The following is a 182,783-nucleotide window of genomic DNA, read 5'->3' on the forward strand; positions in this document are numbered from 1 at the left end:
CGGCCTCACGGCCCGAGCCCCTCCCCACCACCGGGACACTCCCGGCCTCACGGCCCGAGCCCCTCCCCACCACCGGGACACTCCCGGCCTCACGGCCCGAGCCCCTCCCCACCACCGGGACACTCCCGGCCTCACGGTCCGGGCTCTTCTCCGCCGCCGGAGCGACCCTGGCCGATCTGGAGCCCGCCGAGACCGCCCAGCTGGTCGAGGTGCGGCCGACCGGGCTCACCCCTCGCCATCTGCTGGTCCTGGTCGCCGCCTACCAGTCCGCGCCGATCTCGGCCCGCGTCGCCGCGCACCTGGCCCTGGCCGAGACGTCGCCCGAGCGGCGGGTCTGGCATCTCGCCGCCGCCGCGCTGCAGCCCGACGAGGAGATCGCGCGCGAGCTGGAGACCATCGGGACATCGTCGGCGCTGGAGCGCGCGGCCGAGCTGACCACCGACCCCGAGCCACGCGGCCGGCGCCATGCCGCCGCCGCGCACGCCGCGTGCGACGCCGGCCAGCTGCGCCGGGCGGCGGACCTGGCGACCCGCGCGACCGAGCTGAGCGCCGAACCCTCGACGCTGGCCGCGGCCGCCCGCGTGCTGGCCACCGTGGAGTCCGAGACCGGCTCGCCGGCCAGGGCCGCGCGGATGCTGCTGGATTCGGCGGCCAGGATCGGCGACGACGCCACGGCCGTCGTCATGATCGCCGACGCGATCCGCCTGTCCGGCTACAGCGGCGACGAGGGGCTCGCCGTCCAGATCGCCGCCGCCGTCTGGGCGACCCCGGAGGCCACGCCGACCCCGGAGGCCACGCCGACCCCGGAGGCCGGGCCGACCCCGGAGGCTGCGCCGGCGCCTTCGCAGGCCGTGCGATCAGCAGCCCGGCCCACCTGGTCCGCTCCGCTGGCCCGGTCGCTGCCCCCGCTGGCGAAGGTCATGGCCGGTGGCCCGCTCAGCGGCTTCTCGGCCATCGGCGAGCTGGTCGAGCACACGCCCGCCCTGGCCACTCAGCAGGCCATCACCGCCACCTCGTTGGGGCTGATGGCCGCCGACGCCGGCTCGGCGCTACGCCTGACCTCCACGCTGGTGACCGACTGCCGCCACCAGGACCTGATGGGACTCCTGCCGTACGCCCTGCAGCTCCAGGCCCAGGCCCTCCTGCTGAGCGGCCGCAACGCCGAAGCGCTCAGCCAGGCCACCGAGGGGCTGAAACTCGCCGGCGACCTCGGCCAGACCCACCGGATCGGGCACCTGAGCGGCCTGGTCGCGCTGATCGCCGCGTTGAGCGGCGACGAGAAGCGCTGCCGGGCCTACGCCGAGTCGAGCCTGGCCTACTGCGCCGACCACGACGCGCCGGCCAGCGCGGCACTGGCCACCTGGGCGCTCGGCCTGCTGGAGCTGGGACTGGGCCGGGCGGTCGCCGCTGTGGGCCACCTCGAGCGCGTGGTCGCCGGACCCGCGCACCACCCGGTGGTCGCGGTCCGCTGCGCGGCGGACCTGGTCGACGCGGCCGTCCAGGCCGACCTGCCCGGTGCCGCCGCCGAGCCGCTCGCCCTGCTGGAGCGGTGGGCGGGTGACACGCGCCAGCGCTGGGTGGGCGCGGTGGCGCTGCGCTGCCGGGCGCTGGTCGCGCCGGACGGCGAGGCGGAGCCGCTCTTCACCCGCGCGCTCGACCTGCACGGCCCGTCCTTGGCGTCGTTCCAGCGGGCCAGGACCGAGCTCGCCTACGGGCAGTGGCTGCGCCGGGTCAGGCGCAGGTCCGAAGCCCGCTCTCACCTGCGCGCCGCGCGGGCTGCGTTCGAGCAGCTGGGCGTGCTCCCCTGGGCGGAGCGCGCCGCGGCCGAGCTGAGCGCGGCCGGGGAGGCGAGCCCGGCCGAGCGGCTGCCGGAAGCACTGCGCGGGCTGACGCCGCAGGAGCGGCACGTGGTGTTCCTCGCCGCGCAGGGGTCGTCCAACCGGGAGATCGCCGCCCAGCTCTTCCTCAGCCCGCGGACCGTCGGCTACCACCTCTACCGCGCTTTTCCCAAGCTGGGCATCACCTCACGGACCGAGCTGGCGGAGCTGCTGCGGCGATCCGGGACGATCACGCCGCGGCCCGGCGTGGCGCTCAGGGCTTGAGACCCCGGTCAGGGGGTGGGGCCGTGCTCTGGCGGACGGTGAGCGTCGTCGCGAGTTCGAGCCCGCCGCCCGGATACTCGACCACATCGATATCGGCCGTCTTCCCGCGCCCCTTCATGATTTGATCTAGCGCGATTTACGGTGAAAGCCTTATTCTCGCCCGACGTGAAACCTCTCAAAATTGCGGCACTCGCCTGCGCCCTCATCACCCCGTTAGCCGGAACCCCTGCCGCGCACGCCTCGGCATATCCGGTGAAAAACCCGGTGCTCACCAAAAACCCGCTGTACCAGTCGGGCGAGCTGCCCACGACGACGTGCGACGAGTTGCCGGCCAAGCCCGAGAACCGCACCCAGGCCCGTGCCTACATCGACGAGGTCATCCGCTGCCTGGAGAACACGTGGGGGCCGCACCTGAAAAAAGCCGGCCTGCCTTATGAGCCGGTCAAGGTCCGGCACGTGACGCGCCTGCCCGAGAAGTACTGCGGTTCCGAGAACGGCATCGAGGATTCCCAGGCGTGGTATTGCGACTGGGACCGCACACTGACCTTCCAGGTCGGCAAGTCATGGCTCGACACCCCTACCGACCTCTGGCTCTTCGACACGGCCGCGTCGATGTACAGCTACCACGTACTGAAATTGGTCGGCATGTACGACGCCGGCGAGGACCTCAGAGCTCGCAGCAAGGCCGAGCACCACGAGCAGGGACGCCGCCTGTCCCTGCAGGCCGAGTGCCTGGGCGGCGCCTTCATGAAGAGCGTCTGGCCGATCAAGGGCAAGACCACGGAGGACTGGAACAAATTCCTCTGGTTCGTCCAGGGGGACGAGCCCGGCGACGTCCCCGAGTACGGCAGGACCAGCACCATCAAGAACTGGATCCGGGCCGGTTTCCGTACCGGCGACCCGGGCTCCTGCAACACCTGGACAGCACCCTCGTCCAAGGTCGCGTAACCCGCCGACCTCATGTGGCCGCAGGCGCTCACGGAAGGGCCTCGCCTGAAAACCCCGGGATAGCCGCGAGGAAGAACTGCCGGATCGCGGATTCGACCTTCACGGAGTCACGGTCGAAGAACCACCGCGCCTGCAGGCCGTTGATGAGGCAGATGGTCATCGTGGCCGACGTCTCGGGGTCGATCGACGGGCGTGGCCCGTCGCGTTCGGCGAGAGCACGACGAGGCCGCGTTCGCCCTCCTGTCAGGCATGCGCCACGCCAAGCTCGCCGCGCCCGGAGATCCGGCGGTCATGGGCGCCGACGACATCCCCTCGCCCAGGTGGCCGATCCCCCGCTCAGCACGATCGCCTTCGACCTGGAGAAGGTGGGCCGGTCCCTGGCCGAGGCGGTCGTGGCGCGCCTGTCAGGCCGCGAGCCGCGCCTGACCCCCGCCTCGCTGGCACCGCACGTCATCCACCGCGCTTCGACCTGAGCGGGGGGCGACGCACGACGGGAGCCTTGCAGCTCCTCGGGGAGACGGGAGCCCTCAGCTCCCCCCGCCCGCGTGGAGGCGGTAGTGCGCGTCCAGGAGCGGCCAGGTCACCGTGGCCATCTCGGCCGGCGTCCGGCGGCAACCGCTCTGGAGCCAGTCGACGACCACGCCGATGAGCGCCCCCGCGATGAACGCGGCGGTGACGTCATGGGGGACGCGCTCCCGCGAGTCGCCGGCGTCGGCCCGGACCAGGTGTTCATGGATGACCGCGGCCATGCGGCGGCGGATGTGGTCGACGACGCGCGCGCTCCCCTGCGGCCCGAACAGCGCGCGATACAGCCCCGCGTGCTCGGCGAGGCTGGCGAAGAACGCCGTCAGCGACAGGGTCGCCTCCTGCGCCAGGTCCGCCGGGTCGAGAGCCGGGGCCGGCAAGGACTCGATCAGGCCGTCGATCATCGCGGTGCAGGCGTCCTCGGCCAGCTCGTGGACGTCCCGGTAGTGGTCGTAGAACGCCGAGCGGCTCACTCCAGCGCCTTCGGCTACGTCGGAGACGCTGATCCGCGACAGGTCCTGCTGCTCGACCAGCTGGATCAGCGCCCGCGCCAGCGCTGATCGGGTGCGACGGACACGCCGGTCGCCCAAGGGGGTGCTGCTCTCTTTGCGGGTGGCCACGCCTGCCAGCATACCGAACGACTACATCTGTAGGTTTTCTTGCAGCTGTAGGCTAACGTGTGGACCGCAGGACGAAGGGATCTGGACATATGTGGATACGTGTAGGCCGGGCCACCCCTCTTCACCCGAGCGACGCCTCGTGACCTCGCCAGGAAGTGTGCTGATCGCCGGCGCCTCGGCAGCCGGGTTGAGCACGGCGGAGGCGCTGCGGCGGCACGGCTATCAGGGGCGGCTGACGCTGCTGGACGCCGAGCTCCATCTCCCCTACGACCGGCCGCCGCTGTCGAAGCAGGTCCTGGCCGGCGACTGGGAGCCGGGGCGGGCCCAGCTCCGTACCGCGGCTCAGCTCGAAGCCCTGAACGCCGAGTTCGTCCGGGGCGAGCCCGCCGTCGCGCTGGACGCGGCCGAGCGCACGGTCACCACCGCCTCCGGCCGGGCGCTGCGGGCCGACGCCGTGGTCGTCGCCACCGGCCTGACCCCACGCCGGCTCGCCGGCCAGGACGGCCTGGCCGGCGTGCACGCGCTGCGCGGCCTCGACGACGCGCTCACCCTGCGCGCCCACCTGACCGCCGGCACCCGGCTCGTGGTCGTGGGCGAGGGCGTCCTGGGCGCGGAGCTCGCCGCCACCGCCCGCGTCATGAATCTGGAGGTCACCCTCGTCGGCATGGGGCCGGCGCTGCTGGGCGAGCAGCTCGGCGAGGAGATCGGCGGCCTGCTCACGCGCACGCACGCGGAGCGCGGGGTACGGCTGCGGCTCGGCGTCGCGGTCGATGCGCTGATCGGCGCCGAAGGCCGGGTCACGGGGGTACGGCTGGCGACGGGCGAAGTGCTGCCCGCCGACGCCGTCGTGGTGGCCATCGGCTCCCGCCCGGCGACCGGCTGGCTGGCCGGCAGCGGCCTCACGCTGGGCGACGGGGTGGAGTGCGACGCCTGCTGCCGCGCCGCTCCCGGCGTCTACGCGGTCGGCGACGTGGCCTCCTTCGAGCACTCGGGTCTGGGCAGGCGGCTGCGCCTGGAGAACCGCACCAACGCCACCGAGCAGGCCCAGGTGGTGGCGGCCAACCTCCTCGGCGCCGATCGCCCGTACACGCCGATCCCCTACTTCTGGACCGACCAGTACGACATCAAGATCCAGGCCCATGGCCTGCCGTCACCGGCGGCCGAGGTCACCATCGTGGAGGGCGGCCCCGAGCAGCGCCGCTTCGCCGCCGTCTACCGCCAGGACGGCCGGATCACCGGCGTCCTCGGCTGGAACATGCCCAAGCAGGCCCGCCTCCTGCGGCAGCAGTTCCTGAACACCTGAAAGAGCATCCGCTCCTTGCCGCCACAGGCGGTCCGGGAGCGGCCCGTCGACACTCGATGACGAGACCTCCATGAGGAGACGCCGAATGAGCGCAGATGAGCAGGTCCTGACCTACCCGATCACGAGCGACGCGGCGCTGGACCCGCCCGCGAAGTGGGCCGAGTTGCGCGGCAAGTGCCCGGTGGCCCACGTGACGCTGCCCAGCGGCGACCGGGCGACGCTGCTGACCCGCTACGCGGACGTCAAGCAGGTGCTGGCCGACCCGCGATTCACCCGTCTGCTGAACGCCCCCGACGCTGCCCGGCTGTCGGCCACGGAGGACGGCGGACTGTTCAGCAGCGAGATGGCGGCGATCCTCCCCGACAGCGGGGAGGAGCACCAGCGCTGGCGGCGCCTGGTCGGCAAGTGGTTCACCGCCAAGCGCATGAACGCCATCCGGCCCACAATGGCGCGGATCGCCGACGACCTCATCGACGACATGGTCAAGCGCGGCGCCCCCGGCGACCTCAAGGCAGATCTGGGCTTCCCGCTTCCGGTCTACGTCATCTGCGACATGCTCGGCGTCCCGGCCGAGGACCGGGAGCGGTTCTCGTACTGGTCCGACACGCTGCTCAACCTGACCCGCTACAGCAAGGAGGAGATCGACGCCGCGCAGGCGGAGTTCTTCCAGTACATGTCCGACCACCTCGCCGCCAAGCGCGCCGCGCCCGGCGACGACCTGTTGAGCGAGCTGATCGCGGCCGGCGGCCCCGAGGACGGCGGACTGAACGACCTGCAGATCCTGGTCACCGGCATGGCCCTGCTGGTCGCCGGGCACGAGACCACCGCCAACATGATCGGCAAGATGGTCTCCATGCTGCTGGCCGACCGTACCCGCTGGGAGCGGCTGCTGGCCGACCCGTCGCTGATCCGCACCACAGTCGAGGAGACGCTGCGCCTCGACGCCAACTCCGGCTTCGGCCTGCCCCGCTACCTGCCGGAGGAGACCGAGGTCAACGGCACCGTCCTGCCCAAGGGCACCACCGTGATCTGCAGCATGGCGGCGGCCAACCGTGACGAGAGCGCCTTCGAGCACGCGGCCGAGATGGACCTGAGCCGCAGCCCCAACCCGCACCTGGCCTTCGGCTCCGGCGCCCACTCCTGCCTGGGCCAGGCGCTGGCCCGCACCGAACTGCAGGTCGTGCTGGAGGTGCTGCTGCGCAGGCTCCCGACCCTGGAGCTGGCCGTGCCCGTGGCGGAGCTGGAACGCGTGGAAGGGCTGGCCGTCGGCGGCCTGCGCACCGTGCCGGTCCGCTGGTGAACCCTGCCGGGGGTGAATGATCGACTGCTTCTGGCAGCATTCGCCGATCGCGGTTACCGTGATCTCAGTTCACCCCAAGGGCCTCGGCGCTCGCTCTGGCCTGAAAGCCGGCTGATCTGGAGGAACCTTCATGAGAATCAAGCGCGGGATCTTAGCGGGGGCGCTGGTTGCCGGCGCGCTCGCTCTCGGCTCGACCCCGGCTCACGCCATTCCTCCGCCCCCGCCGGGAGGCGACAACCTCGTCGTCATCAGCTACTACGCCAGGGATCAGCTCGTCGGGCAGCGCTGGTTCGGGTGCAATCGGCCCACCGATCAGTGGGGGACGCTCGAGGGCCAGATGAAGCTCTCCTTCACACCCTGCTGAGGTCGGTGAGACCCGCGGGCGAATCCCCGGAGCGGCCTCTGGCGGCTCCGGGGTATCACGAAAGCGCAGAATGCGGGAAAGGGGAAGATCCGCTCCTTTCCACTCTTAACGTATAGCGCACCGGGGGGCTTGCGGCAAGACCCGGGTCATACCGCAGAATCGTCGGCCGAGGCCAGAACCTGCGGAAATGGGGATGAAGTTGCGCGTACCCGGAGCTGATGATGTGAACCCGCTGACCACCAGCGCGTTCGATCTTCCCGACCATCTCTCCCCCAAGGCCGACCCGGCGCTGATCGCCGGCGACGAGCGGCACTTCGCGGCCATCGCCGAGAGCCTCGAGCAGTCGATCGCCGAGCTGTCCGACCGTCTCGACGCCGAGCGCAAGGCGCCCGGCGGCAAGGGCCGGCAGGCGCTGGACCGGGACCTGGAGATCCACCGGCTGACCGCTCGCCTGCGCGCGCTGCGCCGCTTCGGTCTGGACCTGTGCCTCGGGCACATGGTCAGCGCGGACGACCCCGAGCCGGTGTACATCGGCCGGCTCGGCCTCACGGACAGCACGGGTCGCCGGCTGCTGCTCGACTGGCGCTCCCCCGCGGCCGAGCCGTTCTTCGGAGCCACCCACGGCAACCCGATGGGGCTGGCCAGCCGCCGCAGGTACCGCTGGACCCGCGGCCGGATCAGCGACTACTGGGACGAGGTGTTCACCTCGGAGGGGCTTGCCGGGCACGCCGCGCTCGACGACCAGTCCGCCTTCATCGCCAGCCTGGGCAGCAGCCGGTCGCCTCGGATGCGGGACGTGCTCGGCACCATCCAGGCCGACCAGGACGCCATCATCCGCGCGGGATCCCGTGGCGCTCTCGTCGTCGACGGCGGTCCGGGTACGGGGAAGACCGTCGTCGCGCTGCACCGCTCCGCCTACCTCCTCTACTCCGACCCCCGCCTCGGCCACCGGCGCGGCGGCGTGCTGTTCGTCGGTCCGCACCAGCCGTACCTGGCCTACGTCGCCGACGTCCTGCCCAGCCTCGGCGAGGAGGGCGTACAGACCTGCACCCTGCGGGACCTCGTCGCCGAGGGAGCGGCGGCGGCGATCGAGAGCGACCCGGACGTGGCCCGCCTGAAGTCGTCCGCGGACATGGTGAAGGCGATCGAGCCTGCCGTCAGGTTCTACGAGAACCCGCCCACCAAGGGGATGACGGTCACAACCCACTGGTCCGACATCTGGCTGAGCCCCGACGACTGGGCCGAGGCGTTCGACGCGCCCGAACCCGGCACGCCGCACAACGAGGCCCGCGACCAGATCTGGGAGGAACTGCTCACGGTCCTGATGGACAAGCACGACGACGATGACGTCTCGGCTGACCTGCTCCGCAAGTCGCTGCTGCAGAACAGGGAGCTGCTCACGACCTTCAACCGCGCGTGGCCGCTGATCGAGGCGGCCGACCTCGTCGGAGACCTGTGGTCCGTACCCGCCTACCTGCGGATGTGCGCTCCCTGGCTGAGCCCCGACGAGGTTCGGCGGCTGCGGCGCGCGGACGCCCAGGCCTGGACGGTGTCCGACCTGCCGCTCCTGGACGCGGCACGGCAGCGGCTCGGCGACCCGGAGGCGTCACGACGTAAGCGCCGGCAGGCCGCCTCCGTCGCCGCCGAACGCGAGCGCATGGCGCAGGTCGTCGACAACCTGCTCGAGGCCGATGACGACGGCGAAGGTGTGGTGACGATGCTGCACGGACAGGACATCAGGGAGGCCCTGGTCGACGAGGGCGCACTGCCCGACGCGGACCCGGACCGGCTCGCCGGCCCGTTCGCGCACATCGTCGTGGACGAGGCTCAGGAGCTGACCGACGCGGAGTGGCAGATGCTGCTGCTGCGCTGCCCGTCCCGGAGCTTCACCATCGTCGGGGACCGGGCCCAGGCCAGGCACGGGTTCACGGAGTCGTGGCAGGAACGGCTGGAGCGGGTCGGGCTCGACCGGATCACCCTGGCCTCCCTGAGCATCAACTACCGGACACCGGAAGAGATCATGACGGAGGCCGAGCCGGTCATCCGGGCCGCGCTCCCGGACGCCAACGTGCCGACCTCCATCCGCCGGAGCGGTGTCCCCGTCGTACACGGATCCGTTGCGGACCTGGGCTCGATCCTCGACACCTGGCTGGCCGAGCACGCCGACGGGACCGCCTGCGTCATCGCCGATCCCACGTTCCAGGCGACCTCCCGCGTCCGGTCGCTGAGCCCGGAGCTGTCGAAGGGGCTCGAGTTCGACCTGGTCGTCCTCATCGACCCGGAGGAGTTCGGCGAGGGCATCGAAGGAGCGGTCGACCGCTATGTCGCGATGACGAGAGCGACCCAGCAGCTCGTCATCCTCACGAGCTCCTGACGCCGGCCGACCATGTCCGAGAACGTCAGGCAACTCGACGGAAGCAGACGGTCGCACGGTAGCGATCGCGGTGCTCCTCAGCCGACTCCGCTTCAGCACTGATGACGTCCAGCTCGGCGTCGGGGCCGAAGAAGTCGTGGGCCTGAGCCCTGGCGTTCTCTCTGATCTCGTCCGGAGTCGCTCCGCTGACGGTGACGCGCAGGGTAAGCGGGAACTGTGTCACGGTCATTGCGACCTTCTTTCGGAAGAAGTAGCGATTCTTCTTGCCACTCTAAACACCCTGACGCGCGAGACCTGCGGTGCTGTAGCCCACCCCGCACCCGGAAAGACGTTTCCCCGGAAAGCCGAGCTCGTCGTGCTCGATTCCCGAGAGAGAATGTCCGGGTCGTCGGCATCCGCTCGTGCCAGCACCGGCAGGCTGCGGTCCAGTCCGGTGATGCGCAGCAGTCGGGACATGAACGGGCGCGGTGCGGTCAGCACGACGGTGACGCCTTGTACTCGGGCGCGACGCTGGACACCCACCATGACGGCCAGCCCGGACGCATCGCAGAACATCACCTCTGAGAGGTCGAGGATGAGCAGGCTGGTGCTGTAGTGCAACGTGTTCAGCAGTTGCTGGCGCAACGCCGCGCTGCTGAAGATGTCAATCTCGCCTGACAGATGAACGGTGGTGGGAGCCGATGGCCCCGCCAGGTCCAGCGGCGATGCGTCGATGACAGTCATGAAAGTCTCCGATCGGAGAAGAGTCGGGAGCGAGGCGCCTGCCGACCGGTGGCCGGTCAACCGCCGACGGCGGTGCCGGCACCGGTCGAACCGGCCGTTGGCAGCACGTGGTCACGCAGGCACGTCACCGGCTAGTTGCCGATGACGCGCCGGCCCTCGTCGTCCCAGCCGGGAAAGCCGCCCTGCTCTCGCGCGCCGGTACCCGGTGCGGCGGGAAGGTGCGCGATGGTGAGGAAGTGGGCGGCGGCGAAGCCGCTCCTGCCCTGGTTGGCGAGTATGAGCGCGGCCTGGGCAGAGCCGCTCCCCGCGCCCGGCGGGATCACCAGCAAGACGATCGGCTCGGCGCGATCGAAGCTCAAGGTCACCACGGGGGGATCGGCCTGGCCGAACCAGCCGACCCTGACCTGGCGTCCGCGTGCCGCGATTCGGCGCGGTAGGTGGTCCCACGCCTGCCGGTACACCGTGACCCGCAGCGTGGTCCTGCCGAGACGCCGATCGACCGCGGCGATCAGGCCGGGCAGTTCGGCAGCGGCATCGACGGAGTACGGCCACCAGGCCCCGTCAACGATGGCGGACCGGTCCAGCGCGGGCCCCATGGAGAGCCGGAGCGTCGAGCCGACGGCAGGAGCCCTGGACGCGCGAGCGCTCAGCGGCTTGAGGTAGGAGAGAAATGTCGGCGTCACGGCTGCACAGCCCGTCCGGCCCGAAAGGCCCTCGATCGTCTATCGCCGCGGGCGACGCCGACCTGAGTGCCAACGCACGAAGTGTCCTCGGTGATCCGAGCCTACCTGCCGGTCCCGGATTCACCAATCCCCAAAGCGGGACCGCCGCAGTACGCAGGACCTCTATACGCCACATGGCGGCCGCCCGCGCATACCGATCTGAAGGTGGTGCAGGCGACGCCCGGACCCGCCAGAAGATCGACGGGCTAGCCGGAGGAGCAGGTGATGCCGGCCGGGCCGGGCGTGGACGGGCCGTTGGCCTGGAAGCCGAAGGTCGCCGTCGCGCCCGGCGCGAGGCTCGTTGCCCAGTTCGGTCCCTTGATCGTCCACGTGCTGCCGGACGGCGTGATGGTGGAACTCCAGCTGTTGACCAGGCTCACGCCGGACGGCGCGGTCCACGTGACCGTCCAGTTGTTCCAGGTGGTCGTACCCGTGTTCCGCACGGTGACATTGGCCGTGAAGCCGCCCTGCCAGGCGTTGGCGACCTGGTAGTTCACGCCGCAGGAGACACCGGTGCCGCCCGTGGGAGTCGGCGTGGGCGTGGGAGTCGGGGTTGGGGTGGGGGTGGGCGTCGAGGTCGAGCCCTGTGAGGTGGTGTAGCCGACCTTCGTGTACGCCGTGCCGCACTGCGGGCTGCAGGCCGACGGAAGCGTGAAGCTGTACACGCGCCCGCCGTTGATCAGCGTGTCCGTGACGTCCCGTACCCGGATCTGGAACTGACTGGCGCCCGACGTGATCCCGCCGATGACGTAGGACTGGCCCATGTCACTGTTCATCTGGGCCGTCTGCCACGCGCCGTTGGCGAAGTACTCGACGCCGTGGATGCCGTTGGCCAGGTGGGAGACGGAGATGGCCGGCCACCAGACCTGGGCGCCCTGCAGGAACCCGATGTTGATGTCGCCGCTGTAGTTGGGCGCGGGGACGAACGACCAGGTGACGTGCCGGTTGTTCCAATGATTGGGATACATGTCCCCGACCGCGGCGCCGTTCTTGACGAACCGGTTGAGCGAGTCCTTGGACAGGTCCAGATGGTACGGATCGTCGCGGCACCAGCCGTTGGAGTCGCCGCAGCTGTCGGCGACGAGCATGGTGAGTTTGGCGCCCTTGTAGGCGTCGGAGACCCAGGAGCCGTTGCGGCAGAACGGCTGGTTCTGCGCGCCGTCGTTGGTGCCCGTGCAGTAGTCGCCGATCTCGACCTGCACGTAGCGGCCACAGTTCAGGCCGTTGTTCCACAGACCGGCCTTGCTGAGGTTGGCCCCGGTCAGCGGCCGGGGGTAGAAGCTGTAGTCGCCGGGCGTGTTGTAGACGTTGAGCGCGACGAAGTCCTGTGAGTCCAGGCTCGCCTGGGGCACTCCGCAACCGCCGTACGGCATGCCGAGTCCGTCGAAATAGGTGGCGTTGCCCGTCACAGGGCCGGCCGGGTCGCTGACCGCGCTGGCGGACTGCTGCATGAAGGGCACCAGGGCGCACAGGGCGACCAGAAAACCGGGAAGCAGGATGGCGATCAACCGGCGACGAGCGTGACTCATCGGACTCCCCACACTCGGAAAGGTTCGACCCGACTCTTTCCGCGGAGCGTTGATCCGGTCAAGCACAGATGCACGCGAGCTGGGCAAACACCTCAAATCCCGTGTAACTTTCATCGGCTCCCCTAGAAGGCCGACATGTCGATGTGACGGCGGTCGGAGGAGCCCTCCCGGCTACCTCGCGTCTTCCAGCAACGGCGCGAGCTTCTCCGCACACGGTGCATGTGCGATCGGCCGGCACAGCCGCAGAACCCGCTCGGCCTGGTACGCCGCCGCCTGGCAGCCGCCCGCAAGACGGGCCCGAACGACAAGATCTCGCCCAGTCACCAGTGTCGTGCGGCGTGTGCGCCGTGTGCGCGCTCGGACTGCGGAACGTGTGCAGGCAGCGGCGGATCGTCGCTGTGCACCAGGCGGGCTCACCTACATGGCCGGTACGGCTTGTCGTACAGCGAGTAGTCGGACGGCTTCTTGAGGGAGCTGAACTTCAGCGTCTTCGACTTGGCGCAGAAACTCGACGGCGATGTCGCGTACTCGACGTGGAAGACGGGCTTGCCCGCCTTGATGAAGACGTTCAGGTCGGAGCACTCGTCGTGCTGGAAGCATTCCTCGTTGACCGCGTAGTCGAACGAGGACACCAGCTCTTCGGCCTGGCTCAGATCGTTCTTCAGCGCGACTGAGAGGCCCCTGCCGTGTGCCAGCGCGGCCAGGGCCCGGTTGTAAACGAGCTGGGTGGCGGGGGTGATGGTCCAGCCCGTGACCTTCTTGCCCTCCTCATGGGCGTTGACGACGTCGAACTCGACCCCGTCGAACCCGGCCTGCGCGCACCTGTCGACACGGGCGGCCATCATCTTCAGCAGGAAGTCCCGCTGGCCCTTGTCGTTGTTGATGTTCGCCCAGCGCTCGTTGGGGAACTCATCGCTGTACTGCTTGCCGAGCAGCGACTTACCGTGGCTCGCGTCCCAGTCGGTGAACTCCTTGTAGTCGGGCCGGAAGTCCTCGATCGAGCCTGCGTCGATGTAGCAGATCGCCTTGGCGCCCTTGGCGTGGATGGCCTTGACCGCCGCCGTGTTGAGTGTCTTGTTGTTGCCGGCGACCTCCTCGGCGGCGTACAGGTCGATGTCGAAGACGGCCGGTCGCACGCAGGAGCCACCGCTCTGCGGGACCTCGCAGATGTCGACATTGACGCCGCCGGTCGAGGCGTAGGCCTTTGTGCCTTGGAGCTGGTACTGCCAGCGGCTCCCCACCGCCGGACGCCAAATCGCCGCCGTGACCGATGTCGTGGGCGACGCCTGGGACGGGGTCGCGAGGCCGAGTGCGGCGACCGGCATCAGGGCCGTGGCCACGGTAAGCCGGGTTAAGAGCCCTCGGGTACGCACCAACACACTCACACCTTCTGTTCCATGTCGTGGAATCTTTTCCAGAATCGACGAAAGCGGAGACAGGTGACTGACCACCCACCTCTTGATCTTGCAAATTCTCGCAAGCCGGATGTATACCACTGCTCGGCTCGCAATACATCCGTTTCCGCAACGGGCACGGAACCAGGGGAGAGGCAGGTCTCGGCGGCCGCGCCGGACGTGGCCGCGCGGCTCGCCGTGCTGAGCGAGGAGCACGACGAGCCGCTGCTGCTCAGCGCCCTGCGCGAGCACACGCCCCCGCCGTACGGAACTGGACACCCGAAAGCCGCGGCTGACGGCGTTATGCGGCCGATATTGATCATCTTTGTGGTCGGTCGCTAGGGTTGGGCGCCTTCGTACACCCTTTCGGCTTCCGCTGAGGATGTTCCGTGCGCCGCTACCGTTTCGGCAGGATCGCCGCGCTGCTCGCAACCGGCTACGTACTCGTGGCTGTCGCGTTCGGCGTCATCGCGCTGGTCACCGGCGACCCCAGACTGCTGCGGCAGCTCGTCGTGGGTGACTGGGACCCGTTCCTGATGCCCTTCACCTGGTGGCTGGAGATCGTCCTGGTCGCGGGCGGGATCCTGCAGGGCTGGGCGTACTGGCAGGTGCTGCGCGGACGGTCGACGGGCGAGCCGCCCGCCGGGGGAAGGCGCGCCGGGCTGCTGCGGGCGGCCCTGTATCTCGGCGTGGCGTCCACACTGCTGTTCCAGCTGCCGATCCCGTACCAGTGGTGGCTGGGTCTGCCCGGCGGCCTGCTGCACATCGCTGTCGTCTGGCTGTTCTTCCTGGTGCTCGCCGGGGTCCTGCCCCGGTGGCTGCGGATCGTCGCGCTGGTGGCGGGGCTGGTCGACGCCGCCGTCTCCGTGGCCGACACCGTGGCCGTCGCTTTGGGACAGTACGACTTCCTGGCGCCCTTGCAGCGGCCGCCGCTGCTCGACGCGATCTATCTGGTGTGGCTGGTGCCGGTCCTGGCCGGGCAGTCCCGGGATCCGCGCTGGAGCCGGGGCACGGTGGTGGCGGGCGCGGTCTCGGCGGCGGTGTCGTTGTCGCTGCCCAGGTCGTCGATGTACGCCTCGATCGGGGGCCGCCTGGACCCCACGACGGTGGTGCACACCGTCGTGGGCCTGCTGGGCGTTTTCGGGATGGTGTGGGCGGCGCGCTCGGCACACGAACTGGGCGGCCCGCCCCAGGCCGTACCGCCATCCCGGGCGCCGGCGACGCGGGCGGCACGGCGGCCGTGGCCGCTCGCCGCGGTGGCGGTGGTGCTCCCGCTGATCCCCGCGGCGTTCAACGTCGCTGACGGGATGCCGGTGTGGACCGGTCCCAGGGGTGTGGTCGAGCACCTCTTCGGCGAATACCTGTCGCAGCCGGCGAGGCTGCTCTGGGTCGGCGTGGACCTGCTCGTGGGGGTTGGCGCGCCCGCCGTGCTCGTCCTTGTCGCCGTCGTCCGCAGGACCAGGCGGCTGCTGCGGGTCACGATGTCGGTCCTGGTCATCGCCGCGGCGGCAGGCGTCGCCTCCGCGCTCACCACGAGGCCCGAGACGGACCTGGACCTGTTCCCCGACATGGTCGAGTCGCGGCTGTCGCACTACCCGCCGGGGCTGTTCGACACGGACGGGAGCGGCCGCATCCTGTTCGGCCTCTCCCCGCTGTGGTACAGCGCCGCGCTCGCCGCCTCCGCCCTCGTCCTGTTCCTCCTGTACGCCGCCCCGCCCGCCGCCCGCATGCGCCGCCACGTCCTGGTGACGGCGCTGGCCACGTCCGTGGCGCTCTGCTTCCTGCCCGCCGCCGACCATTCGCGCGGCCCGGTCACCACGGCCGCGGACTGCTCACCGCAGAAGGGCTGGCGGCTGCCCCAGCAGGCCGAACCCCAGCCGCGTAAGGGCACGCGGGCCTACATCTGCTCGGTACGCGGGAGCCGCGCGCTCCCGTTCGCCGACACCACACCCGACCAGGTGCTGCTCGCCCACGGACGCCGCCTGTGCGGCGCCTACACCCGCAACGACCCGGCCGAACTCGCCCGCATCCGGGCCGTGGAGAAGGTGGACGTACGCGACCTGGAGGGCGTGCTCGCCCCGATCTGCCCGCCCGCCGACGTCGTGGTCCAGGCGGAGGTGGACGAGGAGGACCGCGAGTACGAGGAGTGGGAGGCGGAGGAGCAGCGCAAATGCGACGCCACCCCGCGCCACCGTCCCCGGATCCGGCCCGCGAAGGCGATCCGGCTCAAGGAGCCGGAGTGGCCGGAGGCGGGACTGGAGCTGTACGAGCCGACGGAGGGCAGTGACCCCGCCAACGACGGCGTGTACGGCGCGGCCCCGGCCAACGGCCTGGTCTCCGTGGGCCCCAGTCACGTGATGGTGGACACGCATTCCGATTTCCACGTCTGCGTCACGCTGGAGACGTACACGCGCCGCCCGCCGGTGGAGACCAAGGGCTGGGAGCACGTGGTCGAGGTGGGCTACGAGAGCCCGGAAGGCCAGATGGTCTTCATGGACGGGCTCAGCGGCACCGAGCTGCCCGACCTGTCGCTGAACGGCCGCAAGGGGCACTACCGCATCCGCGTGCACTTCGCCTGGTTCCCCTGGAAGGGGGACGAGTACGGCACCCAGCGGCTGCTGATCATGGCGTACCCGGGAGAAGGCGACAAGATCATCACTTATCGCAAGCCCGCCAAGCCGCGGTCATGACCAAGCGCTGCCCGGGCCGCCGGTGCCACCAGTGCCACCGGTCCCGCCCGTGCCGCCTTCTTGCTCGCGCCTTCACCACTCGTGTAGCTGTCACCGAGCCCGGCCCAGACGAGCGGCGTGGGCGTCGTCGGCGGCGCCGGCCCTCGCAAGCCTCTTTGCGGCCCACCTGGTGCGGTGCCCGTGTTCACCTCCGACGGGCCGGCCGACCACCACGTGGGCTTTCTTGTCCAGCTCCGTGCTCTCCCGGACATATGATCCTTTGATCTGGTGTTTGCCCGATTGTCGGAGAGTCCTCCATGCCCCACCCCCTCACCCGGCGGTCCGCCCTGCTCGGAGCCGCGGCCGTGGCCGGCCTCGCCCTGTGGGACAGACCGGCCGAGGCGGTCGGCGCCCGCGCGTTCGACGCCGCGCGTGAGCGGTGGGTGAGCCTGCTGGCCGGCGGGTCGTACGACACCGCCTACACCGACAAGACGCAGGCGATCGAGGGCTCGGCCAACGCGGTGCTGCGCAAGCTGGCGCCCGCCCCCGACCGCCCGAGCCTCTGGCCCGATCTGCCGCTCGACGACCCCCGGACGGGCAACTTCAACCGCTCCTACAACCGCATGCGCACGCTGGCGCTGGGCTGGGCCACGCCGGGCACCGCCATGCACGGGGACAGGCAGGTCGCCGAGATCGCGGTCAGCGCGCTCGACTTCCTGTACGAGCACGCCTACCACGAGGGGCTCGACCAGCGGGGCAGCAACTGGTTCTGGTGGGAGATCGGCGTCCCCCGCTCGCTGACCGACACCTGCGCCCTGCTCTACGACGGCCTGCCCCAGGACCGCCTCAAGCGCTGGCTGCGCCCGCTGCGCCGCTGGTGCCCCGACCCGGAGCGCCGCGTCAGCCACCCCGGCGTCATCGAGACCGGCGCCAACCGGGCGGGCAAGGCCATGGCGGTGGCGATGCGCGGACTGCTCACCCACGACGCGCGCCTCATCGAGCGGGCCAGGGACGCGGTCTCCGACCTGCTGCGGCCGACCGCGGGCCCGGGCGACGGCTTCTACCGTGACGGGTCGTTCATCCAGCACGGCGTGTATTCCTACAACGGCAGCTACGGCGTGGACTACCTGGAGAGCGTGGCCAAGCTGATCGCCATGCTCTCCGGCTCGCCGTGGGAGATCCGCGGCATCGGGAACGTCTACGACATCGTGGACCGCTCCTTTGTGCCGTTCGTCTTCGACGGGCTGATGATGGACTGCGTACGCGGCCGGCAGATCTCGGTACAGGGCCACCGCGACCACCACTCGGGGCAGAAGGTGGTCGAGGCCATCCTCACCCTGCTGGACTCGGCGCCCGAGCGCCATGCCCGGCGCTGGAGACCGCTGGTGAAGGGCTGGCTCACCCGCAACCAGGTCATCCCCTACGACACGCTCGCGTCGCCGGCGAGCATCGCGAGGGCCAAGGCGCTGCTGGAGGACCCGTCGGTGCCGGTCGGCCCGCGTACGACGGGCACGTACGTCTTCGCCGACATGGACCGGGTCGTGCACCGCCGTCCCACCTGGGCGTACGCGATCGCGATGAGCTCGGAGCGCATCGGCGCGGCCGAGGCCATGAACCAGGAGAACCTGCACGGCTGGTACACCGGCGACGGCATGACCTACCTCTACACCGGCGACCTCACCCACTGGAACGACGACCTGTGGCCCACGATCGACCCGTACCGGCTGCCGGGCACGACGGTCGACACCCGTAGCCGCGCCGACCTCCCGTACGGCAAGCGCCGCCTGCCGCCCACCCCGTGGGCGGGCGGCGTGGCACTCGACGGCGAGTACGGCGTGGCCGCCATGAAGCTCATCGCCGACGGCTCCTCGCTGCGGGCCAAGAAGGCGTGGTTCCTCCTCGATGACGCGGTGATCGCCCTCGGCACCGGCATCAACGCCTCCGATGGCCGCCGCATCGAGACGGTCGTGGAGAACCGCAACACCCACGACACGCATCCGCGGCTGACCCGGGGCGACGGCTGGGTCCACCTGTCCGGTGTGGCCGGGTACGCGCTGCTCGACGGCGTCGAGGCGAAGGTGATCCGCGAGGAGCGCACCGGCCGGTGGCGGGACATCGACAAGGGCGCCACCACGGGCGGCGACGAGACCCCGGTCACCAGGCACTACACGACGATCCTCATCGACCACGGCGTCGATCCGCGCAAGGCGCGCTACGCCTACGCCGTGCTGCCCGACGCCTCCATCGCGGAGACCGCGGCTTACGGCCGGCGGATCGAGATCCTCGCCAACTCCGGAGCGGTGCAGGCCATCTCCCGCGACAACGTGCTCGCCGCCGTCTTCTGGCGGGCGGGGACCGTCGAGACCGCGCATGGGCCGCTCACCGCCGACGGCCCGTGCACGCTGCTGGTCCGCCGCGACCACAAGCGGGTACGGCTCGCGGTCTCCGACCCGTCCAGGACCGCCGACGAGGTGAGGATCACACTCCCCTGGGCGGTGAAATCGGTCAAGGAGAGCGACCGCGGCGTGCGCAGGGCCAGGAGCGCGGTCAAGGTGGAGGTCGGCGGCAGCCGCGGGCACGCCCGCACCGCGGTCGTGCGCGTCTGAACCGCAGGGCTTCGATCAGGAGACCTTGAGCACGAGCTTGCCCGTGGTCGCGCCGGACTCGATGCGCCGGTGCGCCTCGGCCGCCTGATCCAGCGTCAGTTCCTCGACACGCAGGCGCAGGTCGCCCGCCGCCACGGCGGCGACGGCACGGCGCAGCGCACGTCCCGCCTCCTCCGGGAAGGCGGCGGAGAAGGCGGCCAGGTTGAAGCCCGACACGGTCTTGTTGGTGAACCAGAGCTCGTTGGCCGGGATGCCGACATCGTCGGCGCCGCTCGCGTTGCCCATGACGATCAGGCGGCCCATCGGGTTGAGGGCGTCGAGCCCGGTACGGCGCGCCGGACCGCCCACCATGTCGACCACGATGTCGAAGCCGGCGGGGTGCTCGTCGCGGAGCACCACCTCCTGGTAGCCGAAGCCCTTGGCGGTCTCCGCCTTGGCGGGGCTGCCGACCGTGCCGACCACGCGACCCGCGCCGAGCACCCTGGCGGCCTGGCCGAGCTGGCTGCCCACACCGCCGGCCGCCGCATGCACCAGAACGCTTTCGCCGGGCGCGATGCGGGCCACTCTGTCGAGCACGAGGAAGGCGGTGGTGCTGTTGGACGGGATCGCCGCGGCGACGTCCAGGCCGAGGTCGAGGCCGTCCAGCGGGGCGACCAGGTCGGCGGAGGTGGTGACCGTCTCGGCGTAGCCGCCGCTGTCGACGATGGTCAGCGCCGCCACTGGCTGGCCGACGTACAGGCCGGTCACGCCGGGGCCGAGGGCGCGGATGTGGCCGGAGACCTCGATGCCGGGCACGAACGGCAGCGGCACCGGCGCGACGCCCCGCCGGTAGAGGACCTCGGCGAAGTTGGCGCCCGCGTAGGCGACGTCGATGGCGACCTGGCCCGGACCGGGCTCGGGAACCTCCACCTCGGCCGTCCGAAGAACGTCCGCACCGCCGAACTCAGGGATCGTGATTGCTCTCATGCCTACGATCGTGCCGCCGACCAGGGACGATACCCAGACTCCAGTTATCGTGGGTGTGCCACCACCAGCTTGGCGAGCCTGGCCTCGGTCTCCGTGCCGGGCCGGGGGTTGTGCAGCACGAGATGCAGGCCGGGGTGGTCGTTCAGCGGCATCTTCAGGGCTTCGAAGCAGAGGTCGCCGGCCTCGGGGTGGCGGACCGACTTCACCGCGAAGTCGCCGGCCGTGACGTCATGCCGGGCCCAGATCTCGGCGAACTCGGGACTGGACGCGCCGAGTTCACCGGCGATGCGCTCGAACTCCGGGTCGTCGGAGTACTGCGCGGCGTCCGCGCGGAACCTGCCCACCACCTCGGCGGCGTGCTCCGCCCAGTCCAGGCTCATGGCGCGGAAGCGTTCGTTGGTGAAATAGGCGACCAGGCAGTTCTGATCGGTCGAGCCGTACCCGAACACCGCTCGGGCGGCGTCATTGACGGCCACGAAGTTCCAGTGCCTGTTCATGATGTAGGCCGGCCGCGGCGACCAGGCGTCGATCACACGGCGCAGCTCCGCCGCGACCGAGCCGGCCGCCGCCGCGGCGCGGGGCGGCGAGCTGAGGCCGGACAGCAGATACAGGTGCCGTCGTTCGGCCTCGTCCAGCCGCAGCGCCCTGCTGATCGCGTCGAGCACCTCGCTGGAGACCGTGATGTCGCGGCCCTGTTCGAGCCAGGTGTACCAGGACACCCCGACCCCTGCCAGCACCGCGACCTCCTCACGGCGCAGGCCGGGAGTGCGCCGCCGGCCGGCCTCCGGCAGCCCGACGTCGCCGGGGGTGAGCCGGGCGCGCCGCGATCGCAGGAAGTCGCGCAGCTCCGCATGACGGTAGTCATTTGCCACGAATGTCAGGATATGGGGCGCAAGGCAAGGGTGATTTCGGCCAGCTCACGCCAATCCTGCTGCCGGCCGTCACGGGTCGCCTCGGTGAACGCGGCCTCGCCGAGGCGATCCCGCGCGTCCGCGGCGATCCTGGAAGCGTCCGGCTGCGAACGGTCCGGCGTACCGCGTAGGCCGTCGCTTGCCGCGAGCAGTCGCACGGCCTGCTCGCACTCGCCCTGGCGCAGCGCGAGCTCCGCGATCCCGATCAAGACCTCGGCGATCAGCGGCGGATACGTCGTCTCCACCGCCGCGCGGAGCGCCTCGCTCCGATGCGCGGCGGCCTTCTCGAGATCCTCGGTGAGGTAGCCGTACAGGTCCATGGCCCTGGCGCGGGTCAGGTCGCTCAGTTCGCCGTTGTCCAGCATCGTCCGCACCGTGGCCAGGTGCCGGTGTGCCTCGTCCGGCTCGCCGCGCCGGCGCGCCACCTGCGCCTTCGCCAGCTCCAGATCGGCAAGGGTGTCCGGCCAGGCGATCCCGTCCGCGTACCGCTGCGCTTCGGCCATGGCGGAGGTGCTGGATCGCTCATCGCCGAGCAGCCAGTACAGCTGAGCCTGCCGTACCCGCAGGCCGACCACGTCCTCGGTCGAGCCCAGCTCGGTCAGCGCCGCGACCGCCTCTTCGTAGTGCTCGCACGCGCGGGCGAACTCGCCGCGCATGGCGAGCCGGTCGGCCAGGAAGGCCAGCGCCAGCGAGATCCCCATCCGCTCACCCAGCTTGCGGAACTCGGCAAGGGAGGTCTCGGCGTCGATGTCCACGTCCGTCTCGTCGCCGCCGAGCATGAGCCGGAACCGGCCACGAGCGAACCTGGCCTGCGCGCGCACCCAGGGATCGTCGTCGGCGACGAGCGGCTCGAACACGGGCAGGAAATCCGTCGGCTCTCGCAGCATCCGCTCCCACAGCCCGACGAACCTGAGCATGGGGTGGCGGTACCCGCTGCGCTGGGTGAACCGGTGCGCCTCGTGGATCCACTCCTGCGCCTGATACTGATCGCGGCCGGGCCCGGAGGTCAGGAACACTGTCACGATGGCGCACGCCATCGCCCGCACCTCATCGCTCACCTCACCGGGCAGCGAGGCCGCCGCGATGCTCAACTCGGTGCCCTCGGTCCGGTGCCCGGTGAGGTACCAGTACCAGCCCGCGGCCCCGACCAGCCGCATCGCCTCCTGGGCCCATCCCTCGTCGATCGCCCCGCGCAGGGCCGCGCTGATGTTGTCGTGCTCGGCCTTGAGCGTGGCCAGCCATTCCAGCTGCCCGGCCCGGCGCAGGTGCGGCTCGGCCGCCTCGGCCAGCTCGGTGAAGTAGGCGAGGTGCGCCCGGCGCGCCGGCTCGCTCTCCCCGGCTTCGGCGAGCCGCTGCGCCGCGTACTCCCTGATGGTGTTGAGCATCCGGTAGCGCGGCGCGCCGTCGCCGTCGGCGAGCAGCAGCGACTTCTCGATCAACGAGGTCAGCACGTCGAGCACCTGCTCCCCGTCGGATGCCTCGTCGCCGCACACCCGCTCGGCCGCGTCCAGGCTCGCCCCGCCGGCGAACACCGAGAGCCGCCGCAGCACGCCGCGTTCGGCCTCGGACAGGAGATCCCAGCTCCAGTCCACGACCGCGCGCAGCGTCTTGTGCCGTGACAGCGCCGTACGGCTACCGCTGGTCAGCAGCCGGAACCGGTCGTCGAGCCGGCGTGCCAGCTGATCGACGGACATGGTGCGCAGCCGTGCCGCGGCCAGTTCGATCGCCAGCGGCATCCCGTCCAGCGCCCAGCAGATCCGCGCCATGGCCGACAAGGTGTGCGCGTCGGAGCCGATGTCCTTGCGCACCAGACTCGCGCGGTCCCCCAGCAGCCGCACCGCGGGCGAGGCCCCGACCTCCGCGGGCTCCGCTCCCTGCGCGGGCAGGGCGAGCGGCTCGACCTGCCACAGCACCTCGCCGGTGATGCCGAGCGGTTCCCGGCTCGTGGCCAGGATCCGCAGCCTCCGGCACTCCCCCAGCAGCCGATCCGCGAAAGCCGCGGCCTCCTCGATCATGTGCTCGCAGTTGTCCAGGATCAGCAGCATCGCGCGCTCCCGGAGCGCGGTGATGAGCCGATCCATCGGTTCCCCGGCCCGCGCGTCACCGAGCACTGCCTGGTCACGCAGGCCGATCGCGGCAAGGGCGGCCTGGGCGAGCTCGCCGCCGGCCCGCACCGAGGCCAGTTCGACCAGCCACGCCCCGTCCGGCAGCTCGGCGAGCATCGTCCGCGCGGTCTCCGTGGCCAGTCTCGTCTTGCCGGCGCCACCCGCCCCCGTCAAGGTGACCAGCCGGTGCCCGATGGACAGAACGGCGACCGCGGCGATGTCATCGTCCTTGCCGACGAAACTCGTCAGCTCGGCGCGCAGGTTCGTCCTGCGGCTCTCCGCGCGCTCGCCCAGCTCGCCACGGAGCAGCGCGGTGTGCAGCGCGGAGAGCTCGGCCGACGGGTCGGCGCCCAGCTCCTCAGCGAGCCGCTCGCGCGTCCGCTGGTACACGGTCAACGCCTCGTTCCCGCGCCCCGCCTCGGCGAGCGCCCGCATCAACGCCGCCACGAACCCTTCTCGCAGCGGGTACGCGGCGACCAGCTCGGTCAGCTCGGAGACCAGCTCAGAGCCACGGCCGAGGCGGATGTCCGCATCCACCCGATCCCCGAGCGCGGCGACGTGGAGTTCGTCCAGACGCGCGACCGCGGCGTCGAACGCCTCACTGTCTCGCAGGGCGATGCCGGCCATGGCCGTACCGCGCCACAAGGCCAGGGCCGAGCGGAGCAGATCCGCCCGCGCCGCAGGCTCGGCGGCACGGGCCTGACCGACCAGCTGCTCGAACCGGCACGCGTCCACGGCATCACGGGCCACGGCCAGCCGGTACCCACCGGAATCCGCCTCGATCACACCGTCCGGCAGCACCCTGCGGAGCCTCGACACCAGCGCCTGCAAGGCGTTCACTTCGTCCGCGGGCGGCTGTTCCCCCCAGATCCAGTCCACCAGCCTCGTACGCGTGACGATCCGGCCGGGTTCGAGGGCGAGTGCGGCGAGCAATGCGCGCAGCCGAATCCCGGGAACCTCGACCACGGCCCCATCACGGTCATGGACCTCGAACGGTCCGAGCAATCCCACGCGCACAGGGGTAATTGTGCCGAACCGTGACGACTGCCCGCGACCGCGCGCAATCCGCGCGGAGGTCCCGGCGCGATCAGGTCTGATGCGGTGTCGTGTCAGCGGCCGTGTCAGCCCGGCAACGGCCCGATGTCAGGCCGGTCGGCGATGGTGGACCACACCGAAACCCGCTGTCGGAGACCAGAGGAACGACCATGGAACACACCGTCACCGCACTGCCGACCACGCGCCGGCCCGGCTGCCCCTTCGACCCGCCCAAGGAGCTGATCGAGGCCCGCGAGCACGGCCCCATCAGCCGTTTCCCCTTCCCCGACGGACACCAGGGCTGGCTGGTCACCGGGTACGACCTGGTCCGGTCGGTCCTGGCAGACCCGCGGTTCAGCTCCCGCAAGGAGCTCATGCGCCACCACCCGCTGGTCGACCTCGGCGAGATCGAGGTCCCTCCGGCGCCGCCCGGCGAGTTCCTGCTCATGGACGAGCCGCAGCACAGCCGCTATCGCAAGCCGCTGGTGGGCAGGTTCACCGTACGGCGGATGCGGCTGCTCACCGAGCGCGTCGAGCAGGTCACCGCCGAGCACCTGGACGCGATGGAGAAGGCCGGGCCGTCGGTGGACCTGGTGACCGCGTTCGCCAAGCCCATCCCCTCCGTCATCATCTGCGAGCTGCTGGGCGTGCCGTACGAGGACCGGGGCTCCTTCCAGGAGAACATCGACAAGTTCCTCGGCGGGGAGGTCGGCGACGAGGAGCTGATCGCGGCCTACACCGCGACCCAGCAGTACCTCGCGGAGCTGGTGGCCGCCAAGCGCGCCAACCCCACCGACGACGTGCTCAGCGACCTGCTCGACAGCGATCTGACCGACGAGGAGCTGCGGGGGATGGCCCTGATCCTGCTGTCGGCCGGGTTCGACACCACCGCGAACATGCTGGCGCTGGGCACCTTCGCCCTGCTGCAGAACCCGGAGCAGCTGGCGGCGCTGCGCGCCGAGCCCGCGCTCACCGACGGGGCCGTGGAGGAGCTGCTGCGGTATCTGACCGTCGCCAAGACCTTCATGAGGACGGCGCTGGAGGACGTCGAGCTCGGCGGCCGGACCATCAAGGCCGGTACGGCGGTCATCCTGTCGTACAACACCGCCAACCGCGACCCCGAGCGCTTCACCGACCCCCACGTACTCGACCTGCGCAGGCAGGAGGGCGGGCACCTGGCCTTCAGCCACGGCATCCACCAGTGCCTGGGCCAGCAGCTGGCCCGCGTCGAGCTGCGGGTCGCGCTCCCCGCGCTGATCAACCGCTTCCCCACGCTGCGCCTGGCCGTACCGGCGGAAGAGGTTGCCCTGCGCCCGGAGACCGCCGACGTCTACGGGGTCAAGAGCCTCCCGGTCACCTGGGATGTGTGACCACGACCTGCGTCATCCGCCGGCAGCTCGAACGGCGCCTCCCCCGCCCTCGTGGGGAGGCGCCGCTCGCCGTCAGCGGGTCCTGGCCACCTCGGCCGCCACGGCGCGGAAGGCGACGAGGGCCTCTTCCTGATCAGGGCGGCCTCCGGCGGTGGCCGACTTGACGACGACCACGCCGTGCCGGGGTGAGACGTAGATGTACTGGCCGCCGAGCCCCGCCGCCATGAAATCTCCCCCCTCCCCGAGCCACCAGTGCAGGCCGTAGTGCGGGTTGGCCGGGGACGGGGCGGTGGACGCCCTCACCCAGGAGGCCGGGACGACCTGGCGGCCGTCGGCCCGGCCGCCGTGCAGGTAGAGCAGCCCGAAGCGGGCGTAGTCGCGATCGGTGGCGTAGTAGCAGCAGTAGCCGAGGCTGTCACCGTGCGAGTCGTTGCCCACGGTGGCCGTGGACTCCATGCCGGCGGGCTGCCAGATCTTGCGCTGCACATACGTGTGGTACGGCACTCCGGTGGCCTTGGTGACGAGCCGGGCCAGGACGAAGGAGTTCATGCTGGTGTACTCGAACCGGGTGCCCCAGTCCCAGCCGCGCTTCTGCCGGGCGGCCATCCTCCTGATCGGGTAGCCCTTGTTGGCGGCGGCCTGCAGGCGTGGCGCGTCGGTGGCCTCGTCCCAGTCGATGCCGGACGACATGCGCAGCAGCTCGCGGATGGGCACCCCCGCGTAGCCCGAGCCGGCCAGCTCGGGCAGGTACCTGTCCACGGGGTCGTCGATCGAGCGGATGCGCCCCTCGCCGAGCGCGATGCCGACGGCGGCCGAGGTGAACGACTTGGCCATCGACCAGGACTGGAAGCGGGTGGCACGACTGGCGCCCGAATAACGCTCGTCGACGATGTCCTGGCCGTCCAGGACGACGAAGCCATTGGTCTTCGTCCGGGTGAGGAAGTCCTCCAGGGTGTGTTCCTGGCCCTGGTAGGTGTAGGTCACCGAGAGCTTTCTGGGTGCGGTGCGCAGCTCGACGGGATGCGCCGACGGCCTCAGCACGTCGGTGCTCTCCGCCGAGGCCGAGGCTGAGGCCGAGGCTGAGGCTGAGGTCGCGGTCATGCCTGGTACGGACAGCGCGAGCGTCAGTGCGATCGCATAGTGGGTGATGCGCATGTCATCTCCTCCGAAGGGGTTGCTCAGGGCGAGATGGTGACGCGCCTTTCTGGCAGTTGTCTGGCAAGGGGCTATTCCAGCCAGGACCGTGTGGATCGCGGGGGCTGCCGGTCGGTCACGGGCAGGCGTACCTCGGCTCGCGTCCCCGGGCCGTCGAGGCAGGCGTCCAGCGTGGCGGTGCCGCCGTGCAGGGCCGCCTGCTGCCGGACCAGCGTGAGGCCGAGCCCCGAACCCGGGCTGCCGGGGCGGCGGCGGAAGCGGGCGAACATCGCGTCGCGGTGCTCGGACTCGATCCCCGGACCCGCGTCCTGAACGGCCAGGACGACCTCCTCCCCCTGCTCCAGGGTCACGGTGATCGCGGCGTGACCGGACGCGTCGGCGCCGTGGACGGCGGCGTTGTCGAGGAGGTTGTCGGCGACCAGGCGCAGCCCTTCCACCCAGCCGCGCACCCGGACGGCGTCCGGTACGCGGGCGGTGATCGTGGCATGCGGATGACGGTGCCGGGCCGCCTGGACCGCGTCGTTGACGATCTCGGCCAGGTCGGTCTCGGCGAAGGCGGTGGCGTCCAGCAGCTCGCCGTGCGCGAGCCGGCGCAGCATGGTGATGAGCCGCTGGATCCGTCCGTGCTCGGCGACCAGATCGGCGACGATCTCCGTGCGGTCCGCGGGGTCGAGCCCTGGGTGGCCCAGGACGGAGAGGTTCGCGCCCATGCTGGTGAGCGGGGTGCGCAGCTCGTGCGCCGCGGTGGCCGCGAAGGCACGCGCGCTCTCCAGCGCCTCGCCGGTGCGGGCCACGGCCGCGTCGCGCCGGTCGAGGAGGTCGTTCAGGAGGCGGGCCAGCTCGTCGATCTCTGTGACGCCGGCCGTGGTCGCCAGCCGCGTCTCCGCCCGTGACGGCATGCCGATCGTACGGGCCTGGCTCCCGAGCTTCGACAGCGGCCGCACCGCGAACCTGCCGAGCAGGAGCCCCGCGACCACGCCCGCACCGACGGCGATCAGCGTGACCGACAGCAGCCGGTCGCGCAGCAGCGCGATCTGCCCGGCGACGCGCTCGTCCGGTTCGAACAGGACCAGCCGCGCGTCCCCCTGCCGTCCCAGCCGGGCGGCCACGAACCGCCAGCGCCGGTCCCCCTCGGCATGGTCGCCGGGACCCGCGCCCGCCGGGATCACCCCTGGCACATCCCCGATGACCAGCAGTTTCTCGCCGCCTGCCGTGACGCATACGCCGCCCGCGCCGGCGGCCACGGCCAGCCGCTGCCGCAGCCACTCCGGAGGCACGCCGGGCAGCACGCGAGTGCGCCACGCGATCGTCGCCGCCAGCGGAGTCAGCGCCCGCAGCCGCGTCTCGAGCTGGTCGTCGCGCTGGGCCTGCAGGTCCCGGGAGACCCACCCCAGAACGACGAGCCCCGCCACAGCCACGAGCAGCGGGACGGCGACGGCCAGGCAGAGGGCGAAGCGCGTGGACAGCTTCACGGCTCTCGCAGGACGAACCCGACGCCGCGCACGGTGTGCACCATGCGCGGCTCACCGCCCGCCTCCAGCTTCCGTCGCAGATATCCGACGAACGTGTCCACCGCGTTGTCGGTCACCTCGAAGTCGTAGCCCCAGACGCGCTCCAGCAGCACCGGCCGGGGCAGCACGATCCCGGCGTTCCGCGCCAGCACCTCCAGCAGGTCGAACTCGCGCCGCGTCACCTCGATCGCCCGGCCTCGCAACGTGACCCGGCGCGCGTATGGGTCCACGACCAGCGGCCCGACGCGTACCGCCGTACCCGGGGCGGATCCGGCACGGCGTAACAAGGCACGCAGGCGCAGCACCAGCTCACCCAGGTCGAACGGCTTGACGACGTAGTCGTCGGCGCCCGCCGCCAGCCCGGCCCTGCGGTCGGCCACCTCGTCCATGGCCGACAACATCAGCACCGGCACCTGTGACCCGGACTCCCGTAATCGGCCGCACACCTCAATGCCCGACATTTCTGGCATGGAGACATCGAGGATGATCGCATCGGGCCGTCCCTCCACCTGCTCCAGCGCCTGCCGCCCCGATGCGGCGGTGTCCACGGCGAACCCTTCCAGCCGCAAGCAACGCCGGAGCGAGCGCAGGATGGCCGGATCGTCGTCCACGGCCAGGATCCGGTACGCGGTCATCGCGGCAGTCTATTTCGCCCCTGTAGCGACGATCGAGATGTCTTGGATCAGGCCGAGCTCACGGAGCGTCCCGCCTGCCGCTGGTACTCGGCGACCCGAGCGGTCAGCAGGCGCAGCCGGAGGTTGTTGACCAGCGTGACAGCGACCACGCAGCCGGCGACGAGGGCGACCTTGCCGTAGCCGGGGCGGTCATCGGCCAGCGAGCCCACGGTGGCCAGCGCGCCGATGACGATGACGATCCAGCCAAGCCGCAGGCCGGGCGCGATACCGCCGGTGTCGCCGTGCAGCAGCATCTGTCCGCACCGGATGAACTGGATGCCGAGCAGGGCGGGTATCCCGGCGATGAAGCACCCGACGACCATCACGCCGGCGATCGATCCGGCGCTGCTGCCGCTGTCGTGCGGGATCCGATAGGCGGAGACGAGGATCGCGAGGGCTGCGAGGAACCACAGCGAGCTGTAGGCGATGACGGGCACGCCGACGCTGCGGAATTCACGCCGTAGCGCGGGATCGGCCATCGCCGGTGAGGGGGCGAAGCCTGTCGTCCAGTTCGCGATCACATGACGGACCAGCAGGACCGCCGGCACGCCGGCGAGAGCGAGCCCGATGACGAACAGCGGCAGACCCGCCCGGACGTCGCCGTCCAGGAGCTTGCCCAGCCCGAGCGCGAGCGTCAGCACGCCGGTGGCGACGACGAAACGGAGAAGTCGGTGACTCACAAGGCTCCCTGTCACTTGGACCGCACAATGGTGTTCGCGACGCTTGACGGCGTGCCGGGGCATCGTGACAGTCCTTTATGGCATTTCTCTGGCAAGGAGCGGAGGATCGCGACGGCACCTACGCGCCGTACCGTCAGATCGCCGCGCGCCGGCACCGGCCGGGGGCCGGCGGTGCCGGCGGTCCGGGCGGTTCAGCTGGTGGGCGTTCTCCGGCCGGCGGCCCGGGCGGCCAGGAGCTGGAGCGCGGCGTGCGAAGGAGATCCCTCATCGGCGGTGTGCACCACCAGGGCTAGTCCGGGGCTGTCGGGCAGGCGCAGCGTCTCGTAGGCCAGCTCGAGGTCGCCCACCACGGGATGCCGGTACAGGTACCGTCCGTGGCTTTTCTCCTTCACCTGGTGCTCGGCCCACAGCTCGCGGAACTCTGCGCTGGCGGCGGAGAGCTCCTTGATCAGGGCCGCCGTGGAGGGGTCGGCGGGCAGGCGGCTGGCGTCCAGCCGGAGGAAGGCGACCACGTCGCGGGCCCGGGTCGGCCAGTCGGCGTAGAGGTGACGCATGCCCTCGTCCAGGAAGCTCAGCCGGGCCATGTTGCGCTGCGCGGGCGTCAGCGCCCCGAAGTCGGTGATCAGCGCGGCGGCCAGCCGGTTCCAGGCGACCACGGTGGTGTTCTGGTCGACCAGGTAGGCCGGGACGTCGTGGATCGAGGACAGCAGGCGGTGGATGCCCGAGCGCAGCGGCGGGCGGGCGGCGGGTTCGGGTGCGGTGGCCGGGGCCGGTCGGGCCAGGCGGTGCAGGTGTGCGCGTTCGGCCGCGTCAAGTCGCAGCGCTCGGGCCACCGCGTCCAGGACTTCGGCGGAGAAGTGCAGGCTGCGCCCCTGCTCCAGCCGGATGTAGTAGTCGACGCTGACCCCGGCCAGCTGCGCCAGCTCCTCGCGCCGCAGGCCGGGGACGCGACGCCGCTGCCCGTACGTCGGCAGGCCGAGCTCCTCCGGACGCAGCCGGGCGCGCCGAGAGCGCAGGAATTCACCCAGCTCGGCGCGTCGATCCAACACCATGCATCGCAGTATGTCCGAAAAGTCCCGGGTAAGAGCAAACGGCGTCGTACGCCTCCTTCTTCGTACGGGAGAGTGCCAAGCTCGCGGTCTGTCACGAGATGGACCGGAGGCGGCCGTGGGACTGGCGGCCGAGTTGGTCGATGGCCTCGGCCGTCTGGTCGTCGGCCGGGAGGAAGACGACGAGTTGCTGGGCCTCCGCAGGCAGTTCGAGCGTCTCGCGAAGCAGTCGAAGCTGGTGCCCGGCCGGGTGGTTGAGCCGGAGAATGCCGCGTCGCGGCAGCACATGACGCCTCAGGCGGCGGGTGAAGTCGGGCCCGGCGATGGGTGCGAGCTCCGCGGTGAGCCACTCGAGGTTCTCGAGGGACGGCGCCTGCCACAGGTCGAAGGCCTGCTCGTCCGCGATGTCGGCCCAGTCGGCGAAGAACCTCCGGGCGCGGGGGTCGGTGAACAGGTAGCGGTTGAGGTTCGGATGGGCGCCGTCGAGCAGTCCGGTTCCGCCGGTGACCAACCGGTAGCCGCTGGTGTGGGCAAGGACGTCGCCCAGCCGGTTGGTCACGATGGCGACGCCGGGTTCGAGGAGGCGGAGCGTCTGCAGGACAGACGGTCGCACGCGTCGGGACGGTGGCACGGGCCGGATGTGGACGGAGCATTCGTCCGCGGTGATCTTCGCTAGGTAGCGCAGGTGGTTGCGCTCCGGAGGGCTGAGGCGGAGCGCGTCGGCGAGGGCGTTGACGACCGCCGGCGATGGATTGCGGTCGCGGCCCTGCTCGATGCGGGTCAGGTATTCGACGCTGATGTCGGCCCAGGTGGCGAGGTCCAGCCGGCGCAGACCCGGTGAGCGGCGGCGGCCGCGCTCCGGCAGTCCACGGGATTCCGGCTGGATGCTGTCGCGCTTGGCCCGGATGAAATCCCCCAGTGGCGTCCCCACGTCGATACGGTACCGGGCCACTCATTGATCGCACAGTGCCGCGTCCGGCAGTGCAGAGAACGGTACCGGGCCGCCCATCGATCGCACAGTGCCGCGTCGGGCAGTGCGGAGAGTGGCCCTGCGGGGGCCAGCCTGAGCACGGCCTGGCTGTCGGCCGCCGGGCGGGCTGATCGTGGTGCGCATGGAGAATGCGTCGACGCGGCGTTCCGGTCAGGCGTTGCTGATCTGGGGGCTGCTGGTGGTGGCAGCCAACCTGCGGGCGAGTTTGACCGGCGTCGGCCCGCTGCTGGATCAGGTGCAGGCCGATCTGGGCCTGGCCCCGGCCGTGGCGGGCCTGCTGAACACCCTGCCCTTGCTGACGTTCGTGGCGCTGTCCCCGCTGGTGCCCCAACTGGCCGCGCGGTGGGGAGCCGAGCAGCTCCTTGGGGGCGCGCTCGTGGTGCTGACGCTGGGGATCGCGCTGCGGTGGGTGCCGGCGGCAGCCGGCCTGTTCGCGGGAACGGTGCTGATCGGGGCGGGCATCGCCGTGGGCAACGTGCTGCTGCCGAGCCTCATCAAACGCGATTTCCCCACCAAGGTGGGCGTGCTGACCAGCGCGTACGCCACGGTGATGGGCGGTGTCGCGGCAGTGGCGTCCGGGGTGGCGGTGCCGATCAGTGAGGTCGCCCCCGGCGGTTGGTACACCGCGTTGGGCTGCTGGGTCTTGTTCGCGCTGGTGGCTGTCCTGCTGTGGCTTCCTCAGCTGCGGGCCCCGCGGCGTGCCGCGCAGGCGATACGCGGACACCGGTTGCCGTGGGGATCCGGGCTGGCGTGGGCGGTCACGGCGTTCATGGGACTGCAGTCACTGGGCTTCTACGTCGTCGTGACGTGGCTGCCTCAGGTCTTCCAGGACAACGGCATGAGCGCGACCACCGCAGGATGGCTGCTCTTCCTGTTCCAGGCCGTCGCGGTGCTGACCAGCCTGGCGGTGCCCGGCGCGCTGCGGTGGGCACGTGACCAGCGCGCTCTGGCGACGATCTGCTCGGCGGTCATGCTCCTCGGCTACCTTGGGCTGTTCGTGGCGCCGGGAGCGGCGTTGCTGTGGAGCGTCGTCCTCGGGTTGGGCGGCGGAGCCTGCCTCGTGCTCGCGCTGGCCTTCATCAGCCTGCGCGCCCAGGACGCGAGCGTGGCGGGCGCGTTGTCGGCGATGGCGCAGTCGATCGGTTATCTGCTGGCCGCCGTGGGGCCGGTGGTTTTCGGGCTGCTGCACACGGTGAGCTCCGGCTGGCAAGCACCGATCATGTTGATGTGCGTGGCCGCGGCCGGCCAGACGGTCGTCGCACTGGTGGCCGGTGGCGGCACGGTGCGCTCGACCGCCGATCGCGTCCCATCAGCCGGGCGCTGGTCCGGAGGGAAGAAATGACGATTCATACCTCTCCACAGACAATGCGATGCTGTTATGAATTTATGATCCGGAATTAATTTCAACCCGCTATGATAAGTGGCAAAGGTGGCGATTCGCGTTTAGCATCGGCGTTCCTGGAATGACGAAAGGAACGCCTTCCATGCCGGAAACCCCACACGACGCCGGCGTACTGCGCCGCTTCTTCGACGTGTTCGCCCGGGCCGGCGACACCCTCGACACGGACGCCCTGACCGGCTGCTTCGCCGAGGCGTTCCTGGCGGGGGACGCCGCGGGCGCCCGGCCCGTCCCCCGCCCGGCGTTCCTCCAGGCCCTGCCCGGACGGGCGAAGATGTTCGCCGACGCCGGCATCGGCCCGGCCGTGCTGGACTCCCTGACCCATGAGGAACTGGACGACCATTACGTGCTCGCCCGCACCACGTGGACGGCGCACCGCACCGACGGCGGCGACCCCGCCCGCCTGGCCTCGTCCTACGTGCTGCATCGGGACGCGGACGGCGCGTACCGCATCGTGGTCTATCTCAACCACCAGGGGGTGCCCCTGTCGCGTGCCTGACCGGCAACCGATCCCTATGGCGTCGCTACGACGATCATGACAGAGAGGCACCCGGCAGGATCCGGTACTTGAGGTGGGTGACGCCGGGCGCCTCCACGGCCCGGACCTGCTCGAGTCGCACATCCGCGTCCCCGAGGTCGTCGAGGAGGCGAGAACCGCCCCCGAGCAGCACCGGAACGACGTGCAGCTCGAGCTCGTCCAGCAGTCCTGCTGCCAGGTACTGCCGAGCGACGTGGCCGCCGCCCCACAGCATGACGTCCTTGCCGCCTGCGGCCTTCTTCGCCTGCTCGAGCGCCGACTCGATCCCGTCGGTGACGAAGTGGTACGTGGTCCCTCCCTCCATCTCCACCGGATCGCGCGAGTGATGGGTGAGGACGAACACGGGGTAGTGGTAGGGCGGGTTCTCACCCCACCAGCCCTTCCACTGCTCGTCGCCCCAGGCGCCACCGCCGATGGGACCGAACATGTTCCTGCCCATCACCCCGGCGCCGATGTTCTCCAGCGCCTCCTCGAACACCGGTGTGCTCGCGTTCACCTCGCCGCCCTGCTCACCGTGGGCGCGGCGAAAGGCGGCCAGCGCGGCCACCCAGTCGTGGAGCCGCTCGCCACCCTCTCCGAGCGGGTTCTCCTCGCTCTGGTTCGGGCCGGCAACGAAACCGTCCAGCGAGATCGAGATGTGACACCGGAGCTTGCTCATCATGCCTCCTCAATCGGCTCGGCGCCGACGTCCGGCGCCCACACCAGAGAGCATGACCGAAGGTATATATGACGTCTAATGCCAATTCTTCGAAGATCACATAGATATTCTTGATAAATGCTGAACCTGGTCCATCTCAGAGTGCTGGCCGCAGTGGCGCGACACGGGTCCGTGACCGAGGCGGCGAGAGAGTTGCACTACTCGCAGCCGTCGGTGAGTCATCACCTGTCCCGCCTGGAAGCGGCCACCGGTGTCAAGCTCGTCCAGCGGGTAGGCCGTGGGATCCGGCTGACCCCTGAGGGCGAGCTGCTGGCCAACCGGGCCACCGAGATCGTGGGACGGGTCGACGCGGCGACCAACGAGCTGGCCGCGCAGGTCGGGTTGCGGACGGGACGGGTACGCCTCGCCGCCAACGCGTCCGTGCTGAGCACGATCGTGCCGAAGGCAGCCGCCACCTTGGACCAGGCCCACCCGGGACTCGAGCTGATCCTGATCGACCGTCACCCGGTGGAAGCGCTGCACATGCTGCGCGGCGGCGAGGTCGACGTCGCACTCATCTTCCGGTACGCCGGCGCCCCGGTCGAGGAAGAGGAGGAGGGATTCCGCCTCGTCCACATCGGCGACGACCCGATCTACCTCGTAAGCCGGCGACCCGGCGACAGCATCGCGAACCATCGCCACTCCGCATGGATCGGCGGCTGCGAACGCTGCCAGAACGAGCTGGTCGCGCTGTGCCGGCAAGAAGGCTTCACGCCACGCATCGCATCACTCAGCGACGACATGGTCGTCGTGCAGGCCCTCGTCGCCGCCGGCAAAGGCGTCACCACCCTGCCCGGCCTCGCGCTACAAGCCCACCGCCGACCCGACATCCACACCACCGAGCTCACCGGCGCCACCCGCCGGCTCTACGCCGTCACCTACGGCGATCCACCCGACCCGCCCGCCACCGTCGCGCTGATCGACGCCATCCAGGACTCCGCCCCACACCTGCCGAAGCCGTAGCTCTATGGTCGTCACGCGGCCGTCGTCCAGTCGGGCGCCTGCACGGGCCCTTCGTTGTCGCCTTGGAGCACGCGCGCCGATGTGAGCCGGCCGCGCGGCCTATCACCGCCGGAGCGGGGTCATCGGCCCGGCTCCGACGCGGGGGCGGTCCTGACCTCCTCCGCGACGCGGTACCGGGTGGGGCGCACCTACGACGAGAAGTGGAACCGCGGGGTCTTCGGACCGTGCCCTCGGCACCGACCAGGACGAACCCGTCTTCACCCGCACGGGAGACGTGATCGACGTCGCGCAGTCGTCCTTCCACGGCGACGGGGCCGGGCACAGCGGACACTCCTCGGCCACGAAGGCACACGTCGCCCTCTACCGGGCCTGGCGGTCCTGGCCGACCTGCCTGCCCTGTCCGGAGACATCGAGGTGCCGCCCGCGGACTCGGCCTACCGGCTGGCTGCCGAGACCGAACGCGGCGACGCCTTCCCGCTGTCCACCCGTACCTCGGTCACGTGGACCTTCCGCTCCGCCGCGGGCGAGGCCGGCGGGACGGCGGCACTGCCACTGCCGGTGGTCCGGTTCGGTCCGCGAGCTTTCGGTCGAGGTGTCCTACGACGACGGCGCCACCTGTCAGGTGATCCGCGCCTATCGGATCGCCCCCTGAGCCCGCTCTCTAACGACCGGACGGACTTCCCACGGGGGAGAAGTCCATCCGGGAAGCGGATTATGCATGACAAATCCGGAAAATGCCACCACTAGCAATCCTTGATCCACCCGATTTAGCATCGGCACTACCTGATCACCCGCATCTGCCGACACACGACAAGCATGACCGCGCCCGGGACGGTATCCGGCTCGAACGGGGAAGCGCAATGACGACATCCGAGCAGGACACAACCCCGACGCCCACCTTCCCCATGGAGCGGAGCTGCCCGCTCGCACCGCCCGACGAGTATCAGCGGATGCGTGCCACCGCGCCGATCGTCCGAGCCACCCTGCCCAACGGCGCACCGGTCTGGGCGGTCACCCGCCACGCCGAGGCGCGGCAGATCCTCAGTGACCCGAGGATCAGCTCGAACACCGGACGCCCCGAACGGCCTCGCGGACCCGACGACGATCGTCCCGACGACGGCTTCTTCGTCGACATGGATCCACCGGAGCACAGCCGGTTCCGGCGGTTGCTGATCTCGGAGCTCGGCGCCCGTCCGATGGACGCCATGCGGCCGGCTCTCCAGCGCATCGCCGATACCGCCATCGACGAGTTGCTGGCGGCCGGGGCCCCCGCCGACCTCGTCGGTATGTACGCGCGCCGGGTCCCGTCGCGGGTCCTCTGCGAGTTGTTCGGCGTCCCGGCCGGCGATCACGACTTCTTCGAGTCACGGCTGCGGATGCTGTCAGTGACGAGCATGGACCCGAGTGTGGCGGCCCGGGCGTCCAGCGACGTTCGCGGCTATCTGCGGGAACTCATCCGCGGCGCGGAGCGTGAACCGCACAAGGGAATGATCCGGCGGCTGGCCGCCAGGCACCTGCCCACCGGCGAGCTGACCACGGACGAGCTGATCAACATGGGTTTTCTCATGCTGCTCGCGGGTTACGACTCGCCGGCGAACACGATCTCGCTGGGCGTACTCACGCTGCTGCGGCACCCGGCGCAGCTTGCCGCGCTGCGCGCCGACTCGAGCCTGCTGCCGGGTGCGATCGAGGAGATGCTGCGCTTCCACTCGGTGCAGGACTGGGTCAGCTTCGACCGGATCGCGGCCGACGACCTGGAGATCGGCTCCGCGCGGATCCGCGCCGGTGATCGCCTGACGGTGCTGGCCGCCTCCGCCAACCGCGATGAGCTGGCGTTCGAGAACCCCGACGAGTTCGACATCCGCCGCTCCGACCACCACCACGTCGCCTTCGGCTACGGGGTGCACCAGTGCATCGGCCGCAACCTCGCCCGCGCCGAGCTCCAGATCGCCGTCGGCACCCTGCTGACCCGGATACCGACGCTGCGCCTGGCGGTCGGGTTTGAGCAGTTGCCCTTCGCCGACGATGCCCCGTTCTTCGGGCTGCACGCGATGCCTGTCGCCTGGTAGCGGCGCCTACGCGCCGGCGACATAGGCGTCCTCGGCCGCATAGGGGAACCAGACGGCGGGGCCGTGGCGAGCGATCAGATCAGGGAAGACATCCTGCCACCCTCCGCCGCCCGCCTCCGCTTCGGCGACGGCGGCGACCGCCCATTCGATGTCCTGGCGCAGCGCGTCGTCGTAGGAGACGGCATGGCGGTACCCGAGCTCGGCACGGGCTCTGTCCATGCTGAACACGATCGGCTCCGGCACATTCCACGGATTGAAGCCCAGGCCGTCGGGGCGCGACGGGCCCGGGAAGGTGACGATCTCCGCCTCATGGCCCATGACCGCGAAGATCCTGGCGCCGATCTCGGCGACGGTCAGCGGGTCATCGGCGACGTTGAGGACCCGGGCCGCCGGGTGCTGCGCGCACAGATGGATGAGCTCGGCGACGTTCGCGACCGCCGAGGTGGGGAAGCGGCTCCGCCCGTCCTGGGCGAGCACGACGTGCGGCCGCTTGTCCAGCGCGCGCTTGATGAAGGACCAGTGATCCAGCGAGGTGCCGTACGGGCCGTGCAGCACGCCCGTCCGCAGGATGCTGACCGGCAGGCCGGGCGTCGCCAGCAGGAGGCGCTCCAGCGCCGCCTTCCCCGCCGCATAGTCGTGGGTGTCGCGCTCGACCGTCGGCCACGTCTCCGGGATCGGCACCGGCAGGCCGGGAGCCTGGTAGACCGCTCCCGTCGAGATGACCACCAGCGAGCCGACGCGGCCGGCCAGCTGGGCGAGCTGCGCACCGTGGTGCGGGGCGAACGCGACGGTGTCCACGACCAGATCGTGGCCGTCGAGGGCATGGAGCAGCGCCTCGGTGTCGTTCCGGTCGACCTGGACCGACACCGCCCCGTCCGGCACCGCGGCGTCCGGACGGAGCCGGCGGTGCCCGAGGGTCACCGCGTACCCGGCCGCGGTGAGCCGGGCGGCGGTGGCCCGGCCGATCTGCCCCGTGCCTCCGATGATGAAGGCGCTTCGGTCGTGAACCGTCACAAATGGATCTTAACCCGCCACAGTCGAAACCCCCAGGTTCGTCACAAGGAGCGCACAACGCAGCCCCGGCGGTTTGTCGGTGGGGCGATCTATTGTCCCGGCCATGACTTCAGCGACGCAGGCGTACACGTACGCCGCGCCCTCCTCCCTCGTCGACGGTCGTCTCGGATTGGCGACCTCCGGCGGACGTGCCCTGTCCGGCCCCGCCGTGGCCCCCCGGTTCTTCAGCGGCGTGGTGACCCAGGCGGCCCCCGCCGCGGCGTGCCTGCTCGGCGTCGCCGATGTGGCGCTGGCCCGCTACCACCAACCGCAGGCGCGCCCCGGCTGGGTGCGGGACCCGGTGGTGACGTGCAACGGAGATCGGTTGCGGTTCGAGTCGTTCTCGGCCTGTGGCGGGGTGTACGCCCGGCTCGACCTGCTGCAGGGCGCGCTCGACGGTGAGGTGTTCGACCGGGGCACCACCAACGTCGACGTGAACGCGCCGCTCCGGGAGGCGCTGGCGCGCATCGGCGCGCGTGACCCGTTGCACCTCGGGGTGGGCCTCGACGAACTGGTCGTGACCACGATGGACGGGGCGGTGGTGGAGAAGAAGGTGCCGCTGCCCGAGCGCTGGTTACGCGGATTCGCCGAGGTGCAGGTCATCGCCTCGGGCATGGACCAGCGCGGCGAGCTGACCGGCATGGCGGCGGTGCGGTTCCTGCGCGGGCTGCCCAAGAGGGGCACGGTGTGGGTGGCGCAGGCGGGGCGTGACCTGAAGCTCTCCGACCGTCAGGTTCCGGGCTCGGTCCAGCTCGCCGGCCCCAACCGGCTCGGCACCCTCCTGCCGCTGCTTCGCTTCGCGAAGTCCCTCCGGGTGTACGGCCCGGCCGACGCCGCCTCCAGCGCCTGGGAGCTGGAGCTTCCTGGCATGCGCTACACGCTGACCCTCTCGCCCGAGCGCTGGCGCGGCTTCTCCGGCGAGGGCGCGGTGCTCGACGACCTGGCCACCGACGAGGCCGAGAACGACGCCGACGTAGTCGGCATGCTGCTCAACTTCGAGCCCGAGATCGAGATCGGCCTGCTGGCCGACCGAGCGGGCATCCCCGCCGACCGGGTGCGGGCCGCGCTGACGCAGCTCGGCGTCGCCGGGCGGGTCGGCTACGACCTGTCGGAGGCCGCCCACTTCCACCGTGAGCTGCCCTATGACAAGGACAACGTGATCCTGCTCAACCCCCGGCTGGCCAAGGCGCGCAAGCTCGTCGACGCGGGCGCCGTGCGCCTCGAAGGCGAGTCGGCCACCGTCCACACCTCGGGCGGCGCGCGCCGGGTCTCGCTGGCCGACGGCTCCTGCACCTGCGAGTGGTGGTGGGACCATCGCGGCTCCCGCGGGCCGTGCAAACACGTGCTGGCCGCCCGGATCGTCGCCCGCGCCGCCGTGGAGGTCTCCCGATGACCCTCTGGACGGAGATCTGCGACCTGATCACTCGCAAGCGGGTCACCCGCCTGGCCGACCGGCTGGTCACGCTCACCGAGGAGGAGCGCGCCGAGCTCGGCGGGCGGTTGCCCGGCCTCGTCAAGGAGCTGCGCCGCACGCGCACCGAGCAGGTGCGCGCCGAGCATCCCGACGACTTCGAGGAGCTGGTCTCCTGGGAGGTCGGCGACCTGCTCGACGAACTGGCCGGCGCGCTGCTGCTGACCGGTGTCGGCGTCATCACCGGCCCCGCGGCCGCCGTGACGTGGATGACGAGCCGCGACGTCAACCGCCGCTGGGCCGAGGACCCCGACGTCGCCCAGGTGTGCCGGGTGGCGGCCGCCCGCCCGCTGGAGTGGCGTCGCGATGTCGCGGTACGGCTGGCCCAGCGGGTACGCCGTCCCGCCGACCGCATCGCGCCGCTGGCCGTGGCGCTGCTGCGCGAGTCCGGCGCCGTGCCGCCCGACCACGACCCGCTGGTGGCCGCCTGGCTGGCCGCGCCGAGCGTGGCCGGTGACCCGCTGACCCCCGTGCTGCTGCCTCGTGTCTTCACCGCCGACGGCGCGGGCCGCGCCCTCCGTGACGAGCGGCTGGAGCCCCGGCCGACCCGCTGGCTGGCCGCCGCCGCCCGCAAGCTGCCCAGGGAGCAGGTGCTCGACGGTTGCGTGAGCCGTTTCCTGCGCGGCGGCGAGGCGCAGGACCTGCGTTTCTTCGTCCGGCTGCACACGCTCGTGGCGCCCACGCCAGAGGAGTCGGCCGAGAGGCTCCGCGACTACCTGCGGTTGTTGCCGTCGGCTCCGGGCACGGTCGCCGAGCTGGCCGCCGGGCAGGTGCGCGCGGCGATGCCGCTCGACCACGCAGACCTGGTCGAGGCGGTCGACGCGCTCACCTTCCGGGCCGAGGCCAAGCTCGCCGCCACCGGCCTGCGCTGGCTCGACCAGGCGATCCGGGCCACGCCCGAGGCCGCCGCCGACTTCGTGACCGCGCTGACCACGGCGTACGCGCACAAGTCCTTCGACGTGCGCAACCGCGCGGTCGAGCTGACCCTCAAACACGCCGATCTGTTCGCCGGCCACGCCGAGGCGATCCTCGACGGCGTCCGCCACCTCCCCGCCGACCTGGGCGCGAAGGTGGCCGGACAGTTCGGCGGGGAGAGCCCGGTCGAGGACCTGCTGGAGCGGAGGGAGTTCCCGCCGCTGCCCGAACTGCCGGAGGCGCGGCGCTTCCCCGAGCCGTCCATCTCCCCCGCCTACCACGAGCGCTGGATCGGTTGGGAGCGCTGGCTGGCGGCCTTCGTCGCCGGGATCGCCGACGACCGGGCGCGACTGCGCCGCCAGCTCAAGCCCCACGGCGAGCAGGACCAGGGCTACTGGCGGTCCAGGGAGGTGCTCCTCGACCCCGACGACTGGCAGTCGGCGCTCTCCGCCGAGCTCGTCACCCCCGGCAGCGTGCCGGAGCTCCCGCCGGTCAAACCGGAGAAGTTCTGGGACGCCGGGAACCACTCCGTGAGTGTGCGCGCCCTCACCCGTGGCGAGGAGCCCGACACGGATCCGTCGCCCCGGGGGTTCTTCGTGGGCGGCTTCTTCCGGCCGGGCCGCTACCTCGACGACGACGCCCCGATGCGCGTCTTCTTCATCACCTGGACCAGCGACGACGGCCCGGACGGGGCGGTGGCCCACGAGGGCGACCGGCAGATCCCCTTCGCCGGGGGCCGGATCCACCTGAACGGCTCCCCCACCGACCCCGAGGATGACGAGGAGATCCGCGACGACAAGCTGCCGGATCGCCACCATCCGCCGCGGACGAGGCCCGGCGTCCTGTACGACGACTCCGTGGAGGCCATGCCCTCGTTCATCCTCGACCGCGCCTACGAGGAAATGGCCGAGCTCGGCGTGGACCCCGCGCGGATCGCGGCGATGCAGGCGGGGAAGCAGGTGCCCCCGCCGAACCCGGGCGAGCCGCTCGTAGAGGTGACCGTCGTCTTCGTCCCGCCCCGGCTGCGTTCCTTCATGCCCAACGAGCTGCCCGAGCATGGCGAGTGGCGGCGGCGCAACCGGCTGCCCCACCCCGATCACGTCTCCCCGCCCCACGACTTCCTGCTGCACCGCTACGCGGAACTCGCCGAGGCCCTCCGCAACGGCGTCCTGCCACCGGTGCTGCTGGCCACGCCGACCTGGATGAGCGGCCACCTCGACCCCGACGTGCTGATCGACCGGCTGGAGACCTGCGCCGCCGCCGGCGTGGAGCCACTCCCTGCCGACCTGGCGCAGGCGCTGCTGCGGCTGCCCCGGGGCGGCCAACCGGCCGCGGCCGACCGGGCCGCCAAGATCGACTCGGCGGCGGCGCGCTCGGCCGCCCGCTGGCTCGCCGGTGACGGCCTGGTCGACCCCGAGTGCGGCCACGTGTGGCGCCACATGGTCGACGCGTCCATGGTGGAGTTCGGCGACGGCGAACCGGAGCACTTCACCGAGGTCAGGCTGCAGCCCGTGCTGCGGGTGACGGCCCCGACCGGCCATCGGCTGATCGACGAGGTGCTGCTGCGCCAGCCGTTCGATTGGAGGGCCGACGAGTCCGGCGGCACGCTCAGGGCATGGCCCGCCATACTGCCCTCGCACCGCGAGGTCGTGGCCGTCAACTTCCTGCCCTTCCTGCTGTACGGCCACTGGGGTTCGTGGGTGACTCCGACGGAGATCACCGGTCTGGAGATCGCCCAGGGTCCGATGGGCGAGTCCACGGCGGTGATCCTCGCCTTCCTCCTGGCCGGCGGCGTGCACGGCATGATCCCGCTGATCCTGAGCATGGCCGCCAGGGGCGAGCTGCCCGCCGAGGCGATCGGCCGCCAGCTCGCGCTGGTGCTCCGCCGCACCTGGCGGGAGACGCGCCCCGCCATCGCGGCCCTGACCGGGCTGGCCGATGCCGGCGGCCACCACGAGGTGTGGCGCATCCTGCGCGCCCTGCTGCCCGGGATGCTGCCGGGCGAGGGGCAGCGCATCACCGTGACCCACGCCGAACTCGTCGCCCTCGCCGCCGACGTGGCCCGCTGGACCGGCGCGCGCGGGGAGATCCCGGTCGTCGCGGAGTTCGCGCGCAGCCGCCGGACGATCCGCTTCGTCCACGAGTGCAAGCGCCTCCACGCCCAGCTCACCGGAGCCACGTCATGACCTCTGACGGCATCCGTACCGAGATCAGGCATCTCGTGCTCAACCACGACGCCGAGGGGCTGGCGTTGCGGTTGCCGAAGCTCACCGACGCTGAGCGGGCCACCGTCGCCGCCGAGCTGCCGGGCCTGCTCGCCGAGCTCCGCGAGAGCCCGCTGCCGGCCGCCGGCTTCGGCTGGACCGCCGACGACCAGGTCGCCGGCCTGTCCGAGGTGCTGATGATGGTGGGCGCGGCGACCATTCCCGGCCCGGCCGGGGCGGCCACCTGGCTGCTGAAACGCGACCTCAATCCCCGCTGGTCCGCCGCGCCGAGCCCGCACCGGCTGGTGAAGGCGCTCTCCGGTCGCCCGGCGGCCTGGCGTGCCGATCTGGCGGTACGGCTCACGCGCCGCATCCGCCGTCCCGACGACCGGATCGTCCCGCTGGCCTTGGCTCTGCTGCGCGACGTCGAGGCCACCCCACCCGACCACGAGCCGCTGGTGGCGGCCTGGTTGTCGGCGGTAGCCGTGGCCAAGGACCCGCTGACGCCCCACCTGCTTCCGAAGATCTTCGAGGCGGCCGGCGCGGGCCGGGCGCTGGTCAACGAGACGCTCACCCCGAAGCCGTCCCGCTTGCTGGCCCTGGCCGCCGGCACGCTGCCGCGCGAGCAGATCATCACCGGCTGCGTGCGCCGTTTCCTGCTCGGCGGCGACGCGCAGGACCTGCGCTTCTTCGTCCGGCTGCACACGCTCGTGGCGCCCACGCCGGAAGAGTCGGCCGGGCGGCTGCGCGACTACCTGCGCCTGCTGCCCACCGCGCCGGCCCCGGTGGCCGAGCTGGCCTGGCAGCAGCTGCGCCAGGCGCGGCTCGACCCGGCGGACGCCGCCGAGGCCATCGAGGCGATGACCTTCCGCCAAGAGGCCAAGCTCGCCGTGAAGGGTCTCACCTGGCTCGACCGCGACCTCGCCCACCATCCGGAACGGGTGGCCGACCACGTCACCGCGCTGACCAACGCGTACGCGCACGCCTCTCACGAGGTGCGCGACCGCGCGGTCACCCTCACCCTCGAGCACGCCGACCACCTCAGCGACCCCGCGCCGATCCTGGAGGCGGCCGAACTGCTGCCCCCGGCCTCGGCCCGGCAGCTCTTCGAGCGCTTCATCGAGGGCTGGACCGGCGACTTCACCCCCGGCCGCCTGCCCGAGGTCACCGTCCCAGGCCCGTTCCCCGCCTCCGGCCTGGAGAGCGGCCCGCCGGAGGCGATCGGCTGGATCGAGGTCGAGGCGTGGCTGGCGGCGGTCACGCGGCAAGCGCATACGAACCCGGATGCCCTGAAGGAAACGCTGGCCCGGCGGTTCGGCGAACATCTGCGGCCGGTGCTCTACGACGCGGAGACGTGGCACTCCCCGCGTGACTGGTGCACCGCTCTGGCCAGGGAGCTGGTCAACCCCGGCGAAGATCCGGGGCCGCCCATGTCCCGTCCGCCGAGGCAGCGTCCGTCGTACAGGCAGACGAGCTCCGAGGAGCCGCCTTTCCCCGGCCTGTCCGGCGATCTCGGGCAGGCCCTGTACGACGGCGTGGTGAAACTCGCGGCCACGGCCTTCCAGCTGTTCCCGGGCCTCCGCACGGTCGTCCCGCTCCACGAGCTGCCCGACTACGTGCAGGAGGAGTTCCTGCGGACGGTCGACCTCCAGGCCGATCTCCACGACCAGGAGGCGGGACCTGCGCCCGCCTCCTGGGACCGTCTCCCCAGCCTGCGGCAGTGCGCCCGCCCCCACGCCTTCCTCCTGTCCCGCCTCGACGAACTCCTGCGCGCGGCGAAGGCCGGCGCCCTGCCCCCGGTCCTGCTGGCCACCCCCACCCGCGCCGACGGACACCTCGATCCCGGGACCTTGCTCGACCGCCTGGCCGTGTGCGCGGACTCCGGCTGCGAACCGCTCCCGCTGGACGTGGCACAGGCCCTGTTGCGCCTCCCGCCCCATCCCGCTCCCGACCTGGCCGCACGCGCCAAGGGCATCGGCTCGGCGGCCGCCGCGGCGGTGGCCCGCTGGTTCGCGCGCGGCGCGCCCCCACCTCCGGAGGTGGAGCTGACCTGGACCCTCGACCTGGGCTCCCGTGTCGTGCCCTACGACGACCATCTCCTCGACCAGCGCGGCATCGCCAACGTGAGCTGGCAACCCGTGGAGCCCACCGGTCTCGCCGACCTCGACGCCCTGCTGACCGTGCCGGAGACGCGCCCTTTCCATCGCGTGTCACGTCACTTCTGGCCCGGCATGATGCCCCACCACCGGGAGCTCGCGGCGGCCCATCTGGCGACCGGCCTGATCGACCGTTTCCACCGGCCTGACATCGCGATCGACGACCTCCGCAACCTGACCCTGGCCGAAGGCGCGCCCGGCCCGGCGACGGCCCTGGTGCTGGCCTACTTCCTCACCGTGGAGGGCGACGACGCGGTGCCCTCACTGCTGCAGCTGGCGGCCAAGGGCGCGCTCCCCGCCGCCGAGACGGGCCGCCTGCTGGGCCTGCTCGGCCGTCGCACCCGCTACGAGGCCGGCCCCGCGCTGCCCTCGCTGGAGCTGGCCGCCAGGCAGGGCGCGCACGCCGAGGTGTGGACGATCCTGCGCCACTTCCTGGCCGTCTTCCTCCCGAGAGAGGGCGAGCGGGCCCGGCGTCCGCACATCGACGCCGTCGTGCTGGCCACCGACATCGCCACGTGGGCCGGCGCGCGGGGAGAGATCCCCGAGGTGGCCGCCCACGCGAACAAGCGCGGTTCGACCTCGCTGACCCGGGCCTGCCGGAGCCTCCACCAGTTCCTGACCCGGGAGGCCTGACCAGCTCGGCGGCGGTCTGGGGAGCTGGCCGGCCGCCGTCGGCAAACGGTGACATGCGGCGGACGGCGCACGCACATTGGGCGCCAATCGTAGTCGTCATGAGCGAACCACGCACCATCCCACCTCGGCCCCGGGACCGGCTGTTCGCCGCGGCCACGCTGGTGCTCGCCGTGCTCCTGCTGCCCGCGGCGTTCGTCCGTCATCCCCGCCGCGCCCGCGAACTGGCCTGCCGCTGGGCGTTATGGATGCGATTCCCCGCCGAGGACCTCACCGGGCTCACCGACGGCGCCCTGGCGGCGTTCACCGCGGCACGCACGGAGGCCCTCTGGCGGCACGGCCAGCTCATCGGCCTCACCTCGGGTTACCGCGATCCCCTTGTCCAGCAACGGATGTTCGACGATGAGGTGCGCCGCACCGGCTCCCCGGCCTCGGCACGAATGCTCGTGCTGCCACCGGCGGAATCTCCCCACGTCAAGGGGATCGCGCTGGACGTACGCCCCCATGAAGGCGCGCGCTGGCTGGAGGAGCACGGCGCCCGCTACGACCTCTACCGGATGTACGACAACGAGTGGTGGCACTTCGAGCACCGCCCGGAGAGCGGCGGCACGCCACCCCGACGACTGCCCCACCCCGGCGTGCGCTACGTGAGCGAGAACGGGCAGCAGATGTAGCCGGAGGTCCCGCGACCGCAAGCGCGTCAGTCGGCCAGCGCGAAGCCGGCCGCCGCCTCCGCGTGCAGCCGGGCGCTCGGCAGCACCGGGATGGCGCTGTCCTTCTCGCCGATCAGCAGCTCGATCTCCGTGCAGCCGAGGATGACGCCTTCGGCGCCGTCGGCCGCGAGATCCTCGATGATCCGGGCGTACGCGTCCCTGGACGATTCCCGGATCACCCCGCGCACCAGCTCCTCGAAGATCACGCGATGGACCAGCTCCCGCTGGTCACGCCGCGGGACGACCACGTCGAAGCCGTGCGCGGCCAGCCGATCCCGGTAGAAGGACTCCTCCATGGTGAAGCGGGTGCCCAGGAGACCGACCTTGCGCATCCCCCTGGCGCGGACCTCCGCGCCCACGGCGTCGGCGATGTGCAGCACGGGCACGCTCGCGGCCCGCGCCACGTCGTCGCTGACCCGGCTGAAGGTGTTGCTGCAGACGAGCAGGACCTCGGCGCCGAGATCCTCCAGTTTCCCGCCCGCATCAGTCAGCAAGGTGCTCACCTCGTCCCAGCGGTCGGCGAAGATGAGGTCCTCGACGGTCGTGTAGTCGACCGACCAGATGAGGCTGTTGGCGGAATGGCTGCCGCCGAGTCGCTCGCGTACCCGCTGGTTGATGATCTGGTAGTAGATCACCGTCGATTCCCAGCTCAGCCCGCCGATGAGACCGATAGTGCGCATGAAACTCCGTTTCTCTGGCTTGTGCCGGCAGGCTGGTCAGGCGCCGGACAGCGCACGGGCGCAGGCAGCGAGCCCGATCTCGCTGGATGCCTTGACGAACACCACGTCCCCCGGCTCGAGAAGGGCGGTGGCCAGCCTGATGGCCTCGGCCACGTCCTCGACGGTATGGACGGCCACGCCCTGGTTCGAGGACGCCGCCGCCCACGCCATCGCGAGCGGATCCCCCGCTCCGACCGCGATCAGCACGTCGAATCGGAGGTCGGCGACGAGCCGGCCCATCTCCGCGTGCCGGGCGCGGGAGGCCTCCCCCTGCTGCCCCATCGCGCCGAGCACGGCGACGGTACGACGAGGGCCGGCCAGGGCCTTCACCGCCCGCAGCCCGGCCCGCATGGATTCGGGGCTGGCGTTGTAGGCGTCGTTGACGACGGTGATGCCGTCAGGTCGTTCGACGATCTCCAGCCGGCCCGCCGAGCGCCGCCGTGCGGTGTTCAGTCCCTCGGCGATCTCGGCGGCGCCCAGGCCGAGTGCGGTCGCGACGGCGGCGGCGGCCAGGGCGTTGCTCACCTGGTGCTCGCCGATGAGGTCGAGCCGGACCGAGGCGCGGCCGGCGGGCGTCACCAACGCGAACGCGGGTCGCGCCCGGTCGTCCATCCGCACGTCTTCGGCTCGCACCTGCGCCTCCGCCGACCCGCCGTACAACAGGATCCGGGCCCTGGTGCGGCCGGCCATGCCCATGACGTACGGATCGTCGGCGTTGAGCAGCGCGAACCCGTCCGCCGGAAGCGCCTCGACCAGCTCCCCTTTGGCCTCGGCCACGTCGGCCGGCCCCGATCCCATCCGCTCCACATGTGCGGTGCCGACATTGAGCACCAGCCCGACCTGGGGCGGTGCGAGCCCGGTCAGGTACGTCAGGTCGCCCTTGCGGCCCGCACCCATCTCCAGCACCAGGTATCGGGTGGTGGCATCGGCACGCAGCACGGTGAGCGGCAGCCCGAGCTCGTTGTTGAACGACCTGTCGGTGGCGACCGTCGGCCCGTGCCGTTCGAGCACCTGGGCCAGCAGGTCCTTGGTCGTGGTCTTGCCCACGGAGCCGGTCAGGCCGACCACGGTCGGGCTGATGCGGTCGAGCAGGTGCCTGGCCAGCCGGCCGATCGCCGCCTGGACGTCCTCGACCACGAGGGCGGGCACGCCGACGGGCCTTGCGGCCAGCACGGCGACGGCGCCGCGCGCGACGGCACCGGCCGCGTAGTCGTGACCGTCGACGCGGGCGCCGACCGTCGCGGCGAACAGGCCGCCGGGCACCACCTCGCGTGAGTCGACCGCCGAGGGCGCCGTCACCGGCGCCTCCGGATCGCGCACGTCATGCAGGTCTGCGCCGACGACCCGGGCGATCTCGTTCAACGTCATGTGGATCATGAACCGCTCCTGGCGAACGCGAGGTCGATGAGGCGGCGCAGCAGTTCCGGGTACGGGACCCCGCTTGCGCCCCAGGCCCTGGCGTAGACGGAACGCGAGGTGAAGCCGGGCATGGTGTTGATCTCCAGCACGTACAGACGTCCCGTGTCCTCCTCATAGAGGAAGTCGACACGGGACAGGCCGTAGCCGCCGATCGCCCGGAAGGCGCGCAGGGAGAGCTCGCGCACGTCCTCGGCCACCCGTTCCGGCAGCACGGCGGGGATGGTGGCGATCTCGGCCTGGCTGAGGTACTTGGCCTCATAGTCGAGCCAGTCGCCGGGCACGAGGAGTTCGCCGGGCACCGAGGCCTCCGGCGTGTCATGGTCGCCGAGCACGCCGCAGATGAGCTCGCGCGCGGTCACGCCCTGCTCGAGGACGACCACCCGGTCGTAGGCCAGCGCCAGATCCACGCCCGCGCGCAGCTCCTCCATGGAGGTGACACGTGAGATGCCGATGGAGGAGCCCATGTTGGCCGGTTTGACGTACATCGGCCAGTCGAGCGACTTCACCAGCCCCCAGTGGTCGGTGGTGGTGCGCCATTCGTGCTCGGTGAACCACACATGCGGGGTGACCGGAATGTCCTCCGCCAAGAACATGCGCCGCATCGCGACCTTGTTCATGGCCACCGCAGAGGCCATGACGCCGCAGCCCACGTACGGGATGCCCAGCGTCTCCAGGTGGCCCTGGACGACGCCGTCCTCGCCGAACGGCCCGTGCAGCACGGGGAAGACCACGTCCACCAGACCGCGTCGCAGCTCCACCGGCCACCGGCCCTGCCGGTCGATGATGACGGCGACGGGCTCGTACAGGTCTCTCGGCAGAGCGTCGAGCACAGCCTGCGCCGACTGCAGCGACACCTCGTGCTCGGCGGACGGCCCACCCGCCAGCACAGCCACGCGTACGCGTTCAGCCACGATCAACCAGCCTTCCCTCAGTGGCACGGAGACAGCCGGACCTCCCGCCAGGGAACAGGCGCCGGTCAGCCCCACCACTGTCGGCCGACCATGTCCCCGCTCCGTCAGCGCCATGTCATGGTTGTGTCACGGCCGCGCCGACCACATCCGGGGCGTCCGGCCGGCCGGGCCGTAGTTATAGTTACTGTTCGGCTGTGCGACGACTCGATGTCCCGAGCCAGATTCCCCCGCCCGTGGAAGGCCACCTGCGGCTGGGCGATCTCCCCCACCAGCCCGACGCGATCACCGTGAGCTCCCAGCACTTGAGCCGGCGAGGCAGGCCGGGGTTCCCGATCATGGGAGAGTTCCACTACGGCCGCTACCCGGCGGCCGAGTGGCGGGAACGCGCGGCCGTCCTGGTACTGGACGCCGCCCGCGCCATGACCGCAGCCCGGGGGCGGCTCTGGGGTGCTCACCGGCTGGTGCTGAGCGAGCGGCCCGTGGTGATCGAGGAAGGCCGCGTGGTGGTCTACGGCCAGGGCTCCTCCGACGTGCGGATCTTCCCCGCTCCGGCCTCCGCGACGCGGACCGATGGCGTGTTCGGCCTGCTGCCGGCGCCCGCCCCTGCCGGTCAGGGGCCGGAGGCGAAGGTGGAGGAGGTCAAGCAGGCGGGCCCGGGCTACGTCGGCGGCCGCCTGGTGGCCGACCAGTTCTGGTACGGCCCGGCCTGGGAGATCGGGCTGCGCCGCTTCCGCGAGGAGATCCTGGAGCACGGCATCGAGGTGAGGCTGCTGCCGCTCAGCGAGGGCGCGCCCGTGTTCATCTCTCCCAGGGTGCGGCCCACCGCCTGTCCCGGCGGCTCCGTCCTGGAGCTGCGCTCGGTAACCCTCACTCCGGCGCCCCGCACTATGATCATCGAGGACGAGCGATGACCACACTGGACGAGGCGCTGGCCGCTCTGCCCGTCATCGCCATCATCAGAGCCGCCGAATCCCGCCACCTCAGCTCCGCGCTGGAGACCCTCGCCGGCACCGGCGTCCGCGCGATGGAGATCACCATGACGACTCCCGGCGCGGCCGAGGCCATCCGATGGGCGGCCGGGGGCGGGCTCCAGGGAGTGGCGGTCGGGGCCGGCACCGTGCTCGACGCGGCCTCGGCGCGCCAGGCCGTGGACGCCGGCGCCGGATACCTGATCACACCGGCTGTGCTGCCCGAGGTGATCGCGGAAGGGCGGCGGCTTGGCGTCCCCGTCCTGCCGGGGGCGTTCACGCCGACGGAGATCGTGCAGGCGTGGTCGCAAGGGGCCGCCATGGTCAAGGTCTTTCCCGCAGGTGCGGCGGGCGGCCCCGGCTACGTCAAGGACGTGCGGGCCCCGTTGCCGCAGATCCCGCTGGTGCCGACGGGGGGCATCCGCATCGAGGACGTGCCCGGCTACCTGCGGGCGGGGGCGCGGGCCGTGGGGATGGGCTCGCCGCTGTTGGGCGACGCCTGCGCGGACGGTGACATGGCAGCGCTGGCCGCCCGCGCCAGGCGGCTGATCGAGATCGTCGGGCGAAGGGGCACGGATGGGTGAGCTGGTCACCTTGGGCGAGGCCATGGCGGTGACGCGGGTGCCCGCCCCGCGTCTCAGGCGCCAGGCAAGATCGTCGCGGTGGCGTCCCTGACTCCCTGGGGATTCGGGACGCAGCAGATCGATCTCTACACGCCGCCGGAGACGCAGACCAGCCCCAAGTACGCCACCGTCCACGGCGCCAGGATCCAGCCGTATGCGCTGAACGACCCCGGCAAGATCTCCATCGCCTACACGGTCGGAACCAGCGCCGTGAAGGCGAGTTGCTGGACGCGTGGCTACTACTTCCCTGGCAATCAGTACCCGCGATTCATCGATGTGCCGGTCACGGCCTTCTTCACCCCCAAGACACCGTGAACGCCGCCTGACAGGAGCGCGCCGTGCTCCTGTCAGGCCGTCCCCTAGGAGGCCATCCGAATGAGCGTGCCGGCGCGTGTGCGGGCAGCGGCGGGACTCCTGGTTCTGCTCACCCTGTCCGCCTGCCAGATCGGTCCTGGCGAGCTGTTCAGGGTCGTCAACGAAACCGACGAGACGGTGGTGGTGAAGTGGAACGACGCCGTCTACGCCACGTTGCCGCCCGGTCGTATGACAGCCACAGCGCTTCCCGAGGGCTACTGCGAACAGTCGCAGGGCGACCGGTTCACCGCCACGTCGGACAGCGGCCGGCAGTATCGCTATCAGGGCCGGGTATGCAACGGGAACACCTGGAAGCTGCCCTCGCCCGGTGGCTGACGACGCGGAAAGGATCCGGACGGCCGGTCCACGCAGTCGGCCGTCTCGCCGAGTCGGAACGCTCAGCCGTCCTTCATGACGTAGCGGATGGGGAGCCGTTTGAGTCCGCCGACGAATGTGGTGGCGGTCCACACGGGCTCGCCGTCGAGCTCGACGCTCGCCAGCCTGGGGACGAGCTCGGCGAAGAGCGCGCGGATCTCCATGCGGGCGAGCGCTGCGCCCAGGCAGTAGTGGACGCCGGAGCCGAAGGCCAGGTGCCTGTTGGGGTCGCGGCCGACGTCGAAGCGGAACGGGTCGGCGAAGACCTGCTCGTCCCTGTTGGCCGACGGGTACGACAGCAGCACAGACTCGCCCTTCCTGATGGGCGTGCCGTTGACCTGGGTGTCAGCGGAGGCGGTGCGCATGAACTGCTTCACCGGGCTCACCCACCGGATCATCTCCTCGACGGCCGTCGGCAGCAGGCCCGGGTCGTCCCGCAGTCGCCGCAGCTCGTCCGGGTGCCGGATGAGCGCCTCCAGGCCGCCCGCGATGGTGGAGCTGGTGGTGTCGTGCCCGGCCGTGGCGATGAGGATGTAGTAGGAGGCGGCGGTGTTGTCGTCCAGCGGCCGGCCGTCGATGCGGGCGCCCGCGATCTCCGAGGCGAGGTCGCCGGTCGGCCTGGCCCTGCGCTCGGCCGTCAGCTCGTGGAAGTAGGCGAAGAGGTCGTCCAGCACGGAGGTGTGGCCCTGCGGGCTGCCGCCGCGCCCGGTCTCCTCGTCGTGCTGGCCGAACAGCTCCTGCGTGAGCAGCAACATGCGGGGGAAGTCCGACTCGGGCAGGCCCAGCAGGGTGAGGATGACGTAGAGCGGATAGTGCACGGCGACCTGGCGGGCGAAGTCGCACGCGCCTCCGTACTCTGCCATCCGGTCCACGTGCAGGCGGGCGAGCTCTCGGACCCGCACCTCCAGGGCGCGCATGGCCTTGGGGCGGAACCAGTCGGCCCCGACGGCGCGCAGGACGCGGTGCTCCGGATCGTCCATGTGGACGATGCTCCTGAGCGCGGTCCCCCGCGCCCGGCGCGTTTCGAGTGCGGCGTCGAGGTCCGCGGTCCTCAGCACGGGGCGCGGGGCGCTGAGCCACAGGGTGTGGTCCCGCTCGATCTCCAGCACGTCGGCGTGGCGGGTGACCGCCCAGAACGGGTTGTATCCCGGGACCTCCACGCGGTGGACGGGGGATTCACGGCGCAGCAGCGCGAGTGCCTCGTGCAGGCGGGTCTCGTCGGTGTACGCGGCGGGCCTGGCGAACGTTAGCCCGGCTTCGCTCACGGACATGGTGGGGTTCACGGGGAAGCCTCCTGTCACATCGGGTGGCACGCCGGGGGCAGTACATCCGGCCGGCCAGGAGGAGTGCCTTCCCTTCGGCGCCCCATAGGCCAGAAGGTGCCATTCCCGCGGCGCCGTGTCCCTAAGCGGGGAGTCGATGCGATCAGGACGAGGGACATACGTTGCCGTACCGACACAGGGGGTGACAAAAGGATCATAAATCCCGTAAGTTCACCGAATCCCACTAATTGGAGGATCTACGGTGAGCACCCCCCAACGTCGTTTGACTGCGGCCTGCCTGGCGGTCGGCACCATCACGGCGCTCCTCGCGCCGGGCACCGCCCAGGCCACGACCGATCCGACCGCCACCGTCTTCTACCCCAACGCGGTCCAGGGCACGGGCGACGAGTCCCTCGCCGACGACCACGACCGCGACGGCGCGGCCTTCGCCCCGGCGTACCGCACCGTCACCCTCACCGGCCTGGACAGCTCCGGCACTCTCACCGGGCGCTACGTCAGGGTCAAGAGCGAGACCGGCAAGGCCGCCGAGGCAGTGAACGGAGCCTTCCCGGCCTGGCATCGCGACAGTGACCAGTTCGAGCAGGTCATGGGCTACTACTGGGTCACCACCGCCCAGCAGTACATCCAGTCACTGGGCTTCGGCTCCCGGCTGCGCCCGGTGAACCAGCGCCAGATCGAGCTGCGGATCAACCAGTACGGCGGCGACAACTCCTTCTTCAGGGACGACAAGGCCAACATCACCCTCGGCAAGGGAGGCGTGGACGACGCCGAGGACGGCGAGGTGATCGTCCATGAGTACGGCCACTCGGTGCAGGACGGCCAGGTGACCGGCTTCGGCACGACCCTGGAGTCGGGCGCGATCGGTGAGGCCTTCGGCGACTACCTCGCCGTGGCCGTCAGCAGCTGGAAGACCGGCGTACCCACGCGGACGCCCGAGGCATGCGTGGCCGACTGGGACTCGGTCTCCTACACGTCAAGGGCCCCGCACTGCCTGCGCCGACTGGACGGCACCAAGCACTACCCCGAGGACCTGGTCGGCGAGGTGCACGCGGACGGCGAGATCTGGTCATCAGCCCTGTACGACATCCGCGGCAGGCTTGGTGACACGCTGGGCAGCACGGTCATCATCGACGCGCAGTTCGACTTCGCCAAGGACACCACGTTCAAGGCGGCGGCCGAGGCCACGGTGAACGCGGCACGGCGGCACGGCGGCGAGCCTGCCGCGACAGCCGTACGTGCCGCGTTCACCTCCAGAGGGCTTCTCTAGCTCCGCCGGAGCGCGGGGAACCCGGATCGGGACGGAGCAGGCGGTGGCACGTCCGCCTACTCCGCCCTCACACACGGTCCACTGCCGTGCCGGCGTTATCTCGTGGTGCACTGATAGACGATCCAGCGACCGCCGCCCGCGTTGGCTATGGCGTTCCTCTTAGCCCTGGCGGGCGTGCTCCCCCGGCCGCCCCAATAGACGTTTCTCCTGGCGTTGTAGGCGACAGCGCCACACCCGTTGACGAAGGTGACAAGGACTTTGCAGCTGGAGCGGCCGCATTCTTTCAGTGCCCGCCGTTTGGCGCCGGCCAGCGTCCCATAGTCCCAGGATCTGCCGTTACGGCCGTTCGGCGCCACAGCGATGGCACCGTAATAGTAACGTGCGTGACTTGCCTCCGCAGTAGCCGATGTAGCCGCAACAGCTGCTACGGGAGACGCCGTAGCCAGCACCCCGCTCGCCACAAAGACGCAAGCGGCCATGGCAGTGACCTTCTTGCCTAGCTGCATGATGTCTTCCCTTCATGCCGTCCACGCCGACGGCAGCGTGGTTGGTGAGGAGAGTCTGCAGTGTGTCACTTGCAAACCACTGAAATCAGCAGATATCTGGAGCAACGTGGAGGCCGCCGGCGCCTAAGCTGCCCCGGGACGGACCGCCACATCATCGATCTGGAACGCGGGTCCGGCGCTGCTCGCGTTCCAGACAAAGGTCCAGTCGACGCGGGTCGTGCCCGCGGGCGCGGTGAACGTGCCGGCCGCTTCGGTCCAGGCGGTCTTCCGAGCCAGGGAGATGGCGTCAGTACGCAGCACTGTGCCGGACTCGTCGCGCCACCGCACGTTCCACGTGACGGCAGGCATGGTCGCCACGGCCTCCCGGTACCACAGCGACACGTGGTAGCTCGTACCGGCGACCACGCCGCTGTATCCGGGGAAGTTGTCAAGCGCCACCGCGCTGCCGGACGCCTGGGCGCTGGTCATCTGCAGCGAGCCCGTGCCACCATGCGCGCCGCCGGTCTGGTGCGCCACGCCGGCCCCGTACCACGGGGTGTAGGGCGAGGTCGTCGAGCCGGACTCGAAGTCCTGCTCGGTGACCGCCGGCGGGGCGGGCGTGCCGCCGTCGAACGTGCTGCCGGCGTCCTGGCCGTACTGGGGGCCGACCCACAGCCCGGGCACGATGCGATTGCCCATGTCGGAGACCCTGAACTGCCACGGTCCCGTGTAGGTGTTGTCGTGCCAGGAGTTGTGCGACCCGTGGACGATCGACTGCTGGATCACGGCGCCCTTGTACGGGGACCAGTCCGGGTACGTACCCCAGTTGGACAGCAGGGCCATGTGCCCGCAGTACTGCGTCGGGCAGCCGCCCTTGACGGCACTGGGGTCGAAGGCGAACGTGTTGTGGTGGATGTCGACGTTCTTCGTCCACCAGCGGCAGTCGGTGTAGAGCGGCTCGCCGGCGATGGCAGGAGCCGAGCACTGTGACGTGTTGGTCGGTCCGACGATCAGCGTGCAGTCTCTGGTCGTCGAGGCCGGGCTGTTGCAGAACCGGTCGGCGTTCGCCCACGCGGTGATCCCGCCCCAGTTGTTCTCGAGCAGGTTGCCGGTGATCTCGATCTTGCTGGTCCGCGCCTTCAGGCGGGGCTCACCGTCCGCCTCGGACAGGTAGATCGCCGCTTCGGGGAACGGGTCGCCCTTCGCCGCCCGCTCGGCACCGGAGGCCCAGGCGTTGCGGCGGATGGTGTTGTTCCGGATCACGACGTTGTAGCTGATCTCGTAGAAGATCGCGAGCGACTCGTTGTCCTCGATGAGGTTGCCCTCGATGAGGAAGTCGTTGTTGTTGGTGTCCGCCCAGATGCCCGGCCCGTGGTTGCCGTGGACCCAGTTGCCGGTCACGTCGGCACCGTTCACCGCCCAGAACTTCATGCCACCGGTACATCCGCACCCAGGTTCCTGGTGCTCCCAGTCATCGGTGTTGTTGCCGGTGAACTCGTTGTCCGCCACGACCAGGCCGGTGATGGTGTTGCCGCCCTTGTACGCGTTCAGGCCGTACTGCCCGTTGTCCTTGAAGCAGTTACCACGGATCTTGTTCGTGGCCCCGGCCATCAGCCCCGCGCCGGCGTTGTTGCGGATCGTGTTGTGCTCCACGACCCAGCCGTCGCCGGAGTCGTGGTTGACCACACCCTGATCCTTCGGCGCGACGAACCCGGTGATGGTCAGGTACCGGATCGTGACGCCGGTCGCCTGCTGAGTGAACGCGAACAGGTTCAGCCGCTGCCCGTCCAGTACCGCGCCGGGCGCGCCGACGAACGTCGCGCCGTTGCCGGGCATGATCTGGGAGTACTTGTCGGTGCCCAGCGTGTGCGTGCCGGTCTCGAAGTAGTACGTGGTGTTCGCCTTGCGAAAGTCCACACCGCTGTTGTCGCCCGCAGGGACCACGACCGCGCCGGAGGGCGGTGTGGTCGGGCCGTTCAGCGACGAGCTGCCGCAGACCGCTGCCGTCGCCGTCGCGGTTGCCGAATCGACCGCGTCGCCACTCGCCGGCGTCGCGCCGCCCATGACGACCGTGGCGAGGGCCACCAGCGCCACCGGCCAGGTTCTTCGCATTCCTGTTCTCCTCCAGGTTCGGCCAGCCTTGGCGCACTCGACCGCCGGCCATCGCCGCTGTGGCCAGAGCTCGCGCCTACCCTCAAGATCAAACGCTGAGAGAGTACTGCAGGGCCGATGCCGGCGTCCTGATGATCAGGAACAGCGATGGACATCCGCGGCCGTGGCGTGTGTGCACAGCTGTGCCGACTGCCGCGGCGGGAAGAGCGACATCCATGAGATCATTTTTCCTACGATCAGGCCCGCGGCGTCGACGGGGGCGCGATCCGTCTCGGCGTGAGATCGAAAGAAGGTCGTGGACATGCTCCGTACGCAACTGGCCCTCCTGACCGCCGGAATCGTCGGAGCCTCCCTTCTCTCCGCAGCCGATCCGCGCCCGGCTCTGGCCGCCTCCGCCCTGACCTGCTCGGCGGTCGTACCGGTGTACGGCATCGATGCTGAGGGAAAACTGCGCTGGTACGGCCACCGCGCCGGCGCCTCCGGCGAGGATTCCTGGGCCGCCGACAGCGGCAAGGAGATCGGCTACGGCTGGAACACGCTGGCCAAGGTGTTCTCCGGCGGCAACGGCGTGATCTACGCGGTCGACGGCGACGGAGACCTGAAATGGTACCGACACCTGGATCCGGCGACCGGAGAGCGCGGCTGGGCTCCCGGCGAGCGCACGGTCATCGGCCACGGCTGGGGCGACTTCGTGGACATCGTGTCGGCCGGCGCCGGGGTCATCTACGCCCTCGACAAGGCCGGAGACCTGCACTGGTACCGCCACCTTTCGCCGACAACCGGCGCGGCCCAGTGGGCGCCGGGAAGCGGCAAGGTCATCCGCTCGGGCTGGACGTCGATCACCACCCTGATGACCGGCCGCGACGGCACGCTGTACGGCGTGAACACCAAGGGACACGTCCGCTGGTACGACCACACCGACCCGGTCGCAGGCGGCACCGCCTTCGGCCCGGGCACGGGACTGGTCACCGGCGAGGGCTGGGAGGCTCGCCGCAGCCCGTCCGGCGCCGGGGCAGGAGTCATCTACGCGCTCGACGCGTCCGGCCGGATGTGGTGGCACCACCATGCCGATCCCCTGGCCGGGGCACCGGTCTGGCAGGACCGCCGCCCGCTGAAAGAAGGATTCGCCTCCTTCACCACCCTGTTCGCCGACGCCACCGCCTGCTCGCCGGGCCAGTCCTTCACTGGTTACACCTCCGGCAAATCCGGCCAGAGCCTCTACTACAGCCAAGGCCGGGTCGGCGCTGTCCTCACAGAAGGCGCCCGAACCGCCGTCACCTACGGCCCGCAACGCAAGTTCGCCGAGCCGACCACCGAGGCGACCGTCTCGACCCGGGCCTGGGTCCGCCTGCTACCCGGCCCGTGGTCACCCTCGGCGCCATGGGCGGCCTCATGGCCGGCGGAGAACATCGCCAGGACCGACGAGGATCTGCTGGACATCGCCACGCAGTACCTCGCGGACGCCCCTGCCAAGGTCCGCGACGGCCTGCGCTACGCAGGCGACGCCCACTACGGTCCCTTGCTCCCGGACGGCACCCGGGAAGAGGGCTCAGACTTCAACGACTACCTCGGCCTCGCATGGACCTACGACGACAGGATCGATCCCCCGGAAGCCCGGCAGAAGGAATCGCTGGACTGTTCCGGTTTCGTCAGAATGGTCCTTGGCTACCGCGGGGGCTACCCCCTGGGCATCGGCGGCACGCTGAGCAAGTCCGCCCTTCCCCGCCGAGCCGTACAAATGGCCGACGAGAACGCCCCAGGGGTCACTGTGATCGACGGTGGCACGGCCAAACCCACCTCCTACGCGGATCTGCAGACGGGCGACCTGCTGTTCTGGGATGCCAGCACGGACGACGGCACAGCCCTCGACCACGTCGGCATTTATCTGGGAATCGACTCCACCGGCAAACACCGCTTCATGTCCAGCCGCAAAACGGTCGACGGTCCTACGCTGGGCGACGAGGGCGGCCCCTCAACCCTCGACAGCGCCACGCTCTACGACCGCTCCTGGCGCAAGGCCAAACGCGCCTGATTCCGCGCGGTGTCGGCTGCTACAGGTGCCTGTCGAGCAGGATGCGCCCGTCCTTGGTCAGCCGGACGTCGATGCTCCTGATCTGCTTCTTGGTCAGCCCGGTCGTGCCGACGGGCATGGTCGTCGTGTCGGGCGACGCCATCCAGGTGGCCAGCCTGGTGCTGCTGCCCAGGAGGTCGGTGACGTACATGGCGTACTCGAACGTCTTGGGCGGGGCCGGGTGGGCGGGCGCGGCGTAACGGCAGGTCACCTCCACTCGGGTGCCCCAGGGTTCCTGGATGACGCGCACCTCGGCGGTGACAGGGCTGGGGATCGTCTGCAGCATCGGCAGGGCGGCCTCCTGCCGCTCGGGCAGGAGCGGGGAGGCCATCACCCCGGCAAGAGCCGCCGCGATGGCGAGCGCGCCGGCACGTATCCGGCCCCACCGCCGGGCCCGCCGGCTGGCGGCCATCAGCTCGGGCAGCAGACTCGCCGACACCTCGGCAGGCGAGGGGTCGGCGTGCGGCGGCTGCAGGGCGCGATCCGCGGGGACGGCCGAGAGGATGCCGGGTATGCCGGCGAGCGAGGCGACCGCCTTCGAGCAGGCGGCGCATCCGCTCAGGTGCTCTTCGTACTCGAGTCGTTCGCGGGGTGACAGGGCCCCGAAGATGTACGCCGCGTCCCATTCGGCGTACGGATCCGTTGAGGACATCAATGGGTGGTAACCCCCCTTTCCTGCAGCGCGAGTCGCAGGGCCCTGAGAGCGTAGTGCAGTCTCGACTTCACCGTGCCAGGCGGCAGGTCGAGCTTGTCGGCGAGTTCGGCGACGGATTCGCCGCCATAATAGGTGCGCACGATGACAGTTCTGTGGTTCTCCGACAGCTGCGCGAGGGCGTCGGTGACCAGCCAGGCGTCAAGTGTGGCGTCTACCTGGTCGGCGCTGGACGTTTCGGGGAGCCGGTCGGTGCCGACCTCTCGGCGTACCTGAGCGCTGCGGCTATGGTCGATCACCATGTTCCTGGCCACGGTGTACAGCCAGGCGCGCGACGCCGTCTCACCCTTGTGGAAGACCTCCGGACTCTTCCAGGCTCGTAGCAGCGTCTCCTGGACGACGTCATGGGCGAGCTGGTTGTCGCCGGTCAGGCGGACGACGAAGCGCCACAGCGCGGGCGCGTGCTCGTCGTGCAGCGCCCGCAGGAGTGCCGCATGCGCGTCGGTCATGTCCACACCTATGTGAGTAGGGGGTTACTTTCCCGGGAAAACGGGCCTCCGCTTGGCCAGGAAGGCTTGCGTGCCCTCGCGCATGTCCTCACTGGTGAACGTGCGGCGGAAGGCGTGCGCCTCGATGTCGAGTGCGGCGCCGATCTCCCGGCCGCGCGCGTCGTTGACGGCCTCCTTGCACAACGCCACGGCGATCGGCGAGTTCTCTGAGACCAGCGCTAACGACTCGTACGCCGCCTTCAGCATCTCCTCCCTGGTCACGAACACTCGGTTGACCAGGCCGATCCGCAGGGCCTCCCCGGCGTCGACGTTGCGGCCCGTGTAGATCATCTCCCTGGCCCGGCCGGGGCCGACGTGACGTTGCAGTCGTACGCATCCGCCGAAGGCGGGGATCAGCCCGAGCCGTACCTCCGGCTGGCCGAATACGGCGTCCGCCGTCGCGTAGATGTAGTCGCAGGCCATGGCCAGCTCACACCCGCCCCCGAGCGCGTACCCATTCACGCAGGCGATCACCGGGAACGGCGCCGCCTCGATCAGCCGGGTGACCTCCTGGCCCAGCCTGCCGAATTCCTCGCCCTCCTCCGGCGTCATCGCCGCCATCTCCCGGATGTCGGCACCGGCGACGAAGGCGCGCTCTCCCGAACCGGTGAGGATCATCCCGCGGAAGCCGGTCAGGCCGGTGAGGAAGCGCCGCAGCTCGGTGAGGGTCTGCCGGGACAGGGCATTGAGCACGCTGGGCCTGTCAATGGCGAGCGTCACGATCTCATCGTTGTCGTCGACCGTCAGTGTTCGGAAAGTCATGGATCGTCCTCCGGAGATCAGGCGCTGTCAGGTCAGGAATCCCAGATCGCTCCGTACGCGGGGACACCCCGCATCTCAAGTTGTTCGACGAGGTGCCACGTGGTCTTCTTGTTGGAGATGCAGATGATCGCCTCGGCGTCGAACTCCACATACGCCCGGTAGGCCAGGGCCAGAAGGTCGGGCTTGCCGCCGGCATCGGTGTCCCAGACGACCGCGTCCGGCTGCACGGCGAGGATCTCCTCCACCAGTTCGTCGCCGTATGTCGTGCGGGGGTGCCGTGTCGACCAGACCAGCCGTGACGGCGTCTCGCGGGACAGCAGGTGCGGCAGGCACGGGCCGATACCGCTGCCCGTGGCCACCCAGACGACGCGCGCGAACAGCTTGTCGATGTTGCCGACGCCGGCCGTCGGTATGCCCTTGACCCACAGGTGAGAGGGACCGTCGTCGATCAGTGACCCCGTCCAGTCGCCGGCCCGCGAGACGGTGAGCCGGAAGCCGCTCCTGCCAGGAGCGGGCACATTGGCGAAGGAGTGCCACTCAAGCAGCGGGTTACGGCTCACGGTGGTGGACGAGCCCGCGAACGGCGTGACGCCGTAGTCGAACCCGAGCAGGGCCACGTGCGACGACGGCCTGGAGATCCGGACAGGCACGCGCCGCAGGCGCAGCCACGGCAGCGCGACGCTGAAGGTGATGGCCGTGAGCGCCCAGAACGTCACCTGGTGGGCCGCAGTCAGCAGCGCATACGCCCAGAACAGGGCGAGCACCGTCCAGCCACCGAACCGGTGCACGACCTCGAACACGTTGTGCAGCCGCGCCCGCAACGAGGGCAGCGCGAAGATCACCATCGCGACCAGCAGCGCGAGAATCGCGTACGCGAGCGTGAGCAGTCCCGCGGAGACCTCGGCAGGGCGCACGGTCATCACCCCGGTGAGGAAGGCGAACCACAGGGTGGCCGCGACCGCCCCACCGACGTGTAGTCCACCGAAGTGGTAGACCTTGCCCAGAATGCGCCGGACGGCCAGCGGCCAGCGGACGGGGGCATGGGTGGCCGCGTGAAAGAGCAGGTTGATGACGTACTGCTGGCGGATCAGCACGGCCAGGGTGACATTGGCGACCACCAGGAGAGACAGGGTGCTGGGGTCGGTCCACCAGCCGGCGATGATCGCGTGGACGAGGAATCCCGTGTTGACGGCCAGCACGACGGCTACGAGCCGGTTGTAGTGCATGTAGCGCCGGCCACTGCCCAGGCTCCTGATCGCCGAGCGCGGCGGAGGCAGTTCGAACGCATCCGACAGGGAGCGCGCGACCGTCATGCGACCACGTCAATCAGCGGGTCGATCAGGGGGTCGATCAGGTCGAGCAGGGCGTTCTTATCGACCTTGCCGCGGTCGGTCATCGGCAGCTCGTCCACGGCCACGACGCGGGAGGGCACGCAATAGTACGGCAGCGACTGCTCGACGGCCTTCCTCGCCGCCTCGACGTCCACGCTCGCCGGGCTGACGAAGCCGATCAGCTCGCCCTCCCGCAGGACTGTGGTGGCGCGGGCGCAGCCCGCGGTCAGCTCCAGTGCGCCGGTGACCGCGTCCAGCTCGACCCGGAAGCCTCTGACTTTCACCTGGTCGTCGGTGCGGCCGTGGTGTTCCAGCTCGCCGTCCGGCGTCCAGCGGCCCAGGTCGCGAGTGCGGAACATCAGGTGGCCGTCGCCACGGAAGGGATCGGGCCGGTACCGCTGCATGGTCAGAGCGTCGTTCCCGAGATAGCCCGCGGTCACGCAAGCGCCGCCCGCCCACATCTCGCCGATCTCGCCGATCGGGCATGGCCTGCCGTTCTGGTCGAGGATGTAGACCGTGGTGTTGGGCAGTGGTCTGCCGATGGTCAGGACGCGGCGCCGCGGATCGTAGCGCTGCATGGTGTTGACGATGGTGACCTCGGTGGGTCCGCACGCGTTGTGGAAAGCGCTGAAGCGAGACCAGGTGTCCGCCAGATGCCGGGGGCAGCGCTCGCCCGCGACCGCGACCACCTTGACGTTGCGGCACCGAGAGGCGTCCAGGGAGCCCAGGACTCCCGGGGTGGCGATGACGACATCGACGTCGCGCACGGTCTCCTCGATGTCGTCGCCGCGGATGACGAGCGTGGCGCCGTGCGACAGGGCTCCAAGGATCTCCCAGACCGCCATGTCGAAGGCGATGTTGAGGATCTGGGCCACTCTGGTGCCAGGGCCGATTCCCAGGGAACCCGGCTCGTTCAGCAGGATGTTGCACAGGTTGGAGTGGGTCACGTTGACACCGTTGGGATGGCCGGTCGTCCCAGAGGTGAAGATGACCACCGCCACCTCGCCCGACCCGCCCGGGACTGGCGAGGACCACTCACCCGAGCGTGGCACCTCATCCACCGCGAGGAGCTCGTCCACCGCGATGACCTTGTGACGATCGCCGGCGGGGATCCTCGGCGCCGAATAAGAGGAGGTCAGGATCACCTTGACGGAGGCCGTGTCGACAATGTGGCGCAGGTGGGCGGCCGGGGTGATCCGGATATCCTGCGGCACGTAAGCAGCGCCTACCTTCAAGATCGCGAGGATGCCCACGACCATCGGGATCGACCGTGTCATGAACAGGCCGACGCGGTCGCCGGGACGCACTCCACGGTGGGCCAGTGACGCGGCGAGGCGGTCGGCGTGGCGGTCGAGTTCCAGGTAGGTCATGCTCTCGCCGAGATGAGTGACTGCGGTCGCGGTCGGCGCGGCCTTGGCGTGGGCCTCGAAGGCATGGTGAATGCGGTCGAACGCCGGGGCGGCCTCCGGGCCGGCGCCGAAACTCTGGAACAGGATGCGATCCGCAGAAGGAAGATCGACGAGAGCAGAGCAATTCAGACGCAGTGTCACTGGAAGTCTCCCGCTGAGTCGACGTGAGCTTGCTGTCCGCGTATGGCTGATCTTCGAAACGATGTAGCCGCCGACCCGGTTCAACGATGGGGCGAACTTCTCGGAATCGATTCGCCCTGGCCCCGGCGGGGTCTCGGTAACCCCCGGCGCCTGCCGGGGTGTCACACCGCTTTCACGCGGGGCTCGCCGACCAGAACGTCCGGTGAAGCACTACGGACCTCGTAGACCCTCTCTCCACCAACGGATGGGCAACCAGAGAAGAGGGGGAAATGGCAGCGGCAAGCAGGGGAAGCACTCCGATGGCCGCAAGGCCGAGGCGGTAGAGTGGCTGATCATTTCGGGCCGGCCGGCGGCACAGATCACGCGAGAGCTCGGGGTCGATGAATACACACTGTGCAATTGCCTGAACATGGCGAAGAAGCGGGGCCAGGTCGAGAACGCGGAGAAGCCGCTCACCGCTGAGGAGCGCGCGCAGCCGAAGGAGCTTCGCGAGGAGAACCGACGGCTGAAGATGGAGCGGGAGATCCCAGAAAAAGCCGCGGTGTGGTTCGCGAAGGAAAGCCTGTGAAGTTCGCCTTCATCCAGAGTCTGGAGGAAGGCGAACGCCGCTGACCACGCGCTGAGCAAATCCCGATTTCGCTGATCTGTAAGGTCTTGGAGGTGGCTCGGTCGGGTTTATTACGCCACCCCGCAGTGCGAGTGCGGGTCCTCCTCGCCTTAGCACTCCAGTGACACTTCGGCATCTTGAGGGGTCGAGCCCCGCCGGGCCGCGACCGCGTACGTGCGCGGTCTGCTGGCCGACCTCGACCGTAAGAAACTGCTGGACCCTGGCCGAGCATGCCGGGCTGGCCGGGCCGCAGCGGTTGCTGCGTACCGCCCGTGTCGTGGAACCTGTGGCCGTCCGGACCCACCCGCCGCTCGCCGGGGCCGAATGCCTGGTGCCCCCTGAACCGCCGGCCGTCCGCCGTCCTGACGCTCACCCGCCCATCCTCGGACACCTCCTCCAGCAGCCCGGCCCGCCCCTCCACGCGGAACCACCGGGTGCCGCAGGCAGGCCCGCCACCAGGGGTGGGGCCACACCCGGCGAGGAGCCCGGCAGGCACCGGCAGCCCGTTCAGCATCCATGACTCCACGGTGGCGCGGCACTCCTTTTCGTGCCCGTCCAGGTGCTCAAGCAGCGCCGCGAACTGCTCACCGACCGGACTGGACCGCACAGCCCTGGGCACGGACGCCAGCAGCTGGCCGCCGGTCTTCCTGCAGCCAGGGTCATCCCGTCCAGCGCCGGATGGTGCTTGATCACGGTTTGGTGTCGCGCGACCGAATGATCTTGACGTGGGAGCACCCATGAGACGTTATTAGAACATATGTTCCCATCCTGGCAGGAGGCTCTCGTGTCCCCATCCCTGGTTCGCCGATTAGCCGCTTACTGCGGCGCCGCCGGCCTGATCACCGGCCTGCTCACCGTCACGGCCCCCGCCGCCTCGGCGGCCGGCACCACCACCGACCTCGGGGCCACCGACTCCTACACCGCCGACCTGGCCGTCGGCGGCGGCCGGGTGTTCGTTCCCGCCGGCGACCGCATCATCGTGGCCGGCACTGACGGAAACCTCACCGGCGGTGTCGTCACCGGCCTGCCCGGCGTCCAAGAGCTGGCCGTGAACGCGGACGGCACCCGCCTGTACGCGGCTCTCGCCGGCTCGAACGAGGTCGCCGAGATCGACACCGCGAGCCTCGCCGTCACCCGCCGGATCGACCTGTCGGCCCACCCCTGCCCGTCCACCCTGGCGTTGCTGGGCGAGCGGTTGTGGGTGGGGCACGGATGCGACAACGGCCCCGGCGGCGTCGTCGGCCTGGATCTCAGCGCGAGCGCCCCGGCGCCCGTGGCGGTCGGGGGCGAGCACCTGCGGCCTCCCGTGCTTGCGGCCGCCGGCGACACGCTCGTGGTCGGCCAGACCGTCCTGCACCACGCCGACATACTGGTCTACGACCTCGGCGACGGCGCCCCCGCGCTGCGCGGCACGATCGACGGCGAGGAGTGGCGCATCGACTCCCTGCGCGACCTCACCCTGAGCTCCGACGGCGGCACCCTGTTCAGCGCGGCCGACGCCCCCGGTCACTTCACCAGGTACGACACCAGGACCCTGGCGGCGACCGGCACCTACGGCGACGGCTGGGACGGGTACCCGTCCGCCGTGGCGCTCAGCTCGGACGGCGCGTACGTCGCGGCCGGACGCCAGTGGGGCAGCACCGACCTCACCCTCTACGACGCGGCGACGGGCGCGGAGCTGTTCGCGGCCGACCAGCCGGACGCCGAACTGCTCCCGGACGGCGTCGCGTTCTCCGGCACGGACGTCTTCGCACTGCTGCGCAGCTCCACGGACCGGCTGCTGCTGTGGCGGGTGACGGGCGTCGCGCTACCGGCCACCAAGCTCACGGTGACGGCCCCCGCGGACGCGTACGCCGGCTCGCCGATCACCGTCGAGGGGCGGCTCACCCGCGCCGATGGCGAGGCGCTCGGGCTCAAGCCGCTCACGGTGATCCAGTACCTGCCCGGCTGGACGAAAGTGCCGATCACCGGCGTGACGACGCGGCAGGACGGCACGTTCACCTTCCAGGACACGCCCGTCTTCGAGCTGCCGCCGTACATCGGCGAGGTGATCTACTGGGTGTTCTGGGACGGCGACGACGGCCACCGCCGCAGCAGCGCCTCCGTCACCGTGACGGTCAAGCGCGAAGCCACGCTCACCCTGACAGGGCCGCAGTCCGGCGTCGCCGGCACGGCCGTGGAGCTGAGCGGCGTCCTGACGGCGGGCGACAGGCCGCCCTCTCCGGGGTCCACGCTCACCGTGCAGCGCACCCTGTACGTCAAGGGCACCAGCGGTAAGACCGTCAAGCTCCCGCCGGTGACGGTGAACGCCGACGGCACGTACACGTTCACCGACACGCCCGCCAACGCCGGCAGGTACAGCTACCTCGCGAGCTATGCGGGGGACGGCGGGACCGGACCGGCCCAGGCCACCCATCAGATCATCGTCAAGTGACCCGACGACCGGTGCCCGGCCGCCGGGCCGGGCACCTCGGCCGGGATCCGGTGGTGACTCACCAGGCCCCGCCGAGTCAAGATCCCGAAGTGTCGACGGTCCCGAGCAGCGACTCAACCCAGCACAGAACGAGCATCAGGCGAGCGCTGACGGGCGGCGAGTTGCAGCGCGCCGGGCAGGATGGCCGCTGACTCCTCGTCGATGTCGAATCCAGCTGGGGTGAGCGGCGGCTGTCCGGGGTGCAGGTCGTGGTCGATGGGACCCGAGCAAACACCTCCGCCGAGTTCGCCGCTCTCTGCCGGCAGCCGGGCTACGCCTACGCTTGCCACCCCCGCGCATCTGCACTGGCAGGCCGCGATTCAGACGCCGATCTGCAGCGTTCCGAGGCCGAAGAGCCGGGAAACGCCGGTGCTGGAGCAAGCGGTGGGGTCGGGTGCGGGCACGGTGATGACCTCTTTGGCGTTGTTGCCGCCGAAGACCCCGCCTGGGCGGATCGACCCGACGGCAAGATAGACGATGTTGCCGTTGACGCGTGTGGAGTTCCAGTTGTAGGAGAAGAGGCTGGACCCGCCGGAGGTCCATACGAAGGTGCGAGTCGCGCTTCCCGGATAGAACAGACTCGTGCACGTCGCTCCCGGCACTGTGCCGCTCTCGCTGTAAGTGCCGGAGGGGTAGGCCCTGCTGGAGCAGTCGCTGAGCTGACCCGTGGCGGTGTAGTTGAGGGTTTGCGGCGTGTTCGTCAGGGGCGGGTCCCAGGTCAGCACCACATTGTCGGCGCATATCTGATCGAGAAGAACGGCATGTGCGGCGTGCGGCAGCGCCATCAGGAAACCAGCGACGAGGACCGGGACAGCGACGAGCAGCGAGAACCTCTTCATGCCATCCCCTTCGCGAGTGGGACGGGGTGAACGTCCAGTAACGTCACGGAGTTGACCACATCCGCAGTGTGCCCTTCCCGGACTATTCCGCCAAGGGAATCTCAACAAGGAAATCATCGCCCCCAAGGCAGGCAACCAGCACTTTCCTGGTCATAACCACCGCTACCTCCGGCTCTACACCAACCCACCCGACGACATCGCCGGCGGCTACGTCGCAGACCCTGGTGGGCAGTTCCGCCGGCGAGCCGGCTCTCGGGGCGGCCATCACCACGGGCGGTCCCGTCCCCGGAGCGCGCAACGTCGTCGACCTGCGCACCTCGGCTGCGGGCTTCGCCGACCACACGGGCATCGCCCTGGTCGACGCCAGCCGTACCATCGGAGATGTGATCGCCCCGAGCGGGCGGCCCGCGACCCTGCCCTTCCACTCCGCGGACCTGCCCTTCCGCTCCGCGGACCCGTCCGGCGCGGCCGAGACCGAGGTCGCCGGTGAGGGGCGCGTGGCCTTCGCGGCGGGCGATCGGCTGCTCGCCGAGATCGCGATGCCCGACACCCGGGGCGCTACGCGTGGACGACCGTCGCCGCGGATCTGGACGCGGCACTGGAAGGCGTTCACGACCTGCGGATCAGCCTGCGCGGGGACGCCAGGCTCGCCGCGTTCCACTTCGGCTCCTGAATTTCGCCTCAGCCGTAAGACCGGCTCGTCACTACGATCAGCCTCAGAGCGGACCTGAGGACGGCGATGACGAAGCGTGTGACGATCAATGATGTGGCCCAGGCTGCTGGGGTTTCCCGGCAGACCGTGAGCCGCGCGATCAACGGAATGGGAGAGATCAACGAGCAGACGAAACAGCGTGTCCTAGACGCGTGCGAGCGCCTCGGCTACCGGCCCAGCCGATTCGCCCGCAATCTCGTCGCCAGGAAGAAGACCCGCGCGATCGGCTATCTGGTCGCGTCGTTCCGCAACCCGTACTACACCGAGATCGCCGGGGACCTGCTCAACGCAGCCGCGGCTCGGGGCTGGCACGTGCTGATGGCCTCGACGGAGACGGAGGAGGAGTCGGCGGCCATGGAGATGCTGGCGGGAGAGGTGGACTTGTTCATGGGCCACTTCTTCCTGCCGGACGACGACCTCGCGCAGGTCTGCCGGGGAGTTCCGCTGGTCATGGTGGATCGCCTGATGGACCGGCCCGGCATGCACTCGGTGGAGATCGATCTGCGTGAGGGTGTACGGCAGGCGATCGAGGCGCTGCGAGCCAGGGGCGTACGGCACCTCGGGATGATCGATTCCGACTTCTCCCTGCGGGACTCGCCGACCTACCGTCCCTCGCTCCGACGGGAGTGGTTCGAGGAGTTGGCGGGCGCCGAGTCGGCACGAATGATCACGGTCGGGGGGGAGTCGCTGGCCGGTGGTGGGAAGGCCTTCGCCGAGCTCATGGCAGCCCATCCGGAGGTGGATGCCGTGCTTGTCTACAACGACCTCATGGCCATCGGCGCCGTGCAGGCCTCGCACGCGCTGGGCATCGAGGTGCCCGGGCGGGTCAGGATCTGCGGGATAGACGGGCTGAGCCTGGGCGAGGCGGTGCACCCACGCCTGACGACGTTGTCGATGGGGCGTGAGGGCGTGGTGAACGCCGCGCTGGACATCGCCGAAGAGCTCGCCGCGGCCGACTTCGCCCCGCTTCCGCCCATGCGACGGTTTGTCAACCCGTGTCTGATCTGGCGCGAATCCGCCTGACGAAGTTCCCCATTGACATGGAGCCACCCCGCTCCGTAGCGTGACGTTTCCAACAGATGTCGTGAGCGTTCACGGCCGTGACGTGAACGTTCACGATCCCTTCTCTCCGAGAGCGCGCCATCGTGCCTTCCACCTACAAAAGCTTGATCAACCGGTCATGGAAGTTCACCTACGGAGACCCGTCCGGCGCCACCGAGCCCGGCTATGACGACAGCGACTGGTACGACGTCGGCCTGCCGCACTCCTTCGGCCAGCCGTACTTCATGGAAGCCGGCTTTTATGTGGGTCGTGGCGTCTACCGGCGGGACTTCGTCGTCGAGCACCCGGACAAGCGCGTCGCCCTGGAGTTCCAGGGCGTGTTCCAGGACGCCGAGGTCTACGTCAACGGCCATCACGTCGGCCGGCATCTGGGCGGCTACACCGCTTTCGAGATGGACGTCTCCAAGGCGGTCCGGCCCGGGATCAACCAGCTCACCGTACGGGTGAGCAACGAGTGGAACCCGCGCCTGGCGCCGCGGGCGGGAGAGCACGTCTTCAACGGCGGGATCTATCGCGACGTGTCGCTGATCGTCAGCGAGAAGGTCCGCTTCGCCTGGTACGGCACGGCGGTCACCACCGACGGCAACCGCGTCGAGATCGCCACCGAACTCGTCAACGACGGGGACACCCCCTTCGAGGGGCAGCTCGACGCCGTGGTGAGCCTGGACGGCGTCGAGCTAGCGAATGTTAGCGCTCACATCAGCCTGGAAGCGGGCGAGACCACGACCCACCTGACGCAGCTGCTGCTCGACGAAGTCCGGCAGTGGCACCCTGCCACCCCGGTCCTCTACCAGCTCGACCAGCGCCTGAGCAACGGTGAGCAGGCGAGTACGGCCTTCGGGTTCAGGACCGTCGAGTTCACCACCGACGGCGGCTTCTTCCTCAACGGCGAGCACTACCTCATCAACGGCGCCAACGTCCACCAGGACCACGCCGGCTGGAGCGACGCGGTCAGCCACGCCGGCATCCGCCGCGACGTCGCGGCGATCAAGGAGTGCGGCATGAACTTCATCCGCGGCTCCCACTACCCGCACCACGAGCAGTTCGCCGCCGAATGCGACCGGCAGGGCCTGCTGTTCTGGTCGGAGCTGCACTTCTGGGGCGTGGGCGGCCACGACGCGGAGGGCTACTGGAACGCCAGCGCCTACCCACCGCACGAGGAGGACCGCGCCGAGTTCGAGGAGAGCTGCCTGCGCGCGCTGGCGGAGATGATCCGCGTCAACCGCAACCACCCCAGCATCATCGTATGGAGCGTCAGCAACGAGCCCTTCTTCACCGACGCCGAGGTGATGCCGGAGGCCAAGAAGCTCGTCACCCGCCTGGTGGACCTGGCCCACCAGCTCGACCCGACCAGGCCCGCCGCGGTCGGCGGCGCGCAGCGGGGCGGCTTCGACGAGCTTGGCGACCTGGCCGGCTACAACGGCGACGGCGCCGCACTCTTCCACCAGCCGCCCTGGCCCAGCCTGGTCTCGGAGTACGGCAGCACGATCGAGGACCGGCCGGGCGTCTACGGCCCGCGCTACACCGACGGCGTCGAGATCGAGCACGCCTGGCGGGCCGGGATCGCGCTGTGGTGCGCCTTCCACCACGGCAGCATCATCACCGACATGAGCCGGATGGGCTTCATCGACTACTTCCGCGTGCCGCTGCGCTCCTACTACTGGTACCGCAACAAGCTGCGCGGCATCGAGCCCCCCGTCTGGCCGAGCGAGGGCACCGCGCGAGCCGTACGGCTGAGCTCCGACGCCGAGATGATCGGCACGGACGGCACCGACGACGCCTACCTCCGGGTCGAACTCGTCGACGAGAGCGGCGCGATCATCTCCGACGAGCGCACGGTGACCATCGAGGTCTTAGAGGGCGGCGGCCTCTTCCCGACCGGCACCTCGATCGAACTGCCCGTCGTAGACGGGATCGGGGCGATCGAGTTCCGCTCCCACTATGCCGGGGTCAACGTCCTGCGCGCGAGCGCCGAGGGTCTGGAGCCCGCCACCCTCACGATCCTGGCGACCGGTGGCCCCGAGTGGACCGGTCAGCCGCGCAAACTGCCCTCTGGGCCGCCGAGCCGGCGCTACCGGCCCGGCAGCGAGCGGCTGCTGTCGGCCAACCGGCCGGTGTTCAGCAGCGGATCACCCGCTCATAACGTCACCGACTACAGCACCGAGCAGGGCTGGAGCGGCGAGTGGGTCCGCGTCGACCTGGAGGGTGCGTGGCTGCTGCGGCGGATCGAGGTCCGGTTCGGTGATGGGGCCGACCTACCCTTCGCCATCGAGATCGACGACGGCGCCCAGGTGGCGGCCGGTCTGACCGGAGCCGGCACGGCTCGCGCGGAGCTGGACGGTCTGGTCGCCCACGAGGTGTGGGTGCGCTTCCCCGCCGCGCCGGCGGAACTGATCGAGGTGAGGGTATATGGCCATTAGCACGCGCCTGCGCAGCGTTCGGCGGAACTGGCAGCTATACCTGCTCGTCGCGGTACCGGTGGCCTATTTCGCGATCTTCAAGTACATCCCGATGGCCAACGCGGTCATCGCCTTCAAGGACTACAGCGTCCTGGACGGCATCTGGGGCAGCGAGTGGGTGGGCTTCCGGCACTTCCGCGCCTTCTTCGACAACCCGGTCTTCTGGACGCTGGTCAGCAACACCTTCGTCCTGTCGGCCTACTTCCTCATCGCCAGCTTCCCGATCCCGATCATCCTGGCGCTGGCGCTCAACGAGATCCGGCGCGGATTCTTCCAGCGGACCGTGCAGATGGTCACCTACGCGCCGTACTTCATCTCGACGGTCGTGGTCGTCTCCATGACGATCCTCATCCTGTCGCCCAGTGTCGGGCTCGCCAATGACGCGCTGGGGCTGTTCGGCATCCCTTCGATCGATTTCCTCGGCAATCCCGACTACTTCCGGCACATCTACGTGTGGAGCGACATATGGCAGACCGCCGGTTACTCCGCCGTCGTCTACATGGCCGCGCTGGCCGGAGTCGATCCAGGGCTGTACGAAGCCGCCCGGGTGGACGGCGCCTCCCGCCTGCAGAAGATCATCCACGTTGACCTGCCGGGCATCATGCCGACCGCGGCCATCATCCTGATCCTCGGCGTCGGCAACATCATGGCGGTCGGCTTCGAGAAGGCGTTCCTGCTGCAGAACCCGCTGAACCTGAGCAAGTCGGAGATCATCGCCACCTACACCTACAAGACCGGCCTGCTCAACGCCGACTTCAGCCAGGCCACCGCGGTCGGCCTGTTCAACTCCGCCGTCAACCTCGTCCTGCTCATCGTCGTGAACAGGATCGCCAAGCGCGTCTCCGGATCGGGGCTCTGGTAACCATGGTCAGGGAATCGCGGACGGACCGGCTGTTCATGGTGGCCGTCTACGTGCTGCTCGCCACCTTCCTGGCGGTCGTGCTGCTGCCGCTGCTCTACATCCTGGCCAGTTCCCTCAGCGATCCGAACGCGGTCAGCTCCGGCCGGGTCACCTTCTGGCCGGTGGACTTCACCCTGCGCGGCTTCCAGGTGGCACTGTCCGATCGGCAGATCCTCGTCGGTTTCGGCAACTCGCTCTTCTACACGGCCGTGGGAACGTTCGTCAGCGTCAGCCTCACGCTCATGCTGGCCTATCCGCTGTCCCGCAGGGATTTCGTCGGAGGCGGGCTCCTCACCCGGCTGATCGTCTTCACGATGCTGTTCGGCGGCGGCCTCATCCCCACCTACCTGGTCGTCAAGTCTCTCGGCATGATCGACACGCGGTGGGCGCTGATCGTCCCCAACGCGATCGCCGTCTGGCAGGTGATCATCGCGCGCACCTACCTGCGCCACTCCATCCCTCGCGAGCTGTTCGAGGCCGCCGAGATCGACGGCGCGAGCCACTTCCGGGTTCTCTGGTCGATCGTGCTGCCCCTGGCCAAGCCCATGATCGCGGTGATCGCGCTGGTCTACGCGATCAGCCAGTGGAACTCCTACTTCGACGCCCTGCTCTATCTCAAGAGCGACAGCCTCTACCCGTTGCAGCTCGTGCTGCGCAACATCCTCATCCTCAACACCCAGAGCAACGGCATGGACGTCGCCACCGCCATGGAGCGCCAGCAACTCGCCGATCTGCTCAAATACTCGCTCATCGTGATCTCGACCGTACCCGTGCTCCTCATCTACCCCTTTGTCGCCCGGCACTTCACCAAGGGCCTCATGATCGGCTCCGTCAAGGGCTGACACACCCCCCACCTACAGACATCGAGGTATCACCGTGGCCGTCAGAGTCGTCGTCGCAGCACTCACCGCCGGTTTCCTGGCCCTGTCCGCCTGCTCCGCTGAGGAGCCCAAGCAGGAGCAGAAGGCCGGCACCATCAAGATCTTCGCCCAGCAGAACGCCGACCAGCACCTGAGCAAAAGCCCGTTCACCAAGCGCCTTGAACAGAAGCTCGGGGTGACCCTCACCTTCGAGACCACCACCTGGGACAGCGCCTCGGCCAAGGAGAAGCGCCAGATCTCGCTGGCCAGCGGCGATCTCCCCGACGTCTACATGCTCATCCCGTGGGTCGACGGGTTCACCCAGTCCGAGCTGATCCGTCTGGGCAAGCAGGGCGTGCTCGTGCCGCTCAACGACCTGATCGACAAGTACGCCCCCAACGTCAAGAAGACGCTGGACTCGATTCCCGACTTCAAGCGGCTGGCGACCGCGCCCGACGGGAAGATCTACGGCATGCCGCAGTGGAACGACTGTTTCCACTGCTCCTATGCCGCCAAGCTCTGGATGAACTCGGCCTGGCTGAAGAAGCTCGGACTCAAGCAGCCCACCACCCCCGACGAGCTGCGCGAGGTGCTGCAGGCGTTCAAGACCAAGGATCCCAACGGCAACGGCAAGGCCGATGAGATCCCGATGAGCGCGAGCACCGCCAACCCGCTCCTGCCGTACCTCATGAACGCCTTCATCTACGACCCGCAGGGCAGCCCCGACTACGGCTCCACGCTGGCGGTCAACGCCGGCAAGGTGCAACTGCAGCCCATGCAGCCCGGCTGGCGCGAGGGCCTGCGCTACATCGCGGGGCTGTACAAGGACGGCCTGATCGACCAGGCGGCCTTCACCCAGAACGGGGACGCGATGAAGGCCAAGGGCGACAAGGCAGAGGCGGCCATCGTCGGCTCGGCGACGGTTATGCATCCGGCCCAACTGGTCACCATCGGACAGAAGGACCGCCGCGACAGGGACTACGACGCCGTGGCCCCGCTGACCGGCCCGTCAGGCACGCAGTACGCCACCTACACGCTGCCCAGCCAGCCCGGCGGCACCTTCGTCATCACCTCCAAGGCGAGCGAGGCGACCCAGATCGCCGCGATCAAGATGCTGGACTACATCTTCACCGAGGAGGGACACCGGTACGGCGAGTTCGGCGAGGAGGGTGTCGGCTGGGAGAAGGCGAAGCCCGGCGACGTCGCGCTCGACGAGAGCCTCAAGCCGTCGTTCAAGACACTGACGCAGCCCGAGGGGGTGGAGGGCGGCTGGGGGCCGGCGGCGCAGTACAACAGCACCAAGGAGTTCCGCAACGCCCAGGTGACATCGACCCACATCTACGACCAGGCGGGCTACGAGCGCCGCCTCTTCAAGGCCACCGAGCTGTACGCGGGCAAGGAACCCAAGGACCAGATCTTCCCCGTCTGGCACATCAAGATCGCACCGGAGGAGGCAGGCGAGCTGGCCACCCTGCAGACCAACATCGACAACTACGTCAACCAGTCCAGCCTGCAGTTCGTCACGGGCCAGAAGAACATCAACGACGACGCCGCCTGGCAGGCTTTCCTCGACGGGCTCAACGGCCTGGGCCTGACCCGCTACCTCCAGATCCAGCAGAAGGCATACGACGCGCTGTGACGACACGACATCTCCTCCGGCTGCACGCACCCGCCGCCCACTTTCACGACGGCTTCCCGCTCGGCAACGGCCGGCTCGGCGCGATGGCGTACGGGAGGCCGGAGGTGGAGCGTTTCGACCTCAATCTCGACACCTTCTGGTCGGGCGGCCCCCTGCCGCCCGAGCAGGGCCCCTCGCCCGCCGCTCTGCTGCCGGAACTGCGTGCGGCGATCGCCGCGGGCGACTTCGAGCGCGCGGACCAGCTCGGCCGCCGCATGCAGTCAAGCGGCTGGACCCAGGCCTACCAGCCGCTGGGGTTCATCGAATGGCGCCACACCTCCGGCGGGGAGTCCTCCGGCTACCGCCGCGAGCTCGATCTCGCCCGGGCGGTGACCACCGTCAGCCACGACGGCGGGCAGCTGATCAGCTTCGTCTCCGCTCCCGCCGGCGTGCTGGTCGCCTCGGCTCGCGGGCCGCTTGAACTGCCCGCATTCACCTCACCGCACCCGATCGAGGTGATCCGTGACGGCGAGTGGCTCACGATCACCGGCCGGGCACCCGCGAACGTGCTGCCCGATTACGTCGACCGGGAGCCCGCCGTCGCCTACGGCGCCGACGCACCCGACCGCGACGGCACGGTGGCCGCCGGCATGGGCTTCGCCGTCGTCATCGCCGTCCAGAGCACGGGATCCGGCGAGGTGCGGATGGTCGCCGCGGCCGCCGACGGTTTCCGCGGCCATGCCGTACGGCCCAGCGCCGACACCGCCGAGCTGGCCCGGCAGGCGCGCCGGCAGGTCGAGGCCGCACTGTCCAGGAGCACGGCGGAGTTGCTCGCTGAGCACGAGGCCGACCACCGCGGCTACTTCGACCGGGTCGACCTGTCGCTCCCCGACGAGCGCGCTGAGCTCTACTACCACTTCGGCCGCTACCTGATGATCTCCAGTTCCCGTCCCGGCACCCAGCCCGCCAACCTGCAGGGCATCTGGAACGCCGACGTGCGGCCCGGCTGGAGCAGCAACTACACCACCAACATCAACCTCCCGATGAACTACTGGCCCGCCGAGCCCGCCGGCCTGCCCGAGCTGCACCAACCGCTGTTCGAGCTGATCGACGGCCTGCTCGACACCGGCCAGGACGCGGCCCGGCACTACTACGGCGCCGCCGGATCCACCAGTCACCACAACACCGACCTGTGGCGCTTCAGCGCCCCGGTCAACGGCGTTCCGCAGTGGGCCAACTGGTCCTCCGGCCTGCTCTGGCTCACCGCCCACCTCTGGGACCATCTCGAGTACGGCGGAGCACCCGAGCTGCTCCTGCCCGCTCTGCGCAGCGTCACCTCCTTCGCGCTGGACCTGCTGGTTCCCGACGCCCACGGCAAGCTGGTGATGAGCCCGTCGACCTCGCCGGAACACCATTTCCTCACCGAGGCAGGCAATCCGGCGGCCATCTCGGCGGGCGCGGCCATGGACCAGGAGCTCGTCCGCGAGGTCCTGACCCGTTACTGCTCGCTGGCCGACGACGAGCTCGCCGTACGCGCGGGGAAGGCGCTGTCAGAGCTGCGTCCGGTCGCGATCGACGGCGAACTGCTGGAGTGGTATGACCGGCGGCCCTCTCAGGAGCCCGGCCACCGCCACCTGTCCCACCTCTACGGCCTCTACCCCGGCACCCGGATCACCGAGTCGGGGACGCCGGACGACTTCGAGGCGGTACGGCAGGCGCTGGCCACCCGGCTGCAGCACGGCAGTGGACACACCGGCTGGAGCCAGGCGTGGATCCTGTGCCTGGCCGCCCGGCTGCGCGACCCGGAACTGGCCGAGCGCTCGATCGCGATCCTGCTCGACGAGCTGAGCTCCGTCTCGCTGCTGGACCTGCATCCCCACGGCGGCCGGCCGTCGGGCTACATCTTCCAGATCGACGGCAACTTCGGCGCTGTCGCGGGGATGACCGAGTTGCTCGTGCAGAGCCACGAAGGCGCGGTCAGCCTGCTGAAGACGCTGCCGGGGAGCTGGGACACGGGGTCGGTGCGCGGCATCCGCTGCCGCGGCGGCCACACCACCTCCGTGGCCTGGTCGGCTGGTGTGCCCACCTGGGCATCGATCACCGCGGCGGCGGACGGTCAACTCGTCGTCGAGGTGCCCTGCGACACCCCGCCGCTGACCGTCACCTGCGGCGAGCGAGCGGTCCCGGCCCGGGAGATCTCCGGCGCGCTCCCGGGGCGCCGACGCATGACCTGGGACGCGACCGCGCTCACCCGCTACACGCTCGTCCCCGAGGGTTCCCTGTGAACGCTCGCGCGACCGGCCACTGAAGACGCCGCTGCCCAGGTTCGCCGACTGGAACGGCGACGATGCGTTCTGGTGGCCCTCACCCCGCACCGAGGCAGGACGCGCGTTGTAAGACACCCGCCGGCCTGCCGCCGGTGAGCTCGGCATGGCACGTCGTGACAAGCGCGGCTGGGGCAGCACCGTCGCCGGGTGGCCAATCCAGGATGCTCGACCGCATGCGCGCTGCCCCGTTCCCTCCCGGCGGCGGTTCGGACACCGGCCTCCGCAGCAGCAGGCCGAGTCCCACGCGTTCAACCAAGCCCCACTGCCCGCTGACATCGAATCGATTTGCTAGAGATGTCCGACGCAGTTGGGATATTCCTGCCGCATGCGCTTCCGGTTCCCGATCTCGAAACCGCTGACACCTCCTATGTAAGAGGCATCTGACGCGGGCTGAAAATTACATGACGTCGGAGTTGCCCGACGTGGAATGACGCTAGTGGAACCGCATGGCCGAAGTGATCCCATCTCTGCGGAACCGTGAGCCTTGACAGCAAAGATCCCGGGGCGTACGTCTGATGTCCGGCCATGCCGTCGAATCGATACGACTCTCCCCTTTCCAGGAGACAGCGTGCCCCCATCAAGCCGTCGGTTGTCACGGACGAACGGCGACGGCCTGAACAGCCGCCAGTGGCTTCACCCGAAAGGATTACCCATGAAGCGGAGCGATCCCTCCTCCCGTCCTGGACGTCCGGTGAGCAGGTGGCCGGCTGTGATGGCGGTATTCCTGGCCGCGATGGTCGGGACTCAGCCGGCTGCGGTGGCACAGCAGTCTGCGCCGTCGGAGTCCACCGCGACGGTTGCCGCCGCCGCTGGGGACATCGACGGCTTCACCGCGGGCAATGCCGCGATCGCCTCGGTTGATCTCGCCGGGACGTGGAGCTTCACCCCGGCGGGCCGGTCGACGACGTCGATCAAGGTGCCCGGAGGTGGCTGGTACAAGCAGGGTTTCACCGATGTGTCCCAGGCGGTGTACTCGCGTACGGTGACGGTGCCGGACTCAGGGCAGCCCCAGTCGACGTGGATCGAGTTCGGCGCCGTCAACCACCAGGCGACCTTGTCGGTGGACGGCCGGGTGGTCGCGACGCAGACCACGGCCTTCACCCCGTCGAAGTTCGACATCAGCGCCTACGCCGCCCCGGGCACCACTCATACGATCACCGTTGACGTGAAGGGCCGCGGCGCGCTGAAGAACCCGGCGAACGGCAAGTACATCGTGCCGGTGGCCGCTGACTGGTCCGAGGCGGTCCCGCAGGGCATCTTCCGCTCCGCGTTCCTGCGGGTGTATCCGGCCGTGTACGTCAGTGACACGTTCATCCGCACGTCGGTAGCGAATCAGACCCTCGGCTACGACGTCTGGGTGACCAACACCTCGAGCAGCGCTCGATCGGTGACGGTGACCGGCGAGCTCTCGTCGGACGGCGGCGGGACGTTCAGTTACCCGGTGCCGACGGCCCGCACCGTGACCGTGGGGGCGCGGTCGACGGCCAAGGTCACGGTCGATTCCCTCCCGTGGGACCTCGGCAGCACCTCGTACTGGTGGCCGAACGTCCCATACCGATCGGGGTATCGAGCGCAGCTTCACCGTCTCAAGGTTCGCGCGGCGACCGACGACGGCCGGACGAGTGACGCGACGTACCGGTTCGGGTTCCGGGAGACCACACAGAACGGCGAGTACTACTACATCAACGGCGTCCGGGTGAACTTCCGCGGTGACAACCTGCAGGGTGCGGACTACGACCGGGTCGACAACGGCGGCAAGGGCGACGCTTACGACACCCTGCCCGGCTTCCTCCCGCCTTCGGCGAGCAACGGCGGCTGGCCGCAGGCCGTGGACAACTACCAGCGGCTCAACTACAACGTGGTGCGCATCCACCAGGAGCCGGCCAGCCCGTACATGCTCGACGTGGCCGACGAGATGGGCCTGATGATCATCGATGAGACCGGCATCCGCGGCAGCGCCCAGGACTTCGTCGCAGGGCACGACCACATGGTCGCTCACGCCCGCGCACTCACGTTGCGGGACCGCAATCATCCCGCCGTCATCCGCTGGAGCCAGGCCAACGAACCGACCTTCGGCAATGACTCCGAGCAGTTCGAGCAGGATCTCTACGCGGCGATGAACGGCAACGACGGCACCCGTCCGGTCAGCCTCGACGCCGCGCCCGGCGCCGAGTCACCCAGCAGGTACCCGAACATGAGGTACTCCAACTTCGCGGTCTTCTCGCACTACCTCGACGGCGTCGGACAGTACGGCGAGCGGGTGGCGCCCGTCACCGGCCGACCCGACGGCGAGGGCGAGTACATCTGGAACAAGTGCAACACCAAGCAGGGCTTCATGTGGTTCGCCACGGCGACGGCCGCCAAGCGTGCCAAGGACGCCGCCGACCTGCGCCCGTACACGCTGCTGTCCGCGTGGGCCAGTGTCGCGCCCGGCGTGCGTACCACGGACTTCGTACCGGAGGAGGGCGGCCGCGCCGTCTACGGCGCGGACAACCTGCCCGATCCCTGGAGCAACCCCCAGATCCAGCGCGTCCAAGCCGCGTTCAACCCGGTCGCCGCGATCGACATGCCCTACTGGTCGGCGTCCGGGATCTCCGACGCCAACGGCACCTTCCCGCTGCCGCAGGCCGTGAACACCTACCCCCACAACACCTCCGTGACCCGCGACATCACCGTCTTCAACGACGACCTCCGCAACACCTCAGTCGGATTCTCCTGGTCGGCGCGGCTTGACCGGCCCGAGGGCACCGTGATCGCGTCAGGGCAGACCACACTGAACATCCCGCTCGGCTCACGGGTCACCCAGCCGATCACCTTCACCACACCTGCCGGCGGCTCACGGGTGTACCTGATGCTGACGACCACCAAGTCGGGTGCCACGACGTTCACCGACGCGGTCGAGTACGTCAATCTCGGGTCCGGTTCGGGCGGCCCGGTGTCGGGCGCGGCCTACCGTATCGTCAACCGCAACAGCGGCAAGCCGCTCGCCGTGGCCGGCGGCTCTTCCGCCGACGGCGCCAAGGCCGTACAGCAGTCCGGCTCCGCCGCGTGGACCGTCACCAGCGGTCAGGGCGGTGCGTACACCCTGCGCTACGTCCCCACCGGCAAGGTCCTCGACGTCAACGGCGGCAGTACGACCGAAGGGCTGCAACTACAGCAGTGGACCGCCAACGGCGGCGCCAACCAGCTGTGGTACCTGCGGTCCACCGGCGACGGCTATTACACGATCGTCAGCTATGGCAGCGGGCTGTTGGCAGACGTGTATGGCGCGTCGACCTCCGACGGTGCCCAGGTCGTGCAGTGGACCGCCAACGGCGGCGCCAACCAGCAATGGCAGTTGGTCCCGGCCTGAGACCACCTGGGGCGGCCATTGCTGTGGTGCAGGAGTCGGTCGAGCAGGCGGACGGCGGTGGTGTGCTCGGGCAGGAACCGTCCCCATTGGTCGAAGGGCCAGTGCGAGCCGATGCCGAGGGCGCGGCGTTCGTAGGCGGTGGCGACGAACCGGAAGAGCAGTTGGGCGCCGGTGTCATCCAGCGGGGCGAAGCCGGCTTCGTCGATGATGACCAGGTCAGCGCGGAGCAGGTTCTCGATCACGCGGCCGACGGAGTTGTCGGCCAGGCCTCGATAGAGGGTCTCGACCAGCTCGGCGGCGGTGAAGTAGCGGGCCTTGTGACCGGCCTGGACGGCGGCGACGCCGAGCGCGATGAGGCTGTGGCTCTTGCCCGTGCCGACGGGGCCGACCGCGCAGTCACTTCTCCGCCGCGCGGACCCGTTCCAGCGAGGCCAGGTAGTCGAACGTCGCTCGCGGGATCGAGGACGCGGCGACGTCGAACTCCTTGATGGTCTTGATGACCGGAACGCGGCGGCCTTCATCCGGGTGCGGGCGTTGGACTCGTCGCGAACGGCCGGTTCGGCGTCGATGAGGGTGCGTAGGAAGGCGTCCGCAAGGAGCACAACCTGCTGCACGGAGCCGCGCTCAAGTCGTTCTACGGCTACTACCGGCTGCTCACGTACGACCCCGTCAACACCGTCAGGGTGTGTGACAGCCCGTTCTGGGTGAAGATCGTGGATTGACACGTCGGGGTGCGGGGCTGTCGAGCGCAGCCCTGCACCCCCTCTTTCGACATGAGGACGCAGAGAATGACTGACACGGAGCCGGCGTTTCCCGCGCACAACCAGTGGGACCTGCTGGTCGAGTACGGGCACTGGCTCGAGCTTGGATTCCACGCCCTCTGGATCGAGGGCGACGACCGGGAGGAACTGGCCCGGCTGCTCAGAGTCGATCCGGTTTCGCGCCGGGAGTGCGACCTGAAAACCCTGGACGAGGAAGCCGTGGATCCGGATGCGAAAGGCGTCTGGATGGGCCCGCACTCGCCCGGTTGGACGCACGCTTTCGCCTTCAACCTGTACTCGTCTCACCCCGCGATCCTCAACCTGGGCAAGCGGCGCGTCTTCGAGCTTTACTTCGCGGGGGAGGTAGGCGAGGGGCTCGAACCCCTGTACCTGAACTACGACGGAGAGCAGCTCGGCGAAGTCACGCCGCCGTACGAGGAGGGCGGAGACATGGAGCTCGCCGACTACCGACCCTACGCCGCAGGGCTGGAGCTCGGCACGAAGCGCGACTACAGACGAGATGCGCACCTCATGTTCTGCATGATGGGCCGCATCACAGGCCGCTTCGCCGACCGCGACTGGTGGACGGCGAGCCGCAGCTACTACCGCATCCCTGATGAGACCTAGCGGACTGAAATCGAGTTCCGGACTTCTACAGCCAGGCGAAGGAGCACCGCCGATCATCATGCCGCACTTGGTCCCTCTCCTAGTGGCAGGAAATCGCGTCACGCCGTGCTGAGCCCTGCAAGGCCATGACGCGACCGACCGGCGCGGGGTCTACACACAGATCACTGATCGCGGCCGCGAAGTCGTCACCGCGGCGCGCGCAACCTATGTCGACGTCCTCCAACAGGCTCTTGCCGACCTTAGCGGCGATCGGCAACGGGCCGTCCCGGTCGAGCAACTCCACCGGGACGCAGACCCGGCAACCCCGCAAGGCGTGACGTAGCCGCCGGGCGGCACGTGTCCCTGGGTCATAACCGTGGTCGGCGGCCGACCTCTGCGCTCCCTGCGCGACGTCCATCGTCCGGAAGAGGACCCCATCGAAGCTTCCGTCGGAGCAACTGCCGTAGATCCGGCCTGGTTACGGCCGCAACCTGACTGTAGGCCTGACCCGTCTGATCGGCTGCATTGACATCGCTGCCGCCATCAACCACTTCCGCAGCCATCCGCCTTCTGTTACCTGGTCTCACCACATGAGAACGCTTCGGCCCGGCACGCTGCTCAGAGCAGATCTGCCGCAGGCGGATCGTGTCGACGCCGATTCGAATCGCCTCACATGATGGACGCATGAGCAAAGAATCGGAACTTCCTCTGTTCAACCAGCGGATGAGGCGCGAGCTTTACGAGCAGCGTGTTCTCGTTCTCGACGGCCCTCTCGACGACGACAACGGGACACTGCTGGCCACGCAACTGATAGCACTCGCCACCCAGGACGCGTCGACCGATATCGCATTGTGGATTCACTCCCCGGGCGGCTCGGTCCCCTCGATGCTGGCGATTCGCGACATCATGCGCCTCATTCCCTGTGACGTATCGACCCTCGTGCTGGGCATCGCTTACAGCGCCGGGCAATTCCTGCTGTCGTCGGGGGCCCGAGGCAAGCGCCGCGCCCTGCCGCACGCACGCGTCCTGATGCACCAGGGCTCGGCGGGAATCGGTGGCACCGCGGTCGACATCGAACTGCAGGCCGGCGACCTGCGGCATACTCGCGACACGGTGCTCGGCCTTATCGCCGAGGACACGGGCCAGCCCGTCGAGCGCATATTCGAGGATTCTCTGCACGATCGTTGGTACACAGCGCAAGAGGCGCTCGACTACGGTTTCATAGATGCGATCGTGCAGACCTTCGACGAAGTCGCGCCGCACAATCGCCCGCGGCCCGGATTCGGCATCACCGAAGGAGTCGGCAAGTGACCACCTATACGATACCGAACGTCATCGCGCAGAGTTCCCGTGGCGAGCGGATCATGGATGTCTACTCGCACCTGCTCACCGAGCGAATCATTTATCTGGGCACCGCGATCGACGCGGGCGTCGCGAACGCGCTCATCGCGCAGCTGATTTTTCTGGAGTCGGACAACCCCGATGCCGAAATACAGTTCTATATCAACTGCGAAGGCGGGGACCCGAGTGCGATGCTCGCGATATACGACACCATGCGCCATATCCGCCCGCGGGTTTCGACAACCTGCGTCGGACAAGCCGTCGCGGTCGGTGCCGTCCTTCTCGCCGCGGGTGCCGAGGGGAAACGTGCCGCTCTCCCCCACGCACGCGTGATCCTGCACCAACCAGCCGCTCAGGGACGCGGAACGATCCCCGACCTCATCTTGCAGGCCGACGAGGTCGTACGAGTCAGGGCAGACATCGAGCGCATCCTGTCACGGCACACCGGCCAGACGATCGAGACCCTACGCGCCGACACCGATCACGATCGCGTGTTCACCGCGACCGCGGCCTTGGAGTACGGGCTCCTCGATCAGATCATCGAGGAGCACTCATAGGCCCGAGAACCACGCGGTAAGCCGCTACGCGGCCAGAGCATACGCCGCCGAGCAGACAGCATCCCTCGACCCGCTGGGCTGAGCAGACCGCAAACTCTCTGCGACAGCAAGGGTCAGATCGACCAGGGTCACATCCAGCGCGCCGGCGACCGCGGCGATCATTTCACTCGACGGCTCTTTGACGCCTCGCTCCATCTCGGAGAGATATTGCGGCGAGACTCCGGCGCGACCCGCCGTCTCACTCAACTTCTCGCCCCGCTGTTGACGGAGGTCCCTCAGACACTCACCGAGCACCTGCCGCCACAGCGGCTCGCGAGCCGGAGAGGGCTTGAGGGCGGTCCGATCGATCGCTCGACGTAGCGGCGAGATGGAAGATGGCTGCGGGATGGAGGAGGCCATACTCCACACCATAGGTAGGCAGCGCTGTCGAGTTCCGCCGGCTTCGCGCAGAGCGAAACCCGTCCCTGCCTCCTCCGTACGGCCTCAGGCGCACCTGCGCGCTCACCACGTGGTCGTCGCACGCCGTGAGGGTGGAGGCAGGACAGATGGCAAAGAATGGCAAGACTCGTGCGCAGGTCAGCAGGCGATGCGCCTGTATGGATGCTGAGACGGGAGGTCGGCGAGGGAAGCACGACCCCCGCCGGGCCTGCGAGGTCAGCCCTGGCCGACGGCGTAGGCGCGGATGCTTGTCTGGGTCAGGGCGCTGCCGGACGTGCCGTCGGCAGTAGCCCTCAGCGAGACGAATCCGGACGATGAAGAGCCTGGTGTTGGGGTCCTCGCTCGACCAGCTGGCCATGCCCCAGGCGCCGTGTGACAGGTTCAGCTCGTGGCCGCGCCGGGGGGCCGCGCTCGGATCGTCCAGCATGATGCGTACCGGATTGCCCTTGCGGGCGTCCACGGCCACCTGCCGGTCGCCATCGGCGATGCGGACCGCCGTGTGCGCGACGGTCCTGCCGTACGCCCGCTCGCTGAAGTCGGCGTAGACGTCCCACTCGCCCACGGGCAGGCGCGCCCTGCCGACGCCGTCCTGGATGGCGAGTTCGTGGACGACGCCGGTCTTCGGGTCGTACAGCTCGACGTACAGATGGCCGGGCCTGCCGTCCCTGCCGATGAGGCTCACGGTGAGGTCGTACGACTCCGGCTCCACGTACGCGCCGGCCGACGTGCGGATCACGCTCTGGCAGGACCTGGCGGTGATGATGCCGGGGTAGTCGCCCGGCGCCTTGCGGCGGGCGTCGATGGTGACGGTGAGCGACGCCTCGCCTTTCGCGGGCACCTCCAGCCGTTCGGTGGACAGCTTGGGCGTCTCCCCCTCAGCGGCCAGGTCGAGGGTGGCCGGGGTGTCCGCGATGTTGGCATAGGTGAGGGTTCTGGTGACCAGCCGCTCCTCCGGGCCGTTCCAGGGGAAGGCGGCCCACAGGTCGCCCGGTAGGGCCACTACCGGCCAGCACAGCGGAGTCGGCGATGCCGTCCACGCCGCCGACCTTGCCGATGGCCAGCCCGGCGTCGGGCGCGACGCCCCGGTATTTCTCCCCGGCTCCGGCGACGGTCGAGGCGACGTGGGTGCCGTGGCCGAGAGTGTCGCGGATGTCGGGTCCTCGCTGAAGTTGCGTTCGTAGGCCACCGCCTTCTTCAGATCCGGGTGATCGGGGTCGTAGCCCGAGTCGAGTACGGCCACGGTGACGCCCTTGCCGGTCAGGCCGAACTCCCAGGTCGTGGTCGCCCCGATCTGCTTGACGCTCTGGTCGAGGTCGAAGGAGCGGCGGCCGTCCAGCCAGAGTTTCGTGTCCCCCGTGCCCAGGGCGCGGGCGCCGCTGGTGAGGTCTTTCCACGCCTGGCCCGCGCTCTCCTTCCGCACGCGCAGCGTGGTCATCCCGCCGCCGGCCAGTCGGCGTGCCTCGCGAATGGCCGCGGGCATGCGCGCCGACTGGGCGATCAGAGGAGCGGTCACCGATGATCCACGTCACACTGCTGGACGGGCCGGCGTCGGCGGACGCGTGCGCCGGTGCGGCGACGGCTGCCCCCGCCAGCAGGGCGGCCATGAGCGCATTGCGTAAGGTCATCGTGAGCCTCTCGGGCACGGGAAGATTGCCCGCCTGTTGTTGCCCGCAGGCCCCAGGCGGGTTCACGCCCGTGACCGTCGAGAACTCGATCCGTCCCGTCGGGAAACAGCAGGCATGACACGAACCCCACCGGAGGAGATGGTGGAGGCGGACGACGCCGAGCTCATCCGCCGGTCCATCGACGACCCGGAGCAGTTCGCCGGTGTGTTCGACCGGTACGTCGAGCAGATCCACCGCTATGTCGCACGGCGGCTCGGCGTGCAGGCCGCCGACGACATCGTGGCCGAGACGTTCCTGAAGGCCTTCCGCTCCCGCGCCTCCTACGACCACGCGCAGCCGCTGGCCAGACCGTGGCTGTACGGCATCGCGACCAACCTCATCGCGAGGCAGCGACGCGACGAGGAGCGGTTCCTGCGGGCGCTGGCGCGTACCGGTGTGGAGCCGCTGCCTGAGCCCATGGCCGACGCGGTGGTCGGCCGCGTGGCCGCGCAGGCCGAGGACCGCCGGTTGGCGGGGGTGCTGACGGGCCTGGCCAGCGGCGATCGCGACGTGCTGCTGCTGGTGGCGTTGGGAGAGATGGCCTACGACGAGGTGGCGCAGGCGCTCGGCGTCCCGATCGGGACCGTGCGCTCGCGCCTGCATCGGGCCCGCAAGCAGGCGCGGGCCGCTCTCGGCACCGTCAGTCACATGAGAGAGGACGCATGATGGACGAATTCGGACGGTTCCTCGACGCCACCCCGGCGATCACCGGCGAGTCGAAGGAGGCGGCGCGGACCCGGTTGCTGGAGGCCATGCGTGAGCCGGCCCCCACGCCGCCGATGCCCGCGCCGGTGCCCGCGCCAATGCCCCCGCCGAGGCGGCGCGCGCCGCGCCTGGCCTGGCGCCTGGTGCTGGCGGCGGCGGTCGCGCTGGCCGTCGGTGCGGGCATCATCACAGTACGCGGCAGTGAACGACCTGCCACCGCCCCGGTCGCCAGCGTTCGGGAACTGGGCGACAAGGCGGCCAGGAGCGCCGAGACCGACCCGTACGAGATCACGCCGTCGCCGGGCCGCTGGCTGTACGTGAAGCAGACGATCGCTCCGCTCCGCAAGGAGCCGGAGCCCGAGGTGGATCGCGACAGGCGCATGACTCTTGAGACGTGGCACAGCTTGGACGGCAAGCAGATGGCGCTGGACGACGGACGCGGCAAGCTCGTCACGGAGGAGTACGGCCCCGGCGTCACGGGTGCGGACCTGGCCAAGGCGCCGGTCACACCCGAGGAAATGATCACCAGGATCGGGGCGAGCGTCGACGCGACTCCCGTGACGGAGTTCGGCGACGCCGACGCGACCAGGCAGGAGCGGATCTTCCGGACGATCTCCCAGTTGCTGGGCGAGCAGCCGCTGGTCGCCGACGTGCGGGCCGCGCTGTTCCGGGCGTTGCCCATGATCCAGGGCGTCACGGTCAAGCAGGACGCGATCGACGCGGCAGGCCGCCACGGGGTCGCGTTCGAGTACACGGGAACCTGGGAACGCAACGAGATCATTGTGAGTGCGCAGGACTACCAGTTCTTGGGGACGTACGGCGAGAGCGTCGCCGATCGCACCTTCGACCTTCCTGGCGGCGCGACCCGCACGGTCAAGGCGGGCACTCCTCTGGTGTGGAGCGCACGGATGGTGGCCCAGGTCGTGGACAAGGCCGGAGACCAGCCGTAGGAAAGCCCAGAGTAACGGGATCCACATCCCGACACGACGAGACGTGATCACACCGCACACTTGATCACCACGCGAGGCTCACGATGGGCGCGGCTACCAGACCGCGCCCATCGTCATTGCCGGCTCAGCCCCGCGAGGCGATTTCAGCGCGCCAACGACGCTCTTGTCGACGGGAGCGTCCACGAGTACTCACATGCCGCTCGACCTACATGGATGCAATTCGGCCGGCGCACAGCCCGTCGTCGAAACGATTCGACCCGCTCCTACGAGGGCCACATCCACCGCTACCTCACCCCTACCTGGGGCAGGGAACAAGCCCCTGATCTCGGATGTCCGTCAAACCGGATCAAGCCCAGTGTTCTGCCTTGACGGTCGAGTGGAGGATGGCAACCTGTCCGTCACTCGGGCTCGCCGCTGTGGGGCTCATCGGAGACCATTACGTCTTGTGATCGCACCGCGAACTGCACCGCAGCCACCTCGGTCTCACCAATGTCGAATATCCATTCGTAGACCTGGCCGGCCGGTAGCGGCAGGGGTGGTATGGACAGGCCGAAGGTGACGGTCACTGGCAGATTCTTTGAAAGCTCGTCTGAACCGTCACTTTGAACGGGCCTCACCGAGGCCGGCATCAAGACGGTACTCACCGGTATCCGGATACTACGGACGAACTCGATCATGGAGCGGTGGGTGCAGTCATGCCGTCACGAGCTTCTCGACCGCTGCCTCCTGCGGAACGAACACCATGCCGCTTGACCTGCATGGATGTAATTTTCGGCAGGCGCAATGTCGACCACTACAACGGGCATCGGCCACACCGGTCCCGCTCGCAGCGACCACCCGATCGTGATGATCGGACGTCCTGCCGCTGGAGGGGCGGATCGAACGTCGGAAGGTGCTCTGCGGATTGATCAACGAGTATCACCGAGCCGCGTAGCCACTCCGGAAAACTCCCGGCTCAAGCCCGACGCGATGGATTTCGAAGCGGTACAGGCCGACCTGGGCCGGGTCTCCGTCGCGTAGAGGGTCTGCCATGACAACACTTCCGCCCACGATTGCCGGTTTGTTCGGTCAGAGGGTGCTCAAACGAGCCGCCGCCACGACGGCCTCTGGCCCGAATACCACGCGTCGCGTCAGAGCGTGCAGCATACGGCCCGACCGCCGACGTCACCAGCCGGGCAGCCCCGGCCCAGGCAGGGCGAACACTGTGGCGACAGCAGGCCTCGCGGCATCGGCAGCCGCGACGCCCATAGGAATTCCCTATGGCGGCTGCTGATATTTCATCTTTGCCTCTCGTTCTTTTCCGGACATACCGTGAATCGGGTCGACGAGACGCACACCGCGATTGCTCGAGAGCTTCGCGCTGTGCCCGCGCCGAGCGAATGAGCAAACAATCGAAAGGAATGACAGCATGACCACGGTCGAAAACGCAGCTGAGCCGCGAGAGCTTAAAGGAAAGCGAGCCCTGGTCACAGGTGGTTCCCGCGGGATCGGAGCGGCCGTCGTACGCCAGTTCCTGGACGCGGGCGTCGAGGTCTTGGCCACCGCCAGGTCGACCACGTACCCGGCGCCGGAGGGAGCCGCCTTCGTGACGGCCGACATCCGGACACAGGCCGGGACGGAGGCGCTGGCCACGGCCGTGCAGGAGACGCTCGGCGGGGTGGACATCCTGGTCCACAACGCGGGTGGTGCGCGGGCCAACGCGGGCGGCAGCGCCATGACGATCCCCGCCGAGGACTGGCAGGACACGCTGGAGCTGAACCTCCTGGCGGCGGTGCGGCTGAACTCGCTGCTGGCACCGGGGATGCGGGAACGGAGATCGGGGGCGATCGTGCACATCTCCACGGCCGCGCTCCTCCCGCCGGTGCCTGCGTTCGCGCACTACCAGGCGGCGAAGGCGGGGCTGGAGAGCTACAGCCGGGCCCTGGCCGCGGAGCTGGCCCCGTTCGGAGTCCGGGTCAACGCCCTGGGCCCCGGCAGGACCGCCACGCCCGGCGGCAAGGAGACGCGGAGGCGGTGGGCGAGCGACAACGCGGGATCGGGCGCGACCGCCGCACCCCCGCTCGGGCGCGACGGCCGGCCTGACGACATCGCCAACGCGGTGCTGTTCCTCGTGTCCGACCGGGCGAGCTGGCTCACCGGGACCTATTTCTCCGTGGACGGCGGCGAATACCCCAGGAACTGACACCGAAGGGAAATTCGACGGCACACTTCTACATCAAACAAGGAAGGAATAATGGCATGGAAAAATACAGCGACAAGAATGTAGTGGTCACCGGTGGCAGCAGGGGCATCGGGTTCGCGATCGCGAAGTTCCTGGCGGACGGCGGAGCCCGCGTGGTGATCACCGGCCGTTCTCAGGCCACGCTCGACGCCGCACGGGAGCAGTTGGGCGAGAACGTGGTGGCCTTCCGCGGCGACGTTTCCTCACTGTCCGACCTGGACGCCCTGGCAGGCCGGGTGAAAGCCGAGCTCGGCACGATCGACGCCCTGTTCGTCAACGCGGGCATCACGCTCCTGACGCCTTTCGAGTCGACGACTGAGGAGATGTACGACGAGCTGTTCGCGATCAACGTCAAGGGCGCCTTCTTCACCGTGCAGAAGCTCGCCCCGCTGCTGAACACGGGTGCCGGCGTCGTCCTCACCACCTCGGTCGCCGGCGCCGTCGGCATGCTGGACACCAGCGTCTACGCGGCCGGCAAGGCGGCGGTGCGCTCGCTGGCCCGCAGCTTCTCCCGCGAGCTGCTTCCGCGCAGGATTCGCGTCAACGCGATCAGTCCTGGTCCCATCGACACGGGGATTCTGGAACGCTCCATGACCAAGGAGGACGCCGAGCAGTTCAAGGCGGAGCGCGTCGCGGACAATCCCATGCGGCGTTTCGGCACCCTCGACGAGATCGCCACCGCGGCCGCGTTCCTCGCCTTCGACGCGACGTACACCGCGGGCGTCGAGCTCGCCGTGGACGGCGGGGTCACCCAACTCTGACCGGCCGCATGCCCGGCCACTACCCCTCATGGCACACCGCGGGCCGGATCACCTTTCCCTCACACCATCCTCGAACGCTCATTGGAACGGGCACGTTATTGCGAATATGAGGTAACGACCGTTGAGGAGTTGCGCCCCCCGGTGGGCAGTCGAGCAGTTGGGAGCAGCCCTCGGGGCATAAATGGATTGGTCCGCGGCGGCCCCGCGGGGGATCATCGACGAATGCTGCGGAGTTCTCTGGATCGGGCACGTGAGATGTGGGCGAGCTTGGCTCGTGTCCCTGCCACGTTTCCCATGCGTGGAAGTGTGAGCGTCCTGGTCTCGGCTGAGTCGTGGTTGTGTCCGCCGGGATGGACGGGCATCGTCGCCTTGGACGGGGCGATCCTGGCCACCGTGCCCGATCCTGACCTGATCGAGCCGTTGCAGGCCGCGCTGCTCCACTGCGTCGGAGGAATCGACGCAGATGTTGATCTTACTCGGCTCCCCACGGACCTGCCCGCCGTCGATGTCCTGGGCCCTGCAGCGCTGGCATATCTCGATGCTGAGAACTTTGCTGCTGCCCATGCCGACATTGAGGTCGAAAGCCTGCCGACGGATCACCATGAGGTTCGCGGACTGGTGGCCTCGGTAGCGAAACAGGATGCGGATGAGAGTGGGTTGGAGGAGATCGACTCCACGGCCTTCGTCGTCCGCATGGGCCAGGATGTGGTGGCCGCTGCTGGATATCGGCCATGGCTGAATACGGCGGCGCATCTGTCCGTCTTGACCGCTCCTGAATATCGTGACCGCGGCCTGGCTCGTCTGGTGGCTTCGGCGGCGGTCGCAGATGCGTTGAGGAATCGGCTCGTGCCGCAGTGGAGGGCGCGTCCGGAGCCGTCGCGACGAGTCGCGCGAGCACTGGGTTTCCGAGAGTTCGGCTCGCAGATCAGCGTCCAGCTCGGACGCTGACTGGCAGGGAGCCTCCGCGCGCGAGGCGGTAATCCAGGCAACTGCTCCCTTCTGAGCATGGTGTGTTCCTTCGTAGGCTGCTGTGCAAGGCGGTCAGCGGGATGAACGCTGGTTGGGAGCCGAGTTCCTCGGGTGTTGGGCTCCCGGTGCAGCTTGGCGGCCAGTTCACGGCCACTGAGATGGATGTAACGAAGCGTCGTGGACAGGTCTTTGTGGCCGGCGTACTGAGCGATTTGATCGATCGTCCACTCTGCCCGCGCCAGATCGGTCAATCGCAGATGCCGGAAGGTGTGCGTGGACAGCCGCGAGACGCCGGCCCGGTCGGCGATGCCCGACACGATCTTCGACCAGCTCGCCGCCCCCAGCGGTGCGCCCCGGTTGCGTCGCGACACGCCGATCAGCAGCCGCCCGGCCATACGGCCGACCAACCGGCGACGCTCGGCCAGGTAGGCCATGAACAGCCGGGAGGTGGCGGTGCCGGAACTGACCTCCCGGGCGCGCTTGGATTTGGTGGTCTCCGCCCGCAGGTGGATCAGACAGTAGGCGGGCTCGAAGTCGCCGACCTCCAGGTGGACCAGTTCCTCACGGCGCAGCGCACCGTCGTAAGCCAGGGCGAGCATGAGCCGGTTGCGTAGCGGCTCGGCACCGGTGGCCCGGAGGATCTTCTGCCAATCCCATTCATGGGGGACCCATGGCGCGTTCTCCACTCGGCGCACCAGGCCCTGCCGGGGGCGACGGCCCCGCCGTCCGAACTGGCCGCGGCGCACTGGGTGCGCTCGCGCAGCCCGCCTTCGACGAGAAACTCGTAAAACGATCGGACTGCGATCACGTACTGCTGAATCGTGGCGTTGGCCAACCCTGTACCCGAATCGAGGCGCACGAGCTTGGCGGTACGAGGCTTCGGCCGTTCGTGCAAGTCGCCGATCCATGCGGCGATCACGTCGGCCCGTATCGTCAGCGGATCGGCGCCGACCAAGGCGCAGAACCGCAGATGATCCTCAAGGGCCCGGCCGTACGCCGTGACCGTGTTCGGGGCGCGTCCGATGTTGGCCGTGAACTGCCGGCGTACGGCCACCGCCGTGCCTGCTCCTGCCCGGCGACCAGGGGGAACTTGTCCCAGATGATCTCACCATGGACGACCAAGGTAGATCGTCCAGATTCCAGATAAAGCGATCACAGCAGGAGCTGTTCGGCGGCGTTCGCTGCGGCAATCTCATCGTGCAGCTCACCGGCCTCAGTGCCTGACCGGCGAAAGGAGGCGGAGCTGTCCCAGGTCTCCTGACGCAGCAGCTCCAGCAGAGCGGTCGCCGCCGGGCCCGCGTCGGACCGGACCACGGCGATGACAGGCTGGGACACAGCCGGGAACACCGGACGCGCGAGGTGCTCATAACCGCGGGGCACCGCGGAGGCCGGGACGAGCGTCACTCCCAGGCCGTGGGCGGCCCACCGAACGGCTGTCGCCGTCTGGGACACGCGGGCGACCGTGGCCGGGGTCAGCCCGTTGTTCCGCGACACCTCCAGCAGCACGCCGTCCAGTGCACTGTCGCGGTCGAACCTGACCCACGGCTCCCCTTCCAGCCCGCGCAGCTCGACCCTGTCCGCGGCGAGCTGCCGGTGCCCGGCGCCCAGCACCACGACGAACTCCTCCTCGCCGAGGCGGTGGGCGTCCGCGGGGCTCCGCTCGCACGCGGCCATCAGGGCAAGGCCCAGCGCGCCCCTGCGGCACAGCCGATCCAGCTCAGCGGAGCTCGACTCCTCGAAGACGGTGACCTCCAGCCGCGGGAAGCGGCGCCGCAGCACGCTCAGCGCGCCCGGCAGCTGCCGGGTGCCGAAGCCCAGCTGCGCCGCGACGACCAGCTCCCCCACCAGGTCATCCGCGCCGGCCCGCGCCGTTGCCCGCGCCCGCCGAGCCGCGTTCACCGCGACCTCCGCCTCCTTCAGGAACGCCCGGCCGACCGCGGTGGGCACCAGTCCGGCTGACGTCCGGGCGAACAGCGTCACGCCGAGGTCACGCTCCAGGTTGCGGATCTGCTGGGACATCGACGGCTGGGCGACTTGCAACAACTCCGCCGCCGCCGTCACCGAGCCCTCCGCCGCGACCGCCAGGGCGTACTCGAACTGGCGCAGGCTCATCAGCTCCCATCCCTCCTGGGGTGAAGCGTGACCCACCCCGTCGTCATCGTGTCCCGAACCACTCACGTCAGCCGGATTCCACGACCGGCGATGAACATTCTTCGGCCCACCCGGCATCCTCGCCTCAACACACTCCCGTCCCGAACCCTTCCCAAAGGTGACGCCGTTCCGCTCTGTCGGTACCGGCCACAGAACCGGCTCACCGGTGCGCGCCGCATCCTCGCCGTGATGATGCCGCCTGGTCGCCGCCCCCGGCCGGCTGCACGATCTGCGACATGGCGCCGCCACGCTGGCGCTGGCTGCGTACACCGATCTGAAGGTGCAGGCGATGCTCGGGCGCGCCGGCATCGTGCTCACCGCCGACACCTAAGTCTCAGTGCTGCCAGAGGCCGCCCACCAAGCTGCCCAAGAGACGGCCCAGCTGGTGCTGAACGCCGCGTCCGCGCCGGGGCGAAAGCTCAGCGCGTGACTCAGCTTTGCTGCAGCTCTATCTCACGCCACCGCGGTAGGTGGATGCGGCTGGTGTTTCCGCTGGTGAAGAAGCGCGCCCTGCAGGATTCGAACCTGCGACCGTCGGATTAGAAGTCCGGCAGTACCGGGTCCTGACGGCGTGTGACGGGGCGTACGAGCACGCACCGAGCACGGCCACCCTATTTCGATTACTTTATTGACAGGCTCCCCGTGAATGGATCCCGCGCTCCAGCCACCGGCACCATCTATAGATGACGGTCGCAGCGCTCGGCACGTGCTCCAACCGTACTCAACTCAATGATTTCCGCAGCGCAAGGTCCCCGCTCGAAACGAAGTCGTCGCTGGTTCCAACTGTCATCCCCTGCGCTGTCCGCGTGGGGCAAACCAGAGGGACGGCGCCCAAGCGACGCGCTTTCAGGACGCCGCGGCGGTTCTGATGTGATCGGCCAGTGGCGACAGCGACGACAGCGGCAGTTCCCGATGCCTCCATGCCTGCCTGAGATCCCCGGCGGTGTAGCGGGGAAGCAGGTGAAGGTGGAAGTGGAACACGGTCTGCCAGGCCGTAGGGCCGGTGGCGTGCCACACGGCAGGTCAGATATCGGCAACCGGGGTGCTCGTGGACGTAGATTCTGGTCAATTGGTCCAGGCTGAGGCGGCCGGCCACGCAAGGCTCCAGGTTGGCAGGAATCTGCCAACCTGTTCACTAATCTCATTGCAACAGGCACATCACCGCACGGCCTGATAATCATGCGGATCCACCAATCGGATTTGGCGCCATGAACGATACGACGGCGCGGTTGTATGTGCCTGTCACCAAAACTCGGCACGGCGGTCTACGGTGTTACCACCCGCGAGCGGAAGAGGACATCAGTACCTTATGAAGCATGACGCCCACCGCGCCTGGCGCCGGCAGCCTCACGCGCACGGTACTGAACAGCGCCGACGCACTGGCCAAGTTCAGTCGCCAAGGGTTGTCGCAGGCGCTTCCCGAAGGGCGGCTCCGTGAGCTGTTCAGGTTGGAGTATGTCTGGCAGAGCGCTGGGGTGCCGTCGCGGTATGTGCTGGTTCTTGACCGTCGTGGTGTGCTCGGCGTACTCCCCGTGTATCCGGCGCTCGGCCGCCACTACGCGGGCTGGACGCCACAAGAGGCTTTGGGCGCGGCGGGTCCGGCTGCGGATTGGCAGCGCGGAGTCCTGATCGGCTCCGATGGGCTGGCGGCCAACACGATGGCGATCCGCCCTGACGTGCCGAAGGTCGCCTCCATCTTGTTCAAGGCTGCGTGCGGGCTCGCCGCAGAATACAAACCGGACTTCGTCTGCCTGCCCAGGGCGGTCGGGTGGCAGGCGGAGGCGGCTGCGTACGCCCCGCCGGCCGCGTACGCGGAGGACTCCGAGGCGGTCCTTGAGCTGACCGCCGGTTCGTTCGACCGCTACGTGATGACGTTGCCGACGGCACGGCGGGCACACGTTCGCCGTGAACGGCGCCTGTTTCTGGAATCGCCGATCGAGGTCCGCGAGGAGCTTCTCGACAGACCATTGGTCCGCCGATTGGCACCGCTGCTCCATCAGGTCAACGCCAAGTACGGCGTGTCGACGAACCCGATGAACGAGTGGCGGTTTCTGGACGCGATCCGACACACGATGGGCGACACGGTGCGGGCCTTGGTCGCCTATCTCGGCACGGCGCCGATCGCCTTCAACGCCCTGTGGGAGGCCGGAATCGAATGGCGCAGCCGCTGCTGGGGTTGCGACTACGACCGACCGGAGATCCGCGAGTACGCCGTCTATTTCAACATCCTGATCCACGAGGCGGCTCTGCGGGCGGCGGCCGGTGGAGGGACTGCGCTGTGGGTGGGATCGGGCTCGGCGACGGCCAAGCAGCGGCGCGGCGCGCGGCTGCGGCCGGTGCGCACGCTGGCGTGGGCGGCCACCCCGGCCGCGCGTTAGGGAGGCTGTGGTGTCGTTGATCCACCAGCGGATCGCTCGGCAGATCGCGGCGTGCCCTGACGCGGTGGCCGTGGTGGCGGCGACCGGGACACTGACCTACGCCGAGTTGGGGATCCGCGCGAGCCGGCTCGCCCACCGGCTGCGGCGGATCGGCGTCGGGCCCGAGGACGTCGTCGCCGGGATCGTCGATCGGGGCGGCGCCGACTGGCCGGCCGTCGCACTCGCCGTCTGGTCGGCGGGCGCGACCTACCTCCCGATCGATCCGAGAACCCCACCGGCGCGGACGAGGGCCATGCTGGCGCCCGCCCGGGCGCTGGTGGGAATGGCCGCCACCGTTCTGCCGTACGAGGACCTCTGCCCGGCGGCGGTGCTCCTCGATGTCGATCGATCCGCGATCGCGGCCGAACCGGCCCACCCACCGGCCGTGGCGGTGCTGCCCGACCACCTCGCCTGCCTCGCGCACACCGTCGGCCCGGACGGTACGCCGAGGCCGGTCGCCATACCCCATCGGGCGATCCTGGCCGCAGTCGACTCCGGAGGCCACGCGTCGACCTCCGGCCTCCGTGGGCGGGGCTGCCTTCACGTGGGCGCGCAGTCGTTGGACGGCCACGTCGTGCAGCTGGTGCGGGCGCTGACGTCCGGCGCGCGGCTCATCCTCTCCGACGTCAGCCACGCGGTGGACCCGCGTGCTGCGCATGACCTGATCGACCGGACCGGCGCCTCGTCCGCCGTCTTCACCTCCTCGGCGCTGAGCTCGCTGACCGAGCACGCGGAGCGGGCAGGTCGCACCATCGCCCTGCGTCAGATCGTGGTGGAGGGCGAGGACTGGCCGGCGGAGCAGTGGCGACGGCTGTCTCGGGTGGCGCCTGACGCCTGGCTGCGCCGGGTCTACGGCGCCTCCGAAACGGCGCTCACGGCCCTGTTCCACGACGCGGCCCCGTTCCACGACGTCGCTCGTGACGTTGACGTGGAAGGGCTGGCCGGCCGTCCGGTTCCGCTCGGTTGCCCGCCGCCCGGCGTCCGCGCGCTTGTGCTCGGCCCGGATCTGCGGCCGGTTCCGGCTGGTCACTCCGGAGAGCTGTACCTCGCCGGTCCGGTGCTCGCGCGCGGGTACCACGGGCGCCCAGCGGATACGGCCGAACGCTTCGTCCCGTGCCCGGAGGGGCCTCCAGGCGAACGGATGTACCGGACCGGCGTCATCGTCCGTCAGGGACCCGACGGTGTTCTGGTGCTCCAGGGTCGGGCCGACGATGAGATCCGGATCGGCGGCGTGCGCGGGTCGCTGAGCGCCGTGGAGGCGACGTTGGCCCGGCACGGCGAGGTGGTGACCGCCGCCGCGGTCATGGCGGAGAGCACCGGCGGCCAGGTGCTGACGGCACATGTCGTGCCGGTCGGCGAGGCGGACGGACTCGAACAGCGGCTGCGTGACCACGCCGCGCAGTTCCTTCCCCCGGCGCTCGTGCCCGTCGGCGTGCGGATCTGGGACCGGTTGCCGGTCGGCGCCGATGGCACCCTGGATCGGGAGGAACTGGCCCGGCAGCCGGTGACGGACCTGCCTGACACGACCGCCGCGCTCATCGGCTCGATCTGGGGAGAGCTGCTGGGCCGCCCGCCCCGTACCGCCGACGAGGATCTCTTCGCGGCCGGTGGGGACTGGAGCACCGCCGCGTTGCTGGGTGCCGCTGTGCGCGCGTCGCTCGACACCGATCTGCCGGACGCCGCGGTGTTCGCCGCGCCCAGCGTCGCGGGGATCGCCCGTGCGGTCGCGGACCACGTCGCCCGGCCGGCGGCGACGACGACGGCCACGCCGCTCTCACCCTTGCAGCGGCGCATCTGGCTGCTGCACCGGCTCGACCCCGGCGACCCGGCCTACCACATCCCGACCCTCCTGCGCCTGACCGGCCCCCTCGACCGTGACCGGCTCGACCGGGCCTTCGCCTGGCTGATCGAGCGTCACGACGCCTTGCGCATGCGGTTCGTCAGCGGACCGGACGGCACCCCCCGCCAGTACGCGGCCCCGTCAGGACCGCTGGACATCGAACTGGTCGACGCCACCGGCGGATCGGCCGCCGACCTGATCGAAGAGCGGATCCGGGCACCCTTCGACCTCGCAGTCGGGCCACCGGTACGGGCCGCCCTGCTGCGTCACGCTCGCGAACGCCACGAGCTCTTGATCGTGGTGCACCATATCGTGTTCGACGGCTGGTCCGAGCGGGTCCTGGTGCGGGAGCTCGGGCAGGCGTACTCGGCGCTGGCGGCCGGATCGACGCCGGACCTGCCGGCGCCGCCGATCGGCTTCGCCGCCGTCGCGGCCTGGCAGGCGCGGCGGTCCGCCGACGGCACGGTCGATGCGGATTGCGCATACTGGTCCGAGCAGCTGTCGGATCCGCCGCCGCCACTGGACCTGCCCGGTCCCGGTGGCCAGGGTCGCGGACGCGCGGGCGAACAGGTCAGGCGATTCTCCGGTCCGTTGACCGCACGGGTCCGGGCGGCCGCTCGCGGGCACCGCACCACCGGACACACAGTGCTGCTGGCCGCGTTCGCGGTGCTGTTGGGCCGCTGGTCCGGACGGCCGGACCTGGTGGTCGGCGTGCCGCACGCGGCCCGCGACCGCGACGAGGTCGACGACCTCATCGGTTTCCTGGTCACCACGCTGCCGTTGCGGCTCCGCGTACCGGGAGAGACGACGTTCAGCGCCGCCGTGCGAGCGGTCGGCCGGGCACTCGCCTCCGGGGTGGCGCACTGCGAGGCGCCGTTCGACCGGATCGTTGCGGACCTCGGCCTGGGGGGCACCTCGCGCCGCAGCCCGCTGTTCCGGGTCTGGTTCAACATGCTCGGTCCCCCGACCGCGGCACCGGAGATGACAGACCTGACGACCGCGTTCGTTCAGCCGACGGCCACCAGCGCCCTCTTCGACCTGAACGTGTACCTCACGGAGGAACCGGACGGCTACCGGCTTCGGCTGGTGCACGACCTCGACGTGATCGACGCCGGGCACGCGGCGGAACTGGCCGACCAGTACCTGCTGCTGCTCGACGCGGTCTGCGCCCAACCGGAGGTGCCCGTCGACGTGCACGACGTGCGCACCCCGGCGAGCCTCGCGACATTACCTGACGAAACCCTGAACGTGGCGGCTGACCCGCCGCCGCTGGCTTCCACGCTGTGGTCGGTCAAGGACCGCCATCCGGACCGGACGGCGGTGACCGGCACCGGGGGTGACCTGAGCTACGCCGCCGTGTACGACCGCGCCGGGGAGCTGGCGGGACGGCTGATGAGCGCGGGCGTGGGCCCCGGTGATGTGGTGCCGGTGCTCGCTGCCCGGACACCGGCGCTGGTCCCCGCGTTACTGGGGGTCATGGCCACCGGCGCCGCCTTCACCGTTCTCGACGCCGGATACCCCACCGATCGGCTTGCCGAACAGGTGCGGCAGGTCGGCGCCACGACCGGCGTACGTGATCCCGCCACCGGGCGCCTGCCCGTTCCGCTGGTTCAGATCTGTCCGCAGTGGATCGATGTGGGCATGGGTTCCGCCGACCGCCCCCACGCTGTACCGCTGGACCCGGCCGGTCCGGCCATGTACGTGGCCTTCACGTCCGGCACGAGCGGGGTACCGCAGGGCGTCGTCGGGGGCAGTGTGCCGGTGGCCCACTTCTTGGGCTGGTATGCCGACAGGTTCGGCATCGGCCCCGAGGACAGGTTCGCGGTCCTGTCCGGGCTGGCGCACGATCCGCTGTTACGTGACGTGCTGGCCCCGCTGTGGGTCGGGGGCACGGCATGCGTTCCTCCCGCGGAACTGCTTCTGTCTCCGGCAGCGCTGCGCCGATGGCTGGCAGAAGAGCGGGTTACGGTGGTGCACCTGACTCCGCCGCTGGCCAGACTGCTGGCCAAGCCGCAGCACGCGCCGAAGTCGCACGCCCGCCTGGTGGTGCTCGGTGGGGACTCGGTGCGACGCATCGATGTCGAGCTGGTGCGCTTGTGGGCACCGCGTGCTGTGGTGGTCAACGCCTACGGGGCTACCGAGACACCGCAGATCGCCGCGCTGGCCGTGGTCTCGAACGGCGCCGGCGGCGAGCGCGATGACGGTCCGATGCCGGTGGGCACCGGCGCTCCGGGCGCGCAGTTGCTGGTGGTCGCCCGCACGGGTCGTCCGGCCGCGGTCGGTGAACGTGGCGAAGTAGTGGTACGCGGCCGGTACCTCGCCCATGGCTACCTGCACGACCAGGGTCCCGGCCGGTTCGCCGCAGATCCGGTGCGAGGACACCGCAGATTCGCTACCGGCGATGTGGGCCGGTACGGAGTCGATGGCACGGTGACGGTGCTGGGCCGCGCGGACGACCAGGTGAAGGTCAACGGTGTCCGCTTCGAACCCGCCGAGATCGAGAGCCGGTTGCGTCGGCATCCGGCGGTGGCCGATGCCATTGCCGGCGTCCGGCCGGGGCCCGCGGGGGTCCCGATCGTCATCGCCGGTGTCGTCCCCGAGCCCGGCCACGAGCCGGACGAAGCCGACATGCGCGGCTTTCTGCGCGAGGTGCTGCCGCAATCGGTGCTCCCGGCACGGATCGTGGTCTTGGAAGCGATCCCGCTGACCGGCAACGGCAAGCTCGACCGGCACGCGCTGCCCGATCCGCCGCCGGTCCGTCCGTGCCGCGACGCCGAGCCGACATCCGAGATGGAACGGATCATCGCCGCGCTCTGGTCCGAGACCCTCGGCACTGAGCGGGTCACGACCACGGTGAACTTCTTCGACCTGGGTGGAAGTTCGCTGCTGATGGCGAGCCTCCACATCGCGCTGGAGGGGCGCCTCGGCCATGCGGTGGCGATCACGGCGCTCTTCGAACATCCCACCGTGCGTTCGCTGGCTCGCTACCTCACGACCGGCGCGCCCGTCACCCTGCCGGACGGCGCATCACGCCGGAGCGCCGCGGGCGTGCGCCGGCGGCGGCTCGCGGCGCGCAACGCCGCCGCGGGTCACGGCGGAGGTGACCCGCTCGACGACGTGGCGCGCCGAGGCTGATGCACCACCTCCCGGATCACCCGGCGGTAGAACGTCCAGTAACTGCGTTCCACGTGCCTGGCGGTCCGCTGGACGTACGGGTGCCGGTCCGGCAGCTGTTGCAGGGGCACCCCCATCGCCGCATGATGTTCGATGTGCAGGTTGTTGCCGTTGGTGAACCACCTGCTCAACCGGCTGCCGGTGATCGAGCGCGTGTTCCGGAGCACGTCACGGCTCTCGTCGCACATGACGTGTTCGGGCAGTTCCACGATGAAGTGCAGGGGGATCGCCACCAGCAGGAGCGGTAGGAGCCAGAGCCGCAGGACAAGCTCGCCGAGGCCGAGCGCCGATGCCACGGACGCACTGACCACCGCGACGCCGATCAGGCGGTACTCGAACACGCTGTCCCGGTGCAACCGCTCGGAGATCTGCCCGTTCTCGAATCGCCAGTTGCCGCGCCAGCTCTGCCAACTGGCGAACACCACGCGAACCAATCGTCGATAGTCGAACATCCCTCGCGCCAGAGAGCCGTAGGTGAGGGGCTTGCGGGTGTCGAAACCGAAGAACTCGGTGTCCTTGGCGGTACCCAGATACTTGTGGTGCTGGAGGTGACGGACCCGGTAGTGGCTATAGGAGATCAGCAGCGGTAGCCCCAGGACGACGCCTACCATCCGGTGCGGCGCCGGCCGCACGAAGGCGGAATGATGCAGGCATTGATGCTGCAACTCGACCATATGCGTGTACACGGCGCCCAACACGATGATGCCGGCGATGACGAACACGGCGCTCCCGGCGATGACCAGAGCCACCCCTGCGACCGCCAACAGCAGCGCGACGAGGAGCTTGGCGATGAAGAGTCGCTGATCGTGATGCGTCACCGGGGAGCGCTGAAAGAGGAGCTCCCGCTGTGCCGCGGTTACCGGTTCACTCATTGCCTCAGCTCCGGGTGGGGCGGTCGCGGGGAACCGAGTCAATTCTGGCGCCGCCGGGGCGTCGGAGCTGGTCCCAGAAACTTGTGACAGGTAGCGACACGTCCCAGGCGGATACCTTCTCCGGCATGCTGCCTGGGCCAGATATGACCAACAATGTCCCGGTCGTCGTACGGATGCGCGGCGCATTCGATGTGGCCTGTCTGGAACTCGCGCTGGGCGACGTCATCGGGCGGCAGGAGCGCCACCCCCTGCCGGTCTCCGAGTGCAGCCCGCAGCGGCTCGACGACCGAGTACGCGCAGCGGCGTCGGTTCCGTCCGGCCCGGCCGTGAACGCGCCTGTGCGGGCCTCGCTCCTGCGGTTGTCACCCGACCTTCACGTGCTTCTGCTAGTGCTGCGCCACGACGCCGGCGAGCTGCCGTCGATCGCCACACTGCTGGGAAACCTGAGCCGGGCGTACCGGATGCGGGCCCGTGGAGCGGCCCGGGCCTGGCCGTCGTTCGACTACGTCCACACCGGGGCGCCGAACACCAACCGATCCCGGGAGGTCCCCTTCGACGTCCCGCCGGAAACCCATGCGGCCCTGCTGGATCTCGCCAGGCAGACCAGGTCGTCCCTCTCTCTGGTGCTGCGGGCGGCCACGGCGGCGATGTCGTCGCGGATCGGCGCCGGTGGGGAGACTCCGCTGAGCGAGAGGTTGGTCCTTCGAGCCGACCTGTCGAACGACACGACGTTCCGGCAGCTCGTCGCCCGCCTCCGCGACGTGGGTGACGACTGGGAGCCCGCCTTAGCCTCCGAGCCGGCCATGGGCCAGGCCGGCGTCGTCCTGTTCCAAGGTGAGCCGGCGATGGACCTGTCCGGCGTGGACACCCGGATCGAGGTGCGTGCGTCGACGGCGGCCGGTGCTGACCTGGCCTTCGTGATGCGGCAGCGGCCGAGTTCCGCCAGCGCGGCACAAGGAATCAGCGGACTCGTGGAATATGCGGTGGAGCTGTTCGACGCCCGGACGGCCGAGGCATTGGCGCGACGGTTCACCCACTGCCTCGACCTGTTCGCCGCCGAGCCCGACGCTCCACTGTCGTCGATGGACATCCGGACCGCGGCGGAACGGGAAGTTCTTCGGGCGTGGAACGACACGGCCGTGGACGTGCCGGACAAGACGATCGCCACCATCTTCGAGGAGCGGGTGGATACCACCCCGGACGCCACGGCGCTCGTGAGCGGGGCAGTGAAGCTGAGCTACCGCGAGCTCAACGCGTGGGCGAACCGGCTGGCCCACCACCTGATCGAGGTCGGGGTACAGCCTGATTCGCTCGTCGCCGTCGCTCTGCCGAGGACCGCCGAAGCGGTCGTGGCGTGGCTCGCCGTCGCCAAGGCGGGCGGCGTCTACACCCCTATCGATCCACAGCTTCCCATCGATCGGATCCGTGCGGTGATCTCGGACGCACGGCCGGTGGCGTTGATGACCACCGAGTCTCTCGCGCGCGCGCTGGACGACTGCGGAGGGGGGCCGGTGCTCATCACCGAGCACCACCAGCGGATGCGCGCCGAGCACAACCCGACGGATACCGACCGCGCGGGTCCGCTCCTGCTCGACCACGCCGCCTACGTCATCTACACCTCCGGCTCGACGGGCCGCCCCAAGGGCGTGACCGTCCTGCACCGGGCGGTGGCCAACCTGTGGCACTACCACGCCGCCGTCACGTTCCCGCCGCCCGCGACCGACGCGGACCGGCTGCGGGTCGCCCTGTCGGCATCGCTGTCGTTCGACACCTCGTGGGAAGGCGTACTGGCGATGATCGCCGGTCACGAGCTCCACCTGCTCGACGAAGTCCACCGGCGTGACCCCGCCCGCATGGTCGCTTACGTGGGCACGTACGGCATCGGGCAGGTCGATGTCACCCCCAGCTTCGCCCAGCAGCTCGTCGCGCATGGGCTGATCGCCGATGACTGCGCGCCCAGGACACTGATGCTGGGCGGCGAGGCGGTCGGCGAGGCCTTGTGGAAGGACCTGCGCGAGGCACCGCACACCACCGCGTTCAACTACTACGGCCCCAGCGAGTTCGGCGTGGAGGCCACCGGCTGCAGGCTCGCCGACCACGACCTCCCCACCATCGGCCGGCCAGTCTCCAACGCGCAGGTGTTCGTGCTCGACGAGCATCTCAACCAGGTCCCACCGGGCACGTTGGGCGAGATCTATCTCGCCGGCGCCAACCTGGGCCGCGGTTACCTCGGTTGTCCTGGGCTGACGGCGGAGCGTTTCGTGCCGAACCCGTTCGGGGCTCCGGGCACGCGGATGTATCGCAGTGGCGACCTGGCCCGCTGGACCGTGGACGGGTTCCTGACGTTCGCGGGACGCAGCGACGACCAGGTGAAGCTGCGCGGCTTCCGGATCGAGCCGGCGGAGATCGAGAAGGCGATCCGCACAGATCCGGCGGTCGCGGAGGCAGCGGTCATCGTGCGGGAGGACACGCCGGGGGACAAACGCCTGGTCGCCTATCTGGCGCCGGTGGGCGATGCGACGGTCGACATCGCCCGGCTTCGGGCGAACCTGGTCAAGGCGCTGCCCGACTACATGGTGCCCGCCGCGTTCGTGCTCCTCGACGCGTTGCCGTTGACCATCAACGCGAAGCTGGACCGCCGCGCACTGCCGGTCCCGGAGTACGGCGCCCGCTCTACGGGCCGGCCACCGGCGACCACCCGGGAGAAGGTCATCGCCGGTCTCTTCGCGGAAGTGCTGAGGGTGGACGAAGTCTCGCTCGACGACGACTTCTTCGAGCTCGGCGGGCACTCGCTGCTGGCGACCCGTCTGGTGGCCCGGATCAACGCGTCCCTCGGCACCGGTCTGGACCTGGTCCAGTTACTGACCGAACCTTCGGTGGCCGGGGTGGTGGCCGTCTTGGGCGCGGCGGGCGCCAGGCGCCCCATCGCGGCGCGAACGGACAATTCATGACCGGCCCGAGTCCACGTCCCATGGTGACCGACTGGTTCATCCCGCTCTCCGACCCGGCCGGCTCGACCGCCCATGTGTTCGCTTTTCCGCAAGCGGGTGGTGGATGTGCGACGTTCACCGGGCTGGCCGACCTGCTGGCCCCTGACGTCACCGTGTGGGGGCTCAACCTGCCCGGCCGGCAGGCCCGGTTCGCCGAGCCGCCCCGTACCGCTCTCGAACCGCTGCTCGACGAGCTCGCCTCAGCGCTCGCGTGGTGCCGCCGTCCCGTGCTCCTCGGCTACTGCTCCGGTGCGCTGCTGGCGTTTCTGGTGGCGCGGCGGCTACGCCGGCGCGCGCTACCGCCGCCCGCCGCGCTCGTGGTGGCGTCGTACGCGCCCCCGGACAGGGCCACGCCGCGCACCGATCTCCATACGCTTCCGAGTGACGCCTTCTGGCAGGAGATCCTGTCGTATGGCGGGGTGCCGTCCGAGGTCGCCGGAGAACCCGACTTCCGGGAGATCTTCGAGGTGGCTCTGCGCGCCGACTACGCATTGCTCGCCCGGTACGAGTACCGGCCGGAGCCACCTCTGGCCGTTCCGGTTACCGCGATCGTCGGCGACGCCGACCGTACCCTCCCCATGGGGGTGGTCGAAGGGTGGCGAGAGCACACGACCGGAGCGTTCCGCACCCTTACGGTCCCGGGTGGGCATTGGCTGCTGGCCGGAGATTTGCGGCAGATCGCCGACCCGATCCGCACGATGTCGGTCGCGAAGGCCTGAGGGGTCTTCACCTCCTTCTCGGCCTACCCGTCGCCGGCCGTCCGCCGGCGCAGGCTCAACGGCCGCAAGTCGGTCCACACCTCATCGATGTAGGCCAGGCACTCGGCCTTCGAGCCGCGTGGTCCCGACGCCCGCCACCCGGCCGGCACCGCGCGCCCGGCGGGCCAGATCGAGTACTGCTCCTCGTCGTTGAGCACCACGTGAAAGGTGCGGGTGTCATCGTCGAACACGGTCAACTCCTGTTCAGCGGGTTCGGTCGGAGCGTGCTCCGCAGTGCGCCGGAGCGATGGCCTCCTAGGGTCGATCGGCCCCGGCGACCAATCGCTTGGACTCGGCGAGCCGCAGCGCGATCTCCGCGTTGGGGATGTCCTCCTCCGCTCGCGGCGCGTGGAGGATGAGGGTGGAGACGCCCAGGTCGAGGTAGCGGGCGAAGGTCTCGGCCACCTCCTCGTGGCTGCCCACCAGGAAGGGGCAGTACTCCCGGCCCAATCGCAAGGGGTACAGCCAATAGCAGTCGTCCGCCACGCGCGTCTCGGCGTCGCCGCGCAGACTGCGGTACCACTGCGACTCACTGGGCCGATAGGTGAGGCGGGCCAGCCGCTCGGCCACGGGATCCCGGGGACACCGCTCGTGGGCCACTCTCCAGGCCTCCTCACGGGTGTCCCGTGCGATGATCCCCATCCGGATGCCGGTACCCGCGAGCGCCGTTGAGCCGGGTTCGTACTCGCTCAGCGCCCGGGGATGGGTGAGCCGCACGACCCCCAGCTCGGAAGCCGCCCGACGGCAGGCGTCCGACGCGCCGGCCACGAAGATGCGGGGCATCAACTCGGCCGGCAGCGCCGGTCGCAGCAGCGCCTCCGGCACGCTGTAATGGCGTCCGAAGTGGCTCACCGGTTCCTGGTCGGCCAGCAGCGCGGTGACGATCTTGCCGTACTCGATGAGCTGTTCGTACCGCTCGTCATGGTCGATGGTGGAGCCCAGGGCACGCACCTCGTTCGGATTGCCGCCGGTGACCAGGTTGAGATCGACCGGCCGTCCATAGAGGGAGCTCATCGTGCTGACCAGTCGGGCGGCCGTGAAGGGGTGCATGTACACCGGCTGCGCGGCCACCAACGGGACGAGCCTCTCGCTGCGCTCCAACAGGAACTGGCCGAGTGCCCACGGGTCGCCGGCATAGTGGTCGGTGAAGATCAGCAGGCCCCGGCACGCCGATGCCTCCGCCCACTCCGCCACCTCCAGTACCCGCTTGCGATAGTGCGCCGGGGACGGGTCATCGGCCCGTGGACTCGTCGCGTACAGTTCCAGCGCCATTCTGCTGCCTTTCGCTTGGTCACTGACAGAGCTCCCCCAGCAGGGACACGACCGCGCTCGACGACATGCGCACGGATCATGCCGGTGTCTCGTTCGCCTCGGCCAGCATCGCCAGCAGCTCGCCGAAGGTCCGTCGCTCCAGCAGCGAGCCGATGCTGAGGCGCACTCCGAACACCGCACGGAGCTGGGCCATCAACTCGACCGCCGCGAGCGAGTTCCCACCGGCGTCGAAGAAGTCGTGGTCGTCGTCGACCGGTGGCGTGCCCAGGATCTGCGTCCACAGATCGCGCAGCCGGGCCCTGGGGTCGGCCTGTGGTGAGAGGGCTTGCAGCCGGCCGGCCTGGGACGCCTGCGGCGCGGCCTGAGAGGGGGCGGCCTGCGACGGGGCGGCTTGCGGCTCGACCGTGGCGAGCTTCGGCAGCGCGTTCAGCGGGACCGGCCGGCCGGCCTCGTACGGGCGGACCAGCACCGTGCCCGACACGCCGGCCGACAGCAACCGCCACAGCAGGCGCAGGCCCTCGGCGGGATCGAGTCCCCCGGTAGCCGCCGCCTTCGGGTCGCGTGGCGACGCCGGGACCGGCGCGATCGGCGGGGCCTGCTGGTTCCAGCCGTCGGCGAAGTCGGTGCGCCGCATGGCGAAGCCCTCCACCGAAGCCAGCACGGTACCGTCCTCGGCGATGAGGTCGATGTCGCCGAGGGCCGTGTCGGTGTCGGCGAGCCGGCGCCGAGCATGCGCGTACAACCGCCCGGGCAGGTCGCGCAGGAGGACCAACCGCCGGTAGACGAACGGAACGAACGAGGTCTGCTCCGGGGTGCGCACCGCCGCGGTCGCGGTGTCGAGCAGCGCGGGATGCAACCGATGTTCCGTCAGGTCGGACTCGAAGGCCGGGGAGAGTTCCAACCGCACCAGGTGATCCTCACCGGATTGCCAGGCCTGCACGGTGTTGTGCCAGCGTGGGCCCAGGAGGAACGGCCGTGGACCCCCGCCGCCGGATCCCGCCCCGGTCCCGGCGGCCTCGATACGGTGCCGGATCGCGTCGATGTCGACCCGCCGGTCCTCGCCCCATGCGGCGTCCGCGGTACCCGTAGCGGCCCGCCCGGTCACGTGCACGGTCCACGGGGCGGTCTGATCGGATGCGAGGCGCGACGCGACCACGAAGTCGTGGGTCTCCATGGCCTCACCGTCGAGCGTCCGCTCCAGCGTCACGCGCATCTCGCGCCGTTTCTGGTCGTGCAGCGGTGCGTGGAACACCACATCGGTCAGCTCGACAGCGCACGCTGGATCACCGGCCCGCTCGGACATGACGCTGACCATCAAATCGAGGTACGCGGTGCCGGGCATGAGCGGTTTGCGCGCCACCCGGTGCTCGTCGAGGACCCAGTGCGTGGCGGCCCCGACCTCACCGGTCCACGCCACCTCGATCGTGGGCGGCGGTGTGATGGGCTGCGGACGGGTGGAGCCGCCGGCCGACAGGGCAGCGACCGTGCCGGCGAGCCGCATCAGGTCCGGCCCCTCCGGGTTCACCATGCCGGCGCCTTGCCAGATCGGCCAGCCGATGCTGATCACGCGGCCGTCGGCGAGGGGCGACACGGCCGCGGCGGCGTCGAGGAAGCTGTTCGCGGCGGCGTAGTCGGCCCCGCCGACGAGGCCCTCGGCACCGGCCCGGCTGGCGAAGAAGACCGCGAAGTCCAGCGGTGGCCGGCCCGCGAAGACGTCGGTGAGGGCCAAGGTGCCGTGCACCTTCGGCCGGAGCACGGCCACGGCGTCGGCCGGGTCCCGGAAGGCGATCATCCGGTCGCCCGCCACACCGGCGAGGTGGAACAGACCGTTCACCGGCCCGTACCGGAACGTCACGGCGTCCACCAGGGCGGCCATGGCGGCGGCGTCGGCCACGTCCGCCGCCATCGTCACCACGTCGGCCCCGAGCGCGCGCAGCTCGGCGACGGTGTCGCGCGCTCTCTCCGCAGCGGGGTCGTCCGCGGGGCCGGAAGTGGGGCCGGAAGCGGGGCCGGAAGTGGGATCGTGCCGCCCGACCAGCACCAGGCGGGGCCGCAGGCCGGTGCCCGCCAGTCCGCGCGCCACGGCCGTGCCGAGACCGCCGAACCCGCCGGTGATCAGGTATACGCCCTGCTCACGGATGACCTCCCGGTCAGCGGGCGGAACGGTCAGGGGCCGTTCCGCGGGCAGCCACCGCTGCCGGCCGCGCAACGCCACCACCGTGGCGTCACGGTCGATTCGCATTTCTTCGGCCACCTCGGCGGGGGGGACCCGGGCGCCGACGTCGATGACCCGCGCAATCAGGTCAGGCGCTTCGGTGGCGAGGGTACGCACGAATCCCAGTGCGGTCGCCTTCACCGGTGCGACCGGATCGCCGCCCGATACGTCCACGGCTCCCGTCGTGATCACGACGAGACGCGGCGGGGTTCGCCCGGCCGGATGCCCCAGCGCGCCCTGCGCCAGCGCCAGCAGGCTGGTGAAAGCCGCGTCTATCTGACCCGGCACGGTGTCCGAGGCCGGTTGCGGTGCCGGGTCCAGAGCGGCGGCGTGCATGAGGACGTCCGGGTACATGCCACGTTCGGTGAGGGTCGCGAGCACCCTTGCCACATCGCCGGGCTCACCCAGGTTGACGGTGTACTCACCCGCCCGCTCGCCGTATGCGGTGCCCGGTCGTACGCGTATCACCCGCAGACCGGCACGTTGCGCGGCGAGCAGTACCGACATGGCCGCGTCCTCGGCCTCGGGCAGGAGCAGCAGCGCGGTCTCACCGACCGGCAGAAGGTCCGCGGGTCGCTCCTGCCGGCTCCAGCACACCATGCTGAACGGGGTATCGGTCGCGTGCTCGGTCGGCGCGACCGGCTCGGCTCCCACCACCGTCGCCTGTCCGGTCATCCGCACGCGCCGTTCCACCCAGAATCGCTTGCGCTGGTACGGGTAACCGGGCAATTCCGCGCGGCGCAACGGGGTCGGCTGGTCCGCGGCGGCCCAGTCGATCGGTACCCCGCGCACCCACAGCCGGGTGGCGGCGGTCAACGCCCCCGCGGCGGACTCCTCGGGCAGCGTGACCGCGACCGCACGGTTCGGCGTGACGAACGCGGAATGCCGGCGCGCCAGCCCGGCGAGCGTGTTGCCGCACCCGGTCTCCAGCAGGGTGTGCTCGCCGTCGGCCAGCAGGTGCTCCACCGCGGGCCAGAACCGGACCGGGTGGAGAAGCTGATCGGTCCAGAACGCCGGGTCGGTTGCTTCGCCGGCGGTGACCGGGCGTCCAGTTCGCGAGGAGATCAAACGCAGGCGCGGCGCTCGCGGGTGTATGCCATCGAACGCGGTACGCCATCGGGCGGCGGCGGCGGCCCAACCGGGGTGGTGAAACGCGTGGGCGACCGGAAGCGGCTGCGCTGCAATGCTGCGCTCCTGGGCCATCGCACGAAGCTTCTCCAGTGCATCGATGGGCCCGGACAGCACGGTCTGCCTCGGCCCGTTGATCGCGGCGACGACGACCGCTCCGGATATATCGCCGGACAGCAGGTCCAGAGCAGCGTCGATCGGGGTGGCGACGGCGAGCATTCCGCCTTCACACGGGAGTTCCGCCATCGAGGCCGCGCGGGCGGCGACGATCCGTACCGCCTCCCGCAGGTCGAACACTCCTGCGACGGTGGCGGCCACGATCTCGCCCAAACTGTGCCCCAGCACGGTGTCGGCGGCAACACCCCAGCCGGTCCACATGGCGGCCATCGCGTACTCGACGGCGAAGAGAAGTGACTGAACGACGGCCGGGTCCGGCGGCAGCGCCGCGCCCGTGATCCACTGGTCGTACAGTCGGTTGCCCTCGTTCTCGAACAGCTCGAGGCACTCATCCATCGCCACGGTGAAGGCGCGCACCGTACCGTAGAGCTCGGTCGCCATACCGGGCCGTTCACTGCCCTGTCCGGGGAACAGCAGGGTCGTGGCGGCGCCGTCGGCGGCCCGCCCGGTCACCACACGACGGTTCTCGCCGCGCAGCACGGCCACGGCCTCCGCGGCCGTGCTCGCCACGAAACCGGCGCGCACGGGATGGTGAGTGCGACCGTGCTGCAACGTGGCGGCCGCGTCGGCGAACCGGCTCTCGTCTCGCCGGTCGAAGTAGCCGCCGAGCCGTTCCCCGAGATCAGAGACGCCCACGTCGGTGCGGGCCGACCAGATCAGCGCCCGCGGTCCGCCGGTGCCCGGCTGCTCGACCGGTGCCGGTCCTTCCTCGAGCACCATGTGGGCGTTCGTGCCGCCGACGCCGAGCGAGCTGACTGCCGCGACCCTGGGCCGGTCCGGACGGCGTGGCCACGGCCGGAGGGCAGTAGCCACGTCGAACGGTGTCTTGTCCGGCTCCAGCCGCGGGTTGAGGGTCTCGACGTTGATGCTCGGTACGATGGCCTCGCGCTCCAGCATGAGAACCGTCTTGATGAGCGACGCCACCCCGGCGGCAGCCGACATGTGCCCGATGTTGGACTTCACCGATCCGATGGCGATGCTTGCGGGCGCCAACGGTTCGGACGTCAGGGTGGCGTACGCGTCGGTGAGTGCCGCGATCTCGATGGGGTCACCCAGCGCGGTGCCGGTCGCGTGAGCTTCGACGTAGCCGACCTCATCCGGGTGGGTCGCCGCGAGCGCCATCGCCTCCACGATCGCGGCCGTCTGCCCGCTGACGCTCGGTGCACTGTAGCTGACCTTGTCGGCACCGTCGTTGTTGACCACGCTGGCACGGATGACAGCACGGATGTTGTCGCCCGCGGCGATCGCGTCATCCAGCCGTTTGAGTACCACGACACCGCCGCCACTGCCGAAAACGGTGCCGTTGCCGGACGCGTCGAAGGGACGGCAGTGTCCATCCGGGGAGAACACCCCGCCCGGTGTCCACAGGTGGCCGTGGCCGAGCGGCAGGTCGAACACGGCCCCACCGGCGATCGCCATGTCGCACTCCCCCGACCGCAGAGATTCGCTCGCCAGGTGCACGGCGACCAGCGAACTCGAACACGCCGTGTGGACGGAGATGCCCGGTCCGCGCAGCCCCAGCGTGTGGTTGACCCGAGTGGCGAAATAGTCGAAGAAGTTGAACGTCGCGGCGTACAGCCCAGGGGCGCCCGGATAGCCCAGCAGATGGGTGTAGTAGTAGTCGGGTGGACCGGCGGTGGCGAACACGCCGACGCTGTCCTCGGTGTGGAACGCGTCGTACCCGGCGTTCTCCAACGCTGCATGGCACAGCTCCAGGAACAGCCGGAGCTGCGGGTCGGCGATCTCCGCTTCGTTCGAGGAGAATCCGAACAGATCCGCGTCGAACAGATCCGGATCCTCGATCTCCGGTGCGGCGGGGACATAGTCCGGATTGCCCAGGTCGGCTTCGGGCACTCCTGCGGACCGGAGCTCGTCGGCGGTGAAGAAGGTGACGCAGTCCCGGCCGTCGATCAGGTTGCGCCAGAACTGGTCGAGGTCGCGCGCACCTGGAAGGCGGCATGCCATGCCGACCACCGCGATCGGTTCAACGGACTCTCTGGGCGTGGATGCTGCCACCCCTGTCACCCTTTCCGCTCTCGTAGCCGTGATCTGATGTCGCGCCGGTGCTGTGCGGTGATGCGACCGGACGGCCCCGCCACCGCCTCGGGCAGGCTCGCCGCGCCGGGTGCCGCCTGTTCGGAAAGGTGCCGGGCGAGCGATCGGCGGGTCGGATACTTGAAGAAGACCGTCACCGGCACGTCCGGGGGCAGCTTGTCAGCCAGCCGCTCGAAGACGCCCACCAGCGTCGCCGACGTCAGACCGGCCGCGAAGAAGCTGGCGTCCACGGGCATGCTGAGCCCGGTGACCTCCTGGATCGCCGCGACGAGCGCGGCCTCCCAAGCGGGCGCGTCCATCCCCTCGTGCGGGCTCGCCGCCGTCATCGGCCCGCCCCTTCGTTCTGGATGAGCCGGGCGAGCGCTTGCGGTGTCGGGGCGCGGAACACCATCGCCATCGTCACCGGAACGCCCACTCGGTCGGCAGCGGCGGCGGCCAGTTTCAGCGCGGTGAGCGAGTCGCCGCCGCTGAGGAACAGATTGTCCTGCGCCCCCACCCCCGGACGCGCCAGTGCCGAGCGCCACAGGTCCACGAGCATGGCCACCGTCGGGTCGGACGACTCCCGATCGGCGTCCGCCCGCAGCGGCTGCTCGTCGATCGGCGCGACATACCCGAGCAGCGCCTGGTAGTCGATCTTGCCGTTGTGGGTGCTCGGCAGCTCAGTCAGCACCACGATGTGCCCTGGCAGGCTGTAGCCGGGCAAGCGGCGGGCGGCGGCATCCCAGATATCGGCGGTCAGCCCGGGCCGCTCCGTGGCGGCGACGAACGCGACGAGCCGGCCGTCGGCGGTCGGGTCACCGCTTAACTGGACAGCCGCTGCGCGGACCTCGGGATGGTCCTCCAGGACGCTTTCGACCTCGCCGAGTTCGATGCGGTGAGCCCGCAGCTTGATCTGGCGGTCTTCCCTGCCGAGCAGTTCCAAAGTGCCGTCGGGATGCCAGCGGGCCAGATCGCCGGTGCGGTAGCAACGTCCGATACCGGCGACGTCCACGAATCGTTCCGCCGTGAGTTCCTTCCGGTTGTGGTACCCCACCGCGACACCGGCCCCACCGATGTACAGCTCGCCGGACAGGCCGATGGGGCGTGGCCGGCCGCGCGGGTCCAGCACAGCCACCCGGGTGTTGCTGATCGGCCTGCCGACGATGATCGGTCCGGTGGAGCAGACCTCGGCGGCGGACGACCAGATGGCGGTCTCCGTCGGGCCGTACACGTTGAGCACCCGGGCATCGGTCGCGAGCAGCTGCGCGGCCAGCGGGGAGGGCAGGGGCTCACCACCGCACAGAACGACACGGTTGGCGAGCCGCCCCTTCGCGACCGGCGCGGCCAGCCGCCACGTCGTCGGCGTGGCTTGCACGACCGACACCTCCGCCGCGTCGATGATGTCGAGCAGCGCCTCGGGGTCGGCCCGCAACTCGTCCGCGGCGACGATGACCCGGCCACCCACGGCCAGAGGGAGAAACACCTCCAACGCGGAAATGTCGAACGCGAAGGTGGTGAGCCACAGCATGCCGGTGTCGCCACCGAGATCCAAGTGGGTGGCGAAGTGCCGGACGACGTTGGCCAGGTTCCGGTGGGTCAGCACCACACCTTTGGGACGGCCGGTCGAGCCCGAGGTGTAGATCAGGTACGCCGGGCTGTCGGGATCGGTTGCGGACGATGCCGGCGGCAGGCCGGGCGGGGCGAAGCTGCCGAGCTCAGGAACCGGCAGGACGGCCCGGCCGGCGACGCAGCTCTGCGGCAGAGCGCCGATCACGACACGGCAGCCCGCGTCGGTGAGCTGCTCGGCGAGCCGGGACGGTGGATGGTCGGGGTCCATCGGCAGGTACGCCGCGCCGGCCGCCCACACGCCGAGCGCCGCGGCCGCGACAGCAGCGCCCCGTGGCGCGGCGATCGCCACCACCGCCCCTGGCCCGACACCGAGGCCGCCCAGTTGGCCGGCGATCGCGGCGGCGGCGTGGGTGACCTGCTCATAGGTCACGCGCGAATCGCCTTCGACGATGGCGGTCGCCGTCGGTTGCCGCTTCGCGATGGCGGCCACCATCCCGGGTACCGTCTCAGGGCGCGGCCATGTCACGCCGGTCCGGTTGGCCTCCGCCACCACCCGCCGGTCGGTGCCGGTACGCAGGTCGAAGTCGGCCAGTTGCCGGGCCGGGTCGGCCGCGGCCTGTGTGAGCACGACATCGAGTCTCTCCAGGAACGCGCGCGCGAGGCCCGGATCGTACGCCTCGGTGCTGAGGAGCAGGTACGCGACCGTTTGCGCGCCGATCGGGGCCACCGTCAGCTCCAGGTCGAACCGGCTGAGCCCGGCCGACACGTCCCGGATCCTCGACCCACCACCGGCGGGGACGGGGTTGGGCACCTCCGGGCGGAAGTTGAACAGGCAGCGCACCAGCCGGTTGCGCCACCACGCCAGGCCGGTGCTCTCCGTGCCCGTGTGGTCACGGGCGAGGACCTCGAACGGTACCGGCCCGTGCTCGATGGCATCGACCATCAGCCGGGTCACCCGCGCCACCAACGTCTCGAACGACATGTCGGGGGCGAGCGCCATCCTGAAGGGAAGCGTGGCGACGTGGTAGCCGACCGCGGCAGCGCCTCCGGGCCGGGTGTCCATCATGACGCCGACCAGCGCGTCGTTCGCCGCACCGTGCCCGTGGAGCGTGACGTAGTAGGCGGACAGCAGCACGATCGCGTCGGTCGCGCGGCATCGGCGCCGCAGTGTCGCCAGCGCCCGCACCGCTTCGTCGGACATCGGGCGCTCGACCTGGTGCCCGGCGAACGTCGGCGAGCCGACCGGCTCGCTGGCTCCTTCCAGACGCATCCCCGCCGGGTCGTGTCCGGCGATGTGGTCGCGCCAGAACCGCAGCGCCTCCGGTGACATCGCCGGCGGTGGCAGCTCGGCGGGCGGGGGCAGCGCAGGCGGTGCGCCGTCGGCGGCGAGCGCCTGGTACGCCTGGCCCAACTCCTCGACGAGCATCCGCAGGCTCGCGGCGTCGATCACGATGTGGTCGGCGACCAGGCAGACGATGTGACGGCAGGTGTCGACCGCGAACAGGCCGGCCCGCAGGAGCGGCGGCTCCTCCAGATCGAAGGGCACGCCGGCGTAGGCTCGCAGATCCGCTTCGACCGCCTCGGGCGTGCTGGCGTGTATGTCGAGTTCCACCGGCACGTCGGCGGCGGCGGGCGCCCGCGTTGGCAGCCCGTCGACCGCCGGGAATGACGTTCGCAGGCTCACATGGCGGCGCACGAGCCAGTTCAGCGCTTCCCGCAGCGGCCACCAGCGAGGCGGCCGGTCGAACTCGATGGCCATCGCCACATTCGACAAGGCCCGGTCCGGGACCAGCTGGTGAAGCAGCCAGAGAGCCTCGGTCCCGGCGTCCAACGGGCTGCCGTCCCGAGGGGGCGACTCGTCTCCGGGGACGCTCATCCGACCGCCCCCGGAAGCGCCGGCGCATCTTGCGACATCGCGGCGGCGACCTGCGCGGCCAGCTCCTCACAGGCGTCGTCCAGCAGCCAGTGGCCGCCATCGACGACACGGACGTCCAACGGGTGGCTGGTGTGGCGGCGCCAACCCAGGAACGCGCCGCGCGGACCAGCGTCGGCGCTCCCGAAGCACACCGTGACCGGCACCGGGAGTGGCAGGTCGGGCCGGTGCTCATAGCTGGCAAGCCAGGCGAAGTCGGCGCGTACCGCCGGTTCGGCAACCCTTCGTAACCTCGGGTCGCCGCTGAGCGTGGCCGGAACCCCACCGGATGCGGCCAGCTCCGCCCAGAGCAGGTCGGTCGGCAGGTGGGCGATCCGACGTGGCCGCCGCGCGATGTCCGGCGCCTCGTAAGAGGCAATCACCAGCCGCGACGGCAGCGCCGCGGATCCGGCACGCAGCACCCGCGCGAGCCCGTAGGCCAGCAGCGCGCCGCCGCAGTAGCCGAGCAGCACGTAGGGGCGGTCGAGCCTGCCGACGATCCGGTCGGCGAGTTCGTCGACCAGCTCGTCGAAGCGGGTGTGGGCGGGCTCATCCAACCTGCCCTGGCGGCCCGGCAGATTCACGGCCCACACCGACATGCCATGCCTGGCGGCGGCGCGGGCGAACGGCGTGAGCTGCGCGCAGCCCGCTCCGACATGTGGGAACGCGAAGACCCGAAGGCCGTCGTCGTCGATCAGCGGCAGGAACCAGTCCCGAATGTCGGTCACCAGGGCACCACCCTTCCAGCGGAGCTTTCTGGTGCCGTGCGGCCGCAGGTGAATGTGCCGTTGAGCGCAGGCTGCGGCCGTCCGGCAGCCACTCCCCGCGCCGGGATCGGCTGCGCCGCGGCCGGCCACACCGTATGCGTGCTGGAGGCCGTCCGGCACAGGACGATTGAGACGGGGGGCGTCATGCCTTCTCCTTGGTGGCGGCGGGTGGCGTCGTGCCGTCGGTCAGCCGCGACGCCAGCAATCTCGGGGTCGGCGCCTCGAAGATCAGCTCGAATGCGACCGGACGGCCCAAGGCGGTTCCCACCTGGTCGGCGATCTGGACCGCGAGCAGCGAGTGGCCGCCGCTGAGAAAGAAGTTGGACTCCACCGTCAGCCGGGGATCTCCCAGCGTTTCGCGCCACACTCTGACCAGCAACTCCTCGGTCGGGTCGTCGGGCAGGGCCGACTCGGGCACGGCAGCACCGGCGTCGGCCACCACGGCGGCGATCTGCCGGTAGTCGATCTTGGAGTTGCCGGTGAGCGGCATGGCGGTCAGCACCACGAACCGGCTGGGGACCATCGCCGCCGGCAGGTGCGCGGCGGCATGGTCCCGCAGCCGAGCGGCCAGCGGCTGGGCGCCGCTGCCGGCGTTGCCCGGGTCAGCGGGCTGGATCCCCGCGACCAGTCGCTGGTGTCCTGCTGGATCGGATTCGGTGATCACCGCGGCGGCACGCACCTCGGGGTGGCGCTCCAGCACCGCTTCTATCTCGCCCGGTTCCACCCGGTGGCCGCGCACCTTCGCCTGCCGGTCCGTACGGCCGAGGTACTCCAGGACCCCGTCGGGGCGCTGCCGCACTCGGTCGCCGGTGCGGTACATGCGTCCGTGCCGCGGGTGGACGGCGAACCGTTCAGCGGTCAGCTTCGGGTCGCCGCGGTAGCCGAGGGCCACACCGGTACCGCCGATCCGCAGCTCACCCGGCACGCCCACGGGCACGTCCCCCCCGGAACGGTCGGTGACGTGGATGGTGGTGTTGGCGACGGGGGTGCCGATCGGCACCGGCTCCGGCACCGGCGAGGTCAGCTCGATCGCCGTCGACCAGATGGTCGTCTCCGTCGGCCCGTACACGTGATACAGCCGGCAGCCGGCCGCGAGCAGTTCCTCGGCGAGCGCGGCGGTGAGCGACTCCCCTCCGCTGAGTGCCCGCCGTCCCCGCAGCCGTTGGCCGAGGTGCGGCACGAGGTGGCGCCACAGCGTCGGGGTGGCTTGCAGTATCGTCACGTCCCGATCGACGACCAGGTCGAGCAGTGCCGTGCCGTCGGCGCGAATCCCGTCGCCGGCGACCACCACCTCGCCACCGGAGACCAGCGGCAACAACAACTCCAGTGCCGAGATGTCGAACGAGAAGGTGGTGCTCCACAGCGCGCGGTCGTCCGCGGTCACCGCCAGATGCTCACGGAAGTGGTGCACCACGTTGGCGAGGTTGGCGTGCGAGACCACGACGCCTTTGGGCCGGCCGGTGGAGCCGGACGTGTAGCTGATGTACGCGGGATCATCGCCGGTCGCCGGCGGCACAGCACCCGACGGCTCGGTGCCGGGTTCTGTCGGGAGCTCCAGGACGACGAGATCATGCGTGCGCTCCGCCGGCAGGGGCCGGTCGCTGAGCACGACCCGCGCGCCGGAGTCGGCCAGCTGGAAGCCGATCCGCTGCGCCGGATGCTCGGGCTCCAGCGGCAGGTACGCGGCGCCGACCGCCCAGCATCCCAGTACCCCGGCCGCGAGCCGCTTGCCGCGCGCGCCGTAGAGGCCGACGACATCGCCGCGACCGATCCCGTGCGCGGACAGTGTCGCTGCGACCGTCTGTGCCCCTCGGCGCAGCTCGTCGTACGTCCAACCATCGATCGCCATCGCGTGTGGTGTCCGCACCGCCTGCGCGCCGATCAGCACGCCGAGGTTGGCCTCCGGCCATACGCGGGCGGGGCCGTGCGATACCGCGCGTTCCCGTTCCCCTTCTGCGTCGCAGTCCACCCAACCGACCGGCAGCCCGGCGCCGCTTTCGCCCGGTGCCTCGTCCAGCGACTCGTCCAGGGCGATCAGTAGTCGCTCCAACCGGGCGAGCAGGGTTGTCGCGAACCCGCGATCGTGGACCTCGGTGCTGTAACGGAAGTCGATGGTGGCCCTGTCCGCCTGGAACGCCGCGAGCAGTTCCAGGTCGACACGGCTCATCGCGGTGTACGCGTCGACGCCCCGCACCGGGACTCCCGCCATCGTCTGATCGCCGGTGCCGGTCGGCAGGTTGTTGAAGGTGTGCCGGAACAGCGGCACGCGCCAGTCCGCCGACCTCACCGGCATGACCGGCTGGATCGCCTCGAACGATACTTCGCCGTGTTCGAGACCGACCAGGAAGACGTCCCGGGTCTGCCGGACGAGGGTGGCGAAGTCCGCGGTGAGATCGACCTCGACCCGCAGCGGCAGGGTGTTGGCGTGGTAACCGACGACATTCTCCGCTGCGGCGCCGCGCCGCCCGTTGGTGAGCACCCCGATCACCAGGTCCGGACCGGCGCCATGCTTGACCAACAGCAGGTAGTACGCGGCGAGCAGGACGATGTTGTCGGTGGTGCGGGTGAATCTGCGCAGCCGCGCGAGGGCCGCCCGCGCCCGCTCGGACAGCGCTCGCTCGACTCGGCCGCCGGCGAAGGTCGGCCGCAGCGGCGAGGGCCGCGCGTCGGGAAGTGCGAACGTGTCCGGGTCGACACCGCTCAGGTGCGCACACCAGTAGTCGATCGCGGACTGGTCGGGAGGCGCCTCGAGGTACACCGGCGCGCTCCCGGCAAGGTGCGGCGGCGGGTCCAGATCGGCGGCGAAGGCGTCATAGAGCTCGACCAGTTCGCGCAGCACGACCACGGCGGTCACCCCGTCGGCGACGATGTGGTGGAGCACCAGGCAGACCACCTCGCCTGTCGGCAGCACGATGCGATGCGCCCGCAGCAGCAGTCCGCTCTCGAGGTCGAACGGTTCGGCCATCAGCTCGGTGACCTGGGCGGCCAAGGTCTCCTCGGTGCCGCTGGCGGTCGTCAGGGGCACCACCAGGTCGGTCGCCGGCAAGAAACGCTTGTACAGCGTCGAGCCCCTGGTGTGCAGGGTGGCACGCAGGCCGGGGTGGCGCCACACGATGTGGTCGATGGCCGCCTGCAGCGGCCCCCAGCGCAGCCGCCGGTCGAGCCGCAAGCCCGCTCCGACGTTGCAGATCCCCCGGCCGGGCGTCAACCGGTGCAGCATCCACTGCGCCTGCTCCTTGCGATTGGCGAGGACCTCCGCCCCTATGTCGATCGTCATGTCAACGGGCACCTTCCGCGACCAACGCGTCCGCGAAGGCCGACAGCGTGGGGTGATCGAACATGGTGATGACGCTCAACTGGATGCCGAATTCCGATTTCACGCGTGACATCAGCTCGACCGCGCTGAGCGAGTTTCCGCCCTGTTCGAAGAAGTCGTCGTCATCGGCCGGTGAAGACACCCCCAGGACGGCGGTCCAGAGCACGGCCAGTCGCTTGAGCACCGTATCCGCTCCAGCGGCACCTGCCTCGTGCCGTGGCTCATCCGCCATGGCCACGGGCAGTTGGGGCGGCGTTGGTAGCGGCGGCGTCGGTTGGGGCGGCGTTGGTGGGGGTGGTGTTGGTGGGGGTGGTGCCGTCGGCGTGTCCGGGATTGCCACCGGATGGCCCGCCTCGTGCGGACGTACCGCTATGTGGTGGGCGTGGCGTCCGCCTAAGAGTGACAGCAGCAAGCGTGCCCCCGTTACGGGCGCGATGCCGTCGGGGATCGGCGCCGCGCCGAACTCACCGCCCCCCTTGAACTCGTCGGCGATCACGCGCCGCATCGTGAATCCCTCCAGGCGCGCCAGCAGTTCTCCGTCGGTGTCGTAGATGTCGATGTCTGCTCGGATCACTCCAAGCGGTGCGGCACGGTGCCGCACATGGCTGACGACCATGTTCGGGAAACTGCGGAAGATCTCGCAGCGGTGGTAGCAGAACGGCAGGTAGGAGCCGCTCGGGTCGAACGCCGTGGCCGCGGCGGTGGCGTTGTCCAGCAGAGCCGGGTGAACGGGGAAGTCCGCGATGTCGTCATGGAACGGCTCGGCGAGCGCCAGCTCGACGAGCCGCTCTCCGTCCTGCTCCGGGTCCACCGCGACGCGCACGACGTTGTCCCACCGCGGCCCGAAGGTGACCAGGCCGGCGGTGTTGGCCTCTTCCGGTGCGGGCACGCGCAGCCGCCTCCGCAGCGCCGCCAGCCGTTCCGGCGACTGCCGGATGGGCCGGCCGAGCACGGCGACGGAGCCCCTGACGTGCTGCACGGAGAGCCCATCGGGCACTTCGGCCGAGTGCACCGTGAACGCCCATCCGTCGCCTTCGGGTTGGAAGGCGACGGTCACCCGGCGCGGACACGTCACCACCATGGGCCGCTCGAAGGTCACGCCGCTGAGGGCCACCGCGGCCGATTCATCCGGGGCGGCGACCGCGCGAAAGCCGCGCAGGACAAGGTCGAGAAAGCCGGTGCCGGGCATGACCGCACGCTTGCCGATCCGGTGCTCGTCGACCACCAGCGAGTCCTGCGAGACCTCCGTCGTCCAGACCGTTCCGGCGACCGGCAGCGGCGACCGGGCCGCCATTCCCACCGTGTGCCATGCGGGCCAGTTGATGCTGAGAGCGGGTACACCGGCACGGCCTAACAGACGGCACAGGGCGTCGGCGAAGGCGTTGCCGGCGGCGTAGTCGCCGCTGCCGACGAGACCGCCCAGCGCCGCGCGGCTGGAGGTCACCACGAAGAAGTCGACCGGCGGATGCTCGCGCAGCACCTCCGCCAGCACGAGGGAGCCGGCCACTTTGGGGCGCAGCACCGCGTCGGCGTCTTCGCGCCGCCGCACCAGCAGCATGCCGGAGCCGGCCACCCCCGCCAGGTGAACAATTCCGTTCACCTGGCCGTGGCGCGCGCGGATGGTGTCGAACAGCCTGCGGGCGGCCCGCAGGTCGGCGATGTCGCATGCCTCGACCTGTACGGTCGCGCCCAGCCTTTCGCAGTCGGCGATCGCCGCCCGGGTCGCGTCAGCTTCGGCATCGCCCTCCGGCGGCAGTCCGCGACGACCCGCCAGTACGAGGTGTGGGGAGAGTCCGGTGGCGGCCATCTCCCGTGCCACCGCGAGACCGATCCCGCCCAGTCCCCCTGTGAGCAGGTACACGCCCCGCCGACGCAGCATGTGGGCGGTCGGCATCGGCGGCTGGTACGGCAGTTCGACGCGTTCCCACCGGCTCGGCCCACGCAACGCGACGACAGTATCCGCCGAGCCCGAGGCGATCTCGGAGGCCAGATCCTCGTCGGTGAAAGGAGCGGCGATATCTATCAGCCGGCAGGACAGCTCGGGCGACTCCCGGCTGAGCGTGCGAATCGCCCCGTGCAGTGTGGCTTTCATCGGATCGATCGGTTCGGCGCCGGTCACGTCAACCGACCCACTGGTGAGCACCAGGACGCCGGTGACGCTGCGATGGCGCATGCCGCGCTGGATCAAGGTGGTGAAGCTGTGGAAGGACTCCGCGAGCCCGTCGGCGGCGCGTGCGGATGCCGTCGGTGCCGACTCGGCAAGTCCCAGACCGTGCACCAGGAGGCTGGGCAGCGCTCCCCGAGCGGCCATGGCGGCGAGGACCAGATCGATGTCACCCGGATGATCGGGCCGGACACGAAACTCACCGTCCGTCTCGGCGTAACTCGCACCTGGCCGGGCGATCGTCAGGCGGTATCCGGCTTGCTGCAACGCCAGCACCGCGGGCCGGCTCGACGCGTCATCGGCAAGCAGGACCAACGCCGGCGCCCCGCCGGCGTTCTTCACGACGCCGGGGTGCGGTCGCTCCACCCAGGTCAGTCTGCTCAACGGCGAGGCGGGCGAGACGGCTCGTGGCGCCGTGGGCTCGGGCTCGGGCTGGTAGTCGATCCAGTGCCGGGTCCGCTGGTACTGGTAGGTCGGAAGCGGCAGGCGCCGCGCCGGCACATGCCCGCGGACGGCCGCCCAGTCGACCGGGTGGCCCTGAGTCCAGAGCATGGCGGCGGCGGTGACGGCCGATCGATGATCATCGTCCGGGTCGGCGATGGCCGGGCGAGCGGGCAGGGTGGCTGCGGTGAACGTGTCTCCGGCACCGAGGTCGGGGTGCTGATGAGCGAGTCCGATCAGGGTATCGCCCGCTCCGACCTCCAGCAGCGTCCAGTCCGGCGTCGCGGCCAGGTGGTCGAGCGCCACGTCGAACCTGACCGGCCGGCAGAGCCGGCCCGCCCAGAACAGCGGGTCAAGGGCTTGTGCGTGAACCGGGTCGCCGGTCGTGCCCGAGATCATGGGCAACACGGGCTCTCTGAGCGTCACACCGTCGAACGCGGCCGCGAACCGGTTCATCGCGAGCTCCGTGGCCAGGGTGTGACCTCGGTGCGGCAGTGCAGCCGTGGCCTCAGCGTGAGCCGCCACCAGCCGGACCGCGGCGGGGAGATCGCACACTCCGGCGACGGCTGCGGCGCTCAACTCGCCGACATCGTGCCCGATCACCATGCTCGGGTGGATGCCCCATGATCGCCACATGGCGGCGAGGGCGTATTCCACTACGAAGATCAGCGGCTGCGCGTGCGCGCTGTCGCTCAACCCGCCGTCGCCTGCTCCCTGCCAGGCGGCCCGTAGCTCGACCCCGACGTTCTCGAACAGGGCGAGGCAGGTGTCCACCGTGTCGGTGAACACCTGGTCCACGCCGTACAGTCCGTTCGCCACCCGCGTCGGCCGCGCCGCCTGGCCCGGGAACAGGAACGCCACCGGCCGGGGCTCATGCGCACGGTGTCCTCGCAGGATCCGGCCGCTGTCCAGCGCCTTGACCGCGTCCGCGGCACTCCCGACCACGGCGGCCCGCACGGCATGCGCGGTACGGCCGTCCTGAAGGGTCGCGACCGTGTCGGCGAACGCGCTGTCGCCCTGCCTGCGCAGGTGGTCGGCAAGCAAGGGTTCGTAGTCGCGGACGGCGCCGTCGCTGCCGCCGGACCAGATGAGCACCTGTGGCCGCCGCGGTGCCGGCGTGCGGGCCGGTTCCGGCCCCTCGGCGACGACAAAGTGGACGTTGGTACCGCCGATGCCGAACGAACTCATACCCGCGACCCGTGGGCGACCTGCCGTCCTCGGCCACGGCATCGCTGCCGAGTCCACGGTGAACGGGGTTTCGGCGAGCCGCAGCCGCGGGTTCGCGGCGGTGAAGTTCGCGGTGCCCACCCGGCGCTCGTTGCTCAGGCACAGGGCGACCTTGACCAGGGAGGCGACTCCGGACGCGTGTCCGAGGTGGCCGATGTTGCCCTTCACCGATGACAGCATGATCTCGCGCGGTGACGTGCCGAGCAGGCGGTACGCCTTCGCCAGCGCCGCCACCTCGATCGGGTCTCCGACGAGGGTGCCGGTGGCGTGGGCTTCCACGTACGAGATGTCGGCCGGGTCCGCCGCGGCGACCCGCATCGCCTCGGTGACCACGGCGACCTGCCCGGCGATGCCAGGTGCGGCGAAGCCGGCCCTGGCCGCACCGTCGTTGTTGACCGCCGACCCTCGGATCACCGCCCACACGTGATCCCTGTCGGCGATCGCGTCGCTGAGCCGCTTCAGCACGACAGCGGCGGCGCCGCTGCCGAAGACGGTTCCGGCGGCTGCCTGGTCGAACGGGCGGCAGTGCCCGTCCGGCGAGAACGGTCCACCGGCATCCCACCGATAGCCGTGATGCACGGGGGCTTCCAGGTCGCTGCCGCCCGCGATGGCGACATCGCATTCCCCGGTGCGCAACGCCTGGCACGCGATGTGGACCGCGACCGCCGAACTGGAACAGGCACTGGAGACGGTCATGGCGGGGCCACGGAATCCCCACCGGTACGCCACGTGCGCGCTCACGTAGTCCGGCATGCTGAGCACGCCGTCGGCCATGCTGCTGGTCGGCGTGGCCCGGTCGTAGCGGCGCCGCGTGTGGGCCTCGACATATGCGGCGGCTCCGGCCGCGCCGTAGACACCGACGCTGCCGTCGATGCGGGCCGGGTCGTAGCCGGCGTTCTCGATGGCGGTATGGCTCATCTCGAGGAACATCCGGATCTGCGGATCCAGAACGCAGGCGTCCCGGGGGCTGAAGCGGAAGAACTCCGCGTCGAACAGCTCCAGATCGGGCGGTTCCGCGACCGCCCTCACGTAGTGCGGGTCGACAAGCGCGGCCGCCGGTACGCCGGCGGCGATCAGTTCGTCGTCGCTGGGGAAGGCGATCGCCTCCCGGCCCTCGGCGAGGTTCGACCAGTACTGGTCCGCGTCATGGGCTCCAGGCACCCGGGTAGCCAGTCCGATGATCGCGATCAGGTCGTCCAGATCCGGATCGGCGCGATGCGGGTCGTGCCGGTGTTCTTCGAGCACCGTCGGCGCTCCTCTCTGGCGTGCACGATGGCCGGTCAGGGCCGGTCGGGGCCGGTCGGGTGGCGGAATCGATGGTCATGCGACCGTGCCGGCGGCGGAGTCGGTATCCAACCGCCACGACGGCGCCGGTCCGGCCATGGGGTCGACCGCCACCAGCCGCAGCTCGCTGGTGTACGCCGTGCCGTCGGGCAGCCGCAACCACAGCTCGTCCGGGCCGGGCAGCATCTCGACCACCGTGATTTCCCGGGTCGCCCGGCGTAGCACCCGGGCCAGGTTCTCCACGAGCGGCGGCGCGTCGAAGTCGACGTAAAACGGCTTCGGCTCGCCGGCGGCCCAGACGAAGACGTGCCGTGGCAGCCCTCGCGCGGTCGCCCGGCGTCGCAGGCGGTCGTGGCCGGGATCGCGGTCATGGGACGCCACCACACCCCATTCGGCCGGGTGGAACCGCCAGGTACGGCGGCAGATCGTCACCGCGCCGAGGTCGACTCGCGGCGCGTACGGCTTCGGTGAGCGAAGCCGGAACAGGTTCGCCACCTGGGCGCTGAGGAATTCCCCGAAGCACTCCAGCACGGGTGCCTCCCATCCGGTCGCTCGGCACGTGGCCACCAGTTCGCCGGCGCGTTCGCTGACGACGAGCGCGGTAGCCGGCGTGGTGGCGACCCCACTCGGGTGACCGTCGTCGGCGCCGTACGACCAGTACCTGTAGTGCCCCGGCGGGTCCAGTGCCGTCGGTGGATAGGTTCGCGAGCTGATCTCGGTCGCCGAAGGGGGATACACCGGTACGACCCGGCCCATGGGGACCGTGGCACGGGTCATCGCGACCAGTTCGGCGAGATCGTCGGCCTGGCTGAGGAAGCATCTGTTCTCCAGCGTGTTGAGACCGAGGTGCAGTTCGCCGAGCACCCACCGGGACGCGCCGTCCCGGCACCGGCGCAGCAGCAGGTCGGGACTGTGTACGCGCCCCGCCGCCCACAGCCGCCCGGTCGCCGGGAACAGCGCGTCGGCGAGCCGTCTCGCCTCGGCCACCGGGACCACGCGCGGTTCCGTCGTCTCGCTGTCCGTCCCGGCCAGGATCTGCGCCCACCGCAGCTGGAAGTCCTCGACGATGTCGGTGAGCCGGCCGGCGTCCGCCGCCAGCACGTCTGCCGCGGCGAACTGCAGGTCAGCCAGGGTCACTCGGCTGCGCCGCGCGGCCAGCCGGCGGTACCGCTCGCCCAGCAGGGTGGCCGCCTCCTCCCCCACCTGGCCGGTGAGCCAGCGTGCGCTGTCGAGGAGGATCGCGAGCGGCACGGCCAGGTCGGTCATGAGGTCTGCGCCGATGACGGCCTCGAAGGCCCCGCGGCAGTCCAGGTAGACCGGGGTGCGCCCACCCGGGGTCAAGCCCGGAGCAGGCTGGACGGCGTGTCCGGCAGCGCTGGTGAGCGCCGCGTCGACGGCGTCGAGATGGCGCAGGACCGTCTCGGGGTCGGTGATGTCCTCCTCCGCCGCTGTGCGTGCCGCGGTGAGCGCCGTGAGCTGCTCCGTGAGCCGATCCCGGACGGCGGTGTCGGGTATGGCGGCGACCTGTCGGGCCAGGTGCCGGTCGGGTTCGCCACAGATGGGTATCCGGAAGCCGACCTGGAGCACCGATTCGTCACACAGCCGGCGCACGGCCGACTCGAGCTCCCCCGGAGCCAGGCCGCTCTGCCTGAAGAGCCGATCCAGCGTCCAACCCTCATCGGCGGGTTCGCCGAGGAGGGCGATGAGCTGCCGCTCGACGGGTTCCAGGGCGATGTCGGAGCGGTGCGGACGGTGTACCGCCGCATTGCCCACCGTGCACGAAGGGTTGAGCCGCACCGGTAGATGCGGCCGGATCGAGGGGTCCGCAGCCCACGCGCCGGCCACCGCCTGGATCGCCCACACTTCGTAGCGGACGTTGTGGCGGCGCAGGCCGCCCGGACCGTCTACGCGAGTCTCGTCGCCGTCGAGACGCGCCCACGCGATCGGGCCGAAGAAGCCGATGGTGTCGTTCCTGGCCGCGTAGCGCTGAGCGTAACGGGTGATGAGCCTCTGCCGCCGGCGGAGGTGATGCAGAGACGGTGGCGCTTCGCCGGCTGCGTCGGCGCGTGCTCTGGCGTGGGTGTACCCGGCGACCCAGGCGTGCACGACTTCGGGATTCTGCCACGTGAGTGCGGCGCGCAGCCGGCGGTCGGCGAGCAGTTCGTCGAAGCCGCGCCGGGCGGCGGCACGCAGCGCGCTGTCACGCTCGGCGCCGGGCTGCATCGCCAGCTCCCGCCCGGCGCCCAGCACCGTGAGACGGGAGAACGGCAGGCCCGCGGAGCGCAACGCGCCAACTCGCCAGAGCGACCAGCCACGGTCGCCGTCGACGAGCAGCCGCGCCCGGTCCTGGCCGGCGGTCGATGCGGGTGTCATGGGCCGCTGGGGCGCGGCGTCGGTCGCCTGCTGATACATGCTCGGCCTCACCGCATGAGTGGCGCGTTGCCACCATTGAGATAGACGCCGCCGTCGACGACGAGATTCTGCCCGGTGATCCAGCCGGCGGCAGGCGAGCACAGGAAGACCGCGGCGGCCGCGATGTCGGCCGGAGTGCCCAGCCGACCGACCGGAATGTTGCTGGTGATCTGTTCGAACCCGGCGGCTCCCTCACCGTGCAGCATGTTCGCCGCCACACCGTCGGTCGGAACGGGACCGGGAGCGATCGCGTTGACCCGCACGCCTCGCCGCCCCCACTCATACGCCCAGGTGGCGGTGAGAGAGATGATGGCGGCTTTCGCGGCACCGCAGTGCGCGAACCCCGGGAAACCGGCCTCCGGCCGCGGCAGGGTGATGTTGAGGATCACGCCGCGACCCGCCTCCAGCATGGCCGGCACGAAGGCGCGGGTGACGTGGAAGGTTCCGAAGAGGTCGGTACCCACCACCACGTCGAACGCGCGAGAGGTCATCCGTTCCGCCGGCGTCCGGAAGTTGGCCGCCGCGTTGTTGACGACGATCGTGGCGCCCCCATGCCGGGCCGCCACGTAGTCGTACAGTCGTTCGACGCCGGCTTCGTCACGGACGTCGCACGGCACCATGCCGCACGATCGGCCGGTCTCATCGGCCAGCCGCGCTTCCGCGCGGGCGAGCCCCTCGGCCGAGCGAGAGGCGATCACCACGTCGGCGCCGCAGGCGAGGAAGTCATGGGCGATGGCGTACCCGATGCCCGATCTGCCGCCAGTGATCACGGCCACCTCGCCGGCCAGCGCCTTGGAGGTGAACAGTCGGTGAGTGGTCATCGCGCGGTCGGGCCCTTCAGCTCGGCCGCCAGCAACCGCACGGTGTTGGCGTCGAAGAGCGCGCCGGCGCCCAGGCTGGTACCGAAATGCGCATTGATCCGTGAGGTCAGCTGCACCGCGGCGAGGGAATTGCCGCCCAGCTCGAAGAAGTCGTCGTCAAGACCGATGTCCGCCACACCGAGCGAGGCGCTCCACAACCTCCGCAGCGCCGTGACGGCCTCCTCGCCATCACCGTCACCACTGTCTCGATCTCCGGCGCCGCTCGCGATGCGTATGGCGGTGGCGGCCGGCTGGTGGTTGCTGATCATCGGCGCCTGCTCGCCGGCCCAGCCGATGCCGGGCACCTCCAGGGGAAGGTCCCGCATGTCGACCAGCACTACCGGCGGACACTCACCGTTGAGCAGGTCCTGGAAGATGGCCGCGCCCTCGTCAGGCAGCAGGGTGGTCGGGGGCGGCTGGTGTGCCTGCGGATCGGCCGATGGCGCCTCCGTCCGGCCGGCGCCGAACTGGCCCGGAGCGATCTCACGCATCGCGAAGGACTCCATCCGGATCAGCAGGCGGCCGGTTGCGGAGTCGTAGATGTCGAAGTCCACCGGCCGGCCGGCGCGAGCGGCCCCACTGGCGAACCGGGCATGAACCCGGACGTCGGCGGTCAGCGGCGCCAGCACGAGCACCTTGCGGTAGATGAACGGCGCGTACTGCCGCCCCGGCGCGAGATCGGTCAGCACCCCGGCGGCCACGTCCACGATCGCCGGATGCACCGGATGCTCGGCGAGGTCGGGATGGTAGGGATCGGGCAGGACCAGCCGGGCGAGCCGCTCTCCGTCGGCACCGCGCACCTCGGTGATGGTCTCCCATCGTCCCCCGAAATCGATCCAGTCCGCCAGAGGCGAATCCGCCGACGTGGGCAACTGCTCCGCGATCGCGGCGAGGTCGGGTTCTTCGACCGGGTCGGGGGTCCGGGCCGTCCCGGTCGCGTGCTCCGTCCACGTCCCGCCGCCGACGGGCCGGGACTGCACGATGATCCGGTGCGTGTTCCCCACCGGGCGGGCGACGACGCGCAGCTGCCGTGGACCGCCCCCGATCACCGGTGCCAGGAACACCAGGTCGGTGAGCTCCACCGGCCAGCCGCCACGAACCGCCCGCGCGCCGAGGACCGCCAGCTCCAGCAGGCTGGTGCCGGGCAGCACCGGCGTGCCGTCGAACACGTGCTCGTCGAACTCCCAGTCCTGGCCGGGGGTACGCACCACGTCCAGGCCGATGACGACGTCGTCGTCCCCCGCCGGGCCGGTCGACGGCTCGATGGCGGCCGTACGGACGTGGTGCTTTGCGAGAGCGACGGGCGCGCTGGAAGATCGTGCGAGCATTCCGACCTCGGCCCACCCGGCCCACTGCACCGAGACGGTGTGGCGCTGATCGGCGACCCTGCTGAGGCTGTGCGCGTCGAGAAACGCGTTCGCGGCGGCGTAGTCAGCGCTGCCGTACAGCCCTGAGAGGCCCGCGGTGCTGGAGAACAGCAGCAGGAAGTCCAGTGGCGCCCGGTCGGCGAACACCTCTTCGATGGCGAGGGTGCCGGCCGCCTTCGGGTGCAGCACCCGGCGCATCGCCGCGATGTCGCGGAGTTCCATCAGTCCGCCTCCGGCGATCCCGGCGGAATGGACGACGCCGTTGACCGGGCCGAACCGCCGTTGCACCTCGTCGACCACCGCCGCCAACGCCTCCGGGTCACCGACATCACCGGCGTAATCCGCGACCTCGGCCCCGGCATCGGCGATCGTTTCGAGCTCGGCCTGGACGGCGGCGCGGTCCGCGAGCTCGTCCAGCGGGGTGCGGCCGAGGAGCGCGATGTTCGGCTGATATCCGGTTTCGGCCAGCGACCTGGCCACGACGAGACCGATGCCGCCCAGCCCGCCGGTGACGAGGTAGGTGCCGCGGTGGCGCAGCCGCAGGCCGGGCTCCCGCGGTGGCAGGGGTTTGAGCCGCGGAAGCCACCGGGTCGCGCCGCGTACCGCCACCAGGGGAGCCCGGGGGCGGGCGATCGTGTCGCTGAGCACGTGCTCCGCAACGGCCTCGGTCACGTCGATGGCGTAACAGGACAGGGCAGGGTTCTCGAGCTCGGCGGTACGCAGCAGGCCGAGCACGGAGGCGCTGGCGGGATTGACGTTCGGGCCGCCGGTGACATCGACCAATCCGCTGCCCAGCGCCATGACCCGGATCGGGCCACCGTGGCGGCGCTGGAAGGTCACGGCCGCTTTGAGCGCTCCGGCCAATGAGTACAGTCCGGATTCCAATTGCTCGTCCAAATTCGACAGATCGACCCGCGCCGGCGCGGCGAGCAGCGCGGCGTGCGCGATGACCACCGGCTCGGCCCCGCCCCCGGCGGCCTTGTCCAGGACCGACAGCCAGGCTTGCGGATCCGTCGGGTCGATGCTGAGGCGACCCGTGTCGCCGTCCGTGCGGCTGTCCACCACCCGCACCGTCCGGTAGCCGGCGCGTTGCAGCGCCATCTGCGCGGCGCGGCCCTCACCACGAGCGGACGTCAGCAGCACAGCACTGCCCGAGGCGATGCCCGGCCGGTGCATGACGGGAGACGGGTCCCGTACCCATTCCAGCTCCGCCATCCGCCACCGGCCCGCTGCCGTCGGCGTCTCCGGTTCGACGGCCTCGGCCGAGGAGCTGACGTCGGTCCGTGTCTCTGTCGCTGGCTGCGGGCCGTCGGACTTCGGGACCTCCAGCCAATGCCGCCGGCGCTGATACGGGTAGCCGGGCGCGGCGACCCGCCGGTATCCCCGCCCCTCGTCGTGCCGCCAGTACGTGACGGGCACCCCATCGACCCACAACTGCGCGAGCGTCCTGGCGAAAGCCGGTTCGGCACCTTCTCGGCCGATGGCGGAGAGGATCCGGCTCTGCGACTCCCGGCGGTCCGCCCGGCCACGGAGCAGCGGCGCCAGCGTGATGCCGGACCCGACCTCGACCACCGTCGTCGGGCCGTTGGCGAACACCGTCGTGGCGACGGAGTCGAAGTTCACCGGCTCGACCAGCTGCCGCGCCCAGAAGCCGGGTGTGGTGGCCTGGTCGTCGCTGATCACCTCGCCGGTCGCCGCCGAAATGATCGGAATCCGTGGCGACGACAGCCTCAGCTCACCGAGCGCCTTCTCGAGCTCGACCGCCGCGTCGGCCATTGCCGGCGAGTGGAACGCATGCGACGTGGCCAGCACCTTGCAGGCGACCGCCCGTGCGGTCAACACCGCGGCGGCCTCGTCGATGGCGCCCTCCGGGCCTGCCAGCACCACCTGCCGTGGCCCGTTGATCGTGGCGAGCGCGACATCAGCGTTCACCAGGTCGGTGATCTCCTCTGGGCCGGCGGCGACCGCCAGCATCCGGCCGCGCGGCATCCGGTGCATGACCCGTGCCCGTGTGGCGACCGCGCGCAATCCGTCCTCGAAGCCGAACACTCCGCTGACCGCGCCAGCGACCAGCTCGCCGAGGCTGTGCCCGATCAGCATCCCCGGCGACACACCCCAGTGCATGAGGCAATGCGCGAGGGTGTATTCGAAGACGTAGAGCAGTGGCTGCGCCACCTCTGTCTCGGCCAACCGCTTCGGATCGCCCGACGACATCCACAGTGCCCGCAGGTCGAAGCCCAGCAACGGCTCCAGCACCTCGAACGCGGCATCGCAGCCCTGCCGGAACGCGGGCTCGTGATCGTACAGCTCGCGGCACATGCCCGGATGCTGTGCGCCCTGGCCGGGCAGCGCGAACACGAGGTCCCTGGGTACTCCGTCCCAGGTCAACACCCTCGTAGTGTCGCGCAGACCGGCCGCCGCGTCCGCCGCGTCCACCGCCGCGAGCGCCGCCCGTACGGGTTTGCCGCTGCGTCCCACCCGCAACGTGTAGGCCGTGTCGCCGAACCGCTCGTCCGCCAGCTCCGCGAAGTGGGTGGCGAGCCGGTCGCGCAACTGGGATTCGGCCGTCTCGTTCATCGCCGACCAGGTGAGGATCTCGGTGGCCCTGCGGTAACCGTTCCCGGCCGCGGGCGTCGGTGACTCCTCGACGATCACATGTGAGTTCGTGCCGCCGATTCCGAACGAGCTGACGCCCGCGCGCCGCGGCCGCCCGGGCTCGGCCGGCCAATCCCGCAGCTCTGTGTTGACGTAGAACGGCGAGTTCGCCCAGTCCACCTCGGGGTTGGGTGTGGACATGTTGATGCTGGGCGGGATCTGCCGGTGGTGCAGGGCGAGCGTCGTCTTGATGAGCGCGGCCACGCCCGCGGCCTGACCCAGGTGGCCGATGTTCGACTTCACCGAACCGATGGGGCAGTACTGCGCGGGGAGGGGCCCGGCGCTCGCCGACCGGTAGGCGTCGGACAGTCCCGCCAGCTCGATCGGGTCACCCACCCTGGTCCCGGTGCCATGTGCCTCGACATAGCTGATGTCGCGCGGATCGACGCCGCTGCGCCGCAGGGCCTTGAGGATGCATTCACTCTGCCCCGACACGCTGGGCGCGGTGTAGCCGACCTTGCGGGAGCCGTCATTGTTGATCGCCGAGCCGAGGATCGTGGCGTAGATGGTGTCGTTGTCCCGAAGGGCCGCCGACAAAGGTTTGAGCAGCACCACGCCCACCCCGTCGCCGAAGTTGGTGCCGGTGCTGTTCGCGTCGAATGACCGGACGACCCCGTCCATGGCCGCGATCGCCCCCGGAATCGGCACGTATCCACGGTGGAACGGGAACTCGATGTCCACACCGCCCGCCATCGCCATGTCACAGTCGCCGGCCAGGATCGACGTCATCGCCATGTGCACCGCCACCAGCGAACTGGAGCAGGCCGTCAGCACCGTCGCGCTGGGTCCGCGCAGGCCGAGCTTGTAAGAGATGTAGGTGGTCAGGTAGTCGGGATTATTGTGGATGTAAATCGCTTCGTAGCCGACGCTGTCCACGACGTCCTGGTTGGCCTCGATGTAGTCGTACCTGTAGCGGTTGATGTTGGTCGCCGCGAACAGTCCGATCTGGCCGGAGTAGTGCGCCGGGTCGTAGCCCGCGTGTTCCAGCGTCCCGTACACCGTTTCCAGCAGGATCCGGTATTGCGGATCGCGGAGTTCCGCCTCCCGCGGCGTCATCCCGAACAGCTCGTGGTCCAGGCAGTCCGACTCGGTGAGCACAGGCCGTCGCCGCACGTAGCGGGGGTTCGCGATGTCCTGCGGATCCTCATGATGACGCAGCAATTCGTCGTCGGGCAGATCGGTGAGGCAGTCCCGGCCGGCCACCAGGTTGGCCCAGAACTCGCCGATGTTGTCGGCACCCGGAAGCCTCGCGGCCATACCGACGATCGCGATCGAGTCCGCCGTCGCCATCCATTACCTCCACTCGTGGGCCTGGTCGCCCCTGCCGGTGAATTCTGTTGGTACGCGCCGGTCACCTCACGTCCCGAAAACCGGCTACGCGCGTCGTTCCGCCTGCATCTGCCAGGGCAAGGTGTCCGGCGTCGCCGGTGCGGTGGCCGAGCGGACAGCGGCGGCCAGTTCACGGATCGTCGGATAGTGGTACAGGTCGATGAGCGAGCACGTGAAGCCGAGATTCCGGAGATCGTCGATGATCTCAACAAGGGTCACCGAGGAGAGACCGGCCTCGAAGAAGTTGGCATCGAGACCGACGGTGCGGTACTGGTTGAACACTTCATGAATGCGCGCCATCGAATCGGTACCCGGCCGACCGGCCGCTGAGTTGTTCACCGCGCATCCACCAATCGTCCAATTTGCTGCATGTACCGACTTATCGATCATTTTGAAACTGCGGCGTTGCACGGGCATGTCCCCTAAAGAGGAGACGCGATCGGCGGATGAGCACGCGCTGTCACCGATTTCCGGGACAAACCCTGCCTTGCGGTAGGCGTTCGGCTGCAAGAACGTATATCTGGTCTAGTCGGGTTTCTGCTGAAAGGACGGAGTTGTGGACGGCAGAGGGTTTCCTACCACCCTGGCCGGGTCGGCCACCCGTCACCGGGGACCGGGTTGGTGACCACGGCCTGGCTACGGCGGTGCGGCGGCAGCGACGCGCCCGGCCTCAGGCTGATCTGCGTACCGTACGCCGGCGGGGGCGCGGCGATGTTCCGGCAGTGGCGGTTGCCTGACGACCTGGCATGTGAGGTGTGGGCGGTACAGCTACCCGGTCGGGAGAGCCGATTCCGGGAGCGGCCGCTGAGACGGATCGAACCTGTGGTGGACGCGCTGGCGCATGAGCTGCTCCCCCTGCTTGACCGGCCTTACGCGCTGTTCGGGCACAGCATGGGGGCTCTGCTCGCGTTCGAGCTGTGCCGGCGATTGCGCCGTGACGGGAAGGCGCTGCCGGTGCGGCTGCTGGTGTCGGCGCATCGAGCCCCGCACCTCCCGGGGTGGCGCCCCGCGGCGAGCACCTTACCGCAACCGCGCCTGCTGCACCGGCTCGCCGAGATGGCCGGCCCGTCCCGGTCGGTGGTCATGGATCCGGACCTGCTGGCAGCCATGTCGCCCACGATCCGCGCCGACTTCGAGCTGTGCGAGACCTACCGGTACACCCCCGACGACCCGCTCGACGTGCCCATTACCTGCTTCGCGGCCTTTGACGACCCGGAGGTACGCATCGACGAGATGCTCGCCTGGCGCGAACACACCACGGTGGGCTCTCGTCTGTTCACGTTCCCGGGCGGTCATCTGTTCCTCCTCGACCACCTCACCGGTGTCCTCACCCACACCACGGCGGAGCTGTCGGCTCACGCGAGCGCCGGGCGACGTGGCACGCCATGACCACCGGCCACGACGTACCCTCCTACGCACAGGAGCGCCGGGTACGCGCCGCTGAGGCCGCCCGGCTCAGAGGTGATCCACCCACCGCGAAGACACTCGCGTTCGCCAGTGTGCTTCCCGGACGCGCCGACGTGGCCGCGCTCGAGACGGCGGTCAACAGCTTTGTCGCCCGCCATGGCGCGTTGCAGCGTCGGTTCCATTGCCAGAACGGGGTGGTCACCATCCGGCGCGTCACCCCGAGCCGGATCCGGTGCACGGTCACGGAGACCGACTCTCCACCCAGCGGCGCCGAGGCGGTGGAGCGCCTGGTCCGCGCCGAAGTGAACCGGCCGTTCGACGTGCTGGGCTGGCCCTTGATGCGAGCCGGGGTGATCCAGTCCGACCGGCCCGTGTTCTACCTGTCCATGGATCATCTGATCACTGACGGCTGGTCGCTGGCTGTGGCGCGGCGCGACATCGAGGCCCTGTACAACTCCGCTCTCTCGGGTGAACCGGCCGGCCTGCCGCAGCCGGCGGACTTCGGCGCCTTCGCAGCAGAGCAACGGCGCCGTTTCGCCCACGGTCCCGCGCTCGACCGGGAGGTCGCCGCGCTGCGACGGTTGCTGGGCGGACGGCCGGTGGAACCGGCGTTCCCAGTCGACGCCCGCCCGTGGGACCTGCGCACCGGCCGGTACGTGCGGATCGACTTGCTGTCAGGCGGTGAAGCAGACGTGTTCGCCCGCCGGTGCCGTGACGCACGGGCCACCGTCCTCATGGGCGTGCTCGCCGCGGTCGGCATCGCGATGCGCGCAACCGCCGACCAGCGGGAGGCGGGCATGCTGGTCGCGATGCACAACCGCGACGCCCCGGCCATCGCCGAGAGTGTCGGGTGGTACGCGAACACGCTGCCGCTCTACTTTCCCGTCGGCGAACGGTTCGACGACACGCTGCGTGCCGCCCGTGGCGCGCTGATGGACGCGATCGAGCATTATGACCTGCCCATCGCGCAGGTGCTGGCCGGCACACCTGCCGGACACTACAACGGCATCGGCGAAGAGTATCCCTTCTGCTTCGTGTCCTTCACCGACGACCGGACCGCCACGCCGGACCGGGCGGCTGGTGGACCCGGCCGGGTCACCGGGGCTCGGCAGGAGGCCTGGCAACACGTCCACCTGGCGCCCTCGCACCGGGTCGGGTACGGCCTCTGGATCTCGTTGACCGACACCGGCCTCCTGGCCGCGATCGCCTCACCGGACAGTCCCCGACAGCGCGACCGCCTCACCTCGTTCGAGACCGCCCTGGCCGACGTGGTGCGCGGGGTGGCCATGACGGCTTGAGGTGGTGCTGGCGTAATCTCCGCATTCGTCATCGTCACGGAGCGCATCCCGCTCAGGCGAGCCCACAATTATCAAGGTCGCTTGGACGGCGCCCGCTCGACCGCGGCGGCACGTGGGCGAAGGGTCAAAGCGGGCCGCCACCCCGGCCGCCGGCTCAGGCATGTCCCCAATGGATGCGACCGATCCTCGGTCATATCGTCGGCGACGATCCGGAGGTGCGATGACGTTTCACCTGGCCAACGTGGCCGAATCGAAGCTGGTCAGCGAATACGGCAGCCCGCTTTACGTCTATCAGCTGGACGCGGTGGTTGCCGCGCTCGCCGACCTGCGTGACGCGCTTCCCGCCGAGGCCGCGCTCTACTACTCGCTGAAGGCCAACCCGCACCCCCAGATCGCCGCGACCTTGAGAGAGGGCGACTGTCACGCGGAGATCAGCTCGGAGGGTGAGCTCGCGGCCGCGCGGGCCGCCGGCTTCCCGGGCGCCGACTGCCTCTACACCGGACCCGCGAAGTCAGCCGAGGAGATCGCGGCCGCGCTCGACGCCGGGGTCACGCTCTTCTCCGTCGAGTCCTCCGCCGACTATAGGCGGGTGGCCCGCGCGGCCGCGTCCGCCGGGAAGCTCGCCCGCTGCCTGATCCGCGTCTCCGGCTCGGCGAGCGGCGCCGCCGGTCTGCGCATGACCGGCGTATCCTCCCAGTTCGGCGTGGACGCGCGGGAGCTCCTGGCGGAGCCGGAGCGCTTCGCCGACGTCGAAGGCGCGCAGGTTGTCGGCGCTCACTTCTTCCCGGTGAGTAACGTGGCCGACGAGGAGTGCCTGTTCGGCGAAGTCGCGGGGAGCATCGCGACGGCCGCCAGGCTGCGGCGGGAGACCGGGCTTCGCTTGAAGCAATTGGATCTCGGCGGCGGGTTCGCCGCGCCGTACGCCAAGCCAGGCGCCCGTCCGCGCTACCCGACGCTCCGCCGCCGCCTGGAGAAGGTGCTCGACGCCCACCTGCCTGGATGGCGCGACGGCAGCCCGCTGATCGCCTTCGAGTCCGGCAGGCACCTGGTCGGCGGCTGTGGCACGCTCATCTGCTCCGTGGCCGACATCAAGCAGCGCGCCGACCGGACCTTCGTTCTGCTGGACACCGGCATCCATCACCTGGGCGGTCTGTCGGGCCTCGGCCGCATGCTCCCTGACGCTGCCCCGGTTCCCGTCGCGGAGTCCGGCGAGCAGACCTCCACCGTCACGCTGGCCGGACCGCTCTGCACCCCGGCGGACGTCCTGTCGCGCTCGACCCGGCTCGCTGGGCTCACCCCTGGCGATCTCCTCGCCTTCCCCAACCTCGGCGCCTACGGCCTGACCGCCAGTCTGATCGCCTTCCTGAGCCGCCCTGCCCCCGCCGAGATCGTCTTCCGCGGCGAAGAGCCGATCTCCGCCTCCCGCCTGCGCATCACCCGGGAGACCATCCGATGACCAGGCTCTTTCTGCTACGGCACGCGCAGGCGGTGTACGACATCCGGCGCGCACGGGCGAACCACGACATGTGCACCGGCTGACCCCACCCGGCCGTGAGGAGTCCCGCCGATCGCCGGCCGGATCACCGGCATGCGCCGCCTCCGCCAAAATAACCGTCGCGCGAGTTGACTCGCTTGTTCAGTGACACTTCGTCTACTCCTCGCCCTAATGAGCAGAATACGAAGTGGGCACACAGAGTAAGGCTGACCTTACGCCACTGTGCGTGAACGCCGACCAACAAAACCATGCAGTCACACCAGAAGGATCAGCCCCTGCCGGGGAGAGGAACTTATCCCCGCACGGGCCCGTTCTCGCGGCATCGCGAAGGGCCGGGGGCTGGCCGGAAAACCGCTGGAGACAACGGTTCAGCTCGCGTGTAGTTGGAATATAGACGCAGGCACTACATTTGACGACTCGCGGCAAGAATAGCCGAGAAGATCGATCTTCGGCCGGCGGGGCGCCGGCCGGAAGACCAATTGAAGACAGCCGGGCAGGCTGGCCTGGGATGTCGCCCCACCGGCTCGCCCATTAATACCCGTGGCCGCATCGACGGCCTACGAGAGTTTTTGCACCATGCGGATCCGAGGGAGAAGAACTGCATGATCTGGACGAAGTGCCGGGCGGCGGCGAGCAAATCGCCATTACGGCGGCCGGATCGTCCGCCGCCGGGCGTCGGAGTTGTCCATTGACAGAACCTCGACAGCCAATAGGTGACACCGCCTCAGCGCGCCGTAAGGGTGTTGGATGATAAAGGTAAGCGTTATCGACACGTGCCCGGTCTTCGTTCACGGACTGGCCACTGTGTTGCGCGACAAAGGCTTCGTGGTGAAGAGCGACGCGATTGGTCCCATGTCGGCCTCCCGGTGGGGAACAGACGTTTTCCTGATCGCCCCGACCACGGTTCGGGACATGACGTGGGAAGATCTGCTGGCTGAAGTCCTGCCGGCCGCACCCGTCGCGGTCATCATGGATCACACCGTCCATGGCAGCGTCGACAGTTTCATTCGAGCCGGTGTCACCGGCGTCCTCGACCGATGCGCCCAGGTCGACGTCGTCGTCGAAGGGCTGCGAGCAGTCGCCGGCGGCAGAAGATTCATCGGCGCCTCGAACGACACCTCTGCCGACGGCGGCCACGACGGGGCCGTACCAGGTGTCCGGGCCGACGAGGCCAACCCGCTGTCGCCTCGGGAGCTGCAGGTCATCACCCAGATCGCGCGCGGCCTGACGCACCGGCAGGGCGCCCGCGCCCTCGGCATCAGTCAGCACACCTTCGACACACATATCAAGCGCATCCGGTCGAAGCTCGGGGTCGGCAACAAAGCCGAGCTGACCCGCGCCGTCGTCATGCGCGATTTTCGCCGGGCGAGCTGACATGACCGCCTCCTCCCCCGATGACACCATGTCCGTACGTGGCGCGCTGTCACCCGACGAACTGCTGACCACCACCCGCAGCGTACGGTGGCGATTGGACCTGACACGCTCCGTCCCAGAGGAACTGATCGACGAATGCATCGGGATCGCGGTTCAGGCGCCGTCCGCGCAGAATGCGCAGAACTGGCACTGGATCGTCGTCACGGATGCCGATCTGCGGCGCAGCATCGGAGGCTACTACCGCCAGGCGTACTACACCTACCTCGAAGAGGAGGTGCGGCAGCGGATCGCCTCCGGTCACGAGACGGCCGGGGCCCCGCACCAAGACGCCGCGGAGCGGCGGCAGGTGCACAGTTCCCGCTACCTCGCCGATCACATGGGCGAGGTGCCGGTACTCGTCGTAGCGGCCATCGACATCGGCACGCCCGTGCTGCCGGATGCCAATCAGGCGGGGATCTGGGGCTCGCTGCTGCCGGCCGCGTGGTCCTATGCACTGGCAGCCCGCGCACGCGGGCTCGGCACTACCTGGACGATGCTGCACCTGCGCCATGAACGCGAGATCGCGGAGCTGCTGCGGTTGCCGGACACCGTTTTTCAAGGCGTCCTGCTGCCGACGGCGTATTACCTGGGCGACACGTTCCGGCGCGCCCCGCGCAAACCGCTGTCGGCCGTGGTGCACCGCAACGGCTGGTGACGGTTCGCTGGTTCGGCCGCTGGAATTGATGGCGGACGAAGAATTCTTCCGGCTTCTGTACTCGCCGGATCTCAATTCCGGCGGATCGGGTCTGGAAGAACAGCAAGCGTGGCTCGAACTTCTCGATGCCGAAATCTGGAACGCATCCGACGAACGCGCCGACGCCGTCTGCCGACCCGATTCCAGCTCGGGAAAGCGCAGCTTGTCATGTTCGAGGAGCCTCTGCCGACCCTTCGCGCGGCCGCTGCCATGGGTCGGCGACCGCCTTACTGATTGCGCCCTCCTGGGGCGCGGTTGCTCACTCGTCAACCGATGAAATAGTTCCGCTGATTGACTGGTTGTGTCCCTTGATCCAGGGACGCGGGCCGTTTCGGCGGGTGCTAGGCTGACCGATATCTCCTTTCGAGCCGGAGCGGCGTAGGGGGCCGACAGCTGCGCTCTATCGCCTCTTCCTTCTCTTTCTGGGGGTTTTATGATCCGAGTGGGGATTCTTGATAAATCGCCAGTATTTCTGGCCGGCCTGGTCCAGGTCCTTTCCGACGCCGGCATCAAGGTGCTCGACGCGCAGACCTCGCCGACCGAGCAGATCTCTTGGTTGGCGGACGCGTATCTGATCGACCCGGAGGCCCTGCCCTACGAGGAAAGATTCCGCCACATCTCGTACCTGGCCGGATACGCCACCGTGATCGTCCTGGCGCTGTACCCCATGTCGGGCACGACAGCGGCTTTCACCGAGGCCGGAGCGCGGCTGGTCATCAACAAATCGGCGCCGCCCGAGGTGTTCATCGACACGATCCGCCAGGCGACTGTGGGGGCAGTACCCAAGCAGAAAGACACGGCCTCTCTCGCCGGCATGTCAGAGCCGGCCACGCTCGCCCTCTCCGAGAGGGAACAGCAGGTGCTGCGGCGGATCTCCCAAGGGCTGACCCACAGCCAGATCGCCACCCGACTGGGCATCAGCCGGCATACGGTCGACACCTACGTCAAACGCATCCGCGCCAAGCTTGGCGCAGGCAACAAGGCCGAGCTCACCAGAGCCGCGCTCCTGGGCCACATCGTCGGCAGTGATTGCGGTTTTCTCAGTCCGAATCCATCGAGCCGGAACTGACGCGATCGTCCTGAAGTGACGAGGGGTGACCGTTTCACGCTCCGACCGGAATGGTGAGAGCTCCGCACGGCCGACCGCCAGGGTCGCCGCCGTCCGGGAGACGTCGCGGCGACAAACCCTCAGCTGTCCCCTATTTCGGGCAACGTCACGAAATCCGGCGACAATCGTGCCTGTGGTGCCCGGTTCTACTGTGCCTGACAGGAGGTAGCAGTGAATACCACACTGGGCAAGACCGGGCTGAACGTCTCCCGCATCGCGTTCGGCACCTGGGAACTGAGCGGACACTGGGGCGCCTTCGACGAGCACGAGGCCATCGCCGCGATCCGCCACGCCAGGACGTTGGGCATCAACATCTTCGACACCGCCCACTCCTACGGCTGGGGAGCCGCGGAACGCATCCTCGGCAAGGCGCTGCGGGAGGATCTCACCAGTCGCCGCGACGAAGTGGTGATCGTGACCAAGGGCGGGATGCGCATCAGCGACGCCGGGCAGCCCTACCCTGACTCCAGCCCCGGCATGCTCCGGGCGGGCATCGAGAACAGCCTGGAATCGCTGGGGGTCGACCACATCGACCTCTACCTGGTGCACGTGCCCGACCCGAACATTCCCTACGCCGAGGTGGCGGGATTCCTGAACGAGTTCGTCGACGCGGGGACCATCCGGCATGTCGGGGTCTCCAACTACAGTCCCGAGCAGATGACTGCCTTCGCCGCCGGCCGGGCGGTGGAGGTCGTGCAATCGCCGTACAACCTGTTTCGCAGGCGCGTAGAGAGCGCCGAACTGCCCTACGCGCGGGCGCACGACATCGGCACGCTCGCCTATGCGCCGCTGGCCAACGGCCTGCTGTCAGGGGCACTCACCGAAGACACCACCTTCGAGGACGACTGGCGGGGATTCGCGCCCGCCTTCCGCGGCGAACCGTACAGAAAGACCATCCAGGTCGTCGATCGGCTCGCCACGTTCGCCGCCAAGGAGCTGGAGGCCACGGTCGCTCAGCTCGCGGTCGCGTGGACGCTGGCCAACCCTGCAGTGGATTGCGCGATTGTGGGCACCCGGCGGGCCGAACACATCGAAGCGGCGGTCGACGCGGTGCGACTGCGGCTCACGGCGGATCATCTCGCCGAGATCGACAGCATCGTCTCGAACTGATCGTGGGAGATTACATGGAAAGCTGGGACGGGTCCTTCGAGATGGTGCTGCGTCCGCATTTGGTGCTGCTCGACGAAGCCGCGCCCGTCGTATCCGACCTGGATCTGCGGGAGGCCGGCGTCGACTCGCTCGCCCTGGTCGAGCTGCTGGTCTCGATCGAGGAGACCTACGAGGTGGAGTTTCCCGACGAACTGCTCATCGGCGACACTTTCCGCACGCCGGCCACGTTATGGGCGGCCATCGCCGACCTCCTCGAGAGGGCCGGCAGGCAGCCGGCGCGCGGATGAAGCTGAGCGTCTTCTTCTTCTCCAGCGCCGACCGCGGGGCCGCGCCTGACCGCTACTCCTTCATTTTGGAAACCGCAGTGCTGGCGGAGGATCTGGGCTTCGAGGCGATCTGGATGCCGGAGCGCCATTTCCACTCCTTCGGCGGGCTGTTCCCGAGCCCGGCGGTGCTGGCCGCCGCGCTCGCGACGCGGACGAACCGGATCGGCCTGCGCGCGGGCAGCGTGGTCATGCCGCTGCACCACGTGGCCAGGGTGGCTGAGGAATGGGCGATGGTCGACGCGCTGTCCAACGGCCGCGCGGGGCTGTCGCTGGCCACCGGCTGGAACCGTGGCGACTTCGTGCTCGGCCAGGTCGGCTACGAACAGCGGCGCGAGCACACCTTCGCCACGGTTGACACGCTGCGGGCGCTGTGGCGAGGTGAAGAACTCGCCCTGAGTCCCGACGGTGAACTGCCGCCGGTGCGTACCTATCCGGCGCCCATGGGCCGGGACATTCCGCTGTGGCTGACCGCCATGTCGGGGCCGGCCACGTTCGAGGAGGCGGCGCGGCGCGGCTGCCGCGTGCTGACCGCCTATCTTCAGCAGGACAGGTCGCAGGTGGAGCGGAATGTCCGGGTTTATCGCGAAGCATTCTCTCCCGCGTCACCCGGCGGGCGGCCGCACGTCACGCTCATGATGCACGCCTGCGTCACGGAGACAGCCGAGCAGGCGCTGGCGGCCGTGGAGCGGCCGTTGATCACCTATCAGCGCGAGTTCCTCGACCTGCACGACCGCACGGTCCGCGCGGGCGATCTGGAGGAGCTCACCGAGGAGGAGAAGGACGAGCTGGCCAGTTACGCGGCCCGGAAGTACGCGGCCGAGCGTGGCCTGATCGGCGGGCGGGAGGAGGTCGCGGCCCGGCTGGACGATCTCGCCTCGATCGGGGTCGACGAGGTGGCCTGCCTGGTCGACTTCGGGCTCGAACCCGAGCTCGTCTTCCAGACGCTCAAGCAGCTGGCCGTCGTCACCAGCCCACGAGACCGGGAATCTCCTTCAGCTCTATGTCGGCGGACACCGCCCGCACCAGGAGCCGTTCGATCCCCCGGAGCAAGATCTCCACGTCCGCGGCCGTCATGACGGTCGGATCGGCGCCCAGCGAGAGCCACAGGCTCGCTCCCTGCACGCCACCGATGTCGAGTCTGAGCAGCTGCCGCCGGTCCCACAGCACGCTGCGCCGGAAGGTGGTGTGCGGCATGGCCCGCTCAAGCTCCTCCGGCGTATGGCGGCGCAGCGGGGCCTGCTTGAAGCCGGTGGCGGCCCGCACGTCGCAGCCCAGGTCGAACTCGACGCCGCGCTGCTCGCTCACCTCTTCGATGGCCTCTCTGATCAGTTCCGGTGGATAGGAGGAATGGCGGTAGGCCAGCAGCGAGGCGGCCCAAGAGCGGTGGATCACTTCGTGGAAGGAGGCGTCGGTGACATCGACCGCGAACAGTCCGGTCTGTGCCTGAGTACCCACCATCTCCCGCAGCGCGGGCGAACTCCTGTTGGCTGCGACCAGCCGGAGCGCCACAGTGCTCTGACCGGTGCGCACGCTGAGAAGCGCGGAAACGGCGGCCAGAACCACCCCCGTGCTCGAGGCGCCCAGTTCGGCCCCAAGCGTGGCGGCGGCCAGAGCCGCCGCCACGGAGTCGAGATTCCCTGCCGGTGACCAGGACGCGGAAACCTCCGGCTCTCGCTTGGTGAACATCGTCGGCGGGATCGTCGCCAGCGTGCGCCGCCAGTAGTCGGCCGATCGCCTCGCGCTGCGGAGTCCCGCGGGTGAGGTCTCGGCCTCTGCCTGGTCCAGGGGGTGGGTGAGGGCGGCAGGCAGGTCGTCCGGCTCTCCCTTGAGCAGCTTGGCAAAGGTGCCGCAGGCCAGTTCGGAGCCCAGCCGGTCGACAGCCAGGTGCGAGAACATGAACAGCACATAAGTGGGCGTGCCCTCACACGTGATCACCGCGGCCTTGAGCGGCCACTCCTCGTCCTCGAACGCATGCCCCTTGTACTCGTAGGACAGCTGCTCCGCCAGCTCGCCGTCCGCCTTGCCCGCCTCATGCAACGCGAGGCGGTATTCCCCGCTGCCGGCCACGTGCTGACGCGGACTGCCGTCAGGCCCGACACTGATCGTGGTGCGAAATGCCTCGTAGCACTCCACCAGGCGTCGGACGGCGTCGGCGACGTCCTCGACCGTTCGCCCTCGCGGCACGGGGAGCAGCCGGCCAAAGTTGAAGTAGTAGTGATGGGGCCGGAACCGGGCATGCAGGTGCCACATCTCGCGCTGGGCCCAGGTCAGGTCTCCCGATCTCGACCTGGCGCCCTGAAAATCGACGACGATCTCATCCACTCTCGGGCGTCCATTCGATCTGGTGCCACGGCTGCGGCCCACTCCAGGCCGGCGCCTCCGCGATCACCGGCGCCAGCTCCCGCGGAGTCGGATGTTCCAGGAACTCCACGAGGTCGATCTCCTTACCGAGCTCCGCACGCACCCGCGATCGGAGACGAACCGCGGTGAGTGAGGTGGCCCCCAGATCCATCAGGTGGCTGTCCGCGTCGATCTCCGCCATCCGCAGAACCTGCCGCCAGATGGTCACCAAGCTCTCGGTCAGTTCGGCCAGCTCACTGTCCGGTTCGGGCATCGGGCACCTCCGGTCGATGTGTCACCATTCCTGCTCCCGGCAGTCGCGGTAGAACTTGCCAGTGGGACCATCCGCGGGCAGGGTCGCGAGCCAGACGGGCGTGACCGCGGCCTCCTCCGGCGAGACCGGCGCCGCCGGGCCGCCCATGTCGGTGCGCACCTTGCCCGGGCAGCAGGCATTGACCAGAATGCCGTCGTCGCGCAACTCGTCGGCGATCATGCGGGTCAAGGCGTTGAGCGCGGTCTTGGAGATCCGGTAGGCGGGGGCCCCCATCCGCATGGTGCTCAGCCTCCCCGCGCTGCTCGAAACATTGACGATCCGGCCGTAGCGCCCAGCGCGCATGGCGGGTACCAGCGCCTGGGTGAGCTGCCAGGCGCCTAGCAGGTTGGTTTCCAACGTCACCCGGACGGAGTCCAGATCCGCCGTGATCCCGTCCTGCGGGCCATCGATGAAGATGGCCGCGTTGTTGACCAGCACGTCGCAGCGCCCGAAGGTGACGTGCAGCCAGCTCGTGAACTCGGCCACACTGTCGGCATCGGTGATATCCAGGGCGTGTACGGCCACAGCCGACCCGTGGGCACCGAGCCCACTCGCCGCTTCCGCACCGCGCTCCCGCGATCTGCTGGTCAGCACCACGCGCAGGCCGCGCTCGGCGAGAGCACGTACGATCGCCAGGCCGAGCCCCCTGTTGGCACCGCTGACCACGGCAACCCTGTCACTCATCCGCCGACCTCATGAAGTACGCCTGCCGGCGCCGACTCCAGGTCGGCCGCCCGATCGGCGCGCGGCTGCTCTGACATGACCGCGCCCCGCCGGATCTGCGACCGGGTAAGGACGTCGAAGGGCTGGTCGACTTCTTCGCGCAGCTCCCGTCCGGCGGACTCAGTGGCGGTCAGCAGCACCGATCCGCGTGCCACGTTCCTGACCGAGACCCTGCTGTCGCGGTGCGCGCATCGCTGCCGCAGCGTTGCGTGCCGCGTCACGGAGTGGTCCGGCGCCCGCTCCATCGCGGGCGCGTCGAGTTCCCCAGGCCGCCGACAGACGTGAACGAGACTCTTGGTCATCGGGATGCGATCGCGGTCGAGCCGGCGGCGACCGCGACAGGTCGGGAGCGCGATGCGCCGAGACCAACAGCCGGTACGGGCCCGTCCCTCCGGGTACGGCACAGCTCGTAGGCGAGCAACGCGCCCATGCCGCGACCGAACGGTGGAAGGGGACGGTCAAGCAGCGGCCCCATGGCCCCCGCCGCCGCCACCATCGGCTCGATCCGCCGCACCGGGCTCTCGCACCAGCGATCCTTCCGGCCGGGCGGCCGCACCGCCCAGACCTCGACCCCGAACTTGCCGGAGAGTCGCCTGCTGTCGCGCAGGGAGGCGCCCGCCCGGACGTACGGCAGGCAGATCGGCCTCATCGACGGCTGCGCGGAGCCTCCGCACCGCCGCAGCAAGGGGCTGGTCAGCACGGCACTCAACGCAACACTCTCCTCAAGACGGCGATGACAACAAGCCTGATCCCCGCGGTGCGCGGGGGCACGTCCCGAGATTGGGTGACAGCCCGGACGACCCTCGCGCCGTTAGATTTCGGTGGCCACGATGACGTGAGATCGGTGAGTACACCGCCGCCTGCTGCCAGCCACGTCCCGTGATCGTAAGTGTCATGCGGAGCTCCTCGCGCAAGGAGGCGAGACGTCGCCGTCGGCGGATGAGCGCAGGCCGGTTTGATGAACGCTTCCTGGATGTCGTCGCGGGCCTCCCAGCGGACATGCAGGCGTCGGAAAGCGTGCCCGAACCGACCGCGCGGCGTGCGGCACTCTCAGCCTCCGCGAGTAGCTCGGTCATGAGCGGTCCTCCCCCGCGTTTGGCCAGGCCGTTCCTCAACGTAGAGGCAGGCTCGGACCGCTACAAGAAGGTCACGTGTCCTCGATTCTGGGGGTAGCCGGGACTGTTGTCTGCCCGACCTCTTCCATCAACAATGCGAAGTCGGCGACGGTAACCGAGGGGAGGTCGCCGGTGACCGATGGGTTCCATCTGCGCCTGGTCCACGAGATGCTCCAGTTCGCGAGCACGAGGGCTCCCGGGGCGCCTGCCGTACGCGATCAACATGGCTCCTGGACCTATGCCGAGTTCCTGGAGCAGAGCCTGGCGTGCGCGGGCTGGCTGAGCGAGCAGGGCGTCGGTCACGGGGACCGGGTCATGATTCGCGCTCGACCCGACCGCCGTGTGCTGGCCGTGCTCTTCGCCTGCGCTCGGCTGGGCGCGGTGTTCGTGCCGGTCAGCGAGACCGCCACGGCCATCCAGGTGAACCACATCCTCAGCGACGCTGACCCTGTGGTCGTCATCGACGATGAGTTGCCCGACTGGGGTGGCCACAAGGCGCCGGGCGCGCAGGCCGCGCGGGACGACCCGCTCCTGCTGATCTACACCTCAGGCAGCACGGCGGTGCCCAAGGCCGTCGTCGGTCACCACTCTCATGTGCTCTTCGCCACGCGAGCCATCGCTGAACGGTTGAGCTACCGGGCGGACGACGTCGTGCTCTGCAAGTTGCCCCTGTCCTTCGACTACGGCCTCTACCAGGCCTTCCTCACTGTGCTCTGCGGAGCCGAGCTGGTACTGGCCGGTCAGGACGCCGACGCCAGGCTGCTCGCACTGATCAAACACCACGGAGTCACCGTGGTCCCCGTCGTGCCTTCCCTTGCCGCGATGCTGCTGAGCCTCGGCCGGCGCGATCGGTCACCTACCCGGGTGCGGCTGTTCACCAACACGGGCGAGGAGCTACCGCGGGCGACGATCGCGGGCCTGCGCGAGCGGTTCTCCGGCGCCGGCGTGCAGCTCATGTTCGGCATAACCGAATGCAAGCGAGTCTCGATCATGGAGGTTGACGGGGACCTCCACCATCCCGGCGCGCTGGGTAGGCCGCTACGCGGCACGAGCGTGCGCATCCTCCGCCCGGACGGGAGCGAGGCACCCACCGGCGAGTCCGGCGAGATCATGGTCAGTGGCCCACATGTCATGGCGGGTTACTGGCGCGATCCCGAGCTCAGCGCCCGCTTCTTCTGCCGCGACCCCCTGACGGGTGAGCGCTGGCTGCGCACGGGAGACCACGGCTGGCTGGATGCGGAGGGCTACCTGCATTTCGACGGCCGCCGCGACCAGATCTTCAAGCTGCACGGTACACGGGTGAGCGCGCTGGAGATCGAAGCGGCCGCCAGAGAGATTCCCGGCGTCAGCGAGGCTGCCGTTGTACCGCCCGCGCCGGGCCGCGAGGCGGCACTCCTCGTCATCGCTTCTCTCACACCTGTCGAGGTACTTCGCGCGCTGCGCGCGCGGCTGGACGCCAGCCGTACCCCCTCGGTGTGCCGGGTCGTGGCGCGCCTGCCGCGCAACACCTCGGGAAAGCTCGACAGGGCGGCCCTGCCCGAGCTGCTGATGCCGGAATCGGCGATCAACGCCTATCAGGGGGACATGTGAATCCGCTCGACCTGGCAGGAGATGTCGTACCCGTCCTCGCCGAGCACGCGGCGCGCGTCGATGCTGCCGCGTGCTTCCCCGAAGCAGCGATGAAGGCACTGCGGGCGAGCGGCCTGCTCGGCCTGCTGGTGCCTGCCGAGCACGGCGGTCTGGGCGGGGACCTGGACGATCTGGTCGCCGTTGCGCAAACGCTCGCGTCGGGTTGCCTGTCCACCGCCATGATCTGGGCCATGCACTGCCAGCAGGTCGACGCGCTGGTCAGGCACGCCGCACCACAGTTGCTGGCCGCCCTGCTGCCGCGCATCGCCGTGGGCGAGGTCTATATCGCCTCCGTCACTACGGAACCAGCCAAGGGCGGCAATCTCCTGACAGCTGTATCCCCCTTGCGTGACGCCGGTGACCTCATCCAGGTCGAGCGAGACGCCCCGGTCGTCACCGGCGGCGAGCACGCGGATGGCTTCCTGATCACCATGCGGGCCGCAGAGAGCTCCTCCGAGCACAAGGTCACACTGGTGTACGTCGGGCGCGACCAGCTCACCAGTGAGACCTACGGCACCTGGGATCCCCTCGGCATGCGAGGCACGCACAGCATCAGCATGCGGTTATCCGGCGCGGTGCCGTCGCACCAGATCGTCGGCGAGCCGGGTGAGTTCAGGGCTGTGGCCATCGACAGCTTGATCCCGGTGGGTCACGTGGGCTGGGCAGCCTGCTGGCTCGGCGCGGCCAAGGCCGGTCTGAGCGATGTCGTCAGGCACATCGGCTCCACCAAACGCCCTCCCAGCCTCCATCCGAGCTCAGATCTGGTCCGGGAGCGGCTGGCCCGAATCCGCATGGACCTGGAGATGGTGAGCGCCTACCTCCACTCGGTCACCGGCGAGGTGCTCAGCCACCGGCGCGACGGTCGATCGCTCGACTCTCCGCCCGTGCAGATCCACCTCAATACGGTGAAGGTAGCGGCGGCCGAGCTGACCTTCCGAGCCGTGCACCACCTGGTCCAGCTCGCGGGGATGGCCACCGGGTACCTCAGGGCCTCGCCCATCCCGCTGGAGCGGCATTTCCGCGACCTCCGATCGGCGAGCCTGAACAACGCCGACGATCGACTGCTGACGGCGATCGGAGGACTCACTCTGCTCGACCGCAGTGTCAAGCTGGCACGGCCATGAAGGCTCTCGTGCTCGTCGCCGGGCTCGGCACGCGGCTGCGGCCGATCACACACATCCCGCCGAAGCAATGGGTGCCCGTGGCCGACAAACCGGTGCTGTTCTGTGGGGCTCGAACCGCCCCCTGTGGTCTCACAAGGCATCTGAGGCGGTCCTGCAAGTGCGTGTACGTGGCGCCGCCCACGGTTCTTGGCTGTTTCGACCTGGTCGAACGGATGGAAAGACAGGCGAAGCGGGGAGAGGTAGATTGATTCAGCAAGCAGAGAAACATCTTCCTGAAGACCGGACAATGAGCCGCGTCGATCACACATTCGCTGTGCAGGAACACCGTTCCAGTGCTCCCCCGAAAGTGCAGTGGGTGCCTATCGATTCCTTACTGCCAGGTTATTCCCCGCGCCTCGACGGCGAGGTTCCGGAACATGTTCACGTCCTTATGGACCTGCCGGACGACCTGCCGCCTATTCTGGTTCACTGGCCGAGCATGCGCGTGATCGACGGCATGCATCGAGTCCTCGCCGCCCAGCTCAAGCAGAAACGCACGATCAGAGCCCAGTTTTTCGAGGGAAACGAGGGCGAGGCGTTCATGGCCGCGGTCAAGGCCAATGTGACTCATGGCCTGCCGCTGACACCGGCCGATCGGGAAGCGGCGGCGACCCAGATCATCGAGATACAACCTCATGCGTCAGATCGATCGATCGCCGCGATCACCGGCCTGGGGCCCCGCACCGTTGCCGCCATTCGCCAGAGGATGACCACGGGGAATGCTCAGGGCTCGGTGCGAATCGGACGCGATGGTCGAGTGCGACCGTTGAGCAGTGCTGACGGCCGGCGCATGGCGAGCGAGATCATCGCGAAACGGCCGGATGCCTCCCTTAGGGAGATCGCAAAACTGGCCGGCATCTCCCCCGCCACGGTCGGGGACGTGCGCAAACGAATAGCGCGCGGAGAGGATCCCGTGCCGGTCAAACTTCGCGCCGAACACGTCCGTCCCGGTGCTGGGAAGAGGAAGCAGATCGAGGTCGTCGGCTGGGACGGCGAGCACATGCCGTCACAGGACCGTGCCTCTATGCTCCAGAACCTCAGAAAGGACCCGTCGCTGCGGCTCAACGCCAGCGGACGGAAGGTGTTGCAGTGGCTCTTCTCGAACGTGGCGGGGCCGAAGGGATGGGAAGAGGTCCTGCACGACATTCCAGCTCACTCCGCGTACGTCGTCGCGGAGATGGCACGTGGCTGCGCGGTCGAATGGATGACGTTCGCGGAGCGCCTGGAGCAACGGTGCAAGGCGGCGGATGAAGTATGAACTCCCTGGCTCGATCTGCACGGTGTTGGAGGCGAGAGGACGGTCGCGTAGCACTGTGCTGACCGCATGATCGAAAGCCCCGATGTATCTCCCCGACCGGGGCAACTCCAGACAACCGCACTGTTGGCTGTCGTGCGGTCCGGTGTCCAGAAGGGCGAACCGCAAAGAAGGAATTCGCATATGACGAGTCTTGATCGGCCCCGTCTATCGCTGGTGCCCGGGACGGCTGCACTGGCAGCGGAACGTGCGTTGCGACGACCGATCCCGGCGGACATCGAAGTGAGCGCGTGCCGGCATGTCATCATGCAGGCCGCCGCCGATGCCGACCGCCTCGCGGTGCTCGACCCTCGTGGTGACTACACATATGGAGCGCTGATCGACCGGATCGGACACATTCGATCGTTACTTCTCGCGTCGGGATGCGGCCCGGGCGCCCGGGTAGTGGTGAGCGGGCCGCGCAGTGGAGACTTGATCGCGAGTTTCCTCGCCATAGAGAGCATCGGTGGGGTTTATGTCCCCGTTGGCATCGACTGGCCCGCCCGTCGTATCGCGAACGTGCTTGCCCGAGTCCGGTCCACCTGCGTGCTCGCCATGTCGGACCCTTCTTCCGACCTGGCCAGAGCCGCTGAAAGGACAGGTACGGCCTTGCGGATCGTTTCCGCCCGTTCGTCGCAGCTCTCGTTCCCATGGTCACCTCATCCGGGAGCAGGGCACGATGCCGCCTACATCATCCATACCTCCGGGAGCACCGGGCAGCCGAAAGGCACCATCGTGGAGCGCCGCGGCATGCTGAACCACCTGTGGGGGGTCATACGTGATGTGCGGCTGAGCGGAAATGATGTAGTGGCGTTCACCGCTCCCCCGGTCCACGTCATCGGCATCTGGCAGATGGTCGCGGCCTTGATGGTCGGTGGCTCGATCGCAGTGGTGGAGGAGAAAGCGCTGCACTTCCCGCGCGCTCTTGTCGACGTGCTGCGCCGAACGGGCACCAGCGTGGTGGAACTGGTGCCCACGGTGCTGAGCTGGATCGTCCAACAGGTGGAACGCTTCGATACCGACGACGTGCTCCCCAGCCTCCGCTGCATGATTTCCACTGGGGAGTCCCTGCGTCCCGAGCTCGCCGCGCGAATTCGGGCGAGGCTACCGGGAGCCGAGCTCGTCAACGCATATGGGGCGACGGAGCTGTCGGACGACGTGGCATTTCATACCGTGAGTCGAGCGGACTGCGACGAATCACGCATTCCCATTGGGACCCCGATCGCGAACGCAGTGCTCTACCTCCTCGTGGCCGAGGGGAAGAAATGGCGTGCAGCGGAACACGGCGAGGCGGGCGAACTGTGGGTCGGCGGCCTCCCCGTTTCCGCGGGTTATTTCGACGATCCGGATACCACCCGCGCCAACTTCTTTCTCGACGAATTCGACCCGCACTCACCGACCCGGCGCCTGTACCGCACAGGCGATATCGCGTGCTTCAGAGAGGGCGTCGCCTACTGCATGGGGCGGGCGGATCGGCAGGTGAAGGTGGGAGGCACCCGCATCGAGCTGGGTGAGATCGAAGCTGTGTTGCTCCGCCATCCACAGGTGGAGCATTGCGCTGTCACGGCAACCGAGAAGAATGGACGTACCGAGCTGTCCCTCTACTATGTGGCCGGCAAGGAAGCATCCACCGAAGAGCTGAAGAGGTTTCTTCGCGACTCGCTACCGACTTTGATGATCCCGCGTCTGTGGGTTCGGCTCGATCACATGCCTAGAAACGGCAGCGGAAAGACCGACTATCACGGGCTGTCGAATGCCGGGCCCAGTGATCTGCAAGAGAGGCTGAGCTCTCTTCATCCCTGACGACGCTTGGTCATCATGGGGGGCGCGCAGAACGATGGCCGATGGCAGGAGGCTTCCAGTAAGGATCGCCTGGCCGACCTCATCTGCACGCAGCCGGCCGACCGGCGCTCCCGGCGATGTGCAAGCCGCCCGCGGCGCGCACGGCCTGGCCGGCAAACGCGGCAACACGATCGGCCGATGATCGCTAGCCGTCCGAGAAGAATACGCGTTGTCAGCACGGACGACTTCGGGCCGGGTCCGAGCCGTCCCGATCCCAGCCGGGGCACCCTGAGTGGCCGCCATGACGACGGGATAGTGCGACGCGTCTCCGCCCTGGTCCGCAGGGACCACCAGGGCCGGCAGCCGTTTTTCTGCTCGCATGCCAGGTGCAGCTTGGTCGACAGACCGCTGCCGGAACATCCCAGTGCATGATCGGCAGCCTCGGGCAGTGCTTCCGCCACCGCGCACCGACCCGCACTAGCCAGCGGATCCCATCGATGAGCTGCCCCTTTTTCTTGGCCGATGAACCCTTACCGGAGACCTCGCTGCGTGTCCGGCTACAACACGCCATTGATCGCATGCTTCGAGACAGGCTCCAGGCGCCGATCTTGTAAGCGAGACGAAGCTGGCAATAATCAAAAACGTCGCAAGTATTCTCTGTTGCAGGACATACCGTGCCATCTACGCCCCCTCAATCGAGAGGGATGACCAAAGGCGATATGCAGCTGCACGTCGATTTATACCTGTCCGACTACTACGTGGAATTCGGGTGGTAGGCGTTCGCCTGAGTGGCGTAGAGGGTCGCGTAGGGGCCGTTGGCCGCCATGAGGGCGGCATGGGTGCCCTGTTCCAGGAGTTCACCGTCGCCCAGGACGATGATGTGGTCGGCCATGTGCACGGTGGAGAAGCGGTGCGAGACCAGCAGGGTGATGGTGTCGGAGCCGTTTCGGGCGAGTGCCGCGAACTTCTCGAAGAGGTCGTGTTCGGCCTGGGGATCCAGGGCGGCTGTGGGCTCGTCGAGGACGAGCAGCAGCGGATGGTCGCGCATGGCTCCACGGGCCAGGGCGAGTTTCTGCCACTGTCCGTGGGAGAGGTCGACGCCGCCGAACAGCGGCCCCAGCTGCGTGTCCATCCCGTCGGGAAGGGTGGCGATCATGACGCTCCCTCCGGCTCTGTCCAGGGCTTCGGCGACCGCCGCCTCGTCCCGCATGCGGGGCAGGTCGCCGATGCCGACGGTCTCGCGTACCGGGAGGTGGAACTTGACGAAGTCCTGGAAGGCGCCGGAGCACCTGGCCAACCACGAGGTGGGGTCGAGACCGGCGAGCGGCTGCCCCGCCACGGTGATCATCCCCTTGTCCGGCTGGTAGAGCCCGCACAGCAGCTTCACCAGCGTGGTCTTCCCCGCGCCGTTGACGCCGACCAGGCCCACCGTGGAGCCGGGGCGCAGCTCGAGGTTGAGATCGCGCAGCACAGGGGTGTCGCTGCCGGGGTAGCGGAAACTCACCCCGCTCACGGAGATGCCGGTGCCGAGACCGGACGGCGCGGTCAGACTTCCGCGGCGGCGGGTCTCGGCGTGATCCTTCAGCCACAAGTAGTGTTCCGTGACCCGGCCTACCTCACCCATGCTGTCGAGGTTGTCCAGCGCGACGGAGATCTGGAACCGCAGCTGCATGGCGATGGAGATGGTCAGGACGATGTCGCCCGCGCTGAGCGAGTGCACGGTGAGGACCACCGCGAGCGCGAGGGTCAGCCCGGCGGCGTAGCAGGTCCAGCCTGCGGTCCGCCAGAGCAGGCCGCTGCGGCGGGCGGAGGTTTCGGCCTGGCTGACCTCCTGCCAGCTCGCGTTGGCCATGCGGTCGAGTTCGGGGCCGCCGCCGGTGATGCGCAGCTCCGTGGCGGTGTCGGGGTCGAGGCACAGCTCATGCAGGATCGCCTCCCGACGTACGGCCTCGCCGGTGCTGTCGCGGAAGTCGCGCAGGAGCCGCTCGGCCTTCCTGCCGGTGAGCAGGGGCGGTACGGCGAGCACGGCCAGCAGGATCATGGCGGGATGGACCGAGGCCAGCAGCCACACGCTCAGCGCGAGACTGGCCACATTCGCCACGGTCAGCAGGATCGACCAGCACGACACCGCCACCGACCAGGCGCCACGGCGAAGCAGGACGAGGCGGTCGAGATAGTCGGCGCGTTCCAGATGCTCGACGCCGGGGAGTGTGGCGGTGATGGTCAGCACTTCCTGGGTGAGTTCCTGCGCGGCCTTGTCCATCAGGTCGAGGCGCAGGCTGCTCACGACCCTGTTGATGGAGGCGTTCAGGACGAAAGCCACGACTCCCAGAGCCGCCGCCAGCAGCACCCCGCGGCCAGATCCGGCGCCGGAGGCGTTCAGCAGCCAGCGCTGGCTGAGCGCCGTGCCGGCCGAGACCCCGGCCAGTACCACGGTGAGCAGGCCGGACACCCACGTGCCGAGCCGGTCCGCCCGCATCGTGAGCTGCAGGGAGTAGCCCACGACGCTCAGCCGCCGCTTCACCGGACCGCCGCGAAGTGTGCTGCCTGCAATTTGAACAGTTCGGCGTAGATGCCGTCGCGTGCCATGAGCTCCTCATGGCTGCCCAGTTCGGCGACCTTGCCGCCGTCGAGGACGGCAATGGCGTCGGCCGAGCGTACCGTGGAGAGCCGGTGCGAGATCAACACGACGGACGCTCCGCGGGCCGCCGCGACGGCCTGCTGGTAGAAGTCGGCCTCCGCCTGCACGTCCAGGTGCGCGGTGGGTTCGTCCAGGATCAGGACTTTTCGGCCGTGGTCGACGGCGTACAGGGATCGGGCGATGGCCAGTTTCTGCCATTGCCCGCCCGACAGGTCGACGCCTCCGCCGCTGTTGCGCCACAGCGGCGTGGCCAGGCCGTCCGGCAGGCCCGCGACGACCTCTTCGGCGCCTGCCCGCCGTAGCGCCGCGGTGATGTCCGCGTCGTCGGCCGGGACCTCGGGCGCTGACATGCGGATGTTGTCGCGTACGTCCGCCGGGTACTGGATGAAGTCCTGGACGACCACGGCCAGCCGCCGTCGCCACGCGTCGATGTCCCATTCGGCCAGGTCACGCCCGTCCGCAAGGATCTTTCCCGCTGTGGGCCGGTAGAGCCCGGCGAGCAGCTTGATCAAGGTCGACTTGCCCGCCCCGTTGACGCCGACGATGGCCAGCACCTGGCCGGGGCGGATGTCAAGCGTCAGGCCGTGCAGCACCGGCGTGCCGATGCCGGGATAGGCGAAGGCCACGTCGCGGAACTCGATCCGCGGAATGTCACCGGCCGGACCGGGTGGCGCCTGTTTCAGCGCGGGTCTGCCGTACCGCTCGGTGAGTTGCTCCAGGGCGTGGACGGCGCCGATGCCGTACTCGATGTCGAAGGCCTCGTGGCCCATGGCGCTGATCCGGAAGATCTCCCAGGCGGCCACCAGGCATGTCGCCACGGCGGCGAGGCCGATCTCGCCCGACAGTGCGGCCAGCCCTGGCACCAGCATCGCCGCTAGCGCCGACCCCGCGGCCAGTACCGAGGTCAGTACCTGTCTGCGCAGCACCCATCGCGTCCGGCGAGAGGCGGGGACGGACCAGCTGCGCTGCTCGGCCAGCCGCCGGCTCACCACCCAGTCGGCGAGGCCGAAGAGCCGGATCTCCTTGGCGGCCGCGGCTCCGCCGGCCAGGTCGGTCCAGTATTGGGTCCGCCGCACCGCTCCCACGGTGCGGTCGTTGCATCGGGCGAGATAGATCCACTGGCGGCGGATGATTCCACGCAGCAGTAGCGACGAGGTCAGCAAGGCCAGGGCCAGCCACGGGAAATAGACGGCCAGCACCGCCGCCGCCCCAAGAGCCGCCGTCAACCGGAACGACAGCGTGACCTGACCGACGGACGCGGTGCCCGGTGAGCGTACCCGCCATACCTCGCCCCTGTCCGAGGCCCGCACCGCGGTGTCGGCGAAGTCGGGTTCGGCCAGGTGCGCGATGCCCGTGGGAGCCAGCGCCACCGCCCTGACCCGGCTCCGCGCCGAGCCGTCGATGGCGCGAACGGCGGAAGCGCCGAACAGGCCGGCAAGCGACCCGGCCGCCAGACCGATCAGGACCGACCCGCCCAACGCCACCAGCGACGGCGCCACGTCCGCCAGACCGGACCCCGCCTCGACACCGGCGACCAGCGCTCCGGTGGCCAGCGCAGAGATCACGGGAGTGACGGTCATGACCGCCCCCGTCGCGATCATCCCGACTCTGACGCCAGGCCGTGCCTCGCGCAGGAGTCGAAAGAGCTGAATCCGTTCGCGCACCGATGCCCGTACGGCCCGCCAGCCCAGTCGATCGAGCGTCAACCGCGGATCTAACTCCGATTCCTGCTCAACAGAAGTACTTCCCTTCATGCATAGACCTCAATCTCATTCACATTGCTCCGCAAAAACCCATGGCAACACCCACGTCACATGGTCTCAATATTCCGCCGACCGACTCACCACAAGGAGTCAGCGCGTCATCGCGCCGCCAAATAGCACACGCCACCTCATTGGCGCGCATCCTCGTACTGGATAGCTGTCCAACAGCCTCTCCATGTCGCTCGGTGTGAGTCATCAGCGACAGGGGTTGGCGGCATCGTCAGATCTTGAACTTAATGCCAAGGCAAGGGCGAGATTAGTTCAACGCTCAGACAAACACAAGGACCGGATCAATGGCTTGGATCGCTGGGCGAAGGTCTCTCTAGGGGCTCTTCCAAGATTTTCGTAGTAACTGACCTCGATCTTTCGGGATGGTGATCTGCTCTTGTTGGGCGCAATTACCTGATGTCTCAGGTGGTGGTCAGCCGGGTGGCCCCGACTGTCGCGTCGGGCGGGCAGGGTTCCACGGGCCTGGTCGCCGGGGCTGGATGCCGGTGGTCAGGGTGGCGCGGATAGGGCCTGCAGCCAGATGAAGGTGAGCATCTGGGCCCACATGATCCCCTCTCTCCGTCGAGGTCGACGGAGACGCGTTGATCGTCGCCACGAGGCATCGCAGCGTCTTCTGGCGGCACACCAGCTACGGTGTCGTGCACAACGACGGGCACGCGCCGCTCACCCCGTTCGTCGACGGGCCAGCGATCGAGGTGACTTTTGTGAGCCGGTTGGACTCACTGTTCGACCAGGCCGGCCTGCTGGTACACGTCGATGACGACGCCTGGATCAAGGCCGAGGGTCGAACTGAGCGACGGCCTGCCGCAACTGGGCGCGGTCGTTTACCTACGGCAAGTCCGACTGGTCGGCCTCGCCTGTCGCCCAGTGGGACGGGCACGGGTCACCACGGGCCTCGAGCCTGTTCAACTGAGGACCGGTGATCGGTTGAACAGCCATATCCACGATGCCCGGCCAGGGCGGGTTGGCCCTCGGCGGCTGATCAGCCGGGGCCAGGCCAGCCTGGGTGATGCCGTCTCGGTGTTCTCCGTCGCGGTTCAGCTCCAGGCGCAGGTCAGGTTAGTTGCGGAGCAGCTACGCCAACTTGCCGAGGGCGGAAACGTGATCGACGGCTACTGGTGGCTGGAGGACTACGCTCGCCGGTGCTGGCGCCCGGGAGCCGCGCCGCCGCCCGCGCCGAGGAGGGCGTCGATCTCAACGCGGTCAGATTCCGTTACCCGGGGACGGATCGGCGGCCCTCTCGGAGGTCGCCCTGAGGCTGCCAGCAAGCAGCACGGTCGCCGTCGTCGGCGAGAACAGAGCTGGCAAGAGCATGCTGGTGAAGCTTCTGACCGGGGTCTACGAGCCGAGCGGCGGACGAGTCGTCATCGACGGTAGGCCGCTCGTCGATCCTGACCTGCGCCTGGCAAGCGCCTGTGCCCGGTGTGCCGCAGGACCACACGCGGCTCCATTTCCCGGTCAGGGAAGTGTGGGCGTCGGGCACCTGCCGCGCCTACGCGACGATGAGGCGGTGCGCGGCGCCTTGGAGCGGGCGGGCGGCGGGCTCCACCCCCGTCGTCGCCGCACTGCCGGATGGCCTGGACACCCGGCTCGGCAAGGCGTTCGGCGGGGTGGAGCCATCGCCGGGCCGATGGGAGCGGCTTGCTCGGGCCCGCGCGCTCATGCGCCCGGACCCTCTGCTCCTGATGCTGGACGAGCCGACCGGCGCGAGGGACCCGAAGGCCGAATACAAGCTCTTCCGCGGCTTCGCGCGCCAGGTGCAGACGGTGACCGCTCGCGGCGGCATTGCCTTGCTGGTGTCGCACCGGCTCAGCACGGTACGCCTGGCGGACCTGATCTAAGAGAGTACGGCATGGCGGATCTGACGTCCTCGGCCGACGTCAGGGCACCATCATCACCCGATTTACCTGGGATTACGCGGCCAGGGAGCCTAAGCTGCGCGCGCTGTATGAGCCGGGCAAGGCCGCGCAGTAGAACGCGGTGACCGACATCGACTGGTCGGCCCAACTGCACACCGCCCGACAGCCGCAGGGCCGCTACGCTCCCGCGCTCACCAGGCGGTGCGCCGAGCCGGCCGAGGCCTCCGGCAGCTCGGCGGTGGCAACCTTGGCCCGCATCGCACCGGCGCTGGATTCGGTGATCCGCGCGGCTGGGCCGTCGCGCGCTGGGATGCCGAGCAGGCTGCCCGCTTCACGACCTCAGCCGTCATGGCCGAGCTCGAAGCACTGCTGTCAGCCTGGGAGCTGACCATTCCTGAGTGCCGCAAGGCGCTCCAGCCTGAGGGCGAGGTGTCCGAGGTGGATCACGCTGTCACGTGTATGCCGTCGACTGGCTCGGGAACCGGGTTCGGTACCGGCTACGGGAGCTGGCTCGGAGCCTTTGCGATCTCGGTGCTGAGCGAGCGGTCTCGGATGTGCCGCTGCCGCCGTCCCGGCCGAGGCACGGGACCGGCTCCGCGACCACATCGCCTGCCCACGGCCCTTCGGTGCAAGAAAGCCTTACCGGGTCAGTGAACGCCCATCGCCCTTGCTCGGTCGACCGGCGCTGCCGCTAGGTCATGGATCACGCGCTGGACCAACTGCCCGGTCGACGGCCAGGTGATGTCGCCGCAGAGCTCGCGTAGGCGGTCCAGGTTGGGGACACGGCGTGACACGTCCGTTCGTCCGGGGAAGATGCTCGCGTAGGGTATGTGCTCGATGGGTGAGCCGCTCCCCGTCGCAGCCAGGACGAGCTCTGCGAGCTGCCGGATAGTCGTCTCGTGGGTAGAGCCGATGTTGACTGCCCGCACCCCGCCGGTCCAGGCGCGCGGGTTCGCCACCAAGCGGAGGACTACGTCGGTGAACTCGCTCACGCCGCTGAAGCAACGCCGCTGGGTACCCGAGTCGTAGATCGTGAGCGGCAGGCCGGCCTTCGCCCGTTCCACAAAGGTGGGCAGGACCATGCCGTACGCTGCCGACTGGCCTGCCCCGACCACATTGAAGGGTCGCAGCACCAGCACGGGACGACCTCGACGGGCGGCGGTGGCGCCGAGAGTCTCCAGTTCGAGCTTTCCCGTCGCGTATCCCTCCTGGCCACCGTCATATACCAGTGTTTCGGAGCGGGACAGCGGCCGATCCTCCTGTATCGGGCATGGCGCGTTGAGCCCGTAGACCGCCGAGGACGAGAACAGGATGGCAGGGGCGTCACCGGTAGCGGTCAGCACCACCTCAGTGCCGACCGCCGTGGTGTCGAAGGCGACACGGCGTTGGTTGGTGGCCAGGCGCATGCCCACGACCCCGGCCAGATGGAAAAGCGCCGTGACTCCCGCCGCGGCGTGGCGGACTGCCGTGGGATCCAGCACACTGCCGACGATCAGTTCGGCTCCGGGAGGGCAGCCCAGGCCGGTGGAGAGATCGTCGAGCACTCGGACGTGATGCCCGGAGGCGAGAAGGCGGCTGACGAGCTCGCGGCCGAGAAATCCGCAGCCACCGGTCACCAGCACCGTTCCGCAACCGGGTTCAGGGAAAATGCGGTCGGACATAGAGATGCTCCGTTTTGTCTCGTGGCCTTGTCGGACCCTAACGTGAGCATCGGAAACCTTCCACGCTGTATTCCGCACACCTGGTGCGCCTTTGGACGGAACCCGCGTCGTTAATAGCGATATATTTCCGGTTACAGGCGGTCGATTATCGGTTGGATGTTCACCAGCGCACGGGAGATGGAGGCGGCTCTAGCGGCGAGGATCCAGGGCAGCTCGGGACCGGCGGAGGCCCGCCACGCGTGATCGCGCCTCCGGGCGACGTCGCGGCCGATGAGCAGGCCGGTGTGGAGGGCGGTGCTGATCCGGTAGGCGCGGCACACGGCCGCGATGTCGAGATCGGGGCATGAGGCCGCGAGCGCGCCGGTGTACCGGGCGAGACAGCTATCTTCCACTTCGGCCAGCGTCGCGGCGGACCAGCGTTGCTGCCAGGCAAGGGTGTAGATCATGCTGGCCAGGTCCTCTCCGGCAGGCCCCCCTCCCGCCTGCCCCCAATCGATGACGACGACTTCGGCTGCGTCGTCGGGAGCCATGACGTTAAGCGGCACGAAGTCGCGGTGGCTCAGGACGCGGGGCGCCTGCTCCCACACAGCGGCCAGCGCCGGCAGCGCTCGTCGCGCTACCAACGCGAGATTGAGCTCGTGTGGCGCGTAGGCGGCGCGGACAGCCGGATCGCTGCGCACGGCGGGCTCGGCAAGGAGATCGATGGGGGCGATCTTGTCAGTGTACTCCGGGTACTCGTGCCTGGGTCGGGATGACCATGGCGGATCGGTGAAGCCACTTCCGATCAGTCGCCCGTGGTAGCGACCCAGAAGTGTGGCCACGCGAGCGAGAGTGGCCGGCGTCGCGCCGTTCATCGGAGCGTGCGGGACATATTCCAGCCACAGGATCATCCGGTCGTGCGCCTGGTCGGTGACGTGGAGCAGGCGAGGGGAGCGTAGCTCGTCGGCGGGCAGCGAGCCGCTGCGATAGGCGAGCGCCTCACGTCGCCAGTATGGCCAGGCGGACGGGTGCCCGTCCCCCTTGGCCAGGACCTTCGCCACCATCTCCGCGCCATTGGCGGGGACGGTCACGTGATAGACGCCAGCCGTGGTCTCGTGCCACCGGGGATAAGCGATGGCCCGAACCTCGACATCGGCTGGGAAATCCGTCGGGTTTCCGGTCAGCGCTGTAAGTGCCATCCGCAGCTCCGCCGGGGGCAGTTCGTGGTGCGCGAGCACTGATTGGCCTCCTCTCAAGCTGTTCAAGTTGCCATGGTTGTTGCGGGGTTTATCCCTGTGCCAGTATTCACTAGCAAAAGTCGCCGGATGCCGGTATTTCTATCAACGTTACTGCCGAGGAGGTGTGTGGCGTGATCGAGCGCGTCTTTCAATGGCTGCACGAAAAAAAGGCGTTCGATGGACCAAGGATAGTGGACATCAAATGTGGGCGCAGTTTCGCTGCAGTGGCGCTGGACGACGGCTCGGTCGGGACGGCGATGGACTATTCATACTATCCGGCCCTCGAGCATGTCGAACTCCGGGCATCGGAACGCCCCTGGCAGCAACTGGATGATGTATTCATATCCTCGCCGGCAGAGGCCATCGTCCAGGCATTGGGCGGACCCGACCTGCAGGAACGGGCGATCGCCGTGGCGGCATTGTCGGCGTTTTCGCAGCCGTACTTTGAGCATTCCGCCCTGAACTCCGCCGGGCTACTGCGGTGGGATCAGGACTACGCGACCTATCACACCGCAGCCGGCGCTGCCGGGCCAGAGTACCTGCGGTCGGTGGTGCGGACCGTCGCTCCGGAGGGGGAGGCCATCATCGGCGTCGTCGGATTCGGCGGCATGCTCCACCTCTTCAACGCGCTGCCGGAAGTGCGCTCCATCGTAGTGCTGGACCTGCATGTCCAGGGGCGGCGAGGCGAGGTCCTCACGGACGCCATCAGGCGGATGAACCGCAATGCCGGATATGAACGCGTCATGCTGGGCAACGATTCTCTCCAGGAGACCCTGGAACGCTGCGACATTGTCCAGATCACCGGATCGAGCATGTCGAACGGAACATTCGACGAGATTATTCACACCGCTGCCGGATCCTTTGTGATCCTCCAGGGGCCGACTGCCGCTCTCGCGCCCATCCCACTGTTCGACATCGGCGTGAATCTGATATGCACGGAGCTGAAGGACGCGCAGTTCCTCCACGCCTACGATCATGACGATCGCGCCTATGAATGGTGGGTCGAGTTCGACCGTCGGGTATTCGTCGCGGAGAGGCCGGAATGCGCGCAATCGAGCTGATAGATTTTGACCCCTCAACGAACCGGAAATCTGCCTCGTCGATCGACGGGCGCATCATCTACTCGTTCGTGCTATGGGTGGAACCGTATCTGGCGCGATCCAGTCAGCAGGAGGGCGCAGGTGCGCTGTGGAATACCGCGTGCGCGCTTTCACAGCGTCCTTACGACGCGGCCCTGCGTGCGATAAAAGATATCAAACCCGCGGCGAGCCAGGAGAGACATCGCTTTCATCAGCTGGCCCGGACGGGCACGCTGCTATCGATCGGCGGCGATGCGGAGTCGATCGAAGCGGCTCTGCGGCTGCTGGCGCGTCTTGGCCTGGCGTACGTTGTGCAACTGGCCGTGGGCGCGGTGGTCTCACCGGACGCCGCGCACCTGGCCTCGCCCGGCAATCCGGCCATCGTTTCGCTGGACTCCGAAGGAGGCGCGAGAGAGGTCGCCGGCCGTCTGGTCGCGCTCGCCGCGCGGAGCATGATCGATCAATGGCTTGCAGCGGAGACCGAGGCCGGCTTCCGGGGAGGGGCACCGATCCCTCAGGGAGCACTGGAGTGGGCCGGCGACGTCTTCGGCGCAAGCTTCCAGCATGAGCTCTGGTCCCGGCTGGCCGTAGGCGAGGGCGAAGCGGCGGTCCAGGCGCGACGGCGAGTGCGTGAGCTGGAGGCGAGCCTTCTCGGCCTGCGCGAGACGTTACCCACGCGAGTGGTGGAGGAGTTCGATCTGAGCACTGTCGCCGAGATCCTCTGCGTCCGCTTTCCCCTCTGGCGTCAACGGCAGTTCAACTCGGGTTCCGTCTTCAACGGCATTCGCGACCTGCGGCCTCTGACGCAACAGGAGCGCGACCGGCACATCACGCGGTTCTGGACCCCAGCCGACGGAGCGACCCGTGGACGGTGACGTGCCGCTCGACTGGCGTATCGAAGCTCTCCTGGAGCGGCGGCAGCTCCCGATCGGCATGGAAGTGGCCCATCGGGTCGTCGCGGAGCGGACCGGCGCTACCCTGGCGGATACAGAGGCGGCGATACGGGTGCTGGCGGCATCGGGGCAGGCGGCCAGTGACGGACACCGGGTGATCTTCCAGATCCCGCTGACACGGTCGACCACGATGGAGCGGTCATCGGCCCCGGGAGACTGCTCGACCGGGAACCCGGACCCGAACCTTCTGCTCGACTGGCCCGTTTCGGCCGGTGCGGATCCGCGTGAGCGGCTGTACGGCGAACCCAGACAGTTCGGAGAGTTCGTCGAGCTCGGTCGGCGATACCACACCGAGATCGGTGTGGGACCCGGCCCCACGACGGTCACCTCAGGTGCGATCGACGCCATCGAGCGCCTCCTGAGTGTGTGCGCAGGCCCTGGTGACGCCATAGCGGTGGAGAACCCCACCTATCCGAACGACAAGGGAATCAGTGCGGCCCTGGGGTTGCGCCTGCTGCCGGTGCTGGTCGATCACGACGGACCGGTGATCGACTCGGTGGCAGAGGCCCTCGCGCGAGGGACGCGCGTTCTGCTCCTGCGGCCTCGGGGGCAGAACCCCACCGGCTCCCGAACTTCCCCCCAGCGTGCCGAGCGACTGCGGGCGTTGCTGGCTCGGCACCCCGGCGTACTCGTCGTCGAGGACGATCATCTGCCCTGGGTGGACCAGGCCCGCTACGCGACGGCTACCACGGACCGTCACCGGTGGGCGGTCATCACCTCCTTGTCAAAGGTGCTCGGGCCGGACATTCGCCTCGCCTGGTTGAGCTGCGATGACGCGACCGCGCGCCGGGTGGAAGGGCGTCGCCTCCTCGGATCGGGATGGGTGAGCCGTTCGCTGCAGGTGACAGCGCATGCCGCGCTGACAGCGCCTACCGCCAAGGAAAGGCTGGCGGCGGCGGCCGACACCTACGCGACACGTCGGCTGCGCCTGACGTCCCTCCTCCGTGATGCCGGATACGACGTGACCATTGCTTCTGGTTTCAATGCATGGATTCCGGTCCGGGATGAGAGCACGCTCGTCGAGCGGTTGGCCGACGCGGGGTGGATCGTCGCTCCTGGAAGACGTTACTGGCTAGAGCCCGGTCCAGCCGGGATACGCGTGACCTTTGCCCACTTGCCGGAAGCGTCGCTGCGGGCCTTCGTGGCCGCGCTGGCGGCGGCCGATCAGCCAACCGCCGCAGTACCCAGTAAGAAACCCTAGAGAGGAGATCCCATGCAGGACAAGCACGCAATGGACACCAAGTTCGCCGATTTCATCGCCGCGGTGCAGGCCAGTGGGCTGGAGGAGCCCACTAGTACGGCGGCGCACAGCTCGGCGGTCTCGCCCGCCATGTGGGACGAGATCCAGGACGAGCAGAGCAAGCAAGCCAAGTAAGACGCCACGCGGCAGCCGGGCCAGAGGTCTCTGAGCCCGGCTGCCGCCCGGCATGGTGATCCGATCGGAAGGCTCCATGGACCACAGGTTCCAGCGCGTCGTCGCGCGCACACACGAGCAGCGCCCGGCCCGCCTCCGTTTGATCGGGCAGCTGCTGGGGCAGCTCACCGAAGAACACCTGTACCTACCCACCCCGCCGTCGGCGGCCCTTTACGCCTCAGCGCATCAGCTCCTCTACCAGGCTCGCATAGCGGCGATGCGACGGGATCACGACGGAGTGGCCGAAGTGGCCGGCCTGATCCGGCGGCTGCCCGAACTACCCGCGCCGCGCGAAGGCGTGGAATTCCTCCTCGTCCCGGCCTCCGCCTGCACATGGCAACACGGTGAACAGTACGCCAGCGACGTCCCAGTCCTGGACCCGCCGAAGGCCACCAGGAGCTGGCTGGGGCCGGAGCAGAGCGCGGAGCTCCAAGCCGCCGTCGACCTGCTCGCCGACGTTGGCATGCTCGAATGGGTGAACGCCAGCTGCGGCGTCGTCGTGTGGACCACAAGGTCGCCGTTGCGCGGAACCTCGATCAGCTACACCTTGCGAAGCCTGGAAGGCACGATCGTCACGGACTGGCCCGACGACCCGGTGAGGCTGGCCGAGAACCTGCTCCACGAAGCCACGCACACCTGGTTGAACGAGGCGGTCCGCGTTCTCGGCGAGAGCCTGCAGGGGCCCGACCTGTTCTCACCGTGGAAACAGCGGATGCGCCCGGCGCTCGGCATCGCGCATTCAGGTGCCGCGTTCACCAACGTCGCGCACTTCCTGCACCGGGTACTCGAAAGTGGTGCTGGGAGCCACGATGCCCGCATATACGCGCGCCGGCGCCTGTCGTACGAGCTCGACCAGCTAGAGCTCGCTTCATCGGCGATCCGAGAGGCGTACGCGCTCATCCGCGACAGTGATCTGGCCGGCCTGCTGACCGATCATTTCGATCAGCTCCATGGGACGCGCGCGGCGTTCGCGATCTGAGAAGGGGGAGCCGGATGGCGGCAAGAGCGCTGACCCTGATGCTGAAGTTGCCAGGAGAAGCATGCAACATCGACTGCCACTACTGCTACGAGAAGCGCAAGCCCAGCGGTAGGGATGGCGCCGTCGAAGCGGAGCAGGTCGCAGCGCTCCTGCGCGCGGCGGACGGCAGGCCGCTGGCGGTGAACCTGCACGGCGGCGAACCATTGATCGTCGGCAAGCGCCGGATGAGAGAGATCTTCGCTGAGCTTCGCGCGTATCCCGGCCAGCTCACGCTCAACATGCAGACGAACGGCACCCTCCTGGATGAGGAGTGGCTCGACCTCATCCAGGAGGAATGGCCCACCCTCAATCTGGGTGTGAGTTTGGACGGCGACCACCTCGCCAACGCCTTCCGCGTCGACTATTCGGGGAGGCCCACGAGCGGGCGCGTCGAGGCCTGCCTGGACCGGCTCGGGCAGCGTGGCTTGCGAGTGGGCATCATCGCGGTCATCAACTCACGTTCCAGCCGGCGCCCGCGTGCGGCCGTGGAGTACTTCCTGCGATACCCGGCGGTCAAGGTCGTGAAGTTCACCGCGGCCTTCGACCATGGCGTGGACGGCGACCCGGTGTCCGTTCGCGAGCGGCGACTCGCCTTGCGTCTGGCCGCCGAGCGTTCGGGGCTCTCCTCGTGGGGACTGACCCCGCAGCAGTACACGACATTTCTCTGCGAGACCCTGGACGCCTGGCGGGACCTCGAGGCGTACGAGCATTTCGTGCTCGAGCCGCACGCTTCCATCTTCCGCGCTCTGTCCGGCCGAGATGACGCGTCATACACCTGCTACAGCTCGGCCAAGTGTGAGCGATTCCTGACCCTGAACCCGAACGGCAAGGTGCACGGCTGCGACCGCCTGCCCGCCCACGAGGCCGTGGGCGACGTATCGACCGTCGCGGACCTGGGAGGGCTGGCGGAACGGCAGGCCGCTTCCGCTATCGGCCTGCGGCTTCTCGCGCTCCAGGACAAGTGCGCGGGATGCGCCTACGCGGCGACCTGCAGGGGTGGTTGTACAACTGCGCGGCTGGCATTCCAGGGAACCCCGCTCGACGACGAGTACTGCCGGCACCGGATGGCAGTGATCGACTATTTCCGCGCCGCGCAGCGCGGCTAGAGAGGATAGATGGGTTACTACATTGCTTTCGAAGGGGTCGACGGCGCCGGCAAGTCGACCGGCATCCGCGCGGCGCTGGCGGCCTTCCGCGAGCGCGGTGTCCAGGTATTCGGCGTCGGCCAGCACTCCTGGCTGGACATCGAGTCGACACGGGTCATCATCGACGCACGCGAGCAGCGGCGCACGCCGGACGTCGCCGACATCGCCGATGCCTACATCAGGGATCGCGCGCTGCAGAACGGCGAGCTGCTGACGCCGCTGCTGGAGGAGGCCCACGTCGTAGGGGACAGATCGATTTACTCCGACGCCGTCTACCAGGAGGCCATCTACGGAATTCCCGCAGAGCAGATCCTGAAGGCCTATCACGACCTCGGCGGCCGCTGCCCGGACCTCGTTGTCTTCTTCTCCATCGATCCTGGCGAGGCGGCGGTCCGCATCGAGCAACGCGGCGGCCTGGCGCGGCACTACGAGACCAAGTACACCCTCGACCAGATCACCACCGTCTACGAACGGGTGCTCTTTGACGAGCAGGCCGCACGGCAGCCTGTTTACCGCTACACCAGCCGTTACGCGAATGATCCGACGCGGCTGTCTGCCGAGCTGATGGAGCTCCTGGACCCATACCTGTCCATGCCACCGCACGAGGCGGCGCCCGACGGGCTCGACCGTTCCTTGCGCACGGACAGGCTTGTCCTGCGCCCGTTCCAGCCGTGCGACCTGGCATGCGTGGCCCGCCTTCGTGCGGATGTCTCCGTCGTGCGCTACATGGGCACGTCCGTTCCGTACCAGGAGAGCCTGGCGCGGCTGCGCGCGGACATGGCTCGCTACCGGGCGGCCTGGGAGACGGATGGGTTCGAACTGTGGGCGGTGGTGCTCCCCGAGACCGGGTGCGCGATCGGGTACTGCGGACTCCGGCGCTTCGACCGCCTGCCTGGGGAGGTCGAGCTCGTGTGCGCGCTGGAACCGGACTACTGGGGCAGAGGGTTCGGCCCGGAGGCTTGCTCCGGAGCCCTGGCCCACGCGTTCGAGAACCTCGGGCTCGCGAGGGTGGTGGCGACCTCGCATCCCGAGAACGTGCGGTCACACGGGCTGATAGCCAAGATCAACCTTTGTGACTCGGGCCAGATCGCGGCCACCGGCGGGGTCACCAAGAATTATTACACGATCGAAGCGTCGGACTGGGCGGCGGAACCGTCCGGATCGGACGCGGCCAGGTGACGGTGGCCTGGAGCCCGGCGGCGGATGAGCTGTCAGCGTTCAGTGGGATGCTGGACCGGCTGTATGCCGAAGTCCCTCGCTTCGACCTCACCGAACGCTTCCGCTTTCTGGTCCGGCAGATCTTCCATGTGTTCGACGCGGGCTCGGCGGAGCGGCCGGGCGCCTGGGACATCCCCAATTGGGCGAATCTCGACGCCAGCCTGCACATCGAGACGCCCTGCCCGGAGCCGTTCCGTCTCGCGGTCGAGGCGGAATCGCGAAGCGGCCGATTCTCGCTCTACCGGACCCCTGAGCCTCTCGGTTGCGTCAGCGACGCCATACGCCACTACCTTCTCCACGCCGGTCTGGTCTCCGAGACCGCGTCGGCAGGCTTGGACGTCGCGCTCGGCCCCGGTTCCGTCCACCTGTACGACGTGCTGTGCCGCTTCCTGGTGGAGGTGCCGGGGGACGCGATCGTGGTCCCGGACTTCTCCTACGGCTTCTTCTTACCGCAGATCGGCATGGCAGGAGGGGACGCGATCGCCGTACCAGTCGATGCCGGCGGCCGGGTGGCTGCCGATACCCTTGTAGGGGTCATCGCGGGCACTGACAGGCACAAGCTCGAGCGGTGGCGGCGACACGCGGGACACGCGATCATGGCCGCCCTGGATGGCGTGGTCCAGCCGGCGCAGGCGCTCGTGCGGGCTGTCGAGCGATCCGTCGCGTCGATCTCCGCCGGCATGCCACGCGCCGAAATTCTCGAGGCTATCGCGGCACCGCTTCGCGATCACTGTCCGGAGAGCGAGCTCGCTGCCCGACTGGCAAGGGTGGTGCCCCCGCGTTGCGTGGCTCTCCTGCACGCGAACCCGAGCATGACCGGTGCGCTCTACCGTCAGGAGGACATCGAGTCCCTCGTGCCTGCCATCGAGCAGGCAGGACTCGCGGTGATCGAGGACCTCGCGCACCACTGGTATACCGACGACCTGGCGGACCTGCACAGCTTCCTGGGCACCCGATGCAGGACCTACACGCTGCTCGGGGTGTCGAAGACGTTCGGGATCGCCGAGTGGCGGCTCGGCGTCCTGGTGGCGCGCGCATCGATCCTGCGCCCGTTCTATCCAATGATCGAGGCGTCGTGCGGGTTCGTCGCAACCCCGTTGCAGGTCGCGCTGGCGAGGCTGATGGGTCAGGGGGCGGACTTCCATCGCGGCTACCGCAGGAAGCAGGAAGTGGTCACGGGAACTGTGTGGCGTAAGAGGGCGCTGATGCGCGCGTGCGTCGAAGGAGCCGATCGGCACGGGAGCGGCCAGGAGATCCGCTCGATGCTCGAAGGAATCGCAGACGAGCTGCGGCCTGCCGTGACGGAGTTCTGCTCCCGAGGGCTGCAGTGGGCAATGAGCTTCCGGTTCCCGCCTGACGCCGGATTCTTCGCGGTGGTGGACTGCGAGGCAGCGCTGCGGATGATGAGGGCCCGCGGGCTGCCCGCCCGTGGTGCCTTCGATCTGTTCGCTTATCTGTCCTACTTCCACGGAATTCGCACGATCCCGGAACAGGCCATGACGCCGGAGTGGCGGCCGGAGGGCACGCACCTGCGGCTCAGTTACGCGGCCGCGCCCGAGCAAGTGGCGCTGGCATGCTTCGCCACCTTCGTCGCCTTGCGCGCCATTGAGGCGATGTCGATGGGAGGCCGACGATGACGTCCACAGATGAGCACGCCCGGGAGACGGCACTCCTGCTCGACATCGGACAGACCCTGTGGGCCGGCGGGCTGCCCGCGGGGATCTCGGTCCCGCACGACCTGGACTGGGGCTACTTTCTGGATCAGGCCTATCGCCACCGGATGATGGGGCTGTGCAGGCTGACCCTGTTCGGTGACGGTGGCGAAAACGAGCGCCTGCGGCACCGGGGCCTGTACGACCTGTGGTACCGCGTCACCGCGCGGAACAACGCGGCGATCCTGCGCGAAACCGGCCGGATCCTGGCGGCACTGCGGGCAGCGGGTGTGGACGTCGTGGTGAGGAAGGGGCCCGCCCTCCTCGAGCTGGTCTACCAGGATCCCGGCACGCGGCAGATGTCAGACCTGGACCTGCTGCTCCGCCCGGGAAGCGAGCGGAAGTTCCAGTCCGTCCTGGACGATCTGGGATACCTTCCGGGCACGGTCAGCCGCGACCGGAAGGAGGTCATCCCCAATGACCGGCAGGTGGAGATCGCCTGGCGGCTCCACACCTACAACCTGCCCCCGATGCACCGCCTGACTGGGGATCCTGTCCAGCCGTCTATCATGGTCGATCCCGCCCGAGCCATCTTCCTGCCCAACTCTGGTTTCACGCTTCCGGCTGGCCACCTCCTCGACTCCGCGGTCACCATCGACTCTGAAACGGCCGGCGCGCTACCCGTCCTCGCGCCGCACCACATGGTCATCGATTTGTGCGGCCATCTGCACAAGGAGTCAACCTCGCTGCGCTACCTCCGCCGTGGCAAACACCAGCGTCTGACCCAGTATCTGGACGTGCTGGGCTACCTGCGTCGCGTGTCGCTGGACTGGGATGAGCTACTGGCCTGCTGCGCGCGGTACAGGCTCGCCCGGCCGGTGTACTTCGCGTTCGTGAACGCCCAGCGGCTCTACCCCGAGGCGCCCATTCCGGCGGAGGTCGTAGCGGAGCTGGGCCGGCAGGATGGCCTGACCGTCGAGTATGCCGATACCTATGCTCAGCTGGACCTCCAGGTCCCGCTGCGCTGGGATCAGGACCTTCGGACCCGGCTCTTCACCTCCGGCATTGAGCCGTTTCCTGCCACCAGATCGCTGGTCTGATATGGACGTCTCGATCATAATTCCCTGTCACAATGCTGCCGATCAGATCGGCACGCAGCTCGATGCGCTGGCAGCCGAAGAGTGCCCGGACGACTGGGGTGTCGTCGTGGTGGACGACGGTTCGACCGATGCGCTCGAGTCGGTCGTACGGCGGTATCAGCACAGGTTGCCCGGCCTGGTCCTAGTCAAGCTGCCCCGGCGCAGCGGCACGGGAGCCGCCAGGAACGCCGGCGCGCGCGCCAGCGCCGCGGCGAAGCTCCTCTTCCTGGACGCGGACGATCTGATTGCATCCGGTTATCTCAAGGCGATGACCGTGGCCCTGGCGGACGGCGACCTGATAGGCAGTCGCATCGACTACTCAAGGCTCAACAGCGAGGAAACCCTGCGGCGGTGTCCGCCTAAACAGCTAGGCGAGGTTCCGTCCGCTACGCGGTTCCTGCCGGTTGTGCCGGGCGGTCTGATGGGGCTGTCGCGGGCCCTCTTTGACGAGGTCGGCGGCTTCGACGAAGCCCTTCCGGCGCTCGCCGACCTGGATCTGTGCTTCCGCGCGCAGCTCGCGGGCCGTGCCATCCACATGGCCGACACTGTGGTCTCCGTGCGGATGCGCTCATCCAGCCGTGGGCACCTGCGACGAGGCTTATTCCAGGGCAGGGACGTCGTCCTCCTCCGCGAGAAGTTCCTCGCCCACGGCTTGGACCCGGTGACCTGGCCCAGCCACCTGAAGGCGTGCCTCAAGGTCCTGATGTCCACGCCCATGATGCTCGGCCGCGCCCGCCGATGGCAGCTCGCCTGGGACCTGGGATGGCATATCGGCGTTCTGAGCGGCCTGATGGCCCGACGAGAAAGAGATCGAGATGTACGTACCTGAACGCACCCTGGTGGTCGCACCGCATCCTGACGACGACGTGCTCGGTGCTGGCGCCACGATGGCGAAACTGGCCGCCGCCGGTGGCGAGGTCGTGGTGGCGATCGTCTCCCGCGCGCAGCCTCCACGCTTCTCCGCGGAGTTCGGCGAGGCGGGCGTCCGCGAGGCGCACGACGCGCACAAGCTGCTCGGCGTGTCACGGACCATCGTTCTCGACTTTCCCATTGCGGAGCTTGACCACATTCCTCATGCCGATGTCAACGCCGCACTTCTGTCGATCTTCGAGGAGGTCCGGCCCGAGGCGGTGTTCCTCCCGTTCGGCGGAGACCTGTTCATGGATCACCAGCGGGTGTCCCTGTCCTCCATCGTCTGCGCTCGTCCCGTCACGCCCTTCGCTCCCACCGCGGTGTACTGCTACGAGACGCTCTCCCAGACCAACTGGAACGCGCCCTACGCGGCGCAGTTCACTCCGACGGCGTTCACCGACGTGGCGGATCATCTCGAGACGAAGCTGGCGGCGATGTCGTGCTTCACCTCGCAGCTCAAGGCATTTCCGCATGAGCGCTCGCTGGAGGCGATCCGGTCCTTGGCGACGCTGCGCGGCGCACGCTTCGGCTGCGCCGCGGCGGAGGCGTTCGTCGGCGTCCGTCAGCGCCTGTTCTGAGCCGGGGCGTCCGACGGATGGGTGTCATCGAGACCGACGTGCTCGTCATCGGCGCGGGGCTGGCGGGCCTCAGTGCCGCGGCAACCCTGGGTGGCGATGTGATTGTCGTCGACCGGGAGGAGGAACCCGGAGGGCTCGCACGATCAGATCACGTAAGCGGGTGGTGGTTCGACCGCGTCCTGCACCTGCTGCACTTCTCGGATCGGTCGGTCGAGCGCGCGGTCCGTGGCATGCTCGGCAACGTGCTGCAGCCCTGCCAGCCCGACGCGTGGATCGAGACGCCGTCAGGGACAGTCCGCTATCCGTTCCAGTTGCATCTGGCGGATCTGTCCGAACCTGCGCGCGTCGCGTGCGTCGCCGACTTCGCTCGCGCCACCTTTCAAGCTCATGGGCCGAGCGAGAACTATGAGGAGCTTCTCCGTACGACTTTCGGCGACGCCATGTGCGAGCATTTCTACTTCCCCTACAACCGCAAGCTCTGGCGCAGGCCGCTCAGCACGCTCGCGCCGCAGGGGTTCCAGTGGAATCTGGCGCGGCCCTCGTTGGAAGCCGTCCTGCGGGGGTCGTTCGGCGCGGACGGCCAGCGGGCCGCCTACAACAGCAACGGCTGGTATCCGCGCCCGCCGGCCGGCGCGAAGCGGCGGGGCATGCAGGTCCTCGTGGATGCCTGGGCGAGCCGGGTGAAGGATCTTCGGTTGCGGCACACCGTCAGGCACATCGACACCGGACGACGAATCGTGGTCTGCGAACACGATGGCCGTGCGGTGTCGTTCCGATTCCGGCGCGCGTGTCTGTCGACGGCACCGTTGCCGGCGACCGCCGCCCTGACCGGCGGGATCCCCGCGGCCTTGCGGGAGGCCTGCGGCCGCCTGCCTCAGAACCGGGTCCGCTCGGTGGCACTGCGCATCCTCGGTCCCCACGGCGCGGGCCAGCCGCTGTGGCGCTACTACACCGACGAGAGCCTGCCGTTCACCCGGCTGATCTTCCAGACCTCCTTCGATTCCTTGATGGCTCCGCCGTCCGGCTGGGGCCTGATGGCGGAGGTGACCGAGCGCTCGGAAGACCCTCCCGTGCCGCCCGCTGAGCTGGCCTCCGAGGTCATCCGCAGCGTCCGCCGGGTGGGGGTGATCCCGACCGGATCCGTCGTGGCGGGGACGCATGTCATGGACGCCGATCCGGCGTACGTAGTTTTCACCCGGGAGTCCGCCCCCGTGGTGGCGGCGGCCGCGCGGGCGCTGCGCGAGCTGGGCGTCGTACCGCTCGGCCGCTACGGACGCTGGGAGTACTCCTCGATGGAGCAGGTGATGCGGGACGGACTGGCCGAAGCCCGGCTCCTGGAGGGGCAGGTCGTTTCCGAGAAGGCTTGATGCCCGTGTCCTTAACCGACAAGGAGTGGCATGGCAACATATGTGGGTATAGCAGCGGGTCATGTTGACCCGGCGGTCGCGGTGGTCCACGACGGCTCGGTCCTCGCCTACGTGGAGGAGGAGCGGCTGCTGCGCTACAAGCACGCTCCCCACCGGTATCCGGTGCGCGCTCTGCGCTGGGCCCTGCGGGAAACCGGCGTGGAGGTGTCCGATATTGACGCGATCGCGGTCGCGTGGGACACGGACGCGTTTGCCGACGGGCGCATCGCTGCCTTCTACGAACGGCTCGCCGCCGATTATCGGCTCGACGAGGCGACCCGCCGGTGGCAGTCGCAGAAGCTGGGTTCCTTCACCACCGCGGCGCTCCAGGCACATCACGCTCGCTCGTGGCGGCGCCTGTTCGGCGAAGTGAGCGTTCCGGCTGTGCGCGGAGTGCCACACCATTACGTACACGCGGTCCAGGCTGGCCTGCAGTCCGGGTTCGACGAGTGCGTGGTGCTCACGGCCGACGGCAGCGGCGACACCGAATGCACCGTGCTATGGGAGCTGCGTGACGGACGCTTGAAGCCCTTGCGGTCGATCACCATGCCGCACTCCATCGGTTGGTTCTACGCGGCCATCACCGAGTACCTGGGATTTCACGCCTACGGCGAAGAATACAAGGTCATGGGTCTGGCCGCGTACGGCGAAGCCGACGCGGAGCTCGCGGAGAAGGTCGCCCGTGTGCTACAGCCCCATCCGGACGGGATCTCCTACCTCCTGGACCCGCGCTTCATCCACCACGGCCGGCACAGCCATTCGGGCCGCTTCACCGACGACATGACGGAGTTGCTGGGACAGCCGCCCCGGGCGACCGGTGCGGAGATCACGGGCTGGCATCGCGCTGTGGCCCGGGCGGCGCAGCAGGCAGTGGAAGACGCCATGTGCCGGCTGGTGCGCTGGGCGGTGGAGAGCACCGGGCTGCGCCACGTGGCGATCGGCGGCGGGGTGGCCAACAACGTGAAGATGAACGCGGCCATCGGCGACCGGAGCGGCGCCGTCGCCACGTTCGCCCATCCGATGTGCGGCGACGCCGGCGCCGCAGCAGGAGCGGCCCTGGCGCTCTCGCTCGAGGACGGTTATCCGCCCGAGCCTCTCGCCCACGTCGCCCTCGGCCCCGGCTTGGACGAGGCGCAAGTCGAGGCGGAACTCCGCAGGATCGGCGTCGCCTACGAGCGGGTGGACGATCCGGCCGCGCACACCGCGCGCGAACTGGCTCGGGGAGCCATCGTGGGCTGGGTCGACGGCCGCATGGAGGCGGGGGCGCGCGCCCTAGGCCAGCGCAGCATCCTGGCGGATCCTCGGGACGAGTCGATGCGCGACCGAGTCAACGAGGCGGTCAAGATGCGCGAGCCCTGGCGTCCCTTCTGCCCGTCCATCCCGGCCGAGGTGCTGGGCGAATACGTCACCGGCAACGGTGATCAAAGGTTCATGACGGTCGCCGGCCGTGCCACGGAGCGGCTGCGCCGGCAGGCGCCCGCGGTCGTCCACGTCGACGGCACCGTGCGCGCGCAGGCGGTCGACCGGTCCGTCCTGCCGGCGTATCACGCCCTGCTCACTGGCTTCGGCCAGTTAACCGGCGTGCCCGTCCTGCTCAACACCTCCTTCAATCTGGCCGGCGAGCCCATCGTCTGCACCGTTTCCGATGCTTTGCGATCATTCTGGTCGAGTGCCCTGGACATGGTGGTGTTCGGCCATTTCGTGGTGAGGAAGCCCCTGTGGGTGCCCGAAACTCGGTCGGCGGGCTGATCTGGGGTTTGGCGTTTCCGCGCTGGCGGGCGCGATCGCTGTTCATGGCGTTGCGGCTGGTTTATCTGATCTTGTTCGGCCTGCGGGGCAGGTGGTGCTGCTGGGGTGCTCGCAGGGGTCGAAGGATGCGAAGATCCTCGCCCTGCGTCATCAACTCGCGGTGTTGCGTCGGTAGGTGGCAAGAGCCTCGGCCGTCGTGGGCCGATGGGCGGGTCCGCGCCTGGCAGAACGGCTCCGCGCCTACCAGCAGGCGGAATAGCAGCGCCGGGTGGGCAGCGGGTCGACCCGATCGACGCCTACACCAGCGTGCCGCGTCCCTCCTCGGTCATGGTGTGGACCCCAGCGCACACCCGCCTGTTCCTCGAAGAGGCGCAGCGTCACCACCTGTTCGCGCTGTGCCGCCTTATCGCGTTGCGCGGCCTGCGCCGGAGCGAAGCCTGCGGGTCGCACTGGAAGGAGGTCGACGGCCATACCCTGACGGTGACTTGGCAGCTCGTGCAGTTGCCTGGCAGGTCCACGAGGGCACGCCCAGGACCGACGCCTCTATACACACCATCGCCCTGGACACCGATACCGCCCAAGTCCTCCGCGCCCACCGGCAGCAGCAACTTCAGGATCGTTTGGCCATGGATGAGGCCTGAACCGACAGCGGGTTCGTCTTCACCCAACCCAATGGCAGCCGCCTGCATCCCCAGCACGTCTCCGAGCAGTTCCTCTGGCTGGCCTACCTGCCGGCCTGCCACCCATCCGGCTCCACGATCTCCGCCATGGCGCGGCCTCGCTGATGCTGGCGGCCGGGGTGGAGATGAAGGTCGTGCAGGAAACACTGGGGCACACCTCCAGCGCCTTCACCGCCGACACCTACACGTCCGTCTACCCGCAGGTGGCCACGGCCGCGGCCGAGAAGACCGCAGCCTTGCTGTTCGGCGAAGAAGACCAGGCCGAACCCGGAAAACTCATCTCGATATGAAGCTGACAGTCGGATTAAGCATCCGGTCCCGCACTCGCCGCCTGCTCGCGGCGGGGCGGGGCCGCTGCTTTTCCGCAGCAGCAGGAGACGACGATTGGATCATGGGATGTGCGGGGTTGGTGCGCGCGAGCACGTGGGGAGCACGCAAGCGCTAGACGAAAATTCTAGAACGCATCCGATCCCGCATAACCCCAGGTCAGACCATGATCAAAGCGCGCCCTGCAGGATTCGAACCTGCGACCGTCGGATTAGAAGCAAGATCCTTTGGTGCCGCGACGTGCCGTTGGGTGACGGTTCATGCCACCTCAGCGCGTTTTGTGTGTCAGGCGGTGCCGGCCCTGACGGCATGTGACGGGGCGTACGAGCACGCACCGAGCACGGCGGACACCCTAATCAACCATCACGCCGTGACTCGCGTAATGGATCCCGTGCTATAGCCCCCGCCTGCACCAGGCATGGTTCACGCCTCTGTGCTCGGTGCGTGCTCCAACGCCGCCGACAGCTCTTCCTGCGCTCCGAGCCCCCACCGACGACTCCGGCGTGATCCCGCTGCTGACCGGCGGGATCGAGTACCGCCAAGTCCAGCCCATCCCCTGGAACTGCGAAACCTTCACCACAAGCGTGCTTTACCTCGTCTACCGCCCCGCCAACGCCTCGTAGAACGACGACGCCGAGCGGCGCCAGACGGTGGGGCGAAAGACGATCAGGTCACGACCGCATCGTGCTCTTGCCACGCGGTGGTGGCCGGCACCGGGTGGCCGGTCTAACCGAGCTCCCACCCTCATCCCAGGGCTCCGGGCGCATCGGGTTGAGCGGCGCGCTGCGGCGGGACCGTTCGGCCGGGTCGAGGTTTGCCAGGAATGCCCGTTTCAGCGGGATCAGGTCTGCGGAGAACGAGGGCGGCCGGGGCAGCGCCGGGTTGGCGATCAGCATGGCCGGCCAGTCGCCGCGGATGCGCTGGAACAGGGGCTGGACGGGATCGGCGAACATAACCTGCAGGTAGGCCGGCCAGGCCCTCGTCTGCCGGCGCGCCGACGAGCGCGGGATGGAAGCGTTCAATGTCGTGCTCGCGCATGGCGGTGGCCGTAATGCAGAGGACGGTGCACAGACCCACCTGTGCGAGGCCAATCGCGTCGGCGATGGCCTCGGCCACCTCGACCGCGAAGTGGATGCGTCCGGCCGTCGAGCTGCCATAGGCGTCGGCGCGATGGTTGGTGACCTTCGACAGGAATGGTGGATGAAGTAGCCGTTACCGCCGTGTACCTCCGCCCCTCGAGCCCGGGGTCGATTGCACGCCGGGCGGCGGCGAAGTCGGCCACGATGGAGCGGATCTCCGCGACGGTCATCTCGCGGGGCACGACGCCCGGCCTGGACGCGCCCGGAGTGAAGATCGAGCCGGGGAACGCCACCGACGAGGGCACGATCAGCGGCAGCCCGGTGGTGTCCGGGTGGCCGATCCGTCCGCCGTGCTGCAATGGCGGGAACATCGTGCCGCCTGTGGCGCTCACCGCGGCGGTGACGCGACGCCGGCCGGCCACGCTCGCGTCGTGGTACATGGCGGGGATGCCGGGGTAGGTGGGCCCGACCGCGTTCGGCGTGGTCGGCTCACCGATGACCAGCCCGGCGGACGCGCGCTGGACGTAGTACGTCGCCATGATCGGCTCAGGGACGCCGGCGGCCGACGCGCGGTTGCGGGCTAGCGATGCCATCCCCAGCCAGTTGGACAGGTGCGGGGCGCCGAGCCTGGCGGGTTCGAACAGGCGGGAGGTCAACGCGGTGCTCGACATGGTCATCGTCCGATCTCTCGTGTTCCGTGGCCGTGACGACTGTGCTCCTGGGCTCTTCGGGATGCCTGACGGTCCGCTGATGGGCTGTGGACAGTGGCCGCTGTGTGGTTCGGGGTGTTCGGTCCGCTGATGGTGCGTACGCCGGTCTCGCCGACGAGGAGGTCGTGCGCGCGACCGCGCGCCAGCCGGCCGGGCGGCGCCTCGCCATCGTGGAGGAGCAGGCCGAGGCCCGCCTGGCCACGGGCGACCGCCTCCTCATTGGGGAGCTCGCCGATCCGGTGGCTCGCCATCCGCTGCGTGAGCGGCTGCCCTCCGTCCAGCTCCGGGCCCTTTACCTGGCCGGACGCCAGAGCGAGGCGCCGGCCTCGTACGAGGAGCTGCGCCACCAGCCCACGGCGAGAGGGTCCGCAGCCGAGGAGCGGGAACGCCAGGCAAGGTGCCCGCCGCAGACATCGTGAGATCGAACGCTTATACGGTGCCGTGGACATCGATGTCACGCCTCATTCGGCTCATTCCTTCTACGGTCCGCCCGGGACTCCCGCAGGGTCGGCTCGTGGTCCACGAAGCGGCCGAACCGGCCTCTCCGGTAGAGCAGCGGCTGGCTCTCCCGGTCAACTTCGGCGGCGACCACCTCACCCACCAACAACACATGATCGCCTATCGGCAGGGCCCCACCATTCGTGGCGCGCGAGGAGCAGATGAGACGGGCCGCCGAGTTCTTGACGAGGGGCAGGCCGGAAATCTCGGCGGGATACCATGAGTCGGCCGGTTCGAATCTGTCGAGTCCTTTGGCCGCGAACCTGCGAGCGACATCCGCTTGGTGGTCGGCAAGAATGTTGACCACGAAGAACGGAGCCACTCTCAGCAGTCGCAGTGTCGCGGAATTCCCGTCGACATAGAACGAGACGAGCGGCGGCGCCAGGCTGACCGATGTAAATGACGTCACCGTCAACCCGGCCAGGGATTCGGCTACCCGGGTGGTGATCACCACCACGCCGGCGGCCTGGTTCGCCAGCGCCGTGCGGAAGTCCTCCGGGCCGATCGGATGGGATGTACGAGCCTCGATCATGGCTCCCTGGCGATGGTTGGACATGGGCTGCTCGCGTCGCCCATGTTGTCGTCTCTTGATGGGTCAGGCGGCCTCGCCGGCCAGGGCGCTCAGGGCGTCGCTGAGGTCGCTGAGCACAGGGTTCTTGAGGATGACACCGGTGATCCTGGGTATGCCGAGCTCCTCGCGCAGCGCCTGCCCGAGGCGGATCGCGACGATGGAGTTGCCGCCGGCGGCCAGGAAATCATCGCTGATGCCGATGTCGGGGTTTCCCAGGAGCTTGCGCACATTGCCGACCACCAGTTCGTCCATGGCGTTGCGGAACTCGCCGCCGGCGGTCATCACCTCGCTACCGCGGCTCATCGGCCATCTCCTTCATCAGACTGGCCGGCCGCATGTCCGTCCAGTTCACGGAAACGTATTCCAGGCAGTTCTGGCGGGTGTCCTCGCCATGCACGACCGTCCAGCCGGCGGGCACCGCCGCGACCGCAGGCCACAGCGAGTGCTGGTTCTCGGCGTTGACCAGGACCACGTACGCGCCTTCTTCGTCTTCGAAGGGACTGGTCACGGCTCTCCTTTATAAGCACCCCGACGATTAGCACTCCGACGCCGGCGCCGGAAACGGCGGCCGACGACACGACGATACCCGGCGGACCGAAGCATGTGTCGCGCCTGTCTCGCCAGCGAGACAAGGTTCCACGCTCGGATTCCGAGGGAGCCGCGATTCGATTGATGCCCGGCGCCGCATGCATTTAGGGTCGCGCATACCGCTCCAGCACGGCACCGGATATCCGCACCGGAGCGACCGGGACAACCGCACTCCCGCGCGTGGCGCCGTAAAGCCAGGGGGAAAGCAGAATGGATATCAGCCTCTTCTACTTCGCGAATGACAGCGGTATCTCCGAGGACGACCGGTACCGCCTACTGCTCGACGGCGCCCGTTTCGCCGACGAGAACGGCTTCCGCGCCGTGTGGACCCCGGAGCGCCATTTCCATCCCTTCGGGGGGACCTATCCGAACCCCTCGGTGACCAGCGCGGCGATCGCCTCGATCACCGACCGCGTCGGGATCAGGGCCGGAAGCGTCGTGGCGCCGCTGCACCACCCGTTGCGCATCGCCGAGGAATGGTCGGTGGTGGACAACATCTCCCACGGCCGCGCCGGGGTCTCGTTCGCCTCCGGATGGCACGTCACCGACTTCGCGCTGAACCCGTCGGCCTACGCGGATCGCCGGACGGAGATGTTCGAGCGGATCGAGCAGGTGCGGGCGCTGTGGCGTGGGGAACCCGTCGAGGTCGCCGACGGCAAGGGAAACCTGACGAAGGTGCGCTCGTTCCCGCCCCCGGTGCAGGCCGGGTTCCCCGTGTGGGTCAGCAGCGTCGGGGACGTCGAGACCTTCCGGAGCGCAGGCCGGATCGGCGCCGGCCTTCTCACCCACCTGCTCGGGCAGAGCACCGAGCAGCTCGGCGAGAAGATCGCAGAGTACCGGAAGGCCGCGGCCGAGACCGGTCCGACCGGCTGGCGGGGCCATGTCGTGGTGATGGTGCACACGTTTCTCGGTGAGGACACCGAGGCCGTCCGGGAAGTGGTCAGGCCGCCGCTGACGGACTACCTTCGCAGCTCCCTCGGCCTGATCCTGGCGTCGGACGTCAGCACCGAAAGCCTGGGGCCCGACGAGATCGACATGCTGGTCGAGCGCTCCTTCGAGCACTACTTCGACAACATCGGGCTGCTCGGCTCGGTCGCCAAGGGCGAGCGGGTCGTCGCCCGCCTCGCCGAGCTCGGCGTGGACGAGGTCGCCTGCCTCATCGACTTCGGCCTGCCCACGGACGAGGTCCTGTCGGGCCTGACATATCTCAAGCAGCTGAACGATGTGTGCGGCGCCGGGGACGCGGATCACCGGACTGTGACGGAATGAGACCGGACCGCGACGGCGGAGCAGGTCCCGGCCGTCCCGCCGTCTCGCCGGCGAGACGGC

At 69.4% G+C, this 182,783-nt stretch carries 141 protein-coding genes and 5 pseudogenes; 81 read left to right on the forward strand and 65 right to left on the reverse strand.

Features of this window, described 5'->3' with window-relative positions:
- Window positions 1-2,102 (forward strand): LuxR C-terminal-related transcriptional regulator (locus AB0H84_RS21695; RefSeq protein WP_357606767.1); only part of this gene is annotated, 2,102 nt, incomplete at its 5' end.
- A 165-nt stretch (window positions 2,103-2,267) separates the two neighbouring features.
- On the forward strand, window positions 2,268-3,050 hold the full coding sequence (locus AB0H84_RS21700) for a hypothetical protein (protein ID WP_357606770.1): 783 nt from the start codon (window positions 2,268-2,270) through the stop codon (window positions 3,048-3,050).
- A 28-nt stretch (window positions 3,051-3,078) separates the two neighbouring features.
- Here the strand turns inward: AB0H84_RS21700 and AB0H84_RS21705 are convergent, their stop codons facing one another.
- The gene (locus AB0H84_RS21705) at window positions 3,079-3,210 is read right to left on the reverse strand and encodes a hypothetical protein (protein WP_357606773.1); all 132 of its coding nucleotides are present in this window, start codon (window positions 3,208-3,210) and stop codon (window positions 3,079-3,081) included.
- A 160-nt stretch (window positions 3,211-3,370) separates the two neighbouring features.
- Here AB0H84_RS21705 and AB0H84_RS21710 point away from each other — a divergent pair, with 160 nt between their 5' ends.
- Window positions 3,371-3,523, forward strand: a complete 153-nt coding sequence (locus AB0H84_RS21710; RefSeq protein ID WP_357606776.1) for a substrate-binding domain-containing protein — start codon at window positions 3,371-3,373, stop codon at window positions 3,521-3,523.
- A 54-nt stretch (window positions 3,524-3,577) separates the two neighbouring features.
- On the opposite strand, the gene AB0H84_RS21715 is transcribed toward AB0H84_RS21710, so the two are convergent.
- Window positions 3,578-4,195: a TetR/AcrR family transcriptional regulator C-terminal domain-containing protein gene (locus AB0H84_RS21715; protein ID WP_357606779.1), complete on the reverse strand. Its 618-nt coding sequence runs from the start codon at window positions 4,193-4,195 to the stop codon at window positions 3,578-3,580.
- Window positions 4,196-4,334: 139 nt separating this feature from the next.
- Here AB0H84_RS21715 and AB0H84_RS21720 point away from each other — a divergent pair, with 139 nt between their 5' ends.
- The 4 genes from AB0H84_RS21720 to helR all read left to right on the forward strand — a co-directional run bounded on the left by AB0H84_RS21720 (window position 4,335) and on the right by helR (window position 9,536).
- Window positions 4,335-5,498 carry an FAD-dependent oxidoreductase gene (locus tag AB0H84_RS21720; RefSeq protein WP_357606782.1) on the forward strand — a complete coding sequence of 388 codons (1,164 nt, stop codon included), beginning with the start codon at window positions 4,335-4,337 and terminating at the stop codon, window positions 5,496-5,498.
- An 85-nt stretch (window positions 5,499-5,583) separates the two neighbouring features.
- Complete coding sequence (locus tag AB0H84_RS21725; protein ID WP_357606785.1) at window positions 5,584-6,798, forward strand: cytochrome P450; 1,215 nt, start codon at window positions 5,584-5,586, stop codon at window positions 6,796-6,798.
- Between the two features lie 130 nt (window positions 6,799-6,928).
- The gene (locus tag AB0H84_RS21730) at window positions 6,929-7,162 is read left to right on the forward strand and encodes a hypothetical protein (RefSeq protein WP_357606788.1); all 234 of its coding nucleotides are present in this window, start codon (window positions 6,929-6,931) and stop codon (window positions 7,160-7,162) included.
- A 223-nt stretch (window positions 7,163-7,385) separates the two neighbouring features.
- Window positions 7,386-9,536, forward strand: a complete 2,151-nt coding sequence (helR, locus tag AB0H84_RS21735) for an RNA polymerase recycling motor ATPase HelR (protein WP_357606791.1) — start codon at window positions 7,386-7,388, stop codon at window positions 9,534-9,536.
- Between the two features lie 25 nt (window positions 9,537-9,561).
- Here the strand turns inward: helR and AB0H84_RS21740 are convergent, their stop codons facing one another.
- The 5 genes from AB0H84_RS21740 to AB0H84_RS21760 all read right to left on the reverse strand — a co-directional run bounded on the left by AB0H84_RS21740 (window position 9,562) and on the right by AB0H84_RS21760 (window position 13,850).
- Complete coding sequence (locus tag AB0H84_RS21740) at window positions 9,562-9,765, reverse strand: hypothetical protein (RefSeq protein ID WP_357606794.1); 204 nt, start codon at window positions 9,763-9,765, stop codon at window positions 9,562-9,564.
- Window positions 9,762-10,259: an STAS domain-containing protein gene (locus AB0H84_RS21745; protein ID WP_357606797.1), complete on the reverse strand. Its 498-nt coding sequence runs from the start codon at window positions 10,257-10,259 to the stop codon at window positions 9,762-9,764. The genes AB0H84_RS21740 and AB0H84_RS21745 overlap by 4 nt, the downstream gene beginning before the upstream one ends.
- A gap of 131 nt (window positions 10,260-10,390) precedes the next feature.
- Window positions 10,391-10,942, reverse strand: coding sequence for a DUF5994 family protein (locus AB0H84_RS21750; RefSeq protein ID WP_357606799.1), 552 nt, complete (start codon window positions 10,940-10,942; stop codon window positions 10,391-10,393).
- Between the two features lie 245 nt (window positions 10,943-11,187).
- Window positions 11,188-12,510 carry a cellulose binding domain-containing protein gene (locus AB0H84_RS21755; RefSeq protein WP_357606802.1) on the reverse strand — a complete coding sequence of 441 codons (1,323 nt, stop codon included), beginning with the start codon at window positions 12,508-12,510 and terminating at the stop codon, window positions 11,188-11,190.
- A 413-nt stretch (window positions 12,511-12,923) separates the two neighbouring features.
- Window positions 12,924-13,850 carry an endo alpha-1,4 polygalactosaminidase gene (locus AB0H84_RS21760; protein ID WP_357606804.1) on the reverse strand — a complete coding sequence of 309 codons (927 nt, stop codon included), beginning with the start codon at window positions 13,848-13,850 and terminating at the stop codon, window positions 12,924-12,926.
- A 443-nt stretch (window positions 13,851-14,293) separates the two neighbouring features.
- Here AB0H84_RS21760 and AB0H84_RS21765 point away from each other — a divergent pair, with 443 nt between their 5' ends.
- Entirely contained in the window at window positions 14,294-16,594 is a 2,301-nt protein-coding gene (locus AB0H84_RS21765) for a hypothetical protein (RefSeq protein WP_357606807.1), read from the forward strand.
- A 296-nt stretch (window positions 16,595-16,890) separates the two neighbouring features.
- Window positions 16,891-19,179 carry a polysaccharide lyase 8 family protein gene (locus AB0H84_RS21770; RefSeq protein WP_357606810.1) on the forward strand — a complete coding sequence of 763 codons (2,289 nt, stop codon included), beginning with the start codon at window positions 16,891-16,893 and terminating at the stop codon, window positions 19,177-19,179.
- Between the two features lie 15 nt (window positions 19,180-19,194).
- Here AB0H84_RS21770 and AB0H84_RS21775 read toward each other — a convergent pair whose 3' ends face one another.
- From AB0H84_RS21775 to AB0H84_RS21785, 3 genes are read right to left on the reverse strand one after another with little or no spacing between them, the layout of a single operon-like run.
- Window positions 19,195-20,145 carry a zinc-binding dehydrogenase gene (locus AB0H84_RS21775; RefSeq protein ID WP_357606813.1) on the reverse strand — a complete coding sequence of 317 codons (951 nt, stop codon included), beginning with the start codon at window positions 20,143-20,145 and terminating at the stop codon, window positions 19,195-19,197.
- 44 nt (window positions 20,146-20,189) lie between these two features.
- Complete coding sequence (locus AB0H84_RS21780; RefSeq protein ID WP_357606816.1) at window positions 20,190-21,017, reverse strand: helix-turn-helix transcriptional regulator; 828 nt, start codon at window positions 21,015-21,017, stop codon at window positions 20,190-20,192.
- A 5-nt stretch (window positions 21,018-21,022) separates the two neighbouring features.
- On the reverse strand, window positions 21,023-24,178 hold the full coding sequence (locus tag AB0H84_RS21785) for a BTAD domain-containing putative transcriptional regulator (protein WP_357606819.1): 3,156 nt from the start codon (window positions 24,176-24,178) through the stop codon (window positions 21,023-21,025).
- Window positions 24,179-24,366: 188 nt separating this feature from the next.
- Here AB0H84_RS21785 and AB0H84_RS21790 point away from each other — a divergent pair, with 188 nt between their 5' ends.
- Window positions 24,367-25,566: a cytochrome P450 gene (locus tag AB0H84_RS21790; RefSeq protein WP_357606822.1), complete on the forward strand. Its 1,200-nt coding sequence runs from the start codon at window positions 24,367-24,369 to the stop codon at window positions 25,564-25,566.
- Between the two features lie 72 nt (window positions 25,567-25,638).
- Here the strand turns inward: AB0H84_RS21790 and AB0H84_RS21795 are convergent, their stop codons facing one another.
- From AB0H84_RS21795 to AB0H84_RS21820, 6 genes are all read right to left on the reverse strand, one after another.
- Window positions 25,639-26,721: a serine hydrolase gene (locus AB0H84_RS21795; RefSeq protein ID WP_357606825.1), complete on the reverse strand. Its 1,083-nt coding sequence runs from the start codon at window positions 26,719-26,721 to the stop codon at window positions 25,639-25,641.
- Between the two features lie 71 nt (window positions 26,722-26,792).
- Window positions 26,793-28,193: a HAMP domain-containing sensor histidine kinase gene (locus tag AB0H84_RS21800; RefSeq protein ID WP_357606828.1), complete on the reverse strand. Its 1,401-nt coding sequence runs from the start codon at window positions 28,191-28,193 to the stop codon at window positions 26,793-26,795.
- Complete coding sequence (locus AB0H84_RS21805; RefSeq protein WP_357606831.1) at window positions 28,190-28,867, reverse strand: response regulator transcription factor; 678 nt, start codon at window positions 28,865-28,867, stop codon at window positions 28,190-28,192. The genes AB0H84_RS21800 and AB0H84_RS21805 overlap by 4 nt, the downstream gene beginning before the upstream one ends.
- Window positions 28,868-28,914: 47 nt before the next feature.
- Complete coding sequence (locus AB0H84_RS21810) at window positions 28,915-29,586, reverse strand: hypothetical protein (RefSeq protein ID WP_357606834.1); 672 nt, start codon at window positions 29,584-29,586, stop codon at window positions 28,915-28,917.
- 191 nt (window positions 29,587-29,777) lie between these two features.
- Window positions 29,778-30,638 carry a helix-turn-helix transcriptional regulator gene (locus AB0H84_RS21815; protein ID WP_357606837.1) on the reverse strand — a complete coding sequence of 287 codons (861 nt, stop codon included), beginning with the start codon at window positions 30,636-30,638 and terminating at the stop codon, window positions 29,778-29,780.
- Window positions 30,639-30,729: 91 nt separating this feature from the next.
- Complete coding sequence (locus AB0H84_RS21820) at window positions 30,730-31,566, reverse strand: helix-turn-helix transcriptional regulator (RefSeq protein ID WP_357606840.1); 837 nt, start codon at window positions 31,564-31,566, stop codon at window positions 30,730-30,732.
- Window positions 31,567-31,747: 181 nt separating this feature from the next.
- Here AB0H84_RS21820 and AB0H84_RS21825 point away from each other — a divergent pair, with 181 nt between their 5' ends.
- Entirely contained in the window at window positions 31,748-32,968 is a 1,221-nt protein-coding gene (locus tag AB0H84_RS21825; protein WP_357606843.1) for an MFS transporter, read from the forward strand.
- 142 nt (window positions 32,969-33,110) lie between these two features.
- A complete protein-coding gene (locus AB0H84_RS21830; protein WP_357606845.1) occupies window positions 33,111-33,524 on the forward strand; it encodes a hypothetical protein in 414 nt (137 codons plus the stop codon).
- A 34-nt stretch (window positions 33,525-33,558) separates the two neighbouring features.
- Here the strand turns inward: AB0H84_RS21830 and AB0H84_RS21835 are convergent, their stop codons facing one another.
- Window positions 33,559-34,221, reverse strand: a complete 663-nt coding sequence (locus tag AB0H84_RS21835; protein ID WP_357606848.1) for a dihydrofolate reductase family protein — start codon at window positions 34,219-34,221, stop codon at window positions 33,559-33,561.
- A 117-nt stretch (window positions 34,222-34,338) separates the two neighbouring features.
- Here AB0H84_RS21835 and AB0H84_RS21840 point away from each other — a divergent pair, with 117 nt between their 5' ends.
- Window positions 34,339-35,223: a LysR family transcriptional regulator gene (locus AB0H84_RS21840; RefSeq protein ID WP_357606851.1), complete on the forward strand. Its 885-nt coding sequence runs from the start codon at window positions 34,339-34,341 to the stop codon at window positions 35,221-35,223.
- A gap of 860 nt (window positions 35,224-36,083) precedes the next feature.
- The gene (locus tag AB0H84_RS21845) at window positions 36,084-37,292 is read left to right on the forward strand and encodes a cytochrome P450 (RefSeq protein ID WP_357606854.1); all 1,209 of its coding nucleotides are present in this window, start codon (window positions 36,084-36,086) and stop codon (window positions 37,290-37,292) included.
- Window positions 37,293-37,298: 6 nt separating this feature from the next.
- Here the strand turns inward: AB0H84_RS21845 and AB0H84_RS21850 are convergent, their stop codons facing one another.
- Window positions 37,299-38,306, reverse strand: coding sequence for an NAD-dependent epimerase/dehydratase family protein (locus AB0H84_RS21850; RefSeq protein WP_357606856.1), 1,008 nt, complete (start codon window positions 38,304-38,306; stop codon window positions 37,299-37,301).
- Between the two features lie 103 nt (window positions 38,307-38,409).
- On the opposite strand from AB0H84_RS21850, the gene AB0H84_RS21855 reads away from it, so the two are divergent.
- From AB0H84_RS21855 to vanY-N, 4 genes are all read left to right on the forward strand, one after another.
- Entirely contained in the window at window positions 38,410-39,738 is a 1,329-nt protein-coding gene (locus AB0H84_RS21855) for an SWIM zinc finger family protein (RefSeq protein WP_357606859.1), read from the forward strand.
- Window positions 39,735-42,917, forward strand: a complete 3,183-nt coding sequence (locus tag AB0H84_RS21860; RefSeq protein WP_357606862.1) for a hypothetical protein — start codon at window positions 39,735-39,737, stop codon at window positions 42,915-42,917. Before AB0H84_RS21855 ends, AB0H84_RS21860 begins: the two co-directional genes overlap by 4 nt.
- Window positions 42,914-45,724, forward strand: coding sequence for a hypothetical protein (locus AB0H84_RS21865; RefSeq protein ID WP_357606865.1), 2,811 nt, complete (start codon window positions 42,914-42,916; stop codon window positions 45,722-45,724). The genes AB0H84_RS21860 and AB0H84_RS21865 overlap by 4 nt, the downstream gene beginning before the upstream one ends.
- Before the next feature lie 98 nt (window positions 45,725-45,822).
- Window positions 45,823-46,395 (forward strand): D,D-peptidase/D,D-carboxypeptidase VanY-N, encoded by a 573-nt coding sequence (vanY-N, locus tag AB0H84_RS21870; RefSeq protein ID WP_357606868.1) that lies wholly within the window; start codon window positions 45,823-45,825, stop codon window positions 46,393-46,395.
- 26 nt (window positions 46,396-46,421) lie between these two features.
- Here vanY-N and AB0H84_RS21875 read toward each other — a convergent pair whose 3' ends face one another.
- The 3 genes from AB0H84_RS21875 to AB0H84_RS21885 are packed head-to-tail and all read right to left on the reverse strand — an operon-like array spanning window position 46,422 to window position 49,483.
- Window positions 46,422-47,114 carry an aspartate/glutamate racemase family protein gene (locus AB0H84_RS21875; RefSeq protein ID WP_357606871.1) on the reverse strand — a complete coding sequence of 231 codons (693 nt, stop codon included), beginning with the start codon at window positions 47,112-47,114 and terminating at the stop codon, window positions 46,422-46,424.
- Between the two features lie 36 nt (window positions 47,115-47,150).
- Window positions 47,151-48,530 carry a UDP-N-acetylmuramoyl-tripeptide--D-alanyl-D-alanine ligase gene (gene murF, locus AB0H84_RS21880; RefSeq protein ID WP_357606874.1) on the reverse strand — a complete coding sequence of 460 codons (1,380 nt, stop codon included), beginning with the start codon at window positions 48,528-48,530 and terminating at the stop codon, window positions 47,151-47,153.
- Window positions 48,527-49,483, reverse strand: a complete 957-nt coding sequence (locus AB0H84_RS21885; RefSeq protein ID WP_357607165.1) for a D-alanine--D-alanine ligase family protein — start codon at window positions 49,481-49,483, stop codon at window positions 48,527-48,529. Before AB0H84_RS21885 ends, murF begins: the two co-directional genes overlap by 4 nt.
- A gap of 194 nt (window positions 49,484-49,677) precedes the next feature.
- On the opposite strand from AB0H84_RS21885, the gene AB0H84_RS21890 reads away from it, so the two are divergent.
- From AB0H84_RS21890 to AB0H84_RS21905, 4 genes are all read left to right on the forward strand, one after another.
- Window positions 49,678-50,394 (forward strand): hypothetical protein, encoded by a 717-nt coding sequence (locus tag AB0H84_RS21890; protein WP_357606877.1) that lies wholly within the window; start codon window positions 49,678-49,680, stop codon window positions 50,392-50,394.
- Window positions 50,391-51,035, forward strand: a complete 645-nt coding sequence (locus AB0H84_RS21895) for a bifunctional 4-hydroxy-2-oxoglutarate aldolase/2-dehydro-3-deoxy-phosphogluconate aldolase (protein WP_357606880.1) — start codon at window positions 50,391-50,393, stop codon at window positions 51,033-51,035. The genes AB0H84_RS21890 and AB0H84_RS21895 overlap by 4 nt, the downstream gene beginning before the upstream one ends.
- A 78-nt stretch (window positions 51,036-51,113) precedes the next feature.
- Complete coding sequence (locus AB0H84_RS21900) at window positions 51,114-51,389, forward strand: hypothetical protein (protein WP_357606881.1); 276 nt, start codon at window positions 51,114-51,116, stop codon at window positions 51,387-51,389.
- Window positions 51,390-51,449: 60 nt separating this feature from the next.
- Window positions 51,450-51,764, forward strand: coding sequence for a hypothetical protein (locus AB0H84_RS21905; RefSeq protein WP_357606884.1), 315 nt, complete (start codon window positions 51,450-51,452; stop codon window positions 51,762-51,764).
- Between the two features lie 62 nt (window positions 51,765-51,826).
- Here the strand turns inward: AB0H84_RS21905 and AB0H84_RS21910 are convergent, their stop codons facing one another.
- The gene (locus AB0H84_RS21910; RefSeq protein ID WP_357606887.1) at window positions 51,827-53,086 is read right to left on the reverse strand and encodes a cytochrome P450; all 1,260 of its coding nucleotides are present in this window, start codon (window positions 53,084-53,086) and stop codon (window positions 51,827-51,829) included.
- A 241-nt stretch (window positions 53,087-53,327) separates the two neighbouring features.
- On the opposite strand from AB0H84_RS21910, the gene AB0H84_RS21915 reads away from it, so the two are divergent.
- A complete protein-coding gene (locus AB0H84_RS21915) occupies window positions 53,328-54,353 on the forward strand; it encodes a M36 family metallopeptidase (protein ID WP_357606890.1) in 1,026 nt (341 codons plus the stop codon).
- 95 nt (window positions 54,354-54,448) lie between these two features.
- On the opposite strand, the gene AB0H84_RS21920 is transcribed toward AB0H84_RS21915, so the two are convergent.
- Together AB0H84_RS21920 and AB0H84_RS21925 are read right to left on the reverse strand one after the other, a co-directional pair.
- A complete protein-coding gene (locus AB0H84_RS21920) occupies window positions 54,449-54,859 on the reverse strand; it encodes a DUF4189 domain-containing protein (RefSeq protein WP_357606893.1) in 411 nt (136 codons plus the stop codon).
- A gap of 123 nt (window positions 54,860-54,982) precedes the next feature.
- Window positions 54,983-56,950 (reverse strand): right-handed parallel beta-helix repeat-containing protein, encoded by a 1,968-nt coding sequence (locus AB0H84_RS21925; protein ID WP_357606896.1) that lies wholly within the window; start codon window positions 56,948-56,950, stop codon window positions 54,983-54,985.
- A gap of 301 nt (window positions 56,951-57,251) precedes the next feature.
- Here AB0H84_RS21925 and AB0H84_RS21930 point away from each other — a divergent pair, with 301 nt between their 5' ends.
- Window positions 57,252-58,982 (forward strand): tachylectin-related carbohydrate-binding protein, encoded by a 1,731-nt coding sequence (locus AB0H84_RS21930; RefSeq protein ID WP_357606900.1) that lies wholly within the window; start codon window positions 57,252-57,254, stop codon window positions 58,980-58,982.
- 19 nt (window positions 58,983-59,001) lie between these two features.
- Here the strand turns inward: AB0H84_RS21930 and AB0H84_RS21935 are convergent, their stop codons facing one another.
- Genes AB0H84_RS21935 through AB0H84_RS21955 form a run of 5 tightly spaced genes read right to left on the reverse strand, consistent with a single transcriptional unit; the run spans window position 59,002 to window position 63,864 of the window.
- Window positions 59,002-59,673: a zf-HC2 domain-containing protein gene (locus AB0H84_RS21935; protein ID WP_357606902.1), complete on the reverse strand. Its 672-nt coding sequence runs from the start codon at window positions 59,671-59,673 to the stop codon at window positions 59,002-59,004.
- Window positions 59,673-60,182, reverse strand: coding sequence for a sigma-70 family RNA polymerase sigma factor (locus AB0H84_RS21940; protein WP_357606905.1), 510 nt, complete (start codon window positions 60,180-60,182; stop codon window positions 59,673-59,675). Before AB0H84_RS21940 ends, AB0H84_RS21935 begins: the two co-directional genes overlap by 1 nt.
- Before the next feature lie 24 nt (window positions 60,183-60,206).
- Window positions 60,207-60,983 (reverse strand): enoyl-CoA hydratase-related protein, encoded by a 777-nt coding sequence (locus tag AB0H84_RS21945; protein ID WP_357606908.1) that lies wholly within the window; start codon window positions 60,981-60,983, stop codon window positions 60,207-60,209.
- A gap of 32 nt (window positions 60,984-61,015) precedes the next feature.
- Window positions 61,016-62,296: a hypothetical protein gene (locus tag AB0H84_RS21950; RefSeq protein ID WP_357606911.1), complete on the reverse strand. Its 1,281-nt coding sequence runs from the start codon at window positions 62,294-62,296 to the stop codon at window positions 61,016-61,018.
- A complete protein-coding gene (locus tag AB0H84_RS21955; protein ID WP_357606914.1) occupies window positions 62,293-63,864 on the reverse strand; it encodes an amino acid adenylation domain-containing protein in 1,572 nt (523 codons plus the stop codon). Before AB0H84_RS21955 ends, AB0H84_RS21950 begins: the two co-directional genes overlap by 4 nt.
- A 244-nt stretch (window positions 63,865-64,108) precedes the next feature.
- Here AB0H84_RS21955 and AB0H84_RS21960 point away from each other — a divergent pair, with 244 nt between their 5' ends.
- Window positions 64,109-64,432: a hypothetical protein gene (locus AB0H84_RS21960; protein WP_357606916.1), complete on the forward strand. Its 324-nt coding sequence runs from the start codon at window positions 64,109-64,111 to the stop codon at window positions 64,430-64,432.
- A gap of 823 nt (window positions 64,433-65,255) precedes the next feature.
- Window positions 65,256-66,905, forward strand: coding sequence for a hypothetical protein (locus AB0H84_RS21965; protein WP_357606918.1), 1,650 nt, complete (start codon window positions 65,256-65,258; stop codon window positions 66,903-66,905).
- A 359-nt stretch (window positions 66,906-67,264) separates the two neighbouring features.
- Here the strand turns inward: AB0H84_RS21965 and AB0H84_RS21970 are convergent, their stop codons facing one another.
- Entirely contained in the window at window positions 67,265-67,783 is a 519-nt protein-coding gene (locus AB0H84_RS21970; protein WP_357606921.1) for a hypothetical protein, read from the reverse strand.
- A gap of 224 nt (window positions 67,784-68,007) precedes the next feature.
- Here AB0H84_RS21970 and AB0H84_RS21975 point away from each other — a divergent pair, with 224 nt between their 5' ends.
- The 8 genes from AB0H84_RS21975 to AB0H84_RS22010 all read left to right on the forward strand — a co-directional run bounded on the left by AB0H84_RS21975 (window position 68,008) and on the right by AB0H84_RS22010 (window position 81,074).
- Window positions 68,008-68,514, forward strand: coding sequence for a hypothetical protein (locus tag AB0H84_RS21975; RefSeq protein ID WP_357606924.1), 507 nt, complete (start codon window positions 68,008-68,010; stop codon window positions 68,512-68,514).
- 8 nt (window positions 68,515-68,522) lie between these two features.
- Window positions 68,523-69,518, forward strand: coding sequence for a LacI family DNA-binding transcriptional regulator (locus AB0H84_RS21980; RefSeq protein ID WP_357606927.1), 996 nt, complete (start codon window positions 68,523-68,525; stop codon window positions 69,516-69,518).
- A 143-nt stretch (window positions 69,519-69,661) separates the two neighbouring features.
- Entirely contained in the window at window positions 69,662-71,977 is a 2,316-nt protein-coding gene (locus tag AB0H84_RS21985; protein ID WP_357606929.1) for a glycoside hydrolase family 2 TIM barrel-domain containing protein, read from the forward strand.
- Window positions 71,967-72,878, forward strand: a complete 912-nt coding sequence (locus AB0H84_RS21990; protein WP_357606932.1) for an ABC transporter permease subunit — start codon at window positions 71,967-71,969, stop codon at window positions 72,876-72,878. The genes AB0H84_RS21985 and AB0H84_RS21990 overlap by 11 nt, the downstream gene beginning before the upstream one ends.
- Before the next feature lie 2 nt (window positions 72,879-72,880).
- Window positions 72,881-73,759, forward strand: coding sequence for a carbohydrate ABC transporter permease (locus AB0H84_RS21995; RefSeq protein WP_357606935.1), 879 nt, complete (start codon window positions 72,881-72,883; stop codon window positions 73,757-73,759).
- Window positions 73,760-73,793: 34 nt separating this feature from the next.
- A complete protein-coding gene (locus tag AB0H84_RS22000) occupies window positions 73,794-75,416 on the forward strand; it encodes a hypothetical protein (RefSeq protein WP_357606938.1) in 1,623 nt (540 codons plus the stop codon).
- Complete coding sequence (locus AB0H84_RS22005) at window positions 75,413-77,680, forward strand: glycoside hydrolase family 95 protein (protein WP_357606941.1); 2,268 nt, start codon at window positions 75,413-75,415, stop codon at window positions 77,678-77,680. The genes AB0H84_RS22000 and AB0H84_RS22005 overlap by 4 nt, the downstream gene beginning before the upstream one ends.
- A 754-nt stretch (window positions 77,681-78,434) precedes the next feature.
- Window positions 78,435-81,074 (forward strand): RICIN domain-containing protein, encoded by a 2,640-nt coding sequence (locus tag AB0H84_RS22010; protein WP_357607169.1) that lies wholly within the window; start codon window positions 78,435-78,437, stop codon window positions 81,072-81,074.
- On the opposite strand, the gene AB0H84_RS22015 is transcribed toward AB0H84_RS22010, so the two are convergent.
- Entirely contained in the window at window positions 80,957-81,688 is a 732-nt protein-coding gene (locus AB0H84_RS22015; protein ID WP_357606944.1) for an ATP-binding protein, read from the reverse strand. The two genes, AB0H84_RS22010 and AB0H84_RS22015, sit on opposite strands and share 118 nt — an antisense overlap.
- A 174-nt stretch (window positions 81,689-81,862) precedes the next feature.
- Here AB0H84_RS22015 and AB0H84_RS22020 point away from each other — a divergent pair, with 174 nt between their 5' ends.
- Window positions 81,863-82,462 (forward strand): hypothetical protein, encoded by a 600-nt coding sequence (locus AB0H84_RS22020; protein WP_357606947.1) that lies wholly within the window; start codon window positions 81,863-81,865, stop codon window positions 82,460-82,462.
- Window positions 82,463-82,541: 79 nt separating this feature from the next.
- Here the strand turns inward: AB0H84_RS22020 and AB0H84_RS22025 are convergent, their stop codons facing one another.
- Complete coding sequence (locus tag AB0H84_RS22025) at window positions 82,542-82,745, reverse strand: hypothetical protein (protein ID WP_357606950.1); 204 nt, start codon at window positions 82,743-82,745, stop codon at window positions 82,542-82,544.
- Between the two features lie 380 nt (window positions 82,746-83,125).
- On the opposite strand from AB0H84_RS22025, the gene AB0H84_RS22030 reads away from it, so the two are divergent.
- The gene (locus AB0H84_RS22030) at window positions 83,126-83,752 is read left to right on the forward strand and encodes an ATP-dependent Clp protease proteolytic subunit (RefSeq protein WP_357606953.1); all 627 of its coding nucleotides are present in this window, start codon (window positions 83,126-83,128) and stop codon (window positions 83,750-83,752) included.
- The gene (locus AB0H84_RS22035) at window positions 83,749-84,339 is read left to right on the forward strand and encodes an ATP-dependent Clp protease proteolytic subunit (protein WP_357606956.1); all 591 of its coding nucleotides are present in this window, start codon (window positions 83,749-83,751) and stop codon (window positions 84,337-84,339) included. The genes AB0H84_RS22030 and AB0H84_RS22035 overlap by 4 nt, the downstream gene beginning before the upstream one ends.
- 24 nt (window positions 84,340-84,363) lie before the next feature.
- Here AB0H84_RS22035 and AB0H84_RS22040 read toward each other — a convergent pair whose 3' ends face one another.
- Together AB0H84_RS22040 and AB0H84_RS22045 are read right to left on the reverse strand one after the other, a co-directional pair.
- Window positions 84,364-84,750 carry a helix-turn-helix transcriptional regulator gene (locus AB0H84_RS22040; RefSeq protein WP_357606959.1) on the reverse strand — a complete coding sequence of 129 codons (387 nt, stop codon included), beginning with the start codon at window positions 84,748-84,750 and terminating at the stop codon, window positions 84,364-84,366.
- Window positions 84,751-85,652: 902 nt separating this feature from the next.
- Window positions 85,653-86,402 carry a S8 family serine peptidase gene (locus AB0H84_RS22045; protein ID WP_357606961.1) on the reverse strand — a complete coding sequence of 250 codons (750 nt, stop codon included), beginning with the start codon at window positions 86,400-86,402 and terminating at the stop codon, window positions 85,653-85,655.
- Window positions 86,403-86,516: 114 nt separating this feature from the next.
- Here AB0H84_RS22045 and AB0H84_RS22050 point away from each other — a divergent pair, with 114 nt between their 5' ends.
- Together AB0H84_RS22050 and AB0H84_RS22055 are read left to right on the forward strand one after the other, a co-directional pair.
- Window positions 86,517-87,107 carry an RNA polymerase sigma factor gene (locus AB0H84_RS22050; protein ID WP_357606964.1) on the forward strand — a complete coding sequence of 197 codons (591 nt, stop codon included), beginning with the start codon at window positions 86,517-86,519 and terminating at the stop codon, window positions 87,105-87,107.
- A complete protein-coding gene (locus AB0H84_RS22055; protein WP_357606967.1) occupies window positions 87,104-88,096 on the forward strand; it encodes a CU044_5270 family protein in 993 nt (330 codons plus the stop codon). Before AB0H84_RS22050 ends, AB0H84_RS22055 begins: the two co-directional genes overlap by 4 nt.
- Window positions 88,097-88,494: 398 nt before the next feature.
- On the opposite strand, the gene AB0H84_RS22060 is transcribed toward AB0H84_RS22055, so the two are convergent.
- Window positions 88,495-88,773 (reverse strand): hypothetical protein, encoded by a 279-nt coding sequence (locus tag AB0H84_RS22060; protein ID WP_357606970.1) that lies wholly within the window; start codon window positions 88,771-88,773, stop codon window positions 88,495-88,497.
- A 731-nt stretch (window positions 88,774-89,504) separates the two neighbouring features.
- Between AB0H84_RS22060 and AB0H84_RS22065 the strand changes: the two genes are divergently transcribed.
- The 3 genes from AB0H84_RS22065 to AB0H84_RS22075 all read left to right on the forward strand — a co-directional run bounded on the left by AB0H84_RS22065 (window position 89,505) and on the right by AB0H84_RS22075 (window position 92,026).
- Window positions 89,505-90,278: an oxidoreductase gene (locus AB0H84_RS22065; protein WP_357606973.1), complete on the forward strand. Its 774-nt coding sequence runs from the start codon at window positions 89,505-89,507 to the stop codon at window positions 90,276-90,278.
- Between the two features lie 56 nt (window positions 90,279-90,334).
- Window positions 90,335-91,078, forward strand: coding sequence for an SDR family oxidoreductase (locus AB0H84_RS22070; protein WP_357606976.1), 744 nt, complete (start codon window positions 90,335-90,337; stop codon window positions 91,076-91,078).
- 306 nt (window positions 91,079-91,384) lie between these two features.
- The gene (locus AB0H84_RS22075) at window positions 91,385-92,026 is read left to right on the forward strand and encodes a GNAT family N-acetyltransferase (protein ID WP_357606979.1); all 642 of its coding nucleotides are present in this window, start codon (window positions 91,385-91,387) and stop codon (window positions 92,024-92,026) included.
- Between the two features lie 233 nt (window positions 92,027-92,259).
- Here AB0H84_RS22075 and AB0H84_RS22080 read toward each other — a convergent pair.
- The 3 genes and pseudogenes from AB0H84_RS22080 to AB0H84_RS22090 form a co-directional block, all read right to left on the reverse strand.
- Window positions 92,260-92,646, reverse strand: a pseudogene (locus AB0H84_RS22080) (site-specific integrase); the annotation flags it as partial.
- The gene (locus AB0H84_RS22085) at window positions 92,559-93,101 is read right to left on the reverse strand and encodes a site-specific integrase (protein ID WP_357606982.1); all 543 of its coding nucleotides are present in this window, start codon (window positions 93,099-93,101) and stop codon (window positions 92,559-92,561) included. The pseudogene AB0H84_RS22080 and the gene AB0H84_RS22085, both read right to left, overlap by 88 nt.
- A gap of 98 nt (window positions 93,102-93,199) precedes the next feature.
- Window positions 93,200-94,159 (reverse strand): LysR family transcriptional regulator, encoded by a 960-nt coding sequence (locus AB0H84_RS22090; protein WP_357606985.1) that lies wholly within the window; start codon window positions 94,157-94,159, stop codon window positions 93,200-93,202.
- A gap of 1,355 nt (window positions 94,160-95,514) precedes the next feature.
- Between AB0H84_RS22090 and AB0H84_RS22095 the strand changes: the two genes are divergently transcribed.
- Together AB0H84_RS22095 and AB0H84_RS22100 are read left to right on the forward strand one after the other, a co-directional pair.
- The gene (locus AB0H84_RS22095) at window positions 95,515-96,576 is read left to right on the forward strand and encodes a hypothetical protein (RefSeq protein WP_357606988.1); all 1,062 of its coding nucleotides are present in this window, start codon (window positions 95,515-95,517) and stop codon (window positions 96,574-96,576) included.
- A 10-nt stretch (window positions 96,577-96,586) separates the two neighbouring features.
- The gene (locus tag AB0H84_RS22100; RefSeq protein WP_357606991.1) at window positions 96,587-101,590 is read left to right on the forward strand and encodes an AMP-binding protein; all 5,004 of its coding nucleotides are present in this window, start codon (window positions 96,587-96,589) and stop codon (window positions 101,588-101,590) included.
- Here the strand turns inward: AB0H84_RS22100 and AB0H84_RS22105 are convergent.
- Window positions 101,545-102,501, reverse strand: coding sequence for a fatty acid desaturase (locus AB0H84_RS22105; protein WP_357606994.1), 957 nt, complete (start codon window positions 102,499-102,501; stop codon window positions 101,545-101,547). The genes AB0H84_RS22100 and AB0H84_RS22105 overlap by 46 nt on opposite strands.
- Before the next feature lie 143 nt (window positions 102,502-102,644).
- Here AB0H84_RS22105 and AB0H84_RS22110 point away from each other — a divergent pair, with 143 nt between their 5' ends.
- Window positions 102,645-105,452 carry an amino acid adenylation domain-containing protein gene (locus tag AB0H84_RS22110; protein WP_357606997.1) on the forward strand — a complete coding sequence of 936 codons (2,808 nt, stop codon included), beginning with the start codon at window positions 102,645-102,647 and terminating at the stop codon, window positions 105,450-105,452.
- Entirely contained in the window at window positions 105,449-106,210 is a 762-nt protein-coding gene (locus AB0H84_RS22115) for an alpha/beta fold hydrolase (RefSeq protein WP_357607000.1), read from the forward strand. The genes AB0H84_RS22110 and AB0H84_RS22115 overlap by 4 nt, the downstream gene beginning before the upstream one ends.
- A 23-nt stretch (window positions 106,211-106,233) precedes the next feature.
- Here AB0H84_RS22115 and AB0H84_RS22120 read toward each other — a convergent pair whose 3' ends face one another.
- The 12 genes from AB0H84_RS22120 to AB0H84_RS22175 form a co-directional block, all read right to left on the reverse strand.
- Window positions 106,234-106,446 carry an MbtH family NRPS accessory protein gene (locus AB0H84_RS22120; RefSeq protein WP_357607003.1) on the reverse strand — a complete coding sequence of 71 codons (213 nt, stop codon included), beginning with the start codon at window positions 106,444-106,446 and terminating at the stop codon, window positions 106,234-106,236.
- Window positions 106,447-106,504: 58 nt separating this feature from the next.
- Complete coding sequence (locus AB0H84_RS22125; protein ID WP_357607006.1) at window positions 106,505-107,521, reverse strand: LLM class flavin-dependent oxidoreductase; 1,017 nt, start codon at window positions 107,519-107,521, stop codon at window positions 106,505-106,507.
- 76 nt (window positions 107,522-107,597) lie between these two features.
- Window positions 107,598-113,066 (reverse strand): SDR family NAD(P)-dependent oxidoreductase, encoded by a 5,469-nt coding sequence (locus AB0H84_RS22130; protein ID WP_357607008.1) that lies wholly within the window; start codon window positions 113,064-113,066, stop codon window positions 107,598-107,600.
- Complete coding sequence (locus AB0H84_RS22135; RefSeq protein ID WP_357607011.1) at window positions 113,063-113,422, reverse strand: acyl carrier protein; 360 nt, start codon at window positions 113,420-113,422, stop codon at window positions 113,063-113,065. The genes AB0H84_RS22130 and AB0H84_RS22135 overlap by 4 nt, the downstream gene beginning before the upstream one ends.
- The gene (locus AB0H84_RS22140; RefSeq protein WP_357607014.1) at window positions 113,419-116,520 is read right to left on the reverse strand and encodes an amino acid adenylation domain-containing protein; all 3,102 of its coding nucleotides are present in this window, start codon (window positions 116,518-116,520) and stop codon (window positions 113,419-113,421) included. Before AB0H84_RS22140 ends, AB0H84_RS22135 begins: the two co-directional genes overlap by 4 nt.
- A complete protein-coding gene (locus AB0H84_RS22145) occupies window positions 116,517-117,284 on the reverse strand; it encodes an alpha/beta fold hydrolase (RefSeq protein ID WP_357607016.1) in 768 nt (255 codons plus the stop codon). Before AB0H84_RS22145 ends, AB0H84_RS22140 begins: the two co-directional genes overlap by 4 nt.
- Before the next feature lie 181 nt (window positions 117,285-117,465).
- A complete protein-coding gene (locus AB0H84_RS22150; protein ID WP_357607019.1) occupies window positions 117,466-120,600 on the reverse strand; it encodes an amino acid adenylation domain-containing protein in 3,135 nt (1,044 codons plus the stop codon).
- A 1-nt stretch (window position 120,601) separates the two neighbouring features.
- The gene (locus AB0H84_RS22155; protein WP_357607023.1) at window positions 120,602-125,716 is read right to left on the reverse strand and encodes an SDR family oxidoreductase; all 5,115 of its coding nucleotides are present in this window, start codon (window positions 125,714-125,716) and stop codon (window positions 120,602-120,604) included.
- A gap of 75 nt (window positions 125,717-125,791) precedes the next feature.
- Window positions 125,792-128,167, reverse strand: a complete 2,376-nt coding sequence (locus AB0H84_RS22160) for a lantibiotic dehydratase (RefSeq protein WP_357607027.1) — start codon at window positions 128,165-128,167, stop codon at window positions 125,792-125,794.
- Window positions 128,168-128,175: 8 nt separating this feature from the next.
- Window positions 128,176-128,988, reverse strand: coding sequence for an SDR family oxidoreductase (locus AB0H84_RS22165; protein ID WP_357607030.1), 813 nt, complete (start codon window positions 128,986-128,988; stop codon window positions 128,176-128,178).
- On the reverse strand, window positions 128,985-134,339 hold the full coding sequence (locus AB0H84_RS22170; protein WP_357607032.1) for an SDR family NAD(P)-dependent oxidoreductase: 5,355 nt from the start codon (window positions 134,337-134,339) through the stop codon (window positions 128,985-128,987). Before AB0H84_RS22170 ends, AB0H84_RS22165 begins: the two co-directional genes overlap by 4 nt.
- A gap of 84 nt (window positions 134,340-134,423) precedes the next feature.
- Window positions 134,424-134,888, reverse strand: a complete 465-nt coding sequence (locus tag AB0H84_RS22175; protein WP_357607035.1) for an acyl carrier protein — start codon at window positions 134,886-134,888, stop codon at window positions 134,424-134,426.
- A 111-nt stretch (window positions 134,889-134,999) separates the two neighbouring features.
- Between AB0H84_RS22175 and AB0H84_RS22180 the strand changes: the two genes are divergently transcribed.
- From AB0H84_RS22180 to AB0H84_RS22220, 9 genes are all read left to right on the forward strand, one after another.
- Window positions 135,000-135,767: an alpha/beta fold hydrolase gene (locus tag AB0H84_RS22180; protein WP_357607038.1), complete on the forward strand. Its 768-nt coding sequence runs from the start codon at window positions 135,000-135,002 to the stop codon at window positions 135,765-135,767.
- Window positions 135,764-137,083 (forward strand): condensation domain-containing protein, encoded by a 1,320-nt coding sequence (locus tag AB0H84_RS22185; protein WP_357607042.1) that lies wholly within the window; start codon window positions 135,764-135,766, stop codon window positions 137,081-137,083. Before AB0H84_RS22180 ends, AB0H84_RS22185 begins: the two co-directional genes overlap by 4 nt.
- 220 nt (window positions 137,084-137,303) lie before the next feature.
- On the forward strand, window positions 137,304-138,539 hold the full coding sequence (locus AB0H84_RS22190; protein ID WP_357607044.1) for a type III PLP-dependent enzyme: 1,236 nt from the start codon (window positions 137,304-137,306) through the stop codon (window positions 138,537-138,539).
- An 843-nt stretch (window positions 138,540-139,382) separates the two neighbouring features.
- Window positions 139,383-139,952 (forward strand): LuxR C-terminal-related transcriptional regulator, encoded by a 570-nt coding sequence (locus AB0H84_RS22195; protein ID WP_357607047.1) that lies wholly within the window; start codon window positions 139,383-139,385, stop codon window positions 139,950-139,952.
- A gap of 1 nt (window position 139,953) precedes the next feature.
- Entirely contained in the window at window positions 139,954-140,646 is a 693-nt protein-coding gene (locus tag AB0H84_RS22200; RefSeq protein WP_357607049.1) for a nitroreductase family protein, read from the forward strand.
- Between the two features lie 481 nt (window positions 140,647-141,127).
- Window positions 141,128-141,754, forward strand: a complete 627-nt coding sequence (locus tag AB0H84_RS22205; protein ID WP_357607052.1) for a response regulator transcription factor — start codon at window positions 141,128-141,130, stop codon at window positions 141,752-141,754.
- Between the two features lie 210 nt (window positions 141,755-141,964).
- A complete protein-coding gene (locus AB0H84_RS22210) occupies window positions 141,965-142,903 on the forward strand; it encodes an aldo/keto reductase (RefSeq protein WP_357607055.1) in 939 nt (312 codons plus the stop codon).
- Between the two features lie 14 nt (window positions 142,904-142,917).
- Window positions 142,918-143,190 carry a phosphopantetheine-binding protein gene (locus AB0H84_RS22215; RefSeq protein WP_357607058.1) on the forward strand — a complete coding sequence of 91 codons (273 nt, stop codon included), beginning with the start codon at window positions 142,918-142,920 and terminating at the stop codon, window positions 143,188-143,190.
- Window positions 143,187-144,305, forward strand: coding sequence for a MupA/Atu3671 family FMN-dependent luciferase-like monooxygenase (locus AB0H84_RS22220; protein ID WP_357607061.1), 1,119 nt, complete (start codon window positions 143,187-143,189; stop codon window positions 144,303-144,305). Before AB0H84_RS22215 ends, AB0H84_RS22220 begins: the two co-directional genes overlap by 4 nt.
- On the opposite strand, the gene AB0H84_RS22225 is transcribed toward AB0H84_RS22220, so the two are convergent.
- The 5 genes from AB0H84_RS22225 to AB0H84_RS22245 are packed head-to-tail and all read right to left on the reverse strand — an operon-like array spanning window position 144,193 to window position 147,314.
- Window positions 144,193-145,551, reverse strand: coding sequence for a condensation domain-containing protein (locus AB0H84_RS22225; protein ID WP_357607064.1), 1,359 nt, complete (start codon window positions 145,549-145,551; stop codon window positions 144,193-144,195). The two genes, AB0H84_RS22220 and AB0H84_RS22225, sit on opposite strands and share 113 nt — an antisense overlap.
- Window positions 145,544-145,843 (reverse strand): acyl carrier protein, encoded by a 300-nt coding sequence (locus AB0H84_RS22230; RefSeq protein WP_357607067.1) that lies wholly within the window; start codon window positions 145,841-145,843, stop codon window positions 145,544-145,546. The genes AB0H84_RS22225 and AB0H84_RS22230 overlap by 8 nt, the downstream gene beginning before the upstream one ends.
- A gap of 21 nt (window positions 145,844-145,864) precedes the next feature.
- Window positions 145,865-146,566, reverse strand: a complete 702-nt coding sequence (locus AB0H84_RS22235; RefSeq protein WP_357607070.1) for an SDR family oxidoreductase — start codon at window positions 146,564-146,566, stop codon at window positions 145,865-145,867.
- Entirely contained in the window at window positions 146,563-146,907 is a 345-nt protein-coding gene (locus AB0H84_RS22240) for a hypothetical protein (RefSeq protein WP_357607072.1), read from the reverse strand. The genes AB0H84_RS22235 and AB0H84_RS22240 overlap by 4 nt, the downstream gene beginning before the upstream one ends.
- Window positions 146,904-147,314: a hypothetical protein gene (locus tag AB0H84_RS22245; RefSeq protein ID WP_357607075.1), complete on the reverse strand. Its 411-nt coding sequence runs from the start codon at window positions 147,312-147,314 to the stop codon at window positions 146,904-146,906. The genes AB0H84_RS22240 and AB0H84_RS22245 overlap by 4 nt, the downstream gene beginning before the upstream one ends.
- 538 nt (window positions 147,315-147,852) lie before the next feature.
- Between AB0H84_RS22245 and AB0H84_RS22250 the strand changes: the two genes are divergently transcribed.
- The 5 genes and pseudogenes from AB0H84_RS22250 to AB0H84_RS22270 all read left to right on the forward strand — a co-directional run bounded on the left by AB0H84_RS22250 (window position 147,853) and on the right by AB0H84_RS22270 (window position 153,609).
- Window positions 147,853-149,310, forward strand: coding sequence for an AMP-binding protein (locus AB0H84_RS22250; protein WP_357607078.1), 1,458 nt, complete (start codon window positions 147,853-147,855; stop codon window positions 149,308-149,310).
- Window positions 149,307-150,473: an acyl-CoA dehydrogenase family protein gene (locus AB0H84_RS22255; protein ID WP_357607081.1), complete on the forward strand. Its 1,167-nt coding sequence runs from the start codon at window positions 149,307-149,309 to the stop codon at window positions 150,471-150,473. The genes AB0H84_RS22250 and AB0H84_RS22255 overlap by 4 nt, the downstream gene beginning before the upstream one ends.
- A pseudogene (locus AB0H84_RS22260) lies at window positions 150,470-150,580 on the forward strand (sugar phosphate nucleotidyltransferase); the annotation flags it as partial. The gene AB0H84_RS22255 and the pseudogene AB0H84_RS22260, both read left to right, overlap by 4 nt.
- Window positions 150,581-150,717: 137 nt before the next feature.
- Window positions 150,718-151,770, forward strand: coding sequence for a streptomycin biosynthesis regulator (locus AB0H84_RS22265; protein WP_357607084.1), 1,053 nt, complete (start codon window positions 150,718-150,720; stop codon window positions 151,768-151,770).
- Between the two features lie 180 nt (window positions 151,771-151,950).
- Window positions 151,951-153,609: an amino acid adenylation domain-containing protein gene (locus AB0H84_RS22270; RefSeq protein WP_357607087.1), complete on the forward strand. Its 1,659-nt coding sequence runs from the start codon at window positions 151,951-151,953 to the stop codon at window positions 153,607-153,609.
- 733 nt (window positions 153,610-154,342) lie between these two features.
- On the opposite strand, the gene AB0H84_RS22275 is transcribed toward AB0H84_RS22270, so the two are convergent.
- Together AB0H84_RS22275 and AB0H84_RS22280 are read right to left on the reverse strand one after the other, a co-directional pair.
- Complete coding sequence (locus AB0H84_RS22275) at window positions 154,343-156,112, reverse strand: ABC transporter ATP-binding protein (RefSeq protein ID WP_357607089.1); 1,770 nt, start codon at window positions 156,110-156,112, stop codon at window positions 154,343-154,345.
- Window positions 156,109-157,809, reverse strand: a complete 1,701-nt coding sequence (locus AB0H84_RS22280; protein WP_357607092.1) for an ABC transporter ATP-binding protein — start codon at window positions 157,807-157,809, stop codon at window positions 156,109-156,111. Before AB0H84_RS22280 ends, AB0H84_RS22275 begins: the two co-directional genes overlap by 4 nt.
- Window positions 157,810-158,564: 755 nt before the next feature.
- Here AB0H84_RS22280 and AB0H84_RS22285 point away from each other — a divergent pair.
- The 3 genes and pseudogenes from AB0H84_RS22285 to AB0H84_RS22295 form a co-directional block, all read left to right on the forward strand.
- Window positions 158,565-158,924 (forward strand): annotated as a pseudogene (locus tag AB0H84_RS22285) (DUF1349 domain-containing protein); the annotation flags it as partial.
- A gap of 329 nt (window positions 158,925-159,253) precedes the next feature.
- Window positions 159,254-159,391 (forward strand): annotated as a pseudogene (locus AB0H84_RS22290) (ATP-binding cassette domain-containing protein); the annotation flags it as partial.
- Between the two features lie 25 nt (window positions 159,392-159,416).
- A complete protein-coding gene (locus AB0H84_RS22295) occupies window positions 159,417-159,842 on the forward strand; it encodes a hypothetical protein (protein WP_357607094.1) in 426 nt (141 codons plus the stop codon).
- Window positions 159,843-160,507: 665 nt separating this feature from the next.
- On the opposite strand, the gene AB0H84_RS22300 is transcribed toward AB0H84_RS22295, so the two are convergent.
- Both AB0H84_RS22300 and AB0H84_RS22305 read right to left on the reverse strand, forming a co-directional pair.
- Complete coding sequence (locus tag AB0H84_RS22300; protein WP_357607097.1) at window positions 160,508-161,521, reverse strand: NAD(P)-dependent oxidoreductase; 1,014 nt, start codon at window positions 161,519-161,521, stop codon at window positions 160,508-160,510.
- Between the two features lie 131 nt (window positions 161,522-161,652).
- Complete coding sequence (locus AB0H84_RS22305; protein ID WP_357607100.1) at window positions 161,653-162,738, reverse strand: phosphotransferase; 1,086 nt, start codon at window positions 162,736-162,738, stop codon at window positions 161,653-161,655.
- 131 nt (window positions 162,739-162,869) lie between these two features.
- On the opposite strand from AB0H84_RS22305, the gene AB0H84_RS22310 reads away from it, so the two are divergent.
- The 15 genes from AB0H84_RS22310 to AB0H84_RS22380 all read left to right on the forward strand — a co-directional run bounded on the left by AB0H84_RS22310 (window position 162,870) and on the right by AB0H84_RS22380 (window position 178,631).
- Window positions 162,870-163,799: a DUF364 domain-containing protein gene (locus AB0H84_RS22310; RefSeq protein WP_357607103.1), complete on the forward strand. Its 930-nt coding sequence runs from the start codon at window positions 162,870-162,872 to the stop codon at window positions 163,797-163,799.
- A complete protein-coding gene (locus AB0H84_RS22315; RefSeq protein ID WP_357607106.1) occupies window positions 163,781-164,692 on the forward strand; it encodes a hypothetical protein in 912 nt (303 codons plus the stop codon). Before AB0H84_RS22310 ends, AB0H84_RS22315 begins: the two co-directional genes overlap by 19 nt.
- Entirely contained in the window at window positions 164,682-165,971 is a 1,290-nt protein-coding gene (locus AB0H84_RS22320; protein WP_357607109.1) for an aminotransferase class I/II-fold pyridoxal phosphate-dependent enzyme, read from the forward strand. The genes AB0H84_RS22315 and AB0H84_RS22320 overlap by 11 nt, the downstream gene beginning before the upstream one ends.
- A 12-nt stretch (window positions 165,972-165,983) precedes the next feature.
- Entirely contained in the window at window positions 165,984-166,145 is a 162-nt protein-coding gene (locus AB0H84_RS22325; RefSeq protein WP_357607112.1) for a hypothetical protein, read from the forward strand.
- A 76-nt stretch (window positions 166,146-166,221) separates the two neighbouring features.
- Complete coding sequence (locus AB0H84_RS22330) at window positions 166,222-167,163, forward strand: HEXXH motif-containing putative peptide modification protein (RefSeq protein WP_357607113.1); 942 nt, start codon at window positions 166,222-166,224, stop codon at window positions 167,161-167,163.
- Window positions 167,164-167,177: 14 nt separating this feature from the next.
- Window positions 167,178-168,308: a radical SAM protein gene (locus AB0H84_RS22335; protein WP_357607116.1), complete on the forward strand. Its 1,131-nt coding sequence runs from the start codon at window positions 167,178-167,180 to the stop codon at window positions 168,306-168,308.
- Window positions 168,309-168,317: 9 nt separating this feature from the next.
- The gene (locus tag AB0H84_RS22340) at window positions 168,318-169,526 is read left to right on the forward strand and encodes a GNAT family N-acetyltransferase (protein ID WP_357607119.1); all 1,209 of its coding nucleotides are present in this window, start codon (window positions 168,318-168,320) and stop codon (window positions 169,524-169,526) included.
- A 47-nt stretch (window positions 169,527-169,573) separates the two neighbouring features.
- Window positions 169,574-171,202 carry an aminotransferase class I/II-fold pyridoxal phosphate-dependent enzyme gene (locus tag AB0H84_RS22345; protein ID WP_357607122.1) on the forward strand — a complete coding sequence of 543 codons (1,629 nt, stop codon included), beginning with the start codon at window positions 169,574-169,576 and terminating at the stop codon, window positions 171,200-171,202.
- A complete protein-coding gene (locus AB0H84_RS22350; protein WP_357607125.1) occupies window positions 171,199-172,317 on the forward strand; it encodes a nucleotidyltransferase family protein in 1,119 nt (372 codons plus the stop codon). The genes AB0H84_RS22345 and AB0H84_RS22350 overlap by 4 nt, the downstream gene beginning before the upstream one ends.
- Window position 172,318: 1 nt before the next feature.
- Window positions 172,319-173,185 (forward strand): glycosyltransferase, encoded by an 867-nt coding sequence (locus tag AB0H84_RS22355; RefSeq protein ID WP_357607127.1) that lies wholly within the window; start codon window positions 172,319-172,321, stop codon window positions 173,183-173,185.
- A complete protein-coding gene (locus AB0H84_RS22360; RefSeq protein WP_357607130.1) occupies window positions 173,172-173,846 on the forward strand; it encodes a PIG-L deacetylase family protein in 675 nt (224 codons plus the stop codon). Before AB0H84_RS22355 ends, AB0H84_RS22360 begins: the two co-directional genes overlap by 14 nt.
- Before the next feature lie 17 nt (window positions 173,847-173,863).
- On the forward strand, window positions 173,864-175,213 hold the full coding sequence (locus AB0H84_RS22365) for an FAD-dependent oxidoreductase (protein WP_357607133.1): 1,350 nt from the start codon (window positions 173,864-173,866) through the stop codon (window positions 175,211-175,213).
- Between the two features lie 30 nt (window positions 175,214-175,243).
- A complete protein-coding gene (locus AB0H84_RS22370) occupies window positions 175,244-177,001 on the forward strand; it encodes a carbamoyltransferase C-terminal domain-containing protein (protein ID WP_357607136.1) in 1,758 nt (585 codons plus the stop codon).
- A gap of 715 nt (window positions 177,002-177,716) precedes the next feature.
- Entirely contained in the window at window positions 177,717-177,971 is a 255-nt protein-coding gene (locus AB0H84_RS22375) for a tyrosine-type recombinase/integrase (RefSeq protein WP_357607171.1), read from the forward strand.
- Between the two features lie 477 nt (window positions 177,972-178,448).
- On the forward strand, window positions 178,449-178,631 hold the full coding sequence (locus AB0H84_RS22380; RefSeq protein ID WP_357607139.1) for a hypothetical protein: 183 nt from the start codon (window positions 178,449-178,451) through the stop codon (window positions 178,629-178,631).
- Window positions 178,632-178,679: 48 nt separating this feature from the next.
- Here AB0H84_RS22380 and AB0H84_RS22385 read toward each other — a convergent pair whose 3' ends face one another.
- Complete coding sequence (locus tag AB0H84_RS22385; protein ID WP_357607142.1) at window positions 178,680-178,961, reverse strand: hypothetical protein; 282 nt, start codon at window positions 178,959-178,961, stop codon at window positions 178,680-178,682.
- Window positions 178,962-179,016: 55 nt separating this feature from the next.
- Between AB0H84_RS22385 and AB0H84_RS22390 the strand changes: the two genes are divergently transcribed.
- Window positions 179,017-179,217, forward strand: a complete 201-nt coding sequence (locus AB0H84_RS22390) for a hypothetical protein (RefSeq protein ID WP_357607174.1) — start codon at window positions 179,017-179,019, stop codon at window positions 179,215-179,217.
- 85 nt (window positions 179,218-179,302) lie between these two features.
- On the opposite strand, the pseudogene AB0H84_RS22395 reads toward AB0H84_RS22390, so the two are convergent.
- Window positions 179,303-179,764, reverse strand: a pseudogene (locus tag AB0H84_RS22395) (alkene reductase); the annotation flags it as partial.
- A 98-nt stretch (window positions 179,765-179,862) separates the two neighbouring features.
- Here AB0H84_RS22395 and AB0H84_RS22400 point away from each other — a divergent pair.
- Window positions 179,863-180,216: a BTAD domain-containing putative transcriptional regulator gene (locus AB0H84_RS22400; protein ID WP_357607145.1), complete on the forward strand. Its 354-nt coding sequence runs from the start codon at window positions 179,863-179,865 to the stop codon at window positions 180,214-180,216.
- Window positions 180,217-180,251: 35 nt separating this feature from the next.
- Here AB0H84_RS22400 and AB0H84_RS22405 read toward each other — a convergent pair whose 3' ends face one another.
- The 3 genes from AB0H84_RS22405 to AB0H84_RS22415 all read right to left on the reverse strand — a co-directional run bounded on the left by AB0H84_RS22405 (window position 180,252) and on the right by AB0H84_RS22415 (window position 181,374).
- Window positions 180,252-180,827, reverse strand: coding sequence for a flavin reductase family protein (locus tag AB0H84_RS22405; protein WP_357607148.1), 576 nt, complete (start codon window positions 180,825-180,827; stop codon window positions 180,252-180,254).
- 63 nt (window positions 180,828-180,890) lie between these two features.
- On the reverse strand, window positions 180,891-181,169 hold the full coding sequence (locus AB0H84_RS22410; protein WP_357607151.1) for a phosphopantetheine-binding protein: 279 nt from the start codon (window positions 181,167-181,169) through the stop codon (window positions 180,891-180,893).
- On the reverse strand, window positions 181,156-181,374 hold the full coding sequence (locus AB0H84_RS22415) for an MbtH family protein (RefSeq protein ID WP_357607154.1): 219 nt from the start codon (window positions 181,372-181,374) through the stop codon (window positions 181,156-181,158). The genes AB0H84_RS22410 and AB0H84_RS22415 overlap by 14 nt, the downstream gene beginning before the upstream one ends.
- Window positions 181,375-181,664: 290 nt before the next feature.
- Between AB0H84_RS22415 and AB0H84_RS22420 the strand changes: the two genes are divergently transcribed.
- Entirely contained in the window at window positions 181,665-182,723 is a 1,059-nt protein-coding gene (locus tag AB0H84_RS22420; protein WP_357607157.1) for a MupA/Atu3671 family FMN-dependent luciferase-like monooxygenase, read from the forward strand.
- The last annotated feature ends 60 nt before the right edge of the window (window positions 182,724-182,783 follow it).

The organism is Nonomuraea sp. NPDC050786, from assembly GCF_040654115.1.
Taxonomy (GTDB): Bacteria; Actinomycetota; Actinomycetes; order Streptosporangiales; family Streptosporangiaceae; genus Nonomuraea.

What these genes read in the sequence shown, in the direction of transcription:
- AB0H84_RS21705 (WP_357606773.1), bottom strand. Translation starts at nt 3,210, where the DNA reads ATGACCATCTGCCTCATCAACGGCCTGCAGGCGCGGTGGTTCTTCGAC.
- AB0H84_RS21725 (WP_357606785.1), top strand. Translation starts at nt 5,584, where the DNA reads ATGAGCGCAGATGAGCAGGTCCTGACCTACCCGATCACGAGCGACGCG.
- AB0H84_RS21730 (WP_357606788.1), top strand. Translation starts at nt 6,929, where the DNA reads ATGAGAATCAAGCGCGGGATCTTAGCGGGGGCGCTGGTTGCCGGCGCG.
- AB0H84_RS21740 (WP_357606794.1), bottom strand. Translation starts at nt 9,765, where the DNA reads ATGACCGTGACACAGTTCCCGCTTACCCTGCGCGTCACCGTCAGCGGA.
- AB0H84_RS21745 (WP_357606797.1), bottom strand. Translation starts at nt 10,259, where the DNA reads ATGACTGTCATCGACGCATCGCCGCTGGACCTGGCGGGGCCATCGGCT.
- AB0H84_RS21755 (WP_357606802.1), bottom strand. Translation starts at nt 12,510, where the DNA reads ATGAGTCACGCTCGTCGCCGGTTGATCGCCATCCTGCTTCCCGGTTTT.
- AB0H84_RS21770 (WP_357606810.1), top strand. Translation starts at nt 16,891, where the DNA reads ATGCCCCACCCCCTCACCCGGCGGTCCGCCCTGCTCGGAGCCGCGGCC.
- AB0H84_RS21775 (WP_357606813.1), bottom strand. Translation starts at nt 20,145, where the DNA reads ATGAGAGCAATCACGATCCCTGAGTTCGGCGGTGCGGACGTTCTTCGG.
- AB0H84_RS21790 (WP_357606822.1), top strand. Translation starts at nt 24,367, where the DNA reads ATGGAACACACCGTCACCGCACTGCCGACCACGCGCCGGCCCGGCTGC.
- AB0H84_RS21795 (WP_357606825.1), bottom strand. Translation starts at nt 26,721, where the DNA reads ATGCGCATCACCCACTATGCGATCGCACTGACGCTCGCGCTGTCCGTA.
- AB0H84_RS21805 (WP_357606831.1), bottom strand. Translation starts at nt 28,867, where the DNA reads ATGACCGCGTACCGGATCCTGGCCGTGGACGACGATCCGGCCATCCTG.
- AB0H84_RS21815 (WP_357606837.1), bottom strand. Translation starts at nt 30,638, where the DNA reads ATGGTGTTGGATCGACGCGCCGAGCTGGGTGAATTCCTGCGCTCTCGG.
- AB0H84_RS21825 (WP_357606843.1), top strand. Translation starts at nt 31,748, where the DNA reads ATGGAGAATGCGTCGACGCGGCGTTCCGGTCAGGCGTTGCTGATCTGG.
- AB0H84_RS21830 (WP_357606845.1), top strand. Translation starts at nt 33,111, where the DNA reads ATGCCGGAAACCCCACACGACGCCGGCGTACTGCGCCGCTTCTTCGAC.
- AB0H84_RS21835 (WP_357606848.1), bottom strand. Translation starts at nt 34,221, where the DNA reads ATGAGCAAGCTCCGGTGTCACATCTCGATCTCGCTGGACGGTTTCGTT.
- AB0H84_RS21840 (WP_357606851.1), top strand. Translation starts at nt 34,339, where the DNA reads ATGCTGAACCTGGTCCATCTCAGAGTGCTGGCCGCAGTGGCGCGACAC.
- AB0H84_RS21845 (WP_357606854.1), top strand. Translation starts at nt 36,084, where the DNA reads ATGACGACATCCGAGCAGGACACAACCCCGACGCCCACCTTCCCCATG.
- AB0H84_RS21855 (WP_357606859.1), top strand. Translation starts at nt 38,410, where the DNA reads ATGACTTCAGCGACGCAGGCGTACACGTACGCCGCGCCCTCCTCCCTC.
- AB0H84_RS21860 (WP_357606862.1), top strand. Translation starts at nt 39,735, where the DNA reads ATGACCCTCTGGACGGAGATCTGCGACCTGATCACTCGCAAGCGGGTC.
- AB0H84_RS21865 (WP_357606865.1), top strand. Translation starts at nt 42,914, where the DNA reads ATGACCTCTGACGGCATCCGTACCGAGATCAGGCATCTCGTGCTCAAC.
- vanY-N (WP_357606868.1), top strand. Translation starts at nt 45,823, where the DNA reads ATGAGCGAACCACGCACCATCCCACCTCGGCCCCGGGACCGGCTGTTC.
- AB0H84_RS21875 (WP_357606871.1), bottom strand. Translation starts at nt 47,114, where the DNA reads ATGCGCACTATCGGTCTCATCGGCGGGCTGAGCTGGGAATCGACGGTG.
- murF (WP_357606874.1), bottom strand. Translation starts at nt 48,530, where the DNA reads ATGATCCACATGACGTTGAACGAGATCGCCCGGGTCGTCGGCGCAGAC.
- AB0H84_RS21895 (WP_357606880.1), top strand. Translation starts at nt 50,391, where the DNA reads ATGACCACACTGGACGAGGCGCTGGCCGCTCTGCCCGTCATCGCCATC.
- AB0H84_RS21905 (WP_357606884.1), top strand. Translation starts at nt 51,450, where the DNA reads ATGAGCGTGCCGGCGCGTGTGCGGGCAGCGGCGGGACTCCTGGTTCTG.
- AB0H84_RS21920 (WP_357606893.1), bottom strand. Translation starts at nt 54,859, where the DNA reads ATGCAGCTAGGCAAGAAGGTCACTGCCATGGCCGCTTGCGTCTTTGTG.
- AB0H84_RS21925 (WP_357606896.1), bottom strand. Translation starts at nt 56,950, where the DNA reads ATGCGAAGAACCTGGCCGGTGGCGCTGGTGGCCCTCGCCACGGTCGTC.
- AB0H84_RS21930 (WP_357606900.1), top strand. Translation starts at nt 57,252, where the DNA reads ATGCTCCGTACGCAACTGGCCCTCCTGACCGCCGGAATCGTCGGAGCC.
- AB0H84_RS21935 (WP_357606902.1), bottom strand. Translation starts at nt 59,673, where the DNA reads ATGTCCTCAACGGATCCGTACGCCGAATGGGACGCGGCGTACATCTTC.
- AB0H84_RS21940 (WP_357606905.1), bottom strand. Translation starts at nt 60,182, where the DNA reads ATGACCGACGCGCATGCGGCACTCCTGCGGGCGCTGCACGACGAGCAC.
- AB0H84_RS21945 (WP_357606908.1), bottom strand. Translation starts at nt 60,983, where the DNA reads ATGACTTTCCGAACACTGACGGTCGACGACAACGATGAGATCGTGACG.
- AB0H84_RS21950 (WP_357606911.1), bottom strand. Translation starts at nt 62,296, where the DNA reads ATGACGGTCGCGCGCTCCCTGTCGGATGCGTTCGAACTGCCTCCGCCG.
- AB0H84_RS21960 (WP_357606916.1), top strand. Translation starts at nt 64,109, where the DNA reads ATGGGCAACCAGAGAAGAGGGGGAAATGGCAGCGGCAAGCAGGGGAAG.
- AB0H84_RS21970 (WP_357606921.1), bottom strand. Translation starts at nt 67,783, where the DNA reads ATGAAGAGGTTCTCGCTGCTCGTCGCTGTCCCGGTCCTCGTCGCTGGT.
- AB0H84_RS21980 (WP_357606927.1), top strand. Translation starts at nt 68,523, where the DNA reads ATGACGAAGCGTGTGACGATCAATGATGTGGCCCAGGCTGCTGGGGTT.
- AB0H84_RS21990 (WP_357606932.1), top strand. Translation starts at nt 71,967, where the DNA reads ATGGCCATTAGCACGCGCCTGCGCAGCGTTCGGCGGAACTGGCAGCTA.
- AB0H84_RS21995 (WP_357606935.1), top strand. Translation starts at nt 72,881, where the DNA reads ATGGTCAGGGAATCGCGGACGGACCGGCTGTTCATGGTGGCCGTCTAC.
- AB0H84_RS22010 (WP_357607169.1), top strand. Translation starts at nt 78,435, where the DNA reads ATGGCGGTATTCCTGGCCGCGATGGTCGGGACTCAGCCGGCTGCGGTG.
- AB0H84_RS22020 (WP_357606947.1), top strand. Translation starts at nt 81,863, where the DNA reads ATGACTGACACGGAGCCGGCGTTTCCCGCGCACAACCAGTGGGACCTG.
- AB0H84_RS22030 (WP_357606953.1), top strand. Translation starts at nt 83,126, where the DNA reads ATGAGCAAAGAATCGGAACTTCCTCTGTTCAACCAGCGGATGAGGCGC.
- AB0H84_RS22040 (WP_357606959.1), bottom strand. Translation starts at nt 84,750, where the DNA reads ATGGTGTGGAGTATGGCCTCCTCCATCCCGCAGCCATCTTCCATCTCG.
- AB0H84_RS22045 (WP_357606961.1), bottom strand. Translation starts at nt 86,402, where the DNA reads ATGACCTTACGCAATGCGCTCATGGCCGCCCTGCTGGCGGGGGCAGCC.
- AB0H84_RS22050 (WP_357606964.1), top strand. Translation starts at nt 86,517, where the DNA reads ATGACACGAACCCCACCGGAGGAGATGGTGGAGGCGGACGACGCCGAG.
- AB0H84_RS22055 (WP_357606967.1), top strand. Translation starts at nt 87,104, where the DNA reads ATGATGGACGAATTCGGACGGTTCCTCGACGCCACCCCGGCGATCACC.
- AB0H84_RS22060 (WP_357606970.1), bottom strand. Translation starts at nt 88,773, where the DNA reads ATGATCGAGTTCGTCCGTAGTATCCGGATACCGGTGAGTACCGTCTTG.
- AB0H84_RS22065 (WP_357606973.1), top strand. Translation starts at nt 89,505, where the DNA reads ATGACCACGGTCGAAAACGCAGCTGAGCCGCGAGAGCTTAAAGGAAAG.
- AB0H84_RS22070 (WP_357606976.1), top strand. Translation starts at nt 90,335, where the DNA reads ATGGAAAAATACAGCGACAAGAATGTAGTGGTCACCGGTGGCAGCAGG.
- AB0H84_RS22090 (WP_357606985.1), bottom strand. Translation starts at nt 94,159, where the DNA reads ATGAGCCTGCGCCAGTTCGAGTACGCCCTGGCGGTCGCGGCGGAGGGC.
- AB0H84_RS22095 (WP_357606988.1), top strand. Translation starts at nt 95,515, where the DNA reads ATGACGCCCACCGCGCCTGGCGCCGGCAGCCTCACGCGCACGGTACTG.
- AB0H84_RS22105 (WP_357606994.1), bottom strand. Translation starts at nt 102,501, where the DNA reads ATGAGTGAACCGGTAACCGCGGCACAGCGGGAGCTCCTCTTTCAGCGC.
- AB0H84_RS22110 (WP_357606997.1), top strand. Translation starts at nt 102,645, where the DNA reads ATGACCAACAATGTCCCGGTCGTCGTACGGATGCGCGGCGCATTCGAT.
- AB0H84_RS22115 (WP_357607000.1), top strand. Translation starts at nt 105,449, where the DNA reads ATGACCGGCCCGAGTCCACGTCCCATGGTGACCGACTGGTTCATCCCG.
- AB0H84_RS22125 (WP_357607006.1), bottom strand. Translation starts at nt 107,521, where the DNA reads ATGGCGCTGGAACTGTACGCGACGAGTCCACGGGCCGATGACCCGTCC.
- AB0H84_RS22135 (WP_357607011.1), bottom strand. Translation starts at nt 113,422, where the DNA reads ATGACGGCGGCGAGCCCGCACGAGGGGATGGACGCGCCCGCTTGGGAG.
- AB0H84_RS22140 (WP_357607014.1), bottom strand. Translation starts at nt 116,520, where the DNA reads ATGAGCGTCCCCGGAGACGAGTCGCCCCCTCGGGACGGCAGCCCGTTG.
- AB0H84_RS22150 (WP_357607019.1), bottom strand. Translation starts at nt 120,600, where the DNA reads ATGACGATCGACATAGGGGCGGAGGTCCTCGCCAATCGCAAGGAGCAG.
- AB0H84_RS22160 (WP_357607027.1), bottom strand. Translation starts at nt 128,167, where the DNA reads ATGTATCAGCAGGCGACCGACGCCGCGCCCCAGCGGCCCATGACACCC.
- AB0H84_RS22165 (WP_357607030.1), bottom strand. Translation starts at nt 128,988, where the DNA reads ATGACCACTCACCGACTGTTCACCTCCAAGGCGCTGGCCGGCGAGGTG.
- AB0H84_RS22170 (WP_357607032.1), bottom strand. Translation starts at nt 134,339, where the DNA reads ATGGCGACGGCGGACTCGATCGCGATCGTCGGTATGGCCGCGAGGCTT.
- AB0H84_RS22185 (WP_357607042.1), top strand. Translation starts at nt 135,764, where the DNA reads ATGACCACCGGCCACGACGTACCCTCCTACGCACAGGAGCGCCGGGTA.
- AB0H84_RS22190 (WP_357607044.1), top strand. Translation starts at nt 137,304, where the DNA reads ATGACGTTTCACCTGGCCAACGTGGCCGAATCGAAGCTGGTCAGCGAA.
- AB0H84_RS22200 (WP_357607049.1), top strand. Translation starts at nt 139,954, where the DNA reads ATGACCGCCTCCTCCCCCGATGACACCATGTCCGTACGTGGCGCGCTG.
- AB0H84_RS22215 (WP_357607058.1), top strand. Translation starts at nt 142,918, where the DNA reads ATGGAAAGCTGGGACGGGTCCTTCGAGATGGTGCTGCGTCCGCATTTG.
- AB0H84_RS22220 (WP_357607061.1), top strand. Translation starts at nt 143,187, where the DNA reads ATGAAGCTGAGCGTCTTCTTCTTCTCCAGCGCCGACCGCGGGGCCGCG.
- AB0H84_RS22230 (WP_357607067.1), bottom strand. Translation starts at nt 145,843, where the DNA reads ATGCCCGAACCGGACAGTGAGCTGGCCGAACTGACCGAGAGCTTGGTG.
- AB0H84_RS22235 (WP_357607070.1), bottom strand. Translation starts at nt 146,566, where the DNA reads ATGAGTGACAGGGTTGCCGTGGTCAGCGGTGCCAACAGGGGGCTCGGC.
- AB0H84_RS22240 (WP_357607072.1), bottom strand. Translation starts at nt 146,907, where the DNA reads ATGACCAAGAGTCTCGTTCACGTCTGTCGGCGGCCTGGGGAACTCGAC.
- AB0H84_RS22270 (WP_357607087.1), top strand. Translation starts at nt 151,951, where the DNA reads ATGACGAGTCTTGATCGGCCCCGTCTATCGCTGGTGCCCGGGACGGCT.
- AB0H84_RS22280 (WP_357607092.1), bottom strand. Translation starts at nt 157,809, where the DNA reads ATGACCGTCACTCCCGTGATCTCTGCGCTGGCCACCGGAGCGCTGGTC.
- AB0H84_RS22300 (WP_357607097.1), bottom strand. Translation starts at nt 161,521, where the DNA reads ATGTCCGACCGCATTTTCCCTGAACCCGGTTGCGGAACGGTGCTGGTG.
- AB0H84_RS22315 (WP_357607106.1), top strand. Translation starts at nt 163,781, where the DNA reads ATGCGCGCAATCGAGCTGATAGATTTTGACCCCTCAACGAACCGGAAA.
- AB0H84_RS22325 (WP_357607112.1), top strand. Translation starts at nt 165,984, where the DNA reads ATGCAGGACAAGCACGCAATGGACACCAAGTTCGCCGATTTCATCGCC.
- AB0H84_RS22330 (WP_357607113.1), top strand. Translation starts at nt 166,222, where the DNA reads ATGGACCACAGGTTCCAGCGCGTCGTCGCGCGCACACACGAGCAGCGC.
- AB0H84_RS22335 (WP_357607116.1), top strand. Translation starts at nt 167,178, where the DNA reads ATGGCGGCAAGAGCGCTGACCCTGATGCTGAAGTTGCCAGGAGAAGCA.
- AB0H84_RS22340 (WP_357607119.1), top strand. Translation starts at nt 168,318, where the DNA reads ATGGGTTACTACATTGCTTTCGAAGGGGTCGACGGCGCCGGCAAGTCG.
- AB0H84_RS22345 (WP_357607122.1), top strand. Translation starts at nt 169,574, where the DNA reads ATGCTGGACCGGCTGTATGCCGAAGTCCCTCGCTTCGACCTCACCGAA.
- AB0H84_RS22350 (WP_357607125.1), top strand. Translation starts at nt 171,199, where the DNA reads ATGACGTCCACAGATGAGCACGCCCGGGAGACGGCACTCCTGCTCGAC.
- AB0H84_RS22355 (WP_357607127.1), top strand. Translation starts at nt 172,319, where the DNA reads ATGGACGTCTCGATCATAATTCCCTGTCACAATGCTGCCGATCAGATC.
- AB0H84_RS22360 (WP_357607130.1), top strand. Translation starts at nt 173,172, where the DNA reads ATGTACGTACCTGAACGCACCCTGGTGGTCGCACCGCATCCTGACGAC.
- AB0H84_RS22365 (WP_357607133.1), top strand. Translation starts at nt 173,864, where the DNA reads ATGGGTGTCATCGAGACCGACGTGCTCGTCATCGGCGCGGGGCTGGCG.
- AB0H84_RS22370 (WP_357607136.1), top strand. Translation starts at nt 175,244, where the DNA reads ATGGCAACATATGTGGGTATAGCAGCGGGTCATGTTGACCCGGCGGTC.
- AB0H84_RS22385 (WP_357607142.1), bottom strand. Translation starts at nt 178,961, where the DNA reads ATGTTCGCCGATCCCGTCCAGCCCCTGTTCCAGCGCATCCGCGGCGAC.
- AB0H84_RS22390 (WP_357607174.1), top strand. Translation starts at nt 179,017, where the DNA reads ATGGAAGCGTTCAATGTCGTGCTCGCGCATGGCGGTGGCCGTAATGCA.
- AB0H84_RS22405 (WP_357607148.1), bottom strand. Translation starts at nt 180,827, where the DNA reads ATGATCGAGGCTCGTACATCCCATCCGATCGGCCCGGAGGACTTCCGC.
- AB0H84_RS22410 (WP_357607151.1), bottom strand. Translation starts at nt 181,169, where the DNA reads ATGAGCCGCGGTAGCGAGGTGATGACCGCCGGCGGCGAGTTCCGCAAC.
- AB0H84_RS22420 (WP_357607157.1), top strand. Translation starts at nt 181,665, where the DNA reads ATGGATATCAGCCTCTTCTACTTCGCGAATGACAGCGGTATCTCCGAG.